The organism is Pseudomonas sp. PAMC 29040 (genome assembly GCF_003994535.1).
Lineage (GTDB): Bacteria > Pseudomonadota > Gammaproteobacteria > Pseudomonadales > Pseudomonadaceae > Aquipseudomonas > Aquipseudomonas paraversuta.
In genome coordinates this window covers 286515-513829 of record NZ_RZAA01000003.1, presented here as the reverse complement: position 1 = coordinate 513829, position 227315 = coordinate 286515, and the positions used below count along the sequence as shown (strand labels likewise).

Here is a 227315-nt window from a genome sequence, read left to right as displayed (position 1 = left end):
TCGACTTGGTCGACGACCGACAATTTAAAGGTCAGCGTGTAGTCTCGCTGACTACGCCTTTTACTTGTCTCCATTACGCCCTCCTGAAAATAGATCAGAAGGTGTAAACCTTATTCAGGACGGGACACCTGCCACAAAAAAGGCCGTCCCCCTGCACAGGGTGGACGGCCTTTGAGTTACAGCTGCAGATTACTTCAGCAGAGCAGCCTGGCGTTTTTCCCGAACCCGCCGCGCCACAATGTTGAGGGTTTCCACCGTGGCGGAGAATGCCATCGCGGCATATACATAGCCCTTGGGTACATGAGCACCAAAGCCTTCAGCGATCAGGGTCATGCCGATCATGATCAGGAAGGCCAGCGCCAGCATCACCACGGTCGGGTTCTCATTGATGAACTTGGCCAGAGGCTCCGAAGCCAGCAACATCACCAGCACCGCCACCACTACGGCAATCACCATGATCGGCAAGTGCTCGGTCATGCCCACCGCAGTAATAATGCTGTCGATGGAGAACACCAGGTCCAGCATCAAGATTTGCCCGATAGCAGCCGCAAAGCCCAGCGCCACCTTGGACGAGACGCCGGTGGTTTTATCCTCGACCTCAGGGCTCATGCTGTGGTGGATTTCACTGGTCGCCTTCCACACCAGGAACAGACCACCGGCAATCAGGATCATGTCTTTCCATGAGAAAGCCTGGCCCAGCACTTCAAACACGGGCGTCGTCAGCTGCACGATGTAAGCGATAGTGCCCAGCAGGCCCAGACGCAGGATCAACGCCATGCCAATCCCGATACGGCGCGCCTTGGTGCGATACGCCTCAGGCAGCTTGTTGGTCAAAATCGAGATAAAGATCAGGTTATCGATGCCCAGCACGATTTCCATCACGATCAACGTGGCCAGCGCGACCCAGGCTGCGGGGCTGGCAGCCAGTTGTAAAAGATATTCCATAGGTGTGTTCTGACTCTGGTTTAAGACAAGTTAAATCGCTTGGGACGACTCTTTGCGTTCTTGCTCAGGCTGTTCTTTTTCCACCTGAGAGCCGGTGGCTTCGCTGAGTGCCTGTTCTGCCGCCTTGTGGGTGTCATCAATCGCCTGCTTGGCCGTTTCAGCGGTTTTGCTCAACATTTGTTGCGCCGCTTTTTCCGCCTGATCACAACCGCCCAGCAGTAGCAGGCCTGCTGCTACCAATGCCAATGCACCTGCTTTCTTCATGTTCATCTCGCTTTCCTCTCTAAAACGGCGGCCCACTGCATGGCTCGCGAATAACGCGGGATTCTAGAGAGATAAATACTTCAGGAAAATTCGTATTTTTAAGGGCTATACTTCGATTTTTACGAAGTATTCAGCATGCTTAACTATCGCCAGCTCCATTACTTCTGGGTGGTCGCCAAAACCGGCAGCATTGTTCGAGCCTGCGAGCAATTGAACCTCACCCCGCAAACCATCAGCGGGCAAATAAGCCTGTTGGAAGACACCTACGGCTTGCCGTTATTTCGCCGGGTCGGCCGCCAGCTGGAACTGACAGAGACCGGGCGTCAGGTCCTGCCTTATGCCGAGCAGATTTTTCAGCTCGGCAACGACCTGCAAAGCATGCTGCGCATGGCCCCCAAGGAGCAGCAGATTCTGTTCCGGGTGGGTGTGGCCGATGTGGTGCCCAAGTCGATTGTTTATCGCCTGATCGCTCCCACCATGGAGCTGGACAAGCCGATCCGCATTACCTGCCGCGAAGACAAGCTCGACCGGCTACTGGCAGATCTGGCCATTCAACGTCTGGACCTGGTGATTTCCGACAGCCCGATGCCCTCCCACCTCGATATCAAAGGCTTGAGCCAAAAGCTGGGTGAATGCGGCATCAGTTTTTTTGCCACTGCCACCCTGGCCCGCAACTATGGGGAAAACTTCCCCCATTGCCTGAACGGCGCCCCACTGCTGATCCCCGGCCCTGAAACCGTGATCCGCAGCCGCTTGCTGCGCTGGCTGGCAGAACAGAAAATCCAGCCGCGAATCGTCGGTGAGTTCGATGACAGTGCCTTGATGCAGGCGTTTGGCCAGTCCGGCATCGGGGTATTTATCGCCCCCAGCGTGATCGCCCAGGAAGTGATGCGCCAATTCGATGTGGAGCTGATCGGCCAGACCGAGGCGGTCACCGAATCGTTTTACGCCATCACTGTCGAGCGCAAGAGCCGGCACCCTGGCATCGTTGCAATTACCGAGGGCGCTCGACGCGAGTTGTTCACCCCGGCCAGCGATTAAGCGCAGGCCGCGGCACGTGGTTTTGCAGACATCAGCACCAGCGCGAGCACGATCGACAGCAGGATAAAACCGGCGGCAGCCAGGCCCAGGCTGCCCAGGCCGTAGCTGTCAATCACCCGGCCGCCGACCATCGCCCCCAAACCTATACCCAGGTTGCCCCCGGCAATATTCAACGACGCGGCAAACGCAGGGGCCTGGGGCGCAATCTTCATCAGCCGGACATGGCTGACCAAAAACAGCGCCGACTGGGTAATCCCCCAAATCGCCAGCGCCGCTGCCAGAGCCAGCGAAGAGTGAATACTCGGCACCAACGCCAGCAGCGCGCCGATCATAAAGGCGCTAAACACCATCGATGCGATGAGCGGATGGCGATCCACCATGCGCCCGCCCAACGAGTTGCCGATCAAGCCCACCGCGCCAAAGCCCATCAGGCACCAGCCAACCAGGGTGCCATCAAAGCCCGCCAGACGCTCCAGGATGTCGGCCAGATAGGTGTAGGCCGTAAACATGCCACTGAACACCAGCACCGACAGCACGATATGGCCAATCACCAGCGGGCTGCGCAACATGCCCAGCTGCGAGCGCAGGCTGGCGTTGGCCCTCACCACGTGGGTCGCCGGCAGGTACAGCCACAGCAGCAAGGCCTTGGCCAGTGCAACCACCGCGAGGATGGAGAACGCACTGCGCCAGCCCCAGGCATCGGAGATCAGGGTGCCGACCGGGATCCCGAATACGGTTGCGCAGACAATCCCGAAACCGATTTTGGCAATCGCCCGCCCGGCGTACTCCGGCCCTACTATGTCTACCGCAGTTTCGCTGGCCAGGGCCCAAAACACCGGCAAGCCCAAAGCCGGCAATAACCGTGCAAAGCCCATCACCCAAATATTGGGGGCCAGCGCCGCGAGGGTATTGGCGAAGGCGAACATCAACAGGATCGTAATAAACAGCGGCTTGCGCTTGAAACGCGCAAAGTAAGCGGTCAAAAACGGCCCCAGGGCCGCGACCGTAAAGGCGAACAGGGTCACCAGCAAACCGGCCTGGGGCACGCTGACCTCAAGATCGCGGGCAATTGCGGGCAGCAGGCCGACAATGATGAACTCGGTGGTGAGCACGGTAAAACCGGCCGCAGACAGCAGCAGGATGGGCAACAGCATGAAGGGCTCCAGAAACAGCAACGCCAGCGAAAGCCGATACAGGCCCGCCGGTTTAAAGAAAAGTGAGGATGGGCAATAGTAACAGAATGAGTAAACCCAAGAACACGCCGCTCCCCTGCAGAGAAGAGCAGGCGCGGGTGTGGCAGATTGCCTCTGAAGCGCGAAGCGCCTCCGGCACTATGCTAAAGTCCGCCCCCGCCAGGATTCTGCCGGACAGACCACTCGGCACGGGTGATTAACCTCAGCTGCCGACCCTGCTTTACTCAACAGGTTTTAACCCGCCGACCGACATCGATCTGCCTGCCCGTTTGTTGCAGATCGCTCCAACGTTGTTCAGTGCACGGCCCAAAACAACTAGAGATACCCTTATGACTGACGCTCCACCTACCCTGCTGCAAAAGCTCACACGCACCAGCCTGGTCACCCAGATCATGATTGGCCTGATTGCCGGTATTTTGCTGGCCTGGCTTGCGCCTGCTGCTGCACTTTCGGTGGCCTTTATCGGCAAGGTGTTCGTCAGCGCCTTGAAAGCCGTGGCGCCGATCCTGGTGTTTGTGCTGGTCATGGCATCCATTGCCAACCACAAGCACGGGCAAGAAACCCATATTCGCCCGATCCTGGTGCTTTACCTGTTCGGTACCTTTGCCGCCGCCGTCGTGGCCGTCATCGCCAGCATGCTGTTCCCCTCGAACCTGGTACTGGCGACGGAAAATGTCACCATTGCCGCCCCGGGCGGGATCAGCGAAGTCATGCAAAGCCTGTTGCTGAGCGTGGTCGACAACCCGGTCAGCGCGCTGATGAACGCCAATTTCATCGGCATTCTGGCCTGGGCCATCGGCATGGGCATTGCCATTCGTCATGCCGGTGATACCACCCGCACCGTACTCAGCGACCTGTCCAATGGCGTCACCCTGATCGTGCGCGTGGTCATCCGCTTTGCACCACTGGGGATTTTCGGCCTGGTGGCCTCGACGCTCGCCAGTTCAGGTTTCGGCGCCCTGCTGGGTTACCTGCACCTGCTGGCCGTGCTGATTGGCTGCATGCTGTTTGTGGCTCTGGTGATGAACCCGTTGATCGTGTTCTGGAAACTGCGCCGCAACCCGTACCCGCTGGTGTTCCTGTGCTTGCGCGAAAGCGGGATTACCGCGTTCTTCACCCGCAGTTCGGCGGCCAACATTCCCGTGAACATGGCACTGAGCGAGCGTCTGGGTCTGCATGAAGACACCTACTCGGTATCGATCCCGCTGGGCGCGACCATCAACATGGCAGGTGCCGCGATCACCATCACGGTCTTGAGCCTGGCCGCAGTTCACACCCTGGGCATTGCAGTCGACATTCCGACCGCGATTTTGCTGAGCGTGGTGGCAGCCATTTGTGCCTGTGGCGCATCGGGTGTGGCGGGAGGTTCGCTGTTGCTGATCCCTCTGGCATGCAGCCTGTTCGGCATCCCGAGCGAGATTGCCATGCAAGTGGTGGCCGTGGGCTTCATTATCGGCATCCTGCAGGACTCCGCCGAAACCGCTCTGAACTCGTCCACCGACGTACTCTTTACTGCGGCGGCCTGCATGGCCGAGGAAAAACCGGCGTCCTGATGACGCCGGCGATGTAAGCGCTGACGAGGTATCGCGGTTCGGGGGTTGCCCGATCGCAGCCTCGCTCCTCGTCAGCGATTACTGTATTGCGATCAGAACGCGCCCATGTAGTCGCGCTTGCCGACTTCAACGCCATTGTGGCGCAGGATCGCGTAAGCAGTGGTCACGTGGAAGAAAAACTGCGGCAGGCCGTAGGTCAGCAGGTAAGCCTGGCCGGTGAAGCGTTTTTCTTTCGGCGTGCCCTGACGGGTGATGATTTCGATGCCTTCCTTGCCGTCGATCTGCTCAGGCTTGATCCCGTCGACAAACGCCAAAACCTTGCTGATCAGCGCTTGCAGGTCAGCAAAGGTCACTTCGCTGTCGTCGTACTTCGGCAGTTCGATTTCAGCCAGACGGGCCGAAACACCCTTGGCGAAATCAACCGCGATTTGCACCTGACGCACCAGCGGGAACATGTCCGGCGCCAGACGCGCTTGCAGGAAAACACTTGGATCGATGTTCTTGGCCGTGGCGTGCGCCTCAGCCTTGGTCAGCACACCGCTGAGGGCGTTGAGCATTTGTTTGAACACGGGAATGGAAGCAGCGTACAGAGAGATAGTCATGAAAGTCTCGACAGTCTGTGGGCGGGAACGGGATGTGGGGCGATTATAGACACGCCTGTAGTCTTCGGGTGTATCAAGATCAACCATCACCCATTCACTGCACGTCTCTAGCGCAATGACTTGCTCGCGATACTGGCGTAAAAGCGGGCGGGCACCTTCATCACCGCCACAGTCTCTTAGCTGCGGCAGACACTCGCTGGCCCACAGGACCGGGTTGCCGCGCTTGCCCTGGTAACTGGCCTGACACCCCATGACCCCGGGATTCCCGTGCAGGGCATCGACCAGTTGATCAATGACCCCGGCCGTGACGCCGGGCATGTCTGCCAGGCAAAAAATCACCGCCTGCCGGTCACTGACCGCACTGGCACCGGCGCGCACCGAAGAGCCGATGCCTTCCCGGTAATCCTGATTAAGCACAAATTCCACCGGCAGACCGGACAAGGCCTGGCGAACATTCCCGGCTTCATGCCCGATGACCACCAGCACTTTCCCACAGCGCGATGCCAGCGCGGCCTGCACCACATGCCTGACCATCGCCTGGCCGGCAACCGGCAGCAGTAACTTGTTGCTGGCCCCCATGCGTCGACTCAGCCCCGCTGCCAGTACCACCGCCACGACCCCGGCCGGCTCACTGGCGACGGGCATCTCTCGCCTCCGGTGAGCGCGCTGACAGCGCTGCGTGTTGTGCATCTGCCGGGTCATGGATCCTGGCCTTGCGCAGCCTCAACATCCCGCCTTCGCGCTGATTAAGGCAGGCCGTGATTTCACTGACGATGGCCAGGGCGACGCTTTGCGGGGTATCGCCGCCCAGATCCAGCCCCATGGGATAGTGCAGCTCAGCACGGGCTGCAGCTGCACCGCCGCCCATTTCGTCAAGCAGGCGCTCGGTGCGCTCTTTGGGCCCCAGTTGCCCGATATAGGCCGGGGCGCAGGCCAGAACACTCTGGAGCCAAAAACGGTCCTGACGGTAACTGTGGGTCATGATCACCACCGCCGCCCCATCAACCAGGGTGCGCAACGCGAACGGCTGGTCAATCGACGCCACCAGCACCTCCCTGGCCCCCGCAAAGCGTTCGGCCCGGGCAAAATTCGCCCGCCCGTCCACCACATGCACCTGCCAGTTCAGTTGCACGGCAAACCGCACCAGAGGCTGGGCGTCGTTACCTGCACCGAACACCACCAGCCGCCGCTGCGCAGGGATGTATTCCAGCAGCACTTCAACGGCCTGCGCCCCGCTTGCATAAATCATCCGCGACGATTTCTTGCGCTCGAGGGTGGCGAGTAAATCGGCCTGGACCCGGCTTTCAAGCACGTCACAGCAAAACCCCTGGCTGCTTCGCGACAACGCCGTCAGCCCCAGCCGCGCCCCCATTCTCGCCCCGCTGCCGGCCCCTGCCGCCAGTACGGTTGCCAGCGCGGCCGGCTCACCGGTGGCTCGCACGCCTTGCAGGACATCGGTCAGCAGCGACGGGGCGCCTGCTTCAAGCCGCTCCAGCAGCACATGCACCGTGCCGTTGCAGCCAAGACCAAAGGTCAGCGCGGCCCCCTCTTCATCGCTGTCATCCTCGTCGTGGGCCGCGGTGCTGTAGCGACGAATCACCGGCAGCCCGGACTCGGTCAGCCACCAGGCCTTGCGCACCAGCTCCTGCTCCAGGCAGCCGCCACTGACCGTACCCACCGCCTGCCCGTCCCGCGGTATCAGCATCCTGGCGCCCGGGCGCCGATAAGCCGAGCCTTCAACCTTGACCACGGTGGCCAGTACCACGGCGACATTGTTACTGTCGGCCTGGTCCAGAGCATCGAGCAAACCATACAAGTCAGACATGAGCGCCGCTCCCAACCTTATCCAGTTAATTGCCGTACCATCGACTGCAGTTTTTCGTCAGTTTTTTCTTCAGCCGCCGCGCAACACGTCATCGTGGAGGACAACAGCGTGAACAAAAAAACCGGTGTCCGGGCTCATCAGGCCGACCAGACAAAGGCGCGCATTCTCAAGGCCGCCGTGACCGTATTCGCCCGCGACGGCTATGCCGGCGGGCGCATCGAACAGATATCCAAAGAAGCCGAGTCCAACGACCGGATGATTTATTACTACTTTTCCAGCAAGGAAAATCTGTTCGTCCAGGTTCTGGAACACACCTACGAAGCCTTCAACCTGGCCGAAAGTACCTGCCGCCCGGACCTGTCCAGCCCCGTGGCAGCATTGCGCGAACAAGTGGCGTTTTTCTGGAACTACTACGTGAAACACCCGGAATTCGTCGCCATCCTCACCATTGAAAACCTGCATAAAGGCAAGCACGCCCGCCAGTCGCGCGAGCTCGGGCGCCTGTCGGCCACCACCGTGGGCGTGATCAGACCAATCATCGAAGCCGGTCAGCGCATGGGCATTTTTCGCCTCGATGTGGAGATCAACCATGTCTATTTGATGATCGCTTCGCTGTGCTACTTCTATAACTCCAACCAACACACCCTCACCTCGTTCCTGGGTCAGGACCTCGCCGATAAAGGCCAGCAACAGGACTGGCTGGCCTTTATCAGCGATCTGGTCATACGCGGGGTCATGACCCTGCCCGGCGCCGCGAACGGTCAATGAGACCCGGGATTGGCCCGTATCTGCGCCACCTTCTGTTCCAGTGACTGCCATGCAGGCTCGGACGGGGCGAAACGCTGGCGCAGATAGGCCGTCAACTCGCTGATCTGGCGATTCGACAGACTGTCCTTGAAGCCGGGCATATAGCCGAGGTCCGCCGTCGCCGGGACGGGAATGCCTTGCAGGATCACTTTCAACAGGTTGTCGGGCAAAGCGCTGTGCAGGTTGCTGTTGCTCGCCAATGACGGGCTGACGCCAAACAGTTTCGGGCCCAGGCCATCGGCGTGGCAGCCTTGGCACGCACCCTCGAACACCCGCTGACCGTTACTCAATGCCAGCGTACTGACCTGGGGGGCCGCCGGGCCGGGTTCGGGTTGCGCCAGGGCATCGCCACTGAGTGAGGCCAGGTACACCGCCATGGCGCGCCGGTCGCTGTCGGGCAGCTTCGCCAGCTCGGTGACCACTGGCCCCATGGGCCCGGCCGCCACGCCATGGGCGTCGGTGTAGCCGGTGCTCAGGTAGCTGAACAGCTGATCTTCGGTCCAGGGGGTTGGAGCTTTGGACAGGCCATTGAGCGCCGGGGCTTCCCAGCCATCGACCATGCCGCCCGCCAGAAAGGCGCTGCCGCCCTTCTGCGCGCCCATCAGGTTGCGCGGCGAGTGACAGGCCGCGCAGTGGCCCAACCCATTGACCAGATAAGAACCGCGGTTCCATTGTGCACTGCGTTGCGGCTGCGCCTTGACCTCCCCTGAACGCAGAAAGATCGCGTTCCAGCCCGCCATCAGCGGGCGCAGGTTGAAAGGGAACTGCATGGCATTGCTTGTGGCCGGCTGGCTGACCGGCGCCTGCGACATCAGATAGGCATACAGAGCCTGCATGTCGGCATCATCGATATTGCGAAAAGAGGTATAGGGAAAGGCCGGATACAGATGCTTGCCGTCCCGGCTGATGCCTTCGCGCATGGCCCGCTCGAACGCTGTGTAAGACCACTTGCCGATGCCCGTCTCGGGGTCGGGGGTGATATTGGTGCTGTGCAGGGTGCCGAACGGCGTTTGCATCGCCAGCCCCCCGGCGTTGGTCACGCCACCCGGTGCGGTATGGCACACCGCACAATCCCCCACCGCCGCCAGCAGGCGTCCCCGCTCCAGCGTGGCCGCCGACCAGGTGCCCGCCACGGGCGGTGTAATGGGGGCGATTTCTGCACGCCAGGGCAATGCAGTGGCGGCCATGCCGGCCAGGGCGCCGATACCGGCAATCAGGGGGGCAAACCACCACTTGGAGCGCTTGCCTTTGACTGGCTGCGGATCGACGGCGGCAGCGGCTTCGTCCTGGGAAAGCTTGAGTGCAGCCAATACCCGTTCGGGGGTAATCGGCAGCTCGCGAAAGCGGATCCCGGTGGCGTCATAAATGGCATTGGCGATCGCCGCCGCACTCGGCACCCCCGCTGATTCCCCGGCGCCCATGGGTGGTTCGTGCTGACGGGGCATCATCAGCACGTCGATTTTCGGCACCTGCTTGAACGTCAAAATCGGATAGGCGCCCCACTCCTTGCTGCTGACGGTCGACTCTTCGAACGTGACCCGCTCTTTGAGCACACGGCTGGTGGCCTGGATCACATTGCCGTGGATCTGATGCCGGACACCCGCCGGGTTGACCATCATCCCGGCGTCATGCCCGATGACCACCCGCGTCACCGAAACTTCACCGCTGAGCCTGTCGACCGCCACATCGGCGACCCATGCCGCCCACGCCGCTCCGAACCCGGGGAACTTGCTGTGGATATACCGCGCATAGGCGAAACCGCGGCCACGCAAAATATTGTCCTGTTCAGGGGTTTGCATGGGCTCGGTGCGGGCCACCCACCCGGCTCGCGCGGCCGTGGCCCTGACCAGTTCGGCAGCGCGCTCATCGTGCAGATAGCGCAGGCGGTATTCGACCGGATCGACCTTGGCGGCAAACGCCAGTTCATCGATATAGGACTCGTGGGCAAACGTGTTGGGCAGTGCGGAAACCCCGCGCATCCACGACGCCCGCACGATGGGCGCCATGTCGTTGATGGTCACCCGCAGGTGCTCGAAATCGTACGGCGGGATGGAGGTGCGGTCGCCCATCTCGAACATTGCCGCCACCGGCTCGACGCGGCCCGTCAGCAGCAAGGCCAGGGTCGGCGCACCATTGGAGGGGTAGCTGGTCTGAAAGTCATAACCGGCGACCCCGCCATCGGCATTGATGCCGCCATCCACTTCCATCAATTGCGCCGAGCCCTTGGGCTCCCACACATGCTCCTGCTCCCGGGTCAGCTGCACCCGCACCGGCAAGCCCACCGCCCGGGACAACAACAGGGCATCGGCACACACGTCATCGGCGCAGTTACGCCCGTAACAACCCGCTGCCTCCATGCGAATGATCTCAATCCGCTCTTCCGGGTACTCCAGCAGCCATGCCAGATCCGCCCGCAACAGGTGCGGGTTTTGCGTGCCCGACCACACCCGTATCTGGTGTTCCTGATAATCCGCCAGGCCACAGGACGGGCCGATGGAGCCGTGGATCTGGTAAGGCCACAAATAGGTGCGGGGCATGCGTTCGCTGGCCTGGTCCAACGCCTGCTGAACGTTGCCCTTGTCCAGCACCACACGCCGGACCCGGGGGTTGTCACGGATGGCCTGCGCCACATCATCCATGTCCGGCAGTTTTTGCGTCCAGGCTTTCCAGCTGACTTTCAGCGCTTGCGCCGCCTTCACGGCCTGCTCTTCACGCTTGGCAACCACGCCGATAAAATCACCGATCACCACCACTTTGACGATGCCCGGAATGTGCGCAATGGACGACTCGTCCACGTGCAGCAGGCTTGTGCCGACAAACTCGCCACTGTCGAGCCCGGCATAGGGCGGGCGAATCACGCGGCCATGCAGCATGTCGGGCAGGCGCATATCATGCACATAGGTCAGCTCGCCGCTGGCCTTGGCCGGGATGTCCACCCGCGCCGAGGCCTTGCCTACCAGCCGGTAGTCTTCCACGGGTTTGAGCGGCGCATCGCCGGAAATGCCAAGCACATGGCGCTCCCCGGCCACCAGTTCGGCAAATGTCAGCTGGCGAGCGTCCGCACTGGTTATCACCCCCCTGTCCATCACTAATGACTGCGGCTCGACACCCAGACGCCGGGCTGCAAGATCGAGCAAAAAACGTCGCGCTTCGGCTGCCGCATTGCGCAAAGGGATGGCAGTGATCTGGATCGTGGCGCTGGCAATGGTCGCCCCCTGATTTGGCGCGCTGTCGGTATCGCCCAGCACCATGCATACCTGCTCCAGGGCCAGGTCCAGCTCTTCGGCCACGATCTGCGCCAGCGACGTGCGGATGCCGGTACCCAGGTCCACATGGCCGTTGAAGCCATAGACCTGCCCGTCATCGTTTACCGCAATGAACAGCCCCAGCTCCCTGGGCTTGAGTACAGGAACACCGCCTTTGGCCACGGGACCTGAAGGCGGCTGAATCTGATCAACCACCAGCAAGACGCCAGACTTGGCCAACAACTGATCACGGGTGAGCGTGGTAAGGGTCATAGTCATCAATCCGTTCAGGGCATTTGACGGGCGGCAAGCATGACCGCGCGAATGATTTCGAGATGGGTGCCGCAGCGACAGAGGTTGGCTGACAGTTCGTTTCGAACTTGCGCTTCGCTGGGGTGGGGAATGCGATCGAGCAGCGCCTTGGCGGTCATGATCATGCCGTTCATGCAGTAGCCGCATTGCGCAGCCTGCTCATCGATAAAGGCCTGCTGCACCAGGTGCGGCTGCGCCCGGCTGCCGAGGCCTTCAAGGGTGGTAATGGTGCGCCCCTCGGCACCGGACAACGGGAAGACACAGGAGCGGGCAGCCACCCCGTCAATGATCACCGTGCAGGCACCGCACTCCCCCAGACCACAGCCATATTTAGGGCCGTTGAGCTGCAAGTCATTGCGCAGGATCAGCAACAGCGGGGTATCGGCCATGGCACTGACCACGACAGGCTGGCCGTTGACGTGCAGTGTTACCGTTCTGACAGGCGCGAGGGTGTGATCGCTCATTCAAGGCTTCCCCAAGTAACATCGTCCGCACTGTTGGAGGCGGATCTTATTAAGTGTTTACTTCATGAAACAGGCGTAACAAAGGCCTGCACAGGCAGACCCTGATTCACTCCGGTTTTGATGAAGTAAACACTTCATACAAGCCAGAGCAAGAACGATGCCACAAGGTTGGGGAAAGCTTATTCGCTGCCTTCATCCACCATTTTGCGCAGTAAATACAGGAGTGCGACCCGCTCTGCCGGGTTGAGTTTGCTCATGGTCAGCTCGCTCACTTGCAGTGCATGGGGCTCGGTCTCGCGCACTAATTGCTCACCCGCCGGGGTGAGACTGACGATGACTTTGCGCTTGTCCTGCACGGCGGGCTTGAGGGTGATCAGGTCCCGGGCCTGAAGACGCTCGACTATGCCGCGAATGGTTGCCTGATCGACTGCAGTGGCCTTGATCAGCTCACTCAAGGAACTGGGCCCGTGATCCCGAACGGCACACAGGGTGATGAACTGCACCGCAGTCAACTGCGAGTTGCCGACATTTTGCTGAAAAATCGCCATGTTGCGCTGATAGGCCTTGCGCAACAAATGGCCTGGCTGTTCGCAGAAATCATAAGCGGCCTGACGGCCTGGTTTTTTGTCTTTCGTATCCGGCACAACGGCCTCTTTCAATTCAAGGGTGAGAGGTCATGACCTTAACCTGCGGGGCCATGATCGGGGTAATGCTCAATCTGTGTCGCAACGCCCATGCAGGAGCCGGCTCCCACAACACCGGCCCCTGACCCGGGCGGGCCTGGTTTAGCGGGCCAGTACCACACCGCCGGCAACCACCGCCTGATCATCAAGATAGATATCGCAATGACGCAACGGGATATCCAGATGGCACGGGGTCTTGCGCGTGCCACCGACTTCGGTATTGGGCCCGGTGGAAAACAGGAAGTTACCCTCGAATGCCCGCGCATCCATGCACATTCCGTCGTTCTTGTCGTGCAGGCCCATCGCCGTCCATTGGGCGCGCGGCTGCAAACCCCAACCGATATGGGAAATGCCGTACACCTCCGGGTCGTTGAAATACTTCAGGTAGTCGCGCAAATACTCGGCTTCGAACCCGCCATGAATCGAGGTAATGAAACCCTTGTCGATTTCCAGGGTGATGCGCTCTCGCGAATAGTTCTTGAACGGCAAGATGATATCGCCGACATCGATTACCAGCACGCCTTCGGCGGTTTCTTCATTCGGCCAGGAGAACAGGAAGCCGCTGGGCCAATGGTCCCAACGCCCCGGCTCATCGGCAAAACCATACTCGGTCACGGCCGGGTACTGCCCCAGCAACGCCTTGAAATCACTCCCTGCCCTGGATCTGACATGCATGGAGCGCGCTTGCTCCAGCAGTTTTCCGGCCGCCATCACCCGCTCCTTGTCGGCCAGGGTCGGCAGCATCCGCGCCAGCACTTCCGGGGGTTCAACCGCCAACAGAATCCGGGTTCCGGTCTTGAGGATCTGCTCCTGCTCCGGCGAATGCAGCAGCATCATGGTATCGACCACCAGATCCGCCGCCTCCAGCGCCCGTTGCGCCGCAATGTTGCCCGTGAGCGCGGTGTCCCCGCAGTAAGCCGTCATGTCATTACCCATGGCCGTCGGGTGATTGAACGAGGGCAATTCCACGGCGTAGACCTTGGCCCCAAGACGCTGGGCGGCGTCCATGGCGGCCCGCACCGTACGCGGATCGGAATAGTGGCTTTTGAGCACTGCGACACTCTGGGTCGCGTCCACTCGGGACAGTTGCAACACGTGCTCAAACATTTGCGTCAACTCGCAGTCGCTCACCGGCATTTACTCATCCTCTCTATCGAATCGCTGCAGGGGGGGCAAACGCCGAACTGCCCGTCGTACCAAATCAGGCAGAGCGTTTCAGCCGCTCAACTAAAGCGTACACACTATTTAATAACTGATGAACATTATTTTCCGAAAAGTCAAAAAAACCACACAACAGTTAGAACCCAACAATTAGTGGCTTTCAAGGCTGAAAACAGCCCTCAGGAAAATTATTTATTTTTCTGAGGGGCTATACAGCTTGAAAATTAATAGCGTATACACTGTAAATGTCTGGCCGAGGCCCATGGTCCCGGCAACCGCTCCCGCTCTAGAAAAAGGAAGCCTTGCATGCCCGTAAAACAAAAAATCGCCATCGTCGGCGCAGGTCTTGGAGGCGCCGCAGCGGCCACGCTGCTGCAAAAAGCCGGGTTCCAGGTCGATATTTATGAGCAGGCCCCCGCGTTTTCCCGCATTGGCGCGGGTATTCACATGGGGCCGAATATCATGAAAATTTTCCGCCGCATGGGCATCGAACAGAAGTTGAGCGACATGGGCTCGCACCCCGATTTCTGGTTCAGCCGGGACGGTGCCAGCGGCGACTACCTGTCGCGCATCCCGCTGGGCGAGTTTGCCCGCAAAGAATACGGCGCCGCCTATATCACGGTGCATCGCGGCGATTTGCATGCGCTGCAAATGTCGACCATCGCGCCGGGCACCACCCACTTCAATAAATGCCTGACCCGCCTTGAAGAAACCGATTCGCTGGTACGCCTGCACTTCAGCGACGGCACCAGCACCGAAGCCGACATCGTGATTGGTGCCGATGGCATCAATTCTAAAATCCGCGAAGAATTGCTCGGCGCCGAAAAACCGCTCTACAGCGGCTGGGTTGCCCATCGCGCGCTGATCCGCAGCGAAACCCTGGGCAAATACAACCTCGACTTCGAGAACTGTGTGAAGTGGTGGAGCCACGACCGCCACATGATGGTCTATCACACCACCGCCAAGCGCGACGAGTACTACTACGTCACCGGGGTTCCCCATGAGGCGTGGGACTTCCAGGGCAATTTCGTCGACAGCAGCCGCGAAGAGATGTACCAGGCTTTCGAGGGTTACAACCCCACCGTTCAGGCGCTGATTGAGTCCAGTGAAAGCGTGACCAAGTGGCCGCTGCTCAATCGCAATCCACTGCCGTTGTGGAGCCGCGGACGCCTGGTGTTGCTGGGCGATGCCTGCCATCCCATGAAGCCGCACATGGCCCAGGGTGCCGGCATGGCCATCGAAGATGCCGCCATGTTGACCCGTTGCCTGCAGGAAACCGGCCTGGGCGACTACCGCACCGCGTTCAAACTGTACGAAGCCAACCGCAAGGATCGCGCCTCGCGGGTCCAGGCCGTGTCCAACGCCAACACCTGGCTGCGCACCCAGGAAGATCCGGCCTGGGTCTACGGCTACGACCTGTACAGCCACTCCCTTGAGTCGGAAGTACCGGCATGAGCACATTCATAGAGGGCGGCAATGTCCAGGCCAATGGCATTCGCCAGCATTACCTGCGCTACGGCGGCCAGCACGACTCGGTAAAACCGGTGTTGCTGCTGATCCCGGGCATCACCAGCCCGGCCATTACCTGGGGCTTTGTCGCCGAACGCCTTGGCGCCGATTACGACACCTATGTACTTGATGTACGGGGGCGCGGCCTGTCTTCCACCGGCCCCGAACTGGATTACAGCGCCGATACCTGCGCGGACGACATCAGCGCTTTCGCCCGGGCCATGGGCTTTGATGGCTATCACCTGGCCGGCCACTCCATGGGCGCACGCTTTGCCGTACGCAGTGCCGCACGCAATCCGGGCGCAGTGAAAAGCCTGGTGCTGATCGATCCTCCGGTATCCGGCCCGGGTCGACGCGAGTACCCCAGCAAACTGGCGTGGTACGTGGACTCGATCCGCCAGGCCGAACAAGGCATGGACGCCGAGGCCATGCGCGCCTTCTGCCCCACCTGGAGCCTGGAGCAACTGCAATTGCGCGCCGAATGGCTGCACACCTGTTATGAGCCCGCCATCGTTCGCGCCTTCAACGATTTCCATGACGTGGACTTCCATCAAGACCTGCCAAAACTCACCGTGCCCGCGCTGCTGATGGTCGCCGGGCGTGGCGCAGTGATACAGGCCGCCGACGAAGCGCAAATCCTCGAGCTGCAGCCACGGATCCAGATAGCCCGGGTGCCGAACGCCGGGCACATGATCCCCTGGGATGACCTTGAAGGTTTTCTCGGCGCATGCCGCGACTTCCTCGCCCGCCACTGATCCGCATTCTGCGCAACGCTTTTAAGGAGACACTCTGTGATCAAGCCTTACCGCATCGGCCAGATTGTGCCGAGCTCCAACACCACCATGGAAACCGAGATTCCGGCGATGCTCACCGCACGCCAATTGATCCGCCCCGAACGCTTCACCTTCCACTCCAGCCGCATGCGCATGAAACAGGTGCGCAAGGAAGAACTGGCAGCAATGGACGGCGAATCCGACCGCTGCGCCATCGAACTGTCCGACGCCAAAGTCGACGTACTGGGCTACGCCTGCCTGGTGGCGATCATGGCCATGGGCCTGGGCTACCATCGCAAATCCGAGGCGCGCCTGACCCGGGCCACGGCCGATAACGACGCCACTGCACCGGTCATTACCAGCGCCGGCGCACTGATCGACGGCCTCAAGGTGATGGGCGCCAAAAAAATCGCCATCGTGGCGCCGTACATGAAGCCGCTGACACAGCTGGTGGTGGATTACATTCGCGAGGAAGGGTTTGAAGTGGTGGACTGGCGCGCCCTGGAAATCCCCGACAATCTGCAAGTAGCCCTGCATGATCCAGCCAGGTTACCGGCCATTGTCAGCAGCATGAACCTTGAAGGCGTGGACGTGATCGTGCTATCTGCCTGCGTGCAAATGCAATCCTTGCCCGTGGTGCCCCAGGTTGAAGCGCAAACCGGAATCCCGGTACTGACTGCCGCCATTGCCACCACTTACGCCATGCTCAAGGCCCTCGATCTGGAACCCATAGTGCCGGGCGCCGGCGCGCTGCTTTCGGGCGCTTATAAATAGGAGCAAAGTCATGAGCCAGGAACAAAGTGCCGACGCCAACTATCAGGGCGTATGGGGCCAGCGCATCGGTTTTGGCAACAAGCCGGCCTTGCTGATGGTGGATTTCATGCAGGGTTATACCCGCGAGGGCGCCCCCCTGTTCGCCCCGGGCGTGGTCAGCGCTGTCGCCGAGAGTGCCGGGCTGCTGGCCTGCGCCCGTGACCACGGAGTTTTGGTGGTGCATACCAATATCCGCTACCACCCGGGGCATTTTGCCGACGGCGGGATCTGGCTTAAAAAAGCCCCGGTGATGAAAGACATGGTCGAGGGCAACCCGCTGGCCGCCTTCTGCGAAGCGGTCACACCGAATGCGGATGAAGTGGTGATCAGCAAGCAATACGCCAGTTCGTTTTTCGGCACCAGCCTGGCATCGCTGTTGCACGCCCAGGGTATCGACACCCTGGTCCTCGCAGGCTGCTCCACCAGTGGCTGCATCCGCGCAACAGCAGTGGATGCCGTGCAACACGGCTTTCGCACCATCGTTGTGCGCGAGTGTGTCGGTGACCGGCACAGCGCGCCGCATGAAGCCAACCTGTTCGATATCGACAGTAAATATGGCGATGTGGTGAGCAAACGGGAGGCCATGGAGCAATTCGCCAAAAGCGTTTGAGTAACATCCGGCAGACAGGGAAATCCGCCATAGAACCGGGCCGCAGAGCACCGGTCGCCACAACTGGGCAAGGCCTCACTCCGAGCATCGAGGAGGGCCGGCCCAGTCTTCTGACACTGCCTTTGGAAGCCGCTTTACGAGCCTGCCAAAGCACTGATCGCGGCTACACAAAAACAAACATAAGTCACCGCCAGGAGACACACATGCCCTCTGCAAATGCTGGAACAACCCTTGCGACCCCCGTGGCAGATCCCGTCAAGGCGCTCTATCACAAGATCACCTGGAAACTGATCCCCTTTCTTTGCTTCTGTTATCTGGCGTCCTATCTGGACCGGATCAACATCGGCTTCGCCAAGCTGCAAATGCTGCAAGACCTGCATTTCAGCGAGACCGCATTCGGCCTTGGCGCGGGCCTGTTTTTCGTCGGTTATATCCTGTTCGAGGTGCCGAGCAACCTGGCGCTGGAGAAGGTCGGGGCCAAGGTCTGGATTGCCCGGATCATGATTACCTGGGGCCTGCTGTCGGCCTGCACCATGCTGGTCACCACCCCGACCCAGTTCTACTTTGTACGCTTTCTGCTGGGTGCGGCCGAAGCCGGGTTTCTGCCGGGCGTGCTGTACTACCTGACCACCTGGTTTCCGACCTATCGGCGCGGGCGCATCATTGCCCTGTTCATGATCGGCATGCCGCTTTCCAGCGTGATCGGCGGGCCGCTGTCCGGCTGGATCATGGGCGCCTTCGACAACACCGCCGGCCTGCGCGGCTGGCAATGGCTGTTTATCGTCGAAGCCGTACCCAGCGTGCTGCTCGGCATCCTGACGTTCTGGGTACTGCCGGATAACCATCACAAAGCCAAATGGTTGAACGACGAAGAAAAAGCCTTGCTCGAAGGCGAACTGCGCCTGGATGACGTCGAGGGCAAAAACAGCAAGCACAGCTTCCGTGACGGCTTTTTCAACCTCAAAGTCTGGATGCTCGGCGGCATCGACTTTTCCATCCTGCTCAGCGCCTACGCCATGGCGTTCTGGATGCCGACCTTCATTCGCAACGCCGGGGTGGCCGACAACTTTCATATCGGTGTACTGACCGCACTGCCCAGTGCCGCCGCCCTGGTTGGCATGCTGATGATCGGTGCCAGTTCGGACCGTCGTCGCGAGCGGCGCTGGCATATCATCGTGCCCTTTTTGATTGGTGCGGCAGCCATGGCCGCCACCACCTTCTTTAACCACAACGTGTTTGCCACGGTTTTGCTGTTCGCCATTGCTTCGGCCGCCATCATCGGGGCCGTACCGGTGTTCTTCAGTTTGCCGGCGACCTTTCTCAAGGGCCGGGCCGCCGCTACCGGGTTCGCCCTGGCCTGCTCGCTGGCCAATATTGCCGGGCTGGTGAGTAATTCGCTGATGGGCATTGCCATCGACGTCACCGGCAGCGGTGCCGGCGCACTGTGGTTCTTTGCCGGCTGTCTGCTACTGAGCAGCCTGCTGGTGATTGCGCTGCCGGCCAAACTGGTCAACCGCTAACCGCCCTCCCCGCAGGTACTGCCCGGGCCAGCCCCCTGCGGGGCCAATCAAGACAGTCGCTCTAACGGGCAAAAGACTCCACAATGGCCGCTGGCTAAAAATGGAGAAGAGAAATGGAATCCCCAGCGAGTCAGTCCACAGAAAACCCGCAGATCGAATCTGACACCGGACCTCGTCTCAACAGCATCGAGATACGCATTCTCGGCTCCCTGATCGAGAAACAGGCCACCCACCCTGAAACTTATCCACTGACCCTCAACGCCCTGCTGCTGGCCTGCAATCAGAAAACCAGCCGCGAGCCGGTGATGAGCCTGACCCAGGGCCAGGTCGGACAAAGCCTGCGCGCACTGGAAGGTCGCGGCTTTACCCGGCTGGTGATGGGCAGCCGTGCCGACCGCTGGGAACACAAGGTCGACAAGGCGCTGGAGCTGGTTCCGGCCCAGGTGATCCTGCTGGGGCTGCTGTTTTTGCGGGGCCCGCAAACCCTCAATGAGCTGCTGACCCGCAGCTCACGCATGCACGACTTCGAAGACACCGAACAAGTGCAACACCAGCTGGAGCGCCTGATCGCCCGTGATCTGGCGCTGCTGGTGCCGCGCCAGTCCGGCCAGCGCGAAGACCGCTACATGCACGCTGTGGGCGACCCGGCCGATATCGAAACAATCATCTCGGCCCGCCAGCAACCTGCCGAGCGCAGCAGCGCCAGTGCCGGCGTATCACTGGAACGCTTTGAAGCCCTTGAGGCGCGAATCGCCGCGCTCGAAGCACGTCTGGCGGAACTCGAGTAAATCCGTAGAGCGGGCGAAATAACGCGCCCGCTCCTTCACTCAGCTACGGGCAAAAGCCACCGCGGCCTTGAACTGCTCGGCTGTGGGCCGCACGCCGGTGTACAGCACAAACTGCTCCAGGGCCTGGATCGCAATGACCTCAAGGCCGGTAATCACCCGCTTGCCCTGAGCCCGAGCGCAAAGGATCAATGGCGTTTCAGCCGGAATGGCCACCACATCGAAGATGATTTCTGCCTGCGCAATTGCATCTTCTGCAAACGCCAGATCATTCGCCTCGGCGCCCCCCGTCATGCCCACGGGCGTGGTATTGATCAGCATCTGCGGCCTGCTCTCCCCCAGCTCCGGCTGCCAGGCATAACCCAGGGTTTTGGCCAGCCCCGCCCCCGTCGCCTCATTGCGGGCCACGATCAGACCATTGCGATAACCACCATCACGCAAGGCCGATGCCACTGCCTTGGCCATGCCACCGCTGCCGCGCAGGGCGAATGTGGTTTGCTGCGGGACTTTATGATCGCGCAGCAATTGGGCTATGGCGATGTAGTCGGTGTTGTAGGCCTTCAAGTGGCCATCGGTATTGACGATGGTGTTGATCGACGCAATGGCCCGGGCCGAGGTATCCAGCTCATCGACCAGCGCAATGCAGGCCTCCTTGAAGGGCATGGACACGCCGCAGCCGCGAATGCCCAGGGCCCGGATACCGGTCACCGCCCCTGCCAGATCCTTGCTGCTGAACGCCTTGTAGTAAAAGTTCAGGCCCAGCTGCTCGTATAGATGATTATGAAAACGCAGTCCGAAATTCCCCGGCCGGCCCGACAGCGATATGCACAGTCGGGTGTCTTTATCCGGATTCATTTGCATGCTCATCTCCTTGCAGATTGCTTTCAGATCGACGGCACAAGCCGCGTGGGTAGTTTTGTTGGATCATATTGCTGCTGCCCGGGCTGAAACGTCTCAGCGCCGGGCAAACCTTACACAATATTTACCGAAGCGCTCCGCAGTTTTTTCAAAAAAGGCGGTCATAGAGTTATCCCCGCAATGTTTACGTGGCCCAGTGGCCAAAGTCGGGACTGAAACCAGAGGAATCGTCATGATGCGTACCATCCCCAAAGTAGCTTTGCTTATCGGCGCTTTGGCTGTCGCAGGCCAAGCCAGCGCCCATGGCGGTTGGGATGCCGGATCAGCCGTTGTCGGTGCAGTGGTCGGCGCTACCGTTGCAGGCTCGGTCATGGCTGCACAACAACCACGTCCGGTGTATATCCAGCAACCGGTCTATGCGCAGCCGCAGCCGGTGTATGTCCAGCCGCAACCGATCTATTACCAGCCACGGCCGGTCTATGTCCCGGCGCCACAACCGGTCTATTACCAGGGCTACTATGGTCGCCCGCACCCGGTGTATTACGGCCCGCCCCGCGGCTACTACGGTCCGCCGCGCTGGTAAGCAGCGGGTTCACCGGCAGGCTTGTGAAGCTGGCGCCAGGTCTGATTAGATGTCATGGGTGTCGCGGCTGAGACAGCCTCATGCTGCGGGTTGCGGCATGATGGTCAACAGTCCGCTGCACCCGGACAGCCAACAAGAGCACTTTATAAAAACAAGGACGACCTGTATGCCTACACAAAACCCGCACCGCACCGCAGGCCTGTGCACTTCAAGCAAGGTCTATAACACCCTCACCGAGCTCAAGCAGCTCGAAGGCCACCGCACTGCGAAACTCATGTCGCTGCTGGCCCAGCACCTTGTAAGCGAAGGGCTCATCAGCGATCAGCAAGTGATGCAGATGCTCGACCAGGTGGTTGATTAGCCCCTGACCTCACTGGCATCAATGGCCACTATCACGCGCAATGATTATTTGCGCACCGGCACAGACCTTAAGCTAGCAACATTGTTTGCAGAGAGGTTTGTATGTCAAAAGTTCATGTCATGTCTGTCATCGGTAGCGCAGTACCGGCCCGGCTTCGAGCCGACGGCCTTCTGGCCTGCTGGTACCTGGTCAGTGACGGCGTTGCCGTCAGCGGTCCCTTCACTACGCGAGCTGCGGCCCAGATCAAAGCCACCAGCGAAACAGATAAAACAGCCCCATGCTTAACGCAACACTGAGCAGAACGTTGCGGCTCCAGAGCATCAGCCCTATCGCACACAGGCCGGCCAGCAGGTACGGATTGCCCGGCTCCAGGTCGAGGCCGTGATCTTTGACAAAAATGATCGGCCCGCAAATGGCTGTGAGCATCCCGGGCACCGCAAACCCGAGAAACTCCTTTACCCGCCGGTTCAGGCGAATCGGCAACCGCGGCTCCAGAAACAGGTAGCGGTTGAAAAACAGAATCAGGGTCATCCCCGCGATAATCATCCAGATCATGCGAAGTACTCCCCCAGCCGCTTGCACAGATAGCCTGCAGCCATGCCCGCCAGCCCCGCCAATACAATCGCCGACTCCCACTGCCAGTGACTGAACAGCACCACGCTCAGCAGTGAGACCGCGACACAGATCACCGTCGGCACATTGCGCACCACGGGTGTAATCAGGGCGATAAAAGTCGCGGCAATCGAGAACTCCAGCCCCAGTTGATCCAGCCCCGGAATGCTCTTGCCCAGTATTACCCCAAGCAGGGTAAAGAGGTTCCAGCCCAGGTACATGCACAGCCCGACACCCAATGCGTACCAGCGACTGAAGGTCTTCTGGTCATAGGGGCTGACCAGGGCGAAAAATTCGTCGGTCAGCAGGAACCCGAGCCCGAACCGCCACCTGACCGGCAGTGGCGACACCAGCGGGCGCAGATGCATCGCGTACAGCAAATGCTGCGAGGTCAGGAGCAAGGTGGTCAGCAGGATTGAAATCACACTGGCGCCACCCTTGATCATGCCAATGGCCACCAACTGGGCCGCCCCGGCAAAAACAAACACCGACAGACCCTGACTCTGCAGCGGGGTCAATTGCGCATCAATTGCCGTCGAACCCGCCAGCAACCCCCAGGGCGCACACGCCAGGGTCAATGGAAGACAAGCAATCGCACCGCGGGTAAACGCGACGCGTGGAAGGGTCGTAGGCATCAAAAAACATCCCGGCAATAAGCAGTGGCAAAGGGTCGCAGCAGGGTGTTCCAAAGTATTGAACAATCTTGCTCTTTCGCCGGTCGCAACCTGTAGACGGCTCCAGGGTGCGTTTGACGAAAGGCAGTTCCTGGTCTTTAGTCAGCCGGCACAGACACGCCCGACACCCTGCGTCATCCCCATTTCCAGCCACCACGAGGAACCATCATGAAAGACCTGAAATCCGCCAAGGAAAGCAGAAAGGCCGATCTGCGGACACCTTCGGCGCTGAGCGATGAAGCCTGCATCAACATTGCGGCAGAAGTGAATGCCCTGCTGGCCGATACCTTTGCCATTTACATGAAAACCAAGAACTTCCACTGGCATATGTCAGGCCCGCACTTCCGTGACTTCCATCTGCTGCTGGACGAGCAGTCCGATCAGATTTTTGCCACCACCGACGCCATTGCCGAGCGCGTGCGCAAGCTGGGGCGCACCACTATCCGCTCGGTGGGTCACATCAAAAAACTCCAGCGCCTGCAGGACAACGACGCCGACTTCGTGACCCCGAGCGACATGCTGGCCGAGTTGCGCGAAGACAACATCCAGCTCGCCGCCTACATGCGCGAGACCCACGAAATGTGTTCTGAACTGGGCGACGTGGCGACCACCAGCCTGCTGGAAAACTGGATCGACGAGGCCGAACGCCGCGTCTGGTTCCTGTTTGAATCGTCGCGCACCAAGTAAGCCCGCGCCGGCTAACAAAGCATGAAATATGTTTCACATTTCTGACTGGCAGCGAGCTGTATATTCGCCCTGCTCATTCAATGAACCCTTCGCCCGCACCCTCCCCCGCGGGCTTTTTTTTGCCGGTCAAACCCCTTGCTTGAACACCAGCGCTTTCAAACCGCACTCTGCATCGGCGTCCGGAAACTCAGGCGGGTTCTCCAGTCGCTGCACGAAACGCAAACTCGGCGCATCAAGGGTCACGCCGTCGATCAGGAAGTCAGAGCCGAAAGCCGGATCGTTCATGCACGCCAGCACCGTGCCGTTCTCAGTGAGCAACTCCGGCAGGCGCCGAACCACCCGCTGGTAATCCTTGGTCAGCAAAAAACTGCCCTTCTGGAAGGAAGGCGGATCAATGATCACCAAATCATAAGGGCCCATGCTTTTCACCTTGCCCCAGGACTTGAACAGCTCATGGCCAAGGAAGCTCACCTTGCTCATGTCATGGGCATTGAGACGGTGATTGTCGCGACCACGGCTCAATGCCGCACGGGACATATCGAGGTTGACCACATGCTGGGCGCCGCCTTCGATGGCGGCGACCGAGAAGCCGCAGGTGTAGGCAAACAGATTCAGGACCCGCTTGCCCTCGGCATTGGCCCGTACCCAGTCACGGCCGTAGCGCATATCAAGGAACAGGCCGTTGTTCTGCTTGCGGCCCAGGTCGACGCGGTAGCGCAAGCCACCTTCGGTCAGCGTCCACTCATCAATCGCTTCGCCGACCAGCCATTCGCTGTCACTGTTGAGTGTGTAGCGGTGCTGCATCACCAGCGTGTGCGCCCCGCTGGCTTGCCATACCGCCGATTGCGAGAGGTTCAGCAGCAGGTGCTTCAATGCCTCTAGCTGCGCCGGCTCAGGCTCTTTGAACAGCGAAACCAGGAGCACGCCCTGCAGCCAGTCCACCGTCAATTGCTCAAGTCCCGGCCAGCACCGTCCGCGCCCATGGAACAAACGCCGGGTTTCGTCGGGCGCAGTCTCCAGGGCAGTCAATAGGTGCAGGTGCAAGGTGCTTAACGCTTCAGGAGTCATCGGGCCGGCCGGTCAATTTCAAGGGCCGGCATTTTACACAATTGCCGGTCTCTTAAGTGTCCCGGGCCAAAGCAAACGCCGGCCGGCCCCACTCGCGTTCAGCCAGCGCACAGCTTTGAGCTGCTACCCTCGCCCGCGGCAGCCGACCGGATCGACAAGTTGCCCGGGCAGAGAAAGTCTACAAATAACGATTTACCTGAAATACATGCTCCAAGTCCCTGCGAAATCAGGCATTTCAACGATTATTGATCCATACTCACGAAATGTAACGATACGTTTCAAATAACCGTTACAGATCGGCACTTCCCAACCATCCTTGAGTCATTCTGCGTGAAAATTCATCTTTCGATTCTGAGCCTATTTTTAGTTCTTACAGGCACCGCCGCCCCTTCGATCGCCGCAGCGAACGAAGCCACTTCGGCTCCAAGGGATACGTCACAACTGCACATCGCTTCAGGCAGCGCGATGCTGGTCGACCTGCAGACCAACAAAATCATTTACTCCAGCAACCCTGATGTCATTGTCCCCATTGCGTCGGTCAGCAAGCTGATGACCGCCATGGTGGTACTCGACGCCAAGCAGTCGATGGATGAATACATCTCGGTCAACATCAGCGACACCCCGGAAATGAAAGGCGTGTTCTCCCGGGTCAAGCTGGGCAGCGAACTGTCGCGCCATGAAATGATGCTGATCACCCTGATGTCTTCGGAAAACCGTGCCGCCGCCAGCCTGGCGCATCATTATCCGGGCGGTTATGTGGCGTTTATCGCGGCGATGAATGCCAAGGCCAAAAGCCTGGGCATGATGAGCACCCATTACGTCGAGCCCACCGGCCTCTCGGTGCGCAACGTGTCCACTGCCCGGGACCTGAGCAAGTTGCTGGCCGCAGCGCGGCATTACCCGATGCTGACCCAGTTGAGCACCACCAAAGAAAAGACCGTGGCGTTCCGCAAACCCAACTACACCCTGGGTTTTCACAACACCGACCATCTGGTCAATAAAGACAAATGGAACATCAAGCTGACCAAAACCGGTTTCACCAATCAGGCCGGACACTGCCTGGTACTGGTCACGGAAATGGGTAATCGCCCGGTTTCGCTGGTGATTCTCGATGCCTTCGGCAAATACACCCACTTTGCCGATGCCGGCCGTATTCGCAACTGGGTAGAAACCGGCAAGAGCGGCAGCGTGCCTGATATAGCCCTGCGCTACAAAGCCGAGAAAAATCTCAAGCACTACCAGGGCACAGCGAATCAGGCCGCAAAGTAATGCGTGACAACCAGGCCCGTCTCCCCGGGCCCGGTTCAGGATTTATTCAATGTTTGTTGACCCAGGTACAGGGTCCGATGGGCATCGAGCCGCAAACTTGCGACAGAGCCGTGATATTCAGGACTGTATACCCGGCCCCGACTGGAGCCGAGTGACAACTAAAGCAGGCACCTGCCCCGGGGAGAGGGTCGGAACAAATGCCTGCGTACCACTCTTCAAGGGCGCCCAAAGCAAGAGACCCCGCCTTAAAGACGGGGTCCCGGGCTGGCGCTTGCTCAAATCAGTTGTTCAGAGCAGCCTGCCGATCCCCGTTGATAGGGATGCGTTTGGCTTTCGCCTCTTCGGGCACGACCCGCTGCAGGTCGATGCTGAGCAAACCATTGTTCAGGTTTGCGCCCTTGATCTCGATATGGTCATCGAGACGGAAGGACAGCTTGAAAGCCCTTTGGGCGATGCCCTGATGCAAGAAGGTAACGCCTTCTTCGCTGGTGCTTTCACGTTTGCTGCCGCTCACGGTCAGCACACCTTTCTCTACTTGCAGGTCCAGATCATCTTGCTGGAACCCCGCCGTTGCCACCACGATGCGATAGCTGTCTTCACCACGTTTTTCAACGTTGTAAGGTGGGTACCCGCCACTGGAATCATTGCGTAATGCGGTTTCAAACAAATCACTAAAACGGTCAAAGCCGACAGAATTACGGAACAGAGGCGCCATGGAAAGTGCAGTGCTCATAATTTCATCCTCCTGATTTCAGCGAGATTGGTTTACGCGACCCGCTTTCGGCATCGCGTACCCCATAGATAGGGACCGCCAAACGCATTTCAAGGGTTTTTTTTGAATTTTTTTTGCCGTGTCAGGCAGCGTCCGAAGGCGGGTTATTGACCAGATGCCTGACCTTTTCACAATCGGTTTCGCGGCGCATGGCATTGAACAGCACCATGGCTTCGGGGTAATTGCGGGTTAGCATGGCCAGCCATTGCTTGAGCCGCCCAGGGGCGGAACGCGGGGTCAACTGAGCCTCGGCCTGGGCCCAAAAGTCGCGAATCATGGGCTGCAGGTCGGCCCAGGTCATTTCGACCACCTCTTCACCGGCTTTTGCAGCAGCAATTTGCCGGGCCAGGTCGGGACGCGATACCAGTCCGCGACCGAGCATGATGTCCTCGGCCCCGCTGATTTCGCGGCAGCGGCGCCAGTCTTCAACCGACCAGATATCGCCATTGGCAAACACCGGCACCTTGACCGCGTCTTGCACCTGGGCAATGTATTCCCAGTGCGCTGGCGGCTTGTAGCCATCCATCTTGGTCCGGGCATGCACCACGATCTGGCTGGCGCCCCCTTCGGCGAGGGCAATCGCGCACTCATTGGCACTGTCAGGCGTATCGAAGCCCAGCCGCATCTTGGCCGTGACCGGGATATGCGCTGGCACCGTGCGCCGCACCTGCAACAAAATCGCATGCAGCAATTCGGGCTCTTTGAGCAACACTGCCCCGCCCCGGGACTTGTTCACGGTTTTGGCCGGGCAGCCGAAATTGAGGTCAATCACCCCTGACCCCAACTCACAGGCCAATGCCGCGTTATCCGCCAGACAGGCCGGATCAGAGCCCAGCAACTGCACACGCAGCGGCACGCCGGCGCGGGTTTTGGCGCCGTGCTGGAGTTCGGGGGCGAACTTGTGAAAGTACGCCTCTGGCAATACACGTTCGGTGACCCGGATAAATTCGGTGACGCACCAATCAATACCGCCGGTGCGGGTCAGGACATCACGCAGGATGTTGTCGACCAACCCCTCCATCGGCGCCAAAGCAATTTGCATGGGTGACTCTCATAAAAAACGTGCGGCAGTTTACGGGGTTCCGGGGCCAACGGGTATCAGGCTGTCGCCCTTGTCAGGCCGTTACGACCGCCGGGCCATAACCTTCCAGAAACTCGGGCGGCAGGCGCTTGGCCTTGCCGGTAGACAGTTCGATGCAGACAAAGGTGGTTTGTGCGCGCAGCAGGGTTACGCCATCGCAAGGGCGCACCAGCTGAAAGTGCCGGGTCATGCGCAGGCGCTTGTCACAATCGACAATCCAGGTTGCCAGTTGCAACTCGTCACCTTCATAGGCGCTGGCCAGATAATCGATCTCATGGCGGGCCACGGCCATTGCCCGGTCGAGACGACGATAGGCACTCAGGTCCAGCCCCAGACGCTGCGAATGCCGCCAGGCACAACGTTCCAGCCACACCACATAGGCAGCGTTATTGGCATGGCCAAACCCGTCAATATCGTCGGCCTGCACTTGCAGATCAATGATGAATGGCGTTGCCAGATCCCAACTCATGCCGTCTCTCCATACGCGAATGAAGGCCGCAGTGTAACGCACCCGGTCAGCACGAAGGCGCGGGCGGATACAGACGAAGGGAAAAGGTCGGAGTTTTGCCAAATCGCAGACAAACAAAAGGGCCATTCAATAACCGAATGACCCTTATAAATCCCGCAGAGCGGGTAATCGTGGCGTCCCCTAGGGGACTCGAACCCCTGTTACCGCCGTGAAAGGGCGGTGTCCTAGGCCACTAGACGAAGGGGACACAAACCCTTCTAACAGTGATCACTGCTAAGCAGTGATCGATTCAAGGCCGGTGTGGCCAGACCTTGAACTGTAAATTGGTGGAGCTAAACGGGATCGAACCGTTGACCTCCTGCATGCCATGCAGGCGCTCTCCCAGCTGAGCTATAGCCCCGATTTATCGCCTGGCGGCGGAGCAACACTTGCGTGATGCTTCTGTAAAACTGGCGTCCCCTAGGGGACTCGAACCCCTGTTACCGCCGTGAAAGGGCGGTGTCCTAGGCCACTAGACGAAGGGGACACAAACCTTCTAACACTGATCAGCGCTGAGTGCTGATCGATTCAATGCCGGTGTGGCCAGGCATTGAACTGTAAATTTGGTGGAGCTAAACGGGATCGAACCGTTGACCTCCTGCATGCCATGCAGGCGCTCTCCCAGCTGAGCTATAGCCCCAGACAGTCACTGTTACGTGTTGCTGTGTGGACGGGGCGCATATTAAGACTGGAAGGGTAGGCTGTCAAACTTATTTTCAAACTTTTTTAAAAAAATTTGCCGTGAGAACAACCACTTACCCTTCTACCCCCGAAAACACGGCTCCTGAGAGTAAAACTTGTAGTCGCTGCCCCAGGCTGCGGTGGGTCAGCAGGACCACCACAGCACCGGAGGCTGCTGCGCAACCCGTCGCAGCCTGCGGCAGCCACCACAGATAACCCAGGATCAGCCAATCGCGTTAAACAGCTTTTCCCACTCTTTGTTTTCTTTCTTCGACACGCCGCCCAGCAGATCCAGCGCCTGGCGCAGACGGAAACGGGTCAGGTCCGGTCCCAGGATCTCCATGGCATCCAGTACCGACACCGAGCTGGCCTGGCCAGTGATCGAAGCGAACATTAGCGGCATCGCATCGCGCAGCTTCAGCCCCAGAGACTCGACCACCGCTTGAATACAGCCGGTAATCGGGTCTTTTTCCCACTGACGCAGGCTTTCGAGCTTCCACAGAATCAATTGCATCAACTGGCGCACTTGTTCGTTGGACAGCTTCTTGTGCTCAAACAGCTTGGCATCCAGCTGCAGGCCACCGGCGAAGAAGAACCCGGCCAATGGTGCGATCTGGCTGAAGGTTTCAACACGACCCTGCACCAGCGGCGCGATCTTCATCATGTACTCAGGATTCAACGCCCATTGCTGAACGCGGCTGGCAAACTCTTCCAGCGGCAGATCGCGCAACCACTGACCGTTGAGCCAGGACAGCTTCTCGACATCGAAGATCGGCCCGCCCAGCGAGACCCGGGACAGATCGAAGTTATCGACCATTTCCTGCAGCGAAAACTTCTCGCGCTCGTCCGGCATCGACCAGCCCATACGGCCCAGATAGTTGAGCATGGCTTCAGGCATGAAACCCATGCGCTCGTAGAACGTCACCGAAGTCGGGTTCTTGCGCTTGGACAGCTTGCTCTTGTCCGGGTTACGCAGCAGCGGCATGTAGCACAACTGCGGTTGCTCCCAGCCAAAGTACTCGTACAGCAGGATCAGCTTGGGAGCCGACGGCAGCCATTCTTCACCACGCAGCACGTGGGTGATGCCCATCAGGTGGTCATCCACCACGTTGGCCAGGAAGTACGTCGGCAGACCGTCGGTCTTCATCAGTACTTGCATGTCCATGCGATCCCACGGGATCTCGACGTCACCGCGCAGCAGGTCCGGAACCACGCATACACCTTCAGTCGGCACCTTCATGCGGATTACATGGGGTTCGCCGGCAGCCAGGCGGCTGGCCACTTCTTCTTTGGACAACAGCAACGCACGACCGTCGTAGCGCGGGGTTTCACCCTTGGCCATTTGCTCGGCGCGCATCTGGTCCAGTTCTTCGCTGGTGCAGAAGCACGGAAACGCGTGCCCCATGTCCACCAGCTGCTGGGTGTACTTCTGGTAGATCTCGCTGCGCTCGCTCTGCCGGTAAGGACCGTGGGGGCCGCCAACATCCGGGCCTTCGCTCCAGGTGATACCCAGCCAGCGCAAGGCGTCGTAGATCTGCTGCTCGGACTCGCGGGTCGAACGCAACTGGTCGGTATCTTCGATCCGCAGGATGAACTCGCCGCCATGCTGCTTGGCAAAGCAGTAGTTGAACAAAGCGATGTAAGCGGTGCCGACGTGGGGGTCGCCGGTAGGCGATGGCGCAATGCGCGTGCGAACGGTGGTCATGGGCGGTCTCGAAGTAGAGATAAAACAAAGGGCGAATGGTAACAGGCCGACCCTGCCCGGCTCCAGCGCGGGACTGACCGGTGACGCCACAGGGCGGAAAAAAGCGCGAATAGAGCCTTTGTATCGAATTGATACGGGGAAACCCCACCGGCAGGGGTGCTAATCTCGGCCCATCCTCGATCCCCCTGACTGGAGACGCCCAATGTCCCGAGTAGTACTGGTGCTGGTTGAAACGGTTAACGATTACCTGCCATTGCTCGAAAGCGAAGGTTTTGAGCTGATCCTTGCCCCCACTCCCCTCAGCCGCGCCGAAGCCATTGCCAGCCATGGGGCACGCATCGACGCAGTGCTGACCCGCGGCCCCCTGGGTTTGTCTGGCGAAGAGATGGCCGCCCTGCCCTTGCTCAAGATCATCTGCGTGATCGGCGCCGGCTATGAGCAAGTGGACTTGCAGGCTGCCAGTAACCGGGGAATCACCGTGACCAACGGCGCCGGGGCCAACGCCTCGTCGGTGGCCGACCATGCCATGGCGCTCCTGCTGTCACTGGTACGCGGCATCCCCCAGGCCGATGCCGGCATCCGTCGTGGCGAATGGAACAAACTGCGCTTGCCGTCCCTCGCCGGCAAGCGCATGGGCATCCTGGGGCTGGGCGCCGTAGGGCAAGCCATCGCCAAACGCGCCGCCAACGGTTTTGACATGAGTGTCAGCTACCACAACCGCCAGCCCCGCCCCGACACACCCTACACCTGGTGCGCCAGCCTGACCGAACTGGCCGGCGCCGTGGACTTCCTGATAGTGGCCACTCCGGGCGGCAGCGACACCCGGCATCTGGTCAACGGCCCGGTGCTCGATGCCCTGGGACCCGACGGCTACCTGATCAATATTTCCCGCGCCAGTGTCGTAGACACCGATGCCCTGATCGCTGCGCTGAGCAGCGGCCAAATTGCCGGGGCCGGGCTCGATGTATTCGATCACGAACCCCAGGTCCCGGATGCGTTCAAGACCTTGGGCAATGTGGTGATGACCCCGCACATGGGCGGTCAATCGCCAGAAGCGGCTAAAGGCACGGTGCAGATGGTCGTTAACAACCTGGTGGCATTTTTTTCCGGGCAACCGGTACTGACGCCCGTGGGCTTGCCTGCGCCTCTTTGACCATGACAGCGGAGCCCGCGCTTGAAATTCAGCCTGCCGAAAATCGCCACTGCGCCCTTCTGCCCTCCCGAGGTCAGCGGCAGCGTTCCCGTGGATGCCAGGGCGCCATTCTGGAAACGCGCATTGCGCTTTGCCGGTCCCGGGCTGCTGATCAGCATTGGCTACATGGACCCGGGCAACTGGGCCACCGCCATCGAGGCGGGCTCGCGTTACGGCTACAACTTGCTGTTCGTGGTCCTGCTGGCCAGCCTTGCAGGCATGGCGGTGCAGTGCCTGTGTTCACGGCTGGGCATCGCCACCGGCCGCGACCTGGCGCAACTGTGCCGCGAACGCTATAGCAAGCGCTCGGCACGGGCCCAGTGGGTACTGGCAGAAATTTCAATCATCGCCACCGATCTGGCCGAAGTGCTCGGCTGTGCACTGGCCTTCCATTTACTGCTGGGCTGTTCGATGACCTTCGGCATCGCCCTCACCGCCTTCGACACCCTGTTGATCCTGGCCCTGCAAGGCAAAGGCTTCCGCCGCCTGGAAGCGATCATGCTGGCATTGGTGCTGACCATAGGCATGTGCTTTTTTGTCGAACTGCTGCTGATCAAACCTTACTGGCCGGACGTTTTCGAAGGTTTCAAACCGTCCCTGTCAGCGATCAGCGAGGCGGCACCGCTGTACATTGCGATCGGCATCATTGGCGCCACCGTCATGCCGCACAACCTGTACCTGCACAGTTCCATCGTGCAGACCCGCCTGACGGGCACCGATTACGCCAGCAAACTGGACGCCGTGCGCCTGTCGCGCATCGACACCATCGGTTCACTGGCCCTGGCGCTGCTGGTCAACGCCGCGATTCTGATCCTGGCCGCAGCGGCCTTTCACCAAACCGGCCACAGCGACGTGGTCGAGATCCAGGACGCCTACCGCATGCTCGACCCGCTGGTGGGCGGCGCCATGGCCAGTGTCCTGTTCGGCGTGGCACTGCTGGCCTCCGGGCAAAGCTCGACCTTCACCGGCACCATCGCCGGCCAGGTCATCATGGAAGGGTATCTGGACTTGCGGATTCCCTGCTGGCAGCGCCGTTTGATCACCCGTGGCCTGGCACTGATCCCGGCATTTCTCGGGGTCTGGCTGATGGGGGACGACGCCGTTGGCAAACTGCTGATCCTCAGCCAGGTGGTACTCAGCCTGCAATTGCCGTTTGCCCTGTACCCGCTGATCCGCATGACCGGCGACGAGAAACTCATGGGGCCGTTCACCAACCGCCTGCCGACCCGGCTGCTGGCCTGGTTCCTGTTTGCCGTGATCAGTTGCGCCAATATCTGGCTGATCGCGCAGCTCAGCTTCGGGGCTTGAACAGCCCTCCTGCATCGCTGGCCAGTCTGCGATGCAGGCCACTCGATATCAGCCTTTAAATTGAGCGCAGCACGGGTCGTTCTATCTAATGACTCCTGTTTATTTAGGCGCTGCCATGTCCGTTGCCACCACGCTGGTGCAATCCCTGCGTAAACGACTCAGTAAACCCGCCGGTTACCAGCTGTTCGATATCCGGCTCAAGTACAGCATTGCCTTGAGCCCTTCGCTCAAGCGCTTTGTGTTCAGCGGCAGCGATGTGGGGTTGATGCGCACGCTGGGGCCGGATCAACGGGTCAAGCTGTTTTTCCCGAGCGCCAATGGCACGCCCCCCAACCTGCCCAGACATGGCGACTGGCAAGCCGCACGGCGCCAAGCGAGTGCGCAGTGCGCTGCGCCAATGCGCACCTACACCATTCGCAATCTGCGCCCGGAAACCTGCGAGCTGGACATCGACTTCGTCCTGCACGGCGAAACCGGTCCCGCCTCGCGCTGGGCCACCCATGCAACACCCGGCGACCGCCTGCAAATCGTTGCTCCCAATGGAGCCTATGCCGCCGACCCCGGCGGTTATGAATGGCAGCCCCCAGAAGGCGTGCGCCAAGTGCTGTTGATCGGCGACGAAACCGCCCTGCCGGCGATTGCCGGAATTCTCGAACAGCTCGCCCTGAACCCGGACCCGCCCAAGGTGCAAGCCTTTATCGAGGTTCCCCAGGAGTCGGACTGCCAGCCCCTGTTGTGCGGCCCAAAGGCCAAAATCCACTGGCTGCCCCGCGCCAGCCTCGGCAAGCAGCACGGCGACGGCATGACCCTGGCTGCCCGCGAACTGGCCAGTTTGCCGCTGATCAGAACAAAACCCGGGGGCGAACTCGAAGAGCCCGACCTGACCACCCAGCTCCTGTGGGAACGGGCCAGCGCCAAACAGAGCGAGTTTTATGCCTGGGTCGCCGGTGAATCGGCAGCAGTGATGACGATCCGGCGGTTTTTCATTAATGAATGCGGGCTGGATCGCAAAAGCCTGACCTTGATGGGGTACTGGAAACTCGGACGCTCCCTGGAGTAACCCCCAAACACCTGTAGGAGCGAGCTTGCTCACGAGCTCTTCAGTGGCATTTACACGGCTCGCGAGCAAGCTCGCTGCTACAGGAAGAGGCCGGAGAAATAATTTATTACAACTCGGGGTTCGGGTTTTCCGCGGCTCATCCGTCCTACATGGATAAGCAATCGCTTCTCAATAGCGATCAAGTACCCGCCCAGCTGCGAGTTAGTCGTTTCCCATGTCCAAAAAATCCCGTTCAAAGCTCTGGTTCCTGGTCCACAGTTGGCTAACCCTGCCCATCTGGTTTTTTGTCCTGATTGTCTGTGTCACCGGCACCCTGGCCGTAGTCAGCCAGGAGATAGTGTGGCTGGCCACCCCTGAAGCCCGCGCCAGCCAACCGTCAGATGATGCGCCACTGCTCACTTACGAGCAGGTACTGAGCGCGATTCACCAGGCCGAACCGAAACTGGCAGTGCAGTCCATCAGCCGTCCCGATGAATCGCATTTCGCACTGGTGGCCGACGTGGTCTACCCGGACGGGCGCTCGCCTTCGCTATACATCAACCCGTACACCGGCGCCATCCAGGGCGAAAGCCCGAGTTTCAACTTCAAACAATTCACCCGGGCCCTGCACGGCTGGTGGCTGGTGCCCTTTACCAATGGCTACAGCTGGGGCTGGTACCTGGTGTCGTTTCTCGGCCTGCCATTGCTGGCATCGCTGGTGACCGGGCTGGTGGTCTACAAGAAGTTCTGGAAAGGTTTTTTCAAACCCAATCTGCGCTTCAAACATGGGGCACGGATTTTCTGGGGCGACTTCCATCGCCTGTGCGGCGTCTGGTCGATCTGGTTTATTGCAGTGATTTCCATCACCGGCCTGTGGTTTCTGATTCAGGCCTTTCTGTTTGATAACCAGATCTCCATCTCCACGGAAGGCATCCCCCCCGTGGTGGCGCGCCAGGATGTGCCGATCATGGCCAACGGTCAGCCCGCACCGCAGATCAGCCTCGACCAGGCAGTGAAGATTGCCGCGGAAAAAATTCCCGGCTTCGAAGCCAGCTTTGTCAGCTTGCCGGGCAATGCCTACGGCCATATTGAAGTGGGCGGCCCGGGCTGGTATCCGCTGCTGTTCCAGACCGCCGAAATCAACCCGTACAACGGCGCGATTGAAGGCTCGCGGATGATCGCCGACCGCTCCGGCCTGGAACTGGTAACCGAGTCGATGCGGCCGCTGCACACCGGCGACTTCGGCGGCCTGTGGGTCAAGCTGATCTGGTTCTTCTTCGGCCTGGTGCTGAGCATGATGGTGTTGAGCGGCCTGCTGATCTGGACCAAACGGACCGCACTGGCCACCGCCAACGCCCTTAAACGCAGCCATAAATCCCCGCGCCCGGCAGCAAGCCTGGCCGCCAGCTCCCATAAAAAACAACCCGCAGAGGCCAATGCATGAGCAAGACAGTGACTGCACAGCCCCCTTCCACCCTGAGCCGGCTGTGGCACAAATGGCGCTTTCACATAAACATCCTGCTGCTGTTGGTGCCGCTGGGGTTTATGCCCAAATACTTTGCCGATGCTTCGCTGTTCCGGGGTGACAGCGGCCTGGGCGAGCGTGACGTGGGCACGGTGCAGGTAGGGCCGTGGAGCCTGCAACTGGCTGAACTGCGCAATGAAGGCCCGCGCCCCGATGGCCCGGCAGGCTACATGAAGAGCTTTAACGCGGCGCTGAGCGACAGCTCCATCGATCAGGTCAAGGCTGCTTACCTGCGCATTGGCAAGCCGCGCAGCCTGCGGGCCGCCGGGGTGATTTTCTTCGGTACGCCGTATCGCATGGGCGCCACGCTGCCGATCCCCGAGCGGACCAGGGCCGACGCCGAGCTGTGGATCACCCTTGAAGGGTGGGACGGCTCGATGCATCAGGCATCCATTCCCCTGAGTCAGGCTTCCCCGGCAACCATGGCCTGGCTGGCCCAACGAGGTGCTAAACAATGAATTCGCGACTGTTCATACGCCCGGCCATGACAGCCGGGCTCCTGGCTTTGCTGGGCCTCAGCGGCCAGGCCCTGGCCCACAACCCGATGTGCGAGTGCAAAAGCGTCGAAGACGGGCAAATCCGCTGTACCGGCGGGTTTTCCGATGGCAGCGGCGCGCCGGGAGTGACCCTGGATGTGATCGGCTACGACGAGACCATCCTGGTACCGGGCAAGCTGGGGCCGGACTCGAGCATGACCTTCAAGCGCCCGGATGCCGAGTTTTACGTGCTGTTCGACGCGGGACCCGGGCACATCGTTGAAATCGATCAAGCCGATATCGAGACCCCATGACTACTCAAGTCGTACGCCCCGAAGGGGCCGGGCATGAAACCCTGTATGTGTTGCTCTTGTGCCTGCTGATTCTGGTCGTGGCCGGCTCAGTGGTGGCCTGGCGTCATGAATCCCTGGAAGTGACTGCAGTGGCCGCCCACCAGCTGGATGCACGGCGGGATCTGAACGCCGCCGAACAGGGCATCTACGCCGACCTGCGAGTGACCCTGGACGAGATTCTGCTGCTCAGTGAAGAGTCCGGCGCCCTGGCACACCCCGAGCAACTGGGCGCAGAAGGCTTTGCGCCCTTTGCCATCGATGCCAGCTCCGTCAGCCGGGGCAGCCACGCCTGGCAATTGCTGGGGGATAAAGCCTATCTGGGCATCAGTCCCGACCCTGGGGTGGCGGGCTCGTTTTTGCTGCGCATAGGCACCGACCCGGATGTGTGGCTAAACCGCAATCCCGGCGCCAGCGCCCCGACCGACTTCAGCGATGCCGCCCTGAACCGCAGCGGCTGGCAGCAAGTGATCGCGCAGTTCGATGCCGGGGTTACTCGCCAGCATCGGCACTGAACCCACCGTTTTACCTGAGGCTTGTCATGTCCATTGCATCTGTTTTGCGCCGCCGCAGCCTGCTGCTGGCCGGCCTGTTGGCCTTTTGCATTACCCCCCTGGCAGCTGCCGACGCCCCGCTGGCCAAACCGCTGCGCATCGGCATCACCCTGCATCCCTATTACAGCTACGTGGCCAATATCGTCGGCGACAAGGCCGAAGTGGTGCCGCTGATTCCCGCCGGTTTCAACCCCCATGCCTACGAGCCCCGAGCCGAAGACATCAAACGCATCGGCACACTGGATGTGATTGTGCTCAATGGCGTGGGGCATGACGACTTCGCCGACCGCATGATTGCAGCCAGCGAAAAACCCCAGATCGCGGTCATCGAAGCCAACCAGAATGTGCCGCTGCTGGCCGCCACCGGCAACGCTGCGCGAGGCGCAGGCAAGGTGGTCAACCCCCACACCTTCCTCTCGATCAGCGCCTCGATTGCCCAGGTCAATAACATCGCCCGCGAACTGGGCAAGCTCGACCCGGCCAACGCCAAAACCTACACCGCCAATGCCCGCGCCTACGGCAAACGCCTGCGCCAGATGCGCGCTGACGCACTGGCCAAGCTGACCGAGGCACCCAACGCTGACTTGCGGGTGGCCACGGTGCACGCCGCCTATGACTACCTGCTGCGCGAATTCGGCCTTGAAGTCACCGCCGTGGTCGAACCGGCGCACGGCATCGAGCCAAGCCCCAGCCAGCTGAAGAAAACCATCGATCAACTGCGGGATCTGGATGTGAAAGTGATCTTCTCCGAGATGGATTTCCCGTCCAGCTATGTCGACACCATTCAACGCGAGTCCGGGGTCAGGCTGTACCCGCTGTCGCATATTTCCTATGGCGACTACAGCGCCGACAAGTACGAAAAAGAAATGACCGGCAACCTCGACACCGTGGTCAGGGCCATCCAGGAGGCCGGAGCATGAGTGCCGCCGAACACCTGAGTGTTACCGCCAGCGGGCCCGGAATCGAGTTTGATCAAGTGTCCCTGACCCTGGGGCGCACCCTGATCCTCGACCAGGTCAGCTTCAGCATTCGCCCCGCCAGCGTGCATGCACTGGTCGGCCCCAACGGCGGCGGCAAAAGCTCGCTGATCAAAACCCTGCTCGGGCAAATGCCGCACCAGGGCCGCCTGGGCCTGAACTGGCCCGGTGAGCCGGGGCTGATCGGCTACGTGCCCCAGGCACTGGAGTTTGATCGCGGCTTGCCGATGACCGTCGACGACTTTATGGCTGCCATGTGCCAGCGGCGCCCGGCCTTTATGGGACTGTCGCCCAAGGTCGCTCCGGCCATTGGCGAGGCACTGGAGCGAGTGGGCATGCAGGACAAGCGCAAGCGGCGCATGGGCGCGTTGTCCGGTGGTGAGCGCCAGCGCGTGTTGTTGGCCCAGGGGCTGATTCCGGCCCCGCAACTGCTGGTTCTGGATGAACCGATGTCGGCCCTGGATGAAGCCGGGGCCCGGGTCTTTGAACGCTTGCTGGCGCACTGGCGCGCCAGCGGGGTGACGGTACTGTGGATCGAGCACGACCTGGCGGCCGTCAAGCGTCTGGCCGATCGCGTCACCGGGCTTAATCGCCAGGTGCTGTTCGATGGCCCACCGGAACAAACCCTCAGCCCGGAGCGCTTGCTGAGCCTGTTTTCGACCCATCCAGCAACCCGCGGGAGCACCCTTTGATGAGCTACGAAGCATTCCGTCTGATGGTTCAGGGCTGGGCTTCGGCCGGGTATCTGCCAGAGGTTCTGGCCTACGGTTTTGTGGTCAACGCCGTGCTTGCCGGGTTGCTGATCGGCCCGGTGCTGGGCGGCCTCGGTACGCTGGTGGTGGTCAAGCGTTTCGCCTTTTTCTCCGAAGCCGTAGGCCATGCTGCGCTGACGGGGGTGGCCATCGGCATATTGCTCGGCGAACCCTATACCGGCCCTTATGGCAGCCTGTTCGGCTATTGCCTGCTGTTCGGCATTTCACTCAATTACCTGCGCAACCGCACCGGCCTGGCCCCCGACACGCTGATCGGGGTGTTCCTCTCGGTGTCCCTGGCACTGGGTGCCAGCCTGCTGCTGATTCTGGCGGGCAAGATCAACGTGCACATCCTCGAAAACGTGTTGTTTGGCTCGGTATTGACGGTCAACGGCAACGACCTGCTGGTGCTGGCCATAGTCGGCGCGCTGGTTCTTGGCCTGAGTCTGACGCTGTACAACCGCATCATGCTCGCCAGTTTCAACCCGCAACTGGCTGCCGTACGCGGGGTGGCGGTCAAGACCCTGGACTATCTGTTCGTGATTCTGGTGACCCTGATTACCGTCGCGGCGGTCAAGGTGATCGGGGCCATTCTGGTGGGCGCCCTGCTGGTGATTCCGGCGGCGGCGGCACGCTTGCTCAGCCAGTCACTGAAAGGTTTTTTCTGGATTTCGGTGTTGATCGCAACCCTCAGTACCTTGTGCGGCATCTTGCTGCCCATCGTGTTCGACCTGCCCATTCCGTCCGGCGCCGCGATCATTCTGGTGGCCGGTATTGCTTTCGCCCTGGCAGCCATCGCCCGTGGCGTGGTACCCAGCCTGAAAGGGAATATTGGATAAATGTCTAGCCTACGCAAACTGACTCTGGCACTGGCCATCACCGGCCTGCTCAGCACCCCGCTGCAGGCGGCCGACACGAGCGGCGCGCCGCTGCGAATCCTCGCCAGCCTGCCGATTACCTACGGGCTGGGCCAACTGCTGGTCAAGGACAGCAACATCGCCCTGGAACGGGCGGCGGCGGCCAACTTGCCCGGCAGTCGCCAAAGCGCTTACTTCAGCGGTCGCGGCGCATCGGCCCTGCACCAGCTGGCGCTCAATGCCGATGCGGTGATCGGTCTGCGCTCGGTGTGGAGCGACGACCCGCTCTACCCCATGGCGCGGCGCAGCAATATCCGCATCGTTGAGGTCGACGCCGCCCGCCCGGTGGACGGCAGCCTGCCAGGCATCGCCCTGCAGCCGGGCAATCACCCCGACGGGCTGAACAGTCAGCCCTGGCTGGCCAGTAACAATATGGGACGAATGGCTGACGTGATCGCGGCAGACCTGGTGCGCCTGGCGCCGTCCGCCAAAGGGCAAATTGAAGCCAATCTGGCGAGCCTCAAACAGCGTCTGCTCAAACTCAGCGCCGATAGCGAAGCCAGACTGGCCGGGGCCGACAACTTGAGCGTGGTGAGCTTGTCGGACCGCCTGGAGTACTTGATTGGCGGGCTCAACCTGGAGCGTGTCGAGGTACACCACAAAGGCGATGAGCCATGGACGCCCGAGGCACTCAAGGCCTTGAGCCAGACCCTTGAGGACAATGACGTAGCCCTGGTACTGGATCACCGCCCGGCGTCCGCAGCGTTGCAGGCTGCGGTGACCGAAGGCGGCAGTGAACTGGTGGTGGTCAGCGCCGATGGCGCCGATCCGGTGGCGGAACTGCAAGGCAACATCGACGCAATTGTGAAAGTACTGACAACGACTGCAGACTAGCGGTCCTGGGTCAGCATCTTGTTGCGCCGTACAGAGCGGTAGGCCAGGCCCAGTACCACAAACCATACCGGCACCATATACAGCGCCTGCCGGGTGTCGTCCTCAAGGGCCAGCAGTACCAGGATGAAGACAAAGAAGGTCAGGCAAACCCAGACCATCAACTTGCCGCCCGGCATTTTGTAGCGCGATGCCTGGTGCAGGTGATCGCTTTTTTTGCGATATGCCAGGTAGGACAGCAGGATCATGGTCCAGACAAACATGAACAGGGTCGCCGAGACGGTGGTGATCAAGGTGAACGCGTCCATCAGGTTCGGCACCAGATAGATCACCAGCGCACCCGCCAGCAAACAGATGCAGGAAAAGATCAGACCGTTGGAGGGCACTGCCCGTCGGGAAAGATTTTTAAACTTGCTCGGCGCTTCGCCCTCCAGCGCCAGGCCGAACAGCATGCGACTGGTGGAGAACACCCCGCTGTTGGCCGATGAAGCCGCAGAGGTCAGTACCACAAAGTTGATGATGCCCGCGGCTGCAGGCAGGCCGGCGAGCATGAAGAGTTCGACGAAGGGGCTTTTGTTGGCGACCACATCGCGCCAGGGGGTAACGGCCAGGATCGCAATCAGCGCGAACACATAAAACATGATGATGCGCAGCGGAATTGAGTTGATCGCCCGTGGCAGGTTGCGTTCAGGGTTCTTGGTTTCCGCGGCAGTTGTACCCACCAGCTCGATACCGACAAAAGCAAAGACTGCAATCTGAAACCCGGCGAAAAAGCCCATCAGGCCATGGGGGAACATGCCGCCGTCATTCCACAGGTTGGCCACCGAGGCGGTGTTGCCGGTCGGCGACTGGAAAGCGGTAACCACCATGTACAGGCCGGTGCAGACCAGCGCGCAAATGGCCACGATCTTGATCATGGCAAACCAGAACTCCAGTTCACCGAACATTTTCACCGTGATCAAATTCAACGACAGCAGCAGCGCCACGCAAGCGATGGCCGGCAACCACAGCGGGATGTCCGGGAACCAGAACTGGGTATAGCCGGAAATCGCAATCACATCGGCAATGCCTGTCACGATCCAGCAAAACCAGTAAGTCCAGCCGGTGAAATAGCCGGCCCTGGGGCCCAGCAGGTCGGCCGAAAAATCAATGAAGGACTTGTAATTGAGGTTGGATAGCAACAGTTCGCCCATGGCGCGCATGACGAAAAACAGCATGAAGCCGATGATCATATAAACAAAAATGATCGAGGGGCCGGCCAGGCTGATGGTTTTACCCGAGCCCATGAACAGGCCGGTGCCGATGGCACCGCCAATGGCGATCAGTTGGATATGACGATTGGACAGACTGCGTTTGAGTTCAGGCTCCTCCCCGTCCGGTCGGTGATTCAGCGTTGAATCCTTCATTGTTTTTCTACCTTGAGTTCTTGGTCTTTTACGGGGTCCGCAAACCGGATAAACACGGTGTTTATCGGCCTGAAAGAAGGGCTGAGAGCATGCTTTGGCAGCGTCTGAAACACTGCACAAGCGCCTGTTAAAGCGCTGTCCCGGGCGTTTATTGGAGGGAGGGATCGTTCCAGAAAAATCGCTGAGCGACAAGATTCAGATCAATAAAACCCTTGAAAAAAAGCCAGCCCCTTACCCTGTGGGAGCTGGCTTGCCAGCGATGGGTCACCGGCACGTTCAGATAGTCCGAGGTGCCCATATCGCTGGCAAGCCGGCTCACATAGTCAGCTCAAGGGGTTTTCAACGGCATCCGCAGGTCAACCCGCAACCCGTCCGGTCGACTGTCGAAGTTCAGGTCGCCGCCACACCGCTCGACTATCGCCTGCACAATGGCCAGCCCCAGGCCACAGCCGTTGCTGTTGCCATTGCGCCAGAAGCGCTGGGTCATGTGTTGCAGGGTTTGCGGGGGGATGCCCGGCCCGTGGTCGCGCACCACAAAATGCACCGAGCGGCCCTCAACCCGCAGTTGCAGTTCGACCTGGGTATCTGCCGGGGTGTGACGCAGGGCGTTGTCCAACAGGTTGCGCAATGCGGCAATGGCCAGTACCGAAGGCACCTCCAGTGCCGTGCCCGGCAACCCTTCTGGCAGTTGCAGGTCAATGCGCTCGGCCGCCCCGCTCGCGGCATCGTGGATGGCCAGGCGTGCCACCTGCTCGGCCGAACACAGCACACCGTCATCGAACGACAAACTGCCCTCCACCCGCGCCAGCAGCAGCAATTGTTCAAGGGTTCGATGCAAGCGGTCAGTGGCGGCTTCAGCGTGGGCCAGGGACTTGTCACGCGCGGCGCCTTCGGTCATGCGTGCCACTTGCAGATGGGTCTTGATCGCCGTCAGCGGGCTGCGCAGTTCATGGGCAGCATCCCCCGTGAGGCGACGCTCGCGCTCGATGGCTTTGGCGATGCGCGACAACAGCTGGTTCTGGGAGTCGAGCAGCGGTTTCAGTTCACTGGGCAGCGGTTCGATCTGCAAGGGCTGCAACGAATCGGCATCGCGGCGCATCAAGGCTTCACGCATGCGCTTGAGAGGCGCCAGTCCCTGACCGATACCCAGCCACAACAACAGCAGGCAAACCATCAACGCCATGCCCACCGGCACCGAGGCCGCAAGCAATACCGAGAGGTTCAGCGCTTCGCGTTCGACCTGACGGTCAGCGGTGGTGATGCGTACATCGCCGCGGTCCAGGGTGAAAGTACGCCACACGGCACCATCGATTACCTGATCATGGAAACCGGCCGCCTCGGACTGCATCGGCTGGTCCGGATTGTTGTGGCTGCGGGCCAGAATCTCGCCGCGCAGGGAGCTGACCTGACAGGCCATGCCACCCGGAATGGTCAGTTGTTCAGCGCTGAAATGGGTGCCCTCGCCTTTGACCGGTAATTGCGGCAGCTGCTCCAGCAACCCCGCCACCATCCGCGCCGATGCCACCAGCCGCTGATCAAGGGAGAACATCATTTGTTGACGCAGGTCGCTGAGCATCCAGGCGGCGGCCAGGGCCCAGACCAGCACGAACGCCGAGCCGATGGTCAGGCTCAAACGCAGTCGCATACTCATCATGGCTGCCCGACACCATCGGCCGGGCCCAGGCGATAGCCCAGACCACGGACGGTTTCGACAATGCCATTGCCCAGCTTTCGGCGCAGGTGATGGATATGTACGTTCAGGGCATTGCTCTCCAGTTCGTCGCCAAAGCCATAGATGCTGTCCTTGAGCTGCTCGCTGGACAGCACCCGACCACGGTTGTGCAGCAAGGCTTGCAACAGCGCCTGCTCCCGGCGTGACAAGTCCACCGGCTGACCAGCAAGCAGGGTCACGCGGCTGCTGGGGTCATAGCTCAGCTGACCATGCTCGATCAGATTGACGCTGCGCCCGGCCACCCGGCGCAACAGGGTGTGCAAACGGGCCGCGAGCTCGCGCAGATCAAAGGGCTTGAGCAGGTAATCATCGGCTCCGGCCTGCAGGCCATCGACCCGGTCAGTCACCGAGTCCCGTGCGGTGAGCACCAGTACCGGCAGCTCGAAGCCTTGCTGACGCAGCTGTTGCAACAGCTTGAGGCCGTCTTCATCCGGCAGGCCGAGGTCGAGCACCATCACATCGAACTCCGCCACTTTGAGCATGGCCCTGGCCGCTGCTGCGGTGCCTACGTGCTCCACCGTCAGGCCCTGAGCCGTGAGCCCGGCCACAATGCCGCTGGCGATCAGTTCGTCATCTTCGCAAACCAGTACATGCATGCTGATACCCGCGTAAATGTGGCCGATTAAAAGGCGACAGGATTAAGGCCCGATTATGCCGTTAAAGGGCCGATGGCGGGCCAACTGACTGTACAACGTTTAATAATCAGTTAATGGGTTGCCAGCACTGTAGCGCCACTTGTGATTGCTTAAGGTTTTAAAGATGCGTTTGTTGATGACTTTGTTGCTGGTGTGTTTCGCCGGTCTGGCTCAAGCCAAGGGCACGGACGATCCTTTCGCACAGCCCGACTTCCTGCCTGCCAATAAAGCCTTCGAGTTCAGCTCTGAAGCCATGCCGTCCGGCGAAACCCGCCTGCACTGGAAGGTCGCCGACACCTATTACCTGTATCAAAAGCGCTTGAAGTTTGACGGCCTGGACGAAGCGCACAAGCCTGCGCTGCCACAAGGGCAGGAACACAGCGACGAGTTTTTTGGCGAGACCCAGGTCTATCGCGACAGCCTTGAATTGCTGATTCCGGCAGGTGCCAGCGGCCAGGTCAAAGTCAGCTGGCAAGGCTGTGCCGATGCCGGCCTGTGCTACCCGCCGCAGAGCCAGACAGTGGACCTGGGCGGCACTGCACCGGTTGCAGCGCAAGGCCAGGCTCAGGACCAGTCCCTGGCCGCCAGCTTGCAACAGAGCTCGCTGGGCTGGAGCTTGCTGCTGTTCTTCGGTTTGGGCCTGTTGCTGGCCTTTACTCCGTGCTCGCTGCCGATGCTGCCGATTCTGGCCGGACTGGTGGTGGGCAGCGGCGCCAGCGCCGGACGCGGCTTTGCAGTGGCAGGCAGTTACGTCATCAGCATGGCGCTGGTATATGCCGGGCTGGGCGTGCTGGCCGCACTGCTGGGCGCCAACTTGCAATCACTGCTGCAACAACCCTGGTTACTGGGCAGCTTTGCCGCCCTGTTCGTGGTGCTGTCGCTGCCAATGTTTGGCTTCTTCGAACTGCAATTGCCCGCAGCGCTGCGTGACCGGCTGGAAACCGCCGGCCGCGGGCGTAAAGGCGGGAGCCTGCTGGGTGCGGGCATTCTTGGCGCGCTGTCCGGCTTGCTGGTCGGCCCGTGCATGACCGCCCCGCTGGCCGGCGCCCTGCTGTATATCGCGCAAAGCGGCAATGCCGTGCAAGGTGGCCTGGTGCTGTTTGTGATGGGGCTCGGCATCGGCGTTCCACTGTTGCTGCTGGTCACCGTCGGCAGCCGCTTCCTGCCCAAGCCTGGGGCCTGGATGAACATGATGAAAGGCCTGTTCGGCTTCCTGTTCCTGGGCACGGCCCTGCTGCTGGTCCGCCCGGTGCTCGACGAATCCCTGTGGGTCGGCTTGTGGGGCGTGTTGCTGGTTCTGGTGGCGTGCAGCCTGTGGCAACAGGCGCAGACCTTCCTGCGCGCCAGAATGCTGTTCAGCCCGCTCAGTCTGCTGGCCGGTCTGTGGGGCAGCCTGCTACTGGTGGGAGCAGCCGGTGGCGGTTCCGATCTGTGGCAACCGTTGCAGGTGTATACCGCCAAAACAGTCGCCGGCAGCAGCGCCACGACTGCCCATGATGCCTTCATCACCATCAAGGACCCCGCCAGCCTCGAGCGCGAACTGGCCAGTGCCAAGGAACAAGGGCAATGGGTGTTGTTCGATTACTACGCCGACTGGTGTGTGTCCTGCAAAGTCATGGAAAAACAGGTCTTTGCCAAGCCTCAGGTGATGCAGGCGCTAGAGGGCGTGCGCCTGTTGCGTCTTGATGTGACCGCCGATAATGTCGCCAGCCGCGAATTGCTCAGCCGCTATCAAGTCCCCGGGCCTCCCAGCTTCATCTGGATCGGCCCCGACGGTGCAGAGCGACGTGGGCAACGCATCACCGGCGAAGTCAACGCCGAGACCTTTTTGAATAACTGGAATGCCACTCGGGAACTCCTCTAAATGCTCACTCTGACCATTGGTTCATTTGCCCTGGCCATCAACCACTTACTGCTGATACTGGCCCTCGCCCTGGCGACGCTGGTGGGTTGGCGGGTGGCCAAACGCGGTGGCGAAAACCCTGAGTCAGTGTTGTTCAGCCTGTTCTTGCTGGGTTTGCTGGTGGCCCGCATCGGCTTTGTGATCAGCTACTGGCGCTACTTCCAGAAGGACCTGCTGCAGATTCTCGACCTGCGCGACGGTGGTTTTGTGTTGTGGCCGGGGTTATTGGCGGTGGTGATCGGCGCAGTGATCTGGGGCTGGCGCCGCCAGGGGCTGCGGCGCCCTCTGGGCTGGGGGCTGGGTACTGGCCTGGCGTTCTGGCTGCTGGCCACGTTCTCGTCCAGCCTCTACGAACAAGGCACACGCATGCCCGAACTGGTGTTGCGCAATGCCAGTGGCGAATCGGTGCAACTGAGCAGTTATCAGGGCGGCCCGCTGGTCATCAACCTGTGGGCCACCTGGTGTCCGCCTTGCCGCCGGGAAATGCCGGTGCTGCAAAACGCTCAGCATCAACACCAGGACGTGACCTTCCTGTTCGTCAATCAGGGCGAGAGCATGCAGAGCGTCAGCACCTTCCTTGAAACCCAAGGTCTGAACCTCAGCAACGTGCTGTTCGACAGCGGCGGCCAACTGGCACAAAAAGTGGGTTCGATGGCCCTGCCCACTACCCTGTTCTACAGTCCTGAAGGCCGCCTGCTGGGCAGTCATCTGGGCGAGCTGTCCGAAGCCAGCCTGGCCCGTGCGCTGGAAAGCTTCGACCAGAACAATTCAATGTCGGCCCACCAGGCCGACCCTGCTAGGAATCTGCAAAAATGTTTAACCGCAAACTGCTAAACCTGAGCATAACCACCCTGCTGGGCGCCGCCCTGCTGCAATCGTCGCTGGTGCACGCTGAAGAGTGGCCGGCGCCGATCAAGAAGATTGAAGCCAAAGGTGCAAAAATCATTGGCAGTTTCGATGCGCCCAGCGGCATGCGTGGCTATGCCGCCCAGTACCAGAACCGTGGCATGGCCCTGTATCTGACCCCGGATGGCAAAAACGTGCTGGTGGGCAATCTGTATGACGCTGATGGCAAGGACCTGAGCCTGGCACCGCTGCAAAAGCTGGTGTACGAGCCGATGGCCAAGCAGGTCTGGGCCAATATGGAAAAGAGCAACTGGATTGCCGACGGCAAGAAAGATGCACCGCGCATCGTTTACCTGTTCAGCGACCCGAACTGCCCGTACTGCAACATGTTCTGGGAACAGGCCCGTCCATGGGTAGAGTCGGGCAAGGTACAGCTGCGCCATATCATGGTCGGCATCATCCGCGAAGACAGCCCGGCAAAATCTGCTGCGTTGCTGGCCGCCAAAGACCCGCAGCAGGCCCTGCACGAACATGAGCAAGCCGGCAAGGCCAGCAAGCTCAAGCCCCTGACCAAGATCCCGGCTGACGTTCAAGCCAAGCTGGATGCCAATGCACAGTTGATGACTGACCTCGATGTGTCGGCCACCCCGGCGATTTTCTACCTCGACGAACAAGGCAACCTGCAACAACAGCAAGGCGCACCGTCACCGGACAAACTGGTGAAAATCCTCGGTCCCAAATAACCCCGCAATGCCTGCAGGAGCAAGCTCGCTCCTGCAGATTTGCCTTGAGAACGGTTGTGCCGGACAGATCATGGGACCGGCCAATAGTGGCGTTTTAGAGGCACTGCCGGGCGATGTGAACAACCTCTCAATCCTCCATTTCAAGCGCCATTAATTCTCTTTCTCAATTGACAATAATTATCATTCAGCCTAATTTGTTGCGAGCTGTGTAGGACGCTTACCGAGCCCTGCACTCATTCACTCGCAACAGGTGATCTCCATGACGGAACAAGTGTCCACAAGCAGGTGCGACTCACCCCTACTCCAAGCCTTCGTTGATAACCGGCTGATCCTGGTCAAAATCGCAGCTCGTATCACCGGCTGCCGATCCAGGGCTGAAGATGTGGTGCAGGACGCTTTCTTCCGCTTGCAGTCTGCGCCGCAGATCACTTCATCATTCAAGGCGCAACTGAGTTACTTGTTCCAGATCGTGCGCAACCTGGCGATTGACCACTACCGCAAGCAGGCGCTCGAACAGAAGTATTCGGGAACTGAAGAGGAAGGTTTGAATGTGGTCATTCACGGCGCGTCTCCAGAAACCTCGCACATCAATTTTTCGACGCTGGAGCACATCGCGGTCGCCCTGACCGAACTGCCGAGCCGAACCCGTTATGCCTTCGAGATGTATCGCCTGCACGGCGTGCAGCAAAAAGATATCGCCAAGGAATTGGGAGTATCACCGACCCTGGTGAACTTCATGATTCGGGATGCGCTGGTGCATTGCCGAAAAGTGTCGGGAACCCAGCCGGATATCTTTGCCAGACACTGAGCCCCCCCACCTGCAGCAACTCGCTCCGGCAAATACCCGGCGCCCCTAGGGTACGGCCTGGGCCCCGGGTATTTGCGCGGGTACTTGGGCAATTTTATAAGGCGCGAAGATCGAGGCAAACTGGCCGTTGTCACGCAGCGCCTGCAGCATCTTCGCCAACTGCGCACCCTGGATCGGCGCCCGGGGACTCAATAATGCGTAGTGATGGTAGATATAGTCGACCCGGTCGGACACCAGCACCGTTGGTTCAATCTGCGGATTCTTGTTCAGCAGGTCGATGAGATGGGAACGGGTAATCAGCGCGATATCTGCCCGCCCGCGCAGGACCATCTGTAAATTGCTGGCGTGGGAGTAAGTCAGGCTGGCGTGGAATTTTTCAGTCAGGGCCTTGGGCGAAGTATTGAATCCGGCAAAGGCATAGTGATAGCCGTTAAAGAGCGCGAGCCGCTTGTTGGCCAGGTCGCCAAAATAGGTTTGCCCACGGCCTGGCTGGCGCTTGGCGACAAACACTTCGACATCTTCCAGCCCCATGTCTACCGGATTATGCGCAATGGTATTCCAGCCCCAGGTCGGGTTTTCGAATAGCACCATGTCCATGCGCCCCTGCTCGAACTCACGGTAGCGCCGAGCATTGGAGGTAGGGACGATGACGAAGTGGTAGTCCCCCTGCAATTGATTCAGGGCGTCGAGCAGTTGCGGCAACAGGCCGGTATCGACGCCGATTTCCGGGCGCACGGTATAGGGCGGAAAATGGGCCGCCCCCACTCTGACTTCCTGGACAGCCCAGGCGGGTGTCAGAAAAAATGTGCCCAAGGACAGCACTGCACAATGGACCATCCACACTGGCAAACACTTCAAAGCCATGCACCCCTGGTCGAGCCCATCACTGGAACTTATTGATCTGCGCACAACCTGACATCATGCGTGCGCGTAATTTAAGGGTGCACAGGTTATCAAGCAAGAGCCGGACCGGCCCACTACAAATTTGCGCTGCTTTAGCTACGCTCCCCTTCTCAACGCCGATGCTGTTTAAGGAAGCTGCACATGCCTCACTGGCTGGTTATTGACCTGGAAGCGACTACCGATGATGGCGGCTGGCCGATAGAAGAAATGGAAGTCATTGAAATCGGCGCCAGTGTAGTCACTCGAGCCGGGCGGGAGGTGGACCACTTCCAGCGCTTTATCCGCCCGCAACGGCGTCCGCTGCTGACCCCTTTTTGCCGTCATCTGACCCGTATCACCCAGGCCAATATTGATGCCGGGGCTCCGCTGCCGCAGGTCTGGGAGCAGTTCGAGCGCTGGCTCGGCCAGCACCTGCCCAAACTTGAAGGCTGGGCCAGCTGGGGTGACTACGACCGCAAGCAGCTGGAGCAGGAATGGCAGCAGAAAAAACTCGACAGTGCGCTGGCTCGTTTGCCACACATGAACCTCAAGCAGCAATTTGCCCAGGCCCGCCAGCTAAAGAGTGCGCCGGGGCTTAACAGTGCCCTGCAACTGGCAGGCATGCAGTTCAACGGGCAGCAGCATCGGGCACTGGAAGATGCCCGTAACACTGCCCGCCTGTTGCCGCTGATCCTCAAGGTTTAGCGGCCATAAAATGGCGTGACGGGATAAAACGGCTTCTGCATACTGGCCAGCCCTTTTTAGCCCATTCCGAGGAATCGCCATGTTTAAAGTCAACGAATACTTCGACGGTACCGTCAAGTCGATTGCCTTCGCACAAGCCGAAGGCAAAGCCACCATTGGCGTCATGGCCCCGGGTGAATACGAGTTCGGCACCGCCGAGCGCGAAATCATGCACGTGGTATCGGGCGAGTTGAGCGTCAAACTGCCAGGCAGCGAGCAGTGGCAGACTTTCGCCACCGGCAGCCAGTTCAACGTACCGGCCAACAGCAAGTTCCAGCTCAAGGTCGTGGTTGAGACTGCTTACCTGTGTGAATACCGCTAAAAATCTGTAGGAGCGAGCTTGCTCGCGAGCTGTTTAAAGAGCTCGCGAGCAAGCTCGCTCCTACACGTCATTGCGTGCCCATATCCACATTGAACTGCAACGCCGCCAGCCGCGCATACAGCGGGTTGCTGGCGATCAATTGCGCGTGGGTACCTATCGCCACCAGCTTGCCCTGATCCATCACCGCAATCCGGTCGGCATTTTGTACGGTGGCCAGGCGGTGGGCGATGACCAGCGTGGTGCGGCCTTGCATCAGGCTCGGCAGGGCTTGCTGGATCAAGTGCTCACTTTGCGCATCGAGGGCACTGGTGGCCTCATCCAGTAGCAGAATCGGCGCATCCACCAGCAGCGCCCGGGCAATGGCCAACCGTTGACGCTGCCCGCCAGACAAGCCCAGACCGCCATCTCCCAGATGGGTTTTATAACCCTCGGGCATTTGCTGTATGAAATCGTGGGCATGGGCAATCCGTGCCGCGGCTTCGACCTGGGCGTCGGTAGCCAGGGCATTGCCATAGCGGATGTTGTCTTCAATGGTGCCGAAAAACAGGGCCGGGGTTTGCGCCACCAGTGCAAAGCAACGGCGCAGGTCGTGGGGGTCCAGCCGGGTAATGGGCAGACCTTCGAGCAGGACCTGGCCCGCCTGGGGATCGTAAAAACGCAGCAGCAAATCGAACAACGTCGACTTGCCTGCCCCCGATGGCCCCACCAGAGCCAGGGTTTCGCCCGCATTGATCGTTAGGCTCAGCCCTTCAATGGCATAGCTTTCAGGCCGTGACGGATAAGAAAAGTACAGGTTCTCAAGCTGCAAGTTACCGGCCACCCGCCGGGGCAATACCAGCAAATCGCTGCTCGGCGCCATGATCAGGCTTTTCGATTGCAGCAGCTCGGCAATTCGCTCAGCTGCTCCCGCAGCCTGTTGCAGCTCGCCGATCACCTCGCTCAGGGTGCCAAAGGCACTGCCGACGATCAGGCTGTAAAACACGAATGCCGCCAGCTCGCCGCCGGTAATGCGCCCCGCGATCACGTCCATGCCGCCGACCCACAGCATCACGCCGACCGCCCCCAGCACCAGCAGGATCACCAGGGTAATCAGCCATGAGCGCTGCAGGATGCGTTTGCGGGCGGTGGCAAATGCATTTTCGACGGTGCTGGCAAAGCGCTGTTGATCCTGCTGTTGGTGGTTGTAAGCCTGGACCGTTTTGATCTGGCCCAGGGCTTCGGCCACGTAGCTGCCGACATCGGCGATACGATCCTGGCTCTGGCGCGACAAGGTACGCACGCGGCGGCCAAAGAACAGGATCGGCACCAGTACCAGTGGCAGCGCGACCACCACGATGCTGGTGAGTTTGGGATTGGTGATAAACAGCAGGATCACACCACCTATCACCATCAGGCTGTTGCGCAGGAACAGGGACAAGGACGACCCGATCACCGATTGCAACAGCGTGGTGTCAGTGGTCAGCCGCGACTGGATTTCCGAACTGCGATTGTTCTCATAAAAGCCCGGATGCAGGCCGATCAGGTGGTTGAACACCTGTCGCCGGATATCAGCCACCACCCGTTCACCAATCCAGGACACCAGATAGAAGCGCACAAATGTACCCACCGACAAAGCCAGCACCAGCAGCAGAAAATAACCGATGGACTGGTTGAGCAAGTGTGGCGACTGGGTCATGAAGCCTTTGTCGACCAGCAGACGAATGCCCTGCCCCATCGAAAGGGTGACACCCGCAGTGACGATCAGGGCCAGCAAGGCACCCACCGCCTGCCAACGATAAGGCGCTACAAAATGGGCGGCCAAGCGAATGGCCCGGCGTTGACGCGAAGAAAGCATGGAAGGCATCCAGAAGAAAGCGTGAAACAGCCTACAACGAAGTCAGCTGCGCAGAGCTAAACCTTTCTCAATCGTTTTGAATATGACCTGAGACAACAAGCCATAGGCATTATCGTTCTAAAGTGAGGGTGGAAGTTTCAGGATATTTCTGTTGGACTGGGTCCGTCGCCAAGCCATGTCACAGCTTGGTCACTAAACGGACCTAAAGTAGCGAGACACCCTGATGAGGAGACAGGCCATGGATTTGCAACACAATGCTCAAGCGGTTCCAGTGATTCGTACGCAAGCCAAGCAATCACTGGGGTGCGCCATTATCGATGAAAATGGCCAGGAAATTTCGATCACTGAAGAGATGATTCAGGACGCCTGCCACGAACTGGAGCTGCGTCTGGTCAAACCTGTGCACAAAGACTGATCCTCGGCGGGAGCGCGGCTTGCCCGCGATGCAGGCGACGGGGTTTAACCGGGTTCCATGCGTCGCGCGGCCCACTCCTGCAACAGCGCTCAGAACATACAACGGCCCCGCTGAAAGGGCCGTTTTTTTGTGCCCGGTGCTTAAACCAACACCCCGCCCAGCGCCTTGACCAATTGCTTCAAGGCCACCGACTCGCCCTCGACATGCACCTCCAGGCCTTCTATCTCACGACGTACCGGATAGTTTTTGCGTAATCCGTCAAACGCCAGCTTCTGCTCTTCGACGCTGCCGATCAGGCTGCGGCGAAAGTCCGCATCATCGCGACGCGGGTCATAGACACCCCGACACAGCATGGCCAGGGCCCAGCCCGGATCAGTATTGGCACTCAGTGCGACCCTCGCCAGCCAGGGTGCCGGCAACAAGTCTGACAGGCTGACCACAGCCGGCTGCCCGAGGAAGTCGCACAGTGCCTGATAGATCTGCGCCGTGCCCCGCTGCTTGCCATCCAGGCTGTAGCCGGCGATATGAGGCGTCGCCAGCACACACATGTCCGCCAGTTGCAGATCCACCTCAGGCTCGTGCTCCCACACATCGAGCACTGCCTGCAGGTCATCGCGCCGGGTCAGGACTTCGCGCAGCGCCTTATTGTCGAGCACCGGACCGCGACTGGCGTTGATCAGCCAGGTCCCCGGCTTGAGCCGGTCCAGGCGCTGGCGGTCAAGCAAATGCCGGGTCGGGAAGCTGCCGCTGGTGCTTAACGGAGTATGCAAACTGAGCACATCGCAGTGCTCGATGATGTGTTCAAGGCTGACGTAGTCGCCACCTTCAGCCGCCTGGCGCGGTGGATCGCAGACCAGTACCTTGAGGCCCAGTGCCCGCAACACATCGACCAGACGCCCGCCCACCTGCCCGGCGCCAATAACCCCGTAGGTGCGCTGAATAAGATCGACACCTTCGATTTCGGCCAGGGTCAGCAGGCTGCCGAGCACGTAGTCCACCACGCCGCGGGCATTGCAGCCCGGGGCACTGGACCACGCAATACCTGCCTGTTCAAAGTAATCGAGATCAAAATGGTCGGTGCCAATGGTGCAGGTACCGACAAAACGTACCGCACTGCCTTCCAGCAAGTCGCGATCGACCCTGGTCACCGAGCGCACCAGCAACACATCCGCAGCATGCACGTCTGCACGCGTGATCTGGCGTCCCGGCAGACGGCGTATTTCACCGAAGCCGGCAAAGAACTCTTCGATCAGCGGAATATTTTCGTCAGCAACAATCAACATGGCAGGCTCCTTTGGCGGAGTGGCAGTGTAGGCGTTGTAGTCATCAATGGGCCAGCAAGCTGTGCCAAGCACTTTCAATCGCGCTTACAAAGCCCCTACAACTCAAGGTTTGCCGAGCTCCGGGGCAGGCGTACAATCGCCGGCTTTGCGCGTTAAACACTGTGGATGCACGCTTGTGAACTCTGTCACTGATAACACCCCTGCCGCCCCTGTCAGCCGCCCGGCCCGGGTTCGCACGGAAGTGCGGGCGCTATTGGCGCTGGCGTTTCCGATCATCATTTCCCAAGTGGCCACCACGGCCATGGGTTTTGTCGATGCCGTCATGGCCGGACGCGTCGGGCCTCGGGACCTGGCGGCCGTGGCCCTGGGCAATTCGATCTGGATACCGGTGTTTCTGTTGATGTCTGGCATCCTGCTGGCCACCACGCCCAAGGTTGCCCAGCGCTTTGGCGCCAACAATCACCGGGAGATCGGCCCGATCGTGCGCCAGGCCCTGTGGCTGGCGCTGATTACCGGGCTGTGCGCGACATTTATCCTGCTGGGTGCAGAGCCGCTGTTACATCTGATGAAAGTCGCCCCGGACCTGATTGAACCCTGCATGGGCTATTTGCACGGGATCGCCAGCGGCATGCCGGCGGTGGGGCTGTATTGCGTGCTGCGTAACTTCAGTGATGGCCTGGGCCGTACGCGGCCAAGCATGGTGCTGGGGTTGTGTGCCCTGGCGCTGAACATCCCCATCAACTACGTGTTCATTTATGGGCACTTTGGGGTCCCGGCCATGGGTGGCGTGGGCTGTGGCTGGGCGACGGCCATTGTAATGTGGTTTATGGCCCTGGGCATGGTGGCCTGGACCTGGCGTGGTGCGATCTACCAGTCGAGCCGGGTATACAGCCGTTTTGAATGGCCGCAATGGGCAGTCATCAAGCGTTTGCTGAGTGTGGGGCTACCGATCGGCATTGCAGTATTTGCCGAGTCGAGCATTTTTGCGGTGATTGCCCTGTTGATCGGCAGCTTGGGGGCAACGGTGGTGGCAGGCCATCAAATCGCTCTGAACTTCAGCTCGCTGGTGTTTATGATCCCCTACTCCCTGGGCATGGCAATCACCGTCCGCGTGGGCCAGGCACTGGGGCGCCAGCAACCGCGCGAAGCACGTTTCGTCGCCGGGGTCGGCATGGGCACTGCGCTGGTATGGGCGGGCATCTCTGCCAGTCTGATCCTGTTGTTGCGCGAGCAGATTGCCACCGTCTACACGGCCGATCCGCTGGTGATCGAGGTGGCGACCATGCTGTTGATGTTTGCCGCCCTGTATCAGTTTTCGGATGTGATTCAGGTGACTGCGGCGGGCGCATTGCGCGGCTATCAGGACACGCGGGTGACGATGATCCTGACCCTGTTCGCGTATTGGGGGATTGGTTTGCCGGTGGGCTATGCGCTGGGCCTGACCGACTGGTTCGGCCCGGCCAATGGCCCCAGCGGGCTGTGGCAGGGCCTGATTGTGGGCCTGACCTGCGCGGCGCTGATGCTCAGCGTACGCCTGACCCGCAGCGCCAAAGAGCGGATTCGCATGGCATAGACCCACACTGCAGGAGCGAGCAAGCTCGCTCCTGCAGGATCTTGCTCAGTCCTGCTTCTTGCGAATCCAGTACAGGTACTTGCCCGCCTCTTCCTGCTGCCCTACCAGTTCGTGGTCGAGAAACACGCAGAACTTGGGGATGTCACGCCGGGTCGAGGGATCGGTGGCGATGACTTTCAGCAAACCGCCCGGTACCAGGTCACGAATGTGCTGGTGCAGCATCATCACCGGTTCTGGACAGTTAAGGCCGGTAGCGTCCAGAGTGCCGTCAACCGGCAAATCAGCAAAACTCATCAGTTACTCCTGAATCAACGGGATTTGGTTTTTTTCACGTCCAGTCGACGCAAATGGCAGGTCACTTCTTCGCGGTCGTGGTACAGCTGCTTGCAGCCGATTTCGACCTGGATACCGCGCTCCTTGAAACCGTCAGCAATGCGATCAAGCAAACGCCGCACTTCGGCATAACGCTGTTTCATCGGCAATTTCAAGTTGACCACCGCTTCGCGGCAATGACCTTCTCCGATCCACTCTTCGAGCATCGCCGCATTACGCGCAGGCTTTTCCACGATATCGCAGACCATCCAGTCCACCGGCTGCCTGGGCTTGAAGGTGAACCCATCCGCCATCAAGTGCTGCACCAGTCCGGTGTCCATCAGGCTTTCTGCCATCGGGCCGTTGTCGATGGCGGTGACGATCATGCCGCGATTGACCAACTGCCAGGTCCAGCCGCCGGGTGCTGCGCCAAGGTCAACCCCGGTCATGTCACTGTGCAGGCGCTCATCCCACTGGTCGCGGGGGATGAAGTGGTGCCAGGCTTCTTCCAGCTTGAGGGTCGAACGACTAGGCGCTTCACGGGGAAATTTCAACCGCGGGATGCCCATGGGCCACATGGCACAGTTGTTCGACTCGGCCAGACCAAGGAACAGTTCGCGTCCACTTTTAACGGTCAACAGCAGCCGCGGCTTCTGCTCATCGTCCTCCACCAGCTTGCCGGCCTTGATCAGGGCTTTGCGCAGGTGAGCATCGAACTTCTTGCAGAAGTTGGACAGCTCCTTGCCGTCATTGGTATCGACCATTTCCAGCCACAGGCTGCCACAGACCGGAAAGTCGGCCATGTGCCCGAGAATCACGCTGATGCGGTCGGTTTCCGGCAGTTCGATAAAACCGCCCCGGGCCCATTGACGCGGGAAAATCAGTTCGGCAAAACGCAAACCGCGCATCAGGCGTTCGGCGCCGCCTTCTTCGGTACAGACAAATTCGGCACAGGCACTGCTCGGCTTGGCCTTGGCATAACCAGAGACATTGAGGCGGGCAGCATGCTCGGCGATTTCGGAGCAGACTTCTCCCTCAAAACCGGGCCGGCAGTGCATAAAAACGGTGTTCATTGAATTACTCCTGGGCAGCAGGCGGGAATTGGCCGGCTGCGCATCCTTGATTTGGAGCAAGGACTGTCACGAAAAGGCCAGCATGATAACTGAGTTCGGAACCTTGAACCCTTATAGACAGTCCAGTTATTAGCCAGATCAATGATTCAGGGCTACGTTAGAAGCTCTGTTCGTTCCACACGATCCGTACCGTGCGGATCAAAAGGAGTCATTTCATGTCCTCCCTTGATAGCCTGAACACCCTCGCCACACTAAAAGTCGACGATAAGACTTATCACTATTTCAGCCTGCCGCTTGCCGCCAAGTCACTGGGGGATTTAAGCCAGCTGCCCATGTCGCTCAAAGTGCTGCTGGAGAACCTGCTGCGCTGGGAAGACGGCAAGACCGTCACCGAACCGGATCTCAAGGCACTGGCCGCCTGGCTCAAGGCGCGGCGCAGCGACCGGGAAATCCAGTACCGCCCGGCCCGGGTGTTGATGCAGGACTTTACCGGCGTGCCGGCGGTGGTCGACCTGGCCGCCATGCGTGCGGCGATGGCCAGGGCCGGAGGCGATCCACAGCGAATCAATCCGCTGTCCCCGGTAGACCTGGTGATTGACCACTCGGTAATGGTCGACAAATTTGCCAGCCCCAGTGCCTTTGAACAAAACGTTGATATTGAGATGGAGCGCAACGGCGAACGTTATGCGTTCCTGCGCTGGGGCCAGGATGCCTTCGACAATTTCAGCGTGGTACCGCCCGGCACCGGGATTTGCCATCAGGTGAACCTGGAGTACCTGGGACGGACAGTCTGGACCAAGGACGAAGACGGCCGCACTTATGCGTTCCCGGACACCCTGGTCGGTACCGACTCCCACACCACCATGATCAATGGCCTGGGTGTACTGGGCTGGGGCGTGGGCGGGATTGAAGCCGAAGCCGCGATGCTCGGCCAGCCGGTTTCGATGCTGATCCCGGAAGTGGTGGGTTTCAAACTCAGCGGCAAACTCAAAGAAGGCATCACCGCCACCGACCTGGTGCTGACGGTGACGCAAATGCTGCGCAGCAAGGGGGTTGTCGGCAAGTTCGTCGAGTTTTTCGGCGATGGACTGGCGGATCTGCCCCTGGCTGACCGCGCCACCATTGCCAACATGGCACCGGAATATGGCGCCACCTGCGGGTTTTTCCCGGTCGATCAAATCACCCTGGACTATCTACGCCTGTCCGGGCGCCCCGAGGCCGCCGTGAAACTGGTCGAGGCCTACTGCAAAGCCCAGGGACTGTGGCGCTTGCCGGGCCAAGAGCCGGTCTTCAGCGAAACCCTGGCACTGGACATGGGCAGCGTCGAAGCCAGCCTGGCCGGGCCAAAGCGCCCCCAAGACCGGGTTTCGCTGCCCAATGTCAGCCAAGCTTTTGACGAGTTTATGAGCCTACAATTCAAACCGGCCAATAAAGAAGAAGGCCGCCTTGAAAGTGAAGGCGGTGGTGGCGTGGCCGTGGGCAATGCCGACTTGATCGGTGAAGTGGACTACAGCGTTGAAGGTCAGACCTATCGCCTGAAAAACGGCGCGGTGGTGATCGCGGCCATTACCTCCTGCACCAACACCTCCAACCCGAGTGTGATGATGGCTGCCGGGCTGGTGGCCAAAAAAGCCGTTGAAAAAGGCCTGAAAAGCCAGCCGTGGGTGAAAACTTCCCTGGCGCCCGGCTCCAAGGTGGTGACTGACTACTACAAGGCCGCAGGCCTGACCCAGTACCTCGACCAGTTGGGCTTCGCCCTGGTGGGCTACGGCTGCACTACCTGCATCGGCAACTCCGGGCCGTTGCCCGAGCCGATCGAAAAAGCCATCACCCAGTCTGACCTGACCGTGGCTTCGGTGTTGTCGGGCAACCGCAACTTTGAAGGACGCGTGCACCCTCTGGTGAAAACCAACTGGCTGGCCTCGCCACCGCTGGTGGTCGCCTACGCCCTGGCCGGCAGCGTGCGTATTGATATCAGCACTCAACCGCTGGGCACCGGTAAAGACGGCAAACCGGTATACCTGCGCGATATCTGGCCGAGCCAGAAAGAAATCGCCGATGCCGTGGCACAGGTGACTACCGCCATGTTCCACAAGGAATACGCCGAGGTGTTTGCCGGTGACGAACAATGGCAGGCCATTGAGGTGCCACAGGCCGCAACCTATGTCTGGCAGAAAGATTCGACTTACATCCAGCATCCCCCTTTCTTCGATGACATCGACGGCCCGCTACCGGTGATCAAGGACGTCAAGGGTGCCCGGGTGCTGGCGTTGCTTGGCGACTCGGTCACCACCGACCACATCTCCCCTGCCGGCAATATCAAGGCGGACAGCCCGGCCGGACGCTATCTGCGCGAGAAAGGCGTCGAACCGCGGGACTTCAACTCCTATGGTTCGCGGCGCGGTAACCATGAAGTGATGATGCGCGGCACCTTTGCCAACATCCGCATTCGCAACGAAATGCTCGGCGGCGAAGAAGGTGGCAATACGATCTTCATCCCGAGCGGCGAAAAGCTACCAATCTATGATGCGGCGATGCGTTATCAGGCAGCAGGGACACCACTGGTGGTGATTGCCGGCCAGGAATACGGCACCGGTTCCAGTCGCGACTGGGCGGCCAAAGGCACCAACCTGCTGGGGGTCAAAGCGGTGATTGCCGAGAGTTTTGAACGCATCCACCGCTCGAACCTGGTGGGCATGGGCGTGCTGCCGCTGCAATTCAAACTGGACCAGAATCGCAAGAACCTGAAACTCACCGGCAAGGAAACCCTGGATATCCTGGGGCTGACGGATGCCGAACTGCAGCCAAGGATGAACCTGACGCTGGTCATCACCCGCGAGGATGGTCAACAGGAAAAAATCGAAGTGCTGTGCCGCATCGACACCCTGAATGAGGTGGAATACTTCAAGGCAGGCGGGATCCTGCACTATGTATTGCGCCAGTTGATTGCCTCCTGAAACGCTCTGGCTACCTCTGGCCGGTCCCGTAGAAAAGCTCGCTCCTGCAGGTGGGGTTGTGTCAGTGAGATCGTATACCGCGACATAGGTTAACCTTGTGCAGGAGCGAGCTTGTCTCGCGATGTATCCTCAGCGCCCCGATCTGCATTCGGGGCGTTTTTTTAACAATTACAAGGATTTTCATGATTGCTCTGCCATGGCCTTATCTGGCATTTCTGAGCCTGGGCTACTGCCTGGCCCTGAGTTACGGCCAATTGACCGCCCAGGCCCTTATCCCGTTGTTTGCCTTGATCCTGGCCGGGCTCGCAGCCCGTCAGCAGCGCCAGCAGTGGCTGCGTTATGCCGGTCACGGGCTGTTTGTATTGCTCGCCCTGGCGCTGGCCCTGCACTGGTTACCCGGTTTCCATAATGGCCGTGCCATCAACCCTGAGCGGCTGACACCGGACGCCGTGCCCTTCTCGCTGTACCTCAATCTGGACAAGCCGCTGATCGGTTTCTGGCTGTTGCTGGTGTGCCCCTGGATTGCGCCACGCTTCGGCTGGCGGGTTTCGTTTGCCGCCACGTTGATGGCCCTGACTCTGGTGGCGATTGCGGCTCTGGGCGGCGCCATGCTGCTGGGCATGATTACCTGGGCCCCCAAATGGCCAACCTCTGGCTGGATATGGGTGCTGAACAATTTACTGCTGGTGACCCTGGTGGAAGAAGCCCTGTTTCGCGGCTACATCCAGGGCGGCTTGAGTCGCTGGTTCAAACAACTGCCCCATGGCCAGACTCTGGCCCTGGTCATGGCTGCGCTGCTGTTCGGTCTGGCGCACATGGCCGCTGGCTGGCATTGGGTGCTGCTGTCGGGGATTGCCGGCCTTGGTTATGGCCTGGCCTGGCGCTTCGGCGGGCTGGGTGCGGCAATCGCTACTCACTTCGGGCTGAACCTGCTGCACTTCGTGTTTTTTACCTACCCGATGCGGGCTATCTAGCACACAACGGCTACCGGGGCGTTTCGCCGCACCCGGCAGCCGAAATATAAATTAAACAAATCCCTGGCCATGCCGACAGCCTGTCAAAGTCTTGCGGATAGATATGACATGCGGAATAACCAGCCCATCACCCAACGCGAACGTACGTTCCCCGCTCAGCAACGGTTGATTTCCACCACCGATGCCAAAGGTGTAATCACCTATTGCAACGACGACTTTGTCGAGATCAGCGGGTTTTTGCGTGAAGATCTGATCCGCGCACCACACAACCTCGTGCGCCATCCGGATGTTCCCTCTGCCGTCTTTGAACACATGTGGAGCACCTTGAAAAAAGGCGCGCCGTGGATGGGCATCGTGAAAAACCGTTGCCGCAACGGCGACCATTACTGGGTCAACGCCTACGTGACCCCGGTATTCGAGAATGAGCGCGTGGTGGGCTATGAGTCGGTTCGGGTCAAGCCGAGCGCCGAACAGATCCGCCGTGCCGAAGCCCTGTATTCGCGCCTTAATCGCGGCAAGTCGGCGGTGCCACAGCGCGATAAATGGATCCCCGTGCTGCAGGACTGGCTGCCGTTCATTCTGGTCAGCCAACTGAGTTTCATGATTGGTGCCCTGCTCAATTCCAGTTGGGGCTTTGCCCTGGCGGCCCTGTTGTCGATTCCGCTGGGGTTGCTGGGGCTGAGCTGGCAACAGCGCGGGATCAAGCGCTTGCTGCGCCTGGCCGAACAAACCACGTCGGACCCGCTGATTGCGCAGATGTACACCGACAGCCGCGGCCCGCAAGCGCGCCTGGAAATGTCGATTCTGAGTCAGGAAGCACGACTGAAGACCTGCCTGACCCGCCTGCAGGACACCGCCGAGCATTTGAGCGGGCAAGCCAGTCAATCCGATGAGCTGGCACACAAAAGCTCCAAGGGGCTGGAGCGCCAGCGGGTGGAGACCGAACAAGTGGCTACCGCGGTCAATCAGATGGCCGCCACCACCCAGGAAGTTGCCAGCCACGTACAGCGCACGGCTGACGCCACTCAAGAAGCCAATCGCCTGACCAGCCGCGGTCGCGATATTGCCGGTGAAACCCGCGAAGCCATTGAACGCCTGTCCATCGTGGTCGGCGAAACCGGCGCGACAGTCACTCAGCTGGCCAAGGACAGCGATGAAATCGGCGGCGTGGTTGACGTGATCAAAGGCATTGCCGACCAGACCAACCTGCTGGCCTTGAACGCGGCCATCGAAGCCGCACGTGCCGGTGAAATGGGCCGCGGCTTTGCCGTAGTGGCTGACGAAGTGCGCCAACTGGCACAACGCACCAGCCTGTCGACCGGACAGATTCATGGCCTGATCGCCAAGTTGCAGCAGACTGCGGCCACTGCCGTACAGACCATGAATGCCGGGCATCGTCAGGCTGAAGAAGGCGTGGCCCGGGTACTGGAAGCCGACAAGGCCCTGGTGGGCATCAGTGAAGCGGTGGCCAATATCACCGACATGACCACCCAGATCGCGGCAGCCACCGAGGAACAAAGTGCAGTGGCGGAAGAAATCAGCCGCAACATCAGCACCATTGCCGACCTCGCTGACCAGACCTCAGAGCAGGCCCAGCATTCGGCGCGCTTGAGCGAAGAGCTGACCCAGACGGTAAACACCCAGTATTCGCTGGTGGAGCGGTTTAACCGTTAAGCACTGCCCCCCCTTTAACCTGTAGGAGCGAGCTTGCTCGCGAGCTCTTCGCTGGCATATTGAACAGCTCGCTCCTACAGGGCATCACCGGCCTGGAGCCATTGGGCGATTTTGTCGGCAGCAGCGTCCAGATGCTGTTCATGGCTAAACCCCGATGCCTTGAGCGGCTTCAAGTCGTGATCCCCCGCCACTAACCAGTGCAGTTCAATGCCCGGCGCCAGGGTGTAAGCCTCGACGGCTTGCCGGTTGCCCAGGGCATCACGTTCGCCCTGCACGATCAGGGTGGCTGTCTGCAGCCCGGCCAAGTGCGCCACCCGGGGTTTTTCCGGTTTGCCGGAGGCGTAAAACGGGTAACCCAGACAGACCAGAGCAGCAACCCCCAGCTCATCAGCCACCAGACTGGCCATGCGCCCGCCCATGGACTTGCCGCCAATCGCAATTTGCCCGGCGACATGCTGTCGCACCCCGGCATACACCTCGCGCCAGCATTCGAGCAATTTGACCTGTTGGTTTGGCGGCCTTTTGCCACCATCGAGCCGGCGTTGCGCCATGTACGGGAACTCGAAGCGCAATACGTTCACCCCTCGTGCCGCAAGGCGTTCAGACATACCGGTCATCCAGGCACTGTCCATCGGAGCACCGGCACCATGGGCCAGGATCAGGGTCTGCGGTTGCGGGTTTTTCACCTCGCCGGTGGCCGGACTCCATAACCAGCCCTGCTCCTGCACGCATTGCGCCCATTGATCCCTGTCAATACCGGCCTTGCCTGCTACGCCCATGCTTGCCTCGCTTTTAGTCTGCCTATAACTCCAGGCGTACCTTTGTATGCGCCTGAACCGTGGATGGGGAACCATGAACACTTCTACAAGTACTGCCTACAACTACAAGGTGGTCCGCCAATTTGCCATTATGACGGTGGTTTGGGGCATCGTCGGTATGGGGCTCGGCGTTTTTCTCGCCGCGCAGCTGGTCTGGCCGGAACTCAACTTCAATTTGCCCTGGACCAGTTTCGGGCGCTTGCGCCCATTGCACACCAACGCGGTGATCTTCGCCTTCGGCGGTTGTGCACTGTTTGCCTCGTCCTTTTACGCAGTGCAACGTACCTGCCAGGCAACACTGTTCGCGCCGAAGATCGCCATGTTTACCTTTTGGGGTTGGCAACTGGTGATTTTGCTGGCTGCCATCAGCTTGCCGCTGGGCTACACCAGCTCCAAGGAATACGCCGAGCTTGAGTGGCCGATCGATATCCTGATCACCATCGTCTGGGTCGCTTATGCCATCGTGTTCTTCGGCACGATCATGAAGCGCAAGACCAAACACATTTACGTGGGCAACTGGTTCTTCGGCGCATTTATCGTGACCGTGGCCATCTTGCACATCGTCAACAACCTGGAAATCCCGGTCAGCTTCACCAAGTCCTACTCGCTGTACGGTGGTGCGACTGACGCCATGGTGCAGTGGTGGTACGGCCATAACGCTGTGGGCTTTTTCCTGACGGCCGGCTTTTTGGGGATGATGTACTACTTCGTGCCGAAACAGGCCGAACGTCCCATCTATTCCTATCGCCTGTCGATCGTGCACTTCTGGGCCCTGATCACCCTTTACATCTGGGCCGGCCCGCACCACTTGCACTACACCGCACTGCCGGACTGGGCCCAGTCACTGGGCATGGTGATGTCCCTGATTCTGCTGGCGCCAAGCTGGGGCGGCATGATCAACGGCATGATGACCCTGTCGGGCGCCTGGCATAAATTGCGCAGCGACCCGATCCTGCGTTTCCTCGTGGTGTCCCTGGCGTTCTACGGCATGTCGACCTTCGAAGGACCGATGATGGCGATCAAGACCGTCAACGCCCTCTCCCACTACACCGACTGGACCATCGGCCACGTACACGCCGGGGCATTGGGCTGGGTGGCGATGATTTCCATCGGCGCGCTGTATCACATGATCCCGAAAATTTTCGGTCGCCCGCAGATGTACAGCATGGGCCTGATTAACGCGCACTTCTGGCTAGCCACTATCGGCACAGTGCTTTACATCGCCTCGATGTGGGTCAACGGCATCGCCCAGGGCCTGATGTGGCGCGCAGTCAACGAAGACGGCACGCTGACCTACTCCTTCGTCGAAACCCTGGTGGCCAGCCATCCGGGCTATGTCGTGCGCCTGATCGGTGGCGCGATTTTCTTCAGCGGCATGTTGCTGATGGCATACAACACTTGGCGCACCGTGCGTAACGCCGAGCCCGCTGAAGTCGTAGCCGCCGCGCAGATGGCCTGAGGAGTTCGCCATGAAACACGAAATCGTTGAAAAAAATATCGGCCTGATGCTGTTGCTGATGATTCTCTGTGTGAGTGTCGGCGGCCTGACGCAAATCGTCCCGCTGTTCTTTGAAGATGTCACCAATACCCCGGTCGAAGGCATGAAGCCTTATACCGCGCTGCAACTGGAAGGTCGTGACATCTACATTCGCGAAGGCTGCGTGCAATGTCACTCGCAGATGATTCGTCCGTTCCGGGCCGAGACCGAGCGCTATGGCCATTACTCGGTCGCCGGTGAAAGTGTCTGGGATCACCCGTTCCTGTGGGGTTCCAAGCGTACCGGGCCGGATCTGGCGCGGGTCGGCGCCCGCTACTCGGATGACTGGCACCGCGCGCATCTGTACAACCCGCGCAACGTCGTACCCGAGTCGAAAATGCCCGCCTACCCGTGGCTGGTCTCCGAACCGGTGGATGACAGCCATACCCAGAAGAAACTCGAAGTGATGCGCACCCTGGGCGTGCCTTACACCGACGAAGACATCGCCAATGCCAGACAGTCGGTACAGGGCAAGACCGAAATGGACGCGCTGGTGGCCTACCTGCAAGTGCTCGGCACTGCCATCAAGAGCAAGAGGTGAGCCATGTTTGACATGAGTAGTGGAATGATCCGCGGCCTGGGCACTGTGGTGGTGGCGGTGGCGTTTATCGGCCTGGCGCTGTGGGTATTCAGCCCGCGGCGCAAGTCGGAGTTCGAAGACGCGACCCTGCTGCCATTCAAAGACGATCCAGAGGCGATCAAACACGTCGAGCAAGAACAAGCGTCTAGGAGTAATAAGCAATGACCACCTTCTGGAGTGTTTATATCTGCGTGCTGACCATTGGCACGCTGATCGGCCTGACCTGGCTGTTGATCAGTACCCGCAAGGGGGAAAGAAAAAGCGAAACCGTCGAGACCATGGGCCACAGTTTTGACGGCATCGAGGAGTACGACAACCCGCTGCCACAATGGTGGTTCATGTTGTTCGTCGGCACGCTGGTGTTTGGTGTGGGCTATTTGATCCTTTACCCGGGCCTTGGCAACTGGAAAGGCCTGCTGCCGGGTTACGAGGATGGCTGGACCGGGGTGAACGAGTGGCAAAAGGAGATGGACAAGGCAGACGCCAGGTTTGGCCCCATTTTCGCCAAATACGCCGCCATGCCGGTTGAGCAAGTGGCCCAGGATCCCCAGGCACTGAAAATGGGCGGTCGTCTGTTTGCCTCCAATTGCTCGGTGTGCCACGGCTCTGATGCCAAGGGCGCCTTCGGCTTCCCCAACCTGGCCGACAACACCTGGCGCTGGGGCGGCGATGCCGACACCATTAAAACCACGATCATGGGCGGACGCATCGCTGCAATGCCGGCCTGGGGCCCGGTACTGGGTGACGAGGGTGTGAAGAACGTTGCCGCCTATGTGCGCCACGATCTGGCCGGCCTGCCTTTGCCCCAGGGCACGACCGTGGATCTGGTGGCTGGCAAGCAAGCCTTCGAAACCACCTGCGTGGCGTGCCACGGTGCCAACGGCAAAGGCATGCCACTGATGGGCGCGCCGGATCTGACGGTGCCAGCGGGCTTTATTTACGGCACCAGCCTGGCGCAATTGCAGCAAACCATTCGCCATGGCCGCCAGGGCCACATGCCGGCGCAGAACGAGTTGCTGGGTAACGACAAGGTGCAATTGCTGGCTGCGTATGTGTTCAGCTTGTCCCATGGTAATCAAGAGGAAAAAACAGCCGAATAATTACCAGACATTTCCTGCCGCATCATTTTGGTGCGGCAGTTCCCGCCTAAAAGCGCGACCAAGTGTCGCACCTCTTTTTAGTCCGCCGTTGCTCTCCCGCCATTCAGGACTAAGCTCAAATTCTCATTGATCCCGGGGTCACCGGTTTCACGTCAAGTGAATTTAATCGGTAAGTTGAAGGGTGCAGTTACAGGCCACACTGGTGGGTTTACAACGGCTATCGTTGATTGCGATCTTCGCCATCAAGTTGCCATGACTGCCCCCCTCCCGGTTTTGCCCTGCCCGGCCCTTTCATTTTTGCCTTCCACGGGGTGTTTTGTTGGCGGTCGACTTGACCCTACTGCACGCATGGAAAGGCCGCAGAATAAGCGTTGGAACGCATTGACCGAGGTCAAGCCGCGTTGCAATACCCCTACGTTTTATACATACTTGCGACCGATTTTTACTCCTAATAAAACACCAAAACCGTGGAACCTTAGAATGAGCACAGCAATCAGTCCGACTGCTTATAACTATAAGGTAGTCCGCCAGTTCGCCATCATGACGGTGGTCTGGGGGATCCTTGGCATGGGGCTCGGGGTTTTTATCGCGTCACAGCTTGTGTGGCCTGAATTAAACCTTGGTCTTGAGTGGACAACCTTTGGCCGTCTGCGTCCCCTGCATACCAATCTTGTGATTTTTGCCTTCGGTGGCTGTGCATTGTTTGGTACCTCGTACTACGTCGTGCAGCGCACCTGCCAGACACGCCTGATCTCCGACGCCCTGGCTGCCTTCACCTTCTGGGGCTGGCAGGCGGTCATTATCGGCGCGATCATCACGTTGCCGCTGGGCTACACCACAACCAAGGAATACGCAGAGCTGGAATGGCCCCTGGCTATCCTGCTGGCCATCGTCTGGGTGGTCTACGGTATTGTGTTCTTCGGCACCATTACCAAACGCAAAACCAAGCACATCTATGTAGGTAACTGGTTCTACGGTGCATTCATTGTCGTCACGGCAATGCTGCACATCGTCAACCACGCGTCCCTGCCGGTGAGCTTCTTCAAGTCCTACTCGGCTTACGCCGGTGCGACTGACGCCATGATCCAGTGGTGGTACGGCCACAACGCTGTAGGTTTCTTCCTGACTACCGGCTTCCTGGGCATGATGTACTACTTCGTGCCGAAGCAGGCCGAGCGTCCGATCTACTCGTATCGTCTGTCGATCGTGCATTTCTGGGCCCTGATCACCCTCTACATCTGGGCCGGCCCGCACCACTTGCACTACACCGCTCTGCCGGACTGGGCCCAGTCGCTGGGCATGGCAATGTCGATCATCCTGCTGGCTCCAAGCTGGGGCGGCATGATCAACGGCATGATGACCCTGTCGGGCGCCTGGCATAAATTGCGCACCGACCCGATCCTGCGCTTCCTCGTGGTGTCCCTGGCCTTCTACGGCATGTCGACCTTCGAGGGCCCGATGATGGCAATCAAGACCGTCAACTCGCTGTCGCACTACACCGACTGGACCATCGGCCACGTACACGCCGGGGCACTGGGCTGGGTAGCTATGATTTCGATCGGTGCCATGTACCACATGATCCCGCGCATCTATGGCCAGAAGCAGATGTACAGCACCAGCCTGATCAACACGCACTTCTGGCTGGCGACTATCGGTACCGTGCTTTACATCGCTTCGATGTGGGTCAACGGCATCACCCAGGGCCTGATGTGGCGCGCAATCAACGACGATGGCACCCTGACCTACTCGTTCGTGGAAGCACTGCAAGCCAGCCATCCTGGCTTTATCGTTCGCGCCATCGGCGGGGCTATCTTCGCCAGCGGCATGCTGTTCATGGCCTACAACGTGTTCCGTACCGTACGCGCCTCGAACCCGGTAGAAGCTGAAGCAGCGAGCAAAATCGCTGTAGTTGGAGCCCACTGATGAAGCACGAAACAATCGAGAAGAATATTGGCCTGATGGCCTTCTTCATGGTCATCGCCGTGAGCATCGGTGGTCTGACCCAAATCGTTCCGCTGTTCTTCCAGGACGTGACCAATACCCCGGTTGAAGGCATGAAGCCGCGTACCGCTCTGGAGCTGGAAGGTCGCGACATCTACATCGCCAACGGCTGTGTGCAATGTCACTCGCAGATGATCCGCCCGTTCCGCGCAGAAACAGAGCGTTATGGCCACTACTCGGTAGCCGGCGAAAGCGTCTGGGATCACCCGTTCCTGTGGGGCTCCAAGCGTACCGGGCCGGACCTGGCCCGGGTTGGCGGTCGTTACTCCGATGACTGGCAGCGTGCGCACCTGTACAACCCGCGCAACGTGGTCCCCGAGTCGATCATGCCTGCCTATCCGTTCCTCGTAGAACGCAAGCTGGACGGCAAGGACACGGCGAAAAAAATGGAAGTCTTGCGCGTGCTCGGCGTTCCTTACACCGACGAAGATATCGCCGGGGCCAAGGATGCAGTGAAAGGCAAAACCGAAATGGACGCGCTGGTGGCCTATCTCCAGGGCCTGGGCACCATCATCAAAAGCAAACGGTGATCTAGATGGATATCGGGATGATTCGTGGCCTGGGCACTGTCGTCGTGATGGTGGCTTTTATCGGTTTGGCATTGTGGGTTTTCAGTCCGCGACGCAAGTCGGAGTTTGATGACGCAACCTTATTGCCGTTCAAGGATGATCCCGAAGCCATCAAGCACGTAGAGCAAGAGCAAGCTTCTAGGAGTAACAAAGAATGACTACGTTCTGGAGTCTGTACGTCACAGTCCTCAGTCTGGGTACCATCTTCGCCTTGACCTGGTTGTTGCTGGCCACCCGCAAGGGCCAACGCAGCGAGCAGACTGACGAGACAGTTGGGCACTCTTACGACGGGATTGAAGAGTACGACAACCCGATGCCGAAATGGTGGTTCATGCTGTTCATCGGCACCATCATCTTCGCCCTCGGCTACCTGGTGCTGTACCCGGGCCTGGGTAACTGGAAAGGCCTGCTGCCGGGCTACGAGTACCTGGACACCAAAGAGAAGACCGCGTTTGCCAATGGCCAGACAGGCTGGACCGGTGTTCACGAGTGGGAAAAGGAAATGGCTAAATCGGACGCCAAGTTTGGTCCGATCTTCGCCAAATTCGCCGCCATGCCCATTGAGGAAGTGGCCAAAGACCCGCAAGCACTGAAGATGGGTGGCCGCCTGTTTGCCTCCAACTGCTCGGTGTGCCACGGTTCCGACGCCAAAGGCGCCTATGGCTTCCCTAACCTGACCGACGCCGACTGGCGCTGGGGCGGTACACCGGCAGACATCAAGGCCACCATCATGGGCGGTCGCCACGCCATCATGCCGGGCTGGTCCGAAGTGATCGGCGAGCAAGGCGTCAGCGACGTGGCCGCCTATGTCCTGACCGGCCTGGACGGCCGCAAGCTGCCGGAAGGCGCGAAAGCCGACCCTGCCAAGGGCAAGGAACTGTTCGCGACCAACTGTGCGGTTTGCCACGGTCCGGAAGGCAAGGGCAACCCGTTGATGGGCGCACCGAACCTGACCCACCCGGGTGCATTCATCTACGGTTCGAGCTTCGCTCAATTGCAACAGACCATCCGTTACGGCCGTCAGGGCCAGATGCCTGCACAGGCTGACCTGCAAGGGAACGACAAGGTTCACCTGCTGGCGGCCTACGTTTACAGTCTGTCCCATGGCGATGACGCCAAGGCAGCCGAGTAAACCAGGGTTGTAACTGCTGCAGAAAACGGCCCCGCCAACCCACGTTGGCGGGGCCGTTTTATTACCGCCGTGCTTTCGCTGGACGCCACCATTGCCCGGTGCGCAATTGCCCTGCACTTGAACCGCGACCCCAAGTCAATTGATCCATGTCACGACTTGTTACATCTCCTATACCAAGTTGGTGCTTTCCGGAACGCGACCAAAGGTCGCACCCTTGAGCTAGAGTCACAGGCGTATCATTACGCCACTGCAACACCTTCTGACCGCGGTCGGCATGTACTGACCGAGGCATTTTCCACTGCCGTGGGACGCACTAATGAGCAATCAGATTCCTGTACACAACGTCACGCCGCCTGCCAAAAAACCTGGCGACAGCGTCGATTTGTATGCCTCCCGGGAAAAGATCTACACCCGGGCCTTTACCGGTATTTTCCGCAACCTGCGCATCGCCGGTGGCGCCGTGCTGTTCCTGCTGTATTTCGGTACGGTATGGCTCAACTGGGGTGGGCACCAGGCCGTCTGGTGGAACCTTCCCGAGCGTAAATTCTTTATTTTTGGCGCCACCTTCTGGCCACAGGATTTCATCCTGCTCTCCGGGCTGCTGATCGTCGCGGCCTTTGGCCTGTTCTTTATTACCGTGTATGCAGGTCGCGTGTGGTGTGGTTACACCTGCCCGCAAAGCGTCTGGACCTGGGTTTTCATGTGGTGCGAGAAGGTCACTGAAGGTGACCGCAACCAGCGCATCAAGCTCGACAAGGCGCCAATGAGCGCCAACAAGTTCCTGCGCAAATTCAGCAAGCACAACCTGTGGCTGCTGATCGGTTTTGTCACCGGCATGACCTTTGTCGGTTACTTCTCGCCGATACGCGAACTGGTATTCGATTTCTTTACCGGCCAGGCTGATGGCTGGGCGTACTTCTGGGTCGGCTTTTTCACCCTCGCCACCTACGGCAACGCCGGCTGGCTGCGCGAGCAGGTGTGCATTTACATGTGCCCGTATGCCCGCTTCCAGAGCGTGATGTTCGACAAGGACACGCTGATCGTTTCGTACGACCCGCGGCGCGGCGAAGTCCGCGGCCCGCGCAAAAAAGACACTGATTACAAGGCCCAAGGCCTGGGTGACTGCATCGATTGCACCATGTGCGTGCAGGTGTGCCCGACCGGGATCGACATTCGTGACGGCCTGCAGATTGAATGCATCGGCTGCGCCGCCTGTATCGATGCCTGCGACAGCATCATGGACAAAATGAACTATCCTCGCGGCCTGATCAGCTACACCACCGAGCACAACCTGTCGGGCCAGAAAACCCACAAGTTGCGTCCGCGCCTGCTTGGCTATGCACTGGTGTTGCTGACCATGATGGGTCTGCTGGCAGCTGCGTTCTATACCCGTACCCTGGTGGGGTTCGACGTCAGCAAAGACCGCGTGCTCTACCGCGAAAACGCTGAAGGACGGATCGAAAACGTCTACAGCCTGAAGATCATGAACAAGGATCAGCAAGACCACACCTATGTGCTGGAGGCCACAGGCCTGCCGGACCTGAAGCTGCAAGGCAAACGCGAAATCAGGGTCGCCGCGGGCGATATCGTCAGCCTGCCGGTCGAGCTCTCGATTGCCCCGGAGCAGCTGCCGTCCAGCACCAACGAAGTGTTCTTCATCCTCAAGGATGCCGATCACAACGACATCAGCGTCAAAGCCAAGAGCCGCTTCATCGGCCCACAAATCAGATAAGAGAAGAGAACCTGCCATGCCCGCAGCAAACGCCTCCAGCCCTTGGTACAAGCATCTTTGGCCGTGGATCATCATTGCCATTCTCGCCTGCTCGGTGACGTTGACCCTGTCCATGGTGACCATTGCCGTGAACAACCCGGACAACCTGGTCAACGACAACTACTACGAGGCCGGCAAAGGCATTAACCGCGCACTTGACCGCGAACTGCTGGGCCAGACCCTGCAGCTCAAGGCCAAGCTGCGGCTGGACGAAATGACCGGCGAAGTGGTGCTGCTGCTTGATGGCAACAGCAAGCCGAAGGTACTGGAACTGAATCTGATCTCGCCGACCCAACCCGAGAAAGATCGCAAGATCAGCCTCAGCCAGAGCGAATCAGAGCCGGGCCGTTACATCGGCCAGCTGGATGACAAAATCGAAGGCCGGCGCTTTGTTGAGCTGCTGGGCGTTGAAGACGGCAAAACCTGGCGCCTGTTTGAAGAAGAGCTGGTGGGCCATGACAAAGACCTGCTGCTGGGCGACGAGCCGCTTCAGGGCGCTGAAGTGCACAAGACCAATTAACCCCATTGCGCGCCAGCCCGTTCCCGCACCTGCAGGAGCGGGCCGGAGCGCAATGTCGCAGTTCCGGCGACACCCTCTCGCGAAAGACCGCCATGACCTCTCCCGTTCCCTGCTATCACTGTGCCCTGCCCGTCCCGCCCGGCAGCCGCTTTACTGCCGTTGTTCTGGGCCAGACCCGCGAGTTCTGCTGCCCTGGTTGCCAGGCGGTGGCCGAGGCGATCGTGGCCGGCGGCCTGGAAAGCTATTACCAGCATCGCAGCGAAGCCTCTGCCAACCCCCAGGCATTACCCGTGCAACTGGTGGAAGAGCTGGCTCTGTATGACCGCGCCGATGTGCAAAAACCCTTTGTCCGGCATGAAGGCGAACAGGCCGAAACCACCCTGCTGATCGAAGGCATCAGTTGCGCCGCCTGTGGCTGGCTGATTGAAAAACATCTGCGGCGCCTGCCTGCCGTGAGCGAAGCCCGCCTCAATCTGTCCAACCACCGTTTGCATGTGCGCTGGGCTGACAGCCAGTTGCCGCTGAGTGAAATCCTCAGCGAACTGCGGCACATCGGTTATGCCGCGCACCCGTATCAGGCAGACAGGGCAACGGAACAACTGGCCAGTGAAAATCGCCTGGCTTTGCGCCAGCTGGGTGTCGCCGGACTGCTGTGGTTCCAGGCGATGATGGCGACCATGGCCACCTGGCCGGAATTCAACATTGATCTCAGCCCCGAGATGCACACCATCCTGCGCTGGGTTGCACTGTTTCTGACAACACCCATCGTGTTTTACAGCTGCACGCCTTTTTTCAAAGGCGCCATGCGTGATCTGCGCACCCGCCATCTGACCATGGATGTGTCGGTTTCGCTGGCCATCGGCGGCGCCTATATCGCCGGCATCTGGACTGCCATTACCGGAGTCGGCGAGCTGTATTTCGATGCGGTCGGCATGTTCGCCCTGTTTTTGCTGGCCGGGCGCTACCTGGAACGCCGCGCCCGGGAACGCACTGCCGCCGCCACCGCACAACTGGTCAACCTGCTGCCGGCGTCCTGCTTGCGATTGAGTGATGACGGCCAGAGCGAGCGCATTCTGCTGAGCGAACTCAAAGTCGGTGACAAGGTGCTGGTACACCCCGGCGCGATTCTTCCGGCCGACGGCAAGATCCTGCAAGGCCAGTCCAGCATCGACGAGTCTCTGCTGACCGGCGAATACCTGCCACAGGCACGCCGGGCTGGTGATGCGGTCACCGCCGGCACCCTGAATGTCGAAGGCGCGCTGACCGTCGAGGTTCTGGCCCTGGGCCAGGACACGCGCCTGTCCGCCATCGTGCGTCTACTGGACCGGGCCCAGAGCGAAAAACCGCGCCTGGCCGAGATCGCTGACAAAGCGGCGCAGTGGTTCCTGCTGTTTTCGTTGCTCGCTGCCGTGGCAATTGGTCTGCTGTGGTGGCAACTCGATCCGTCACGGGCGTTCTGGATCGTCCTGGCGATGCTGGTAGCCACCTGCCCTTGCGCCCTGTCACTGGCGACCCCCACCGCGCTCACCGCGGCCACCGGCACTCTGCACAAGCTGGGCCTATTACTGACCCGCGGCCATGTGCTCGAAGGGCTGAACCAGATCGACACGGTGATCTTCGACAAGACCGGGACCCTGACCGAAGGCCGGCTGACCTTGCGCGCGATTCGCCCCCTGGGCGAACTGGACAGCGATCAGTGTCTGGCCCTGGCGGCGGCCCTCGAGAACCGCTCGGAACACCCGATCGCCCGCGCGTTCGGCCGCGCGGCACAAGCCGCCGAACAGGTACACAGCACACCAGGCCGGGGCCTTGAAGGCCTGGTGGGTGACCGCCAGTTACGCATCGGCCAGCCGGACTTTGTCTGTGAACTGAGCCTCTGCCCGGTGCCGCCGATGCCGGATGAGCCCGGGCAATGGCTGTTGCTGGGTGATACCGCCGGCGCGCTGGCCTGGCTGGTGCTCGACGACCATCTGCGCGACGACGCTCCCGCGCTACTGGCGGCCTGCAAGGCGCGGGGCTGGCGCACGCTGCTGCTCTCGGGGGACAGCTCGCCGATGGTGGCCAGTGTGGCCGCCGAGCTGGGTATCGATGAGGCCCGGGGCGGCTTGCGCCCGGATGACAAACTGCAGGTCTTGCAGCAACTGCACGCCCAGGGCCGCAAGGTGTTGATGCTCGGTGACGGGGTCAACGATGTGCCGGTGCTGGCCGCTGCCGATATCAGCGTGGCCATGGGCTCGGCCACTGACCTGGCCAAAACCAGTGCCGATGCGGTATTGCTCTCCAATCGCCTGGATGCCCTGGTGCAAGCCTTCAGCCTGGCCCGCCGCACACGGCGGGTAATCATCGAAAACCTGCTCTGGGCCGGCCTGTACAATGGCCTTATGCTGCCTTTTGCGGCACTGGGCTGGATCACGCCGATCTGGGCTGCCATCGGCATGTCGATCAGCTCGTTGACCGTGGTACTGAATGCCTTGCGCCTGACCCGCATGCCCCGACAGGCCCATGCCCGGCCTGCGTCACAACCCCGTCCGCTGCCGATCTGAACCGGTCGCCTGGAGTATTTATGCCAGCGCTTTACATCATGATTCCCGCAGCCTTGCTGATTGTCGCAATCGCCATCTACATCTTCTTCTGGGCAGTGGACAGCGGCCAGTACGATGACCTCGACAGCCCGGCCCACAGCATCCTGTTTGACGACCAGGACCCGAAACATACAGCGGCCGTCGAAGAAGCCAGGCTGCATCACCCGGAGTCGGAGCAGGACACCGACAGCAAGGCCCCACCCCATGTTTGAGCTGGCGCCACTACTGGTTTCGGCCGTGATTCTGGGCCTGCTCGGGGGCGGCCATTGCCTGGGCATGTGCGGCGGTCTGATGGGGGCATTGACCCTGGCCATCCCCAAAGAGCAACGCAGCCGCCGCTTCAGGCTGCTACTGGCCTATAACCTGGGGCGGATCCTCAGTTACGCCGCCGCAGGTTTGCTGCTGGGGCTCGCCGGATGGGCGGTGGCCAACAGTCCGGCGGCGATGTACATGCGCATCCTCGCCGGGTTGCTGCTGATCTGCATGGGCTTGTACCTGGCCGGCTGGTGGAGCGGCCTGACCCGCATCGAAAGCCTGGGACGCGGCCTGTGGCGGCATATCCAGCCCGTTGCCAACCGCTTGCTGCCCGTATCGAGCCTGCCCCGGGCATTGCTGCTGGGCGCGCTGTGGGGCTGGCTGCCATGTGGCCTGGTCTACAGCACGCTGATCTGGTCGGCCAGCCAGGGCAGCGCGATCGACAGTGCACTGCTGATGCTGGCATTCGGGCTTGGTACCTGGCCCGTGCTGCTGGCGACCGGCCTGGCTGCCGAGCGTGTCACGGCACTGCTGCGCAAGCGCAGCGTACGCATGGCCGGGGGCTTGCTGGTGATCCTGTTCGGCATCTGGACCCTGCCCGGCCCCCATCAGCACTGGTTGATGGGGCACTAGCCCAGTCACTTGTGCGGGCGCTTGCCGGCGATACAGGCAACGCAGCCCAACTGCATTACCTCACCGATACCATCGCCAGCAAGCTGGCTCCCACAATAGCTGTGCAACCCCCCAGGACACTCTGTGGGTGCTGGATGACCTGATTGTGCAACCCCAAGGAACACACTGTGGGAGCTGGCTTGCCAGCGATGCAGGCAACGCAGCCCAACTGCATGACCTCACCGATACCATCGCCAGCAAGCTGGCTCCCACAATAGCTGTGCAACCCCTAAGGACACTCTGTGGGTGCTGGATGACCTGACCTCCCACAGCAGCTGTGCAACCCCAAGGAACGCACTGTGGGAGCTGGCTTGCCAGCGATACAGGCAACCCAGTTCAACTGGATGACCTCACCGATACCATCGCCAGCAAGCTGGCTCCCACAATAGCTGTGCAACCCCCAAGGACACTCTGTGGGAGCTGGATGACCTGATCTCCCACAGCAACTGCGCAACCCCAAGAGACACTCTGTGGGAGCTGGCTTGCCAGCGATACAGGCAACCCAGTTCAACTGGATGACCTCACCGATACCATCGCCAGCAAGCTGGCTCCCACAATAGCTGTGCAACCCCCAAGGACACTCTGTGGGTGCTGGATGACCTGACCTCCCACAGCAGCTGTGCAACCCCAAGGAACACACTGTGGGAGCTGGCTTGCCAGCGATGCAGGCAACGCAGCCCAACTGCATGACCTCACCGATACCATCGCCAGCAAGCTGGCTCCCACAATAGCTGTGCAACCCCCAAGGATACTCTGTGGGTGCTGGATGACCTGACCTCCCACAGCAGCTGTGCAACCCCAAGGAACACACTGTGGGAGCTGGCTTGCCAGCGATACAGGCAACGCAGCCCAACTGCTTGACCTCACCGATACCATCGCCAGCAAGCTGGCTCCCACAATAGCTGTGCAACCCCTAAAGACACTCTGTGGGAGCTGGATGACCTCACCTCCCCCAGCAGCTGTGCAACCTCAAGGAACACACTGTGGGAGCTGGCTTGCCAGCGATGCAGGCAACGCAGCCCAACTGCATGACCTCACCGACACCATCGCCAGCAAGCTGGCTCCCACAATAGCTGTGCAACCCCCAAGGACACTCTGTGGGAGCTGGATGACCTGACCTCCCACAGCAGCTTTGCAACCCCAAGGAACGCACTGTGGGAGCTGGCTTGCCGGCGATGCAGTACACGCCGCCATTGATACAAATCAAGGCCATCCAAATCCCGAGCCCCTAGACTCCAGCGCATTGCCAACCATCCCAGGGGAATGCCCGCATGCTCGACGCCATTCGTTGGGACTCAGATTTGATTCGCCGCTATGACCTGGCCGGCCCGCGCTATACCTCATATCCGACAGCCATGCAGTTCACTGATCAGGTCAGTACTTTCGATCTGCTGCACGCCCTGCGCGAAAGCCGCAAGGCGTCGCGGCCGTTGTCGCTGTATGTACACGTGCCGTTCTGCGCCAATATTTGCTACTACTGCGCCTGCAATAAAGTGATCACTAAAGACCGTGGCCGGGCGCAGCCTTATTTGCAGCGACTGGAGCAGGAAATCCGCCAGGTCGCCTGCCACCTCGACCCCAGACAAACCGTCGAGCAACTGCACTTTGGCGGAGGAACGCCGACCTTTCTCAGCCACGCCGAATTGCGCCAATTGATGGCCAGCCTGCGCGAAAACTTCACCTTGCTGGACGACGACTCCGGCGATTACGGCATCGAAATCGACCCCCGGGAAGCCGACTGGTCGACCATGGGCCTGCTGCGTGAGCTGGGGTTCAATCGCGTCAGCATTGGCCTGCAAGATCTCGACCCCCAGGTACAGCGAGCGGTCAATCGCCTGCAAAGCCTGGAAGAAACCCGTGCCGTGATCGATGCTGCGCGCACCCTGCAGTTTCGCTCGATCAATATCGACCTGATCTACGGCCTGCCCAAGCAAACCCCCGAAGCCTTCGCACAAACCATCAACGAAGTGATCAGCCTGCAGCCGGATCGTTTGTCGGTGTTCAATTACGCGCACTTGCCAGAGCGCTTCATGCCGCAACGGCGGATCAATACCAGCGAGCTGCCCTCGCCTGCCGCCAAACTGGAAATGCTTGAGCGCACCATCGCCCAGCTGACAGCTGCCGGGTATCGCTATATCGGCATGGATCACTTCGCCCTGCCGGACGACGAACTGGCCATCGCCCAGGAAGAAGCCACCCTGCAACGCAACTTCCAGGGTTACACCACCCACGGTCATTGCGACCTGATCGGCCTCGGCGTATCAGCCATCAGTCAGATCGGCGAGCTGTACTGCCAGAATGACAGCGACATCACCCAGTATCAGCGCACCCTGGCCAGCGGCCAGCTCGCCACTGCCCGTGGCCTGCTGTGCAATCAGGATGACCGGATCCGGCGCGAGGTGATTCAACAAATCATCTGCAATTTGAACTTGCCGTTCGCCCACATAGAGCAAGTATTCAATATTGATTTTCGAGGCTACTTTGCCCAGCAGTGGCCTGCCCTGCAGAGAATGGCCGCCGATGGCCTGATCACCCTGGACCATGAGCAATTGACCGTACTGCCCGCCGGGCGGCTGTTGGTGCGCTCGGTGTGCATGGTGTTTGATGGCTACCTGGAACAGGCCAGTCGGCAGCGATTTTCCCGGGTGATATAGGGAGCGCTCGTAACCGGTGATAACGCCCGCTAGCTGGCCATCAGTGAAGAAGCCTTGAGCGCGTCCTCACCGCTCAAGTCTTTCATGGCTTTGACCAGGCTGGCATTGGCATTGAGCAACGCAGCACTCAAACCGGCAATTGCCGCCTGCAAGCCGGCGGCCTGAGCCCTGGCCTGCTCAGGATTCAAATTGCTGTTGGCCATGACTTGCTGCAGTTGAGCCTGCTTTTCAGCTATCTGCTTCTTGATCTCGCGAATCATCTTCAGAATTTTCTGAACCTGATCCGGCAAGCCGCTGCCTTCAATGTCGTCGTTCTGATCTTTCTGCGCTTTTGCCAACTTCATGGCCGCACCTGAAATCACCACTTTGACGCCCTCAGCGGGAGCTGCCGCCTGGCCAAGGCCCGTGTCCTCGTCGGCCACTGCGACATTCTGTCTGTTTATCGCAGGCGTGTTTATGGTCAACATGCCACTCTGACTAAGGCCAACTCCACCCATCGATGACATCTGACCTGCTCCCTGTGCTTAAGCCGTTACCGGGCTATCGGCACGGCGGCAGGTTACTTGAGTGAAGTGCACTGAATTGGCGCACTGGCCTCAGCCCCCTCCCTGGGGTAACCTTGCATCTTATGTGTGTTTTCCTATAAGGATTTAAGAAATGTCCGAGCCAGTAAAAGTGCGCGCTCATAGCCAGGCTCACTGCAAGGATTGCAGTCTCGCGCCTTTATGTTTACCACTTTCGTTAAACCTGGAAGACATGGATGCGTTAGAGGAAATCGTCAAACGCGGCCGCCCATTGAAAAAAGGCGAATTTCTGTTTCGTCAGGGCGACCCGTTCGTCTCGGTCTACGCAGTACGCTCCGGCGCCCTCAAGACATTCAGCTTGAGTGACAGCGGCGAAGAGCAACTCACCGGTTTCCATTTGCCCAGCGAGCTGGTCGGTTTGTCAGGCATGGACACCGAATCCTATCCGGTATCTGCCCAGGCACTGGAAACCACGCCGGTTTGCGAAATTCCCTTCGAGCGTCTGGACGAGCTTTCGGTACAGCTGCCGCAACTGCGTCGCCAGCTGATGCGCATCATGAGCCGGGAAATTCGTGACGATCAGCAGATGATGTTGCTGCTGTCGAAAAAGACCGCTGACGAACGTATCGCGACCTTTCTGGTCAACCTGTCTGCCCGTTTCCGCGCCCGTGGCTTTTCGGCCAACCAGTTCCGTCTGAGCATGTCGCGCAATGAAATCGGCAATTACCTGGGCCTGGCAGTTGAAACGGTTTCCCGGGTATTTACCCGCCTGCAAGAAAACCAGCTGATCACCGCTGATGGCAAGGAAGTTCACATTCTTGACCCCATCAAGCTGTGCGCCCTGGCCGGTGGCTCGCTGGAAGTCTGAATCCGTCATTCATCGGGCTATACTGGCGAGCTAACGCACGCCAGGACAGCCCGATATGATCCGCGACGACTTTTGCCTAAAATCCTTGATTCGCCCAGTAATTGACTTCCCCAAAGCAGGGGTGATTTTTCGCGATATCACGCCGCTGTATCAATCCCCCCGCGCCATGCGCGTGATTGCCGATACCTTTATCGAACGCTACGTCGAGGCTGATTTCAGCCACATCGGCGCCATGGATGCCCGCGGCTTTTTGATTGGCTCGGTACTGGCGCATCAACTCAACAAGCCGCTGATCCTGTTTCGCAAGCAGGGCAAATTGCCCGCTGACGTTTTAGCCGAAGGCTATCAGACCGAATATGGCGAAGCGTTTCTCGAGGTTCACGCCGACAGCCTGTGCGAAGGCGACTCGCTGTTGATCGTCGATGACCTGATCGCTACGGGCGGGACCCTGATTGCCGCTGCCAATCTGGTGCGGCGCATGGGGGCACAGGTGTTTGAAGCCGCTGCGATTATTGATCTGCCGCAACTGGGCGGGTCGAAACGCCTGCAGGAAATGGGCGTCCCGACCTTTTGCCTGACTGAATTTTCCCTGACAGAGTAAGGCCGTGTCGCCTGCTCGCCGGCAAGCTGATGCTTACAGAACGATCGGTCTGCGCCCGGAGAACGAGTGGGCCAGGGTTCCGCCGTCAACCAGTTCCAGCTCCCCACCCAGCGGTACACCGTGGGCGATGCGCGAAGCAATAAGGCCTTTGTTGCCGAGCAATTGCGCTATGTAATGTGCAGTAGCCTCGCCTTCGACCGTCGGGTTGGTGGCGAGGATCACCTCGGTGAAGGTGCCCTGTTCCGCGATGCGCGTCATCAGTTGCGGGATACCTATCGCCTCCGGCCCCAGGCCGTCCAGCGGCGACAAATGCCCTTTGAGCACAAAGTAACGACCGCGATAGCCGGTCTGTTCGACGGCATAGACATCCATCGGCCCCTCAACCACACACAGCAGGGTGTCGTCTCGGCGCACATCGGCGCACTGCGGACACAAGTCATCCTCGGTCAGGGTCCGGCACAGACGGCAATGACCCACGCCCTCCATAGCCTGACTCAAGGCCAGCGCCAGACGCGAACCACCGCTGCGATCACGCTCAAGCAATTGCAGAGCCATGCGCTGTGCAGTCTTTTGACCTACGCCCGGCAAGGTGCGCAAGGCATCGATCAGTTGGCGAATCAGGGGACTAAAGCTCATAGGGAAAGGTCCGACAAAACAACGAGAGGCGGTTTATACCCGCGGTCCGGGCCAGCGTCAAATGCCAGCAATCCCGTGCACCCGGGCAGCCTGCACCATTAATCAAAAACAGCCAGGCAAAAAAATGCCAGGCCCGGGGCCTGGCATTTTGTGCAGCGCCTTAGAACGGCAGCTTCATGCCTGGCGGCAGTTGCATGCCGGAGGTCACGCCGGACATTTTGTCCTGGCTATTGGCTTCGACCTTGCGCACGGCATCGTTGACTGCAGCCGCGAACAGGTCTTCCAGCACTTCACGGTCATCATCGCTGACGCCTTCAAGCAGAGCCGGATCAATGCTCACACGCTTGATGTCATGACGACCGGTCATGACCACAGTCACCATGTCGCCACCGGCTTTACCAGTGACTTCAGCATTGGCCAGTTCTTCCTGCATTTTGGCCATTTTTTCCTGCATCTGCTGCGCCTGCTTCATCAGGCCGGCCATGCCACCTTTCATCATGGGAATCACCTCAAACGTTATTTGGACAATGCACCCGCGGCCAAGAAACCTCGGGCTGTAAGTTTTTCCTGGCGTTATGAAGCCTGAGCCTCAACAACGTCCACAGGTTGAATCGTATCGTCACGGACTGCCGCACCGAATTGTTCAATCATTTGCTGCACCAGCGGATCGGCATAGATGGATTCTTCTGCCAGGCGCTGGCGCTCTGCACGAAAGCGCGCGGCGGCCTGGGCCGGGGTTTCCTGCTCCGGTTTGATCAGCTCGATAGTCACTTTGAGTGTGCGCTGATGATACTGGTTCAACGCATCATTGAGCCGGCGCTGCTGAGTCGCGTTAAACAACGCGCTGTGGGCCGGGTCCAGATGCAGCAACCAGTCATCACCATCAACCGAGATCAATGTGCAGTTAGCGCCAATGCTCGCCGTCATGCCCGATACCGGTAATTTGGGGAACATATTCAGCCATTCAAGGGCCAGCCCGGTCGCAGGCTCGGCAGCAGGCAATGGCTCGGGCTCAGGTGCAGGCTCGCCCCCATGCTCGCTGGCCAGTTCGTCAAGGTAGCTATAGGCCGCCGAGTCCATATCCGGCTCAATGTAATCTTCGTCCAGCGGCGGCTCGTCATCGCGATCCAGGCCCGACAGCGCCGAGTCCACTTGCTCCGGCGTTGGCTCAGGTACAGGCGCGTCTTCCCACTGCGGCGCGTCCGGCACCACGCTGTCAGGCGTAGGCAACGGCATCGGTGGCAACTCGGGTTGTTCGCCCAGCGTATCGAGCATCGCTTGGGGCGCCAGCGGCTCTTCGATCACGGCAACAGCAGGCTCGTTCCACGGCAAGTCCACTACCGGCACTGCTGGCGCCCTGGGGGCCGCCACAGGTGCAGGTGCCGGCTCAGGCTCAGGCTCAGGCCTGGGCACTTCAACCACCGCCACAGCGGCAGGTGCAGGTGCAGGTGCAGCAACTACTGGCGCAACAGCGGTCGGGCCAGCCACGGTTTGGGCGGAATCAACTGTGGCCTGGCTGATCCCCACTGGCTTTAGCGGCTGACTCGGCGAGTCTGTCGCGTCTGCCGGACGGAAGGCCAGCATCCGTAGCAGGACCATTTCAAAACCGCCACGGGGGTCTGGTGCCAGCGGCAAATCACGCCGGCCGATCAGGCCCATCTGGTAATAAAACTGTACGTCTTCGGCAGGCAATACCTTGGCCAGGGCCAGTACGCGATCACGGTCGCCGTGGCCGTTGTCGACCCCTTCGGGCAACGCCTGGGCAATGGCAACGCGATGGAAGACGTTGAGGATTTCGGACAGCACGCCGTTCCAGTCCGGGCCCTGCTCGGCCAGATGGCGCACAGCCTCCAGCAGTCCCCGGGCATCGCCTTCGATCAAGGCGTGCAGCAGGTCAAACACCTGGCCGTGGTCGAGAGTACCCAGCATGGTGCGCACATCAGCCGCCAGCACCTTGCCTTCACCGAAGGCAATGGCCTGGTCGGTCAGGCTCATCGCGTCACGCATCGAGCCGTCCGCAGCCCGGCCCAGCAACCACAGCGCGTCATCTTCAAAGGGTACGTTTTCGACACTCAGCACATGGCTCAAGTGCTCGACTACCCGCTCGGGGGTCATGTTTTTCAGGGAGAACTGCAGGCAACGGGAAAGGATTGTCGCCGGCAGCTTCTGCGGATCGGTGGTTGCCAGGATGAATTTGACGTAGGGCGGCGGCTCTTCAAGGGTTTTGAGCAACGCATTGAAAGAGTGGCTGGAGAGCATGTGCACTTCGTCGATCAGGTAGACCTTGAAGCGCCCGCGGCTTGGCGCGTACTGCACGTTATCGAGCAGCTCGCGGGTGTCCTCGACCTTGGTCCGGCTCGCGGCATCGATTTCGATCAGATCGACAAAGCGCCCTTCGTCGATTTCGCGGCACACCGAACACGTTCCGCACGGGGTCGAGGTGATACCTGTCTCACAGTTCAGGCATTTGGCGATGATCCGCGCAATGGTGGTCTTGCCGACACCACGGGTACCGGTAAACAGGTAGGCGTGATGCAGGCGCTGACTGTCCAGGGCATTGATCAGAGCCTTGAGCACATGGGTCTGGCCGACCATTTCGCGGAACGAGCGCGGACGCCATTTACGTGCAAGAACCTGATAACTCATTGATAACCGTCGCGTCAGAAAAGCGGAAGGGGCTAATGCTAGCGGAGCAGGGGCAAAATTGCATCCGATGCGCACTTTAAACTGCTCATGCCGTACAGCCGCATATTTTATGCCGCGCACAAAAAGACATCGACCGCGGAATAAACGCCGGGACGGGCTTGAACAAAAGAGAATGGAGAGATGCTGTGTATCGACTAAAAACCCTGCAAAACTGAGGATTTTTAAAATGGAGGCAACCCCACCAGCCACACCCCGGCACACAATGTTCCCGCTGTGGCTGCTTCCTTCCGGATCTGACCAGGTTAACGGGTAATCGTTGCGGAGGGACCGATAGGGTCACCATAACAACATCCGCTTAGCAGCGAACGGCGCCATTGTACCTATCTGAGGAAAACTTACAACCGCTGCGGCAAGAATAAAAAAATGAGCGGGCTCAAGCACTTGGATTGGGCCATACAGGGCGGGGACCGGGCAGCAGACTCTGCAGGAGCGAGCTTTTCAACAAAGCCGCGAAGAGCTCGCGAGCAAGCTCGCTCCTGCAGGGGGCTACCGCTCTAGATCTGGATGCCCTGCTCACCCAGGAACGCCACAAAGGCTTCCTCATCCAGCACCTTGAGCCCCAGCTCATTGGCCTTGACCAGTTTCGAGCCCGCGCCGGGGCCCGCCACCACGCAGTGGGTCTTGCCGGAGACCGAACCCGAAACCTTGGCGCCCAGGCTTTCGAGTTTGTCTTTGGCGACGTCGCGACTCATCAACTCCAGCGAGCCGGTCAGCACCCAGGTCTGCCCGGCCAGCGGCAAACCTTCCACGGTCTTTTTCTCGCTCTGCCAGTGCATGCCGAAGTCGCGCAACTGCGCCTCGACAGCCAGAGCCGCCCGGGCATTTTCTGGGTTGTCGAAAAATTCGCGCACCGCTTTGGCCTGTTTCTCAGGCAGCGCCTGACGCATATCGAGCCAGTCAGCGTGGATTACCCCCTCAAGGGTTACAAACTTTTCGGCCAGCTTTTGCGCACCACCCGGCCCAACCGAGGGGATATGCAGCTTGTCGATCAGCCCGCCCAAGGTGGCACTGGCCGCGAACTCGGCCCCCAGATCCCCCTGGTCCTGCAATTCCAGGCCACGCTCAAGCAATTGCGCTATCACCTGCTGGTTATGGGCATCACCGAAGAAGCTGTGAATCTCGTGGGCCACTTCCAGCCCGACATCCGGCAAGTAGGTGAGTACTTGCGGCAAAGCACGCTGTACACGCTCCAGAGAGGCCAATGAGCGCGCCAGTACTTTGGCCGTCTCCTCTCCTACATCGGGAATTCCCAGAGCGTATATAAAACGCGCCAATGCCGGACGCTTGCTGTCCGCTATTGCCTGCAGCAAATTCTTGCTCGACAGCTCGGCAAACCCTTCAAGATCGACAATTTTTTCGAAGGTCAGGGTGTACAGATCGGCCGGCGAACTCACCAACCCCTCATCCACCAACTGCTCGACGCTTTTTTCGCCCAGGCCTTCAATATCCATGGCCCGACGCGAAACAAAGTGAATGATCGCCTGTTTGAGCTGGGCCCCGCAGGCCAGTCGCCCGACACAGCGGTACACCGCCCCTTCACTGATGGTTTCGCGACCCTTGCTGCGCTTGATCAGTTGCGTGCGCTCTACGTGGGAACCGCACACTGGACAGCTCTCCGGGATCTGCACCGGGCGAGCGTTTTCAGGACGCCGCTCCAGCACCACTTGCACCACCTGCGGAATCACATCACCGGCACGGCGAATAATCACCGTGTCACCAATCATCAGCCCCAGACGCGCCACTTCATCCATGTTGTGCAGCGTGGCATTGGAGACCGTGACCCCCGCCACCTTGACCGGCTTTAAACGCGCCACCGGCGTGACCGCACCGGTACGACCGACCTGAAACTCCACATCCAGCAGCTCGGTCAGCTCTTCCATCGCCGGGAACTTGTGAGCAATAGCCCAGCGCGGCTCGCGGGCACGAAAGCCCAGCTCACGCTGCGATGCCAGGCTATTGACCTTGAACACCACACCATCGATTTCATAAGGCAGGGACGCGCGGCGCTCGCCAATATCACGGTAGTAGTCCAGGCATTCGCCAATGCCCCGGGCCAGTTTCAATTCATGACTGATCGGCATGCCCCATTGCTGCAACTGCTTGAGATTGCCGATATGGGTGTCTGAAAACTCCTCAGACACCTGGCCAAGGCCGTAGCAGCAAAACTCCAAAGGACGACTGGCGGTAATTTTCGAGTCCAGCTGCCGCAAACTGCCTGCTGCGGCGTTACGCGGGTTGGCAAAGGTTTTGCCGCCTGCGGCGAGCTGGGTCTCGTTAAGACGGTCAAAGCCGGCCTTGGACATAAAGACCTCGCCCCGCACCTCCAGGACTGCGGGCCAACCGCTGCCATGCAGCTTGAGCGGGATATTGCGTACCGTGCGCACGTTGACACTGATGTCTTCGCCCGTGGTGCCGTCTCCGCGAGTAGCTCCGCGCACCAGATTGCCGTCCCGATACAGCAAGCTGACCGCCAGACCATCGAGCTTGGGCTCACAGCTGTATTCAACTTCGGCGCCGCCGCCAAACAGATCGCCCGCCGGCAAATCCAGACCTTCGCTGACGCGCCGGTCGAATTCACGCATGTCTGTTTCATCAAAGGCGTTGCCAAGACTCAGCATCGGCACTTCGTGGCGCACTTGAGTAAAAGCCGACAACGCCGCGCTGCCGACTCGCTGGGTCGGCGAGTCCGGAGTGATCAGCTCCGGATGCTCGGTCTCCAGCGCTTTGAGCTCGCGAAACAGACGATCGTACTCGGCGTCCGGAATGCTGGGCTCGTCGAGTACGTGATAGCGATAGTTGTGCTGATCCAGTTCAGCGCGCAGCTCTAGAATTCGGGTATTGGCGGCGGTCATGGGGTGTTCTCTCACAAAGCAAAAGAGCAGCCGAGGCTGCTCTTGCGTTAATCATTTTGCGTTTCTGCGGGAGCAAGCATGCCTGCCCCCACCTGTTTAGCGTTTCTGGGTCAGGGCGCGACGCTCGAACTCGACGATGCGCTGACGGTAATGCTCGATGGTCTGAGCCGTCAAAACACTGCGCTGGTCATCCTTAAGCTCACCGTTGAGCTCCTGGGACAACTTGCGTGCAGCGGCAACCATCACATCGAATGCCTGCTTGGGATGACGCGGGCCCGGCAAGCCGAGAAAGAAGCTCACGGCAGGGGTGCTGAACAGGTCAATATCATCCAGATCAAACACGCCCGGTTTCACGGCGTTGGCCATGGAGAACAACACTTCGCCATTACCGGCCATGCTTTCGTGGCGGTGGAAAATATCCATCTCACCAAAGCGCAAACCGCTTTCAAGGATGTTCTGCAGCAATGCAGGCCCTTTGAAGCCGGCAGGATCGCGACTGATCACACTGATGACCAGCACTTCTTCAGCGGCCTGTTGTGCTGCTGGCTCCTTCGCCTCAACCGCCGCCACACTTGGCGCTGAACGCCCACGTGGTTTGGCTTCCTGGGCGAAGTCATCATCGCGGGCGCTGATGCTCGGACCGTCTTCCAGATCCAGATTGAGATTCAGGTCACCCTGGCTCGGCTCCCCGCCACGCTTGCTGCGCTTGGAACCCTTGTCCCGTGGCGACATGCTGACCGATGGCAGGTCGTGCTCGTCAAGCTGGGGCTCTTTATGGGCCGGCGTGTCCAGGACTCGCGAAGGACCCAGCAGCTCGGCGCTGGTCTCCTCGTCAGGGACGTTGGAAAAGCTGCGGTCAAGGCGAAACTTGAGTTTGCCCTTGCCGCCGCGCATACGGCGCCAGCCATCAAAAAGAATACCGGCGATGACCACTATGCCGATGACTATCAGCCACTCGCGCAGACCGATTTCCATGTAATCCCGTGCCCCTAAAAAATGATTCTATGAAGAAGAGCCTAAAGCCCTTTAAAACGTGGCGCCAACTCTATGTTCTGAATGGCGTTTTACCCACGTACAAAAAATTAGACGCTAAATTAACACGACCAAAGATAACTTTACACCGTCTGTCGCATTGGGCTAATGCCCATATAGCCCACGACCCATCAGTCATGCCAGACAAATATTCAGGAATTCTCTTTCGAGAAGAAAAATCCCCCTACATGCTTATAGCTCAAGCATCGACCATTGCCATTGCCTCCTCGACATCAACCGCCACCAGACGAGAGCAGCCGGGCTCATGCATTGTCACCCCCATCAACTGATCGGCCATTTCCATGGCGATTTTGTTGTGGGTGATGTAAATGAATTGCACGGTCTGCGACATCTCTTTTACCAGGCGGGCATAGCGGCCCACGTTAGCGTCATCAAGCGGTGCGTCAACTTCATCAAGCATGCAAAACGGCGCAGGATTGAGTTTGAAAATGGCAAAAACCAGTGCCAGGGCAGTCAATGCTTTCTCGCCACCGGACAGCAAATGAATGGTGCTGTTCTTCTTGCCCGGTGGACGCGCCATGATAGTTACCCCTGTATCGAGTAAATCTTCGCCCGTCAGTTCCAAATAAGCGCTGCCACCACCGAAAACTTTTGGGAAAAGTGCCTGTAATCCACCATTTATCTGATCAAAGGTGTCTTTGAAGCGACTGCGCGTTTCTTTGTCGATCTTGCGAATAACGTTTTCCAGGGTATCCAGCGCCTCGACCAGGTCGGCATCCTGGGCATCCAGATAACGTTTGCGCTCGGACTGCTGCTGGTACTCATCGATGGCCGCGAGGTTGATGGCCCCCAGACGTTGAATCCGCGCTGCAATACGTTCCAGCTCTTCTTCAGCCTGCTGCTCATTGACCTCGGCATTCAGGGTTGCAAGCACCCCGTGCAGGTCATAGCCATCGGCCAGCAACTGATCCTGCAACGTGGTTCGACGCACTGTCAGCGCCTGCCACTCCATGCGCTGCTGCTCAAGCTGCCCGCGAATCAGCTGCGATTGCTGCTCGGCCTGATTGCGGCGCTTTTCAGCGTCGCGCAATTCACGGTCAGCATCCTCAAGGGCGGTCTGGGCGATCTTGAGCTCCTGATCCACGGTCAGGCGCTTGTCGAGCAACTCTTCAAGCTTGAGGCGCAATTCTTCGAGGGGAGCCTCGCCCTCCTCCAGATTAAGACTGAGCTGCTCACGCTTTTCCGCCAGACGCTCGGACTGCAGCTCCAGCCGCTCAAGGGCCTGACGCGTTGAGTCGTGCTGCGCCTTGAGCGAGCCCAGACGCACCGCCAGCTGGTGAGCGTGATCCTTGTGCTGACGCGCTTCCTGGCGCACCCGGTCCAGGCGCTCGCGCAGACTGTCGCGCTGGGCCAACAGCAGCTCACGCCGCTCAGTGTCGGTGGCCATGGCATCCAGCGCATCCTGGAGCTGCAGGCGGGACTCGCCAACCTGCTCATGCTCCAGGGCTCGCTGCTCTCCCAGCTCGACCAGCTCTTCATCCAGGCGACGCCGGCGCAAGGTCAATTGCTCGACCTTGGCTTTGCTGGCAGATAGCAGGGCCTTGATCTCACCTTGCTGACGGGCTTCGTCCTGCAGACGACGACGCACCTGCTCGCGGGAGTCTTCCTGGGTCAACTGTTGCTCGCGCAAACGCTGTAGCTGTTCTTCAAGGCTGGCCAGTGCGGCTTCACGCTCTTCGCGCTCAGCACCCAAATGCTGAATTTCCTGCCCCCGGGCCAACACACCGCTTTGCGCTTCGCTGGCACGCCGAACCCGCAAAAAGTTGCGCCCTACCCAATACCCGTCCCGGCTGATCAGGCTCTGGCCATCGGCCAATTGCACGCGCATGGCCAGCGCCTGCTCCAGGGTTTCCACCGCCCTGACCTGACCCAGCCATGGCGAGAGATCGAAGTCGGCCTCGACCTTGTCCAGCAAACTGCCGGCCAAACGACCGCCCTGGGTACCGGCACTGAACAGGCGCAGGTCGCCCTGGGCAAAACCGGCCAGGTCCAGTTGCGCAAAGTCATCCACCAGCACGGCCTGCAAGTCGGCGCCAAGAACCGTCTCGACCGCCAGCTCCCAGCCGGCTTCAACGCGCAGGCCTTCGGCCAGACGTGGGCGATCGGCGAGCTGCTGGTCTTGCAACCACTGCGCTGCACCGGTGCCCGGGTCCAGAGCTGCCTGCTGCAAGGCCTCAAGGGAGGCCAGGCGACCGTTGAGCCGCTGCAGCTCACCCTGTGCCTGCTGCTGATTGTGTGTCGCCTGCTGCAAATCGTGCCGCACCTGCTCCAGCCGCTCGACCAGCAGCTCTTCACTGGCTTGCAGTTCTTCCTGGGTCAGCTCGCTGGTAGCCAGCTGCTCACTCAGCTCGAGAATCGCCGCATCTTCAGGATCGGCCGCCAGCAAGGCGCGCTCTTCTGCCAACCGGCGCTGACGCTCGGCCACGCGCTCCATGCTGGTTTCCAGCTGCTGGATACGCGCCTGCAAGACTTCGGACTGACGCTGGGGCTCTGCCGAGCGCTGGTTGAAATCATCCCACTGCTCTTGCCAGCCATGCATGGTGTGTTCGGATTCTTCCAGCGCGGCTGCCGCTTCTTCGGCCGCAGCGCTGGTCAGTTCCTGCTCTGGTGCGAGCATTTCAAGCTCTTCACCCAGCGTCGCCAACATCGTCCGGTCATGCCCCAGATGGGCCTCGGTTTCGAGACGGGAACGCTCGGCTTCGCGCAGGTCATCCTGCAACTGACGCAAACGCTGCTGACCGTGCTGAATGCTTTGCTCGACCCGGGCAATATCACCGCCGACCGAATAGAAGCGCCCTTGCACCAAATTAAAGCGTTCTGACAGATCATGGTGCCCGTCACGCAAGCGTTCGATGCTGGCATCGGCATTGCGCTGCTCGGCCACCAGGGCTTCGAAACTGACTTCCTGGTTGCCAATAACCGCTTCGCGCTGGCCCACTTGCTCGTTCAGTGCCTGCCAGCGCAAAGCTGACAGCTGAGCCTTGAGCTGACGCTCTTGGGCCTTGTATTCCTGATATTTCTCGGCTGCCTGGGCCTGGCGATGCAAGCGTTCAAGCTGACGCCCCAACTCTTCACGCAGGTCGGTCAGGCGGGCGAGGTTTTCGTGGGTACGGCGAATACGGTTTTCAGTCTCGCGGCGACGCTCCTTGTATTTGGAGATGCCTGCCGCCTCTTCGATAAAGTTACGCAGATCCTCAGGCTTGGACTCGATCAGTTTCGAGATCATGCCCTGCTCGATAATCGAATAACTGCGCGGCCCGAGACCGGTTCCCAGGAAAATATCGGTGATATCACGCCGACGGCACTTGGTACCGTTGAGGTAATAGGTGGTCTGACTGTCGCGGGTCACTTTACGACGGATGGAAATCTCGGCGTAGGCCGCGTATTCGCCCAGCAGCGTGCCGTCGGAGTTATCGAACACCAGTTCGATGCTGGCCTGACTCACCGGCTTGCGTGTGGTGGAACCGTTGAAGATGACATCCGTCATCGACTCGCCGCGCAGGTTTTTAGCCGAGCTTTCACCCATCACCCAGCGCACGGCGTCGATGATGTTCGACTTGCCGCAGCCGTTAGGGCCTACAACGGCCGCCATATTGCTCGGGAAGTTAACGGTTGTCGGATCGACGAAGGACTTGAAGCCCGCGAGTTTGATGCAAGTGAGGCGCACGCTCAGGCAACCGTCAAGGCAGACAGCACCAGGTCACAACTGCGCTGGGCATAGCGGCTCAGAACCTCGCGAATCTGCGGCAAATCACGCGCCACTACGGCTTCGAGCAACTGCGCGAAGAGTTCCAGGTATTCGCTCATTTCAGCCTTGCGCTGATCCAGCGCCAGGTAATAGGCACGGCTCATGGCCGGATGCAGGTTTTCAACGGTTTCCTGCAAATACGGGTTGTCGGCAAACGGAAACGCCGCACGCATCACATTGAAACTGTCTTCGACAAATGCACTGATGTCCTGACGCTCGTAGCTGGCGACCAGACGCTGCTGAATCTGCAGGAAAGGCCCCAGATCAGCCTGTACCGCCCAGCGGCGGGCCACGGCGTTGCCCAGCAGAATGTACATCTCGCTCATCAGCGTGCACAGGCTCTGCACCTTGTGCGCAGTGAGCTCGGTGACATGGGCGCCGCGCCGCGGGAGGATGGCGATCAGGTGCCGGCGCTCGAGAATCAGCAACGCTTCGCGCACAGAACCGCGACTGACGTTAAGTGCCAGAGTCACTTTCTGCTCTTGAATGCGCTCCCCAGGCTTGAGCTCGCCCCGAATGATGCGTTCGGCGAGGTGGTGAGCGATTTGCTCGGCGAGGCTATCCGGCGCCTTGAACGTCATGTTTTACCTTCAAAATCTTCGATCAGTACAAGCGGCGCAGTGTAACTCACTTGCCCGGTGCTAGCGGAGTGCCGCAAACCCTGAATTTGGCACGAAATAAGCAAATAAATTCCCGTTATTTAAATCACCGGGACAGTCGAGCCTAATTTCTTGACCTGAGAGTCAGCTTTAGCTAGATTCAGTCCATCCCGCTCTATAACAATAATGATTTTGCGAGGCCTTCCGTGATCCAGTTCCTACTCAACCAGACGCTGCGCTGCGAGCATGCGCTGGACCCGAACATGACCGTGCTTGAATACTTGCGCGAGCACCTGCACAAACCCGGCACCAAGGAAGGGTGCGCCAGCGGCGACTGCGGTGCCTGCACTGTGGTGGTGGGTGAGTTGCATAGCGACGATACAGGCACCCGGAGCCTGCGCTATCGCAGTATCAATTCGTGCCTGACCTTTGTTTCGACCTTGCACGGTAAGCAACTGATCAGCGTTGAAGACCTCAAACACCAGGGCCAGCTGCACAGCGTGCAACGGGCAATGGTCGACTGCCATGGTTCACAGTGCGGTTTCTGCACCCCGGGCTTCGTGATGTCGCTGTTCGCCCTGCAAAAGAACAGCACCGGCCTCCATGATGGTCATCAGGCGCACGAAGCGCTGGCCGGCAACCTGTGTCGCTGTACCGGTTACCGCCCCATCCTGGCCGCCGCCGAGCAGGCCTGCAACGCAGAGCGGGGCGATCAGTTCGATGCGCAACAGAGCCAGACCATCGCTCAACTCGAAGCCATTGCCCCGACCCAGACCGCAGAACTGAACAGCGGCGACAAACGCTGCCTGCTGCCCTTGACCATCAGCGATCTGGCTCAGCTATATGAGTCGCACCCCCAGGCCCGCCTGCTGGCCGGAGGGACCGATCTGGCCCTGGAAGTCACCCAGTTTCATCGCCCGTTACCGGTCATGATCTATGTCGGCAACGTGGCCGAAATGAAACTGATCGAACGCTTTGAGGACCGCCTTGAAATCGGGGCTGCCGTTTCACTGACTGACGCCTACAGCACGCTCAAGGCTGAATACCCGGACTTCGGCGAACTGCTGCAACGCTTCGCGTCCTTGCAAATCCGCAATCAGGGCACCCTTGGCGGCAATATTGGCAACGCCTCGCCCATTGGTGACACGCCTCCACTACTGATCGCTCTCGGTGCACAGTTGGTGCTGTGCAAAGGGGAAGCCCGGCGCACCCTGGCGATTGAGGATTACTTCATCGACTACCGGGTGACGGCTCGTCAGGAAGGCGAGTTTATCGAGAAAATTGTCATCCCTCGCGCCAGCCAGAGTCATACCTTTCGCGCCTATAAAGTATCCAAGCGCCTGGATGACGACATCAGTGCCGTGTGCGCGGCCTTCAACCTGCATATCGACAACGGCCTGGTGGTTGAGGCACGGGTCGCCTATGGCGGGATGGCTGCCATCTCCAAACGGGCCAAAGCCTGTGAAGATGCCCTGCTCGGCGCCCCCTGGAACCCGTCGACCCTTGAGCGGGCCTGTGCGGCACTGGCTGAAGACTTCACCCCGCTGTCCGACTTTCGCGCCAGCAAGGAATACCGCCTGCTGAGCGCGCAAAACCTGCTGCGCAAATTTTTCATCGAGCAGCAAACGCCACACCTTGAGACGCGGGTAACAGCATATGTCTAATCATCACAAGATTGAGCCAACCCAGGCCGAGTTGACCGCCCTCTTCCGGCAAGACCTGAAGACCGGCGTTGGCCGCAGTGTCAAACATGACAGTGCCGAGAAGCACGTTTCGGGTGAAGCACAGTACATCGATGACCGACTTGAGTTTCCCAATCAGCTACATCTTTACGCGCGCTTGTCCGACCGGGCTCACGCCAGAATCATTCGCGTCGATACAGCGCCCTGCTATGGCTTTGACGGAGTGCGCCTGGCAATCACCCATGAGGATATTCCCGGCCTCAAGGACATTGGTCCGCTGCTGCCCGGCGACCCGTTGCTGGCCATCGACAAGGTGGAATTTGTTGGCCAGCCGGTACTGGTAGTGGCCGCAAAGGACCTGGATACCGCCCGCAAGGCCGCAATGGCGGCGATTATCGAGTATGAGGACCTGGAGCCGGTGCTCGATGTGGTGCAGGCCCTGCGCAACAAGCACTTCGTGCTCGAAAGCCACACCCATCAACGCGGCGACTCGAGCGGTGCACTGGCCCGGGCCACTCACCGCTTGCAGGGCAGCCTGCATATCGGCGGGCAAGAACACTTTTATCTCGAAACCCAGATCTCCTCGGTAATGCCTACCGAAGATGGCGGCATGATTGTTTACTGCTCGACGCAAAATCCGACCGAAGTGCAGAAACTGGTCGCCGAAGTCCTTGATGTATCAATGAACAAAATCGTCGTCGACATGCGGCGCATGGGCGGAGGCTTTGGCGGCAAGGAGACCCAGGCGGCCAGCCCCGCCTGCCTGTGCGCGGTAGTCGCGCGCCTGACCGGCCAGCCGAGCAAAATGCGTTTGCCACGGGTCGAAGACATGCTGATGACCGGCAAGCGCCATCCGTTCTATATCGAATACGACGTCGGCTTCGATGCCAGGGGCCAATTGCAAGGCATTCAGCTGGACCTGGCCGGTAACTGCGGGTGCTCGCCGGACCTGTCCAATTCCATCGTCGACCGCGCCATGTTCCATGCCGACAACGCCTATTACCTGGGCGACGCAACGATCAATGGCCATCGCTGCAAAACCAACACCGCTTCAAACACCGCCTATCGCGGTTTTGGCGGGCCCCAAGGGATGGTTGCCATCGAAGAGGTCATGGACCGTATCGCCCGCCACCTGGCCCTCGATCCGCTGGCCGTGCGCAAGGCCAACTACTACGGCAAGACTGAACGCAACGTGACCCACTATTACCAGACCGTGGAGCACAACCTGCTGGAGGAAATGACCGCAGATCTCGAGGCAAGCAGCCAGTATTACGAGCGACGCGAAGCGATCAAGGCGTTTAACGCCAGCAGTCCGGTGCTGAAAAAAGGCCTGGCACTGACCCCGGTTAAATTCGGTATTTCCTTTACCGCCAGTTTTCTCAACCAGGCCGGGGCACTGATCCATATCTACACTGACGGCAGCATCCACCTCAACCACGGTGGTACCGAGATGGGTCAGGGCTTGAACATCAAGGTGGCCCAGGTGGTGGCCGAGGTGTTTCAAGTGGAGATCAGTCGCGTGCAAATCACCGCGACCAACACTGACAAGGTGCCAAACACCTCGCCGACTGCCGCCTCCAGCGGTGCCGACCTGAATGGCAAGGCCGCGCAAAACGCTGCTGAAATCATCAAGCAACGGCTGATCGAGTTTGCAGCCGGCAAGTATCAGGTCGAGCCGCAGGATGTGATGTTTCACAATGGCCAGGTCCGCGTTGGCGAGCAGATCATCAGCTTTGAAACCCTGATCCAGCAGGCGTATTTCGGCCAGGTCTCACTGTCGAGCACCGGCTACTACAAAACACCAAAGATCTTTTATGACCGCACCCAGGCACGCGGAAGGCCGTTTTACTACTTTGCCTTTGGCGCCGCCTGCGCCGAAGTCATAGTCGACACCCTGACCGGCGAATACAAGATGTTGCGCACAGACATCCTCCACGACGTGGGCGCCTCCCTGAACCCGGCCATTGATATTGGCCAGGTCGAAGGCGGCTACATCCAGGGCGCCGGCTGGCTGACCATGGAAGAACTGGTGTGGAATGCCAAAGGCAAACTCATGACCAGCGGCCCGGCCAGCTACAAGATTCCGGCCGTGGCGGACATGCCCCTGGACCTGCGGGTAACCCTGGTGGAGAACCGCAAGAACCCGGAAGACACGGTGTTCCACTCCAAGGCCGTAGGCGAGCCACCGTTCATGCTCGGCATCGCCGCCTGGTGTGCGATCAAGGATGCAGTCGCCAGCCTCGCCGATTATCGCCTGCAACCCGAGATCGACGCGCCGGCAACACCGGAGCGGGTGTTGTGGGGGTGTGAGCAAATGCGTAAAGCAGCCCGGGAGAAACCGTATGAATAACTGGATCAGCGCCCTGGCCGACCTGCAGCTACAAGGCGAACCTTGCGTCCTGGTGACCATTATCGAGGAGCAAGGCTCGACCCCGCGCAATGCCGGCTCGAAGATGGTAATCAGTGCCGCGCAGACCTTCGACACCATCGGCGGCGGTCATCTGGAATACAAGGCGATGGAGATTGCCCGCCAGATGCTCGACAGCGGCAAGCACGACACCCATCTGCAGCGGTTCAGCCTGGGCGCCAGCCTGGGCCAATGTTGTGGCGGCGTAACCCTGTTGCTGTTCGAGCCCATGGGCCAGGTGCAGGCCCAGATCGCCGTCTTTGGCGCCGGCCATGTGGCGCGTGCACTGGTGCCGCTGCTTGCCGGCCTGCCGTGCCGGGTGCGCTGGATCGACTCGCGGGAACAGGAATTCCCGACGCAAATACCTGCAGGCGTGCGAAAAATCGTCACCGATGAACCCGTCGACGAGGTGGATGCGCTGCCAACAGGTTGCTACTGCATCGTCATGACGCATAATCACGCCCTGGACCTGGAACTCAGCGCCGCCTTGCTCAAACGTAACGACTTTACCTACTTCGGTTTGATTGGTTCCCAAACCAAGCGCGTGAAGTTCGAGCATCGCCTGCGCGACCGCGGTTTCAGCCCGCAACATTTGCAGCGCTTGCGCTGCCCGATGGGCTTGAGCGAAGTCAAAGGCAAACTGCCTGTGGAAATCGCCATATCCATCGCCGGCGAAATCATCGCCACCTATAACGCCCACTTTGGCCAGCACACGGCCAGTGGCAACACCGCGTCATCTGAACCCATTAAACAATTGCTGCCGTCTTCACGACGCAGCCATGCCACGCACCGAGAATTGTCATGACCTGTAAAGCCTATCGCGCCGCCATCCTGCACAGCATTGCCGACCCCGCCGAAGTCGGCATCGAAGCCTCCTATGAGTATTTCGAAGATGGCCTGCTGGTGGTCGACAACGGCCTGATCAAAGCCGTCGGAGCAGCCAGCGAGCTGCTTGCGACACTGACCGCCGATACCGAGATCACGGAATACACCGATGCGCTGATCACGCCCGGTTTTATCGACACCCATATCCACTTCCCGCAAACCGGGATGATCGGTGCCTACGGCGAGCAGTTGCTCGACTGGCTCAACACCTACACTTTCCCGTGCGAAAACCAGTTTGCCGATAAAGCCCATGCCGACGAAGTGGCAGGCATTTTCCTCAAGGAACTGCTGCGCAACGGCACCACCACGGCCCTGGTATTTGGCAGCGTGCATCCGCAATCAGTGGATGCCCTGTTCGAAGCCGCCCAGGGTCTGGACCTGCGTTTGATTGCCGGCAAAGTGATGATGGACCGTAACGCGCCGGAGTATCTGACCGACACCGCCGAAACCGGCTACAGCGAAAGCAAGGCACTGATCGAGCGCTGGCACGGCAAGGGCCGCCTGCATTACGCGGTGACCCCACGCTTCGCGCCGACCAGTACGCCAGAGCAATTAACCCTGGCGGGCAAGTTGTTGGGTGAATACCCGGATCTGTATCTGCACACCCATATCAGCGAGAACCTTCAAGAAATTGAGTGGGTAAAGTCGCTGTTCCCGGAGCGTAAAGGCTATCTGGACGTGTACGACCACTACCAACTGCTGGGAGAGCGCTCGGTATTTGCCCATGGCGTGCATTTGTGTGACGAGGAATGCGCCCGACTGGCTGAAACCGGCTCGGCAGTGGCTTTCTGCCCGACGTCCAACCTGTTCCTTGGCAGCGGCCTGTTCAACTTGCCGATGGCAGAGAAGCATAAGCTCAATGTCGGGCTGGGCACGGATGTGGGTGCAGGCACTAGTTTCTCGCTGCTCAACACCCTGAACGAAGCCTACAAGGTCATGCAACTGCAGGGTGCACGCCTCGATCCGTTCAAGTCGTTGTATCTGGCCACCCTGGGCGGCGCGCGGGCCCTGCGTCTGGAAGACCGTATCGGCAACCTGCAAGCGGGCAGCGATGCGGACTTTGTGGTCCTGGACTACAACGCCACACCGTTGATGAGCTATCGCCTCAAGCAGTCGAAAAACATTGCCGAAACATTGTTTGTATTGATGACCCTGGGCGATGACCGCACCGTGCAACAGACCTATGCAGCGGGCAATCTGGTGCATCAGCGCTAAACCTGAATACACCGCTACCTTGTGGGAGCCGGCTTGCCGGCGATGACATCGCGAGCAGGCTCGCTCCTTCAGGAATCGATGGCGGGTTTACAGCTTGGCTGCAGGCCGGGGGCTTTTGCCCTTGGTTTGCAGCAAGTGCGAGAACACCGCATGCAAATCGTCCGAGGCGCTCTCTTCGTCAAGGTTGAGTTTGCTGTCGATGTGATCCATGTGGTGCATCATCAGGTCTACAGCCAGCGCGGCATCACGCGCTTCAATCGCATCGATCAATTGCATGTGCTCGTCGTAGGAGCAGTGCGAGCGGTTGCCGCTCTCGTATTGGGCAATAATCAGTGACGTTTGCGACACCAGGCTGCGCTGGAAGCTGATCAGGGGCGCATTTTTGGCAGCCTCTGCCAGTTTCAGGTGAAACTCGCCTGACAAGCGGATCCCGGCCCCGCGATCGCCCCGCGAAAAGCTGTCACGCTCGTCTTCCACCATTTTGCGCAACTGCGCCAGATCCTCAGCACAGGCATGCACCACAGCCAGTTCGGTGATGGCCTTTTCTACCAGCCGCCGGGCAAAAAACACCTGACGCGCTTCCTCAATACTGGGGCTGGCCACCACCGCACCACGGTTTGGCCGCAGCAATACGACCCCTTCGTGGGCCAGACGCGACAAGGCACGACGAATGATGGTACGGCTCACCCCAAAGATTTCACCCAGCGCTTCTTCACTCAGCTTGGTTCCAGGCGCCAGACGCTGTTCGAGAATCGCCTCGAAAATATGCGCGTAGACGATATCGTCCTGGGTTCCACTGCGGCCGGCCTTGCCTGCGCGGGATTGTTTCTTGAGAGGCTGCAACTGTTCGTTCATGGGCACTCGTGTGGGAAAGCGGCGGCGAATTAGACGTTACCTCAGTACGGTAACGGGCGTCGCTGGCAAAGAATTAATGCATAAAATCAGGGCGCATTGTACACAAGCCAGAGTGCCAGTACGACTGTACGGTCATTTGCGATCCCGGCTGTATCGCAATGACAGGTTAGCTTTGCGTTTAGGCTTGCGTGCTGTCAGAACTCTCTTCAAGAACAAGGAATTGCGCACCATGTCCGACGCCCCTCTGCCGCGGTTACATCCGCTGTCCGACACCTCGCCTTCAGCCGTGGTCGCAGGCTTTATCGCAATGATGACCGGCTACACCAGTTCCCTGGTGCTGATGTTTCAGGCCGGCCAGGCAGCAGGCCTGAGCAGCGGACAGATTTCCTCGTGGATATGGGCCTTGTCAATTGGCATGGCTGTTTGCAGCATAGGATTGTCATTGCGTTACCGCACCCCCATCACCATCGCCTGGTCTACGCCCGGGGCCGCGCTGCTGATCACCAGCCTCGGTGGCGTCAGCTATGGCGAGGCTATCGGCGCCTACATCACCTGTGCACTGCTGGTCATTATCTGCGGCATGACCGGCAGCTTCGAGCGCCTGGTCAAACGTATCCCCGGGTCACTGGCAGCGGCTTTACTGGCGGGCATCCTGTTCAAGATCGGTAGCGAGATCTTCGTCGCGGCACAACATCGCACCGGGCTGGTGGTCGGGATGCTGGTCACTTACCTGATCGTCAAGCGCCTGTTGCCGCGCTATGCCGTGCTCGCGGCCCTGATGATCGGCACCTTGATCTCGGGCTTGCTTGGACTCCTGGATTTCAGCGGTTTCGCCCTGGAAGTCGCGGTCCCGGTATGGACTACACCCTCGTTCTCGATAGCCGCGACCATCAGTATCGGTATCCCGCTGTTTGTGGTGGCCATGACCTCCCAGAACATGCCGGGCATCGCCGTGCTGCGGGCCGATGGTTACAACGTCCCCGCTTCGCCGCTGATCACCACCACCGGTGTCGCCTCGCTGCTGCTCGCACCCTTCGGTTCCCACGGGATTAACCTGGCCGCGATCAGTGCCGCCATATGCACAGGCCCCCATGCCCACGAAGACCCTGAAAAACGCTATACGGCCGCAATGTGGTGCGGCATTTTCTACGGTATTGCCGGGACCTTTGGTGCAACGCTGGCGGCGCTGTTCGCAGCCTTCCCCAAAGAATTGGTACTGTCGATTGCAGCACTGGCCCTGTTCGGCTCCATCAGCAATGGCCTGACCATCGCCATGGCTGAATCGAAAGAACGCGAAGCCGCACTCATCACCTTTATGGTCACAGCGTCCGGAATGACCCTGTTCTCGATTGGCTCGGCCTTCTGGGGAATTGTCGCGGGCGTGTTGACCTTGATCATCCTGAACTGGAAAGCGCGCTGACCGGCAATGCAACTCTATAGGAGCCGGGCTCGCTGGCGATGCTGAGGTAAGGAGCTCGCAAGCAAGCCCGACTCCTGCACAATTGGTTGGCGCTCGCTCAAATCGCCAACGCTCCGCCGTCCACGGCCAGGGCGTGGCCCGTGGTAAAGGCTGCACCGTCAGAGCATAAATACAGCACCGCACTGGCCACCTCTTGCACTGTGCCTATACGCCCCACGGGATGAATTGCCGCTGCATACTCAGCCTTTTTCGGATCTGCCTCATAGGCACGGCGAAACATGTCGGTATCAATAACCGCCGGGCATACCGCGTTCACCCGAACCCCCTTCTTTGCATATTCAATGGCCGCTGACTTGGTCAAACCAATCACTGCATGCTTGGATGCCGAATAAATACTCATCTTCGGAGCCGCCCCCAGCCCCGCCACCGACGCGGTATTGACGATTGCACCGCCGCCCTGGGCCAGCAGCAGCGGCAACTGATACTTCATGCACAACCAGACACCTTTGACGTTAACCCCCATGATCGCGTCAAACTCATCCTGTGTACCCTCTGCCAGACGCCCCTGTTCAATCTCGATCCCGGCATTATTGAAGGCATAGTCCAGGCGGCCGTAAGTGCTGATGGTCTGCGCCATCAAGTGTTTTACCTCGGCTTCGAGGGTCACATTGCAGGGTACGAACACGGATGTGCCGCCCGCAGCCCTGATGAGCTCAACCGTGCCTTCACCGCTGGCAACATTCAGATCGGCCACTACGACTTTCAAACCCTCTGCGGCAAAGGCCAGCGCGGTTGCCCGGCCAATACCGGCCCCTGCCCCCGTGACAACCACCACCTGCCCGGAAAAGCTCATGCTCATTATTTTTGTCCTCGAAGGGGAAAAGCTGTGCAGAGTGTAGGCACGCACACAGATCAGCCCCTTATTTATCGAAATGATAAATCCCTGCCCACCACAATCACTCAAGGTGATGAAAAAGCATTCGTGAGCCGAGATTCACTTGCTGGGCCAGGCAAGAAGGGCTATCAACAGTCTTTGTCTTTTAGCTGAGTGCAGACCATGACCGCCGAGACCAACCGCCAGTTTCTTCTTGCCAAACGCCCCGTCGGCGCCGCAACACGGGACACCTTCAGCTTTCAGCAAGTGCCTGTGGCCAAGCCGGGCGCAGGCCAGATAGTGGTCAGGAATCAATACCTGTCGCTCGATCCGGCCATGCGCGGCTGGATGAACGAAGGCAAATCCTATATTCCGCCGGTCGGTTTGGGCGAAGTGATGCGCGCCCTGGGTGTCGGTCAGGTGATTGCCTCCGAACATCCCGGTTTTGCAGTCGGTGACTATGTGAACGGTGCGCTGGGGGTGCAGGACTACTTCGTGGGCGAACCCCGGGGCTTCTACAAAGTCGATCCGAAACTCGCACCTTTGCCAGTGTATTTATCAGCACTGGGGATGACCGGGATGACCGCCTATTTCGCCTTGCTCGAAGTCGGCGCACCTAAAGCGGGTGACACCGTCGTGATTTCCGGCGCCGCCGGTGCGGTCGGCAGCATTGCCGGGCAAATCGCCAAACTCAAAGGCTGCCGCGTGGTGGGTATTGCCGGGGGCAAACAGAAATGCGAGTTACTGATTGAAGAGCTGGGCTTTGACGGGGCTATCGACTACAAGAGCGAAGACGTCATCGCAGGTCTTAAGCGCGAATGTCCTAAAGGGGTCGATGTGTTTTTCGACAACGTCGGCGGCGATATTCTCGATGCAGTACTTAGCCGCCTGAACTTTAAAGCCCGCGTAGTGATTTGTGGCGCCATCAGCCAGTACAACAACAAGGAAGCCGTAAAAGGGCCGGCCAATTATCTGTCGCTACTGGTGAATCGCGCACGCATGGAAGGGTTTGTGGTGATGGACTATGCCGACCGCTATGCAGCAGCAGGGCAAGAAATGGCCGGATGGCTGGCCAAAGGTCAACTCAAAAGCAAGGAGCATATTGTTGAAGGGCTGGAAACATTTCCCGAAACCCTGATGAAACTGTTCAGCGGGGAAAACTTCGGCAAGTTGATCTTGAAGGTCTGACCCGGCACTTGATCATTGTGCCCCCCCCCTGAAGTGGCAACGGCCTGACCGCGAGAGCATCGCAGGCAAGCCGTTGTTACAGAATCAGTATTAATTAGCGCGCAGTCAGGCCAGCTCGGCGACCACCGCAGCCAGAGCTTTGGCCGGGTCCGCAGCCTGGCTGATCGGGCGGCCGATTACCAGATAGTCAGAGCCTGCATCCAGCGCCTGGCGCGGGGTCAGAATACGGCGCTGATCATCCTGGGCGCTGCCTGCAGGACGAATCCCCGGGGTCACCAGTTTTAGCGCTGGATGCGCAGCCTTGAGCGCTTGCGCTTCCAGTGCCGAGCAGACCAGACCATCCATACCGGCCTTCTGGGCCAAGGCAGCCAGCCGCAGTACCTGCTCTTGAGGCTCGATGTCCAGGCCAATCCCGGCCAGGTCTTCGCGCTCCATGCTGGTCAGCACTGTCACACCAATCAGCAGCGGTTGCGGGCCGGTACGCTTGTCGAGCACTTCACGGCACGCGGCCATCATCCGCATCCCGCCCGAGCAGTGAACGTTCACCATCCACACGCCCATTTCGGCGGCAGCTTTAACCGCCATTGCTGTGGTATTGGGAATATCGTGGAATTTGAGATCCAGAAACACCTCAAAACCCTTGTCACGCAAAGTGCCGACAATTTCCGCAGCACAGCTGGTAAACAGCTCTTTGCCCACTTTCACCCGGCACAGCTTCGGGTCCAACTGATCAGCCAGTTTCAGTGCGGCGTCACGCGTTGGGAAATCCAGGGCGACGATAATAGGAGTCTGGCAGTCGGACATTAGCGGGTTCTCAGGCTGGTCGAAATCGGCGCGCATTGTAGCGGAACCAGCCGCTTACCGGCACCCGATGATCGCAATTTCACAATTTTAGTCATCTAAAGAGTTATAAGACCCGCAGCGGATTAACCGGCCTACAATGAAACCACTGCGTAGTCACAGACTCAAAAGGACAGACTGCAACCCGCTTTGCGAACGCCTTGCACAGCGGTTCACTCAACAAGGAGAACACTATGCCCTGGTATGCCTGGTTAATTCTGATCGTAGCTATCGGCGCCATCGTTGGCGCGCTGATGACTTTACGTGAAACCGCCAACAAAGTTGAACTGACCGATGAACAGCGTAAACGTGTAGCCGAACGTAACGCCGAGATGGATGAGAAAGAGTCGAAGGACCGCTGAGACAGTCTGACTATGTTTACCCAGCCCATGGGCTGGGTTGTCGACTACAAATATCTACCTGCCTTGGAATGAAACACCTGTACATCTCCCTGGAGCCCAAGGCTATGATGCTTGATTGCATAAGAGACAGCAGCCATGCGGTACTCCCCAGGTCATAAAGCCCAAACCCACAAACGCATCATCAAAGAAGCATCCGGGCTCTTCCGGCGAGACGGGATTGGCGCCACGGGGCTACAACCCCTCATGAAATCCCTGGGCCTCACCCACGGTGGCTTTTATGCCCACTTTTCGTCGAAAAACGAACTGGTAGAAAAAGCCCTGCAGCATGCGGCTGATGAAGTGGACACCATCTGCGAACAACTATTCAGCCAGCCGCAGCCACTCAATGCATTCATCGACACTTACTTGTCCCAATGGCACGTCACTTCTCCCCATGAAGGCTGCCCGCTACCAACCATGTCCGCTGAAATGGCCCAACAAGGGCTTCCCAGCACCACCACGGACTACGTAATCAACGCCCGACTTGAACAGATTGAGGGCGCCCTTGAGGAGCCGGATGCTCAAGACCGGAGCATTGTGATACTTGCAACACTGGTTGGGGCTCTGGTCCTGTCTCGCGGAGCCCAAAGCGATGCACTCAGAGAGAAGATTCTTGCAGTAACGCGTAATGCATTGAAGCAATCAGATCAGCAGGCTTGAACACCAGACGTAAAAAGGCCAGTCAATGACTGGCCTTTTTACTTTCCACCGGCTGGCTTAGTTCACCGCGACCTTATCGCGATTTCTGTCATAAATGGCCTTGCCTATCCCGGTCACTTCCAGCAGTTCATCTGCCGAGGCGAAGTTCCCGTTGGCCTCACGGTAAGCCACTATGGCCCTGGCTTTGGCGGCCCCGACACCAGAGAGTTCACGCTGGAGTGTCGCCTCATCTGCAGTGTTGAGGTTGACCGTTACCAGCTGTGCTTCTGGCTCAGCATGGGCACTTACAGTCGGCTTGGGTACCTCCGCCTGGGGCGCAGCATGAGCTACGCCGGAAATACCCACCATCAGGGCCAAAAACATCGAAGACAGAAAGCTAATACGCATAAGTGACACTCCTTTACATCGTTAAGTAGAAACAGCTTTCCTGAGCTGTACTCCAAACGTAGGTGATGGAAGCAGAGTGTCAAAAATCACTGCGTTGCAGAGTATGTAGTCATAACAACTCTGAGCGACGTTGTTGATGGATCCAGTCGACAATTTCGCCCTCGGGGGCATAACCACTGACCGTATCGCGCAATAGCTGCCGTACCAGCGGATAGTCGTCCTGATCCACCGCTTCAAGCAATTGTCTCAGCCGCTGCTTGAGTTCATCCCAGGGCAACATGTCTTCATTGGCACTCATGATCATCGGGTGCCGGGTCGCTACTACGTTGTCACCAATCAGCAACTCTTCGTAAAGCTTTTCGCCCGGGCGCAGGCCCGTGAATTCGATTTCGATGTCGCCATGCAGATTCTTCTCTGAGCGAACACTGAGGCCGGAAAGGTGAATCATTTTTTCGGCCAGCTCGACAATGCGCACAGGCTCGCCCATATCGAGCACAAACACATCACCGCCCTGCCCCATGGAACCAGCTTGAATCACCAGCTGTGCGGCCTCCGGGATAGTCATGAAGTAGCGGGTAATCTTGGGATGAGTCACAGTCAGTGGCCCGCCGGCTTTGATCTGTTTGTGAAACAGCGGAATGACCGATCCCGAAGAGCCCAGTACATTGCCAAAGCGAACCATGGTGAAGCGGGTTTTATTAACCCGCGAAACATTAGCTGCATCGCCAAACAGTACAGGCGCCACTTCTCGACTGAGCGCCTGAAGCGTCATCTCGGCCAGGCGCTTGGTGCTGCCCATCACATTGGTCGGACGTACAGCCTTGTCAGTAGAAATCAGCACAAAGTTCGCAACCCCGGACTGTAAAGCAGCCTGGGCCGTATTGAGCGTGCCAATAACGTTATTCAGTACGCCTTCAGCAATGTTGTGCTCAACCATTGGGACATGCTTGTACGCGGCAGCGTGATACACAGTATCGACACCCCAAGTCTTCATGACCTCCAGCAGTTTGTGCGCATTACGCACCGAGCCCAGAATCGGTAATACCCTCACCGACAGTGACTCACGAGTAACCCGTTGCTCAAGTTCGGAACAAATGCTGTAAAGATTGAATTCGCTGTGTTCAAACAGCAGCAACGTCGTAGGCCGAAGTGCCAGGATCTGCCGACACAGCTCTGAACCAATAGAGCCGCCCGCCCCGGTCACCAGTACGCACTGACCTTTAATGCAGTGCTCCAGCAACTCCCCTTGGGCAGGTACCGCATCACGCCCCAGCAAATCGGCAATATCCACTTCCTGGATATCGTCGACCTTGACCCGGCCGCTGGCCAGATCCATGAAACCTGGAACGCTGCGCACATGAAGCGGGAAGCCTTCAAGCAGACCCAGAATTTCCCGACGGCGACCGCGGGACGAAGAAGGGATTGCCAACAAGAGTTCTTGTGCACCTGTCCGATCAATCATCTGCTGCATGTTTTCAGGCTTGAACACCTGCAAACCGGAGATAACACGATCAGAGATGCTTTCGTCATCATCGATGAAAGCTACAGGCCGCATGATTCTGCCCATGCGCAGGGCCGCGACCAGCTGATTACCCGCAGCGCCGGCACCGTATATGGCAACACGGGGCAAGCCGTCGTCCCGGCTGGTAAAGGGAACGTGCTGAGCAGCAGAGAACCAGTCACCCAGGAAGTATTGCCGCATGACCAGACGCAAACCGCCAAGCATGATAAGGCTCAGCCACCAGTAGTTGAAAATGATTGAGCGTGGCACAACATTTTCGTGATTGCTGTACCAGTACACCACTACCGCCAGAATCAATGAAGAAAGGCTGACGGCCTTGATGATCGCGATAAGCGCATCGTTACCGAAATAACGCATTACAGCGCGGTACATTCCGAAACGAAGAAATAGGGGGATGGCTATCAAAGGAGCACAGATAAATAACCACAGGTGTAACTTAACTGGGTTAACCATATCGTCCATGCCCAGACGCACGACAAAAGCGAGCCATAGTGCTATCCAAACGAGAAATACGTCTGTGGCTACTTGAAGAATCCGCTTTTGTCGACGTGAAAGGTTGAGTAAGTACGCTCGAATTTTATCCATAACCCTTTAAGCACCTATGCCGCTTTGAAAAACCATCAACACCCTATTGCTCATAAGGTCATACATTTATTGCAAGGTCAGACCTCACGCAAATGATGCTTCCTGAACAACCTCACTCAACACTTTGCAGGTCAAGTTAATTTCCGCCTCGGTCAGTGTTGGATGGACCAAGAACATCATGCTCGTTTCGCCCAGTTCTTTCGCATGCTCTAGCCGTTGCTCAGGTCGCCATCCAGTGTTGTCAAACGCCTTTTCAAGATAAACCTCAGAGCATGAACCAGAAAAGGCCGGCACGCCTCGAGAAATAATTTCATTCAGGATGCGATCTCGCGACCAGTCAGCCTTCAGCTGTTCGGGACGTACAAATACGTAACACTTATAGGCTGCATGAACATCATCGGCAGGCACCACTGGAACCCGAAGTGACGGTAACTGTCGAGCCGTTTCCCAAATACACATAGCATTTTTCAGGCGATCAGCTTGCCAGTCCTGCATGCGGCGCAATTGGATACGACCTATAACAGCCTGCACTTCAAGCATGCGCCAGTTAGTACCAAAGCTTTCATGCAGCCAACGGAAACCAGGGGCATGTTCACGCTCATAAACAGCCTCCCAACTCTTGCCGTGGTCTTTGTAAGCCCACATATCAGCCCAGAGTTGTCGATCATTAGTGGTGACCATTCCACCTTCGCCGCCGGTGGTCATGATTTTATCCTGACAGAATGACCAGGCACCTACATGGCCGATAGAACCGACCGGCCTGCCTTTGTAATGAGCACCGTGGGCCTGGGCACAATCTTCAATCACCTTTAGCCCATGCTCATTGGCCAACGTCATGATCGGATCCATATCACATGGCCAGCCGGCCAGATGAACGCAGATCAGCGCTTTGGTACGCGGAGTCAAAACTGCACGGATGGTTTCAGCCGTAAAGTTTTGCGAATCCAGGTCGACATCTGCGAAAACGGGTACCGCACCTGCATTGACGATGCTTGAAACCGAAGCAAGGAACGTACGAGAGGTAACTATCACCTCATCACCCGCTCCGATCCCGAGCGCTTTTAATGCCAGGTCAAGGGCTACAGTGCCATTGGCCAAAGCAATGGCGTACTCAGTACCTGACCAGGCAGCGAATTCTTTTTCGAAGGTGCGTGTTTCCTGACCGGTCCAGTAGTTGACCTTGTTGGATAATATAACATCGCGGACTGCGTCAGCCTCTTCTACTGTGAAGGAAGGCCAAGGAGAAAAAGATGTATTAAGCATAAAGGTGCTAGCCCCCAATTCAGTAGGTAAAGAATCCGCAACCCGTTTTACGACCCAATCGATTACCACGCACCATTTTCCGCATCAGCGGGTGAGCACGGTATTTCGGATCGCCCGTTTCATTGTGGAGTGTTTCCATGATTGAAAGGCACACATCCAGTCCGATCAAATCGGCTAATGCCAAAGGACCGATCGGGTGATTTGCCCCCAGACGCATTGCCTTATCGATTTCTTCAGCACTGGCAACGTCTTCGGCAAGAATACCAATCGCTTCGTTAACCATTGGAATCAACATGCGGTTGACAATAAAGCCAGGGGCTTCATTGACCAGCACTGGATCTTTACCCAACAGTGCAGCGAACGACAATGCCCAATCGAGCGAGGCTTGCGCGGTTGTCAAACCGGCAATCACTTCAGCCAACTTCATAACAGGAGCTGGGTTGAAGAAATGCAATCCAACTACGTTCTCTGGATACGGCGTTAACGCTGCCAGTGCGGTGATAGATAAGCTGGAGGTATTGGAGGCTAAGATAGTGTCAGCCTTACATACCATGGCAAGTTCCAGGAAAACAGTGCGCTTGGCATCAAACTCTTCTGATACTGCCTCGATAATGCAATGACAGTTTCGAAGATCATCAATACTCGAAACCACCTTTATTTTTTCAAGAAACCGCTGGTGCTCCTCTGGAGAGAGACGATTTTTTTTGACTAAGCTTAAAAATCTTGCCCCTACTTCATCTCTCGAAGCGTTTGTTGACTGTGGTGTACGGCCATACCACAAAACAGTTTCAATGCAGGCTGATCGTGCCAGCACTTGCACAATACCGCTACCCATCGTACCGGTACCCACGATTCCGATACATAAATTATCAGTTGGCATGACCATTATTGAACCTCATCTGCGGGTATGACTTTAAAGGCTTTGGCCGGATTACCAAAAAAAACAGTGTTTTGCTTTACGTTTTTGGTCAAAACACTGCCCATACCCAACATCGAACCGGTTTCCAAAACGAGTCCTTGACGGATACATGCTCCCGTTCCCACCTCAACAAGCGACTGAATATGAACATTTCCGGAAATGGCAACCATGGGAGCAATCGTCACAAAATCATCGAGAACTACATCATGACCGATAGTACCATTCAAATTAACAATAACATGGGCGCCAATTTTAATATCGACGGTACACACGGTACCGGCACAAATAATGCTGCCTGGGCCGACACTAACATCACCAGCAGAAGCAATCGCGGCCGGGTCAATGAGCGTGGCAAATTCTGGACAACCCATGCCTGTCATTTTTTTGAAAATTTTCTGCCTGACTCGTGGATTGCCAATTGCAATAATAAATTGGCAGTCACCATAACGTTCCCAGCCCTCGATTTTCCCGAGAACCTTGGCCGTCCCAAACGATGCGCCGAGAACGCTGTCATTATCGTCTAAAAAACCGGCAACCGTTACGCCCAGGCGGGAAGCAAGCCAATACACTTCTTTGGCAAAACCGCTAAAACCAATAATTATTAACTTTTTGGACGAATTCACAAAATCAAACCTCAGCAGTAATTAATGAATTGAATACGGAAACTTTCATCACACTCAAGATTTCCCACCTGTAAACCTGCTCATGGTCGCCTCTCCATCTGCACTTATACCATCCCTTACAATGACTTTTTTAACCGTAAGAAATAATATCTTAATATCTAAAAGCATGGTTCTATTATCAACGTACCACGTATCCAGCTTAAATTTATCTTCCCAACTCAACGAGTTTCGACCATTCACCTGCGCCCAGCCCGTTATTCCAGGGCGTACATCATGACGCCTGTACTGCTCGGGCGTATATAAAGGCAGGTACTCCATCAGCAACGGTCTAGGCCCTACCAGACTCATATCACCTTTAAGCACATTCCAAAGGCCTGGTAGTTCATCGAGACTGCTGGAGCGGAGAAAACTGCCAAATTTAGTCATGCGCAAATTGTCAGGCAGAGGTTTTCCAGAACTATCCACTGCATCTAGCATGGTTCTAAATTTAATCATTTCGAATGGTTTACCCTGTAAGCCCGGACGCAGTTGTTTAAAAAACACTGGCGAACCTAGTCTTTTTTTAACTAAAAAATAGACGACCAACATCACAGGTGATAAAACTACCAACCCTAGAAATGAAAGAACAATATCAAACAAACGTTTCATAAAAAGCCTCTACAAAGCGATGTAAATCCAGACATTCCCAGACCCTGGCATCCGATAAAAAAATTCAATTATATCAACGCCTACAAAATCCGACTTTTATTTAGACCCCTGAACATTAAGATTATTTAAATAAAAACAAAATAATAAATTTTAGAAAGTAACTTTCTTTTTTCCCTCGACGAAAAAGACGAGTCATATTTAATAACTTCAGCTTATCTAATAAGCCATTGCGCTCAATCAGCCCAACAATTTCAGCAGCGCTTTCTTTCGAACCGGACTTATCTGCAACCCACAAAACATTGTTACGGTACCATCCGCTTCGCAGCAGCTTTATTCTATTAACAAGTCCTTGAAAAGCGCTCATCGAACCATATACATTCGTTGCATGCTGCCGATAAAAAATATGGGCTTCACGGTCCAGGGCCCACTTGACTTCATTTACCCTGCAGATCGCATAAATAAGCCAATCATGCGATCTACCTTTAAAGGAATCAATAGTCAGTGTTCTGGATTTTATGAGAGCACAAACCTCTTGAGTAATGACGTAAGTACATCCCGCAGAAGCACCTTGAAAAAGGTAGTCAAAGTCCTTCTGAGCTTGACTTTTATCAATGTAACCAGCGCGCCTCATGACGTTATCATAGGAGACCAAATTTGAAGAATAGCCCCCGGCCCCCTCCAATGCCATACAATCCAATGCAGCACGTAGCTTGCCAGGAGACCAAATATCGTCTTGATCAGCAAAGCTGATATGAGTGAAATCCAAATAGTCTGAGAAGTGTATTAGCTTAAAAAAATTCCCAGCAGCAGAACCTGTGAACTCACCAAAATTATCGACTATTGTGATATTTTCATGCTTATCGGCATAAAGCCTTAACAGGCTGACTGTATTATCTGTGGAACCATCATCACGAACAAATAAGTGCCACTCTATATTTGCCTGGGCAATGATAGATATCAACTGTTCTTCCAAATACTTGCTACCATTATAGGTAGCCAGCAAAATAGCTATCTTCTCTTTCATAAATTACGCACCAAAATCAGGACTGGAACTACCACTCAATGTGGAATCACCCACAACCAAAATGCACTACAAACAACATAAGCTAATAGATGAGCGCCGCATATAGTTCAGGACGCTTTTACATTCCTGAAAATATCATAGAACATTATAACGAAATACATAAAACCAAAAACGAAATCCACCTGTTTGAATTCACTATCTTTATTGCCACTAAATACAAATGCGCCCTTCGCTACAACAGCAGCACCTAAAACATATACAGAAAATCTAATGCCCGCAACTTCACTGAGCGAGAATGAAAGCGCCATTACCAATGTGCTCGCACATAAGAAAACCTTCGACCTTATACTGACCGCCTCTCCAGACAACGCCGTGTAGGCTACAACCCATATAAACAGCAGGAAGATTTTCTTAACTATTGAAGCGCTTTCCCCTCCTTGAAAATAAACTGCCCTTATTCCAAAATCAAAATGACTTACTAAACTAACAAACAAAAATGAAACTTGTTGCGACAATACTATTAGAGCAAATGCCCCCCACATGATCCAACGGAGAAAACCTTCCCTAACATTACAGAACACATTGCAAAACACACACGACATCACATATATAGCAATCATTACAATTGCCGAATCGTGAAAAGAAATAGCAACCATAGCCAAAATTAGAAACCGGAAAGTAGAGATCTTTCCATACGAACATAGATATGCAATTATCAGATAAGCAGGTGTCGCCCTCAGTGCCGTCGTCAATAACAAAGGAGATAGAGCTAGCGTAAAATACAACCAACCACGCTGCTGCTGTAAATCATCACCTCTCATCAACATCAAAATAAATACTACATAAAAAAACTGTACGAACGCAGCAAAGAAATCAACTGTCCCCGCAGCGGTATCAGCAACCCCAAAGCCATTACGTAAAAAAAATCGTGCAACCCACTCTGCCGCATACTCATTGGCCGATACAATATAACCATTATTTTCAGCCAGAGCGATGTAATTGCGATAATCAGGAAAGCCGTAGCCACCCACTGAGTAATAAACCAGAAGCACTGTAGAGACGACCAACAAAAACAGCAGCCTGTTGGTATTTACAAAATATGTCCACTTCCCATTGTGTTGCCCGAGTGATTCAGACATAGAATACAGACCTCATACTTTCAACACATAGAAAGTAACCACTACGCCTGCAACCAAAACCATCTGACCAATTAATTTCCCTGTTATAATACGCGCAGCACAATTTATTTCATTACCCACATCCAAAGCCTTGAAGAAAACTCTATCGATATAAGTAAACATAATTATTGATGCACAAAAATTCAGTAACTGCCCTGTATAAGCCAGGGTCATTCTTATTTCCGGATATTTAATACTCAACACGAAAGGCATAATTATTGCTAAATTTATTAGCAAGCTGACAAATACTGAATACATTGTAACTTTAGAGAATACATCCCATTCTACCCGCCACCAGTATTGTTTCTTCCCCAACGCTCCAAAAATTCCTGTAAAGCCAAGAATCTGAAGATACTTAAGCGGCTGAGATGCATACTTCGAGCGGCACACAAAAATTATAAACAACAACCCGGCACACATTGAATATCCAAACATGGCCGGAACGCCTATGGTGGTTATTTTCTTCTCGAGTAACAATGAGATACTGAAAACAGACACCATATTCATGATTCGCGCCAGGTATTGAACCCAGTTTGCCACGGCTAAAACTTGCGTAGTACCGTCCACATTAACCCTGGCCCTAACCATCACGGCATAGACATCGAAAACCTGGGCACCAATCAAAGTTAAAATAACTAATATTTCAAACAGAGATACTAAATTATTATCCATTAGCCACTCTTAACCCAAGACTATTTTTAAAAAATCATTCACCTATCCGCCCCCCCGCCAACCACATCTAAAAAGAAGAGTCGACCACCGAAATAGCAACTTGATCTTTCTCACTTATGATAACTTCATCCATCGTGGGCCAGGCGATATTTATATCACTGTCACTCCACAACAAAGAGCCTTCTGATGGCTTGTCGTAATAATCAGTTGTCTTGTACAAAAATTGCGTATTATCTTCTAGCGCGAGAAAACCATGAGCAAAACCTTCTGGTATCCATAGCATTTTCTTGTTACTGCTATTTAGCTCTACACCTACCCACTTCAAAAAAGTGGGTGAGTCTTTCCGGATATCCACGGCCACATCGAAGGCAGCCCCCTCCACGACCCTCACCAGCTTCCCTTGAGCATGTGGTGCAGCCTGATAATGCAATCCGCGAAGGACGCCACGTCTCGAGCAGGAGTGATTATCCTGTACAAAAGGTCGCGGCTTAGGAAAACCTAACTTTTGTACTTCATTGCTGAAGCGCTCTTCATTAAAACTTTCCATAAACCAGCCACGATCATCACTGAACACTGAGGGTTCAATGATGAGTACGTCAGGTATTTCAGTTCGTGTAATTTTCATTACCTTCCGGCCTCCATCAAAAGCCGTAGAAGGTATTGCCCATACCCTGTCTTCTTAAACCGTTCAGCTTGAACGGCCAGCATCTCAGGGGTAATCCAGCCGCTGTTAAAGGCAATTTCTTCCAGACAGGCTACTTTTAACCCTTGGCGCTGCTCTATGGTATGCACAAAATGACTGGCTTCCAGTAAAGAGTCATGGGTACCGGTATCCAGCCAGGCAAAGCCACGTCCCAGCATTTCAACCGTCAAACTGTTCTGTTCAAGATAAGCACGGTTAACGTCGGTGATTTCAAGTTCGCCCCGTGGCGACGGCTTCATTTTTTTTGCGATGTCTACAACCTGATTGTCATAGAAATACAAGCCCGTTACTGCGTAGTTAGATTTTGGTTTTAACGGCTTTTCTTCAATGCTCAACGCACGCCCTGTACTGTCAAACTCAACAACACCAAAGCGCTCTGGATCTGAAACGTGGTAGCCAAAGACAGTAGCACCTGTCTCTTGGGACATAGCAGATCGCAAGTTATCCGAAAAGTGCTGACCGTAGAAAATGTTATCACCCAAGATCAAACAAACCGGATCTTGGCCAATAAACTCTTCTCCAATTATAAATGCTTGTGCCAGCCCATCAGGGCTAGGCTGTTCGGCATAGCTCAGTTCAATACCGTATCGGCTGCCGTCACCCAGCAATTTTTTGAAACATGGTAAATCTTCGGGGGTTGAAATGATCAGGATTTCCCGCATGCCCGCCAGCATCAAGACCGACAGAGGATAAAAAATCATCGGTTTATCGTAGATAGGCAACATCTGCTTGGAGACGCCCAAGGTCAACGGGTGCAGGCGGGTGCCCGAACCGCCAGCGAGGATGATGCCTTTGCGCTTAATGGTGGTCATGTTCCTAGAACTTCCTTAGTTTTTCGTGAGCTTCACCTATGACGCCGACAGGTGATGTCTTTTATTAATTCAGAAAAACACGCTACCGCCCCAGGATTCATGGTCGATTTCCTGAGAACGCGTATGGTCTACTTTGTCCAGACCGAAGCCTGAATATCACTTAACGATTGGCAAGACTCGTCAAAGGCACACTGATCTGTTGCAGTCGATTCATTAAATTGATAAGCAGAATGACTCTTTCTTCGCCGTCCATGGTCATGAAAATGGACTCAATACCCGCGAAGCCTTGATCAACAAGGGTGACCTTATCGCCCGGGTTGTACGTAACGATGGCGTGACTGTTCGCTCGTTCTTGCAGCTGAACAATAAGGTTGTGATTGACGGCCAGAGGCCTGCCACCAAAAGCCACAATGCGGGCTACCCCACGAGTTGAACGCAAGGGTGCCCAATTTGAGCCCTGGGGCATGTGTATAAACAGATAGCCCGGAAACAAAGACTCTTGAATGCATTGCAGTTGCCCACGCACGAGTTTTTCACGTCGACAGAACGGACGTGAACACTCATAACCTTGGCGCTGGAGGTTTTCCTCTGCCCGCTCGTCTTGTCTGGGCTTGCATTGCACCAAGAACCAGTCGGCAGGCTTTGATGTAATGGGCTCGCAGAATGCTGCAGGGCATGTTGTAGACATAGGCATTTATTAATGGGTCTTCCGTTTACCATCGTATTGTGCAATCGCCAGTGCCTCGCATCTGGCTTGTTTCCTTTCCATAGCAGCTCAATTGAACCGCAGCCGTGAGCTCATCCCGTCGGAATCAGAGCGCCGGCGAATCTGCCAGGAGTTCCCTACAGGCCAGCAGGTCCTTTGCCAATGCCTTTTTCGCCACTATATCGCCATGTACTATACGTATTAGCCCAGCCCTCTGAACCATACCTGAAATAAACTCAAACAAATCCTGTTGATCAGCATGGGCTGAGTAACTGCTTAAATTTTCAACACATGGGCGAATGATACAGCTCTCACCCTCCAATTCAACATAACTGCCTAATCGGTAACACATTTGCATCCCGGCGCCCCGGGTACGCGCAGCCTGATAGCCAGTAAAAACACATTATGCCTTCGGTCTGCCTGCATAGCGTTCAAGTAATAGACAATACGACCACTGGAGCACATTTCAAAGCCAAAAACAACAATCGCACACCGATCGATATTGGCCGGAGCGCTCTCAGGCTGTGCGCACTTGCCTTGGCTATCGTTTGTTAGACCGCATACTCAACTGCCTGCCCCTGGAAGAGTCCTGAACTCTCGGCAACCAAATCATTATCCGTGTGAACTGGGCCAGTTCCGCTGAAGGATATTTTCAGTTTTGTAGAACATCCTTCGTACGCGCCCATTATTGAACACGGGAATCAGCAGCGGTTCTGCCCCAAGCCAGATGTATAGCCCTTTGCAGCAGGTTCTGATACTAAAAATGTCAGGAAATCGCTACGGCCGCATTCCAAACGGGCAACACCCAGTATGTCGCCCGCCTTTGCCGATCAGGATGTGCACACAGGGTATCCGCCCCTGTGTTTTGAGTCAGGACTCATCCGGGCTCGCTTTACCGAATTGGAATTTGAAAGCTGGTTGCAGTACATAAAATTCGACATGTACTGCGTCCTATAACCAACTCTCTTAAAATCGATAATTATCCGCGCCGAAAACAGATCAGATTTTTTCGTGCTGCAGGTCTTTCCCGCTGCTTGCCGTGCTAGTCAAAGAAGCCGGAGCCCTTAGTGCAGTCGGATTTTTGAGCTGCCCCTCTCTGACCGCTAAAAAGTTTCGGACCAGTACAATTAACACACCCAGAATGCCTCCCAACAATAACCCCAACAATACAATCAGGGCCTTCTTGGGTTTGACTGGCTCCATTGGCTCCAGGGCTTTGCGATCGATTGAGACCAACTTCATGTTGCTGCTATCGAGGTTACTCAAATCCCCCAAACGCACAATCTCGGAGCGCAACGGCTCTACACCACTTAAGAACAGATCTTCATTTTGACGCTGCTTAAGTGCTTCAACTTCACGGTTGCTTTGCAGTAGTTGCAGCTCACGAGCAATCTGAGCTACGCGCCCTTCGGTGAAATCGTCAGTTTTTCGCTGCTGCAGGGCTGCGCGCTCTGCTTCAAGCGCTTCTGTACCCATAAAATACAAGGGAATTTGCTGATTGTTGATTTCGGTCCGCATACCACTGGATCCACGAATGTTAGCCGAATCACCCAACGCCGAGGGCGTGGTAGGCTTTTGAATATTCAAGGCCCTCGCGATGCCAATAGCCTCACTCAGTTGCGCCATACGATCAGTGCGCACAATCTTGAGTTGCTGACGCAACGCCTTGAGCTCATCCTGCAATTGCGCACGCTTTATGCTGTCGGCTTCGTTCAAGGCGGCGATGCGCGCCTCCTTGTCTATCTCATAGCTGGAGCGGGCTGCGTCCAGCTTGCCTTTTAGCTCGGTCAAACGGTTATTGACGATAACCTTGAGGTCAGCGGCAATTTGCTTACGCTCTGCATCAATGGCGTAATCGACAAAGCCATTGAGGATCTTTACCCCGTCCACTCCCCCGGGATATGTCAACTCCATGCTAATCGCAGCGTTCTGGGAATCCGCTTTTTTAGAATCAGGAAAAATCAGCTTTAGCGAGTTGCGATTGAAATCTTCGAAGCTTTGCTCAAGGGTGCGCCCCGGACGCTTGAATTGAGTGAATAGCTCTTGATTACTCCGGAAAAAACCCAGTCGATTATCGTATGACTCCAGCGACGACCCTACTTTCAACAGAGCCTCATTGGGAGGCAGGGTGTATACACCCGATCGATTGAGTGCATCCAGCTCGTTGATGGCTGCCGGGCGCAGAACGCTACTCACCTGATATTCAGGCGTACTTAAATAGGCATAGCCCAAAGCAACCAGACCAAAGAGAGCAGCCGTAGCAAGAATGATTTTTTTCTGCTGCCAGACCATCAAAAACAAAGGGAGTAAATCCACTTCATTGGACGAAGGAGCATTCGGGATACGGGAGAGACTACTCACAACCAAGACCTGCCTTCTAAAAGAAACTGCGGGCTCGTTATGCAGCGATTTTCATACGCGCTTATATAACTTTCTAACATCAGGCCTTAGCTTCATGCACACCTGAAGAAGCATAAAAATAACTGTACATCGAGAATCTGAAGCATTTTGCCAGTATCTCGAAACTATACAAGCCTGACAAAGTGTAATAAATCTATGGGGCGCGACATGAATTTTGTAGTGTGCCATTTACATTTGAGCTCTCAACCTGCGCTGCAGCCCTCTCCCGGCCGCATTGTCTGCGCTAAGACACACTCAATATGTAAAAAGGCCTACGAATGGGCCAGCAGGCTGCGTTTTAGTTTCGCAGATTTTCGCTTATAGACCACAAACCCCAATACCGGGCCGAAGAGCATGCCAAGCAGTAAGGCGCCGATAAAAAATAGCGATGCTGGCAACTCAGGCGAACGCCACCCCAAAAACATCAATGAGGTAGGCTGCTGGTTTTCGAGGATAAATATTACAGTCCCGAAAATAACAGCCAGGGCGAACCCCCCCAACACTGCACGTTTAAAGTCACGCATCAGTAACTCCTAGGTCCTTAAGGATTAAATATCGTCTTCCTCATCCTCATTAACTCGATCCCGGAGCTCTTTGCCCGGCTTGAAATGAGGAACAAACTTGCCATCGAGGCTGACAGACTGGCCGGTCTTTGGGTTACGGCCTACACGCGGCGCGCGATAGTGCAGCGAGAAGCTGCCAAAGCCACGGATCTCAATTCGATCCCCGGTCGCCAGACACTGTGACATTTGTTCAAGCATAGTCTTGATAGCCAACTCTACATCCTTGGATGAAAGCAGCCCTTGATGGGTGACAATTCGTTCGATCAACTCCGACTTCGTCATATTTTTCCCTTCTTTTTCAAGCAGCTAGATCAGCGCTTCAAAGGTTTTAGCATGATCGAAAGGGTTTGAACAGCCCAGGGATTGACTTATCTTTAAAGGCATCAGATAGATGCCAAACAGCCAGCAGAGCAGAAAAACAGGCATGCGACCGCCACCTTGAACCCATAACCACTGCCGCAGGCTCTTTAGCCTCGCCCTGGCGATCGCTGACAGCTGCAGACGACGCTGCAAGCCTGCCGCTCAGGAATTCCACCAATCATATACGTCTCGTTAGCGCTGCCCCATAAGGCCTGTATCAGGCCACCCCCCGGGGCCGGGGTTGAGCTGGCGAGCCAAGCCTGGCCAGCTCAAATTTCAGGCACAAAAAAGGGCGACCTAAGTCGCCCTTTTTCTATGGTAAATCAGAACTTAGTTCTGTTTTTCCATTTGTGCACGCAGCAGGTCGCCAAGAGTGGTCGGACCAGCAGCAGGCTCAGAGGTAGCTGGCTTGTCGCGCAGGCTCTGAATTGCTTCCTTCTCGTCTTCAACGTCTTTCGACTTGATGGACAATTGGATTACGCGGCTTTTGCGATCAACGCTGATGATCTTGGCTTCTACTTCTTCGCCTTCTTTCAGAACGTTACGTGCATCTTCGATGCGGTCACGGCTGATTTCGGAGGCTTTCAGAGTTGCTTCGATATCCGGAGCCAAAGTGATGATGGCGCCTTTAGCGTCAACTTCTTTCACGATGCCCTTAACGATTGCGCCTTTGTCGTTCTCTTGTACGTACTCGGAGAACGGATCGCTTTCCAGCTGCTTGATACCCAGGGAGATGCGCTCACGCTCTGGATCAACAGACAGGATAACGGTGTCAAGCTCGTCGCCCTTCTTGAAACGACGTACGGCTTCTTCGCCAACTTCGTTCCAGGAGATGTCGGACAGGTGAACCAGGCCGTCGATGCCGCCGTCCAGACCAATGAAGATACCGAAATCGGTGATCGACTTGATGGTGCCGGAGATTTTATCGCCCTTGTTGAACTGGCCAGAGAAATCTTCCCATGGGTTAGATTTGCACTGCTTGATGCCCAGGGAGATACGACGACGCTCTTCGTCGATGTCCAGAACCATAACTTCCACTTCGTCGCCGACTTGTACGACTTTCGAAGGGTGGATGTTTTTGTTGGTCCAGTCCATTTCGGAAACGTGTACCAGACCTTCAACGCCTTCTTCCAGCTCAGCGAAGCAGCCGTAGTCGGTCAGGTTGGTAACACGAGCGGTAACGCGAGTGCCTTCTGGGTAACGGGCTTTGATAGCAACCCATGGATCTTCGCCCAGCTGCTTCAGGCCCAGGGAAACACGATTGCGTTCGCGATCGTACTTCAGAACCTTGACATCGATCTCGTCGCCAACGTTGACGATTTCGGAAGGATGCTTGATGCGCTTCCAGGCCATGTCAGTGATGTGCAACAGGCCGTCAACACCGCCCAGATCGACGAATGCGCCGTAATCCGTGAGGTTTTTAACGATACCTTTAACTTGCTGACCTTCCTGCAAGGATTCCAGCAGAGCTTCACGCTCGGCCGAGTTCTCTGCTTCAAGCACGCTACGACGCGAAACAACAACGTTGTTGCGCTTCTGGTCCAGCTTGATGACCTTGAATTCCAGCTCTTTGCCTTCCAGGTGCGTAGTATCGCGCACTGGACGAACGTCAACCAGAGAACCTGGCAGGAACGCACGGATGCCGTTAACGTCGACAGTGAAGCCGCCTTTAACCTTACCGTTGATAACGCCCTTGACAACTTCTTCTGCTGCGAAGGCTGCTTCCAGAACGATCCAGCATTCAGCGCGCTTGGCTTTTTCACGGGACAGCTTGGTTTCGCCAAAGCCGTCTTCGACCGCGTCCAGCGCAACGTGAACTTCATCACCGATGTTGATGTTCAGTTCGCCAGCGTCGTTGTGGAACTGTTCCAGCGGGATGAGGCCTTCAGACTTCAAACCAGCGTGAACGGTTACCCAACCAGCTTGGTAATCGATATCAACGATGATAGCGGTGATGATAGAGCCAGCCTGAAGATTCAGGGTTTTTAGGCTTTCTTCAAAGAGTTCTGCAAAGCTTTCGCTCATTTTAATTCCTGTTGATCAAGGGCGAAGGATACGCCCATCTGCCACATTCCAGACAATGTGGGTTACGTTCATATAAAAGAAGGCATGCAGGACTATTTCTGGTCTCCTGCACGCTTTCTTGGTCATCCAGTGATATCGCGCAGGGCGATTTCACTCATGATTCTTTCAAGCACCTGCTCGATCGACAACTCCGTGGAGTCCAGCTGTATTGCATCAGCCGCCGGTTTAAGCGGGGCTATTGCACGCTGCGTATCACGCTCATCGCGGGCACGAATCTCATCTAGCAGACCCGAGAGACTAACATCATCGCCCTTGGCCTTCAACTGCAAGTAACGGCGACGGGCACGTTCCTCCGCGCTAGCCGTCAGAAATATCTTCAACGGCGCGTCCGGAAACACCACAGTTCCCATGTCGCGACCATCGGCAACCAGACCGGGAAGTTCCTGAAATGCCCGCTGACGCTGCAGCAAAGCCTCACGCACAGCCGGCAAGGCGGCAATTCTGGAAGCCCCGGCAGCAACGGTCTCACTGCGAATCGCGTGAGTAACGTCCTCACCTTCCAGAATAATGCGCGCATGCTTGCCGTCCGTCGCTCCGACGAACTGCACATCAAGATGCGCAGCAAGTTTCTCAAGCAAGGCTTCGTTATCCAGAGCAACGCCATGATTGCTCGCGGCGAATGCCAGCAAACGATACAGGGCACCGGAATCCAGCAGATTCCAGCCCAGGCTCTTGGCCAGCTTGCCAGCCACGGTGCCTTTGCCGGAACCGCTTGGGCCGTCGATAGTGATAACCGGCGGGACCATCACGACTGCACCTCTTGCGCTACGCGAATGCCTACCTGTTTGCACAGGGCAAGGAAGTTAGGGAACGAAGTCGCGACATTGGCACAGTCGTGAATACGGATGGGAGCCGTTGCCCGCAGAGAAGCGATGCTGAATGCCATCGCAATGCGGTGGTCACCGTGACCATGAACTTCCCCGCCACCAATGGAGCCACCATCGATAATGATGCCATCCGCAGTTGGCTCACACTTCACGCCCAGCGCCAGCAAGCCGTCAGCCATGACTTGAATCCGGTCAGACTCCTTGACCCGCAGTTCTTCAGCGCCGCGCAGGATCGTGCGACCTTCGGCCACTGCCGCCGCCACGAACAGTACCGGGAATTCATCAATCGCCAGCGGTACCAGCTCTTCAGGAATCTCGATACCTTTAAGCTTGGCTGCGCGCACACGCAAATCAGCTACAGGTTCGCCACCCACTTCGCGCTGGTTCTCGAGGGTGATATCCGCCCCCATCAAACGCAAGATGTCGATAACGCCGGTGCGGGTCGGGTTGATGCCGACATGCTCGAGCACCAGATCGGAATCTTCGGCAATCGAGGCGGCCACCAGGAAGAACGCCGAGGATGAAATATCGCCAGGTACTTCAATGTGGGTAGCCGTGAGCTTGTGGCCTGATTCAACAGAAGCCGTGGCACCCTCGACACTGACCGGGTAGCCGAAGCCACGCAGCATGCGCTCGGTATGATCACGGGTTGGCGCCGGCTCAGTGACCGAGGTCTTGCCTTCAGCATACAAACCCGCCAGCAGCAGGCAGGATTTGACCTGGGCACTGGCCATCGGCAGGGTGTAATCCATCCCTTTAAGCGCGTGACCGCCGCGAATAGTCATCGGCGGACGACCTTCTGCAGCAGTCTCAATCACCGCCCCCATTTCGCGCAGCGGATTAGCCACACGATTCATCGGGCGCTTGGTCAGCGAAGCATCGCCGGTCAAGGTCGTATCAAAGCTCTGCGCAGCCAGCAAACCCGACAACAGACGCATCGAGGTTCCGGAGTTACCCAGGTAAATCGGGCCTGGCGGAGCTTTCAAGCCATGCAGCCCCACACCATGGATAGTCACGCGCCCATGATGAGGGCCTTCAATCACCACACCCATGTCACGGAATGCCTGCAAGGTTGCCAGAGCGTCTTCACCCTCAAGGAAACCTTCGACTTCGGTTGTACCTTCAGCCAAAGAACCAAGCATGATTGAACGGTGAGAAATGGACTTGTCACCAGGTACGCGAATCTTGCCAGTTACCTTGCCACCTGGCTCAGCCAGGAAAATCAGATCATTTGAATTCATAGGGTCCACATATGCCCGGCGGGCCAGGATTTTACTGAAATGCTCGCGAGCAACCCGGGCGCGGGTAAAGACGCCCAGCAATTGATGCCCATCTCCCGCATCGACCGCATCGCGCAAGGCGTCGAGATCACTGCGAAATGTATCCAATGTACGTAACACCGCCTCGCGGTTCGCGAGAAAAATGTCATGCCACATTACCGGGTCGCTTCCTGCGATTCTTGTGAAATCGCGAAAACCTCCCGCTGCGTAACGAAAGATATCCAGATTCTCATTGCGCTTGGCAAGAGAGTCCACCAGCCCGAATGCCAACAGATGCGGTAAATGACTGGTTGCAGCCAGCACCTCGTCATGGCGTTCGACCTGCATATGCTCGACGTCCGCCCCCAGAGCGCGCCACATTGTGTCCACCAGGGCCAGCGCCCCGGAGTCGGTTTCGGCCACGGGGGTCAAAATAACCTTGTGCCGCTCAAACAGAACCGCATTGGAGGCTTCGACACCACTTTGCTCGGATCCGGCAATCGGGTGCCCGGGAACAAAGCGTGGCGGCATGCCACCAAAGGCCTGAGTCGCAGCACGCACGACATTACCCTTGGCACTCCCCACATCAGTCAGAACGGCCGACCCCAGATCCATGCCCGCCAGCAACCCGAGCACTTTCTCCATGGCCAGAATCGGCACTGCCAGCTGGATGACATCAGCACCACAGCAGGCGACTGCCAGATCAGCTTCGCAGCGATCAACCACACCCAGCTCTACAGCCAGGGCGCGCGACGCAGGGTCCAGATCGACTCCGACCACCTCAGCGCACAACCCGCTCTCGCGCATGCCTTTAGCAAAGGAGCCACCAATCAGGCCGAGCCCGACAACCACCAGCCGACCCACAACAGGCTTTACAGATTTCAAGGACATTACATCAACCACAAGCAAGAACCTTGGCCAGCGCCTCAAGCAGACGGGTATTTTCCGCCGGCAGACCAATAGTGATGCGCAGGTGGTTCGGCATACCGTAATTGGCCACCGGACGCACGATCACACCTTCGCGCAACAGCCCCTGATAAACCGGGGCAGCCACTTGACCGAGATCCACCGCAATGAAATTACCGCGGGATGGAATCCAGCCCAGACCCAGCTCACGAAAACCGTCCAGCAACTGCTGCATGCCCGCCTCGTTAAGACGGCGGCTTTCAGCCAGATAGTCAGCATCCTGCAGTGCAGCACAGGCCGCAGCCAGCGCCAGACTGTTGACATTGAAGGGCTGACGAACCCGATTCAGCACATCCGCCACAACCGTTGTCGACAGGCCATAACCAACCCGCAAGGCAGCCAGGCCATAAGCCTTGGAAAACGTACGAGAGACCAGCAGATTAGGATAGGCCGAGAGAAACTCCAGACCGTCCGGCAGCTCGCCGCCTTCCGCATATTCGATATAGGCCTCGTCCAGCACCACCAGAACCCGCTCGGGGACGTCCTGCAAAAACTCGTTCAGTGCATCGACACCAAACCAGGTCCCGGTAGGGTTATTCGGATTGGCGATGAAAACCACCCGGGTATCACTGTCAATCGCCTCAAGCATGGCAGGCAGGTCATGCCCCCAGTCCTTGGCCGGCACCACTCGCGCCTGCGCACCCACCGCCTGGGTCACAATCGGATACACCGCGAAGGCATGCTCGCTGAACACGGCATTCAGGCCCGGCGCCAGATAGGCCCGGGCCACCAGTTCCAGAATATCGTTAGAGCCGTTGCCCAGGGTCACCTGATCGAGTTGCACACCGCAACGCTCAGCCAGCAAGCTCTTGAGGGCAAAACCGTTACCATCCGGATAGCGGGTCAGCTCCGCCAGTTCATTGCGAATGGCTTCCAGCGCCTTCGGACTTGCCCCCATAGGATTTTCATTGCTCGCCAGCTTGACGATGGTGGCCGGATCAATCTCCAGCTCACGCGCCAGCTCATCCACAGGCTTGCCCGGGACGTAAGGCGAAAGTTGTTGTACGCCCGGCTGCGCCAGGGCGAGAAAATCACCGCTCATGTATGACCGCCTCAGAGAACCGCTTTCGGGTAGGAACCCAGCACTTTAAGCGCCACTGCTTCTTGACTGATTTGCTCCAGAACACTTTTGACCAAAGGGTCACGGTGATGGCCAGCAAAATCGATGAAGAATACATAGGTCCATTTACCGCTACGCGAAGGACGCGTCTCGATACGTGTCAGATCGATCCCGTTCTCATGGAACGGCACCAGCAATTCATGCAGGGCGCCCGGACGGTTGCTCATTGATACGATAATCGATGTTTTATCATCGCCGGTCGGCGGCACTTCCTGACTGCCGATCATCAAGAATCGCGTCGAGTTGTCAGGGCGATCCTCAATTTTTTCCGCCAGTCGGGTCAAACCATAGAGGCCTGCAGCCATATCGCCGGCTATCGCTGCCGAATTCCACTCACCCTTGACCCGCTTGGCCGCCTCGGCATTGCTCGACACAGCAACCCGCTCGACGTTCGGATAATGCGCATCCAGCCACTTACGGCACTGGGCCAGCGACTGGGCATGGGAGTAAATACGGCTGATGCTGTCGGTCTTGGTGTTTTCACCGACCAGCAGGTGATGGTGGATCCGCAGCTCAACTTCGCCACAGATAACCATGTCGTGCTCGAGAAAACTGTCCAGCGTGTGGTTCACAGCACCTTCAGTGGAGTTCTCCACCGGCACCACGCCAAAGTTGACGGCGCCTGCCGCCACTTCACGAAACACCTCGTCGATCGCCGCCATCGGCTTGCTGATGACCGCGTGCCCGAAGTGCTTCATTGCTGCAGCCTGGGTGAAGGTACCTTCCGGCCCGAGGTAAGCCACTTTCAGTGGCTGCTCCAGCGCCAGGCACGAAGACATGATTTCGCGAAACAGACGCGCCATCTCTTCGTTACCCAACGGACCTTTGTTGCGCTCCATTACCCGCTTGAGCACCTGAGCCTCACGCTCGGGCCGATAAAATACCGGCACTTCGCCTTCAGCCAGGCTTGCCATTTTTACCCGCGCCACTTCCTGGGCGCAGCGGGCACGCTCGCTGATCAGCTCCAGAACCTTTTCGTCCAGGCTGTCGATGCGCACGCGCAGCGCCTTAAGCTCTTGCTCGGACATTAGCCGTGTTCCTTCTCAAACTCTGCCATGTAAGCCACCAGCGCGTTAACCGCAGTAATGTCCACAGCGTTATAAATCGAAGCCCGCATGCCACCCACCGAGCGATGCCCTTTGAGGTTCAACAACCCGCGCGCTTCAGCACCCACCAGGAACGGCTTGTCGAGACGATCGTCAGCCAGACGGAACGGCACGTTCATCCACGAGCGGTCGGTCTTGTTGATCGGGTTGCTGTACAGGCCGCTGGCGTCAATGAAGTCATACAGAGTGCGTTTTTTGACTTCGTTAAGCTTGCCGATGGCCTCTACACCACCCTGCTCTTTGAGCCACTCGAACACCAGGCCGGACAGATACCAGGCCAGCGTCGGAGGCGTGTTGTACATCGAGCCGTTGTCTGCCGCGACCTTGTAGTCGAGCATCGTCGGGCAGATCGAGCGCGCCCGGCCCAGCAGGTCTTCACGAATGATGTTGACCACAATACCGCTCGGACCGATGTTTTTCTGGGCGCCGGCGTAGATCATGCCGAAGCGGGAAATATCGACCGGACGCGACAAAATGTCAGAAGACATGTCGGCAACCAACGGCACATCGCCCGTTTGCGGAATCCAGTCGAATTCCAGGCCGCCAATGGTTTCATTGGGCGCGTAATGAACGTAGGCCGCGTCTTTCGACAGGTTCCATTCATTCTGACCGGGAATCGCGAAGTAATCGTAAGGCTTGGCGCTGGCAGCCACATTGATGTGGCCAAAGCGCGAACCTTCCTCAATGGCTTTTTGCGACCAGATACCGGTATCGATGTAATCCGCCTTGCCATTTTCCGGCAGCAGATTCAGCGGGATCTGGGCAAATTGCTGGCTTGCGCCACCCTGCAGAAACAGGACTTTGTAGTTCGAGGGAATAGACAGCAGGTCACGCAGATCCTGCTCAGCCTTGGTCGCAATGGACACGAACTCATCGCTGCGATGGCTCATTTCCATGACCGAGAGGCCCTTGCCATGCCAGTCGAGCAACTCGGACTGGGCACGCAACAGGACAGCTTCAGGCAGCGCAGCAGGACCTGCGCAGAAGTTATAGGCTCGTTTGCTCACATCCACTCTCACTCTGATTTGGTGGGTCACGCAATAAATCAATTATCGACACATTGTTCAATGTGAGGGCTTGCAGGCGACTGCGGTGCAACAGTCACTCATCGCGAGCAATATCGCCTCCACACATACAACAAGGGGGCGAATCTTCATCCGCCCCCTGTGTACCCGCTTATTCCTGCGGCTCTTCTTCGTCAGCGCCAGCCTCTAGCGGCTGCTCGTCGTCGACGCCATCGTGGATGACCTCGTCATCGAGCTCAACACCACCATCGACCTCACCTTCAAGCTCTTCACCTTCGACTTCCGACGGCTCCTGAACCCGCTCCAGCCCGACCAGCGTTTCATCGCTGGCCAGCTTGATCAAGGTGACGCCCTGGGTATTGCGACCCAGGCTCGACACTTCATCGACACGGGTACGCACCAGGGTGCCCTGATCGGAGATCAGCATGATCTCTTCGCCATCAAGCACCTGAACGGCACCGACCAGACGGCCGTTACGGTCGTTGCTGACCATGGCGATAACGCCCTGACCGCCACGCTTGTACTCAGGGAACTCGCTGATCGCAGTCCGCTTGCCATAACCACGCGCCGAAGCGGTGAGGATCTGGCTGCCTTCTTCAGGAATCAGCATCGAAATCAGCTTCTGACCTTCTGGCAGACGCATGCCGCGAACACCGCGGGCCGTACGACCCATGGCACGCACGTCGGACTCTTTAAAGCGAGTCACCTTGCCGCCATCGGAGAACAGCATGACTTCGCGCTCACCATCGGTAATCGCGGCACTGATCAGTACGTCACCTTCGTCCAGCTCCAGCGCAATCAAGCCCACGCTGCGTTGACGGCTGAAGGATTCGAGCGGGGTCTTCTTCACGGTACCGTTAGCGGTTGCCATAAAGATGAAGTGCCCCTCGGTGTAATCCTCCACCGGCAGCATGGTGGTGATGTATTCACCCTCACCCAACGGCAGCAGGTTAACCAGCGGACGACCACGCGCAGCACGGGATGCTTCAGGGATTTCGTAGGTTTTGAGCCAGTACACCTTGCCTTTGCTGGAGAACAGCAAGAGCGTGGTGTGACTGTTGGCAACCAGCAGGTGAGCGATGTAGTCCTCATCCTTGACGCCAGTAGCCGATTTACCTTTACCGCCGCGACGCTGAGCCTGGTACGCAGCCAATGGCTGGGTCTTGGCGTAGCCACCGTGGGAAATGGTCACCACACGCTCTTCTTCCGGGATCATGTCACCGAGGGTCAGGTCGAGACGGTGATCCAGAATTTCGGTACGACGAACGTCGCCGTATTCCGCACGAATGACTTCCAGCTCCTCGCGGATCACTTCCATCAAGCGCACGGCGCTATTGAGGATACGGATCAGCTCACCGATCTGGTTGAGGATTTCCTGGTACTCGGCCAGCAGCTTCTCGTGCTCAAGACCGGTCAGACGGTGCAAGCGCAGCTCAAGAATGGCTTGCGCCTGTTCTGGCGACAGGAAGTACTTGCCTTCACGCAGGCCGTATTGCGGATCCAGGTTGTCAGGGCGGCACGAATCCGCACCGGCACGCTCGACCATCGCCACTACCGCACTGGACTCCCAAGGCGTGCTGATCAGCGCTTCCTTGGCTTCAGACGGAGTTGGCGAAGCCTTGATCAATGCAATGACCGGGTCGATGTTGGACAGGGCAACCGCCTGACCTTCAAGGATGTGGCCACGCTCACGGGCTTTGCGCAGTTCGAAAACAGTACGACGGGTAACCACTTCACGACGGTGACGAACGAAGGCTTCCAGCAGATCCTTGAGGTTGAGGATCCGCGGGCGACCGTCGATCAGCGCAACGATGTTGATACCGAACACCGCTTGCAACTGGGTCTGGGCATACAGGTTATTGAGAATAACCTCCGGCACTTCACCACGACGCAGTTCGATTACAACACGCATACCGTCTTTGTCGGACTCGTCACGCAGTTCGGTGATGCCTTCGAGCTTCTTCTCTTTAACCAACTCGGCGATCTTCTCGATCAAGCGCGCCTTGTTCAACTGGTACGGGAGCTCGGTGATCACGATCTGCTGACGGCCACCGACCTTGTCGATGTCTTCAATCATCGAGCGGGCACGCATGTAAATGCGGCCACGACCGGTGCGATAGGCTTCGATGATGCCGGCGCGACCGTTGATGATTGCTGCGGTCGGGAAGTCCGGGCCCGGAATGAACTGCATCAGTTCATCGATGCTCAGTTCCGGGTTGTCGATCAGCGCCAGGCAACCGTCGATCACTTCACCGAGGTTGTGCGGCGGGATATTGGTGGCCATGCCCACAGCGATACCGCTGGAGCCGTTGACCAACAAGTTGGGAATACGGGTCGGCATGACGGCCGGGATCATTTCCGTGCCGTCGTAGTTCGGCACCCAGTCCACGGTCTCTTTGTGCAAGTCAGCCAGCAGTTCGTGGGCCAACTTGGTCATGCGCACTTCGGTGTATCGCATGGCCGCAGCGTTGTCGCCGTCGACCGAACCGAAGTTGCCCTGACCGTCTACCAGCAGGTAGCGCAGAGAGAATGGCTGAGCCATTCGAACGATGGTGTCGTAAACCGCGGTATCACCATGCGGGTGATACTTACCGATTACGTCACCGACCACACGGGCAGATTTCTTGTACGGTTTGTTCCAGTCGTTGTTCAGTTCGCTCATCGCAAACAACACACGCCGGTGCACGGGCTTCAAGCCATCGCGTGCATCAGGCAGTGCCCGCCCGACAATTACGCTCATCGCGTAGTCGAGATAGGACTGTTTCAGCTCGTCTTCGATATTGACCGGGAGGATTTCTTTGGCCAGTTCGCCCATGAGAAGCCTGATTCCTTTTTCGGGTGAAACTTCGCCACATCCATTCGGGACGAACGAAGCTCGCCGCTGCTGACCAAGTGCCATGCAGCGACTTACGACAAATCAACGAGTTATGCCACGGATTTGCGCAGTAAGGGCAACCCTTGCGGACTACCCTGGAAACCGCCGAATGTTATCACAAACGCCGCTACGCACCTATCCCCCAGATGCGCATGGAGCGTAGTAATTGGACAGGTTGTGGGCCTGAGCGTGCCCAGAGAGGCTCTGGAAGCGATTCAAGGGGTAAGCGGAGCAGATTCTGCAGCTGCAAACGCAGGCTGCAATCAGGTACGCAGGACCTTCAACAACAGCACGGCCTTGCAACCCGGCGTAACCTTCGCCAACCCCTGCAGGTGCAATTTATCAATGCAATCGCTTGCGACACATCAGTTGCGCCATTTTTGCCGTATCCGGACGCTCGACGATGCCCTTCTCGGTAACAATCACATCAATCAGATCGGCCGGTGTCACATCAAATACCGGATTGAATGTCTGCACAGGCGCACCGACACAGTGGCCGCCCACCTCCAGCAACTCACTGGCGTCACGCTCCTCGATAGGGATGTCGTCACCACTGGCCAGCTCCATATCGATGGTTGAACTTGGCGCCACCACCATAAAGCGCACACCGTGATGCATGGCATTTACCGCCAGCTGGTAAGTGCCAATCTTGTTTGCCACATCGCCATTGGCCGTGATCCGGTCAGCGCCGACTATCACCCAGGTCACGCCCTTGGTTTTCATGATGTGTGCCGCAGCCGAGTCAGCATTGAGCACCACCGGGATGCCCTCATTCGCCAACTCCCAGGCAGTCAGTCGCGAGCCCTGCAACCAGGGCCGGGTTTCGTCGGCGTAGACCTGCTCGATCATGCCTTCCAGCCAGGCAGCCCGAATCACGCCCAGCGCGGTACCGAAACCGCCCGTGGCCAGGGCACCGGTGTTGCAATGGGTCAGTACGGTCTGAGCGTTGCCCTGGTGACGGCGAATCACATCGACGCCCAACTGCGCCATGGTCAGATTGGCCTCGCGATCACTTTCATGAATCGCCACAGCCTCGGCCTCAAGTATGTTCAGAACATCGGCCCTGGCTTTGGCACGATTCAAACGATCACGCATGCGATTGAGTGCCCAGGACAAATTCACTGCGGTGGGCCGGGCGTCCGCCAGCAGCGCGAAGTCCTCTTCCAGCGCCCCGACCCAATCGCCACCCGCAGCCTTGCGTACACGCGCCGCAAGCACTACGCCATACGCAGCTGCGATGCCGATCGCCGGTGCACCACGCACCACCATGGCGCGAATAGCCTGGGCCACTGCTTCGGCACTGGTATGGGCCAGCCAGCTCTCATCAAAAGGCAAACTGCGCTGATCCAGCAGGTACAGGGCCTCACCCCGCCAATCGATGGCCTTTACCTTTTCTGCCGCCAACAGTCGATCGCGCATGCCTACCCCTATCACACAGATACAAAGCCGCCGATTATAGCGAGCCCACCTTTAAGACGCTCGGGTATACTTCGCCTCCTTTTAATATCGCACTGGAAGCCGTTTTCGATGCCCACCCTGCCCCTGTCCCTCGACCTGTTGCTGCTGCCCACCTGGCTGGTGCCCGTAGAGCCTGCCGGGGTGGTACTCAAGGACCACGGAGTGGGCATCGCGGACGGGCGCATCGTGTTCATCGGCCCGCGCCTCGAAGCCTTGAAACATACCGCCCGCGAAACCCGTGAGCTGCCTGACATGTTGCTCACCCCCGGCCTGGTCAATGCCCACGGCCACGCGGCCATGACCCTGTTCCGCGGCATGGCCGATGACCTGCCATTGATGACGTGGCTGGAACAGCATATCTGGCCCGCCGAGGCCAAATGGGTGGATGAAGACTTCGTGCGCGACGGCACCGATCTGGCCATTGCCGAGCAACTCAAGGGCGGCATCAGCTGTTTCAGCGATATGTACTTTTATCCCCGGACCGCCTGCGAGCGCGTGCATAAGAGTGGCATTCGTGCCCAAATCGCCATTCCGGTTCTCGACTTTCCGATTCCCGGCGCAAGCTCGGCCGATGAAGCATTGCGCCAGGCCGTCGAGCTGTTTGGCGACCTGAAGCACCATCCGCGGATCAAAATCGCCTTCGGACCGCACGCCCCCTATACCGTGGGCGACGAGAACCTGGAAAAAGTCCGGGTAATGGCCGATGAACTGGACGCTGCAATCCAGATGCACGTCCACGAAACCGCTTTCGAAGTACAACAGGCCGTCGAGCAACATGCCGAACGCCCGATAGCCCGCCTGGCCCGACTGGGCTTGCTGGGGCCACGCTTTCAAGCCGTGCACATGACCCAGATCAGCGATGCCGACCTGGCAATGCTGGTAGAAAGCAACGCCAGCGTGATTCATTGCCCCGAATCCAACCTAAAACTGGCCAGCGGCTTCTGCCCGGTCGAGCGTTTGTGGCTGGCAGGGGTCAATGTCGCGGTTGGCACCGACGGTGCTGCCAGCAATAATGATCTAGACCTGCTGGGCGAAACCCGCACCGCCGCACTGCTGGCCAAAGCCGTGGCAGGCTCGGCCACCGCACTGGACGCCCATCGCGCCTTGCGCATGGCAACGCTCAACGGAGCCCGGGCACTGGGCCTGGATAATGACATCGGTTCGATCGAGCCCGGCAAAGCTGCCGACCTGGTAGCTTTCGATCTGAGCGGGCTGGCCCAGCAACCGGTTTACGACCCTGTCTCGCAACTGATCTACGCCACTGGCCGCGACTGTGCAAAACACCTGTGGGTCGGGGGCAAACACTTGCTCGATGATGGCAAACTGACCCGAATGGACGAGCAACAGCTCTGCGCAACTGCCAAGGCCTGGGGCCAGCGCATCAGCAGCCAACCCCATTGATTCAAGACCTTCAGGCCTGTGCCTGAAGTAATACCAGGATTTTTCAGCTTTAGAGGATTTACCCATGAGCAACGTCGACCACGCCGAGATCGCTAAATTCGAAGCGCTTGCCCATCGCTGGTGGGATCGTGAAAGCGAGTTCAAACCCCTGCACGACATCAACCCGCTGCGCCTGAACTGGATTGACGAACGCGTGCAGCTGGCCGGGAAAAAAGTGCTCGACGTCGGCTGCGGCGGCGGCATTCTCAGTGAGTCCATGGCCCAGCGCGGCGCAACCGTAACCGGCATAGACATGGGCGAAGCCCCGCTGGCAGTGGCACAACTGCATCAGCTTGAATCGGGCGTGAATGTTGAATACCGCCAGATCACGGCTGAAGAGCTGGCCAACGAAATGCCCGGGCAGTTCGACGTCGTTACCTGCCTTGAAATGCTCGAGCACGTGCCGGACCCGGCATCCGTAATCCGCGCCTGCTACCGCATGGTCAAGCCGGGTGGCCAAGTGTTCTTCTCCACCATCAACCGCAACCCGAAAGCCTATCTGTTCGCAATTATCGGCGCTGAATACATCATGAAGCTGATCCCGCGCGGGACCCACGACTTCAAGAAATTCATCCGCCCTTCCGAACTGGGTGCCTGGAGCCGCCAGGCCGGCCTGAGCGTCAAGGACATCACCGGCCTGACCTACAACCCGCTGACCAAGCACTACAAGCTGGGCGCCGATGTCGACGTCAACTACATGATCCAGACCCTTCGCGAGGAGTGACCCATGCGTTTAAGAGCAGTTCTTTTTGACATGGACGGCACCCTGCTCGATACCGCGCCGGACTTTATCGCCATCTGCCAGGCCATGCGCGCCGATCGCGGGCTAGCGCCCATTGACGACAAGCTGATTCGCGACGAGATCTCCGGCGGGGCTCGGGCCATGGTCGCAGTGACCTTCAGCATGGACCCTGAAGCACCGGGGTTCGAGGAACTGCGCCTTGAATTCCTCGAGCGCTATCAACAGGACTGTGCGGTACACACCAAGCTGTTCGATGGCATGGAACAACTGCTGGCCGACATTGAGCAGGCCCACCTGGTCTGGGGCGTCGTGACCAACAAGCCCGTGCGCTTTGCCCAACCAATCATGGAGCGGCTGGGCCTGGCGGAACGCTCTGCGGTACTGATCTGCCCGGACCACGTGAGCCGCAGCAAACCCGACCCCGAGCCAATGATTCTCGCCTGCAAGATGCTCAACCTTGACCCGGCCAGCATTTTGTTTGTCGGCGATGACCTTCGCGACATCGAATCCGGCCGCGATGCCGGTACCAAGACCGCCGCCGTACGCTTTGGCTACATTCACCCCGACGACAACCCCGACCACTGGGGCGCCGACGTGGTGGTCGACCACCCGAGCGAATTGCGCAAAGTACTGGATAACGCGATGTGCAGTTGCTGACAGCGGGCGCAGAACGATCTTTGATTTCTGTTGAGGTTTTTTATGTTTGATTATTCCGCTCGCCCCGACCTGCTTCAGGGCCGGGTGATTCTGGTTACCGGTGCCGGCCGCGGCATCGGCGCTGCAGCAGCCAAAACCTATGCCGCGCACGGGGCTACCGTGCTGCTGCTGGGTAAAACCGAGTCCAATCTGAGCCAGGTGTACGACGAAATAGAAGCTGCTGGCCACCCGCAACCCGCAGTCATTCCTTTCAATCTCGAAACCGCCCAGCCCCATCAATACGATGAGCTGGCCGCCATGATCGAAAACGAGTTCGGCCACCTTGACGGCTTGCTGCACAACGCCTCGATCATTGGACCGCGCACGCCCCTGGAACAACTCTCGGGCGAAAACTTCATGCGGGTTATGCAGGTAAACGTAAACGCCATGTTTATGCTCACCAGCACCCTGCTGCCACTGCTCAAATTGTCCCAGGACGCATCGGTTATTTTCACCTCCAGCAGCGTAGGCCGCAAAGGCCGCGCCTATTGGGGGGCTTATGGGGTTTCGAAATTTGCCACCGAAGGCTTGATGCAAACCCTGGCCGACGAAGTCGATGGCGTGGCAGCCGTACGCTCCAACAGCATCAACCCGGGCGCGACCCGCACCAGCATGCGGGCCCTGGCATACCCGGGTGAGAACCCGCTGAACAACCCGGAACCACAAGCCATCATGCCGGTTTACCTGTACCTGATGGGGCCGGACAGCACCGGCGTAAACGGCCAGGCATTCGACGCGCAATAACGAATCGGCCAACAAAAAAACCGCAGCTGGCGAATGAATGCCAGCTGCGGTTTTTTTATAGACCCGGGCAAGTCAATCCCCCGGGATCAGCCCTCAACCAATTCCGGACGCTTGCGCACCACCGGCTTTTTTTCATACTGCAGACAGCTTTGCAAAAACAGATACTTGTAGTCATAGCTCTTGCAAACGGCTTTACGCAGCTCGGCTTGCAACGCTTCACTGGGATTCATCCCCGCCAGGGTACAAATAATCTCCAGCGCTTCCCAAGGGTGCTCATCATCGTACTGAGCGTGCATCTTCAGCCATTTCATGGCGCGCTTGCGCCCTTCTGCCGGCAGCGACTCCTCATAAACGTTTTGTGAACACACCACGGCAGCCCACTCGCCCACGGCGCCTTCAATGGCATAGTTGGTCGCGGCCATGGATACCGCCAGCGAATCCGCAGTGCAGGTATGCCAGCACCAGTCGTTCAGCGCCTGAAACTCGAACGGTATGTCCTGGGCATTCATGTCAGCAAGGCTGACGCCATGGGCATTGGCCCAGTTGACCCAGTAATCGGCGTGGTTCAGTTCGACCCGAATGTTGCGAATCAGCCAACGGCGGGCCATGTCTTCCCCGGGATGACGCCCATAACGGGTTTTCCCCAGGTTATGCCCCATGTACAACGAAAACTGTTCTACCACCGGCCATCCGCCAATGAGGTACAACCGCATGATTGTCGGGCTCAGCGTGTTATCACGCATGCGTGCATAAACCTCATGCTCGACGACACGGCGCTTGCTCTCGCTACAGTCGCGGATCAGCTTTTGAGCCCACTTGGGATAGCTGGTCGCTTCCATAAGAGGCCCGGTACGTACAAATGCATCCATCACAATCAAGTTCCTTCTCAGAGGTGATTTACAAAATCGGACACCTCATCAACGCAAAGTGCCCGGCAACTTCAAAGCCAGGGCTTTGGGGCGTACAGGTCGAGTCCACAAGCTGTCACAGGTAAACAATTGTGGGCGCTCAACTATATATCCCTGAGCATAGTCGACCCCGATCTCAATCAATGCCTGTTCAATCTGAGGACTTTCAACAAACTCGGCAATTGTCCGCTTACCCATAACGTGCCCTATATGATTGATCACCTCAACCATTGCCCGATTAATGGGGTCATCCAGCATATCCCTGACGAAACTGCCGTCTATTTTCAAATAGTCCACAGGCAAATGTTTCAAGTAGGCGAACGAAGACATCCCGGCGCAAAAGTCATCCAGGGAAAAGTGACAGCCCAGCCCTTTAAGTTCATTTATGAAGCGGATGGCACTGCCCAAGTTGGCAATTGCACTGGTTTCGGTAATTTCAAAACAGATCAGCTCGGGTGCCACGCCATAACATTCAAATTGCTCGAGCAAAAAAGCCAGGAACTCATCATCGCCTATGGTCGACCCCGAGAGGTTAATGGCACACATCGCCATTGAATGTTCTGCCCGCGGCGCCGAGCACCGAGAAATAATCTTGAATACGTTTTCCACAACCCAACGGTCAATCGAAGCCATCAGACCATAACGCTCGGCAGCCGGAATAAAACTGTCAGGCAAGATCAGGCCGCCACTGCCATCGCTCAGGCGCAACAGGATTTCAATGTGCCCGCCGCCTTCCGGGGCCCGCCCCAATGGAGCGATCTCTTGCGCATAAAGGCAAAACAGGTTTTCTTCCAGCGCCACGTGCAAGCGCTGTACCCATGCCATTTCACCAAAGCGCAGTGACAACTCTGAATCATCCGCATGGTAGACCTGAACCCGGTTACGCCCCTTTTCCTTGGCCATGTAGCAAGCCATGTCCGCCGCACGCATTGAGGCTTCCAGGGTCACCGGGGCTTGCTGGATATGCACCAGACCGATACTGATGGTGTTCAGGAACGGGCGTCCCTTCCACGCGAAGTGCAGCCTTTGTACGGTCTGGCGCAAACCCTCGGCAATTTTTTCAGCGGCATCGGCCGGGCAATTTTCCAGCAGGATACCGAACTCATCTCCCCCAAGACGCGCCAGCGTATCGCCCTCACGCAAACCCGAATGCAGCAATGCACAAATATGCCGCAACAACTCGTCACCCGCAGCGTGGCCACAGGTGTCGTTGACCAGCTTGAACTGGTCCAGATCAAGAAACATCAATGCGTGCCGGCCTTGCTGTCGCGCCAGATTCTGCAACACCAGCTCCAGCCGATATTCAAACTCGCGACGATTGGCCAGGCCGGTGAGTGCATCGTGGGTCGCCTGCCAGGACAAGTTGGCAATGTATTGGCGCTCACGGGTCATGTCATGCAGCACCAGCACCGCACCGCTCACCTTGCCGGCATGCAGGATTGGCGCCCCCACCAGTGCCACGGAAACCGTACTGCCGTCCGTGCGCTGAATCAGTTTTGAATGTTCACTGGTATTACCCAACTGGCCGCCGAGAATGCGGTCTATCAGTTTGAAACCATCATCAAGGACATTTTCGTCGAGCAACTTGAACAATGCGGCCAAGGGTACGCCTTGCGCCTGCCCGGACTTCCAGAGCGTCAACTGTTCCGCGGCCGGATTCATATAAGTGATGGAACCGCTTACATCCGTACTTATTACCCCGTCACCAATAGATTCAAGGGTGATTTGCGCCCGCTCTTTTTCAACCTGCAGGGCTTCGGCAAACTCCCGGCTCTGGCTCAACACTTTGTGGGTGCGCAGTAAAGCCAAAAGAATCAGCCCCAGCGCCGTCGCGAAATTGATGATGACCAACAATTTCAGAATAAATCGCGAGCCCTCACCCAGTGCATCACTAAAGGCTTTGGCCGGCGGGGCGACACTTTCATTGATCCGCGAGATAGCGGACTGCCAGCCTGCTAGGTCAGCGGCGCTGGCTTGATTGGCATTGAGACTGCGGTGAATTTCCTGCGCCAGATCATCCAGTTTTATCAGGTATTGATCACCCACACTCCACTTCTCAATGGCTGTGCGCATATAGCTGAAATCATGGAAATAACGATAAAACCAGATAATGCTCGAGACATCCTCAGGGCTATTACCCCCTTGCAGAATGCCCTCGCGCGCCTCGGCAAGGTCTGGAGGTGACTGATCCAGTGCCATGCGCAGCCGGTGTCCGCCCTGGGGCACCTTGATCGCTTGCAGGTACTTCTCGAAAACCGCCGGATCGCGGTTGTCGGCATACAGATGGAGGTAGTAAATGGCGTCTTTCTGTCCTTTGGACCACAGACTTTCGCCTGCGACATAGCCTCGCACCGCTGAGAGCATATAAAGACTGAGACAACCCAATAGCGCCTGAAACAGCACGACCGCAATAAAGGGCCAGACGATTCCCAAAAGGCGTGGGGTACCGAGGGGACGCTTGTGCTTCATGAGTTCCCTTTATCACAGGCTGGCAGAAGAAAACCGGAGAAAATCCCTCAAGCAAGTTGAGCCTAGGCTAGTTTATGACCCGTATGAGGATCACTGGCGCCAGCCACACTTGAAAAGTCCGGAGCCCTCGCCGTCAGCTCTGCTGCAATTGCCCGTACAGCCTGGCGTAGAGCCCTCCCTCTGCAAGTAGCTGCTGGTGATCGCCATCTTGCGCAATACGTCCGCCATCAAACACAAGCACGCGGTCTGCCTGTTTTACCGCAGATAAACGGTGGGCAATGATTAAAGTCGTGCGCCCACTCAAAAATTTTTCCAAAGCGTGATGCAGGTTGTATTCGGTGGCGGCATCCAGTGCGCTGGTAGCCTCATCGAGGATCACTACCCTGGGTTCGGCCAGCACCATTCGCGCAATCGCCAGACGTTGACGCTGACCTCCGGACAACCGCACCCCGGAGCGCCCGACTATGCTGTCCAGCCCCTGGGGCAGCTGGCGTACGATGCCGTCCATCTGGGCGATTTCCAGAGCACGCCAGCACGCCTCATCCGTACGCTCGCGGCCCATGGTCAGGTTGGCCCGCACGCTGTCGTTGAACAGCGCCGGGTGCTGCAGCACCACGGCCACATGTTCACGGATGGTTTCCAGGCCGATCTCGGCCTGACTCGCACCGGCGAAATGGATACTGCCCGACTGCGGCGTGTAGAGCCCCAGCAGCAATTGCACCAAAGTGCTTTTACCGCCGCCGCTGGTGCCCACAATGGCCACCTTCTCACCCGCGGCGATGGTCAGGTTCAATCGGGCGAGAATCTTCTCGTCGCCGTAGCTGAAACTCAGGTCGCGCACTTCAATATCAACGGTCTGACGCCCTGAAAACGGATCAACGCCACCGCGGTACTGCGGCTCGTCGCGCCGCGCAAGCAACTGGTTGATCCGGGTCATGGCACCGCTTGCGGCGTAGAAAGCGTACTGCAAGTTGAGCAGCTGCTCGACAGGCCCGATCATGAACCACAGGTAGCTGAACACCGCGAGCATCTGGCCGATGGACAGATCCGAAAACAGCACCGTCAGCATTGCCGCGGCACGGAAAATATCGATGCCGAACTGGAACAACAGGCCACTGGCCCGGTTCGAGGCATCACTTTTCCATTGGGATGACGTGGCAAAATCGCGCACTTCCCGGGCCCGATTCCCCAAGCGACCGAGGAAATAGCCCTGACGATTGCCGGCACGGACTTCCTGAATGGCATCCAGGGTTTCAGTGAGCGCCTGGGTAAAACGCGCAGTGCTGTCGTTCTCCAGCTTTTTGAGGTGTTTGACGCGTTTGCCCAACTGCACGGTGGCGTAAATCACCAACGGGTTGAACAGCAAAATCAAGAGGGCCAGCTGCCAGTGCATCCACAACAAAATCGCTGACGTGCCGACCAGGGTCAGCATCGCAATCAGAAACCGGCTCAAGGTTTCGCCGACGAACTTGTCGAGGGTGTCCAGGTCGGTGACCAGATGCGTGGTCACCGTACCGCTGCCCAGACTTTCATACTCGGCCAGCGAGATGCGCTTCAGACGCTCGATCAGGCGCAACCGGATGCGAAACACTATGTCTTTGGACAGACGGGAAAACAGCCGGGCCTGCAACACGTTAAACAGCAAGGCACCGCAGCGCAGCAGCAGCGTCACGAAAAGCATCAGGCCTATGTAACCCGGCGCACTTTGCCAGGCGGCTGGCAGCCAGTGGTTCATGACTTTGAGCGCTGCATCACCGTTGCCCAGCAGCACTTCATCAACCAGCAACGGCAACAACAATGGAATCGGCACGCTGCACAGCGTGGTCAGGACCGCCACGCCATTGGCGAGCCACAGGGCTTTTTTATGGCGCAGGGCCAGACCACGGATTTCCTTCCAGCTCAGGCGATCTGTGGTCTCGGGCGCCGGCGTTGCCGGGCCGGAATCAAGCACGCTTGGCGCGTTCAAGCCAACGGCCCAGCAGGTCGGAGACAGGCTCCAGAGCCTGATAACCATTGGTCAGCAATGCCAGCTGACCGTCACGTTCAGCAAGCAGGGTGGGGAATCCGGCGATCCCCAGATCCTGGACCCAGGTAAAGTCGGCAGCGGTCGCTGTGTGCTGCTCGGCGCTGTCGAACGCGGCAGCGAACTCGATACGCGGCAACCCCGCCGTCTGCGCCAGTTCAGCCAGCACACTGGCCTGGGTCACATCACGACCTTGCACATAAAAAGCCTGCTGAATGAGTTTCAGCAACCGCCACGCGCAATCGGGCGCCAGACTGCGCGCCGCCACAATGGCCCGGCATGCAGGCTCACAGTCGTAGACAAAACCATCGGGCAAGGCACCTTCGATCGTGAACGGCTGCCCGGTGGCATCGGTCACCGCCTGCCAGTGCTCAAGGATATAGCGTCGAGTTGCAGGCTCCAGGGCCGCGCCGCTGCCGGTGCGTAAGCCTCCGACCACCAGGTGCAAATCCACCCCCGCAGCCTGCGCCTGCTCAACCAGAGCCTCAACGATGGGGGCAAAACCCCAGCACCACGAACACATCGGGTCCATCACATAGAGCAGGCGCGCGGACATATCAGGCCTCGGCCGGTTTACGGTAGTTGTGGCCAATCGGATGCGGCTGATTGCGGGCCTTGGCCAGGTCAATCTGTTTTTGCCGGTCGATGGCGCTGCGGCGGGTTTTTTCGCTCAGTTTGTCCCAGCAATGCGGGCAGCTGATACCCGGCTGATAATGCTCGGATTCACGGTCAGCGATGCTGATCGGCGTGCGGCAGGCATGACACTGATCGTATTCACCTTCACTCAGGTCGTGACGCACGGTGACCCGGTTATCAAACACGAAGCAGTCGCCCTGCCACTTGGTTTCTTCCAGCGGCACCTCTTCGAGGTACTTCAAAATCCCGCCCTTGAGGTGATAAACCTCGTCGAAGCCCTGGCTGAGCATGTAGCTCGAAGCCTTTTCACAACGAATGCCGCCGGTGCAGAACATCGCGACTTTCTTGTGTTTGGCCGGGTCGAAATTGGCTTTGATGTAGTCAGGAAATTCGCGAAAACTGGTGGTTTTCGGGTCGATCGCGCCTTCAAATGTACCAATCGATACTTCGTAATCATTCCGGGTGTCGATCAGCAACACCTCCGGATCGCTGATCAGCGCGTTCCAGTTCTCGGGGTCGACATAGGTTCCGACTTTTTTGTTCGGGTCTACGCCTTCAACACCGAGGGTGACGATTTCTTTCTTGAGCTTGACCTTGGTCCGGTAGAACGGCTGGTCATCGCAGTAGGATTCTTTGTGGTCAATATCCACCATGCGCGGATCGGACCTGAGCCAGGCCATCAGCCCGTCAATGCCTTCACGACTACCGGAAACAGTACCGTTGATACCTTCTTCGGCAATCAGCAAAGTGCCCTTGACCCCGTTGTCGACCATGGCCTTGAGCAAAGGCTCACGCAGCTCGACGTAATCTTCCAGGGTGACGAATTTGTACAGTGCAGCTACCACAATCGGCGCAGTCATCGCATATATCTCCAGGTGGCTACCCTCGCAAAGGGTGAACCGGATGCAAAAAAAACGCGCCGACTGAGCGGCGCGTTGCGGATTCTAGCAAAAAGCAGGCTTAACAAGCCACTTAGTGCCCACCGCCGGCACAGGTCGGCGAGGCCGGGGCTGTACCGATTTTCGCCCATTCATCAGGCGTATAGGTATGCAAAGCCAGCGCATGGAACTCGCCCATCAGGTCACCCAGGGTGGCGTAGACCTTTTGGTGACGCTTGACACTGTTGAGCCCGGAAAACTGCTCGCTGACCACCACCGCCTTGAAGTGGGTCTGCAACCCACGACTGTGCATATGGCTTTCATCCAGCACGTTCAGGTGCTCGGGCTGCAAGGCGCCCAGCGCCGCTTCGATACGATGTTGCATGCTCATTCAGGCTCCGCTTACTTCTTCTTGGCCGGGGCCGCTTTTGGCTCCAGCTGGACAGTCATGTCTTCCAGCAGTTTGTTGACCACAGGCACCGCGCTTTCCAGCTTGGCCTGAGTCATTTGTGCCGATTGCTGAGTCAGCTGCGGCATTTTTTCCAGTACTTTCTTGCCCAGGGGCGATTGATAGAAAGCAACCAGATCCTTGAGTTCGGATTCGCTGAAGTTGGTGGTGTAAAGCTTGACCATGTCAGGCTTCAGTTTGTCCCAGCCAATAGCCTGGTCCAGAGCGGTGTTGGCTTTGGCCTGGTAGGTTTCCAGCAGGGCTTTCTTGGAAGCCGGTGCCTTGGTCTGCTCAAAACGTTGAGCGAACATTTGCTGCACTTGCATGTACACCGGGGTACCCAGCTTGTCGGCATGTGCCAGCTTGAGGAATGTTTCAGCAGTGGCAGCGTGACTGGCGGTATCGGCGAAAACCTGGCCACTGGCGCAAACCAGAGCTACCGCAGTACAGATGGCGCGAAGACGGGTCATCGAGTTTCCTTTTCTAGCAAGCGAGGACGAACCCCAAGGGCGCCCATTCTGCGCCTAAAAAACTCCGGCACTCAACCCCGGGCCTGATCAGAGGTATTCAACAATCAGATCAAAGCCTCTAAAACCAAAGTTTGAACCTATGGGGCAATTCACCGCCTAAGCTCACTGATCAACCCCTATGGAGAGAGAACCCGATGAGCCGTATCGAAACCGACAGCCTGGGTGAAGTGAACGTTCCGGATGAGGCCTACTGGGGTGCTCAGACCCAGCGCTCGCTGATCAACTTTGCCATCGGCAACGAGAGAATGCCGCTGGCCGTGCTGCATGCATTGGTGTTGATCAAAAAGGCAGCGGCGCGGGTAAATGATCGCAATGGCGACTTGCCTGCCGACATCGCCCGCCTGATCGAGCAGGCCGCCGACGAAGTGCTGGACGGCGAATACGACGATCAATTCCCTCTGGTGGTGTGGCAAACCGGCAGCGGCACGCAAAGCAACATGAACGCCAACGAAGTGATTGCCGGCCGGGCCAACGAACTGGCGGGCACAGGCCGGGGCGGCAAGTCTCCGGTTCACCCGAACGACCATGTCAATCGCTCACAAAGTTCGAACGACTGCTTCCCGACCGCGATGCATATTGCCGTAGCCAAAGCAGTCCACGAGCATCTGTTACCGGCCATCAATGAGTTGTCCGGCGGCCTGGCCGAATTGTCGGCACGGCATATGAAACTGGTGAAAACCGGCCGCACCCACATGATGGATGCCACCCCGATCACGTTCGGCCAGGAAGTATCGGCCTACATCGCGCAACTCGATTACGCCCAGGGCGCCATTCTCGCTGCATTGCCAGCCGTGTACGAACTGGCCCAGGGCGGTACGGCTGTGGGCACCGGGCTCAACGCGCCCCACGGCTTTGGTGAAGCCATTGCCGCAGAACTGGCCGCCTTGTCCGGCTTGCCGTTTGTAACTGCGCCCAATAAATTTGCCGCGCTGGCCGGGCATGAGCCTCTGACCAACCTGTCCGGCGCACTTAAAACCCTGGCCGTGACCTTGATGAAACTGGCCAACGACTTCCGCTTGCTGGGCTCGGGGCCGCGGGCAGGCATAGCCGAAATCAAACTGCCGGCCAATGAACCTGGCAGCTCGATCATGCCGGGCAAGGTCAATCCGACCCAGTGCGAGGCACTGTCGATGCTGGCATGCCAAGTCATGGGCAATGATGTAACCATCGGCTTTGCCGCCAGCCAGGGCCACCTGCAATTGAACGTGTACAAGCCGGTGATCATTCACAACCTGCTGCAATCCATCCAGTTACTGGCGGACGGCTGCAGCAACTTCCAGAAACATTGCGTCACCGGCCTTGAAGCCGATGCCGGCAAAATGGCTGAACACCTGGAGCGCGGCCTGATGCTGGTGACAGCCCTGAACCCGCATATCGGTTATGACAAGTCTGCCGAAATTGCGAAAAAGGCCTACGCAGAAAACCTGACCCTGCGCGAAGCCGCCCTGGATCTGGGCTACCTTACCGATGCCGAGTTCGATCAATGGGTACGGCCGGAAAACATGCTGGGTTCCGGCAAGCACTGAGCCGGCGGGGCTCGCCCTGCCCTGTAGTTGATTGACGAGGGTGCATTGCTTGCTCAATGCACCCGGCGCCGAAAACCATCACGGGCAAGCCCGCGCCTATTTTTTATGCTTCTTGTTGCGCTTGTCCTGCTTGTCAAAAGCGGCTTCAAGCGCATCATTGATGGTGCGCAGCACCTTGACCCGCGCCCAGCGCTTGTCGTTGGCCTCCACCAGGGTCCAGGGCGCAATCTCGGTGCTGGTACGATCGACCATGTCACACACGGCATTGCGATACAGGTCCCATTTTTCGCGGTTGCGCCAATCCTCTTCGGTAATTTTGAAGCGCTTGAACGGGATCTCTTCGCGGGCCTCAAAACGTTCCAGCTGGGTTTGCTTATCGATGGCCAGCCAGAACTTGACCACGATCACCCCGGCAGCGTGCAGTTGCTCTTCAAAATCGTTGATTTCGCCGTACGCACGCATCCAGTCCGCCTGGGTACAAAAGCCTTCAACCCGCTCCACCAGTACCCGCCCATACCATGAACGGTCAAAAACCGTGAACTTGCTGCGCGCCGGAATCTGGCGCCAGAACCGCCAGAGGTAAGGTTGCGCCCGCTCGTCCTCGGAGGGGGCTGCAATCGGCACGATATTGTACTGGCGCGGGTCCAGTGCCGCCGCCACCCGCCGGATCGAGCCGCCCTTGCCCGCCGCATCATTGCCCTCAAACACCGTAATCAATGCATGGCGGCGCATGCGCTTGTCGCGCATCAACCCCGACAGACGTGCCTGCTCGGTAATCAGCTGCTCCTGGTAATCATCTTTATCAAGCCGGCGGGTCAGGTCCAGGCAGTCCAGCAGGCTCAGCCCGTCAATGAGCTCGGGCAGCGGGGGAATATTGCTGGTCCGCACTCTGGACTTGGGCGCATTGAGTACCGCTTGCATGCCCTCCAGCAGGATTTTGCCGACGGTCAGACTGCGGTAATTGGGATCGACGCCCTCTACGATGTTCCACGGTGCATAGTCACGGCTGGTACGGCGAATGACCCGCTCGCCATAGCGCACGAACTTGTCATAGGTTTGCGACTGCTGCCAGTCTAGCGGACTGATGCGCCAGCTGTGCAGCGGGTCGTCCTTGAGGGCACTCAAGCGGGCTTTCATCTGCTTCTTGGACAGGTGAAACCAGAACTTGAAGATCAATGCGCCTTCATCGGCGAGCATTTTCTCCAGGCGCTCGGCGCCATTGATTGCCTGGTCGAGGACTGCATTCTTGAACACGCCATGGACCCTGCCCTGGAGCATCTGGCTGTACCAGTTGCCAAAGAACACCCCCATGCGCCCCTTGGCCGGCAATTGTCGCCAGTAACGCCATGCCGGCGGGTGTGCCAGCTCTTCGTCGCTCTGACGGTCAAAGGTCCGCACCTCGATCAGTCGCGGGTCCATCCACTCGTTCAGCAGTTTGACCGTCTCGCCCTTGCCTGCACCTTCAATGCCATTGATCAATACGATGACTGCGCAGTTTTTCAGCTGCTGCAATTCGTACTGGGCCTCCAGCAAGGCCTCACGCAAGGCGGGAACTTCCTGATCGTAGGTTTCTTTATCGATAAAGTGACCGATTTCAGCGGATTCGAACATGGAAAGCTCCCTGGACAAGTGTCACAAGACTAGCGGATTGCTCATGCCTGCGCCGGAACAAACCGCATAACCTTGTCATGGGTCAGTGCCGCTGTTGCTGATCAGCTAGAATGGCCGCCTTGCCGTTGCCGAGCCGCACATGACTACTGAAATGCCCAATGCCCAGATTGACTGGGATGACCAAGGCCGCCCCCATTCACGGGTGTTTGATGACGTGTATTTTTCGGACAAGTCCGGTCTCGAAGAAACCCGTTATGTCTTTATTGAACAGAACGCCTTGCAGCAGCGTTTCTCTGCCCTGCCCGCCAATGAGCAACTGGTTATCGGCGAAACCGGCTTCGGCACGGGCCTGAATTTTCTGTGTGCCTGGCAGTTGTTTGATCAGGTCGCACACGCTGATGCACGCCTGCACTTTATTAGCGTCGAAAAATACCCCCTGACCCGTGAGGATTTGCAGCGAGCCCTCGCCCTGTGGCCAGAGCTCGCCACCTACAGCGAACAATTGCTGGCCGCCTATTATGCGATTCACCCCGGGTTCCAGACCCTGACCCTGGCCAATGGCCGGGTCACCCTCACGCTGCTGATTGGCGATGTGCTGGAACAACTGCCGCAACTGGATGCGCGCATTGATGCATGGTTTCTCGACGGCTTTGCGCCGGCAAAAAATCCGCAGATGTGGACCCCGGAGCTGTTCGCGCAACTGGCTCGCCTGGCAGCACCAGACTCGACCATCAGTACCTTCACCAGCACCGGCTGGGTCCGCCGGGCGTTGAACGAAGCTGGATTCAAGATGCGTCGAACACCCGGCATCGGCCATAAATGGGAGATCCTGCGGGGAACCTTCGCCGGTTTGCCTGAGCATCCGTTGCCGAGCAGCGGCATCAAACCCTGGTACGCCCGCCCGCCCCGGGTCGGCGGTGAACGTAAAGCGCTGGTGATTGGCGGTGGTCTGTCGGGGTGCGCCACTGCCAACAGCCTGGCCCGCCGTGGATGGCAGGTGTGTTTGCTGGAGCGCCACGAGCGACTGGCCAAAGAGGCATCTGGCAATCCGCAGGGGGTGCTCTATCTCAAGCTTTCAGCCCACGGAACGACCCTGTCACAAATGATTGTCAGTGGTTTCGGTTACACCCGTCGCTTGCTGGAAAACCTGCAGCGCGGACGCGACTGGGATGACTGTGGCGTGCTGCAACTGGGCTTCAGTGCCAAGGAAGCCGAGCGTCAGGCGCAACTGGCTGCAGCCTTCCCCCCGGCACTGGTGCATTTGCTCGGCCAGCCCCAGGCACAGGCACTGGCCGGGATTGAACTGGCCCACGGCGGTCTGTTCTACCCCGAAGGTGGCTGGGTCCACCCTCCCGCGCTGTGCCGGTTCCAGGCCCTGCACCCCAATGTCCAGGTGCTGACCCACCATGACGTATTGCAACTGCACAGAGTCGAGGGCCAGTGGCAGGCCTGCCAGGATGACAAGGTGCTGGCCTGCGCACCGGTGGTGGTGCTGGCCGGTGCAGCAGAGGTCAAGCGTTTCCCCGCCAGCAGCGCACTGCCGCTCAAACGGATACGCGGGCAAATCACCCAACTCGCCCAAACCCCTGCCAGCAGCGTGCTCAAGACCGTGGTCTGCGCCGAGGGTTATGTGGCCCCTGGCCGGCTCGGCGAACATACCCTGGGGGCCAGTTTCGATTTCCATAACGAAGATTTGACCACTACCCCCGAGGGCCATCAGGGCAATCTGGATCTGCTGGAAGAAATTTCACCCGATCTGGCAACGCGGCTGGGCGAGCAACTGGACCCCCAATCGCTGCAAGGCTGGGCCGCCTTTCGCTGCACCAGCCCGGACTACTTGCCGATCGTGGGCCCACTGGTTGAACCACAGGCATTTGCCCTGGCATATGGCGCATTAAGCAAAGACGCCCGTCAGGTTCCGGATACCCCCTGCCCCTGGCTGGAGGGCCTGTATGTGAATAGCGGCCACGGTTCCCGGGGCCTGATCACAGCACCCTTGTCCGGGGAAATGCTTGCCGCCTGGATCAACCACGAACCCATGCCCGTGCCCCGCAGTATCGCCGAGGCCTGCCACCCGGCCCGCTTCGCGGTGCGGGCATTGGTCAAAAGGCTGTAGCCGGCGGCAATCCGGCAGCGACCTGAATGCTGCTGCCAGGTTTTTTCTTGCGCCGCATACCTAGCTGATCAGCCCGGCCTGAACGTCTGCCAGCCCTGACAAGGCTGGCGCGACGATTTGCCTGCCCAGTGCACAAAAATCGGGTCTGAAATTTTCATTGTTGAGAACTGGCCTGCAACTTCTGGAACATCTGGGCTCTGATCAGCCAGATTCCGTCTGACCAACTGCTCTACAATCCATGTCCGGCAAAACTTTAACTCGCCAAACATGGAGTAGCGTGTGTCTTATTTTTCGCCTCAAAAAAAAATACTTGTAGTCGACGACGACCTCTTCATTGTTGATGAGCTCTGCGAGTTTCTGGAAGGCAGTGGCTACACCTGTGTGCCCTGTCATTCCAGTCGCCAGGCCATTCAACTGTTCCACGACGACCCCTCGATCAGCCTGGTGCTGTGCGATTTACTGATGCCCGAATACGATGGTGTCGAGCTGGTCCAGGCCTTGAGGCTGGTGGCAGGCAAGACCCGCGCCTTTGAGGCAATCATGCTGACCGGCCATGGCGACAAACAAGACGTAATCCGGGCCTTGCGTGAAGGCTTCTCTGATTACTACCAGAAGCCGGTGGATCTTCACGAGCTGCTGGCAGGCCTCAAGCGTCGGGAGAAAGCCCTTGACGATCGGCAAGCAGGTAACCAGGACCTTGGGCACCTGAGTCAGAAGCTGTATAACCTGATCGATTCGATCAACGACCTGTCCAAGGATATCGGCAAGGCGCAGCAGGCCAGTGCCGCTACAAACCTGATTGCAGACAGGGCTAACTTCTGCGCCGAGGTAGCACCGAACGTCTTCGATCAACTGTCACCGCGCCAGCTGGAAGTTGCAAAACTGGTCAGTACGGGCCAGACAAACTTTCAGATTGCCTGTGAAATGGGTATTACAGAAAACACTGTAAAACTCTATGTATCACAAGTGTTGCGCCTGACTGATATGAGTAACCGGACACAATTGGCGCTGGCCCTTACCCCGGGCAACTCCAGATCCAACCCGCGAGCGCCAGCCTACTGAGCCATGCCAGAGCGAGACAGCGCCCCCTCTAAAAGATAAATCCGGCATTTTTTTGCCCGAACCCCTGTGTTGCCATCAGCATTTCATAGTCGCCCCCTGCCGCTTGAAATGTCCGGTTCGCGCAATGCCTGCCCGGGGTTTTTACTCCAGTGACACTTCATTTGCCTGTGAACAGCCCCGGCTTCAGTGCCCGGCGATCCACGATCAGGCTTCAGTAAAGCCGCCCGGTCTGTCTGTCAGCGCCCATCATCAAACCCTTGATACGGCTTGCCGCCGAACCAATGCAACAGGCGCACCCATGCCTGCTTTTGGTGTTTTCTTGCTGCGCCGCAGCGAAACATATCCATGCATTTCGGCCTTCAGCCCAAGCCCGGCAAAGGACAAAACCAGCACCGCCGGTAAAGTTTTATTGAACGATCACGGCATGCAGGCACTCGAAAAACCCAGACTACTTACGGCGGCGCGCTCTGACTGCGCTTTTGCGCCGGAAGGATCGGGAGACAGGTCAGAGCGCTATGTCCGATCCGAAACAGGGCCTGAACGCTACTGGTTACCAGTATTTTGCAATGCCAGGGCATAGCGTTCCGATACTGCTTGCAACCGATGCCAGGTGGATCACCTCTCCCGATCAACGGAGAGGAGTTGAGACGCCTGACATGCTGCGAAAGCGTAGAAAAATCCTGCTTGAACAGCAGCAGTAGCGCGACAGGCCCGGCTTTGAAAGGGTTAAAGCTACATGTGCGGATTAGCTGGAGAGTTACGTTTTGATCATCAACCTGCCGACCTGGCAGCCATCGAACGCATCACCCATCACCTGGCACCCCGTGGGCCCGACGCCTGGGGTTTTCACAGTCAGGGACCGATAGCCCTCGGCCACCGCAGGCTGAAAATCATGGACCTGTCAGACGGCTCGGCGCAGCCGATGGTCGACAGCCAACTGGGTTTGTCCCTGGCGTTCAACGGCGCCATTTATAACTTCCCCGAACTGCGGGCCGAGCTCGAAAGCCTCGGCTACGGGTTTTACTCCGACGGTGACACCGAAGTGCTGCTCAAGGGCTATCACGCCTGGGGCGAAGCCTTACTGCCCAAGCTCAATGGCATGTTTGCCTTTGCCATCTGGGAGCGTGACAGCCAGTCGCTGTTCATAGCCCGCGACCGCCTGGGCGTAAAGCCGCTGTACTTGTCGCGGACCGGCGAACGCCTGCGCTTTGCCTCGACTCTGCCGGCACTGCTCAAGGGTGGTGATATCAGCCCGATGCTCGACCCGGTCGCACTCAATCACTACCTGAATTTCCATGCCGTGGTGCCTGCACCGCGTACCCTGATTGCCGGTATCGAAAAACTGCCGCCGGCCACTTGGATGCGGATCAAGGCCAATGGACAGACCGAGCAAAAAACCTGGTGGACCCTGCCCTACGGGCCCCACGCCGATGAGCAAAATCTGACCCTGGAAGACTGGCGCGACCGCGTTCTGGACAGCACCCGCGAGGCCGTAGCCATTCGCCAGCGCGCTGCCGTGGATGTTGGCGTGCTGCTCTCGGGCGGCGTCGACTCCAGCTTGCTGGTGGGCTTACTGCGGGATGTTGGGGTACAGGACCTGTCGACTTTTTCCATCGGCTTTGAGGACGCAGGCGGCGAACGCGGGGACGAATTCCAGTATTCGGACTTGATCGCCAGGCATTACGGCACTCGCCATCACCAACTGCGTATTGGCGAACATGAAATCATCGAGCAACTGCCGGCGGCCTTCCGCGCCATGAGCGAGCCGATGGTCAGCCACGACTGCATCGCCTTTTATTTGCTGTCTCGCGAAGTGGCCAAACATTGCAAGGTGGTGCAGAGCGGTCAGGGTGCTGACGAGCTGTTCGCCGGTTATCACTGGTACCCGCAAGTCGACGGCGCCAGCGATCCATACGCCGCTTACCGTGAAGCCTTCTTCGACCGCAGTTATGACGAATACAAAGCCACAGTGCAGCCCCGCTGGCTGACGGCCAATGACGCGGCCGGCGACTATGTACGCGAGCATTTCGCCCAGCCGGGGGCGAATGCCGGAGTGGACAAGGCCTTGCGCCTGGACAGCACGGTGATGCTGGTGGATGACCCGGTCAAACGGGTCGACAACATGACCATGGCCTGGGGCCTTGAAGCCCGCACGCCATTTCTCGACTACCGGCTGGCCGAACTTTCGGCGCGAATTCCCGCACGCTTCAAGCTGCCCGACGGCGGCAAGCAGGTGCTCAAGGAAGCCGCACGACTGGTTATCCCCAGTGAAGTGATCGACCGCAAAAAAGGTTACTTTCCGGTGCCCGGCCTCAAGCATCTGCAAGGCAATACCCTTGATTGGGTGCGCGACCTGCTGCTGGACCCGAGCCAGGATCGAGGGCTGTTTCAACCCGCCATGCTCGATCAGCTACTGACCAACCCGCAAGGTCAACTGACACCCCTCAATGGTTCCAAGCTGTGGCAACTGGCTGCTTTGAACCTGTGGTTGAGCGAACAAGGAATCTAATCAATGAAACCCCTCGCTACGGCCTACAGCCAGCGTTTGTTACGCGGCCAGGCGCCGTCTTATGAACGCCTGCAGGCCCGTTTTGCCGAAGATGGCAGTGAACCGGGCGCAGAGCCCATGGCCATCCATTGCGGCTGGGGGCGACTGTTGATCGGGCATACCTTCCCTGATCCTGCCAGCCTGGCCAACGAGTTGCTGAACGAACAAACCGGCGAGCGAGATATCGCGCTCTACGTTGCAGCGCCCCAGCAAGTGTTGGCGCAATCACCGCAGCAGCTGTTTCTCGACCCCTCAGACACCTTGCGCCTGTGGTTTACCGACTACCGCCCGGCCACAAGGGTGTTCCGCGGGTTCCGCATCCGCCGGGTGCAAAGTGAGGCTGACTGGAATGCGGTCAACACGCTGTATCAGGCGCGCAATATGCTGCCCATCGACCCGCAGCTGCTGACTGCACGTCACCAGGGCGGGCCGGTGTACTGGATCGCCGAAGATGAAGCCACGGGCACGGTGATTGGCAGTGTGATGGGCTTGAACCACCACACGGCGTTTCATGACCCTGAAAACGGCAGCAGCCTGTGGTGCCTGGCAGTCGATCCACAGTGCTCACGTCCCGGGGTGGGTGAAGTGCTGGTGCGCCATTTGATCGAGCACTTCATGAGCCGGGGCCTGAGCTATCTCGACTTGTCCGTGCTGCACGACAACGCCCAGGCCAAGAGCCTCTACAGCAAGCTGGGCTTTCGCAACCTGTCGACCTTCACCATCAAACGCAAAAACGGCATCAACCAACCGCTGTTTCTGGGGCCGGGGCCCGAAGCCGGCCTCAACCCTTACGCGCGGATCCTGGTTGAAGAGGCCTACAAACGCGGGATCGATGTCCAGATCGATGACGCTGGCGCCGGGCTTTTCACCCTCAGCCACGGCGGCCGGCGGATTCGTTGCCGCGAATCACTCAGTGATTTGACCAGCGCTATCAGCATGAGCCTGTGTCAGGACAAATGCCTGACCCACAAGGTATTGAGCCAAACGGGACTGAACGTGCCGAGCCAGCAACTGGCGAGCGATGCCGATGACAATCTGGCGTTTCTCGAGCAGCACTCGCGGGTGGTGGTCAAACCTGTGGATGGCGAACAGGGCAATGGGGTGGCGGTGGATCTGGAAACCATCGAACAGGTGCAGCAGGCCATTGAAACGGCCCGCGGGTTTGATAGCCGGGTCTTGCTCGAAAGCTTCCACGAAGGCCTCGATCTGCGCATTGTGGTGATCGGCTTTGAAGTGGTCGCCGCCGCCATCCGCCGACCTGCTCAGGTTATTGGTGACGGCCTGCACCGCGTTGACCAGTTGATCGAAGCGCAAAGCCGACGGCGCCAGGCCGCAACCCAGGGTGAAAGCCGTATCCCGCTGGATGGCGAAACCCTGCGCGCAGTACAGGCGGCGGGCTTCGAGTACGACAGTATTGTGCCAACTGGCCAGATAGTGAACGTGCGCCGAACGGCCAACCTGCACACCGGTGGCTGCCTTGAAGACGTGACCGACATTCTGCACCCGGTGCTGGCCGACGCTGCAGTCCGTGCAGCACGGGCGCTGGATATTCCGGTGGTCGGGCTGGACTTGATGGTGGTGGCTGCCGATCAGCCCGAGTACGTGTTTATCGAAGCCAACGAACGGGCCGGTCTTGCCAATCACGAGCCACAACCCACCGCCGAACGCTTCATCGATTTGTTGTTCCCGCACAGTCAGCCGGCACCCTGAAGTACCGTCGCTGAACGTCACCCGGAACCCGCCGCATCGCAGCGATGCGGCGGGCCTCACCTCAGGAGTCATTATGAATCGCACCATCCCTGAACCCGATCTCGACTACCTGCAACGGGTACTCCTGGAAATGCTCGCCATTCCCAGCCCCACCGGTTTTACCGACACCATCGTGCGCTATGTGGCCGAACGCCTGGATGAGCTGGGCATTCCTTTTGAACTGACCCGTCGCGGCACGTTGCGCGCGACCCTCAAAGGTCAGAAAAACAGCCCGGATCGCGCCGTTTCGGCGCATCTGGACACCATCGGCGCCAGCGTACGGGCGATCAAGGACAACGGACGGTTGATCCTGGCGCCTGTGGGTTGCTGGTCCAGCCGCTTTGCCGAGGGCAGCCGTGTCAGTCTGTTTACCGACAACGGAGTCATTCGCGGCAGTGTCCTGCCTCTGATGGCTTCAGGGCATGCATTCAACACCGGGGTGGATGAACTGCCGATCAGTTGGGACCACATTGAGTTACGCCTGGATGCCTACTGCGCGACTCGCGCAGATTGCGACTCACTGGGGGTGAATATTGGCGACTATGTCGCGTTTGACCCGCTGCCGGAATTCACCGAAAGCGGCCATATCAGTGCCCGGCATCTGGACGACAAGGCGGGTGTAGCGGCATTGCTCGCGGCCTTGAAGGCCATTGTCGACAGCGGTGTACAACCGTTGATTGACTGCCATCCACTGTTCACCATCACCGAAGAAACCGGTAGCGGTGCGGCTGCGGCTTTGCCATGGGATGTTAGCGAATTCGTCGGGATTGATATTGCCCCGGTGGCACCGGGTCAGCATTCCAGCGAACACGCCGTGAGTGTGGCGATGCAGGATTCGGGGGGGCCGTACGACTATCACTTGTCGCGGCACTTGCTGGGCCTGGCCGCCGAAAACGAGCTGCCGGTACGCCGCGATATGTTCCGTTACTACTTCAGCGATGCGCATTCGGCGGTGACCGCCGGGCATGACATCCGTTGCGCCTTGCTGGCATTCGGTTGTGACGCGACCCACGGTTATGAGCGAACCCATATCGACAGCCTGGCGGCGTTGAGCCGATTGCTCGGTGCTTACATCCTGAGCCCGCCGGTATTTGCCAGTGACGCGCAGCCTGCCCAGGGTTCACTGGATCGCTTCAGCCACCAGATCGAGCATGACGCGCAAATGGAAAGCGATACCCGGGTGCCGTCGGTAGAGAGTCTGGTGGGAGATAACCGCAGCTGAATAAACGCAGATCCCCTGCAGGAGCGAGCTGTATGTGACAGCGCTGGACAGCTCGCTCCTACAGTTTTCAAGCCATGCCAGCTTCTGATGCACATACACAAAGCGGTGGAGATAATCGGCGCCAAACGCAAGTCACCGTAGGAGCGAGCTTGCTCGCGAGCTGTTCGTTAACACGCGCAAAAGCTCGCTCCTACAGGAAATTGGCGTTTATACCTGAGACTGTGCGCCTTCGAACCATGCAAGCTTCTTACGCAGCAACACCACTTCGCCCACAATCACCAGGGTAGGTGCATGGACTTCGTGATCGGCCACCAGCTTGGGCAAGTCACTGAGCGTGCCGGTAAACACCCGCTGATTGGCCGTGGTGCCTTGCTGGATCAGCGCAGCCGGAGTGTCTGGGGAACGGCCATGGGCGATCAGCTGTTCGCAGATGATCGGCAAACCGACCAGCCCCATGTAGAACACCAGTGTTTGCGCCGGAGCGACCAGGTCACTCCAGGGCAAATTGCTGGTGCCGTCCTTCAGGTGCCCCGTCACAAAACGCACGGACTGCGCGTAGTCGCGATGGGTCAGGGGGATGCCGGCATAGGCTGAACAACCGCTGGCTGCCGTGATACCCGGTACCACCTGGAACGCAATGCCATGGGCCGCCAGCTCTTCGATCTCTTCACCACCACGACCAAAGATGAACGGATCGCCACCCTTGAGCCGGACCACACGCTTGCCCTGTCTGGCCAGATCCACCAATTGGCGGTTGATCTGGTCTTGCGGCACCGCGTGATCGGCGCGGCGCTTGCCGACATAAATACGCTCGGCATCGCGACGGCACAGTTCAAGAATCGCAGGAGCTACCAATCGGTCGTAGAGCACCACATCTGCTTGCTGCATCAGACGCAACGCGCGAAAGGTCAGCAGGTCCGGATCGCCTGGGCCGGCACCCACCAGGTAAACCTCACCGGTAGTGATGGCCGCTTCGCCATTGATCTTGGCCAGCAGCAAACGCTCTGCTTCAGCGCCCTGCCCGGCCAGTTGCCGGTCAGCAATCGGGCCCTGGAAAACATCTTCCCAGAACCCGCGACGCTGCTGCACATCAGGAAACAAGCCTTTGACCTGGGTGCGAAAACGCGCTGCAAGGCCGGCCAGTTGACCGTAGGTCGAGGGAATCCAGGTTTCAATCTTGGCGCGAATCAAGCGCGCCAGCACCGGCGCGTCGCCACCACTGGAAACGGCAATCACCAGCGGGGAGCGGTCGACAATGGCGGGGAAGATCACGCTGCACAAGGCAGGTGCATCCACCACATTGACCGGCACACAGCGGCGGTGGGCATCAGCGGAAACTTGCGCATTGAGCGGCTCATCGTCGGTTGCGGCAATGATCAGGACACACCCTTCAAGGTCCGCCTCAACATAGCCACGCAACACCTGTTCGCCGCCGCTGCTGTTAATCAATTCGCACAACTGGGGCTCGATGGCGGGTGCGACAACCCGCAGTAGCGCACCGGCATCGGCCAGCAGCCGGGATTTGCGCAGGGCAATCTCCCCGCCGCCGACCACCAGTACACGGCTGCCACGCAGGTTATGAAACAGCGGCAGAAACTCCATTTAGCCGATGACCTCGATGCCGCCCATGTAGGGCTTGAGCACTTCTGGCACACGGATCGAGCCGTCTGCCTGCTGGTAGTTTTCCAGCACCGCTACCAGGGTGCGGCCTACAGCCAGACCCGAACCGTTGAGGGTGTGGACCAGTTCCGGCTTGCCGGTTTCCGGATTACGGAAACGCGCTTGCATACGGCGGGCCTGGAAATCGCCACAGTTGGAGCACGACGAAATTTCGCGGTACTTGTCCTGGCTCGGGATCCACACTTCCAGATCGTAGGTTTTAATTGCGCTGAAGCCCATGTCGCCGGTGCACAGCGCCAGCGTGCGGTATGGCAGTTCCAGCAGTTGCAGCACTTTTTCAGCGTTGCCAACCAGACCTTCCAGCGCGTCCATCGAGGTCGAAGGCTCAACGATCTGGACCATTTCAACCTTGTCGAACTGGTGCTGACGGATCATGCCGCGGGTATCACGACCCGAAGCCCCGGCCTCGCTGCGGAAGCACGGGGTGTGCGCCACAAACTTGATCGGCAGGGATTTGTGCTCGACGATTTCGCCGGCAACGATGTTGGTCAAGGTCACTTCAGCGGTCGGGATCAGATAAAAATCGGCTTCGCCTTCGCGGCTGATCTTGAACAGCTCTTCTTCGAACTTGGGCAGCTGGCCAGTGCCTTGCAGCGCCGGGGCCTGGACCAGATAAGGCGTGTAAGCCTCTTCATAGCCGTGCTCGCCGGTATGCAGGTTGATCATGAACTGCGCCAGTGCGCGGTGCAGGCGAGCGATAGGCCCGCGCAGCAAGGCAAAGCGGGCACCGGACAATTTGGCGGCGGTTTCGAAGTCCAGCCAGCCGTACTGCTCGCCAAGGGCGACGTGGTCCTTGATTTCAAAATCGAAGGCAGTCGGCGTTCCCCAGCGGCGGATTTCGACATTGTCGTCTTCATCGGCACCGACCGGCACGGAGGCGTCCGGCAGGTTCGGCAGGCTCAGCAGGATCGAGTCCAGCTCGGTCTGGATGGCGTCCAGCTCGACCTTGCCACTGGCCAGATCGCTGCCCATGGTTTCAACACTGGCCATCAGTGGCGCGATATCTTCACCGCGAGCCTTGGCCTGGCCAATGCTTTTGGAAATGGCATTGCGCTCGGCCTGAAGCTTCTCGGTCAGGGTCTGGACTTCTTTACGCTTGGCTTCCAGCGCGTCGATGCGCGCCACGTCCAGCTTGTAGCCACGGGATGCCAGGCGATCCGCTACGTCCTGCAGGTTGGTACGTAACAGTTTGGAATCGAGCATGTCGGTTTCTCGTTTATCAAAGTTTGGTCAAGGACAGGCCAGCCCAGGTGGCGAGCAGCCCGCCGAACACGCTGAGGGCCGCATAGCCCAGCGCCAGTGGCACTTGCCCGCTTTCAAGCAGGCGCACCGTGTCCAGTGAAAAGGATGAAAATGTGGTCAAACCGCCCAGAAAACCCACCATCAGTCCGGCTCGGACTTCAATCGGCACTTCAGGGCGTATCAAAAAAAGTCCGTACAGGACGCCAATCAGCAGGCAGCCCACGATATTAACGGCCAATGTCGCGGTATAGAAGTGCCTGGGCCAATTGGCATTAATCCAGTTACCCGTGGCGAAACGCAACAAGGTTCCCGCAATACCGCCCACAGAGACGGCAACAATCAGTGGAATCAAGGTTTTCTCCGCCGTATCGGGCTCGCCTGATCAAGCGCTGCCAGGTGCCTGAGCTTTTCGCCGATTTTAAGCTCCAGCCCGCGGGGTACCGGCTGATAAAGCTGCAATGGCTCCAGCTCGTCCGGAAAGTAATCTTCGCCGGCGGCATAGGCGTCCGGCTCGTCATGGGCATAACGGTACTCGTCGCCATAACCCAGTTGTTTCATCAACTTGGTCGGCGCGTTGCGCAAATGCAGCGGCACTTCACGGGAACCGTCTTCGGCAACGGCACGCCGTGCGGCCTTGAAGGCCATGTACACCGCGTTGCTCTTGGGCGCACAGGCCAGATAAGTGATGGCCTGGGCCACTGCCAGTTCGCCTTCCGGACTCCCCAGACGTTCTTGCACGTCCCAGGCCGCCAGACACAGGCTCAAGGCCCGCGGGTCGGCATTACCGATATCTTCACTGGCCATGCGCACCACGCGTCGGGCGATGTACAGCGGATCGCAGCCGCCATCGATCATTCGCGCAAACCAGTACAGCGAGGCATCCGGATTGGAGCCGCGTACCGATTTATGCAATGCCGAGATCTGGTCGTAAAACGCCTCGCCGCCCTTGTCGAAACGGCGCTGAGTGTCGCCCAGCAGGCTGTGCAGCAAATCGATGCCGATTTCGCTGTTGTCTTCAGCCAGGTCCGAAGCGTTTTCAAGCAGGTTGAGCAAGCGTCGGCCATCGCCATCGGCGGCCCGCAGCAATGTCTGGAAGCCCTCATCACTGAGGGTCAGACCACGCTTGCCCAGACCCTTGTCTTCAGTCAATGCGCGCTGCACCAGCTTGAGCATGGCCGCTTCATCGAGACTTTTGAGTACGTATACACGCGCCCGCGACAGCAGTGCGTTGTTCAATTCAAAGGAGGGGTTTTCTGTGGTGGCGCCAATGAAGATCAAGGTGCCATCTTCGACATAAGGTAAAAACGCATCCTGCTGCGACTTGTTGAAGCGATGTACTTCGTCGACAAACAGGATGGTCCGCCGCCCGTACTGGCCGGCTTGCTGCCTGGCGATCTCAACCGCCTGGCGAATTTCCTTTACCCCCGCCAGTACTGCCGAAACCGTTTCAAAATGCGCATCGGACACTTCCGCCAGCAAGCGCGCCAGGGTGGTTTTACCCACCCCCGGCGGCCCCCAGAAAATCATCGAATGCAGTGCCCCCTGCTCCAGCGCTTCGCGCAGGGGCTTGCCGCGCGCCAGCAGGTGTTCCTGACCGACGTACTCATCCAGATTGGCTGCACGCAGGCGGGCAGCCAGGGGTTGAGCGATGGGAGCACTACGAAACAAATCCATGGGCAGCGTTTGAAACCTCTTGGTCCGGGATTACTCCTGGATGACATCAGCCCCTTTCGGGATATCGAACTTGAATTTGGAGGCCGGGATCGGTTCGTTGGCCTTGACCCCGTTGAACAGGATGTCGGTACGCTGACCCACGCTGTCGACCAGGCGCATGTTGTTGATCACGCCCTTGCGGAAGGACAGGCTCAGCGAGTCGAACAACGTGTCTTTGGTCTTCGGTTTGAGCACGAAGTCGATGACTTCTCCGGCTTGCCTGGAGGAAATATCAAAGCTTTCGCTGATTTTCGACACATCGCCCGAGAGCAGCAAGGCCGGGGTCTGGGTCAGACGCTGATCAAGCTTCTTGATCGTCACCTGCTCCAGGTCCGGGTCCCACAGGGTTACTTTCTGACCATCGGAAATCATGGTCTGTTCTTGAGGCGCATCGGTATGCCAGTAGAACAAGCCCGGGCGTTGCAGCGCCATTTCACCTGCGGTCTCCTGCAACTGCGTGCCGCTGCCATCGAGGGTCATCTGCGAAAAACGGGCGGTCAGGGTTTTCGACTTTTCCAGAAGGTTGGTCAAACTCTGAACATCAGGCTGGGCAGCACTGGCCGAAAATGCAGTAAAGGCCAATACCGGCAGCAAAAGCATGCTGACAAAACGCATGGAAATCCTCATTGATTAGTTGAACGCTGCTCGCGAATGCCCGCAGGCAAATCAGTCGCGCATTGGGGCCGGCGCCAGCACTTCACGCGAGCCATTGGTATTCATTGACGTGACAACCCCGGCCATTTCCATGGACTCGATCATGCGAGCGGCCCGGTTATATCCAATTTTCAGCTTGCGCTGCACTGCAGAGATCGAGGCACGACGGCTTTCGAGTACAAACTGAACCGCCTCGTCATACAAGGCATCGGTTTCAGCGTCGTCACTGCCCTCACTGCTGCCGCCATCAAAGCCGCTACCCGGCTCTTCAACGCCGGCCAGGATGTCATCGTTGTAATCAGGGCTGCCACGCAGCTTCCAGGCTTCAACCACACGGTGCACTTCTTCGTCCGAAACGAAAGCGCCGTGCACACGAATCGGCAGGCTGGTGCCGGGCGGCATGTAGAGCATGTCGCCATGGCCCAGCAGTTGTTCGGCACCACCCTGGTCGATAATGGTGCGCGAGTCGATCTTGCTCGACACCTGGAACGCCATACGGGTCGGAATGTTGGCCTTGATCAGACCGGTGATCACATCCACCGACGGACGCTGGGTGGCGAGGATCAGGTGAATACCCGCAGCCCGCGCTTTCTGGGCGATACGGGCAATCAGTTCTTCGACCTTCTTACCGACGATCATCATCATGTCGGCAAATTCGTCGACCACCACCACGATGGTGGGCAACTTGACCAGCAGCGGCGCTTCGTCATGGATGCTTTCGCGCTTGTACAGCGGATCGGTCAGCGGCTCGCCGGCAGCCTCGGCATCCTTGATCTTCTGGTTGAAGCCCGCGAGGTTTCGTACCCCCATCTTGGCCATCAACTTGTAGCGCCGCTCCATCTCGGCAACGCTCCAGCGCAGGGCGTTAGCCGCATCTTTCATGTCCGTGACCACAGGGCACAGCAAATGCGGAATGCCTTCATAGATCGACAGTTCAAGCATTTTCGGGTCGATCATGATCAGCTTGGCGTCTTCCGGGCCCGACTTGAACAAAATCGACAAAATCATGGCGTTCACGCCTACGGACTTACCGGAACCGGTGGTACCGGCCACCAGCAAGTGCGGCATCTTGGCCAGGTCGGTAATCACCGGTTTGCCACCAATATCGTGGCCCAACGCCAGGGTGACTGGAGACTTGGCGTCATCAAACTCGGGGGTCGACAGCACTTCAGAGAACCGCACGATCTGGCGGTCTTCGTTGGGGATTTCGATACCCACGGTGGTTTTGCCCGGAATGACTTCAACCACCCGTACGCTGGTCACCGCCAGCGAGCGCGCCAGGTCCTTGGCCAGGTTGGCAATGCGGCTGACCTTGACCCCGGCCGCCGGTTGAATTTCGTAACGGGTGATCACCGGGCCCGGGTGGATCGAATCCACCGACACTTCGACCCCGAATTCCTTGAGTTTGATTTCAAGCAGATGACCTACAGCCGCCAAGGACTCAGGGGAGTAATTGAGTTGTTTCTTCTCGGCCGGGTCAAGAATAGAGATCGGCGGCAAGGTGCCTTCAACCGCGCTGTCTACAAACAACGGTGCCTGCTTCTCTTTTTGGACCCGCTTGCTCGGCTCGGGCACTTTGGCCGGCGCCGGAGCGATGACCGCCGGCACGTGTTTTTCACGCTCGGACATGTGCTTGGTCAATGCCTGTTCGCGCTCGATCAGGCGCTCCTTGGCCTTGGCCTGTTCACGCTTGTCAGACACGCTTGGGGCGACCACTTCACTGACCCGGGTGTCGACTTCACGCAACTGGGCAACAAGCTGTTTGCGCTCGTTGCGGTCCGACCACCAGCGATTGGCTGCGCCCTGGATCAGCTCGAACAGATCGAGGGTGATTTTACCGGTGACGTCCATGACCTTGAACCATGACAGGTCGGTGAACACCGTCAGCCCGAACAGGAACAACGCAATCAGCAGCAAGGTACTGCCCTGGATGTTCAGTGCGTTCTTGGCCAGATCACCCAGGCTTTCGCCCAGTGCACCGCCCGCGCCAGCCGGCAAACCTGCGGCCGAATGGAAGTGGATATGGGCCAGGGCTGCGCCCGATAGCACCAGAAATATCAGACCTACCAGGCGCCACGAGAACAACAGGCCGCTCCACTGCCAGGGCTGATGCCGCTCACGGAAGATCTGCCAGGCCTTGATCGCCAGCAGCAACGGAAAGATGTAGGCAAAGTAACCGAGCACCATAAACAGGATGTCAGCGCTGTAGGAGCCAGCAGGTCCGCCGAAGTTCTGCACATCGACTACGCGGCTGTTATGGCTCCAGCCGGGATCGTCCTTGCCGTAGGTCAGCAAGGCCATGATCATGAACAGGCATAGGGCGCCAATAGCGATCAATGCACCTTCCTTGAGCCGGTAGTGCAATTGCTGACGCCAGAGAGGAACGGCTTTGGGTGCTGCTGCTGTGGATTTCTTCAAAACGGGTCTTTTCCTGCGCCTTTGGCGCGCCCAACTATTAATTGACTAAATTGACTGCAAAGTACTGCCCATATTGAGCAGGTGACAAGTTCCGACATGAAACTGACCAGCGCTGTACACAGCCTTGTACTATTACCCGCAGTAGTCTGCAGTGACTTCCGTGCAGTCTAGATCAGCTCAAACAGGCGGGCCATTGTACGGGTTTAAGCCGCTGATGCCACGTGGCCTCAAGGCGCGGGCAAAATCGGCGCGCGACTGGCTGAGAAGCGCCAATTTGAGCATGTATTACCTTTTGTGACAAAGACTTATACCACCGTCAAAACAGAGCTTACATTTAACTGGCAGATCGACTGAGACCGCATTTGCGCGACAGAGTTGCAACCGCCCTCCCCTTCTCCCGCAAGACGGATTGCCATGCTGACCTGGTTAAAACGCGACACCCTGACATTCCCGCCGCTTACCAAAGCCATGCGCGAGCCCAACGGACTTTTGGCCGCGGGCGGCGATCTATCAGCCGACCGCCTGATCCAGGCCTACCGCCATGGCTGCTTTCCGTGGTTTTCCGAAGGCCAGCCCATTCTCTGGTGGTCGCCCGATCCGCGCACAGTGCTGTTCCCCGAGGAACTACATGTATCCCGCAGCCTGGGGAAACTCTTGCGCCAGCAACGCTACCAGGTGAGCTTTGATCGTGACTTCGCAAGTGTCATCCAGGCCTGCGCCGCACCCCGCAGTTACGCGGATGGCACCTGGATCACCGACGACATGCAAAACGCCTACACCGAACTTCACGCCCGCGGGCACGCCCATTCGGTGGAGGTCTGGGATAACGGCACACTGGTCGGCGGCCTGTACGGCCTGGCAATGGGCCAGCTATTTTTTGGCGAGTCCATGTTCAGCCGGGCCGATAACGCTTCAAAATTCGGCTTTGCCACACTGGTCAGGCAACTCCAGGCCTGGGGTTTCGTGCTGATTGATTGCCAAATGCCGACCAATCATCTGGAAAGCCTGGGTGCACGCTCAATCCCGCGCCAACAGTTTGCCGACTACCTGCGCCAGCATCTGGACCAACCCTCAACCGCGGCGTGGGCCACACCTCTGTAGCCTCGTCGCTGGCTGCAGTTATTGCAGGCAGGGTTTTATAGGCGAGTTTTGCGCACTGGCTTACACTTAATTCAAAAGATTTCCCGAGGGCCCATCATGACCGAGCTGGCGCGTTTGAAGTTTTATGCCACTCAACCTCACGTTTGCAGCTACCTGCCCGATGAACAAGCCACCACGCTGTTCCTCGACCCCAGCCAGCCGATGGATGTGCAGGTCTATGCCGACTTGTCCGAAATGGGTTTCCGGCGCAGTGGTGATCACCTCTATCGTCCCCATTGCCTGAAGTGCGATGCGTGCACCCCGGCGCGGATTCCTGTCGCGCGCTTTATGCCCAACCGCCAGCAAAAACGTATTTTCAAGCGTAATGCCGACCTGCAGGTGCAAGCGGTAAAACCCGGCTTCAGCGAAGAGAACTTTGGTCTGTATCAGCGCTATATCGAGCAGCGGCATGCCGATGGCGACATGTATCCACCGAGCCGCGACCAGTTTTCGACTTTTTTGGTACGCGACCTGCCGTTCTCTACATTCTACGAATTTCGCCTTGATGGACGCCTGTTGGCGGTCGCCGTGACCGACGTACTGCCCAACGGTTTATCGGCGGTCTATACCTTCTACGAACCTGCCGAAGAGCGCCGCAGTCTGGGGCGATACGGGATTCTCTGGCAGATCGCCGAAGCCAGGCGCCTGGGGCTGGATGCACTGTATTTGGGGTACTGGATCAAGAACTGCAAAAAGATGAATTACAAGACTGAATATCGGCCGATAGAGCTGCTGATAAATCAGCGATGGAGCACTGTTAACTGAACCCTTGGCTTAAACCCCATTTTTCGGGCACAATGCACGCCGCTTTTGCCTGGCGCAGTTGCACCGGGCCATTCATTGGACACCGAGGGCTTTACTGCATGTCGAAAGAAGACAGCTTCGAAATGGAAGGCACTGTCGTCGACACCCTGCCCAACACCATGTTTCGTGTGGAGTTGGAAAATGGGCACGTCGTAACCGCGCATATTTCCGGCAAGATGCGCAAGAACTACATTCGTATTCTTACCGGCGACAAAGTGCGCGTCGAGCTGACGCCCTATGACTTGAGCAAAGGGCGCATCACTTACCGCGCTCGTTAATCAAGTCAATACAAAACGCCCGGTTCTGCCGGGCGTTTTTGTGTGTCCGCGATTTGACCACCCCCTGCCGGAGCGAGCTGGCCTAGCGCCGCAGCCTCCATAAACAGTCCACCCATAAAAAAAGCGCCTTTCGGCGCTTTTTTTTGCAGCAATGTCACATCAAGCCATTTCTACCGCAGTTTCAAACTCAAAGGTCAGCTCGCCGTCTTTCAGGTCGATATGTACCACACCGCCATGATCGGCCAGTTCACCAAAGAGAATCTCTTCAGCCAGCGGACGCTTGATCTTGTCCTGGATCAGACGCGCCATAGGGCGTGCACCCATCAACGCATCGTAGCCCCCCGCAGCCAACCAGCCACGAGCCTCGTCCGACACCACCAGTTGCACGTGCTTGTCATCCAGCTGCGCCTGCAACTCGGTGAGGAACTTGTCCACCACATGCTTGATAACCTCATGACTGAGGCGACCAAATTGAATAATGGTGTCCAGACGGTTACGGAACTCCGGAGTAAAGCTCTTCTTGATCGCTTCCATTGCATCGGAAGCATGATCCTGAATCGTGAACCCGATGGAAGCCCGCGAAGCCGTCTCGGCGCCCGCATTGGTGGTCATGATCACGATCACGTTGCGGAAGTCGGCCTTGCGCCCGTTGTTATCGGTCAGCGTACCGTGGTCCATGACCTGCAGCAGCAGGTTAAAGACCTCAGGATGAGCCTTCTCGATCTCATCGAGCAGCAGCACGCAATGCGGCTGCTTGGTGATGGCTTCCGTCAGCAAGCCGCCCTGATCGAAACCGACATACCCTGGAGGCGCACCGATCAGGCGCGACACGGTGTGACGCTCCATATACTCGGACATGTCGAAACGTACCAGTTCGATCCCCAAAGCCTTGGCCAGCTGGCGGGCAGCTTCGGTTTTACCAACCCCGGTCGGACCTGCGAACAGGAACGAGCCGACAGGCTTGTCAGGGGACTTGAGGCCGGCACGGGACAGCTTGATCGCCGTTGACAACGAATCAATAGCGGCTTCCTGACCGAATACGGTCATTCTCAGATCCCGCTCCAGGTTACGCAGCAGTTCCTTGTCTGAACTGGATACGTGCTTAGGAGGAATACGGGCGATTTTCGCAACGATATCTTCGACCTGCTCCACTTCGATGCGCTTTACACGCTTCTCCACCGGCTGCAGGCGCTGATATGCCCCTGCCTCGTCGATCACATCAATCGCCTTGTCCGGCATGTGCCGATCGTTGATGTAGCGCGAAGCCAGTTCAGCCGCCGCGCGCAAGGCCTCATCACTGTATTCGATACCGTGATGCTGCTCGAAACGGCCCTTGAGGCCACGCAGGATACCGATGGTGTCTTCAACCGAAGGCTCGGACACATCGACTTTCTGGAAGCGCCGCGCCAGTGCCCGGTCTTTTTCGAAGATCCCGCGAAACTCCTGGAACGTCGTCGAACCGATACAGCGGATATCACCCGAGGACAATAGCGGCTTAAGCAGGTTGGAGGCGTCCATAACGCCACCAGAGGCCGCGCCCGCACCAATGATGGTGTGGATTTCGTCGATAAACAAAATCGCATGCGGACGCTTTTTCAGTTCGCCGAGCAACGCCTTGAAACGCTTCTCGAAATCACCACGGTACTTGGTACCAGCCAGCAAGGCGCCGAGATCAAGGGAATAGACGATGCTGTTAGCCAGCAAGTCCGGCACTTGATTGTCGACGATACGCTTGGCCAGACCTTCGGCAATTGCGGTTTTACCCACGCCGGCCTCACCGACCAGCAATGGGTTGTTTTTGCGACGACGCGCCAGGATCTGGGCGACACGCTCAACTTCCATTTCGCGCCCCACCAGAGGATCGATGCGACCCTGGCGAGCCAGTTCATTCAAATTACTGGCATAGGCGTCCAGCGGATTGCTTGAGGACGACGATTCGCCACCCTCTTCATCCTGCATGTCATTTTCGCCGTCGGAGTGATCGCCCTGCCCCGGGACCTTGGAAATGCCATGGGCAATGAAGTTGACCACATCAATACGCGCAACGCTCTGCTGCTTGAGCAGAAACACTGCCTGGCTTTCTTGTTCGCTAAAAATCGCAACCAGTACATTGGCACCCGTGACCTCACGTTTGCCAGAGCTTTGTACATGGAATACGGCACGCTGCAAGACGCGCTGGAAGCCCAGGGTTGGCTGGGTTTCGCGATCTTCATCGTGGGCAGGGATAAGGGGAGTCGTGGAATCAATAAACTCTTGCAGGTCATGCTTGAGTTTGTCGAGGTTTGCGCCACAGGCGCGTAGAACGGTTGCGGCCGCCTCATTATCCAAAAGCGCAAGAAGGAGGTGCTCAACCGTCATGAATTCATGACGTTTGGAGCGGGCTTCCTTGAAGGCCAGATTGAGGGTGACTTCGAGCTCGCGATTTAACATGGCTTCACCTCATACCCAAGTGGTCGGCGTTAACCGTCCTTCTCGATTTCACAGAGTAGCGGATGCTGACTTTCGCGTGCGTACTGGTTTACCTGCGCCGCCTTGGTCTCGGCAATGTCGCGGGTATAGATGCCGCACACAGCCCGTCCTTCTGTATGGACGGCCAGCATGACCTTGGTCGCCAATTCGCGATTCAAGTTAAAGAACACCTCAAGTATTTCTACAACGAAATCCATGGGTGTGTAGTCATCGTTAAACAAAACCACCTTGTACATCGGCGGCGCCTGGAGCGCAGGCTTAGCCTCTTGCACAGCCAAGCCAGCGGAGTCTTCGCCATCAAAATCGGGCTGATCCTGATTGAATGTTAGTCGAGTCTGGCTGATTGCATGCATGGAAAGAAAGGTTCGTCGTTGATCGATTACAGTGATGGAGGCAAACGTGTCAAATTTCAACAGCGCCGCCGCGTGACCTTGACTATCGGTAAAACGGTGTTACAACCAATGCAACCCACAGTGGGGAATAAAGGTCCGCGCAGTCAACCATATTTAGTGGTTCATGTGCGAGAGAACTGGATGATACTCCAGTGATGGAGTCGTTTGCAGCAGAGGGATATGAGTATGCAAGGCAAGGTCAAGTGGTTCAACAATGCCAAAGGCTTCGGCTTTATCAACACAGAGGCCAAGGAAGGCAAAGATGACGACGGTAACGAAATCGACTTTTTTGCCCACTTTTCCGCCATTCAGATGGACGGCTACAAGACACTCAAGGCCGGCCAACCCGTAAGCTTCGAAATTACCCAAGGCCCTAAAGGCCTGCATGCCGTGGCGATTACCGACGCCAAAGCCATTGCGCTTTCGCCAGTGACCGAACCAGAGGCCAGCAGCCTTCCGGCCTGACCCGCCAGCACACAACCTGCCACATAAAAAACCGGCCTGTTCGCCTACCCGAACCGGCCGGTTTTTTTATGGCCGGGCACAATCAGGTTAAATCAGCGCGCAAAACCGATGTTCCACATTAATACCCTCGGTGTGACATTGTCCGGACAAGCCCGGAAACAAAGGACCAGGCACCAGCTACCGGCACATCGTACAATCCATTCTTAGACCAATGGATGATCTCCGATATTGCGCAGCCCTCGCAGGAACATTAGTGACCTATGTATACTGCGCCGGTGACCACGGAGTCACTCAGATACACCTACTGGAATGAGTCTTTCAGGCCTAGAAAGGCTGAGTCGTTACCCCGGCTCGACCGCTTGACGCTCTACTGATGCATTCACATCACCGCGAAGAACCTCGACTTTCGGCTCATTGTTCACTGTGAACGAAAGCGCCTACCCTGCGCATCTCGAGTATCTGAGCACGCTCAGCAAAGAAGAGAGTTAATCCGAAATGCCCAACCGTTCGAAGATCATCTATACCTTCACCGACGAAGCTCCGGCGCTCGCCACCTATTCACTGCTGCCTATCATCGAAGCCTTTACCGCTAGCGCTGATATCGCCGTTGAGACGCGCGACATCTCTCTGGCAGGCCGTATCCTTGCCAGCTTCCCCGAGCAATTGGGTGCCAAGGCTGTAGCAGACCACCTCGCCGAACTGGGCGCCCTGGCCGTTACACCTGAAGCCAACATCATCAAGCTGCCTAACATCAGCGCCTCGGTCCCGCAATTGCAGGCCGCGATCAAAGAACTGCAAGCGCAGGGCTTTGACATTCCGGATTACCCGGAGACCGTGACTACTGACGCTGAAAAAGAAATCAAAGCGCGTTACAGCAAAGTCATGGGCAGCGCCGTAAACCCGGTACTGCGCGAAGGCAACTCCGACCGCCGCGCACCGCTGTCGGTCAAGAACTATGCCCGCAAGCACCCGCATAAAATGGGCGCATGGAGTACCGACTCCAAATCCCACGTCGCTCACATGAGCGAAGGCGACTTCTATGGCAGCGAAAAGTCTGCCCTGATCGAAGCCCCGGGCAGCGTTAAAATCGAATTGATCGCTCAAGACGGCACCACCACCGTCCTGAAAGAGAAAACCGCGGTTCAGGCCGGCGAGATCATCGATTGCTCCGTAATGAGCAAAAAGGCATTGCGCGAGTTCATCGCGGCCGAAATCGAAGACGCCAAGAAAAAGGGCGTACTGTTCTCGGTTCACTTGAAAGCCACCATGATGAAGGTCTCCGACCCGATCATGTTTGGTCAGATCGTGGCTGAGTTCTACAAAGATGCGCTGGATAAACACGCTGACACCCTGAAAGAAATCGGCTTCAACCTGAACAACGGCATCGGCGACCTGTACGCTCGCATCAAGGCCCTGCCGGCCGAGAAGCAAGCTGAAATCGAAGCTGATATCCAGGCGGTGTACGCTGATCGCCCTGCGCTGGCGATGGTGAACTCCGACAAAGGCATCACCAACCTGCACGTACCGAGCGACGTCATCGTTGACGCCTCGATGCCGGCCATGATTCGTGATTCCGGCAAAATGTGGAACACCGAAGGCCAGTTGCAAGACACCAAAGCCGTGATCCCGGATCGCTGCTACGCCACCATCTACCAGGCGACCATCGAAGACTGCCAGAAGCACGGCGCCTTCGATCCAACCACCATGGGCAGCGTGCCAAACGTTGGCCTGATGGCGCAAAAAGCCGAAGAGTACGGCTCCCACGACAAAACCTTCCAGATCAAGACCCCTGGTGTAGTTCGGGTAACCGACAGCAACGGCAACGTGCTGATGGAACAAAAGGTTGAAGAAGGCGATATCTGGCGCATGTGCCAGGCCAAAGACGCGCCGATCCGTGACTGGGTGAAACTGGCCGTGAACCGTGCTCGTGCCAGCAACACTCCGGCCGTGTTCTGGCTCGATCCAAAGCGTAGCCACGACGCCGAAATGATCAAAAAGGTTGAAACCTACCTGAAGGATCACGACACCAGCGGCCTGGACATTCGCATCATGGCGCCGGTAGATGCCATGAAGTTCACCCTGGAACGCACCCGTGCGGGTCTGGACACCATTTCGGTGACCGGCAACGTACTGCGCGACTACCTGACCGACCTGTTCCCGATCATGGAACTGGGCACCAGCGCCAAAATGCTCTCGATCGTACCCCTGATGAATGGCGGCGGTCTGTTTGAAACCGGCGCAGGCGGTTCGGCTCCCAAGCACGTACAACAATTGCTGGAAGAAAACTTCCTGCGTTGGGACTCGCTGGGTGAGTTCCTGGCACTGGCTGCCTCCCTGGAGCACCTGGGCACAACCTACAACAACCCGAAAGCGTTGGTGTTGGCCAAGACCCTGGATCAGGCCACCGGCCAGTTCCTCGACAACAACAAGTCGCCATCGCGCAAAGTCGGCAATATCGACAACCGCGGTAGCCACTTCTACCTGGCGTTGTACTGGGCTCAAGCCCTGGCCGCCCAGACTGAAGACAAAGAACTGCAAGCGCAGTTCGCCCCTGTGGCAAAAGCCCTGGCCGAGAACGAGGCAAAAATTGTTGCCGAACTCAACGCCGTACAGGGCAAGCCGGTCGACATCGGTGGCTACTACCACGCCGACGCCGACAAGGTGAGCAAAGTAATGCGCCCTAGCGCCACGCTGAACGCGATCATCGCTTCCGCGTAAGGGCAACAGGCAACAACACAAACCCCGGCCCACGACGCCGGGGTTTGTGTTTTTGGGCCAATACAAACCCCATGGCAGCTGGCTTGGCGGGGACGCTCACCACACAGCATCTGACCTGCCGCACCAGCTGATCGCTGGCTTGCAAGCTCCCACAGGATATATCCTGCCCCTCCCCGCACCCCATAGGGCCTACACATGGAATGGAAACCCCACATCACCGTCGCCACTGTCGTTGAAGACAATGGCCGTTTTCTGATGGTCGAAGAGCTCAAAGGCGAACGCGCCGTGCTCAACCAACCCGCAGGCCATCTTGATCCGAACGAAAGCCTGATCGACGCTGCAATCCGCGAAACCCTCGAAGAAACCGGCTACGACGTCGAACTTACCGGCGTGATCGGCATTTATTTGTACACCGCCCCCAGCAATGGCGTGACCTACCAGCGCGTGTGCTTTGCCGGCAAAGCGGTTAAACACCACCCCGACTACCAGCTGGATACCGGCATCATCGGCCCGCTATGGATGACCCGCGACGAGCTGATAGAGCAACGCCATCGCTGGCGCAGCGAGCTGAGTCTGCAGTGCATCGACGATTATCTGGACGGTAAACTGTTCGACCTGACGTTAATCCGCCCTTCGGTTTAGCCTTGAGCGCTCGGGCCTGCTAGAATCGCGTCCTTTTTCAAGACACTCATTGAAACCTTATGCGTGATCCAGCCTTAGTCGCCCCCGAAAAACAGCGCGTCATCGTCGGCATGTCCGGCGGTGTCGATTCTTCCGTTTCCGCCGTTCTGCTCATGGAGCAGGGCTACCAGGTGGAAGGCCTGTTCATGAAGAACTGGGAGGAAGACGACGGAACGGATTACTGCACCGCCATGGATGACCTAGCAGACGCCCAGGCCGTGTGCGATAAAATCGGCATCAAGCTGCACACCGCCAACTTTGCCGCCGAGTACTGGGACAACGTGTTCGAGCACTTCCTGGCCGAATACAAGGCCGGACGCACGCCGAACCCGGACATCCTGTGCAACCGTGAAATCAAGTTCAAGGCGTTCCTCGACTACGCCGTGATGCTGGGTGCCGATCTGATCGCTACCGGCCACTATGTGCGCCGTCGCGATATTGACGGCCGCACCGAGCTGCTCAAGGGCCTGGACCCGAACAAGGACCAGAGCTATTTCCTGCATGCCGTCGGCGGCGAACAAATCGCCAAGACCCTGTTCCCGGTCGGCGAACTGGAAAAGCCCGAAGTGCGCAAGATTGCTGAAAAGCACGATCTGGCCACCGCGAAGAAAAAGGACTCCACCGGGATCTGCTTTATCGGCGAGCGCCGCTTCAGCGACTTCCTCAAGCAATACCTGCCGGCACAACCGGGCGAGATCAAAAATACCGAAGGTGAAGTCATAGGCCGCCACCACGGCCTGATGTACCACACCATCGGCCAGCGCCAGGGCCTGGGCATCGGCGGCCTCAAAGACGCCAGTGACGAGCCGTGGTACGTGCTGATCAAAGACCTTGAGCATAACGAGCTGATCGTCGGCCAGGGCAACGATCACCCGTGGCTGTTTTCCCGCGCCCTGCTCGCCTCCGAAATTTACTGGGTCAACCCGATCGACCTGAGCAGCCCGTTGCGCCTGACCGCCAAGGTCCGCTATCGCCAGAGCGACCAGCCTTGCACGCTGGAAAAGACCGCTACCGGCTATCGCGCCACCTTCGATGATCCGCAACGCGCCGTCACCCCCGGCCAGTCCGTGGTGTTTTACGACGGCGAAGTGTGCCTGGGCGGTGGCGTAATTGAAGTTGCCGAACCCTGGACCAGCAAGGACAGCCGCGCATGAACCCCACTCAGGAGCAACTGATAGCCTTGGGCGGTGTGTTCCTCGCTGCAGTACTGGTGGACAAAATCGCCAAAACCGGCCAGATCAGCGAAGCTGACTTGAGCTGCATGCTTGGCAGCCTGTTGATTCGCGACCCCAAGGACACGCTCGAAGTCTACGGTGGTGACGACATCAATCTGCGTGAAGGCTACCGGGCCCTGATCGGCGCCCTTGAGCGCGACCCCAATACACTGCAGCGCGAGCCCTTGCGCTATGCCCTGTCGATGCTCGGCCTGGAGCGACAACTGGCCAAGCGTGAAGACATGCTGGAACTGATCGGCAAACGTCTGCCGCAGATCCAGTCACAGGTCGAACACTTCGGCCCGGCCCACGAAAACGTGGTGGCCGCCTGTGGCGCGCTGTACCAGGACACCCTGAGCACGCTGCGCCAGCGCATTCAGGTGCACGGTGACATGCGCAATCTGCAACAACCGAACAACGCCGCAAAAATTCGCGCCCTGCTGCTGGCCGGTATCCGTTCAGCGCGGCTTTGGCGTCAATTGGGTGGCCATCGCTGGCAGCTGGTAATCAGCCGTCGCAAGCTGCTCAAAGAGCTTTACCCGATGCTGCGCGGAAACTGAAACACGCCAGCAGGCACACTTTGTAACGTCGATATGCGTATGACGCCGGTCAGTTGGCAACGGACCGGCCGTTTTTTTCATGTATGATACGCGCCCCATTTCGTTGCCCGACTGTCCGAGAACACCCCATGCAGCTTTCTTCGCTCACTGCGGTTTCCCCTGTTGACGGCCGCTACGCCGGCAAAACCCAGGCCCTGCGCCCAATTTTCAGCGAATACGGCTTGATCCGTGCTCGCGTTCTGGTTGAAGTCCGCTGGCTCCAGCGCCTGGCTGCTCACGCCGCCATCCCTGAAGTCCCGGCGTTCTCCGCCGAAGCCAACGCCGTTCTGAATGAACTGGCCGAAAACTTCTCTCTGGAACACGCCGAGCGCGTCAAAGAGATCGAGCGCACCACCAACCACGACGTCAAAGCCATTGAGTACCTGCTCAAGGAACAGGCTGCCAAGCTGCCAGAGCTGGCCAACGTCAGTGAATTCATCCACTTTGCCTGCACCAGCGAGGACATCAACAACCTGTCCCACGCACTGATGCTGCGCGAAGGTCGTGATGACGTGATGCTGCCGCTGATGCGCCAGACCGCAGAAGCCATCCGCGAACTGGCAATCAAGTTCGCCGACGTGCCGATGCTGTCGCGCACCCACGGCCAACCGGCTTCGCCGACCACTCTGGGCAAAGAGCTGGCCAACGTGGTTTACCGTCTGGAGCGTCAAATCGCCCAGGTGGCCGCAGTCCCGCTGCTGGGCAAAATCAACGGCGCCGTGGGCAACTACAACGCCCACCTGTCGGCCTACCCGCAGATCGACTGGGAAGCCAATGCCCGCGCCTTCATCGAAGACGAACTGGGCCTGGGCTTCAACCCGTACACCACGCAGATCGAGCCGCACGACTACATCGCCGAGCTGTTCGACGCCATCGCTCGCTTCAACACCATCCTGATCGACTTCGATCGCGATATCTGGGGCTACATCTCCCTAGGCTACTTCAAGCAGCGCACCATCGCCGGCGAAATCGGTTCCTCGACCATGCCGCACAAGGTCAACCCGATCGACTTCGAAAACTCCGAAGGCAACCTGGGTATCGCCAACGCGCTGTTCCAGCACCTGGCCAGCAAATTGCCAATTTCCCGCTGGCAGCGCGACCTGACCGACTCCACCGTACTGCGCAACCTCGGCGTGGGCTTTGCTCACAGCGTGATCGCGTACGAAGCCAGCCTCAAAGGCATCAGCAAGCTTGAGCTTAACGCTCAGAAAATCGCTGCCGACCTGGACGCCTGCTGGGAAGTCCTGGCCGAGCCGATCCAGACCGTAATGCGCCGCTACAACATTGAAAACCCGTACGAGAAGCTCAAAGAGCTGACCCGCGGCAAGGGCATCAGCCCAGAAGCACTGCAAACCTTCATCGACGGCCTTGAAATGCCGCAAGCAGCCAAAGCCGAGCTGAAACTGCTGACGCCAGCCAACTACATTGGCAACGCGATCGAACAGGCCAAGCGCATCTGACCGCTGCAACGACCTACTAACGCCCGGCCGTGCCGGGCGTTTTTATTCCCGATTACAAAGCGCAATTTTTCAATAGGTTACACATGAATCCTGATATTCCTCTTCAACTTCTGGGCGGCATCACTGCGCGGGAATTCCTGCGCGACTACTGGCAGAAGAAACCCTTGCTGATCCGTCAGGCCATACCTGACTTCGAAAGCCCGATCGACGCCGACGAACTGGCCGGCCTGGCACTTGAAGAAGAAGTCGAATCACGCCTGGTCATCGAACACGGCGAGCGCCCATGGGAATTGCGCCGCGGCCCGTTCGCCGAGGACGAGTTCGGCAAACTGCCAGAACGTGAGTGGACCTTGCTGGTGCAGGCGGTCGATCAGTTCGTGCCTGAAGTCGGCGAACTGCTGGAAAACTTCCGCTTCCTGCCAAGCTGGCGTATCGACGACGTGATGATCAGCTATGCCGCCCCGGGTGGCAGCGTTGGTCCGCATTTCGACAACTACGACGTGTTCTTGCTGCAAGGCCACGGCAAGCGCCACTGGCAGATCGGCCAGATGTGTGATTCCGAAAGCAAACTGCTGGAACACGCCGACCTGCGCATCCTGGCCGATTTCCAGGCCACCGACGAGTGGACCCTGGAGCCGGGCGACATGCTGTACCTGCCTCCGCGCCTGGCCCATTGCGGCGTGGCCGTGGATGACTGCCTGACCTATTCGGTAGGTTTCCGCGCCCCAAGCGCAGCTGAAGTGCTGACCCACTTCACCGACTTCCTCAGCCAGTACCTGCCGGACGAAGAACGCTATACCGATGCCGACGCGCAGCCGGTCAGCGATCCGCACCAGATCCAGCACGACGCACTGGATCGCCTGAAGGGCTTGCTGGCCGAGCACATGAGCGATGAGCGCATGCTGTTGACCTGGTTCGGCCAGTTCATGACCGAACCGCGCTATCCGGAACTCGTTACCGGGCCGGAGCTCGAAGAAGAAGACCTGCTGGGCAGCCTGGAACAGGGCGCGGTCCTGATCCGCAACCCGAGCGCCCGCCTGGCCTGGTCCGAAGTCGATGAAGACCTGCTGCTGTTTGCCAGCGGTCAAAGCCGCCTGCTGCCGGGCAAGCTGCGCGAACTGCTGAAAATGATCTGTGCCGCCGATGCACTGCACAGTGACAACCTCGGCCCATGGCTGGCCGATGAAGACGGACGCAACCTGCTCTGCGAGCTGGTTAAACAAGGAAGCCTGGGGTTCGCCGATGAATAAGATTCACGTACGTGTCGCCAACTGGCAAAAGGACAACGCCGAACTTCGACGCATTCGTGAAGCGGTGTTTATTGCCGAACAACATGTACCGCCCGAGCTGGAGTGGGACGCAGACGATGCCGACGCAGTGCATTTTCTGGCCTATGAAGGCGACTTTCCGATTGGTACCGCCAGACTCTTGCCTGACGGCCATATCGGCCGGGTTTCAGTGCTCAAGGACTGGCGCGGTCTGAAAGTCGGTGATGCGCTGATGCAGGCAACCATCAACGAAGCTGAAAAGCGCGGCCTGAAGCAACAAATGCTCAGTGCCCAGGTGCACGCCACGCCGTTCTACGAGCGACTGGGCTTCAAGATCGTCAGCGAGGAGTTCCTGGAAGCAGGTATTCCCCACGTTGATATGGTGCGCGCGGGCTGATGCCCACCCTGTGGGAGCGGGCTTGCCCGCGATAGCAGCGCCTCGTTCCGAGCCATGGAACGGGCCACCCCAATCGCCGGCAAGCCGGCTCCCGCAAAAGATCCAGCCAAACGCCCTGCCATCTTCGGATCGCAGGGCGTTTTGCTATCTGGCACACTCGCTCCATGCCTTTTCAGCATTGCGGAGATAACGGACATGTCCCTACGCGCCATCATCGCCAGCCTGGCACTGTTGTGCAGCATCAGCGCCCTGGCCGATACCCAGGTCATCACCCTGCAGAACCGCACCAGCACCGACCTGCTGCCCATCGCACAGAACTTTATCGGTAAAAACGGCAAAGTCAGCGCCTACGGCAATCAATTGATCGTCGAGGCCTCTGCCTCAAAAATCAAAAACCTCGAAGACCTGCTTGCGCAACTCGACAAGCCAGCCAGGCGCCTGCTGATCACCGTGGATACCAGCGACAACAACCTGCCTGACGCCAGCAGCTCAACACGGGTAATCAGCACGGCCAGTCGCAATGGCGGCACCCAGCAGATCCAGGCCACCGAAGGGGTGCCTGCGTTTATCCAGAGCGGCCAGAGCGTGCCACTCACCAGCACGCAGACAGACGCGTATGGACGACTGCTGACGCAAACCGAATACCGGGATGTCACCCGGGGTTTCTACGTGACCGCCACTGTCACAGGTGAAACGGTACACCTGGCGATCAACGCCAACCGCGACCGCATGAGCCAGGAACAGCCGGATGTAGTGAACATTCAAAATACCGACACACAAGTCAGCGGCCCGCTGGGTCAGTGGATCACCCTCGCCGGCAGCAATAGCCGGAATATGGCCGGCCAGCAGGCTGGAACCCGCACCTACTCTACCCAGGGAACGGATGACATGACCTTGCGGGTCAAAGTAGACGCTCTCGACTAAAAGGCCCGAAACTGACCGGCAAGTCGTTTTTTCGGCAATTATGTAGTGCCTTGAAAAAAGCACTACAAAACATTTGACGACGTAAAAATGCAGAGGCATGATGGCCCCGCTCCCGCTAATCAGAGGCCCCCAAATGGCTCTGAGTCTGTAGCGAGTAGCCATTCACGCTTAACAACATTGTTGTGTGCCTGGTGGAGCAACTACTTTTCAACCCAGACCTATGCGACGAGGTTTATCTCCATGGCACTGACACGCGAACAGCAAATTGCAGCCCTTGAAAAAGACTGGGCCGAAAATCCACGCTGGAAAGGCGTGACTCGCGATTACTCCGCTGCTGACGTGGTCCGCCTGCGCGGCTCGGTTCAACCCGAGCACACCTTCGCAAAAATGGGCGCTGACAAGCTGTGGAAACTGGTGACACAGGGCGCACACCCGTCCTTCCGTCCCGAGAAAGATTTCGTCAACTGCATGGGCGCCCTGACCGGGGGCCAGGCAGTACAACAGGTCAAGGCCGGCATCCAGGCTATCTACCTGTCGGGCTGGCAAGTGGCAGCAGACAACAACTCTGCTGAATCCATGTACCCCGATCAGTCGCTGTACCCGGTGGACTCGGTCCCAACCGTGGTCAAGCGCATCAACAACTCATTCCGTCGCGCCGACCAGATCCAGTGGAAAGCCGGCAAAAACCCGGGCGACCAGGGTTACATCGACTACTTCGCACCGATCGTGGCTGACGCCGAAGCCGGTTTCGGCGGCGTGCTGAACGCTTACGAACTGATGAAGAGCATGATCGAAGCAGGCGCCGCCGGCGTTCACTTCGAAGACCAGCTGGCTTCGGTTAAAAAATGCGGACACATGGGCGGCAAGGTTCTGGTGCCTACCCAGGAAGCCGTGCAAAAACTGACCGCAGCCCGTCTGGCTGCAGACGTTGCCGGCACACCGACCATCATCCTGGCCCGCACCGACGCCAACGCAGCAGATCTGCTGACCTCTGACTGCGACCCGTACGACCAGCCATTCGTCACTGGCGAGCGGACCAAGGAAGGCTTCTACAAAGTACGTGCCGGCCTGGACCAGGCTATCGCCCGCGGTCTGGCCTACGCACCGTATGCCGACCTGATCTGGTGCGAGACTGCCAAACCGGATCTGGACGAAGCCCGTCGCTTTGCCGAAGCGATCAAAAAGGAATACCCGGACCAGCTGCTGTCGTACAACTGCTCGCCGTCCTTCAACTGGAAGAAGAACCTGGACGACGCGACCATCGCCAAGTTCCAGCGCGAACTGTCAGCCATGGGCTACAAGCACCAGTTCATCACCCTGGCCGGCATCCACAACATGTGGCACAGCATGTTCAACCTGGCACACGACTATGCCCGCAACGACATGACCGCCTACGTGAAGCTGCAGGAGCAGGAGTTCGCTGACGCCGCCAAAGGCTACACCTTTGTGGCGCACCAGCAGGAAGTGGGCACTGGCTACTTCGACGACATGACCACCGTGATTCAAGGCGGCTCGTCCTCAGTAACCGCCCTCACCGGGTCTACTGAAGAAGAACAGTTCCACTGATTGCCAGCCGAAAAACGAAACAGGGACATTGCCTGACCTGCCGAGAAAAACACGCAATGCCTTGAACATGACGCCCCGACTGGTTCGGGGCTTTTTTTTGCTGACCATTAATCCGCAGAAGCTGGCTGGCCGGCCACAGCCTCAATGCCTCCTTGCGGCACGACAGCGTCACTGGCAAGCCAGCACCTGCACCGAGCCCATGCAGCGACACCTTTTGAATCGACGAAAAACTGATCCAGGTCCATACCCGGAAACAAGAATCGGGTAAAAAGCCAAGTCCGGAACTTGCATCCGGTACATATATAAGCCAACTTCCACACACCCCCGCAGCGGAGTCCTGACAGACAAGCGCTTAAACGATATTAATTATCATTTAGAGTTGCTTTTGTTGATTGGTTGCCCCACCAAACATAATCACCAAAACACGCTGCAATGCCCGTACAACGTGGCCTGGACAGTCTTTATGGATGTCTCTACCACTAAAGGATTGAATTAATTCATCTTAGAAAATTTACTTGCCGGGTGTTTAGCCATAAAATCCCGGCCATCAATAGCGCTGCGACATATCGTCACTGCTTTATTTCTTTTTTAAGCTCAGAGACCTTTGCTCTCTGTTAAGGATTACCAGCATGCCCGAAGCGACAGGACTCATAGCCCACAACTGGGGCTTTGCCATTTTCCTTCTCGGTGTTGTCGGCCTTTGTGCCTTCATGCTCGGCGTCTCCAGCCTCCTCGGGTCAAAAGCCTGGGGGCGCAGCAAAAACGAACCGTTCGAGTCGGGCATGCTACCTACCGGTGGCGCCCGCTTGCGGCTCTCAGCCAAATTCTATCTGGTCGCGATGCTGTTCGTGATCTTCGATATCGAAGCCCTTTTTCTCTTTGCCTGGTCTGTGTCTGTTCGCGAAAGCGGCTGGACCGGATTCGTCGAAGCTCTCGTTTTCATAGCAATTCTGTTGGCAGGCCTTGTCTACCTATTTCGGGTGGGTGCTCTTGATTGGGCACCGGAAGCTCGTCGTAAGCGGCAGGCCAAGCTGAAACAATGAGGCTTTGGCGATGCAATACGAACTCACCAGGATCGACCCGGATGCTCCTAACGAGCAGTACCCGATCGGCAAACGGGAAACCGTTTCCGATCCGTTAGAAGATCAAGTCCACAAAAACATCTTCATGGGCAAGCTTGAGGACGTACTGAACAATACGGTCAATTGGGGACGTAAGAACTCCCTGTGGCCGTACAACTTCGGTCTGTCCTGCTGCTACGTGGAGATGACCACCGCCTTCACGGCGCCCCACGACATCGCGCGCTTTGGCGCCGAAGTTATCCGGGCATCGCCGCGTCAGGCGGATTTCATGGTTATTGCCGGTACCTGCTTCATCAAGATGGCGCCGATCATTCAGCGTCTCTATGAGCAAATGCTTGAGCCTAAATGGGTTATTTCCATGGGTTCTTGCGCCAACTCCGGTGGCATGTACGACATTTACTCCGTGGTTCAAGGGGTCGACAAGTTCCTGCCCGTGGACGTTTACGTGCCTGGCTGCCCACCCCGCCCAGAGGCTTTTCTGCAGGGCTTGATGCTCTTGCAAGAGTCGATTGGCCAGGAGCGTCGCCCACTTTCCTGGGTTGTCGGCGAACAAGGCGTTTATCGCGCCGAGATGCCGTCACAAAAGGAACAGCGCCGTGAACAGCGTATTCAGGTGACCAACCTGCGCAGCCCCGACGAAGTCTGATCCAGCTCTGCTTCTTTAATAGAACGAGACACTGGCTTCATTCTTTACGTTGACCGAAAGCGATAAAAAAACCATGACTACAGGCTCCGCTCTGTACATCCCGCCTTATAAGGCTGACGACCAAGATGTGGTTGTCGAACTGAACACCCGTTTTGGCCCTGAGGCATTCACTGCCCAGGCCACGCGCACCGGCATGCCGGTGCTTTGGGTTACCCGCGCAAAACTGGTTGAAGTACTGACCTTCCTGCGCAACCTGCCAAAACCTTACGTCATGCTCTACGACTTGCACGGTGTGGACGAACGTCTGCGCACCAAGCGTCAGGGCCTGCCATCGGGTGCCGACTTCACCGTCTTCTATCACCTGATGTCGCTTGAACGTAACAGCGACGTCATGATCAAGGTGGCGCTGTCCGAAAGTGACCTGAGCGTGCCGACCATCACCGGTATCTGGCCGAACGCCAACTGGTACGAGCGTGAAGTCTGGGACATGTTCGGTATCGACTTCAAAGGCCACCCGCACCTGTCGCGCATCATGATGCCGCCGACCTGGGAAGGTCACCCGCTGCGCAAGGACTTCCCGGCCCGGGCCACTGAGTTCGATCCGTACAGCCTGACCCTGGCCAAGGTTCAGCTGGAAGAAGAAGCCGCCCGTTTCAAACCCGAAGACTGGGGCATGAAGCGTTCCGGGGAAAACGAGGACTACATGTTCCTCAACCTCGGCCCCAACCACCCTTCTGCTCACGGTGCCTTCCGCATCATTCTGCAGCTGGACGGTGAAGAGATCGTCGACTGCGTGCCAGACGTCGGCTACCACCACCGTGGTGCCGAAAAAATGGCCGAGCGCCAGTCCTGGCACAGCTTCATCCCGTACACCGACCGTATCGACTACCTCGGCGGCGTGATGAACAACCTGCCGTACGTGCTGTCGGTCGAGAAGCTGGCGGGCATCAAGGTACCGGATCGGGTAGACACCATCCGCATCATGATGGCCGAGTTCTTCCGTATCACCAGCCACCTGCTGTTCCTGGGGACATACATCCAGGACGTGGGCGCAATGACCCCGGTGTTCTTCACGTTTACCGACCGTCAGCGCGCATACAAGGTGATCGAAGCCATCACCGGCTTCCGTCTGCACCCGGCCTGGTACCGCATCGGCGGTGTTGCCCACGACCTGCCGAACGGCTGGGAACGCCTGGTCAAGGAATTCATCGACTGGATGCCCAAGCGTCTGGACGAGTACCAGAAAGCCGCTCTGGACAACAGCATCCTGCGTGGCCGTACGATCGGCGTCGCCGCCTACAACACCAAAGAGGCCCTGGAATGGGGCGTCACGGGTGCCGGCCTGCGTTCGACCGGTTGCGATTTCGACCTGCGCAAGGCGCGTCCGTATTCCGGCTACGAGAACTTCGAGTTTGAAGTCCCGCTGGCGGCCAACGGCGATGCCTACGACCGCTGCATCGTGCGCGTCGAAGAAATGCGCCAGAGCCTGAAAATCATCGAGCAGTGCATGCGCAACATGCCGGCCGGGCCGTACAAGGCGGATCACCCGCTGACCACGCCGCCGCCTAAAGAGCGCACGCTGCAGCACATCGAGACCTTGATCACGCACTTCCTGCAAGTTTCGTGGGGCCCGGTAATGCCGGCCAACGAATCCTTCCAGATGATCGAAGCGACCAAGGGCATCAACAGTTATTACCTGACGAGCGATGGCGGCACCATGAGCTACCGCACCCGGATTCGCACCCCAAGCTTCCCGCACCTGCAGCAGATCCCTTCGGTGATCAAAGGCGAAATGGTCGCGGACTTGATTGCGTACCTGGGTAGTATCGATTTCGTTATGGCCGACGTGGACCGCTAAGCATGAACAGCACGCTTATCCAGACAGACCGTTTCGCCCTGAGCGAAACCGAGCGCTCGGCCATCGAGCACGAGCTGCATCACTACGAAGATCCGCGCGCTGCGTCGATCGAAGCCCTGAAGATCGTTCAGAAGGAACGCGGCTGGGTGCCCGATGGCGCGCTTTACGCCATCGGTGAAATGCTCGGCATCCCCGCCAGCGACGTTGAAGGCGTGGCCACGTTCTACAGCCAGATCTTCCGTCAGCCAGTGGGCCGTCACATCATTCGCGTATGCGACAGCATGGTCTGCTACATCGGTGGCCACGAATCCGTGGTCAGCGAAATCCAGAGCAAGCTGGGCATCGGCCTGGGCCAGACCACTGCAGACGGCCGCTTCACGCTGCTGCCAGTGTGCTGCCTGGGCAACTGCGACAAGGCGCCGGCGTTGATGATCGACGACGACACATTCGGTGACGTACAGCCTGCTGGCGTCGCCACGTTGTTGGAGGGCTACCCATGACCCTGACTTCTTTCGGCCCTGCCAACCGTATCGCGCGGTCGCCGGAAACCCATCCTCTGACCTGGCGTCTGCGTGACGACGGCGAGCCGGTATGGCTTGACGAGTACCAGGCCAAGGACGGTTACGCTGCAGCCCGCAAGGCATTCGCCGACATGGCCACGGACGACATCGTCCAGACCGTGAAAGACGCCGGCCTCAAGGGTCGAGGCGGCGCCGGCTTCCCTACCGGGGTGAAGTGGGGGCTGATGCCCAAAGACGAATCCATGAACATCCGTTACCTGCTGTGTAACGCCGATGAGATGGAACCCAACACCTGGAAAGACCGCATGCTGATGGAGCAACTGCCCCATCTGCTGATCGAAGGCATGCTGATCAGTGCCCGCGCACTGAAAACCTACCGTGGCTATATCTTCCTGCGTGGCGAATACACCACCGCCGCCAAGCACCTCAACCGTGCGGTCGAAGAAGCCAAGGCTGCGGGCCTGCTGGGCAAGAACATCCTGGGCTCGGGGTTTGACTTCGAACTGTTCGTTCACACCGGCGCCGGGCGTTACATCTGCGGTGAAGAAACCGCACTGATCAACTCCCTCGAAGGCCGTCGCGCCAACCCGCGCTCCAAGCCGCCGTTCCCGGCAGCCGTGGGCGTATGGGGCAAGCCGACTTGCGTGAACAACGTTGAAACCCTGTGCAACGTGCCAGCCATCATCGGCAACGGCGTTGACTGGTACAAATCCATTGCCCGCGAAGGCAGCGAAGACATGGGCACCAAGCTCATGGGCTTCTCCGGCAAGGTCAAGAACCCCGGCCTGTGGGAACTGCCGTTTGGCGTGACCGCCCGCGAGCTGTTCGAAGACTATGCCGGCGGCATGCGCGACGGCTTCAAGCTCAAGTGCTGGCAGCCGGGCGGTGCCGGTACCGGCTTCCTGCTGCCGGAGCACCTGGACGCACAAATGTACGCCGGTGGCATCGCCAAGGTTGGCACCCGTATGGGTACCGGTCTGGCCATGGCCGTCGACGACAGCGTCAACATGGTGTCCCTGCTGCGCAACATGGAACAGTTCTTCTCTCGCGAATCCTGCGGTTTCTGCACCCCGTGCCGTGATGGCCTGCCATGGAGCGTCAAGCTGCTGATGGCCATCGAGAACGGTGAAGGTCAGCCCGGCGATATCGAGACCCTGCTGGGTCTGGTCGGCTTCCTCGGCCCTGGCAAGACGTTCTGTGCTCACGCACCGGGTGCCGTGGAGCCATTGGGCAGCGCGATCAAGTACTTCCGTCCAGAGTTCGAAGCCGGTATTGCGCAAGCAAAACCCGGAGTTCCGCCTCTGGCACGCCCGATTGTTATCGGCGCGTAACGCTCTGAAGGAGAGCGGTCCGTGCCGCTCTCTGATCGTTCGATAACGCCGTAAGGCTGAGTTGCTTCGAACGCATAACAAGATTCCATTAGCCACGCCCGCTGACACCGGGCCAACGAAGACCTTTGAACCATGGCCACTATCCACGTAGACGGCAAAGATCTCGAAGTCGATGGGGCAGACAACCTGTTACAGGCGTGTCTGTCGCTAGGCCTCGATATCCCGTATTTCTGCTGGCACCCTGCCCTGGGCAGTGTTGGCGCTTGCCGCCAATGCGCCGTCAAGCAGTACACCGACGAGAACGACAAGCGTGGTCGTATCGTCATGTCATGCATGACCCCGGCCACCGACGGTAGCTGGATCTCCATCGACGACGAAGAGGCGAAAGTGTTTCGCGCCAGCGTTGTTGAATGGCTGATGACCAACCACCCGCACGACTGCCCTGTGTGCGAAGAAGGCGGTCACTGTCATCTGCAAGACATGACCGTGATGACCGGCCACAACGAGCGCCGTTATCGCTTCACCAAGCGTACTCACCAGAACCAGCAACTGGGCCCGTTCATTTCCCACGAAATGAACCGCTGCATCGCCTGCTATCGCTGCGTGCGCTTCTATAAAGACTACGCCGGCGGCACCGACCTCGGCGTATTCGGCGCCCACGACAACGTGTACTTCGGTCGCGTTGAAGACGGCGTGCTCGAAAGCGAATTCTCGGGCAACCTCACCGAAGTCTGCCCGACCGGCGTGTTCACTGACAAAACCCACTCCGAGCGCTACAACCGCAAGTGGGACATGCAGTTTTCACCCAGCATCTGCCACGGTTGCTCCAGCGGCTGCAACATCAGCCCGGGTGAGCGTTATGGCGAATTGCGCCGCATCGAAAACCGCTTCAACGGTTCGGTCAACCAGTACTTCCTGTGTGACCGTGGCCGTTTCGGCTATGGCTACGTCAACCGCACAGACCGCCCGCGCCAGCCATTGCTGGCCGATGGCAGCAAACTGAGCCTCGACGCGGCACTGGACAAGGCTGCCGACCTGCTGCGCGGTCGCAACATCGTCGGTATCGGCTCGCCACGTGCCAGCCTCGAAAGCAACTACGCGTTGCGCGAACTGGTCGGCGCCGAGCACTTCTACTCGGGCATCGAAGCCGGTGAGCTGGAGCGCATCCGTCTGGTGCTGCAAGTTCTGAAAGACAGCCCGTTGCCAGTGCCGAACATGCGCGAGATCGAAGATCACGACGCCATTTTCGTCCTTGGCGAAGACCTGACCCAGACCGCCGCCCGTATGGCGCTGTCGCTGCGTCAATCGGTCAAGGGCAAGGCCGAAGAAATGGCCGACGGCATGCGCGTACAGCCATGGCTCGATGCTGCAGTCAAAAACATCGGCCAACACGCCCTGTACCCGTTGTTCATCGCCAGCCTGGCTGAAACCAAGCTCGACGACGTTGCCGAAGAATGCGTACACGCAGCACCGGATGACCTGGCCCGTATCGGTTTCGCCGTGGCCCATGCCATCGACGCCAGCGCGCCTGCCGTCGCCGGTCTGGATGCAGAAGCCCTGGAGCTGGCACAACGCATCGCCAACGCCCTGCTGGCAGCCAAACGCCCACTGATCATTGCCGGTACTTCCCTGGGCTGCAAAGCCCTGATCGAAGCCGCAGGCAACATCGCCAAAGCCTTGCACCTGCGGGAAAAGGCCGGTTCCATCAGCCTGATCGTTCCGGAAGCCAACAGCCTTGGCCTGGCCATGCTCGGTGGCGAATCGCTGGACGCGGCCCTGCAAGCAGTGACTGACGGTAAAGCCGACGCCATCGTAGTGCTGGAAAACGACCTGTTCACCCGGGTTGATGCAGTCAAGGTCAATGCTGCGCTGGATGCGGCCAAAGTGCTGATCGTTGCCGATCATCAAAAGACCGCGACCACCGACCGTGCCGACCTGGTTCTGCCAGCCGCCAGCTTCGCTGAAGGCGACGGTACGCTGGTCAGCCAGGAAGGCCGTGCCCAGCGCTTCTTCCAGGTGTTCGACCCGACTTACCTGGACGCCAGCATTCTGGTTCACGAAGGCTGGCGCTGGTTGCACGCCCTGCGCAGCACCCTGCTGAACAAGCCGGTTGACTGGACCCTGCTGGACCACGTGACTCAGGCCACTGCTGCGAGCACTCCAGAGTTGGCGCGCATCGTTGATGCCGCACCTTCTGCTGCGTTCCGTATCAAAGGTATGAAACTGGCCCGCGAACCGCTGCGTTACAGCGGCCGTACCGCCATGCGCGCCAATATCAGCGTGCATGAGCCTCGCACCCCACAAGACCCGGACACCGCGTTCGCCTTCTCGATGGAAGGTTACTCGGGCTCCGTCGAACCGCGCCAACAGGTTCCGTTTGCATGGTCGCCGGGCTGGAACTCGCCACAAGCGTGGAACAAGTTCCAGGACGAAGTCGGTGGTCATATCCGTGCTGGCGACCCGGGCACCCGCCTGATCGAAAGCAAGGGTGATTCGCTGAACTGGTTCGCCGGCATTCCGGGCGCATTCAACCCGGCACGCGGCACCTGGCAAGTAGTGCCGTTCTTCCACCTGCTGGGCAGCGAAGAGAACTCTTCCAAAGCCGCGCCGGTTCAAGAACGCATTCCGGCGGCTTACATCGCGCTGGCCAAGGCCGAAGCCGATCGTCTGGGTGTCAATGACGGCGCTCTGCTCAGCCTGAACGTTGCCGGTGTGACCCTGCGTCTGCCGCTGCGGATCAATGAAGAGCTGGGTTCAGGTCTGGTGGCATTGCCTGCAGGTCTTGCCGGCATCCCGCCTGCGATCTTTGGTCTTACCGTTGACGGTTTGCAGGAGGCAGCCCAATGACCTGGTTTACGCCTGAAGTGATCGACGTAATTATCTCGGTACTCAAAGCAGTGGTCATCCTGCTTGCCGTGGTGGTCTGCGGCGCGCTGTTGAGCTGGGTCGAGCGTCGTTTGCTCGCCCTCTGGCAGGACCGTTACGGTCCGAACCGGGTTGGCCCGTTCGGCGCGTTTCAGATTGCCGCCGACATGATCAAGATGTTCTTCAAGGAAGACTGGACCCCGCCGTTTGCCGACAAGGTGATTTTCACCCTGGCACCGGTGGTAGCCATGAGCGCCTTGCTGGTCGCCTTTGCGATCATCCCGATCACCCCGACCTGGGGCGTGGCGGACCTGAACATCGGCATCCTGTTCTTCTTCGCCATGGCCGGTCTGTCGGTGTACGCGGTGTTGTTCGCCGGCTGGTCCAGCAACAACAAGTTCGCCTTGCTGGGCGCCTTGCGCGCCTCGGCCCAGACCGTGTCCTACGAAGTGTTCATGGGCCTGGCGCTGATGGGCATCGTGGTCCAGGTTGGCTCGTTCAACATGCGCGACATCGTTGAATATCAAGCGCAGAACATGTGGTTCATCATTCCGCAGATCTTCGGCTTCCTGACCTTCTTCATCGCTGGCGTCGCCGTGACTCACCGTCACCCCTTCGACCAGCCCGAAGCCGAGCAGGAACTGGCCGATGGTTACCACATTGAATATGCCGGCATGAAATGGGGCATGTTCTTCGTTGGTGAGTACATCGGGATCGTGTTGATCTCGGCGTTGCTGGTGACTTTGTTCTTCGGTGGCTGGCATGGGCCTTTCGGCATCCTGCCGCAGATTCCGTTTATCTGGTTCGCCCTGAAGACCGCGTTTTTCATCATGATCTTCATCCTGCTGCGCGCTTCCATTCCGCGCCCACGGTATGACCAGGTGATGGATTTCAGCTGGAAGTTCTGCCTGCCGCTGACCCTGATCAATTTGCTGGTAACCGCCGCAGTCGTGTTGTTGAACACGCCCGCCGGCGCGGTTCAGTGAGGATAGAGACCCATGTTCAAGTATCTGTTTGACATCGTGCATGGCACCTACACCCAGCTTCGCAGCCTGGTGATGGTGTTTGGCCATGCCTTCCGCAAGCGTGACACGCTGCAATACCCGGAAGAAGCGGTCTATCTGCCACCGCGTTATCGCGGGCGGATCGTCCTGACCCGCGACCCGGACGGCGAAGAGCGCTGTGTAGCCTGCAACCTGTGCGCCGTAGCGTGCCCGGTGGGCTGCATTTCGCTGCAAAAAGCCGAAACCGAAGATGGCCGTTGGTACCCGGAGTTTTTCCGCATCAACTTCTCACGCTGCATTTTTTGCGGCCTGTGTGAGGAAGCCTGCCCGACCACCGCAATCCAGCTGACTCCGGATTTCGAGATGGCCGAGTTCAAACGTCAGGACCTGGTGTACGAGAAAGAAGATCTGCTGATCTCCGGCCCCGGCAAGAACCCTGATTACAACTTCTATCGTGTTGCGGGTATGGCCGTTGAGGGCAAGCCGAAAGGCGCTGCCCAGAACGAAGCCGAGCCGATCAACGTGAAGAGCTTGCTGCCTTAAGGAAGAACGATGGAATTCGCTTTCTATTTCGCATCGGGTATCGCTGTAGTGTCCACGTTACGTGTGATCACCAACACCAACCCCGTGCATGCCCTGCTCTACCTGATTATTTCGCTGATTGCCGTGGCGATGACGTTCTTCAGCCTTGGCGCACCGTTTGCCGGTGTGCTGGAAGTGATCGCCTACGCCGGCGCCATCATGGTGCTGTTCGTGTTTGTGGTGATGATGCTCAACCAGGGCCCGGCCTCGGTTCAGCAGGAACGCATCTGGCTCAAGCCCAATATCTGGATCGGACCGACCATTTTGTCCGCCCTGCTGCTGGCCGAACTGCTGTACGTGCTGTTCGCCCATCAGAGCGGTGCTGCAATCGGTCAAACCACCATCGATGCAAAAGCCGTGGGCATCAGCCTGTTCGGCCCGTATCTGCTGGTAGTCGAACTCGCCTCGTTTCTGTTGCTTGCAGCAGCAGTGACGGCGTTCCACTTGGGCCGTAACGAGGCGAAGGAGCAATAACATGCCAGGAATACCTCTCGAACATGGTCTGGCCGTTGCCGGTGTCCTGTTCTGCCTCGGTCTGGTCGGCCTGATGGTACGTCGCAACATTCTCTTCGTATTGATGAGTCTGGAAATCATGATGAACGCCGCTGCATTGGCGTTCATCGTTGCCGGTGCACGCTGGGCGCAGCCGGATGGACAAGTGATGTTCATCCTGGTGATCACCCTTGCAGCAGCCGAGGCCAGCATTGGCCTGGCGATCCTGCTGCAGCTGTATCGCCGTTTCCATACGCTTGATATCGATGCTGCCAGTGAGATGCGCGGATGAACCTTCTCTTTCTGACTTTCGTATTCCCCCTGATCGGCTTTTTGCTGCTGTCGTTCTCCCGTGGACGCTTCAGCGAAAACCTCTCGGCCCTGATCGGCGTCGGCTCCATTGGCCTCTCGGCCATCGTGGCTGCCTATGTGATCTGGCAATTCAACGTTGCACCGCCTGAAGGCGGTCACTACACACAAGTGCTGTGGCAGTGGATGTCGGTGGAAGGCTTCAAGCCCAACTTCGCCCTCTACCTGGACGGCCTGTCGGTGACCATGCTCGGCGTGGTTGTCGGCGTCGGCTTCCTGATCCACCTGTTCGCCTCCTGGTACATGCGCGGTGAAGAGGGCTACTCGCGCTTCTTCGCGTACACCAACCTGTTTATCGCCAGCATGCTGTTCCTGATCCTGGGCGATAACCTGTTGTTCCTGTACTTCGGCTGGGAAGGTGTGGGCCTGTGCTCGTACCTGTTGATCGGTTTCTACTACAGCAACCGCAACAACGGTAATGCCGCACTCAAAGCCTTTATCGTGACCCGTATCGGCGACGTGTTCATGGCCATCGGCCTGTTCATCCTGTTTCAGCAACTGGGCACGCTGAACATTCAGGAGCTGCTGGTTCAAGCGCCGCTGAAGTTCCAGGCCGGTGACTTCTGGATCGTATTGGCGACCCTGATGCTGCTGGGCGGCGCGGTCGGCAAATCGGCACAACTGCCACTGCAAACCTGGCTGGCAGATGCGATGGCCGGTCCTACCCCGGTTTCGGCACTGATCCACGCCGCAACCATGGTAACCGCGGGCGTTTACCTGATTGCCCGTACCCACGGTCTGTTCACCCTCGCTCCGGACATCCTGCACCTGGTGGGTATCGTCGGCGGCGTGACCCTGGTACTGGCCGGTTTCGCCGCACTGGTACAAACCGACATCAAACGTATCCTCGCCTACTCGACCATGAGCCAGATCGGCTACATGTTCCTGGCGCTGGGCGTTGGTGCATGGGACGGTGCGATCTTCCACCTGATGACCCACGCCTTCTTCAAGGCCCTGCTGTTCCTTGCTTCCGGTGCGGTGATCGTTGCCTGCCACCACGAGCAGAACATCTTCAAGATGGGCGGCCTGTGGAAAAAACTGCCACTGGCCTACGCCAGCTTCATCGTCGGCGGCGCGGCACTCTCTGCCTTGCCACTGCTGACGGCCGGCTTCTACTCCAAGGACGAAATTCTTTGGGAGGCCTTCGCCAGCGGCAACAACGAACTGCTGTATGCCGGCCTGGTCGGCGCGTTCATGACCTCGCTGTACACCTTCCGCCTGATCTTCATCACGTTCCACGGTGAAGCCAAGACTGAAGCCCACCCGGGGCATGGCGTTTCCTACTGGCTGCCGCTGGGGGTACTGATCGTACTGTCGACCTTCATCGGCGCCATGATCACTCCGCCACTGGCCGGTGTTCTGCCACAAAGCGTCGGCCATGCCGGCGGCGAAGCCAAGCACAGCCTGGAAATCGCTTCGGGCGCCATCGCCCTGGCCGGTATCCTGCTGGCCGGCTTGCTGTACCTGGGCAAGCGCCGCTTCGTCACCTACGTTGCCAACAGCGCCATTGGCCGCTTCCTCACGGCCTGGTGGTTCGCCGCGTGGGGCTTCGACTGGCTGTACGACAAACTGTTCGTCAAACCTTACCTGTTGATCTGCCGCTTGCTGCGCAAAGATCCTCTGGACCAGACCATTGGTTTGATCCCGAAGATGGCCAAGGCCGGGCATAACGCCCTGAGCCGTAGCGAAACCGGACAACTGCGTTGGTACGCTGCTTCTATGGCCGCCGGTGCTGTACTGGTCATGGGCGCCATCGTTTTGGTAGCGGTCTGATATGAACCTTCGACATTGCGAAAGGAATTGAGCCCGTCATGATTCTGCCTTGGCTAATCCTGATCCCCTTTATCGGCGGCCTGCTGTGCTGGCTGGGTGAGCGCTTCGGCCCTACCCTGCCACGCTGGATTGCGTTGCTGACCATGTCCCTTGAGCTTGCACTCGGCCTTTGGCTGTGGTCCCAGGGTAACTATTCATTTGCACCGGCGCCCGGCGCCGATCCGACCTGGGCCCTGGAGTTCCAGCACATCTGGATCGCACGCTTCGGTATCAGCGTGCACCTGGCGCTGGACGGCCTGTCGCTGCTGATGATCCTGCTCACCGGCTTGCTCGGCGTGCTGTCCGTTCTGTGCTCCTGGAAAGAGATTCAGCGTCATGTGGGCTTCTTCCACCTGAACCTGATGTGGATCCTGGGCGGTGTGGTTGGCGTGTTCCTCGCCATCGACCTGTTCATGTTCTTCTTCTTCTGGGAAATGATGCTGGTGCCGATGTACTTCCTCATCGCGCTCTGGGGTCACAGTTCTTCGGACGGCAAGAAAACCCGTATCTACGCCGCCACCAAGTTCTTCATCTTCACTCAGGCTTCCGGCCTGATCATGCTGGTGGCGATCCTGGGTCTGGTGCTGGTCAACTTCAACAACACCGGCGTGATTACCTTCAGCTACGCCGAGTTGCTGAAAACCAAGATGTCACTCACTACCGAGTACATCCTGATGCTTGGCTTCTTCATTGCGTTTGCCGTGAAACTGCCAGTCGTACCGTTCCACTCCTGGTTGCCTGACGCTCACGCCCAGGCACCGACTGCCGGTTCTGTGGACCTGGCCGGTATCCTGCTGAAGACCGCTGCCTATGGTCTGCTGCGATTCGCCCTGCCGCTGTTCCCGAATGCTTCGGCCGAGTTTGCGCCGATTGCCATGGCCCTGGGTCTGATCGGGATTTTCTACGGCGCGTTCCTGGCCTTCGCACAAACCGACATCAAGCGTCTGATCGCGTTCTCCAGTGTTTCGCACATGGGCTTCGTACTGATCGGGATCTACTCCGGCAGCCAGCTGGCACTGCAAGGTGCCGTCATCCAGATGCTGGCCCACGGTGTTTCGGCAGCCGCGCTGTTTATCCTCAGCGGTCAACTGTACGAGCGTCTGCACACTCGCGACATGCGGGAAATGGGCGGCTTGTGGTCCAAGATCGCCTACCTGCCGGCCATCAGCCTGTTCTTCGCTGCGGCGTCGCTGGGCCTGCCGGGTACCGGTAACTTCGTCGGCGAATTCCTGATCCTGATTGGCTCGTTCGCCAGCTTCCCATGGATCACGGCCATTGCCACAACCGGTCTGGTGTTTGGTTCGGTCTACTCGCTGATCATGATTCACCGCGCCTATTTCGGCTCTTCCAAGTCGGATGCAGTACTGGCCGGCATGGATGCACGTGAACTGATCATGGTGCTCGGTCTGGCGGTATTGCTGGTGTTCATCGGCGTATACCCACAACCGTTCCTCGATACCTCGGCTGCGACCATGCATGGCGTGCAGCAGTGGATCGGCACCGCCTTCACTCAACTCGCTTCGGCCCGGTAAGAGCGCTATGGAATTCACGATCCAACACTTTATCGCGCTTGCGCCGCTGCTGATTACCAGTCTCACCGTTGTAGTGGTGATGCTGGCAATCGCATGGCGGCGCAACCATTCACAGACCTTCCTGCTTTCGGTGGCCGGTCTTAACCTGGCCTTGCTGTCGATCTTCCCTGCGTTGAAAGTGGCTCCGCTGGCTGTCACCCCGCTGTTGATGATGGACAACTTTGCCTATCTCTACATCGGGCTGATTCTGGTCGCCACCCTGGCCTGCGTCACCCTCGCCCATGCTTATCTGGGCGAAGGCGGCACCGGCTATCCGGGCAACCGCGAAGAGCTGTACCTGCTGATGCTGCTGGCCGCTACCGGCGGCATTGTTCTGGTCAGCGCGCAACACCTGGCCGGCTTGTTTATCGGTCTGGAGCTGCTATCGGTACCGGTGTACGGCCTGGTGGCGTATGCCTTCTTCAACAAGCGTTCACTGGAAGCCGGCATCAAATACATGGTGCTGTCGGCGGCCGGTTCTGCGTTCCTGTTGTTCGGTATGGCCTTGCTCTACGCCGAAGCCGGCAGCCTGAGCTTCAGCGGTATCGGTCACGCCCTGGCAGCCTCCGGCGTACCTGCACCGCTGGCCCAGCTGGGTCTGGGCATGATGCTGGTCGGCCTGGCATTCAAACTGTCGCTGGTGCCTTTCCATCTCTGGACTCCGGACGTCTACGAAGGTGCTCCGGCTCCGGTCGCCGCTTTCCTGGCTACCGCTTCCAAAGTGGCCGTGTTTGCAGTGATGGTGCGTTTGTTCCAGATCACCCCGTCGGCAACTACCGGAGTGATGAGCGATGTACTGACCGTGATCGCGATTGCTTCGATCCTGTTCGGTAACCTGCTGGCCCTGACCCAGAACAACCTCAAGCGTCTGCTGGGTTACTCGTCCATCGCCCACTTCGGCTATCTGCTGATCGCCCTGGTGGCGAGCAAAGGCATGGCGATGGAAGCCATCGGCGTGTACCTGATCACCTACGTGCTGACCAGCCTGGGTGCATTCGGTGTGATTACCCTGATGTCCTCGCCGTACAAGGGTCGTGATGCTGACGCGCTGTACGAGTACCGCGGCCTGTTCTGGCGTCGTCCGTACCTGACTGCGGTCATGACCGTAATGATGCTGTCGCTGGCGGGTATCCCGCTGACTGCCGGCTTTATCGGCAAGTTCTACATCGTTGCTACCGGCGTTGAAGCCCACCAATGGTGGCTGGTCGGGTCTCTGGTGCTGGGCAGTGCCATCGGCGTGTTCTACTACCTGCGCGTGATGGTGACCCTGTACCTGGTCGAGCCAAAACTGCATCGTCACGATGCTCCGCTGAACTGGGAGCAAAAGGCGGGTGGCGTCATGCTGCTGGCTATTTCGGCACTGGTATTCATCCTGGGTGTATACCCGCAGCCAATGCTTGAACTGGTGCAACACGCAACGCTGAGCCTTGTTGGCTAAGCCTTGAAACGTTGCACCCCATGCCCCGTAGAAGCCCGGCTTTTACGGGGCATTTTTTTGCCCGCTCAAATACCCTCCCTTGTAGGAGCGAGCTTGCTCGCGAGCTTTTCAAACCACCACCAACAGTTCCTGTTCCCGATACCCGCAATCACCCGCCCTCCGTAGGAGCGAGCTTGCTCGCGAGCTTTTCAAACCGCCACCAACAGCTCCTGTTCCCGATACCCGCAATCACCCGCCCTCCGTAGGAGCGAGCTTGCTCGCGAGCTTTTCAACCCGCCACCAACAGTTCCTGTTCCCGATACCCGCAATCACCTGCCCTCCGTAGGAGCGAGCTTGCTCGCGAGCTTTTCAACCCGCACGCCATTGATGCCCCATGAAAGTTGCGAGTCATTCTCGGCTTGTATAGGCTGGCGCGCCGCCCGCCCATCGACCGAGATTCCTGTTCATGCGATCCGCCCTTTACTCATTGCTGCCCCTGGCGCTCGTCTGCGCTACACCCGTCTGCGCCGAGTCACTGGAGTTGGGCGAGGTTCAGGTCCGCGGCGATGAAAGCAGTGAACTGGAACTGGCCCAGGCCCGACTGCATGACGTACCCGGGGCCAGCAACCTGATCGACCTGAACCGCGTCGAAAATGGCCGCACCGCCAGCAACACCGATGTGCTGGCCTATCAACCCGGTATCTACGCGCAATCTTCCGGTAATGACGGGGCCAAGGTCTCCGTTCGCGGCTCCGGCATCAATCGCGCCCCTGGGGCCCATGGTTCGGGTCTGTACGTGATGTTCGACGGCCTGCCATTGACCGGTCCCGGCGGCACCCCATACGAGCTGTTCGAGCCCTTGTGGCTGAGCCGGGCTGAAGTGCTGCGTGGCGCCAACGGCTTTGAGAACGGCGCACTGGCCCTCGGCGGCTCGATCAATTACGTGACCCGCACCGGCCATGACGCCGCCCCCCTGCAAGTCCGCTATGAAACCGGCAGTTATGGTTATCAGAAACGCCAGATCAGTTCCGGACAAGTACTGGGGGATCTCGATTACTACGTGGCACTGACCGACTCCGACACCGATGGTTATCAGGATCACACCCGCGGCAGCAGTAAAGGCATAGCGGCCAACATCGGTTATCGCTTCAGCCCGCAGCTCGAAACCCGCTTTTACCTGCGCTATCGCGAGACCGACAACCAACTGGCCGGCCGCGTTACCAAGGACCAGATCAAGCATCATCCACGCTCGGCCAACCCGGTTTATGTGAACGGTGATTACACCCGCCCACAGCCCGGCAGCACCTGGCTGGGCAATAAAACCACGATGTACCTGGATGACGACTCGCAGCTGGAGGTGGGACTGGTCTATCACGACTACCCGATGGATCTGCACGAAGGTCCGAACCGGCTGAAAGTCGCCTACAGCGATATCAGCGGCACCCTCAACTACAAGCGCCGCGACACCTTGTTCGGACTCGAAAGCAACACCACCCTGGGCTTGCGCAACACCAAACACCTGCCCAACAGCGGCGCCTCGGAATACGTGCGCCTGCCGATTGGCAATACCGCCGGTTACGCGCCCGGAACAAAAATTCGCGATTTCAGTTACCAGGGCTCAGACACGGTGCTGCACGCCAGCAATGATCTGGAACTGGTCCCTGACCTGTGGCTGACCACCGGCATGGCACTGATCTATACCCGCCGCGAAAGTGACGTCAGCTACCCCGACAGCGGCGGCAAGGTCAGCCAGCACGATTGGGATTACGCGCCCCGGGTCGGCCTGCGCTACGAATTCAACCCCGATCTGCAGGTGTATGCCAACCTCAGCCGCTCAGTAGAACCACCTCACCCCTGGTCGATGATCTGGGGCTCGCCCTACCGATTCCCGGTTGGCAGCGGCCCGGCTACCGGTCAACAAAGTACGCCGGTAGCGCTGGACAACCAGACAGCCACCACCCTTGAGCTGGGTACCCGGGGCGATTCCTTGATCGGACAATGGGATCTGGCCTGGTACTACTCGGCAATCCGCCATGAATTGCTGAGTGTCGAAACCCGGGCCGCGACCGCAGGACAGGTGGCCATTGTCGGCGAAGCCAACGCCAGCCCCACGGTGCACCAGGGCTTCGAAGCCGGACTCCACAGCCTGCTGTGGGAGCGCCAGGCGGTGGGTAAAGTCTCGCTGCGTCAGGCTTACACCTTCAGCGACTTCCATTTTCGCGATGACCCGCGGTTTGGCGCCAACCGGCTACCGGGCATCCCGCAACATTACTATCAGGCTGAAATACGCTACGACCACCCGCAGGGGTTCTATACAGGGCTGAACACCCAGGTTGCCTCACGCATGGCGGTGGATTACGCCAACTCATATTACGCATCGTCCTACATGCTCTGGGGAGCGACCCTGGGCTATGCCTCACCCAAACAGGACTGGCAAACCTGGCTCGACCTGCGCAACCTGACCGGCGAACGCTATGCCGCCACTGTGACTCCGGGGTATGACGACAAAGGGCTGGATGCCGCGCGCTCCACTCCCGGCGAAGGCAGGGGCGCCTACGTCGGGGTTTCCTGGAGTTTTCGCTAATCGTTGCGAGGGATATCGGCAGGCAGTCGCACTTTGCGCCGGGTACCACTGAACAGGCCCCAGCTGGACAAGAACAGGGCGGCAATCAATGGCCCGATCACAAAGCCATTGAGGCCGAAGATCGCCATGCCGCCCAGGGTCGAAATCAGAATCAGGAAGTCCGGCATTTTGGTGTCTTTACCCACCATGATCGGACGCAGCACGTTATCCACCATCCCGATCACAAACACCCCGTACAACGCCAGCACCACCCCTTCCCAAATCATCCCCGAAGCCAGGAAGTACACCGCCACCGGTGCCCAGACAATGCCTGCGCCCACCGCTGGCAGCAGCGACAGGAACATCATCAGCACGGCCCAGAACAGCGAGCTATGGATCCCCAGCAGCCAGAAAATCAACCCGCCCAGGGCCCCCTGGGTCACGGCCACTGCCAGGTTGCCCTTGACCGAGGCCCTGACCACACGGCGCAACTTGAGCTGCAACAAACGCTTGTGCTGCTCGGCCATCGGCACCGTATTACGGATCAAGCGCACCATTTGCTGCCCGTCACGGATAAAGAAATACAGCAGGTAGAGCATGATGAAAAAACTCACCACCAGCTCGAAGGTGCTCTGCCCGAAACTGAACACCTGGGTCGCAAAGAACTGACTGCCCTCCAGAGCGCCTTTGGCAATTTTCTCACTCAGGCCGTCAATGTTGCCGACCCCGAACCGGTCCAGCCAGTCCTGTACCGTCGGCGGCAGGACGTCCTTGATCTGCATGACATAGCTGGCGACATTGATCTTTCCGCTCTCGACATCCTTGTAAAGCATCGCTACTTCTTGCACGAGCAGCACGGTGGTAACGATCACCGGCAAAATCGCGATCAGCGTGCACACCCCCAGGGTGGAGAAGGTCGCGAGGTTTCGGCGCCCTTTCAACTTGAGCACCATCTTGCGCTGCAATGGAGCGAACAGAATGCCCAGGGCAACGGCCCAGAAAATCGCGCCATAGAACGGCAGCAGAATCCAGATGAACGCGATGGTGACCAAAGCCAGCAGCAAGAGCAGGGTTTTACGTTGAAGACTGGTTTCGTTCATGTGCCATCCGTGTCAGTGGGCCGCAAGCGCATTGGGTAGGCGCAGTTTAGACGGCAAATATACAGGCGCGCAGGCACATTACGGGATAAAGACGGCATGTCCCATGTCTGCAGGAGTGAGCTTGCTCGCAATTTTTTGCAACGCGGCAAGCAAAATCTCGCGAGCAAGCTCGCTCCTGCAAAGTTTCAAGCACCATATCCAGCAAGGCGGCACCCAGGGCTTTGCCATGGGCGTCGGGGCCAGCGAGCGGGTGGTAGGCCAGGGGCCGGGAATAAGACTGATGAAAAAAAGCCTGCAGGGCTAGCCGTTCACAGTGGTTGGCCAGCATGGGCGCATATTTCTCGGCTGCATTGGAATCAGGTCTGTATCATGCCCGGTCGGGTTTCAGGCTCACCTGCCGAGCCGAGGGTCCCGGGCTGCTGCACCGATCACATTTTTACTTTAATTGTTTGGCTGAACCTGCATTGACAAATCTGACCCAAGCTGTAAATAATCCGATGGATGTTGTACGACAACAGATAACAAAAATAAAAATAATCAAGGAATCTTTCGTATGAGCCCCTTCGTGTCCGCTCCCCGCCATGGCGCGCCGCTAATCCGCGCTGGCCGCATGCCGGTCGTGTTTCCAGCACGATCCTCCACGCAACGATCACCTGCAGAATTTGCTGACGCCTAGTGCGCAAGCAAAAGACTCTCTCGCTTCAGCGACTTGAGTCGCCGCCCTGACTTCAGGGCACCACGCACGTCCTTTGAATCGCTGACCGCTCTTCTGACGGTCACGGGAAGTGCTATGCCAAAAAATGGGAGCGTAACAATAATGAAACATCAAAACACTCGGTCACTGGTCTTGTTCGGTCTTGGCAGCATGAGCCTGGCTTTACCCCTGACCGGCCTGGCTGAAGGCTTTGTGGAAGACACCAAGGCCACCCTTACCTTGCGTAATGCCTACATCAACCGCAACTTCACCAACCCGGACTATCCGCAGAGCAAGGCTGAAGAGTGGACGCAAAACTTCATTCTCGACGTCAAGTCCGGGTTTACCCAGGGTACCGTCGGTTTCGGGATTGATGTCCTGGGTCTGTACTCGCAGAAGCTCGATGGCGGTAAAGGCACGGTCGGCACACAGTTGCTGCCGACCCATGGCGATGGCGAACCGGCCGACAACTTCGGCCGTCTGGGTGTTGCAGCCAAGGCCAGGATCTCCAACACCGAACTGAAAATCGGTGAGTGGATGCCGGTACTGCCGATCTTGCGCTCGGACGACGGACGCTCACTGCCACAAACCTTCCGTGGCGGCCAGATCACCTCTAAAGAGATCGCCGGTCTCAACCTCTATGGCGGCCAGTTCCGGGGCAACAGCCCGCGTAACGATGCGAGCATGGAAGAGATGTCGCTTAACGGAAAAGGCGCGTTCACGTCCGACCGTTTCAACTTTGCCGGTGGCGATTACAGCTTCAACGACAAGCACACCCAGGTCGGCCTGTGGTACGCGCAGCTGGAAGATATTTACCAGCAGCAATTCCTTAACGTCCTGCACACCCAGCCTGTTGGTGATGTGACCCTGGGCGCCAACCTCGGCTATTTCTGGGGCAAGGACGACGGCAGCAAACTGGCCGGCGACCTGAACAACAGAACCGCATACGCCCTGCTTTCGGCCAAATACAAAGGCAACACCTTGTATGTCGGCCTGCAGAAAGTCAGCGGCGATGATGGCTGGATGCGCGTCAACGGCACCAGCGGCGGCACCCTGGCCAACGACAGCTACAACTCCAGCTACGACCTTGCCAAGGAGCGTTCCTGGCAGCTGCGTCACGACCTTGACTTCGCAGTGTTCGGCGTACCCGGCCTGACGATGATGAACCGCTACCTGAGCGGCGATAACATCCACACCGGCGCCATCACTGACGGCAAGGAATGGGGTCGCGAATCGGAACTGGCCTACACCATCCAGACCGGTACCTTCAAAGACCTGAACATGCGCTGGCGCAACTCGACCATGCGTCGTGACTACAGCACTAACGAATATGATGAAAACCGCATCTTCATCAGCTATCCGTTGTCGCTGCTGTAACCCCCTGTGGGAGCGGGTTTGTCCGCGATCGGATCAACGGGCTGTCACTGACAAACCGCAGCGTCTGAATCGCTGGCAAGCCAGCTCCCACACCTAGCGCATCCTTGCTGCCCGCTCCCCCTCTGGGAGCGGGCTCGTCTGCGGGGGGCGCACCGGGCTGTCGCTGACAAACCGCAGCGTCTAATCGCTGGCAAGCCAGCTCCCACGCCCATCGTTGCTGCCCGCCCCCCTCTGGGAGCGGGCTCGTCTGCGGGGGCGCACCGGGCTGTCGCTGACAAACCGCAGCGTCTTAATCGCTGGCAAGCCAGCTCCCACCCCCATCGCATCGTTGCTGCCCGCTTCCCCTATGGGAGTGGGTTTGTCTGCGGGGGGCGCACCGGGCTGTCGCTGACAAACCGCAGCGTCTGAATCGCTGGCAAGCCAGCTCCCACGCCCATCGTTGCTGCCCCCCCCTCTGGGAGCCGGCTCGTCTGCGGTGGGGCGCACCGGGCTGTCGCTGACAAACCGCAGTGCCTGAATCGCTGGCAAGCCAGCACACACGCCCATCGTTGCTGCCCGCTCCCACGCCCATACGCTCGCCATCATGATGACAAAATGATAGCGCCACACTATGTTTTGACCCTCGGTGCATTGACAACACCCTAAAGGACTGCGAATAATCCCGACCATGTCATACGACAACAGATGACATCAATAATAAAAAAGGGTCTCTTGATGGCAACCTCGCACACTGTCCAAAATCCCTTCAATCGCCTTCTTCTCACCGGCGCGGCCGGCGGCCTGGGGAAGGTACTGCGTGAAAGCATAAAGCCCTACGCCAGGGTTTTACGACTCTCTGATATTGCGCCTATGGCTCCCGCTGTCGACAGCAGCGAGGAAATACACCCCTGCGACCTCACCGACAAAAACGCCGTTCAGCAACTGGTTGAAGGCGTAGATGCCATCCTGCATTTCGGTGGAGTCTCGGTTGAGCGTCCATTCGAAGAAATCCTCGGGCCGAACATCTCCGGGGTTTTCCATATCTATGAAGCAGCCCGACGCCATGGCGTCAAACGGGTGATTTTCGCCAGCTCCAACCATGTGATAGGTTTTTACAAACAGGACCAGACCCTCGATGCCCGCTCCCCGCGCCGCCCCGATGGTTATTACGGTCTGTCCAAGTCCTATGGCGAAGACATGGCCACCTTCTACTTCGATCGCTATGGCATCGAAACCGTCAGCATCCGCATCGGCTCATCCTTCCCCGAACCGCAGAACCGCCGGATGCTCAGCACCTGGCTGAGTTTTGCCGATCTGACCCAATTGCTCGAACGCGCACTGTACACACCGGACGTCGGGCACACGGTGGTCTACGGCGCGTCAAACAATCCGAACCTGTGGTGGGACAACCGCTACGCGGCCCATCTGGGCTTTGCCCCCAAGGACAGCTCAGAGGTGTTTCGCGCCAAGGTTGAAGCCCAGCCAATGCCGGCGGCCAATGACCCGAGCATGATTTACCAGGGCGGAGCCTTCGTCGCAGCCGGCCCCTTCGGCGACGACTGAACACAGCCGCTGACAAGAACACGACCGACAGGGGTAGCCCCATGACCGCCGAACTCATTCTCGATGCACGCAATGCCACGGGCGAAAGCCCGGTCTGGAGCGCAGCAGAACAGGCGCTGTATTGGGTGGATATTCCCGCCGCACGCTTGCACCGCTGGAGCCTGATCGACGGTCGCAGCCAGAGCTGGGATGCCCCGCAAATGCTTGCCTGCATCGCCCGCAGCAGCGACGGCAGCTGGATCGCCGGCATGCAAAGCGGGCTGTTCAGCCTCAAGCCCCGGGCCGACGGCGGTCTCGACACCCGCCTGCTGGCAGGCGTTGACCATGCTCAACCCGGCATGCGCTTTAACGATGGCCGCTGTGACCGCCAGGGCCGCTTCTGGGCCGGGACCATGCTGCTGGACATGGCCGCAGGCGCGCAGTGCGGGGCGATGTATCGCTACAGCGCAGGTCAGACAGAACCGCTAACGGCTCAGCTGGACGGTTTTATCGTCCCCAATGGCCTGGCTTTCAGCCCCGACGGCAAAACCATGTACCTCTCGGACTCACACCCCCAGGTGCAAAAAATCTGGGCCTTCGATTACGCCATCGACAGCGCAACGCCGTACAACCGTCGCCTGTTCGTAGACATGCTGGAGCATCCGGGACGCCCTGATGGCGCTGCCGTCGATGCCGATGGCTGCTACTGGATCTGCGGCAATGATGCCGGCCTGATCCACCGTTTTACCCCCGCAGGCAAACTCGACCGCTCCCTTTCCGTACCGGTGAAGAAGCCTGCGATGTGCGCCTTCGGAGGTGCAGACATGGACACCCTGTTCGTCACCTCGATTCGTCCGGCAGGCGATATCAGCGATCAACCCCTGGCGGGCGGCGTGTTCGCCCTCAGGCCGGGGATCAAGGGGCTGGTGGAACCCGCCTTCAACAACTGACTGTTTACCGACATTGCTGATCCGACACCTTGATATAAAAAAAACAATATTTGGAGTGACCCATGGATTTCAAACGCACCTTGCTTATTGCTGCTCTACCGCTGGCTTTCTGCCTTTCGGGCGCTGCCCAGGCCGAAATCAAAATCAAATTCGCCGAAGTTCACCCGGCTGGCTATCCACCGGTAGTGGCCGAACAGGACATGGGCAAGAAGCTGCAGGATCAAAGTAACGGCGATATCAGCTTCAAGATGTTTGCCGGCGGCGTGCTGGGCTCCGAGAAAGAAGTGGTCGAGCAGTTGCAGTCCGGCGCGGTGCAAATGACCCGGGTCAGCCTCGGCATCCTCGGGCCGGTGGTCCCCGAGACCAATGCGTTCAACCTGCCCTTTGTGTTCCGCGACCAGGCACACATGCGCAAAATCATCGACGGTGAAATCGGCCAGGAGATGCTCGACAAGATCACCAACTCCGACTTCAACATGGTCGCCCTGGCGTGGATGGATGGCGGCACCCGCAACCTCTACACCAAGAAGCCTGTACGCCAGATCGCAGACCTCAAGGGCATGAAAATCCGGGTCCAGGGCAACCCGGTATTTATCGACACCATCAACGACATGGGTGGCAACGGCATCGCCATGGCCACGGGCGAGATCTTCAGCGCCCTGCAGACCGGGGTGATCGACGGTGCAGAAAACAATACGCCGACCTTCCTCGAGCACAACCACTACCAGAACGCCAAGTACTTCACCTGGACTGATCACCTGATCCTGCCCGAGCCGATCGTGATTGCCAAAACCACCTGGCTCAAGCTCAGCCCGGAGCAACAGGCACTGGTGCAGAAGGTAGCCCGTGAAGCACAGATGGAAGAGCGCGTTCTGTGGGACAAAAAGTCTTCTGACGCTGAAGCAAAACTCAAGGCTTCCGGGGTGGAGTTCATCACCCTGACCCCGGAACAGAAAAAAGCCTTTTACGACGCCACTCAGCCTGTTCGTGACAAATACGGGGCGGACTACAAAGACCTGATCTCGCGTATTGAAGCGGTCCAATAAGCCTGTCCGATTATGCCGCAGTGACGGGCCCCGCCCCGTCACCGCCGCAGTGGTGAGCCCCATGAAAAATACCGTACTGCGCTTGAACGACATGCTGTATCGGGTCTGTATCGGGATCGCCGGTTTATCGGTGCTGACCATGACCCTGATCATTCCCTGGGGCATTTTTGCCCGCTATGTACTGGGCTCGGGCTCCAGCTGGCCAGAGCCCGTCGCCATCTTGTTGATGGTGGTTTTTACCTTCTTTGGCGCGGCCGCCAGTTACCGTGCCGGCGCGCACATGGCGGTGTCGATGGCGGTCGAACGGATGCCGCCAATGGTGCGCAAACAGGCCGCCTTGCTGGTGCAACTGCTGATGGTGGTGGTCTGCCTGTTCATGGCCGTCAAGGGCTTCAAGCTGTGCGCCACCACCTGGAATCAATTCCTCGGCGAGATGCCGTCCTTGCGGGTCGGGATTTCCTATTTGCCGATTCCCATTGGCGGGCTGGTGACCCTGGTTTTTGTCCTGGAAAAACTCTTTCTGGGTGACCAGAGCCATCGCCGCGCGGTGCGGTTCGACATCGTAGAAGCCAGCGAAGAGGCCGTCTAAATGGATGCTTTGGTATTGTTGGGCAGTTTTATTGCGCTGATCCTTCTCGGTATGCCGGTGGCGTACGCCCTGGGCCTTTCGGCGCTGATTGGCGCATGGTGGATCGATATTCCGTTCGACGCGCTGATGATTCAGGTTGCCGGCGGCGTGAACAAATTCTCCCTGCTGGCGATTCCGTTCTTCGTTCTGGCGGGTGCGATCATGGCCGAGGGCGGCATGTCCCGCAGGCTGGTGGCGTTTGCCGGGGTGCTGGTAGGTTTCGTACGCGGTGGCCTGTCACTGGTCAATATCGTGGCCTCGACCTTCTTCGGGGCGATTTCCGGCTCTTCGGTGGCCGACACCGCCTCGGTGGGCTCAGTGCTGATTCCGGAAATGGAACGTGCCGGTTATCCCCGGGAGTTCTCCACGGCGGTCACCGTCAGCGGTTCGGTCCAGGCTTTGCTTACACCGCCGAGCCACAACTCGGTGCTGTACTCGCTGGCTGCGGGTGGCACGGTGTCGATCGCCTCGCTGTTCATGGCCGGGATCTTTCCGGGGCTGCTGCTTAGCGCCGTGATGATGGGGCTGTGCATGATCTTTGCGCGCAAGCGCAACTACCCCAAGGGTGAAGTGATTCCGCTGCGCCAGGCGCTGAAAATCGCCGGCGATGCGCTCTGGGGCCTGATGGCCATGGTCATCATCCTCGGCGGCATTCTGTCGGGTATTTTCACCGCCACCGAGTCCGCGGCCATCGCCGTGCTCTGGTCGTTCTTCGTCACCATGTTCATTTATCGCGACTACAAATGGCGCGACCTGCCCAAGCTGATGCACCGGGCGGTGCGCACTATTTCCATCGTGATGATCCTGATCGGTTTTGCTGCCAGCTTCGGCTACATCCTGACGCTGATGGAGATCCCGATGAAGATCACCACAGCGTTCCTGACGCTGTCGGATAACCGCTACGTGATCCTGATGTGCATCAACGTCATGTTGCTGCTGTTGGGCACGGTGATGGACATGGCGCCGCTGATTCTGATCCTGACCCCGATCCTGCTGCCGGTGATTATCGGGATCGGTGTCGACCCGGTGCACTTCGGCATGATCATGCTGGTCAATCTGGGGATCGGGCTGATTACCCCCCCGGTGGGTGCGGTCCTGTTCGTCGGTGCCGCCGTGGGCAAGGTCACGATCGAAAACACCGTCAAAGCCCTGCTGCCGTTCTATGCAGCCCTGCTGCTGGTGCTGATGCTGGTGACCTACGTTCCGGCCATCTCGCTGTGGCTGCCAAGCGTGGTGCTGTAACCCCCCCTCTGTAGGAGCGAGCTTGCTCGCGAGCGGTTTAAAAGCTCGCTCCTACGGGTTTTCAGCTTTATTTCCAGCCAAGGAGGCTGGTTACTCATGTCTGCTCCTGCTTTGTTTCCCCGTCATGTCGCGGTATTGCTGCTGGTGTTGCTGGCCTGTGCATTTGCCGGTAATCACATCGCCGCGCGGATCGCCTTTGACCATGACACCGGCCTGCTGCTGGCGATTCTGTGCCGCGCCGGCGTGACCCTGCTGGTACTGACCGGCCTGGTGCTGTGGCAACGTGAACGCCCCCGGTTAACCCCCGCCCACTGGCGCTGGCAAGTGCTGCTGGGGGTGCTGATCGCGGCGCAAAGCTTCTTTATCTATTCCGCCGTGGCCCGCATCCCCGTGGCCCTGGCATTGCTGATCGCCAACGTGGCGCCGATCCTGCTGGTGCTGCTGACCTGGGCCCTGGGCGGCTCGGCCCCGACCCGGCGGGCAGCGGTATTGATGGGCGTGATCATGTTCGGGCTGGCGTTTGCCCTGGACGTCCCCGAGCGCCTGTCGAATCAAGGCACAACCGAAGCACAATGGCTGGAAGGCATTGCCTTCGGGTTCGCCGCAGCTTCTGTCTTTGCCTGCGCGCTGTGGATCACTGACCACAAGCTGTCGAGCGTGCGCGGCACGGTGCGCAGCATGCTGACGATGCTGATTGTATTCAGCGTCGCGGCAGTCGCCGGGGTCAGCGGTGTATTGCCGGGAGGCGTTTCACTGCCCGGCTCGTCAACCGGCTGGACCGCCCTTGCCTGCCTGGTGGCTCTTTATGGGCTAGGGTTCTGCCTGCTGTTTATTTGCCTGACCCGCCTGGACATGGCGCGTAATGCCCCGGTCATGAACGTTGAACCGGTGGCCAGCCTGCTGTTTGGCTGGCTGATTCTGGACCAGTTGCTCAGCAGCAGTCAGGTGATCGGTGGCCTGATCGTGGTCGCCGGTATTGTAATGCTGACGTGGCGGCGTGCCGCGTGATTGCTCAGTGGAGGTAGCGGCCATGCGGCCCGAGACGTTGATCCTGGAAGACGGCCTGACCCGGCTGACACTGGCGCCGATGATCGGTGCCAGCATTGTCAACTGGAGTGTCATCGCCAGCGGCCAGCCGCTGTTGCGCCCCAGTGCCGACACGGCATTGAACAGCGGTTTGCCGGGACGCCTGGCGTGCTATCCACTGGTGCCCTGGTCGAACCGCATCGGCGGTGGCGGTTTTGACGGCCCGCAGCACTGGTTTGTGCTGCAGCCCAACAGCCCCACCTCAGCCCTGCCCATCCATGGCAGTGGCTGGCAACAACCCTGGAGTGTGATTGAGCACACCGCGCAGCATGCCTGCCTGCAACTCGATAGCACTGTGCCCTTCGCCTACCACGCGCAGCTGCGTTACCGCCTGAGTGAAGGTCAATTGCGCATCGAACTGAGCGTTACCCATCAGGACGAACGTGCTGCCTGGCATGGCCTGGGGCTGCATCCCTATTTCCCCCGCACTCCCCGCACCCGCTTACAGGCCCGCACTGCACAGATCTGGCTGTGCGATACCGACGGGCTGCCCACACACCTTGCGCCATTGACGGCCGAACGGAGTTTCAACCAGCTCGCCAGCCTGCCCGAGACAAGACTCGACAACTGTTTTACCGGCTGGGATGGCCATGGGCTGATCAGCCAGCCGGATTTGGGCTACGAGCTGGAGTGCCGGGCCACGGGTGCCCCGTACTGCCTGGTGTACTGCCCTGCCGGAGAGGATTTTTTCTGCTTCGAGCCGGTCAGCCACCCGGTCAATGCCCATCACCTGCCAGGTCGCCCGGGCTTGCATTTATTGCACAAGGGGCAATCGGCGGGGCTGGCTTTGAGCCTGGGTTACCGGCCGCTCCGAGGCGTTTTGTAGACCCAGATCAATAGTGCGGCATTCGGCCTGGTCTACCATCGCGCCCTTTTGCGAATGACCTGACCATGCCACTTGCACCGCCCGAACTCCTTGCCCCTGCCGGCACCCTGAAAAACATGCGCTACGCCTTCGCCTATGGCGCCGACGCGGTGTATGCCGGTCAGCCTCGTTATAGCCTGCGGGTGCGCAACAACGAATTCGACCACGACAATCTGGCCATCGGTATCGCCGAAGCCCAGGCTCAGGGCAAGCGCTTTTACGTGGTGGTCAACATCGCCCCGCACAATGCCAAGCTGCGCACCTTCCTCAAAGACCTGGAGCCGGTGATTGCCATGGGCCCGGATGCGCTGATCATGTCCGATCCGGGCTTGATCATGCTGGTGCGCAAACACTTCCCGCACATGCCGATTCATTTGTCGGTACAAGCCAATACCGTGAACTGGGCCAGTGTCGAATTCTGGCACCAGCAGGGTTTGAGCCGGATCATTCTGTCGCGGGAACTGTCGCTGGAAGAAATCGAGGAAATCCGCCAGAAAGTACCCGCCATGGAACTGGAAATTTTCGTGCATGGCGCGCTGTGCATGGCCTACTCCGGCCGTTGCCTGCTGTCGGGCTACATGAACAAGCGTGATGCCAACCAGGGCAGTTGCACCAATGCCTGTCGCTGGAAGTACGAGGCAAAGCCGGCAACGGAAAACGAGCTGGGCAATGTGGTCAACATCGTTGAGCCAACCCTGGGCGTGGGAGCCCCCAGCGATGAAGTGTTCGTCCTGCACGAAGCCAGTCGCCCGGACGAACCGATGTCGGCGTTCGAGGATGAACACGGCACCTACATCATGAACTCCAAGGACTTGCGTGCGGTGCAACACGTTGCGCGCCTGACCGCGATGGGGGTGCACTCGCTGAAGATCGAAGGCCGTACCAAATCGCATTTCTACTGCGCGCGGGCGACCCAGGTGTATCGCAAGGCCATTGATGATGCGGTGGCCGGTCGTGAATTTGACCACAGCCTGATGACCGATCTGGAGTCACTGGCGCAACGCGGTTACACCGAGGGCTTTTTGCGCCGCCATGTGCACGACGAGTATCAGAACTACCTGCATGGCAGCTCGCTGTCCCATCGCCAACAGTTTGTGGGCGAGCTCACGGGCGAGCGGCGCAACGGGCTGGCAGAAGTAAAAGTCAAAAACCGCTTCGCTTTGGGTGATCATCTGGAGTTGATGACGCCCCGGGGCAACTATCACTTCGATCTTGACCATCTACACAACAGCGCCGGGTTGCCGATTCAGGTGGCACCGGGTGACGGCCACACCGTATACCTGCCGATTCCGGAGCAGGTGGACTTGAACTACGGGTTGTTGATGCGGGATTTGACCGTAAGCGAAACCATAGAGCGCACGGCATAGCCCCACCTGACTTACAAACTTGAGGGGGCTGGCTTGCCAGCGATGCAGGCAACCGGCTGTATCTGCAGGATTGAGCCGAAACCATCGCCAGCAAGCTGGCTCCCACAGGGCCCGGACCTGACACTTACACCATTGTGGGAGCTGGCTTGCCAGCGATGCAGGCAACTGGCTGTATCTGCAGGATTGAGCCGAAGCCATCGCCAGCAAGCTGGCTCCCACAGAGCCCATACACCATTGTGGGACCTGGCTTGCCAGCGATGCAGGCAACCGGCTGTATCTGCAGGATTGGGCCGAAACCATCGCCAGCAAGCTGGCTCCCACAGGGCCCATACACCCTTGTGGGAGCTGGCTTGCCAGCGATGCAGGCAACAGGCTGTGTCTGCAGGATTGAGCCGAAGCCATCGCCAGCAAGCTGGCTCCCACAGGGCCCATACTCCATTGTGGGGGCTGGATTGCCAGCGATGCGGCAACCGGCTGTATCTGCAGGATTAAGCCAAAACCATCGCCAGCAAGCTGGCTCCCACAGGGCCCATACACCCTTGTGGGAGCTGGCTTGCCAGCGATGCAGGCAACCAGCTGTATCTGCAGGATTGAGCCGAAACCATCGCCAGCAAGCTGGCTCCCACAGGGCCCGGACCTGACACTTAAACCATTGTGGGAGCTGGCTTGCCAGCGATGCAGGCACCGGCTGTATCTGCAGGATTGAGCCGAAACCATCGCCAGAAAGCTGGCTCCCACAGGCCCATACACCCTTGTGGGAGCTGGCTTGCCAGCGATACAGGCAACCGGCTGTATCTGCAGGATTGGGCCGAAACCATCGCCAGCAAGCTGGCTCCCACAGGGCCCATACACCCTTGTGGGAGCTGGCTTGCCAGCGATGCAGGCAACCGGCTGTATCTGCAGGATTGAGCCGAAGCCATCGCCAGCAAGCTGGCTCCCACAGGGCCCATACACCCTTGTGGGAGCTGGCTTGCCAGCGATGCAAGCAACCGGCTGTATCTGCAGGATTGAGCCGAAGCCATCGCCAGCAAGCTGGCTCCCACAGAGCCCATACACCCTTGTGGGAGCTGGCTTGCCAGCGATGCAGGCAACCGACTGTATCTGCAGGATTGGGCCGAAACCATCGCCAGCAAGCTGGCTCCCACAGAGCCCATACACCCTTGTGAGAGCTGGCTTGCCAGCGATGCAGGCAACAGGCTGTGTCTGCAGGATTGAGCCGAAGCCATCGCCAGCAAGCTGGCTCCCACAGGGCCCGGACCTGACACTTACACCATTGTGGGAGCTGGCTTGCCAGCGATGCAGGCAACCGGCTGTATCTGCAGGATTGAGCCGAAGCCATCGCCAGCAAGCTGGCTCCCACAGGGCCCGGACCTGACACTTAAACCATTGTGGGAGCTGGCTTGCCAGCGATGCAGGCATCGACTGTATCTGCAGGATTGAGCCGAAATCATCGCCAGCAAGCTGGCTCCCACAGTGTGGTGTCAGTCCCTGAACACATCATCCAGCAGGTTGTGCATGGCGGTGAACGCCCGGTGCGCGGTTTTGGCGTCGTACATCATTTTGCCCGGCACGTTGGCATGGGGATCAGTAAAGGAGTGCACGGCGCCGCCATAGCTGGTCAATTGCCAGTCGATGCCGGCAGCGTTCATCTCGGCTTCGAAAGCCGGCAGTTGCTCGCGGGGTACCAGCGGGTCGGAAGCGCCATGCAGGACCAGCACTGATCCGGTAATGCTTCTGGCATCGATCGGGTTGGGCGTATCCAGGGTCCCGTGAAAAGATACGGCCGCTTTCAACGGGGCACCACTACGCGCCAGTTCCAGCGAGCAGCAACCACCGAAACAGAAGCCAAAGGTCGCCAGCTTGCTGCTGTCGACCACTGCCAGGCCCTGGTTTTTCAGCACGTCATAGGCTGCCCACATGCGCTTGCGCAACAAGGCGCGGTCGTTCTTGAGCGGCATCATCGCCGCGCCCGCCTCATCGCCATTGGCGGGGCGTGTAGCCTGGCCGTAGAGGTCGGCGATCAACACCACATAGCCCTGCTCTGCCACCGACTTGGCGATCTCTTCGGCGCCCTCGCTGATGCCCATCCAGTTCGGTGCCATCAACAACCCCGGCAGCGGGTCTTCTCGACTCGGGTCAAAGGCCAGGCGGCCTTCGTATGGCAGGCCGTCGATTTGATAGGCAACGGAACTGACCGAAATAGATTTCATTAAAAACTCCTGAATTCGAAACAAAAAAAACCCGCCGAAGCGGGTTTTTTATAGCTCAGTTACACCGACAACTCTACTAACAGTTTATTTAGACGACGGACATAAGCTGCCGGGTCTTTCAAACTGTCACCGGCCGCCAGGGCTGCCTGATCGAAGAGGATGTGCGACAGGTCGCCAAAACGCTCTTCGCTCGGCTCCGCATCGAGTTTCTCGATCAGCGGGTGAGCCGGGTTGAACTCGAAGATCGGCTTCGATTCCGGCACTTTCTGCCCGCTGGCTTCCAGAATCTGGCGCATTTGCATGCCCAGGTCCTGCTCACCGATGGCCAGAATGGCAGGTGAATCGGTCAGACGGTGCGATACCCGCACTTCGCTGACGCTTTCGCCCAGCGCTGCCTTGATGCGCTCAACCAGGCCTTCTTTGGACTTGGCGACTTCTTCTGCGGCTTTCTTGTCCTCTTCCGAGTCCAGGTTGCCCAGATCGAGATCACCGCGTGCCACGTCGACAAAGCTCTTGCCGTCGAAATCGCTGAGGTAGCTCATCAGCCACTCGTCGATACGATCGGTCAACAGCAGCACTTCGATGCCTTTCTTGCGGAAGACTTCAAGGTGCGGGCTGTTTTTGACCTGGGCGTAAGTGTCGCCGGTCAGGTAGTAAATCTTGTCCTGACCTTCTTTGGCACGGGCCAGGTAGTCGGCCAGAGCAACATTCTGTTCACCGTCGTCACCGTGGGTCGAAGCAAAGCGCAACAGACCGGCGATTTTTTCCTTGTTGGCGGAATCTTCAGCCGGGCCTTCTTTCATCACCTGGCCAAAGTTTTTCCAGAAGCCCTGATATTTCTCAGGCTCGTTCTTCGCCAGTTTTTCCAGCATGTCGAGCACACGCTTGGTAAGCGCCGATTTCATGGAGTCGATGATCGGGTCTTTCTGCAGGATTTCCCGCGACACGTTCAGCGACAGGTCATTGGAATCGATCACACCTTTGATGAAGCGCAGGTACAACGGCAGGAACGACTCTGCCTGATCCATCACGAACACACGCTGTACGTACAGCTTCAGGCCTTTCGGGGCTTCACGCTGATACAGGTCGAACGGAGCACGGGCCGGCACGTAGAGCAGCGAGCTGTATTCCAGCTTGCCTTCAACCTTGTTGTGGCTCCAGGCCAGCGGGTTCTCGTAGTCGTGGGCAATGTGCTTGTAGAACTCCTGGTATTCCTCGTCCTTGACTTCAGTACGAGGACGGGTCCACAGGGCGCTGGCGCGGTTGACGGTTTCCCATTCCAGTGCCGGTGCTTCTTCGCCTTCTGCGACGGTCTGCTCTTTAGGCAGCTCGATTGGCAGGGCGATATGGTCGGAATACTTTTTGATGATGTTGCGCAGGCGCCAGCCGTCAGCGAACTCTTCTTCGCCTTTCTTCAAGTGCAGCACGATTTTGGTACCGCGATCGGCTTTCTCGACGGTTGCTACTTCAAACTCGCCCTCGCCTTTGGAGGACCAGTGCACGCCTTCGCTTGCAGGAGTGCCGGCACGGCGGCTGAAGACATCGACCTTGTCAGCCACGATAAAGGCCGAATAGAAGCCCACACCGAATTGACCGATCAGATGCGAATCTTTTTTCTGGTCGCCCGACAGGTTTTTCATGAAATCGGCGGTGCCGGACTTGGCGATCGTACCCAGATGGGTGATCACGTCATCGCGGTTCATGCCAATACCGTTGTCTTCGAGAGTGACGGTATTAGCGTCCTTGTCGAAGCTGACACGGATTTTCAGATCAGTACCGCCTTCCAGCAGTTCAGGCTTGGAAAGCGCTTCAAAACGTAATTTGTCGACAGCATCAGAGGCGTTCGAGATCAATTCGCGAAGGAAAATTTCCTTGTTGGAGTACAGCGAATGGATCATGAGGTGTAGCAGTTGCTTGACCTCGGTCTGGAAGCCCAGGGTTTCTTTTTGAGTTTCCACGCTCATTGTTATCAAACTCCGATTAGATGGCATGAGCCACGCCCGAGAGGGTTGGCGGCGGGATGTCATGAAAGTTGGGGGCTAAGGTTTAAATTTCAAGGCCTGTACTCTCAATGCCTCGCTTTTACCGCGCGCAGGCTGCGTATAAGCCCTCGTTTATATATATGAACCGCCATGGAACTTAAGCGCACAGCACGTGCTCAAACGCCCAGTAGATCTACTCATAAGGAGAAACACCCCATGCGTAATACTTTCGCTGTTGCTTTGATGCTGGCTGCCACCCTCGGTCTCGCGGCCTGCGACAAGAAATCCGAAGATAAAGCCCAAGAGGCGGCTCAGCACACCGAGCAATCCCAGGAAAAAATGAACGAAGCCCAAGACAAAGTGAACGATGCAGCCAAAGAGAACGCTGAAGCGGCTAAAGCTCAGGCCGAGTCCAATGAAGCGGCTGCCAAAGAAGCTGCTCCGGCTGCACCTGTAGCAACTCCAGAAAGCAAGTAATCTGCTTTTGTGAGCGGCACCACAAAGCCTGCCTAGTGCAGGCTTTGTTGCATCTGGAGATCAACAAATCAAACCGGGAATGTTCAACTCAGGGTTTAAAAGTTCGACCATAAAAAAAGCCCTGCATCCATTGGATGCAGGGCTTTTTGATTGACTCAAAGCGCGCTTTTGGCGTGCCCGGTCATTACGCGATAGCTTCTTGACGCTTACCCAGCATACGGTCGCAAATCACTGCAGCCAGCAAGATCACCAGGCTCGGCACCAACCACGCCAGCCCCTGATTGCTGAATGGCATGTTGGCCAGTTGGGCAGGAATCCACTCACCCAGACCTGCGCCTTTCAGCGCATCGATAGTGCCGAAGATAAACGACACCAGCATCACCGGGCCAACAATCCTTGCCTGCGCATGCCACAAGCCTTTGCAGAAGCTCAAGGCCACAAGGACGATGCATGGCGGGTAGATTGCCGTCAGCAGCGGGATCGAGAAGGCGATCAACTTGGTCAGACCAAGGTTGGAGACGAACAGCGAGAATACGGCGAGGATAACCACCAGTGTCTTGTAGGACAGCGGCAGTATCTTGCTGAAGTATTCCGCGCAGGCACAGGTCAGGCCAACGGCAGTAACCAGGCACGCCAGGGCAATCAATACGGCCAGGAAACCGCTGCCCAGCGAACCGAAGGTGTGCTGAACATAGGCGTGCAGTACGGCTGCGCCGTTGGTTGCACCGGCGGCCACTTCATGGCTGCCCGCACCCAGACGGAACAGGCTGACGTATACCAGCGCCAGACCGACACCGGCGATCAGGCCGGCAATGATTGCGTACCGGGTAATCAGTTTTGGCGATTCGACACCGCGGGAACGGATTGCGTTGACGATCACGATGCCGAACACCAGTGCGCCGAGGGTATCCATGGTCAGGTAGCCATTGATAAAGCCCTGGGAGAACGGTGCTGCCACGTATTCCGGGGTCGCAACGCCAATATCACCGGCAGGCAAGGCAAAGGCTGCAATGCCGAGGATCGCCAGGGCAATGATTTTCAGCGGCGCCAGGAAGCGGCCAACGGTATCCAGCAAGCGGCCCGGATACAACGACACGAAGAACACGATCAGGAAGTACACCGAGCTGTACAAAAACAGCGCCAGCGGGCTTTCACCGGTCAAAGGAGCCAGGCCGACCTCAAAGGATACGGTGGCTGTACGCGGGGTGGCGAACAGCGGACCGACAGCCAGGTAGCAAACAGCTGCAAGTATGCCGCCAGCCAGTTTGCCGATCGGGCTGCTCAGTGCATCCATGCCGCCGCCGACTTTAGCCAGCGCAATGACGGTAACCACCGGCAGGCCGACAGCAGTAATCAGGAAACCCAGTGCAGCCATCCAGACGTGAGGTCCGGACTGCAGGCCAACGATAGGTGGAAAAATGATATTGCCAGCCCCGACAAACAGGGCAAATGTCATAAACCCAAGTGCCAGAATGTCCTGGCCTTTCAAAACTTTCATTACGGAAATACCACACTACTGAATCGGAATTTAGAGGGGAATTTCCCGTGCGGATGTGGGAAATGCTGTCAGCCTGAATAAGGCCGACCCGTCTAGCGCGCGGCTTCCTTTTGGGATGCATACGCAGAAATGCAGAGTTGGCGGCAAGGTTACCGATTTTTTCCATGGCGCGCACTGTTACAGGGCGCACTGTCCGATGAACGAACGCAGTTGTCGCTTAAATGACATCGAAAATCGTTTTGATGTGATTTTCTTATTCGTAAATAGGATTTCTCCTAAAGTTATTATAACTATTGGAGCAAGTTTGCTCGCGCGCACCCGGCATCAAGCCAGCTTGCAGCACCACTCGCTGTTTAATTCCCCAAACGCACAAAGGCCACCCGAAGGTGGCCTTTGTCTGGTGTAACTATCAGTTAAGCGCGAGGCTTACTTGATTGCCCAGCCAGTCAGCTCGGACAGAGCCTTGCCGATGTCTGCCAGCGAACGCACGGTTTTAACGCCTGCGTCTTCCAGAGCAGCAAACTTCTCGTCTGCAGTACCCTTGCCGCCAGAGATGATTGCGCCAGCATGGCCCATGCGCTTGCCAGCAGGGGCAGTCACACCAGCGATGTAGGAAACAACCGGCTTGGTCACGTGTGCCTTGATGTAGGCAGCCGCTTCTTCTTCAGCCGAACCGCCGATCTCACCGATCATTACGATCGCTTCGGTCTTCGGGTCTTCCTGGAACAACTTCAGGATGTCGATGAAGTTGGAGCCCGGGATCGGGTCACCACCGATACCAACGCAAGTCGACTGACCGAAACCGGCGTCAGTAGTTTGCTTGACAGCTTCGTAAGTCAGGGTGCCGGAACGCGACACGATGCCTACTTTGCCTGGCAAGTGAATGTGACCTGGCATGATGCCGATCTTGCATTCGCCTGGAGTGATAACGCCAGGGCAGTTAGGGCCGATCAGGACTACGCCCAGTTCGTCGCACTTAACTTTAGCGTCAAGCATGTCCAGGGTAGGAATGCCTTCAGTGATGCAAACGATCAGCTTGATGCCGCCGAACGCTGCTTCAAGGATGGAATCCTTGCAGAAAGGAGCCGGAACGTAGATCACGCTGGCGGTTGCGCCAGTGGCTGCTACAGCTTCTTTCACGGTGTTGAACACTGGCAGACCCAGGTGCTCGGTGCCGCCTTTACCAGGAGTTACGCCACCAACCATCTTGGTGCCGTATTCGATGGCTTGCTGGGTGTGGAAGCTACCTTGCGAACCGGTAATACCCTGGCAGATAACTTTGGTGTCTTTATTGATCAGGACGCTCATTACTTGCCCTCCGCAGCTTTAACAACTTGTTGAGCAGCGTCGGTCAAGCTGGTAGCAGCGATGATGTTCAAGCCGCTTTCTGCCAGTACTTTAGCGCCCAGTTCAGCGTTGTTGCCTTCAAGGCGAACAACCACCGGGATTTTCACGCCGACTTCTTTCACTGCACCGATGATGCCTTCGGCAATCATGTCGCAACGAACGATGCCGCCGAAGATGTTGACCAGTACTGCAGCGACATTGCTGTCGGACAGGATGATCTTGAACGCTTCAGTTACGCGTTCTTTGGTTGCGCCGCCACCAACGTCAAGGAAGTTGGCTGGCTTGCCGCCATGCAGGTTGACGATGTCCATGGTACCCATGGCCAGGCCAGCACCGTTGACCATGCAACCGATGTTGCCTTCCAGTGCCACGTAGTTCAGTTCGAACTTGGCAGCGTGCGCTTCGCGCGGATCGTCTTGCGACGGATCGTGGAAAGTTTTCAGCTTAGGCTGACGATACATGGCGTTGGCGTCGATGTTGATTTTCGCATCGAGGCAGTGCAGATCGCCGTCAGTCTTGATTACCAGCGGGTTCACTTCCAGCAGGGCCAGATCGTGATCCTTGAACAGCTTGGCCAGACCTACGAAGATCTTGGCGAACTGAGCAACTTGCTTGCCTTCCAGACCCAGCTGGAATGCCAACTCGCGACCCTGGAATGGCTGTGCGCCAACCAGTGGATCGATAGTAGCTTTCAGAATTTTTTCTGGAGTGTCGTGAGCGATTTTCTCGATGTCCACGCCACCTTCGGTGGAAGCCATGAACACGATGCGGCGGCTCGAACGGTCAACGACAGCGCCCAGGTACAGCTCTTTAGCGATATCAGTGCACGATTCAACCAGGATCTTGGTGACCGGCTGACCATTGGCATCAGTCTGGTAAGTCACCAGACGCTTGCCCAACCACTGTTGTGCGAATGCTTTAGCGTCTTCTTTGCTGCGAACCAGCTTAACGCCGCCCGCTTTACCGCGACCACCTGCGTGAACCTGGGCTTTGACAACCCATTCAGTCCCGCCGATTTTATCGCAAGCTTCTGCGGCTGCTTCCGGGGTATCTACTGCATAACCCTTGGATACTGGCAGGCCGTATTCAGCGAACAGCTGCTTACCCTGATACTCGTGAAGATTCATGCTTTTTACCGTCTTCGTTAGGTACTGCGCATTCGGCGCTGCACTTGGATTAGTGCCGCACCACCTGTGACTGCTGCTTGTGCTGCCCGGACCAGCCCGACTCCCGCGTGGGCGAGGTCGGATCTGGCTCAAGCGACATAAGACTGCGTCCGGCGGAAGTTCCGCGGTGAGGCTTGCGTGCAAGGCTCACGACGGGCAAACCGCCGTGGTTTCTTATTGTCTGGTATTAACGTTTTTTGCGGTTGGCAATGTGGATGGCGCCGCCATTCACTGCCAGTGCTGCTTCGTGCAACGCTTCGGACAGGGTCGGATGGGAGAAAACCATCATGCCCAGGTCCTCGGCGCTGGTGCCGAATTCCATACCGATCGCGCCCTGCTGAACCAGTTCTGCAGCGCTCGGGCCAATCACGTGGACGCCCAGTACGCGGTCAGTTTTGGCATCAGCAATGACTTTGACAAAGCCACCGGTGTCGTTTGCTGCCATGGCACGGCCACTGGCTGCGAACGGGAAGGTGCCGACGTTAACTTCAACGCCTTCAGCTTTCAAGGCCTGTTCGGTTTTACCGACCCACGCGATCTCCGGGTGAGTGTAAATAACCGATGGAATCAGGTCGTAGTTCATCTCGGTCTTGTGACCCTTGATGCGCTCGACAACCATGATGCCTTCTTCAGAAGCCTTGTGTGCCAGCATCATGCCGCGAACCACGTCACCGATGGCGAATACGCCCGGAACGCTGGTGGCGCAATGATCGTCAACAAACACGAAACCGCGCTCGTCAATGGTCACACCGCTGTCAGCTGCCAGCAACTCGGTGGTCACCGGACGGCGACCAACGGCTACGATCAGCTTGTCGAAGGTGATGGTCTGTTCGCCGTTGGCGTCGGTGTAGGTCACAACGACTTCTTCGCCGTTAACCTTGGAACCGGTAACGCGAGCGCCCAGCTTGATGTCCAGACCTTGTTTGGTCAGGGTTTTGTAGGCTTCTTTGGACACGGCAGCGTCGGCAGCCATCAGGAACGTGTCCAGGGCTTCCAGAACAGTTACCTGAGCGCCCAGACGGGACCATACCGAACCCAGCTCCAGACCGATTACGCCAGCGCCGATAACGCCAAGACGCTTGGGTACGGACTGGAATTCCAGTGCGCCGGTGGAATCAACGATGATGTTGTTGTCTACCGGTGCTGGCGGAATGTCGATCGGACGCGAACCCGAAGCCAGAATCACGTTCTCGGCTTCGATGATTTCAACGCTGCCGTCCGGCTTGGTCAGTTCAACTTTCTTGCCGGCCAGCAGTTTGCCGTGGCCTTGCAGGGAAGTCACACCGTTGGCCTTGAACAAGGTAGCAACGCCGGAAGTCAGACCTTTAACGATGTTGGCCTTGCGGCCGATCATCGCTGCAACGTCCATCTTCACTTCACCGGTGGTGATGCCGTGGATGGCAAAAGCATCCTTGGCTTCGTGATACTTCCAGGTGCTGTCCAGCAGCGCCTTGGATGGAATGCAACCGACGTTCAGGCAAGTACCGCCCAGTGCCAGTTTGCCTTCCTTGTCGGTGTACTTTTCGATGCAAGCAGTCGAAAGACCCAGTTGCGCGGCCTTGATGGCGGCAACGTAGCCGCCGGGGCCCGCACCAATCACTACAACGTCAAATTTCTGTGTCATAAAAGGTTCCCTTTTAGCAACAAGCTACAAGCCGCAAGCTGCAAGTTTGAAGCCCGTCAGCTATTAAGCTTGAGGCTTGGCGCTTGCAGCTTGCCGCTGCTATTTAGATATCCAGCAGCAGACGCGCTGGATCTTCCAGCAGGTTTTTGATTGCTACCAGGAAACTTACAGCTTCTTTGCCATCGATCAAGCGGTGATCGTAGGACAGAGCCAAATACATCATCGGGCGGATTACAACCTGACCGTTGATTGCCATTGGACGCTGAAGGATGTTGTGCATGCCCAGGATTGCGGCTTGCGGCGGGTTAACGATCGGGGTCGACATCATCGAACCGAAAGTACCACCGTTGGTGATGGTGAAAGTACCACCGGTCATTTCGTCCATCGACAGCTTGCCGTCACGGGCTTTTTTACCGTAAGCGGCGATGCCGCCTTCGATTTCGGCCAGGCTCATCAGTTCGGCGTTACGCAGAACCGGTACCACCAGACCACGGTCGCTGGAAACAGCAACACCGATGTCGGCGTAGCCGTGGTAAACGATGTCGGAGCCGTCGATCGAAGCGTTAACAGCCGGGAAGCGTTTCAGCGCTTCGGTGGTTGCTTTCACGAAGAACGACATGAAGCCCAGGCGTACGCCGTTGTGGGACTTCTCGAACAGGTCCTTGTACTTCGAACGCAGTGCCATGACTTCGGTCATGTCCACTTCGTTGAAAGTAGTCAGCATCGCCATGTTCGATTGCGCTTCTACCAGGCGCTTGGCCACGGTAGCGCGAACGCGGGTCATCGGAACACGCTTCTCGACACGGTCGCCCGCAGCCAGAACAGGAGCAGCCGGTGCAGCAGCGGCTTTGGCCGGAGCAGCAGCCGGAGCGGCCTTCTTGGCAGCAACAGCAGCTACCACGTCTTCCTTGGTCACACGACCGCCTTTGCCAGTACCGGCAACGGAAGCGATGTTGATGCCGTTTTCTTCAGCGATCTTGCGAGCAGCCGGAGCTGCAACAGGATCGTCTTCGCCTTCGCCGGCAGGAGCAGCAGCCTGAGCGGCAGGTGCAGCAGCAGCGGCTGGCGCGGCAGCAGCAGCGCCGCCTTCAACGATGGAGCCCAGGACTTCGTCGGACAGAACGGTGTCGCCTTCGTTCTTGACGATGGCGCCCAGAACGCCGTCAGCTGTAGCCAGTACTTCCAGCACAACCTTGTCAGTTTCGATGTCAACAATCAGGTCGTCGCGCTTTACAGCGTCGCCTGGTTGTTTGTGCCAGGTGGCAACGGTGCCATCGGCAACCGATTCCGGAAAAGTAGGGGCTTTAATCTCGATAGCCATGTTCGTGGTTCCTTAAATTCGGTTTCAGTGCGCGAAGGCGTTAAACAGTAAACGCGTCTTGCAACAGTTTTGCCTGTTGCTCGGCGTGCATCGATGCATAACCACAAGCAGGTGCAGCAGAAGCGTCACGGCCCGCGTACTCAAGTACGAGAGATTTATCGTGACCGCCAATGATGCGGCGCATGTGATGCTGGCTGCAGTACCAGGCACCCTGGTTCATCGGCTCTTCCTGACACCAGACAATGTGTTTGGCGTTTTTGTACGGAGCCAGGACTTCAATCAAGTCGTCCTCAGGGAACGGGTACAGCTGCTCAAGACGCACGATGGCGATGTCATCACGACCTTCGGCACGGCGTTTTTCCAACAGGTCGTAGTAGACCTTGCCGCTACACAGCACGATGCGACCGACTTTCGCCGGATCCTGTGCATCGATCTCCGGAATAACGGTCTGGAACGAACCTTCGGCCAGATCTTCCAGGGTCGAGACTGCCAATTTGTGACGCAGCAGCGACTTGGGTGTCAGGACGATCAGCGGCTTGCGCAGCGGACGGATAACCTGACGGCGCAGCAGGTGGTAAATCTGCGCTGGAGTCGTTGGTACGCACACCTGAATGTTGTGCTCGGCACACAATTGCAGGTAACGCTCAAGACGTGCGGAGGAGTGCTCCGGGCCCTGACCTTCGTAACCGTGTGGCAGCAACATGGTCAGACCGCACAGACGGCCCCACTTGTGCTCACCGCTGGTGATGAACTGGTCAATTACAACCTGGGCGCCGTTGGCGAAATCGCCGAACTGGGCTTCCCAGATAACCAGAGCATCCGGCGTGGTGGTCGAATAACCGTATTCGAACGCCAGTACAGCCTCTTCAGACAGCAGCGAGTCGTACAGGTCAAAACGTGGCTGACCCTGGTACAGGTGCTGCAGCGGGATGTAGGTGCCAGCATCTTTCTGGTTGTGCAACACGGCGTGACGGTGCGAGAACGTACCGCGGCCGATGTCCTGACCGGTCATGCGAATCGGGTGACCTTCGAACGCCAGGGTCGCGTATGCCATGGTTTCAGCATAACCCCAGTTGATCGGCAGGCCGCCGGCTTGCATTTTTTGACGATCTTCGTAGATCTTCGACACCTGACGCTGAACCACGAAGCCTTCTGGAATTTCCAGCAGCTTGGCCGACAGTTCTTGCAGGGTTTTCAGATCAAAACGCGTGTCGTGACGCGCAGTCCAGGCGTGGCCCAGGTACGGACGCCAGTCAACGAACAGCTCTTTGTTCGGCTCTTTGACCAGACTTTTCACAACATGCAGACCGTTGTCCAGCGCGTTGCGATATTCGTCGATCTTGGACTGAACGCGCTCTGCGTCAACCACGTTTTCCTGAGTCAGACGCTCGGCATACAGTTCACGGGTAGTGCGCTGCTTGGCGATCTGCTGATACATCAACGGCTGAGTGCCGTTTGGCTCGTCGGCCTCGTTGTGACCGCGACGGCGGTAGCAGAACAGGTCGATCACGACGTCACGCTTGAACTGCATGCGGTAGTCGATTGCCAGCTGGGTCACGAACAATACGGCTTCCGGATCATCACCATTTACATGGAGGATCGGCGCCTGGATCATTTTCGCGACGTCAGTGCAGTACTCGGTAGAGCGCGAGTCTTCAGGGTTGCTGATGGTGAAGCCAACCTGGTTGTTGATCACCAGGTGAACCGTACCGCCAGTCTTGAAGCCGCGGGTCTGCGACATCTGGAAGGTTTCCATGACCACGCCCTGACCTGCGAATGCAGCATCACCGTGGATGGAAATCGGCAGCACTTTTTCGCCGGTCTTGTCGTTACGACGATCCTGGCGTGCACGTACCGAACCTTCAACCACTGGAGAAACGATTTCCAGGTGGGAAGGGTTGAACGCCATCGCCAGGTGGACTTCGCCACCGGAGGTCATGACGTTGGAGGAGAAGCCCTGGTGGTATTTAACGTCACCGGAACCCAGCTCGATTTTCTTCTTGCCTTCAAACTCGTCGAACAGGTCGCGCGGGTTTTTACCGAAGGTGTTGACCAGAACGTTCAGACGGCCACGGTGGGCCATGCCGATAACGATTTCTTTGGTGCCGTAGTTGCCCGAACGCTGGATCAGCTCGTCCAGCAAAGGAATCAGGCTCTCGCCGCCTTCCAGGCCAAAACGCTTGGTGCCCGGGTACTTGGTGCCCAGGTACTTTTCCAGGCCTTCAGCAGCAGTCACGCGCTCAAGCAAATGGCCCTTGATCTCTGCCGAGTAGGTTGGACGGCCACGTACGCTTTCGAGGCGCTGTTCAAACCAGTGGCGCTGCTCGGAATCGACGATGTGCGTGAACTCGGCGCCAATGGTGCGGCAATATGTCTGCTGCAAAGCTTCGAGAATTTCGCGTAGGCTCGCTTCCTCTTTGCCGATATACAGGTCGCCGGCACGGAAGGTCGTATCAAGATCGGCATTGGTCAAGCCGTAATGATTGATCGACAGGTCTGCAGGTGCAGGACGCTGCCACAGCCCCAGCGGATCAAGCTGGGCTGCCTGGTGGCCGCGCATCCGATAGGCCTGGATCAATCGCAGCACTTCAACTTGCTTCTTCTCATGCTCACTGCTCACGCTCCCGGCAGAAACCGGTTGGGCGCGGCGCTGGTTCTTTGCCAGCAGCACGAAATGGTCGCGGATTGTAGAGTGCGAAACATCGTTGGCAGAGTTGCCGTCATTGGGCAACGTCTGAAAGTAGGTGCGCCATTCTTCTGGCACAGCGTTAGGGTCGTGCAGGTAGAGCTCATAGAGCTCTTCCACATAGGCAGCGTTACCACCTGAAAGATAGCCGCTGTTCCACATGCGCTGCATCACGCTTTCTTGCATGCTTGGTCACCCTCGGTTAGGGGACACCATCGACGAGAACACCAGAGCACGCTTGAGAAAGTCCGAATACAGCGACTAAAACAAGCCACTTAGGATCACGCTGATAGTCCGGGTACCAGCCCGGATGCCCCTGCTGGTCTCATTTCTTCAAAATAAGAGCCGCAGCTTTTTGAGCTGTTGCTCAGGTTAAAACTACGGCGCCGGTTGAAGCCTGCGCCGTAGCATCTACGGTTACAGCGATCCTGCAGTACAGCTTTGAATCACACGCCGCTCTGCAGCAGCATGCTACGCACGTGACCAATGGCCTTAGTCGGGTTCAGGCCCTTCGGACACACGTTTACGCAGTTCATGATCCCGCGGCAGCGGAATACGCTGAACGGGTCATCCAGTGAAGCCAGACGCTCGCTGGTCTTGGTGTCACGGCTGTCAGCCAGGAAACGGTAGGCTTGCAGCAGTGCAGCAGGGCCCAGGAACTTGTCCGGGTTCCACCAGAAGGACGGGCACGAAGTCGAGCAGCAAGCGCACAGGATGCACTCGTACAGACCGTCGAGCTTCTCGCGCTCTTCCGGAGACTGCAGACGCTCAATGGCCGGGGCCGGAGTATCGTTCTGCAGGAACGGCTTCACCTTCTCGTATTGCTTGTAGAAGATGCTCATATCGACGACCAGGTCACGGATAACCGGCAAACCTGGCAGAGGACGAACGATCAACTTGTTACCTTTTACGACAGCAGACAGCGGCGTAACGCAAGCCAGTGCGTTTTTGCCGTTGATGTTCATGCCGTCGGAGCCGCAAACGCCCTCACGGCACGAGCGACGATAGGAAAAACCTTCGTCCTGCTCTTTGATCAAGGCCAGCACGTCCAGCACCATCAGGTCTTTACCGTTGGTATTGACCTGGAATTCCTGCATGAACGGCGCGGCGTCTTGATCCGGGTTGTAGCGATAAACACTGACTTTCAACATATCGGCCACCCTTAGTAAGTCCGAATCATAGGTTCAAAGGTCGGAACGGTTTTCGGCGAGAAGTTCACCGCACGTTTGGCTACGCGCTTTTCACCCGGGAAGTACAGGGTGTGGCACAGCCAGTTAACGTCGTCACGATCTTCGAAATCTTCACGGGCGTGAGCACCGCGCGACTCTTTACGAACTTCAGCAGCGATTGCAGTCGCTTCAGCCACTTCGAGCAGGTTTTGCAGCTCAAGGGCTTCGATACGAGCAGTGTTGAACGCCTGGCTCTTATCGTTGATTTTCACGTTGGCAATACGCGCGCGCAGATCAGCCAGCTGGGCAATACCCTTCTGCATGTATTCGCCAGTACGGAATACACCGAAGTAGTTCTGCATGCAGCTTTGCAGTTCTTTACGCAGGGTAGCGACGTCTTCGCCGTCGGTACGCGAGTTCAGGCCATCCAGACGTGCCAGGGCAGCATCGATGTCGGACTGACGCGGACGGGCGTAATCAACGCCTTCTTTCAGGGTCTGCTCCAGGAACAGGCCGGCAGCACGACCGAATACCACCAGGTCGAGCAACGAGTTGCCGCCCAGACGGTTGGCACCGTGAACCGATACGCAAGCCACTTCACCCACTGCAAACAGGCCAGGGATGATCTGGTCGACGCCTTCAGCGTCCTGGGTAATAGCCTGACCATGAATGTTGGTGGCAACGCCGCCCATCATATAGTGGCAGGTAGGAACTACCGGGATCGGCGCTACGGCAGGATCGACGTGAGCGAAGGTCTTGGACAGCTCCATGATGCCTGGCAGACGGCTGTGCAGAACTTCCTCACCCAGGTGATCGAGTTTCAGCATTACGTGGTCGCCATCCGGACCGCAACCGTTGCCCGCGATGATTTCCTTAACCATCGAGCGTGCTACAACGTCACGACCTGCAAGGTCTTTGGCGTTCGGAGCATAACGCTCCATGAAACGCTCACCGTGCTTGTTGATCAGGTATCCACCTTCACCACGGCAACCTTCTGTAACCAGTACACCGGCGCCGGCAATGCCGGTCGGGTGGAACTGCCACATTTCGATGTCCTGTACCGGTACGCCTGCACGCAGCGCCATGCCGATACCGTCACCGGTGTTGATCAGGGCGTTGGTAGTAGAGGAGTAGATACGGCCTGCACCACCAGTGGCCAATACGGTCGCGTTAGCGCGGACGTAAGAGGTTTCACCAGTTTCGATGCAGATCACGATCATGCCTACAAAGGCACCATCTTCGTTCTTGACCAGATCGACACCGTAGTATTCGTTAAGGAATACAGTGCCGGCCTTCAGGTTGGCCTGGTACAGGGTGTGCAACAGCGCATGACCGGTACGGTCGGCTGCAGCGCAGGTACGGGCAGCCTGGCCGCCTTTACCGAAGTCCTTGGACTGACCGCCGAAAGGACGCTGATAGATACGGCCCTGTTCGGTACGGGAGAACGGCAGACCCATGTGTTCCAGCTCGAAAACGGCTTCCGGGCCTACGGAACACATGTACTCGATAGCGTCCTGGTCACCGATATAGTCGGAGCCCTTGACGGTATCGTACATGTGCCAGCGCCAGTCATCGTTTGGATCCGCAGACGCGATCGCGCAGGTAATGCCACCCTGTGCCGATACGGTGTGGGAACGAGTCGGGAAAACCTTGGTGATTACGGCAGTCTTGTGACCGCCTTGCGCCAGCTGCAGAGCAGCGCGCATGCCTGCACCGCCGCCGCCAATGATAATGGCGTCGAACGAGAGTGTATTAACTGTGTTAGCCATGAATCAGATACCCCAAAGAATCTGCACACCCCAGACGAAGTAAGCGAACATTGCAACGCCGCAGACTGCCTGGAAGAGGAAACGTACTGCTGTCGCGGACTTGCCCAGTGCCATTGGCGTCAGGTAGTCGGTCGCGATGGTCCACATGCCTACCCAGGCGTGTGCGCCCAGTGCAACAAGGGCCAGCAGGCTGAAGATACGCATCCAGTTGCTTGCGAACAGCTCATGCCATTGGGCGTAGCCAATGCCAGGGTTCGCAACGAGGTATCCGATCAGGAAGATGAAATAAGCCGCTAGAACAACCGCAGACACACGCTGTGCCATCCAGTCATAGAGGCCCGAACGCGACAGGTTC

At 58.2% G+C, this 227315-nt stretch carries 197 protein-coding genes, 4 tRNA genes, 1 other RNA gene and 1 pseudogene (1 of these 203 only partly in view); 107 read left to right on the top strand and 96 right to left on the bottom strand.

All coding sequences use genetic code 11. From position 1 onward, the window contains the following. Positions 1 to 189: 189 nt before the first annotated feature. Together WG29040_RS07720 and WG29040_RS07715 are read right to left on the bottom strand one after the other, a co-directional pair. Positions 190 to 945 (bottom strand): TerC family protein, encoded by a 756-nt coding sequence (locus WG29040_RS07720; RefSeq protein WP_003447353.1) that lies wholly within the window; start codon positions 943 to 945, stop codon positions 190 to 192. Positions 946 to 975: 30 nt separating this feature from the next. After that, a complete protein-coding gene (locus WG29040_RS07715) occupies positions 976 to 1215 on the bottom strand; it encodes a hypothetical protein (RefSeq protein ID WP_010656136.1) in 240 nt (79 codons plus the stop codon). A gap of 129 nt (positions 1216 to 1344) precedes the next feature. Here WG29040_RS07715 and nhaR point away from each other — a divergent pair, with 129 nt between their 5' ends. After that, positions 1345 to 2250 (top strand): transcriptional activator NhaR, encoded by a 906-nt coding sequence (gene nhaR, locus WG29040_RS07710; RefSeq protein WP_003447340.1) that lies wholly within the window; start codon positions 1345 to 1347, stop codon positions 2248 to 2250. On the opposite strand, the gene WG29040_RS07705 is transcribed toward nhaR, so the two are convergent. After that, the gene (locus tag WG29040_RS07705) at positions 2247 to 3404 is read right to left on the bottom strand and encodes an MFS transporter (RefSeq protein ID WP_003447339.1); all 1158 of its coding nucleotides are present in this window, start codon (positions 3402 to 3404) and stop codon (positions 2247 to 2249) included. The genes nhaR and WG29040_RS07705 overlap by 4 nt on opposite strands. Positions 3405 to 3772: 368 nt before the next feature. Between WG29040_RS07705 and sstT the strand changes: the two genes are divergently transcribed. Beyond that, complete coding sequence (gene sstT, locus WG29040_RS07700; RefSeq protein WP_127195947.1) at positions 3773 to 4996, top strand: serine/threonine transporter SstT; 1224 nt, start codon at positions 3773 to 3775, stop codon at positions 4994 to 4996. 92 nt (positions 4997 to 5088) lie between these two features. Here the strand turns inward: sstT and WG29040_RS24505 are convergent, their stop codons facing one another. The 3 genes and pseudogenes from WG29040_RS24505 to WG29040_RS07690 form a co-directional block, all read right to left on the bottom strand. After that, on the bottom strand, positions 5089 to 5598 hold the full coding sequence (locus WG29040_RS24505) for a DUF1993 family protein (protein ID WP_235972512.1): 510 nt from the start codon (positions 5596 to 5598) through the stop codon (positions 5089 to 5091). 135 nt (positions 5599 to 5733) lie between these two features. Then, a pseudogene (locus WG29040_RS24500) lies at positions 5734 to 6243 on the bottom strand (NTP transferase domain-containing protein); the annotation flags it as partial. Then, positions 6227 to 7423 carry an XdhC family protein gene (locus WG29040_RS07690; protein ID WP_127195945.1) on the bottom strand — a complete coding sequence of 399 codons (1197 nt, stop codon included), beginning with the start codon at positions 7421 to 7423 and terminating at the stop codon, positions 6227 to 6229. The pseudogene WG29040_RS24500 and the gene WG29040_RS07690, both read right to left, overlap by 17 nt. Positions 7424 to 7531: 108 nt before the next feature. On the opposite strand from WG29040_RS07690, the gene WG29040_RS07685 reads away from it, so the two are divergent. After that, positions 7532 to 8191, top strand: coding sequence for a TetR/AcrR family transcriptional regulator (locus tag WG29040_RS07685; RefSeq protein ID WP_003447335.1), 660 nt, complete (start codon positions 7532 to 7534; stop codon positions 8189 to 8191). Here WG29040_RS07685 and WG29040_RS07680 read toward each other — a convergent pair. The 4 genes from WG29040_RS07680 to WG29040_RS07665 form a co-directional block, all read right to left on the bottom strand. Beyond that, positions 8185 to 11748: a molybdopterin cofactor-binding domain-containing protein gene (locus WG29040_RS07680; RefSeq protein WP_127195960.1), complete on the bottom strand. Its 3564-nt coding sequence runs from the start codon at positions 11746 to 11748 to the stop codon at positions 8185 to 8187. The two genes, WG29040_RS07685 and WG29040_RS07680, sit on opposite strands and share 7 nt — an antisense overlap. A 14-nt stretch (positions 11749 to 11762) precedes the next feature. Beyond that, positions 11763 to 12251, bottom strand: coding sequence for a (2Fe-2S)-binding protein (locus tag WG29040_RS07675; protein WP_003447333.1), 489 nt, complete (start codon positions 12249 to 12251; stop codon positions 11763 to 11765). A gap of 179 nt (positions 12252 to 12430) precedes the next feature. Beyond that, positions 12431 to 12895, bottom strand: a complete 465-nt coding sequence (locus WG29040_RS07670; RefSeq protein ID WP_127195944.1) for a MarR family winged helix-turn-helix transcriptional regulator — start codon at positions 12893 to 12895, stop codon at positions 12431 to 12433. 141 nt (positions 12896 to 13036) lie between these two features. After that, the gene (locus WG29040_RS07665; protein ID WP_003447329.1) at positions 13037 to 14071 is read right to left on the bottom strand and encodes a 2,5-dihydroxypyridine 5,6-dioxygenase; all 1035 of its coding nucleotides are present in this window, start codon (positions 14069 to 14071) and stop codon (positions 13037 to 13039) included. A 330-nt stretch (positions 14072 to 14401) separates the two neighbouring features. Here WG29040_RS07665 and WG29040_RS07660 point away from each other — a divergent pair, with 330 nt between their 5' ends. From WG29040_RS07660 to WG29040_RS07635, 6 genes are all read left to right on the top strand, one after another. Beyond that, complete coding sequence (locus tag WG29040_RS07660) at positions 14402 to 15550, top strand: FAD-dependent monooxygenase (protein ID WP_010656143.1); 1149 nt, start codon at positions 14402 to 14404, stop codon at positions 15548 to 15550. Beyond that, the gene (locus tag WG29040_RS07655) at positions 15547 to 16359 is read left to right on the top strand and encodes an alpha/beta fold hydrolase (RefSeq protein WP_003447327.1); all 813 of its coding nucleotides are present in this window, start codon (positions 15547 to 15549) and stop codon (positions 16357 to 16359) included. The genes WG29040_RS07660 and WG29040_RS07655 overlap by 4 nt, the downstream gene beginning before the upstream one ends. Positions 16360 to 16395: 36 nt before the next feature. Next, positions 16396 to 17151: an Asp/Glu racemase gene (locus WG29040_RS07650; protein ID WP_127195943.1), complete on the top strand. Its 756-nt coding sequence runs from the start codon at positions 16396 to 16398 to the stop codon at positions 17149 to 17151. Positions 17152 to 17161: 10 nt separating this feature from the next. Further along, a complete protein-coding gene (locus tag WG29040_RS07645; RefSeq protein ID WP_003447325.1) occupies positions 17162 to 17800 on the top strand; it encodes an N-carbamoylsarcosine amidohydrolase in 639 nt (212 codons plus the stop codon). A 203-nt stretch (positions 17801 to 18003) separates the two neighbouring features. Further along, positions 18004 to 19320, top strand: a complete 1317-nt coding sequence (locus WG29040_RS07640; protein WP_010656144.1) for an MFS transporter — start codon at positions 18004 to 18006, stop codon at positions 19318 to 19320. Between the two features lie 113 nt (positions 19321 to 19433). Next, on the top strand, positions 19434 to 20108 hold the full coding sequence (locus WG29040_RS07635; protein ID WP_127195942.1) for a YceH family protein: 675 nt from the start codon (positions 19434 to 19436) through the stop codon (positions 20106 to 20108). Positions 20109 to 20147: 39 nt separating this feature from the next. Here the strand turns inward: WG29040_RS07635 and WG29040_RS07630 are convergent, their stop codons facing one another. After that, positions 20148 to 20966, bottom strand: coding sequence for a shikimate 5-dehydrogenase (locus WG29040_RS07630; protein WP_003447322.1), 819 nt, complete (start codon positions 20964 to 20966; stop codon positions 20148 to 20150). A 229-nt stretch (positions 20967 to 21195) separates the two neighbouring features. On the opposite strand from WG29040_RS07630, the gene WG29040_RS07625 reads away from it, so the two are divergent. The 3 genes from WG29040_RS07625 (at position 21196) to WG29040_RS24495 (ending at position 22203) form a co-directional block, all read left to right on the top strand. Then, complete coding sequence (locus WG29040_RS07625) at positions 21196 to 21546, top strand: hypothetical protein (RefSeq protein WP_010656145.1); 351 nt, start codon at positions 21196 to 21198, stop codon at positions 21544 to 21546. 166 nt (positions 21547 to 21712) lie between these two features. After that, on the top strand, positions 21713 to 21907 hold the full coding sequence (locus WG29040_RS07620) for a hypothetical protein (RefSeq protein WP_003447320.1): 195 nt from the start codon (positions 21713 to 21715) through the stop codon (positions 21905 to 21907). 101 nt (positions 21908 to 22008) lie between these two features. Beyond that, complete coding sequence (locus WG29040_RS24495; RefSeq protein WP_081481304.1) at positions 22009 to 22203, top strand: hypothetical protein; 195 nt, start codon at positions 22009 to 22011, stop codon at positions 22201 to 22203. On the opposite strand, the gene WG29040_RS07610 is transcribed toward WG29040_RS24495, so the two are convergent. Together WG29040_RS07610 and WG29040_RS07605 are read right to left on the bottom strand one after the other, a co-directional pair. Then, entirely contained in the window at positions 22151 to 22462 is a 312-nt protein-coding gene (locus tag WG29040_RS07610; RefSeq protein WP_127195941.1) for an AzlD domain-containing protein, read from the bottom strand. The two genes, WG29040_RS24495 and WG29040_RS07610, sit on opposite strands and share 53 nt — an antisense overlap. Continuing rightward, a complete protein-coding gene (locus tag WG29040_RS07605) occupies positions 22459 to 23154 on the bottom strand; it encodes an AzlC family ABC transporter permease (RefSeq protein ID WP_127195940.1) in 696 nt (231 codons plus the stop codon). Before WG29040_RS07605 ends, WG29040_RS07610 begins: the two co-directional genes overlap by 4 nt. 207 nt (positions 23155 to 23361) lie before the next feature. Here WG29040_RS07605 and WG29040_RS07600 point away from each other — a divergent pair, with 207 nt between their 5' ends. Beyond that, the gene (locus WG29040_RS07600) at positions 23362 to 23880 is read left to right on the top strand and encodes a Dps family protein (RefSeq protein ID WP_127195939.1); all 519 of its coding nucleotides are present in this window, start codon (positions 23362 to 23364) and stop codon (positions 23878 to 23880) included. A gap of 126 nt (positions 23881 to 24006) precedes the next feature. On the opposite strand, the gene WG29040_RS07595 is transcribed toward WG29040_RS07600, so the two are convergent. Beyond that, positions 24007 to 24948 (bottom strand): class I SAM-dependent methyltransferase, encoded by a 942-nt coding sequence (locus WG29040_RS07595; RefSeq protein WP_003447314.1) that lies wholly within the window; start codon positions 24946 to 24948, stop codon positions 24007 to 24009. 330 nt (positions 24949 to 25278) lie between these two features. Here WG29040_RS07595 and pbpG point away from each other — a divergent pair, with 330 nt between their 5' ends. Beyond that, a complete protein-coding gene (gene pbpG, locus WG29040_RS07590; RefSeq protein WP_029612469.1) occupies positions 25279 to 26217 on the top strand; it encodes a D-alanyl-D-alanine endopeptidase in 939 nt (312 codons plus the stop codon). Positions 26218 to 26497: 280 nt separating this feature from the next. Here the strand turns inward: pbpG and WG29040_RS07585 are convergent, their stop codons facing one another. The 8 genes from WG29040_RS07585 to gltX all read right to left on the bottom strand — a co-directional run bounded on the left by WG29040_RS07585 (position 26498) and on the right by gltX (position 30964). Beyond that, positions 26498 to 26950, bottom strand: coding sequence for an Hsp20 family protein (locus WG29040_RS07585; RefSeq protein ID WP_003447312.1), 453 nt, complete (start codon positions 26948 to 26950; stop codon positions 26498 to 26500). A 121-nt stretch (positions 26951 to 27071) separates the two neighbouring features. Then, the gene (locus WG29040_RS07580; RefSeq protein ID WP_060691479.1) at positions 27072 to 28031 is read right to left on the bottom strand and encodes a tRNA-dihydrouridine synthase; all 960 of its coding nucleotides are present in this window, start codon (positions 28029 to 28031) and stop codon (positions 27072 to 27074) included. A gap of 73 nt (positions 28032 to 28104) precedes the next feature. Continuing rightward, a complete protein-coding gene (locus tag WG29040_RS07575) occupies positions 28105 to 28539 on the bottom strand; it encodes a thioesterase family protein (protein ID WP_003447310.1) in 435 nt (144 codons plus the stop codon). A gap of 171 nt (positions 28540 to 28710) precedes the next feature. Beyond that, positions 28711 to 28786: transfer RNA gene (locus WG29040_RS07570), tRNA-Glu, on the bottom strand. A gap of 77 nt (positions 28787 to 28863) precedes the next feature. Continuing rightward, a tRNA-Ala gene (locus WG29040_RS07565) sits at positions 28864 to 28939 on the bottom strand. Positions 28940 to 28989: 50 nt separating this feature from the next. Then, positions 28990 to 29065: transfer RNA gene (locus tag WG29040_RS07560), tRNA-Glu, on the bottom strand. A 77-nt stretch (positions 29066 to 29142) separates the two neighbouring features. Further along, a tRNA-Ala gene (locus WG29040_RS07555) sits at positions 29143 to 29218 on the bottom strand. 264 nt (positions 29219 to 29482) lie between these two features. After that, positions 29483 to 30964 (bottom strand): glutamate--tRNA ligase, encoded by a 1482-nt coding sequence (gene gltX, locus WG29040_RS07550; protein WP_003447309.1) that lies wholly within the window; start codon positions 30962 to 30964, stop codon positions 29483 to 29485. A 202-nt stretch (positions 30965 to 31166) separates the two neighbouring features. Between gltX and WG29040_RS07545 the strand changes: the two genes are divergently transcribed. The 11 genes from WG29040_RS07545 (at position 31167) to WG29040_RS07495 (ending at position 40888) form a co-directional block, all read left to right on the top strand. Next, the gene (locus WG29040_RS07545) at positions 31167 to 32117 is read left to right on the top strand and encodes a 2-hydroxyacid dehydrogenase (RefSeq protein ID WP_003447308.1); all 951 of its coding nucleotides are present in this window, start codon (positions 31167 to 31169) and stop codon (positions 32115 to 32117) included. Positions 32118 to 32138: 21 nt separating this feature from the next. Then, positions 32139 to 33464: an Nramp family divalent metal transporter gene (locus WG29040_RS07540; RefSeq protein ID WP_003447307.1), complete on the top strand. Its 1326-nt coding sequence runs from the start codon at positions 32139 to 32141 to the stop codon at positions 33462 to 33464. Positions 33465 to 33579: 115 nt separating this feature from the next. Next, positions 33580 to 34524, top strand: a complete 945-nt coding sequence (locus WG29040_RS07535) for a siderophore-interacting protein (protein ID WP_127195938.1) — start codon at positions 33580 to 33582, stop codon at positions 34522 to 34524. Positions 34525 to 34738: 214 nt separating this feature from the next. Next, on the top strand, positions 34739 to 35947 hold the full coding sequence (locus tag WG29040_RS07530) for a PepSY domain-containing protein (protein WP_127195937.1): 1209 nt from the start codon (positions 34739 to 34741) through the stop codon (positions 35945 to 35947). Further along, positions 35944 to 36486 (top strand): hypothetical protein, encoded by a 543-nt coding sequence (locus tag WG29040_RS07525; protein WP_003447302.1) that lies wholly within the window; start codon positions 35944 to 35946, stop codon positions 36484 to 36486. Before WG29040_RS07530 ends, WG29040_RS07525 begins: the two co-directional genes overlap by 4 nt. Positions 36487 to 36512: 26 nt before the next feature. Next, positions 36513 to 36818, top strand: coding sequence for a hypothetical protein (locus tag WG29040_RS07520; protein ID WP_369826388.1), 306 nt, complete (start codon positions 36513 to 36515; stop codon positions 36816 to 36818). Next, on the top strand, positions 36815 to 37369 hold the full coding sequence (locus WG29040_RS07515; protein WP_127195936.1) for a DUF6162 family protein: 555 nt from the start codon (positions 36815 to 36817) through the stop codon (positions 37367 to 37369). Before WG29040_RS07520 ends, WG29040_RS07515 begins: the two co-directional genes overlap by 4 nt. 26 nt (positions 37370 to 37395) lie before the next feature. Further along, positions 37396 to 38328 (top strand): metal ABC transporter substrate-binding protein, encoded by a 933-nt coding sequence (locus WG29040_RS07510; RefSeq protein ID WP_010656151.1) that lies wholly within the window; start codon positions 37396 to 37398, stop codon positions 38326 to 38328. Continuing rightward, on the top strand, positions 38325 to 39077 hold the full coding sequence (locus WG29040_RS07505) for a metal ABC transporter ATP-binding protein (protein ID WP_010656152.1): 753 nt from the start codon (positions 38325 to 38327) through the stop codon (positions 39075 to 39077). Before WG29040_RS07510 ends, WG29040_RS07505 begins: the two co-directional genes overlap by 4 nt. Next, entirely contained in the window at positions 39077 to 39976 is a 900-nt protein-coding gene (locus WG29040_RS07500) for a metal ABC transporter permease (RefSeq protein ID WP_127195935.1), read from the top strand. The genes WG29040_RS07505 and WG29040_RS07500 overlap by 1 nt, the downstream gene beginning before the upstream one ends. Further along, the gene (locus WG29040_RS07495; protein WP_127195934.1) at positions 39977 to 40888 is read left to right on the top strand and encodes a metal ABC transporter solute-binding protein, Zn/Mn family; all 912 of its coding nucleotides are present in this window, start codon (positions 39977 to 39979) and stop codon (positions 40886 to 40888) included. On the opposite strand, the gene cycA is transcribed toward WG29040_RS07495, so the two are convergent. From cycA to WG29040_RS07480, 3 genes are all read right to left on the bottom strand, one after another. Then, positions 40885 to 42291, bottom strand: a complete 1407-nt coding sequence (cycA, locus tag WG29040_RS07490) for a D-serine/D-alanine/glycine transporter (protein WP_003447275.1) — start codon at positions 42289 to 42291, stop codon at positions 40885 to 40887. The two genes, WG29040_RS07495 and cycA, sit on opposite strands and share 4 nt — an antisense overlap. A 328-nt stretch (positions 42292 to 42619) precedes the next feature. After that, the gene (locus WG29040_RS07485) at positions 42620 to 43945 is read right to left on the bottom strand and encodes an ATP-binding protein (RefSeq protein WP_029612472.1); all 1326 of its coding nucleotides are present in this window, start codon (positions 43943 to 43945) and stop codon (positions 42620 to 42622) included. Continuing rightward, on the bottom strand, positions 43942 to 44619 hold the full coding sequence (locus tag WG29040_RS07480) for a response regulator (RefSeq protein ID WP_003447260.1): 678 nt from the start codon (positions 44617 to 44619) through the stop codon (positions 43942 to 43944). Before WG29040_RS07480 ends, WG29040_RS07485 begins: the two co-directional genes overlap by 4 nt. 163 nt (positions 44620 to 44782) lie before the next feature. Between WG29040_RS07480 and dsbD the strand changes: the two genes are divergently transcribed. From dsbD to WG29040_RS07460, 4 genes are all read left to right on the top strand, one after another. Beyond that, positions 44783 to 46522 carry a protein-disulfide reductase DsbD gene (gene dsbD, locus WG29040_RS07475; protein WP_127195933.1) on the top strand — a complete coding sequence of 580 codons (1740 nt, stop codon included), beginning with the start codon at positions 44783 to 44785 and terminating at the stop codon, positions 46520 to 46522. Then, positions 46523 to 47395: a TlpA disulfide reductase family protein gene (locus tag WG29040_RS07470; RefSeq protein WP_003447255.1), complete on the top strand. Its 873-nt coding sequence runs from the start codon at positions 46523 to 46525 to the stop codon at positions 47393 to 47395. It begins immediately after the preceding gene. Then, positions 47374 to 48150, top strand: coding sequence for a thiol:disulfide interchange protein DsbG (gene dsbG, locus WG29040_RS07465; protein ID WP_003447252.1), 777 nt, complete (start codon positions 47374 to 47376; stop codon positions 48148 to 48150). The genes WG29040_RS07470 and dsbG overlap by 22 nt, the downstream gene beginning before the upstream one ends. A gap of 259 nt (positions 48151 to 48409) precedes the next feature. Next, positions 48410 to 48958, top strand: coding sequence for an RNA polymerase factor sigma-70 (locus tag WG29040_RS07460; RefSeq protein ID WP_003447249.1), 549 nt, complete (start codon positions 48410 to 48412; stop codon positions 48956 to 48958). A 45-nt stretch (positions 48959 to 49003) separates the two neighbouring features. Here WG29040_RS07460 and WG29040_RS07455 read toward each other — a convergent pair whose 3' ends face one another. Next, positions 49004 to 49822 carry a substrate-binding periplasmic protein gene (locus WG29040_RS07455; protein WP_369826376.1) on the bottom strand — a complete coding sequence of 273 codons (819 nt, stop codon included), beginning with the start codon at positions 49820 to 49822 and terminating at the stop codon, positions 49004 to 49006. Positions 49823 to 50002: 180 nt separating this feature from the next. On the opposite strand from WG29040_RS07455, the gene WG29040_RS07450 reads away from it, so the two are divergent. Further along, entirely contained in the window at positions 50003 to 50545 is a 543-nt protein-coding gene (locus WG29040_RS07450; protein ID WP_003447245.1) for an exonuclease domain-containing protein, read from the top strand. A gap of 79 nt (positions 50546 to 50624) precedes the next feature. Further along, entirely contained in the window at positions 50625 to 50906 is a 282-nt protein-coding gene (locus WG29040_RS07445; RefSeq protein WP_010656155.1) for a pyrimidine/purine nucleoside phosphorylase, read from the top strand. A 67-nt stretch (positions 50907 to 50973) separates the two neighbouring features. On the opposite strand, the gene WG29040_RS07440 is transcribed toward WG29040_RS07445, so the two are convergent. Beyond that, on the bottom strand, positions 50974 to 52749 hold the full coding sequence (locus WG29040_RS07440; RefSeq protein WP_165439657.1) for an ABC transporter transmembrane domain-containing protein: 1776 nt from the start codon (positions 52747 to 52749) through the stop codon (positions 50974 to 50976). 229 nt (positions 52750 to 52978) lie between these two features. On the opposite strand from WG29040_RS07440, the gene WG29040_RS24315 reads away from it, so the two are divergent. Beyond that, the gene (locus WG29040_RS24315) at positions 52979 to 53155 is read left to right on the top strand and encodes a PA1571 family protein (protein WP_003447239.1); all 177 of its coding nucleotides are present in this window, start codon (positions 52979 to 52981) and stop codon (positions 53153 to 53155) included. Positions 53156 to 53295: 140 nt separating this feature from the next. Here the strand turns inward: WG29040_RS24315 and pdxB are convergent, their stop codons facing one another. Then, the gene (gene pdxB / locus WG29040_RS07435) at positions 53296 to 54438 is read right to left on the bottom strand and encodes a 4-phosphoerythronate dehydrogenase PdxB (protein ID WP_003447236.1); all 1143 of its coding nucleotides are present in this window, start codon (positions 54436 to 54438) and stop codon (positions 53296 to 53298) included. 175 nt (positions 54439 to 54613) lie between these two features. Between pdxB and WG29040_RS07430 the strand changes: the two genes are divergently transcribed. Continuing rightward, positions 54614 to 56011: an MATE family efflux transporter gene (locus WG29040_RS07430; RefSeq protein WP_127195932.1), complete on the top strand. Its 1398-nt coding sequence runs from the start codon at positions 54614 to 54616 to the stop codon at positions 56009 to 56011. Positions 56012 to 56056: 45 nt separating this feature from the next. On the opposite strand, the gene tusA is transcribed toward WG29040_RS07430, so the two are convergent. Continuing rightward, the gene (gene tusA / locus WG29040_RS07425; protein ID WP_003447233.1) at positions 56057 to 56305 is read right to left on the bottom strand and encodes a sulfurtransferase TusA; all 249 of its coding nucleotides are present in this window, start codon (positions 56303 to 56305) and stop codon (positions 56057 to 56059) included. A gap of 14 nt (positions 56306 to 56319) precedes the next feature. Then, positions 56320 to 57396, bottom strand: coding sequence for a 23S rRNA (cytidine(2498)-2'-O)-methyltransferase RlmM (gene rlmM, locus WG29040_RS07420; protein WP_003447232.1), 1077 nt, complete (start codon positions 57394 to 57396; stop codon positions 56320 to 56322). Between the two features lie 215 nt (positions 57397 to 57611). On the opposite strand from rlmM, the gene acnA reads away from it, so the two are divergent. From acnA to WG29040_RS07405, 3 genes are all read left to right on the top strand, one after another. Next, entirely contained in the window at positions 57612 to 60353 is a 2742-nt protein-coding gene (gene acnA, locus WG29040_RS07415) for an aconitate hydratase AcnA (protein ID WP_003447230.1), read from the top strand. A 182-nt stretch (positions 60354 to 60535) separates the two neighbouring features. Further along, positions 60536 to 61327 carry a CPBP family intramembrane glutamic endopeptidase gene (locus WG29040_RS07410; protein ID WP_127195931.1) on the top strand — a complete coding sequence of 264 codons (792 nt, stop codon included), beginning with the start codon at positions 60536 to 60538 and terminating at the stop codon, positions 61325 to 61327. Between the two features lie 108 nt (positions 61328 to 61435). Beyond that, positions 61436 to 63001, top strand: coding sequence for a PAS domain-containing methyl-accepting chemotaxis protein (locus tag WG29040_RS07405; RefSeq protein ID WP_127195930.1), 1566 nt, complete (start codon positions 61436 to 61438; stop codon positions 62999 to 63001). A 74-nt stretch (positions 63002 to 63075) separates the two neighbouring features. On the opposite strand, the gene WG29040_RS07400 is transcribed toward WG29040_RS07405, so the two are convergent. Then, a complete protein-coding gene (locus WG29040_RS07400) occupies positions 63076 to 63780 on the bottom strand; it encodes an alpha/beta family hydrolase (protein ID WP_127195929.1) in 705 nt (234 codons plus the stop codon). Positions 63781 to 63853: 73 nt separating this feature from the next. Between WG29040_RS07400 and ccoN (WG29040_RS07395) the strand changes: the two genes are divergently transcribed. From ccoN (WG29040_RS07395) to hemN, 14 genes are all read left to right on the top strand, one after another. After that, positions 63854 to 65278 (top strand): cytochrome-c oxidase, cbb3-type subunit I, encoded by a 1425-nt coding sequence (gene ccoN, locus WG29040_RS07395; RefSeq protein ID WP_003447222.1) that lies wholly within the window; start codon positions 63854 to 63856, stop codon positions 65276 to 65278. A 10-nt stretch (positions 65279 to 65288) separates the two neighbouring features. Next, positions 65289 to 65897: a cytochrome-c oxidase, cbb3-type subunit II gene (ccoO, locus tag WG29040_RS07390; RefSeq protein ID WP_003447220.1), complete on the top strand. Its 609-nt coding sequence runs from the start codon at positions 65289 to 65291 to the stop codon at positions 65895 to 65897. A 12-nt stretch (positions 65898 to 65909) separates the two neighbouring features. Further along, positions 65910 to 66101: a cbb3-type cytochrome c oxidase subunit 3 gene (locus WG29040_RS07385; protein WP_003447218.1), complete on the top strand. Its 192-nt coding sequence runs from the start codon at positions 65910 to 65912 to the stop codon at positions 66099 to 66101. Further along, positions 66098 to 67036, top strand: coding sequence for a cytochrome-c oxidase, cbb3-type subunit III (gene ccoP, locus WG29040_RS07380; protein WP_003447216.1), 939 nt, complete (start codon positions 66098 to 66100; stop codon positions 67034 to 67036). Before WG29040_RS07385 ends, ccoP (WG29040_RS07380) begins: the two co-directional genes overlap by 4 nt. 480 nt (positions 67037 to 67516) lie before the next feature. After that, positions 67517 to 68959 (top strand): cytochrome-c oxidase, cbb3-type subunit I, encoded by a 1443-nt coding sequence (gene ccoN / locus WG29040_RS07375; RefSeq protein WP_003447214.1) that lies wholly within the window; start codon positions 67517 to 67519, stop codon positions 68957 to 68959. Beyond that, a complete protein-coding gene (gene ccoO / locus WG29040_RS07370; RefSeq protein ID WP_003447211.1) occupies positions 68959 to 69567 on the top strand; it encodes a cytochrome-c oxidase, cbb3-type subunit II in 609 nt (202 codons plus the stop codon). The genes ccoN (WG29040_RS07375) and ccoO (WG29040_RS07370) overlap by 1 nt, the downstream gene beginning before the upstream one ends. Positions 69568 to 69572: 5 nt before the next feature. Next, positions 69573 to 69764: a CcoQ/FixQ family Cbb3-type cytochrome c oxidase assembly chaperone gene (locus WG29040_RS07365; RefSeq protein WP_003447209.1), complete on the top strand. Its 192-nt coding sequence runs from the start codon at positions 69573 to 69575 to the stop codon at positions 69762 to 69764. Then, positions 69761 to 70738 carry a cytochrome-c oxidase, cbb3-type subunit III gene (gene ccoP / locus WG29040_RS07360; protein ID WP_003447207.1) on the top strand — a complete coding sequence of 326 codons (978 nt, stop codon included), beginning with the start codon at positions 69761 to 69763 and terminating at the stop codon, positions 70736 to 70738. The genes WG29040_RS07365 and ccoP (WG29040_RS07360) overlap by 4 nt, the downstream gene beginning before the upstream one ends. A gap of 316 nt (positions 70739 to 71054) precedes the next feature. Continuing rightward, entirely contained in the window at positions 71055 to 72470 is a 1416-nt protein-coding gene (gene ccoG / locus WG29040_RS07355; protein WP_127195928.1) for a cytochrome c oxidase accessory protein CcoG, read from the top strand. A gap of 16 nt (positions 72471 to 72486) precedes the next feature. Beyond that, positions 72487 to 73029, top strand: a complete 543-nt coding sequence (locus WG29040_RS07350) for a FixH family protein (RefSeq protein ID WP_003447203.1) — start codon at positions 72487 to 72489, stop codon at positions 73027 to 73029. Positions 73030 to 73121: 92 nt separating this feature from the next. Then, positions 73122 to 75572, top strand: a complete 2451-nt coding sequence (locus WG29040_RS07345; protein ID WP_127195927.1) for a heavy metal translocating P-type ATPase — start codon at positions 73122 to 73124, stop codon at positions 75570 to 75572. Positions 75573 to 75592: 20 nt separating this feature from the next. Continuing rightward, the gene (ccoS, locus tag WG29040_RS07340) at positions 75593 to 75823 is read left to right on the top strand and encodes a cbb3-type cytochrome oxidase assembly protein CcoS (RefSeq protein ID WP_003447199.1); all 231 of its coding nucleotides are present in this window, start codon (positions 75593 to 75595) and stop codon (positions 75821 to 75823) included. Next, a complete protein-coding gene (locus tag WG29040_RS07335; RefSeq protein ID WP_003447197.1) occupies positions 75816 to 76499 on the top strand; it encodes a sulfite exporter TauE/SafE family protein in 684 nt (227 codons plus the stop codon). The genes ccoS and WG29040_RS07335 overlap by 8 nt, the downstream gene beginning before the upstream one ends. A gap of 1310 nt (positions 76500 to 77809) precedes the next feature. Then, the gene (gene hemN / locus WG29040_RS07330; RefSeq protein WP_127195926.1) at positions 77810 to 79192 is read left to right on the top strand and encodes an oxygen-independent coproporphyrinogen III oxidase; all 1383 of its coding nucleotides are present in this window, start codon (positions 77810 to 77812) and stop codon (positions 79190 to 79192) included. A gap of 29 nt (positions 79193 to 79221) precedes the next feature. On the opposite strand, the gene WG29040_RS07325 is transcribed toward hemN, so the two are convergent. Next, positions 79222 to 79536 carry a hypothetical protein gene (locus WG29040_RS07325; RefSeq protein WP_372238781.1) on the bottom strand — a complete coding sequence of 105 codons (315 nt, stop codon included), beginning with the start codon at positions 79534 to 79536 and terminating at the stop codon, positions 79222 to 79224. 313 nt (positions 79537 to 79849) lie between these two features. On the opposite strand from WG29040_RS07325, the gene fnr reads away from it, so the two are divergent. Together fnr and WG29040_RS07315 are read left to right on the top strand one after the other, a co-directional pair. Next, positions 79850 to 80584 (top strand): fumarate/nitrate reduction transcriptional regulator Fnr, encoded by a 735-nt coding sequence (fnr, locus tag WG29040_RS07320; protein ID WP_003447190.1) that lies wholly within the window; start codon positions 79850 to 79852, stop codon positions 80582 to 80584. A gap of 55 nt (positions 80585 to 80639) precedes the next feature. Then, positions 80640 to 81185, top strand: coding sequence for an adenine phosphoribosyltransferase (locus tag WG29040_RS07315; protein ID WP_010656163.1), 546 nt, complete (start codon positions 80640 to 80642; stop codon positions 81183 to 81185). 33 nt (positions 81186 to 81218) lie between these two features. Here the strand turns inward: WG29040_RS07315 and recR are convergent, their stop codons facing one another. The 8 genes from recR to WG29040_RS07275 form a co-directional block, all read right to left on the bottom strand. Next, entirely contained in the window at positions 81219 to 81821 is a 603-nt protein-coding gene (gene recR, locus WG29040_RS07310) for a recombination mediator RecR (RefSeq protein ID WP_003447185.1), read from the bottom strand. A 160-nt stretch (positions 81822 to 81981) separates the two neighbouring features. Then, positions 81982 to 82320 carry a YbaB/EbfC family nucleoid-associated protein gene (locus WG29040_RS07305; protein WP_003447184.1) on the bottom strand — a complete coding sequence of 113 codons (339 nt, stop codon included), beginning with the start codon at positions 82318 to 82320 and terminating at the stop codon, positions 81982 to 81984. A 74-nt stretch (positions 82321 to 82394) separates the two neighbouring features. Then, positions 82395 to 84467, bottom strand: a complete 2073-nt coding sequence (gene dnaX, locus WG29040_RS07300) for a DNA polymerase III subunit gamma/tau (RefSeq protein ID WP_127195924.1) — start codon at positions 84465 to 84467, stop codon at positions 82395 to 82397. Between the two features lie 236 nt (positions 84468 to 84703). Beyond that, an RNA gene (gene ffs / locus WG29040_RS07295) (signal recognition particle sRNA small type) lies at positions 84704 to 84800 on the bottom strand. 221 nt (positions 84801 to 85021) lie between these two features. Continuing rightward, positions 85022 to 87379, bottom strand: coding sequence for an NAD-dependent DNA ligase LigA (gene ligA / locus WG29040_RS07290; RefSeq protein ID WP_127195923.1), 2358 nt, complete (start codon positions 87377 to 87379; stop codon positions 85022 to 85024). A gap of 96 nt (positions 87380 to 87475) precedes the next feature. After that, entirely contained in the window at positions 87476 to 88354 is an 879-nt protein-coding gene (gene zipA / locus WG29040_RS07285; protein WP_003447169.1) for a cell division protein ZipA, read from the bottom strand. Between the two features lie 256 nt (positions 88355 to 88610). Further along, positions 88611 to 92099: a chromosome segregation protein SMC gene (gene smc, locus WG29040_RS07280; RefSeq protein WP_010656166.1), complete on the bottom strand. Its 3489-nt coding sequence runs from the start codon at positions 92097 to 92099 to the stop codon at positions 88611 to 88613. Positions 92100 to 92101: 2 nt separating this feature from the next. Beyond that, a complete protein-coding gene (locus WG29040_RS07275; RefSeq protein WP_003447165.1) occupies positions 92102 to 92761 on the bottom strand; it encodes a GntR family transcriptional regulator in 660 nt (219 codons plus the stop codon). A gap of 224 nt (positions 92762 to 92985) precedes the next feature. Between WG29040_RS07275 and xdhA the strand changes: the two genes are divergently transcribed. Genes xdhA through guaD form a run of 4 tightly spaced genes read left to right on the top strand, consistent with a single transcriptional unit; the run spans position 92986 to position 98968 of the window. Beyond that, entirely contained in the window at positions 92986 to 94443 is a 1458-nt protein-coding gene (gene xdhA, locus WG29040_RS07270; RefSeq protein WP_127195922.1) for a xanthine dehydrogenase small subunit, read from the top strand. Further along, positions 94436 to 96811 carry a xanthine dehydrogenase molybdopterin binding subunit gene (xdhB, locus tag WG29040_RS07265; RefSeq protein ID WP_127195921.1) on the top strand — a complete coding sequence of 792 codons (2376 nt, stop codon included), beginning with the start codon at positions 94436 to 94438 and terminating at the stop codon, positions 96809 to 96811. Before xdhA ends, xdhB begins: the two co-directional genes overlap by 8 nt. After that, positions 96804 to 97673 carry a xanthine dehydrogenase accessory protein XdhC gene (gene xdhC / locus WG29040_RS07260; RefSeq protein WP_127195920.1) on the top strand — a complete coding sequence of 290 codons (870 nt, stop codon included), beginning with the start codon at positions 96804 to 96806 and terminating at the stop codon, positions 97671 to 97673. The genes xdhB and xdhC overlap by 8 nt, the downstream gene beginning before the upstream one ends. Beyond that, a complete protein-coding gene (gene guaD / locus WG29040_RS07255; protein ID WP_010656169.1) occupies positions 97670 to 98968 on the top strand; it encodes a guanine deaminase in 1299 nt (432 codons plus the stop codon). The genes xdhC and guaD overlap by 4 nt, the downstream gene beginning before the upstream one ends. Positions 98969 to 99055: 87 nt before the next feature. Here the strand turns inward: guaD and WG29040_RS07250 are convergent, their stop codons facing one another. Then, on the bottom strand, positions 99056 to 99823 hold the full coding sequence (locus tag WG29040_RS07250; RefSeq protein WP_003447157.1) for a GntR family transcriptional regulator: 768 nt from the start codon (positions 99821 to 99823) through the stop codon (positions 99056 to 99058). A gap of 229 nt (positions 99824 to 100052) precedes the next feature. On the opposite strand from WG29040_RS07250, the gene WG29040_RS07245 reads away from it, so the two are divergent. Continuing rightward, a complete protein-coding gene (locus WG29040_RS07245; RefSeq protein WP_127195919.1) occupies positions 100053 to 101243 on the top strand; it encodes a benzoate/H(+) symporter BenE family transporter in 1191 nt (396 codons plus the stop codon). 97 nt (positions 101244 to 101340) lie between these two features. Here WG29040_RS07245 and WG29040_RS07240 read toward each other — a convergent pair whose 3' ends face one another. Continuing rightward, entirely contained in the window at positions 101341 to 102102 is a 762-nt protein-coding gene (locus tag WG29040_RS07240; protein ID WP_003447153.1) for an SDR family oxidoreductase, read from the bottom strand. Positions 102103 to 102300: 198 nt separating this feature from the next. Here WG29040_RS07240 and WG29040_RS07235 point away from each other — a divergent pair, with 198 nt between their 5' ends. Next, complete coding sequence (locus WG29040_RS07235) at positions 102301 to 103305, top strand: NADP-dependent oxidoreductase (protein WP_003447151.1); 1005 nt, start codon at positions 102301 to 102303, stop codon at positions 103303 to 103305. A gap of 105 nt (positions 103306 to 103410) precedes the next feature. On the opposite strand, the gene pyrF is transcribed toward WG29040_RS07235, so the two are convergent. Beyond that, positions 103411 to 104109: an orotidine-5'-phosphate decarboxylase gene (gene pyrF, locus WG29040_RS07230; RefSeq protein ID WP_003447150.1), complete on the bottom strand. Its 699-nt coding sequence runs from the start codon at positions 104107 to 104109 to the stop codon at positions 103411 to 103413. A gap of 230 nt (positions 104110 to 104339) precedes the next feature. On the opposite strand from pyrF, the gene WG29040_RS07225 reads away from it, so the two are divergent. Beyond that, positions 104340 to 104507, top strand: a complete 168-nt coding sequence (locus tag WG29040_RS07225; RefSeq protein ID WP_003447148.1) for a DUF2897 family protein — start codon at positions 104340 to 104342, stop codon at positions 104505 to 104507. 135 nt (positions 104508 to 104642) lie between these two features. Further along, positions 104643 to 105206: a TetR/AcrR family transcriptional regulator gene (locus WG29040_RS07220; protein WP_010656170.1), complete on the top strand. Its 564-nt coding sequence runs from the start codon at positions 104643 to 104645 to the stop codon at positions 105204 to 105206. A 57-nt stretch (positions 105207 to 105263) separates the two neighbouring features. Here WG29040_RS07220 and WG29040_RS07215 read toward each other — a convergent pair whose 3' ends face one another. The 25 genes from WG29040_RS07215 to mtnA form a co-directional block, all read right to left on the bottom strand. After that, positions 105264 to 105593 carry a helix-hairpin-helix domain-containing protein gene (locus WG29040_RS07215; protein WP_003447144.1) on the bottom strand — a complete coding sequence of 110 codons (330 nt, stop codon included), beginning with the start codon at positions 105591 to 105593 and terminating at the stop codon, positions 105264 to 105266. A 109-nt stretch (positions 105594 to 105702) separates the two neighbouring features. Continuing rightward, positions 105703 to 107700, bottom strand: coding sequence for a nucleoside-diphosphate sugar epimerase/dehydratase (locus tag WG29040_RS07210; protein ID WP_127195918.1), 1998 nt, complete (start codon positions 107698 to 107700; stop codon positions 105703 to 105705). Positions 107701 to 107784: 84 nt separating this feature from the next. Next, positions 107785 to 108963 (bottom strand): DegT/DnrJ/EryC1/StrS aminotransferase family protein, encoded by a 1179-nt coding sequence (locus tag WG29040_RS07205; RefSeq protein ID WP_127195959.1) that lies wholly within the window; start codon positions 108961 to 108963, stop codon positions 107785 to 107787. A gap of 19 nt (positions 108964 to 108982) precedes the next feature. Beyond that, positions 108983 to 109849, bottom strand: coding sequence for a 3-hydroxyacyl-CoA dehydrogenase family protein (locus tag WG29040_RS07200; RefSeq protein WP_256681533.1), 867 nt, complete (start codon positions 109847 to 109849; stop codon positions 108983 to 108985). Beyond that, positions 109849 to 110505, bottom strand: a complete 657-nt coding sequence (locus WG29040_RS07195) for an acetyltransferase (protein ID WP_127195917.1) — start codon at positions 110503 to 110505, stop codon at positions 109849 to 109851. The genes WG29040_RS07200 and WG29040_RS07195 overlap by 1 nt, the downstream gene beginning before the upstream one ends. A gap of 54 nt (positions 110506 to 110559) precedes the next feature. Further along, positions 110560 to 111153, bottom strand: coding sequence for a sugar transferase (locus WG29040_RS07190; protein ID WP_127195916.1), 594 nt, complete (start codon positions 111151 to 111153; stop codon positions 110560 to 110562). Positions 111154 to 111274: 121 nt separating this feature from the next. Further along, a complete protein-coding gene (locus WG29040_RS07185) occupies positions 111275 to 112177 on the bottom strand; it encodes a glycosyltransferase (RefSeq protein WP_127195915.1) in 903 nt (300 codons plus the stop codon). Positions 112178 to 112284: 107 nt separating this feature from the next. Beyond that, the gene (locus tag WG29040_RS07180) at positions 112285 to 113316 is read right to left on the bottom strand and encodes a hypothetical protein (protein ID WP_127195914.1); all 1032 of its coding nucleotides are present in this window, start codon (positions 113314 to 113316) and stop codon (positions 112285 to 112287) included. Between the two features lie 12 nt (positions 113317 to 113328). Next, positions 113329 to 114027, bottom strand: coding sequence for a hypothetical protein (locus tag WG29040_RS07175; RefSeq protein ID WP_127195913.1), 699 nt, complete (start codon positions 114025 to 114027; stop codon positions 113329 to 113331). A 67-nt stretch (positions 114028 to 114094) separates the two neighbouring features. Further along, a complete protein-coding gene (rfbC, locus tag WG29040_RS07170; RefSeq protein ID WP_127195912.1) occupies positions 114095 to 114652 on the bottom strand; it encodes a dTDP-4-dehydrorhamnose 3,5-epimerase in 558 nt (185 codons plus the stop codon). Next, positions 114652 to 115542, bottom strand: a complete 891-nt coding sequence (rfbA, locus tag WG29040_RS07165; protein ID WP_127195911.1) for a glucose-1-phosphate thymidylyltransferase RfbA — start codon at positions 115540 to 115542, stop codon at positions 114652 to 114654. Before rfbA ends, rfbC begins: the two co-directional genes overlap by 1 nt. A 160-nt stretch (positions 115543 to 115702) precedes the next feature. Continuing rightward, positions 115703 to 116230 (bottom strand): transcription/translation regulatory transformer protein RfaH, encoded by a 528-nt coding sequence (gene rfaH, locus WG29040_RS07160; RefSeq protein ID WP_177412947.1) that lies wholly within the window; start codon positions 116228 to 116230, stop codon positions 115703 to 115705. Between the two features lie 124 nt (positions 116231 to 116354). Next, positions 116355 to 116600, bottom strand: a complete 246-nt coding sequence (locus WG29040_RS24695; protein ID WP_165878348.1) for an MBL fold metallo-hydrolase RNA specificity domain-containing protein — start codon at positions 116598 to 116600, stop codon at positions 116355 to 116357. A gap of 647 nt (positions 116601 to 117247) precedes the next feature. Continuing rightward, positions 117248 to 118609 (bottom strand): Wzz/FepE/Etk N-terminal domain-containing protein, encoded by a 1362-nt coding sequence (locus WG29040_RS07145; RefSeq protein WP_177412935.1) that lies wholly within the window; start codon positions 118607 to 118609, stop codon positions 117248 to 117250. A gap of 311 nt (positions 118610 to 118920) precedes the next feature. Further along, positions 118921 to 119172: a lipopolysaccharide assembly protein LapA domain-containing protein gene (locus WG29040_RS07140; RefSeq protein ID WP_127195909.1), complete on the bottom strand. Its 252-nt coding sequence runs from the start codon at positions 119170 to 119172 to the stop codon at positions 118921 to 118923. 24 nt (positions 119173 to 119196) lie between these two features. After that, positions 119197 to 119493, bottom strand: coding sequence for an integration host factor subunit beta (gene ihfB / locus WG29040_RS07135; protein ID WP_003447108.1), 297 nt, complete (start codon positions 119491 to 119493; stop codon positions 119197 to 119199). A gap of 24 nt (positions 119494 to 119517) precedes the next feature. After that, positions 119518 to 119724 carry a hypothetical protein gene (locus tag WG29040_RS07130; protein WP_127195908.1) on the bottom strand — a complete coding sequence of 69 codons (207 nt, stop codon included), beginning with the start codon at positions 119722 to 119724 and terminating at the stop codon, positions 119518 to 119520. Positions 119725 to 119901: 177 nt separating this feature from the next. Then, positions 119902 to 121596, bottom strand: coding sequence for a 30S ribosomal protein S1 (gene rpsA, locus WG29040_RS07125; RefSeq protein WP_003447106.1), 1695 nt, complete (start codon positions 121594 to 121596; stop codon positions 119902 to 119904). Between the two features lie 122 nt (positions 121597 to 121718). After that, on the bottom strand, positions 121719 to 122402 hold the full coding sequence (gene cmk / locus WG29040_RS07120) for a (d)CMP kinase (RefSeq protein ID WP_127195907.1): 684 nt from the start codon (positions 122400 to 122402) through the stop codon (positions 121719 to 121721). Next, positions 122402 to 124633: a bifunctional prephenate dehydrogenase/3-phosphoshikimate 1-carboxyvinyltransferase gene (locus tag WG29040_RS07115; protein WP_127195906.1), complete on the bottom strand. Its 2232-nt coding sequence runs from the start codon at positions 124631 to 124633 to the stop codon at positions 122402 to 122404. Before WG29040_RS07115 ends, cmk begins: the two co-directional genes overlap by 1 nt. A 4-nt stretch (positions 124634 to 124637) precedes the next feature. Next, a complete protein-coding gene (gene hisC / locus WG29040_RS07110; protein ID WP_003447100.1) occupies positions 124638 to 125750 on the bottom strand; it encodes a histidinol-phosphate transaminase in 1113 nt (370 codons plus the stop codon). A gap of 11 nt (positions 125751 to 125761) precedes the next feature. Beyond that, a complete protein-coding gene (gene pheA, locus WG29040_RS07105; protein WP_003447098.1) occupies positions 125762 to 126856 on the bottom strand; it encodes a prephenate dehydratase in 1095 nt (364 codons plus the stop codon). Beyond that, positions 126856 to 127941 carry a 3-phosphoserine/phosphohydroxythreonine transaminase gene (gene serC / locus WG29040_RS07100; RefSeq protein ID WP_003447088.1) on the bottom strand — a complete coding sequence of 362 codons (1086 nt, stop codon included), beginning with the start codon at positions 127939 to 127941 and terminating at the stop codon, positions 126856 to 126858. The genes pheA and serC overlap by 1 nt, the downstream gene beginning before the upstream one ends. A gap of 169 nt (positions 127942 to 128110) precedes the next feature. Continuing rightward, on the bottom strand, positions 128111 to 130774 hold the full coding sequence (gyrA, locus tag WG29040_RS07095; protein WP_003447086.1) for a DNA gyrase subunit A: 2664 nt from the start codon (positions 130772 to 130774) through the stop codon (positions 128111 to 128113). A 402-nt stretch (positions 130775 to 131176) separates the two neighbouring features. Continuing rightward, positions 131177 to 132253: an S-methyl-5-thioribose-1-phosphate isomerase gene (mtnA, locus tag WG29040_RS07090; protein ID WP_127195905.1), complete on the bottom strand. Its 1077-nt coding sequence runs from the start codon at positions 132251 to 132253 to the stop codon at positions 131177 to 131179. 108 nt (positions 132254 to 132361) lie between these two features. On the opposite strand from mtnA, the gene WG29040_RS07085 reads away from it, so the two are divergent. The 4 genes from WG29040_RS07085 (at position 132362) to WG29040_RS07070 (ending at position 135914) form a co-directional block, all read left to right on the top strand. After that, a complete protein-coding gene (locus WG29040_RS07085) occupies positions 132362 to 133693 on the top strand; it encodes a TRZ/ATZ family hydrolase (protein ID WP_127195904.1) in 1332 nt (443 codons plus the stop codon). Positions 133694 to 133757: 64 nt separating this feature from the next. After that, positions 133758 to 134456 carry a bifunctional 2-polyprenyl-6-hydroxyphenol methylase/3-demethylubiquinol 3-O-methyltransferase UbiG gene (ubiG, locus tag WG29040_RS07080; protein WP_003447081.1) on the top strand — a complete coding sequence of 233 codons (699 nt, stop codon included), beginning with the start codon at positions 133758 to 133760 and terminating at the stop codon, positions 134454 to 134456. Between the two features lie 3 nt (positions 134457 to 134459). Continuing rightward, complete coding sequence (gene mupP, locus WG29040_RS07075) at positions 134460 to 135131, top strand: N-acetylmuramic acid 6-phosphate phosphatase MupP (protein WP_127195903.1); 672 nt, start codon at positions 134460 to 134462, stop codon at positions 135129 to 135131. 42 nt (positions 135132 to 135173) lie between these two features. Continuing rightward, on the top strand, positions 135174 to 135914 hold the full coding sequence (locus WG29040_RS07070; protein WP_003447076.1) for a YciK family oxidoreductase: 741 nt from the start codon (positions 135174 to 135176) through the stop codon (positions 135912 to 135914). Between the two features lie 86 nt (positions 135915 to 136000). On the opposite strand, the gene WG29040_RS07065 is transcribed toward WG29040_RS07070, so the two are convergent. The 7 genes from WG29040_RS07065 to WG29040_RS07035 all read right to left on the bottom strand — a co-directional run bounded on the left by WG29040_RS07065 (position 136001) and on the right by WG29040_RS07035 (position 143746). Next, positions 136001 to 136786, bottom strand: coding sequence for a TenA family transcriptional regulator (locus WG29040_RS07065; RefSeq protein ID WP_010656186.1), 786 nt, complete (start codon positions 136784 to 136786; stop codon positions 136001 to 136003). 45 nt (positions 136787 to 136831) lie between these two features. Further along, entirely contained in the window at positions 136832 to 139291 is a 2460-nt protein-coding gene (locus WG29040_RS07060; protein ID WP_127195902.1) for an EAL domain-containing protein, read from the bottom strand. A 133-nt stretch (positions 139292 to 139424) separates the two neighbouring features. After that, positions 139425 to 141242 carry an ABC transporter ATP-binding protein gene (locus WG29040_RS07055; protein ID WP_127195901.1) on the bottom strand — a complete coding sequence of 606 codons (1818 nt, stop codon included), beginning with the start codon at positions 141240 to 141242 and terminating at the stop codon, positions 139425 to 139427. Continuing rightward, a complete protein-coding gene (locus WG29040_RS07050) occupies positions 141235 to 141870 on the bottom strand; it encodes a DsbA family protein (RefSeq protein WP_003447069.1) in 636 nt (211 codons plus the stop codon). Before WG29040_RS07050 ends, WG29040_RS07055 begins: the two co-directional genes overlap by 8 nt. Position 141871: 1 nt before the next feature. Then, positions 141872 to 142810 carry a rhodanese-related sulfurtransferase gene (locus WG29040_RS07045; protein WP_003447067.1) on the bottom strand — a complete coding sequence of 313 codons (939 nt, stop codon included), beginning with the start codon at positions 142808 to 142810 and terminating at the stop codon, positions 141872 to 141874. A gap of 112 nt (positions 142811 to 142922) precedes the next feature. Beyond that, a complete protein-coding gene (locus WG29040_RS07040; RefSeq protein ID WP_003447065.1) occupies positions 142923 to 143219 on the bottom strand; it encodes a BolA family transcriptional regulator in 297 nt (98 codons plus the stop codon). An 11-nt stretch (positions 143220 to 143230) separates the two neighbouring features. Beyond that, positions 143231 to 143746, bottom strand: coding sequence for a DUF2059 domain-containing protein (locus WG29040_RS07035; protein WP_003447063.1), 516 nt, complete (start codon positions 143744 to 143746; stop codon positions 143231 to 143233). 194 nt (positions 143747 to 143940) lie between these two features. Here WG29040_RS07035 and WG29040_RS07030 point away from each other — a divergent pair, with 194 nt between their 5' ends. Beyond that, the gene (locus WG29040_RS07030) at positions 143941 to 145332 is read left to right on the top strand and encodes a class II fumarate hydratase (protein ID WP_003447061.1); all 1392 of its coding nucleotides are present in this window, start codon (positions 143941 to 143943) and stop codon (positions 145330 to 145332) included. Positions 145333 to 145428: 96 nt separating this feature from the next. On the opposite strand, the gene pap is transcribed toward WG29040_RS07030, so the two are convergent. Continuing rightward, on the bottom strand, positions 145429 to 146943 hold the full coding sequence (gene pap, locus WG29040_RS07025) for a polyphosphate:AMP phosphotransferase (RefSeq protein ID WP_003447059.1): 1515 nt from the start codon (positions 146941 to 146943) through the stop codon (positions 145429 to 145431). Between the two features lie 139 nt (positions 146944 to 147082). Between pap and mnmC the strand changes: the two genes are divergently transcribed. The 5 genes from mnmC (at position 147083) to WG29040_RS06995 (ending at position 155640) form a co-directional block, all read left to right on the top strand. Continuing rightward, complete coding sequence (gene mnmC / locus WG29040_RS07020; protein ID WP_127195900.1) at positions 147083 to 149059, top strand: bifunctional tRNA (5-methylaminomethyl-2-thiouridine)(34)-methyltransferase MnmD/FAD-dependent 5-carboxymethylaminomethyl-2-thiouridine(34) oxidoreductase MnmC; 1977 nt, start codon at positions 147083 to 147085, stop codon at positions 149057 to 149059. Between the two features lie 279 nt (positions 149060 to 149338). Then, on the top strand, positions 149339 to 150121 hold the full coding sequence (locus WG29040_RS07015) for a response regulator transcription factor (protein WP_127195899.1): 783 nt from the start codon (positions 149339 to 149341) through the stop codon (positions 150119 to 150121). A 736-nt stretch (positions 150122 to 150857) separates the two neighbouring features. Further along, positions 150858 to 152630 (top strand): N-acetylglutaminylglutamine amidotransferase, encoded by a 1773-nt coding sequence (locus tag WG29040_RS07005; RefSeq protein WP_003447052.1) that lies wholly within the window; start codon positions 150858 to 150860, stop codon positions 152628 to 152630. Between the two features lie 3 nt (positions 152631 to 152633). Continuing rightward, positions 152634 to 154379: an N-acetylglutaminylglutamine synthetase gene (gene ngg / locus WG29040_RS07000; protein ID WP_003447050.1), complete on the top strand. Its 1746-nt coding sequence runs from the start codon at positions 152634 to 152636 to the stop codon at positions 154377 to 154379. A 73-nt stretch (positions 154380 to 154452) separates the two neighbouring features. Then, positions 154453 to 155640 (top strand): osmoprotectant NAGGN system M42 family peptidase, encoded by a 1188-nt coding sequence (locus tag WG29040_RS06995; protein ID WP_003447048.1) that lies wholly within the window; start codon positions 154453 to 154455, stop codon positions 155638 to 155640. Positions 155641 to 155847: 207 nt separating this feature from the next. Here WG29040_RS06995 and cysG read toward each other — a convergent pair whose 3' ends face one another. The 6 genes from cysG to WG29040_RS06965 are packed head-to-tail and all read right to left on the bottom strand — an operon-like array spanning position 155848 to position 163389. Continuing rightward, entirely contained in the window at positions 155848 to 157242 is a 1395-nt protein-coding gene (gene cysG / locus WG29040_RS06990; protein ID WP_003447046.1) for a siroheme synthase CysG, read from the bottom strand. Beyond that, the gene (gene serS / locus WG29040_RS06985; protein WP_003447044.1) at positions 157243 to 158523 is read right to left on the bottom strand and encodes a serine--tRNA ligase; all 1281 of its coding nucleotides are present in this window, start codon (positions 158521 to 158523) and stop codon (positions 157243 to 157245) included. It abuts the gene before it with no gap. A gap of 16 nt (positions 158524 to 158539) precedes the next feature. Continuing rightward, positions 158540 to 158914, bottom strand: coding sequence for a fluoride efflux transporter CrcB (crcB, locus tag WG29040_RS06980; RefSeq protein WP_003447042.1), 375 nt, complete (start codon positions 158912 to 158914; stop codon positions 158540 to 158542). Further along, complete coding sequence (locus tag WG29040_RS06975; RefSeq protein WP_010656192.1) at positions 158911 to 160236, bottom strand: replication-associated recombination protein A; 1326 nt, start codon at positions 160234 to 160236, stop codon at positions 158911 to 158913. Before WG29040_RS06975 ends, crcB begins: the two co-directional genes overlap by 4 nt. Positions 160237 to 160266: 30 nt before the next feature. Then, positions 160267 to 160890 carry an outer membrane lipoprotein chaperone LolA gene (gene lolA / locus WG29040_RS06970; RefSeq protein ID WP_003447038.1) on the bottom strand — a complete coding sequence of 208 codons (624 nt, stop codon included), beginning with the start codon at positions 160888 to 160890 and terminating at the stop codon, positions 160267 to 160269. A 51-nt stretch (positions 160891 to 160941) separates the two neighbouring features. Further along, positions 160942 to 163389 carry a DNA translocase FtsK gene (locus WG29040_RS06965; protein WP_177412945.1) on the bottom strand — a complete coding sequence of 816 codons (2448 nt, stop codon included), beginning with the start codon at positions 163387 to 163389 and terminating at the stop codon, positions 160942 to 160944. Between the two features lie 372 nt (positions 163390 to 163761). Between WG29040_RS06965 and aat the strand changes: the two genes are divergently transcribed. The 3 genes from aat to infA all read left to right on the top strand — a co-directional run bounded on the left by aat (position 163762) and on the right by infA (position 165569). Beyond that, complete coding sequence (gene aat / locus WG29040_RS06960; protein ID WP_003447034.1) at positions 163762 to 164448, top strand: leucyl/phenylalanyl-tRNA--protein transferase; 687 nt, start codon at positions 163762 to 163764, stop codon at positions 164446 to 164448. Positions 164449 to 164544: 96 nt separating this feature from the next. Beyond that, positions 164545 to 165252: an arginyltransferase gene (locus WG29040_RS06955; RefSeq protein ID WP_003447032.1), complete on the top strand. Its 708-nt coding sequence runs from the start codon at positions 164545 to 164547 to the stop codon at positions 165250 to 165252. Between the two features lie 98 nt (positions 165253 to 165350). Further along, positions 165351 to 165569, top strand: coding sequence for a translation initiation factor IF-1 (infA, locus tag WG29040_RS06950; protein WP_002553999.1), 219 nt, complete (start codon positions 165351 to 165353; stop codon positions 165567 to 165569). 159 nt (positions 165570 to 165728) lie between these two features. Here the strand turns inward: infA and clpA are convergent, their stop codons facing one another. Both clpA and clpS read right to left on the bottom strand, forming a co-directional pair. Then, positions 165729 to 167999 carry an ATP-dependent Clp protease ATP-binding subunit ClpA gene (gene clpA / locus WG29040_RS06945; protein ID WP_003447030.1) on the bottom strand — a complete coding sequence of 757 codons (2271 nt, stop codon included), beginning with the start codon at positions 167997 to 167999 and terminating at the stop codon, positions 165729 to 165731. A gap of 29 nt (positions 168000 to 168028) precedes the next feature. After that, a complete protein-coding gene (gene clpS, locus WG29040_RS06940) occupies positions 168029 to 168391 on the bottom strand; it encodes an ATP-dependent Clp protease adapter ClpS (protein WP_003447027.1) in 363 nt (120 codons plus the stop codon). A 225-nt stretch (positions 168392 to 168616) separates the two neighbouring features. Between clpS and WG29040_RS06935 the strand changes: the two genes are divergently transcribed. The 24 genes from WG29040_RS06935 to WG29040_RS06820 all read left to right on the top strand — a co-directional run bounded on the left by WG29040_RS06935 (position 168617) and on the right by WG29040_RS06820 (position 197856). After that, entirely contained in the window at positions 168617 to 168895 is a 279-nt protein-coding gene (locus WG29040_RS06935; RefSeq protein WP_003447025.1) for a cold shock domain-containing protein, read from the top strand. A gap of 495 nt (positions 168896 to 169390) precedes the next feature. Further along, a complete protein-coding gene (locus tag WG29040_RS06930; RefSeq protein WP_003447023.1) occupies positions 169391 to 171613 on the top strand; it encodes an NADP-dependent isocitrate dehydrogenase in 2223 nt (740 codons plus the stop codon). 195 nt (positions 171614 to 171808) lie between these two features. After that, positions 171809 to 172255, top strand: a complete 447-nt coding sequence (locus tag WG29040_RS06925) for an NUDIX hydrolase (RefSeq protein WP_003447021.1) — start codon at positions 171809 to 171811, stop codon at positions 172253 to 172255. A 59-nt stretch (positions 172256 to 172314) separates the two neighbouring features. Further along, positions 172315 to 173448, top strand: coding sequence for a tRNA 2-thiouridine(34) synthase MnmA (gene mnmA, locus WG29040_RS06920; protein WP_003447019.1), 1134 nt, complete (start codon positions 172315 to 172317; stop codon positions 173446 to 173448). Next, positions 173445 to 174068: a high frequency lysogenization protein HflD gene (gene hflD / locus WG29040_RS06915; RefSeq protein WP_127195897.1), complete on the top strand. Its 624-nt coding sequence runs from the start codon at positions 173445 to 173447 to the stop codon at positions 174066 to 174068. The genes mnmA and hflD overlap by 4 nt, the downstream gene beginning before the upstream one ends. Before the next feature lie 128 nt (positions 174069 to 174196). Beyond that, on the top strand, positions 174197 to 175567 hold the full coding sequence (gene purB, locus WG29040_RS06910; RefSeq protein ID WP_003447016.1) for an adenylosuccinate lyase: 1371 nt from the start codon (positions 174197 to 174199) through the stop codon (positions 175565 to 175567). A gap of 83 nt (positions 175568 to 175650) precedes the next feature. After that, the gene (locus WG29040_RS06905; RefSeq protein WP_003447014.1) at positions 175651 to 176817 is read left to right on the top strand and encodes a cupin domain-containing protein; all 1167 of its coding nucleotides are present in this window, start codon (positions 175651 to 175653) and stop codon (positions 176815 to 176817) included. Continuing rightward, on the top strand, positions 176810 to 177232 hold the full coding sequence (locus tag WG29040_RS06900; protein WP_003447004.1) for a GNAT family N-acetyltransferase: 423 nt from the start codon (positions 176810 to 176812) through the stop codon (positions 177230 to 177232). Before WG29040_RS06905 ends, WG29040_RS06900 begins: the two co-directional genes overlap by 8 nt. A 195-nt stretch (positions 177233 to 177427) precedes the next feature. Then, positions 177428 to 178156, top strand: a complete 729-nt coding sequence (locus WG29040_RS06895) for a secretin N-terminal domain-containing protein (protein ID WP_003446993.1) — start codon at positions 177428 to 177430, stop codon at positions 178154 to 178156. Between the two features lie 240 nt (positions 178157 to 178396). Beyond that, on the top strand, positions 178397 to 179722 hold the full coding sequence (gene aceA, locus WG29040_RS06890) for an isocitrate lyase (RefSeq protein WP_003446991.1): 1326 nt from the start codon (positions 178397 to 178399) through the stop codon (positions 179720 to 179722). Between the two features lie 629 nt (positions 179723 to 180351). Beyond that, a complete protein-coding gene (locus WG29040_RS06885; RefSeq protein WP_003446990.1) occupies positions 180352 to 180765 on the top strand; it encodes an NADH-quinone oxidoreductase subunit A in 414 nt (137 codons plus the stop codon). 10 nt (positions 180766 to 180775) lie between these two features. Continuing rightward, positions 180776 to 181450, top strand: a complete 675-nt coding sequence (locus WG29040_RS06880; protein WP_003446989.1) for an NADH-quinone oxidoreductase subunit B family protein — start codon at positions 180776 to 180778, stop codon at positions 181448 to 181450. Between the two features lie 73 nt (positions 181451 to 181523). After that, positions 181524 to 183308 (top strand): NADH-quinone oxidoreductase subunit C/D, encoded by a 1785-nt coding sequence (gene nuoC, locus WG29040_RS06875; RefSeq protein WP_003446985.1) that lies wholly within the window; start codon positions 181524 to 181526, stop codon positions 183306 to 183308. Between the two features lie 2 nt (positions 183309 to 183310). Next, a complete protein-coding gene (nuoE, locus tag WG29040_RS06870) occupies positions 183311 to 183808 on the top strand; it encodes an NADH-quinone oxidoreductase subunit NuoE (RefSeq protein ID WP_010656198.1) in 498 nt (165 codons plus the stop codon). Next, a complete protein-coding gene (gene nuoF, locus WG29040_RS06865) occupies positions 183805 to 185160 on the top strand; it encodes an NADH-quinone oxidoreductase subunit NuoF (protein ID WP_003446981.1) in 1356 nt (451 codons plus the stop codon). The genes nuoE and nuoF overlap by 4 nt, the downstream gene beginning before the upstream one ends. Before the next feature lie 132 nt (positions 185161 to 185292). Then, entirely contained in the window at positions 185293 to 188007 is a 2715-nt protein-coding gene (gene nuoG / locus WG29040_RS06860; protein ID WP_003446979.1) for an NADH-quinone oxidoreductase subunit NuoG, read from the top strand. Then, a complete protein-coding gene (nuoH, locus tag WG29040_RS06855) occupies positions 188004 to 189011 on the top strand; it encodes an NADH-quinone oxidoreductase subunit NuoH (RefSeq protein ID WP_003446978.1) in 1008 nt (335 codons plus the stop codon). Before nuoG ends, nuoH begins: the two co-directional genes overlap by 4 nt. Positions 189012 to 189023: 12 nt before the next feature. Next, positions 189024 to 189572 (top strand): NADH-quinone oxidoreductase subunit NuoI, encoded by a 549-nt coding sequence (nuoI, locus tag WG29040_RS06850; protein ID WP_003446975.1) that lies wholly within the window; start codon positions 189024 to 189026, stop codon positions 189570 to 189572. A 9-nt stretch (positions 189573 to 189581) separates the two neighbouring features. Continuing rightward, positions 189582 to 190085 (top strand): NADH-quinone oxidoreductase subunit J, encoded by a 504-nt coding sequence (gene nuoJ / locus WG29040_RS06845; protein ID WP_003446971.1) that lies wholly within the window; start codon positions 189582 to 189584, stop codon positions 190083 to 190085. Between the two features lies 1 nt (position 190086). Continuing rightward, entirely contained in the window at positions 190087 to 190395 is a 309-nt protein-coding gene (gene nuoK, locus WG29040_RS06840) for an NADH-quinone oxidoreductase subunit NuoK (protein ID WP_003446970.1), read from the top strand. Next, positions 190392 to 192245 (top strand): NADH-quinone oxidoreductase subunit L, encoded by a 1854-nt coding sequence (gene nuoL / locus WG29040_RS06835; RefSeq protein ID WP_003446968.1) that lies wholly within the window; start codon positions 190392 to 190394, stop codon positions 192243 to 192245. The genes nuoK and nuoL overlap by 4 nt, the downstream gene beginning before the upstream one ends. Positions 192246 to 192283: 38 nt before the next feature. Continuing rightward, complete coding sequence (gene nuoM, locus WG29040_RS06830; RefSeq protein WP_127195896.1) at positions 192284 to 193816, top strand: NADH-quinone oxidoreductase subunit M; 1533 nt, start codon at positions 192284 to 192286, stop codon at positions 193814 to 193816. Positions 193817 to 193823: 7 nt separating this feature from the next. Beyond that, entirely contained in the window at positions 193824 to 195293 is a 1470-nt protein-coding gene (gene nuoN / locus WG29040_RS06825) for an NADH-quinone oxidoreductase subunit NuoN (RefSeq protein ID WP_003446964.1), read from the top strand. Between the two features lie 445 nt (positions 195294 to 195738). Next, positions 195739 to 197856: a TonB-dependent receptor domain-containing protein gene (locus WG29040_RS06820; RefSeq protein ID WP_127195895.1), complete on the top strand. Its 2118-nt coding sequence runs from the start codon at positions 195739 to 195741 to the stop codon at positions 197854 to 197856. On the opposite strand, the gene WG29040_RS06815 is transcribed toward WG29040_RS06820, so the two are convergent. Then, positions 197853 to 198935 (bottom strand): AI-2E family transporter, encoded by a 1083-nt coding sequence (locus tag WG29040_RS06815; RefSeq protein ID WP_003446960.1) that lies wholly within the window; start codon positions 198933 to 198935, stop codon positions 197853 to 197855. The two genes, WG29040_RS06820 and WG29040_RS06815, sit on opposite strands and share 4 nt — an antisense overlap. An 817-nt stretch (positions 198936 to 199752) precedes the next feature. On the opposite strand from WG29040_RS06815, the gene WG29040_RS06810 reads away from it, so the two are divergent. The 9 genes from WG29040_RS06810 (at position 199753) to yegQ (ending at position 209711) form a co-directional block, all read left to right on the top strand. Further along, a complete protein-coding gene (locus WG29040_RS06810; RefSeq protein ID WP_010656203.1) occupies positions 199753 to 201006 on the top strand; it encodes an OprD family porin in 1254 nt (417 codons plus the stop codon). Positions 201007 to 201720: 714 nt separating this feature from the next. Further along, complete coding sequence (locus tag WG29040_RS06805) at positions 201721 to 202548, top strand: NAD(P)-dependent oxidoreductase (RefSeq protein WP_003446957.1); 828 nt, start codon at positions 201721 to 201723, stop codon at positions 202546 to 202548. Between the two features lie 41 nt (positions 202549 to 202589). Continuing rightward, on the top strand, positions 202590 to 203477 hold the full coding sequence (locus WG29040_RS06800; protein WP_127195894.1) for an SMP-30/gluconolactonase/LRE family protein: 888 nt from the start codon (positions 202590 to 202592) through the stop codon (positions 203475 to 203477). Between the two features lie 62 nt (positions 203478 to 203539). Continuing rightward, entirely contained in the window at positions 203540 to 204523 is a 984-nt protein-coding gene (locus WG29040_RS06795) for a TRAP transporter substrate-binding protein (RefSeq protein WP_003446953.1), read from the top strand. A 61-nt stretch (positions 204524 to 204584) separates the two neighbouring features. Next, positions 204585 to 205112: a TRAP transporter small permease gene (locus tag WG29040_RS06790; RefSeq protein WP_003446944.1), complete on the top strand. Its 528-nt coding sequence runs from the start codon at positions 204585 to 204587 to the stop codon at positions 205110 to 205112. Further along, positions 205113 to 206393 (top strand): TRAP transporter large permease, encoded by a 1281-nt coding sequence (locus WG29040_RS06785; RefSeq protein ID WP_003446942.1) that lies wholly within the window; start codon positions 205113 to 205115, stop codon positions 206391 to 206393. Positions 206394 to 206489: 96 nt separating this feature from the next. After that, complete coding sequence (locus WG29040_RS06780; protein WP_003446941.1) at positions 206490 to 207401, top strand: DMT family transporter; 912 nt, start codon at positions 206490 to 206492, stop codon at positions 207399 to 207401. A 22-nt stretch (positions 207402 to 207423) separates the two neighbouring features. Continuing rightward, positions 207424 to 208305 carry an aldose 1-epimerase gene (locus WG29040_RS06775; RefSeq protein ID WP_127195893.1) on the top strand — a complete coding sequence of 294 codons (882 nt, stop codon included), beginning with the start codon at positions 207424 to 207426 and terminating at the stop codon, positions 208303 to 208305. A gap of 65 nt (positions 208306 to 208370) precedes the next feature. Then, positions 208371 to 209711 (top strand): tRNA 5-hydroxyuridine modification protein YegQ, encoded by a 1341-nt coding sequence (yegQ, locus tag WG29040_RS06770; RefSeq protein ID WP_003446937.1) that lies wholly within the window; start codon positions 208371 to 208373, stop codon positions 209709 to 209711. A gap of 1481 nt (positions 209712 to 211192) precedes the next feature. Here the strand turns inward: yegQ and WG29040_RS06765 are convergent. Both WG29040_RS06765 and htpG read right to left on the bottom strand, forming a co-directional pair. After that, a complete protein-coding gene (locus WG29040_RS06765) occupies positions 211193 to 211921 on the bottom strand; it encodes a dienelactone hydrolase family protein (protein ID WP_003446930.1) in 729 nt (242 codons plus the stop codon). 59 nt (positions 211922 to 211980) lie between these two features. Continuing rightward, positions 211981 to 213885: a molecular chaperone HtpG gene (gene htpG / locus WG29040_RS06760; RefSeq protein ID WP_003446928.1), complete on the bottom strand. Its 1905-nt coding sequence runs from the start codon at positions 213883 to 213885 to the stop codon at positions 211981 to 211983. 234 nt (positions 213886 to 214119) lie between these two features. Between htpG and WG29040_RS06755 the strand changes: the two genes are divergently transcribed. Further along, a complete protein-coding gene (locus WG29040_RS06755) occupies positions 214120 to 214380 on the top strand; it encodes a hypothetical protein (RefSeq protein ID WP_003446926.1) in 261 nt (86 codons plus the stop codon). Positions 214381 to 214564: 184 nt separating this feature from the next. Here WG29040_RS06755 and brnQ read toward each other — a convergent pair whose 3' ends face one another. The 9 genes from brnQ to sdhD form a co-directional block, all read right to left on the bottom strand. Beyond that, positions 214565 to 215878 carry a branched-chain amino acid transport system II carrier protein gene (gene brnQ, locus WG29040_RS06750; protein WP_003446924.1) on the bottom strand — a complete coding sequence of 438 codons (1314 nt, stop codon included), beginning with the start codon at positions 215876 to 215878 and terminating at the stop codon, positions 214565 to 214567. A gap of 426 nt (positions 215879 to 216304) precedes the next feature. Next, on the bottom strand, positions 216305 to 217186 hold the full coding sequence (gene sucD, locus WG29040_RS06745; RefSeq protein ID WP_003446921.1) for a succinate--CoA ligase subunit alpha: 882 nt from the start codon (positions 217184 to 217186) through the stop codon (positions 216305 to 216307). After that, the gene (gene sucC, locus WG29040_RS06740) at positions 217186 to 218352 is read right to left on the bottom strand and encodes an ADP-forming succinate--CoA ligase subunit beta (protein ID WP_003446919.1); all 1167 of its coding nucleotides are present in this window, start codon (positions 218350 to 218352) and stop codon (positions 217186 to 217188) included. The genes sucD and sucC overlap by 1 nt, the downstream gene beginning before the upstream one ends. Before the next feature lie 226 nt (positions 218353 to 218578). Then, on the bottom strand, positions 218579 to 220015 hold the full coding sequence (gene lpdA, locus WG29040_RS06735; protein ID WP_003446917.1) for a dihydrolipoyl dehydrogenase: 1437 nt from the start codon (positions 220013 to 220015) through the stop codon (positions 218579 to 218581). A 103-nt stretch (positions 220016 to 220118) separates the two neighbouring features. After that, a complete protein-coding gene (odhB, locus tag WG29040_RS06730; RefSeq protein ID WP_003446915.1) occupies positions 220119 to 221336 on the bottom strand; it encodes a 2-oxoglutarate dehydrogenase complex dihydrolipoyllysine-residue succinyltransferase in 1218 nt (405 codons plus the stop codon). Between the two features lie 40 nt (positions 221337 to 221376). Then, on the bottom strand, positions 221377 to 224208 hold the full coding sequence (locus WG29040_RS06725; protein ID WP_003446913.1) for a 2-oxoglutarate dehydrogenase E1 component: 2832 nt from the start codon (positions 224206 to 224208) through the stop codon (positions 221377 to 221379). 260 nt (positions 224209 to 224468) lie between these two features. Beyond that, on the bottom strand, positions 224469 to 225173 hold the full coding sequence (locus WG29040_RS06720; protein ID WP_003446911.1) for a succinate dehydrogenase iron-sulfur subunit: 705 nt from the start codon (positions 225171 to 225173) through the stop codon (positions 224469 to 224471). 11 nt (positions 225174 to 225184) lie between these two features. Further along, positions 225185 to 226960, bottom strand: a complete 1776-nt coding sequence (gene sdhA, locus WG29040_RS06715) for a succinate dehydrogenase flavoprotein subunit (protein ID WP_003446909.1) — start codon at positions 226958 to 226960, stop codon at positions 225185 to 225187. A 3-nt stretch (positions 226961 to 226963) separates the two neighbouring features. Continuing rightward, positions 226964 to 227315 carry the 3' portion of a succinate dehydrogenase, hydrophobic membrane anchor protein gene (gene sdhD, locus WG29040_RS06710; RefSeq protein ID WP_003446906.1) on the bottom strand. It continues 17 nt past the right edge of the window, so only the last 352 of its 369 coding nucleotides appear in the window; its start codon lies off the right edge, out of view — the gene reads right to left on this strand; it ends in the stop codon at positions 226964 to 226966.

What these genes read in the sequence shown, in the direction of transcription:
- WG29040_RS07530 (WP_127195937.1), top strand. Translation starts at nt 34,739, where the DNA reads ATGTCCAAAAAATCCCGTTCAAAGCTCTGGTTCCTGGTCCACAGTTGG.
- ubiG (WP_003447081.1), top strand. Translation starts at nt 133,758, where the DNA reads ATGAGCAACGTCGACCACGCCGAGATCGCTAAATTCGAAGCGCTTGCC.
- WG29040_RS07500 (WP_127195935.1), top strand. Translation starts at nt 39,077, where the DNA reads ATGAGCTACGAAGCATTCCGTCTGATGGTTCAGGGCTGGGCTTCGGCC.
- WG29040_RS07485 (WP_029612472.1), bottom strand. Translation starts at nt 43,945, where the DNA reads ATGATGAGTATGCGACTGCGTTTGAGCCTGACCATCGGCTCGGCGTTC.
- cmk (WP_127195907.1), bottom strand. Translation starts at nt 122,402, where the DNA reads ATGGTCCCGCCGGTTATCACTATCGACGGCCCAAGCGGTTCCGGCAAA.
- ccoG (WP_127195928.1), top strand. Translation starts at nt 71,055, where the DNA reads ATGAGCAATCAGATTCCTGTACACAACGTCACGCCGCCTGCCAAAAAA.
- dsbD (WP_127195933.1), top strand. Translation starts at nt 44,783, where the DNA reads ATGCGTTTGTTGATGACTTTGTTGCTGGTGTGTTTCGCCGGTCTGGCT.
- WG29040_RS06775 (WP_127195893.1), top strand. Translation starts at nt 207,424, where the DNA reads ATGCGGCCCGAGACGTTGATCCTGGAAGACGGCCTGACCCGGCTGACA.
- recR (WP_003447185.1), bottom strand. Translation starts at nt 81,821, where the DNA reads ATGAGCTTTAGTCCCCTGATTCGCCAACTGATCGATGCCTTGCGCACC.
- WG29040_RS06810 (WP_010656203.1), top strand. Translation starts at nt 199,753, where the DNA reads ATGAAACATCAAAACACTCGGTCACTGGTCTTGTTCGGTCTTGGCAGC.
- WG29040_RS07030 (WP_003447061.1), top strand. Translation starts at nt 143,941, where the DNA reads ATGAGCCGTATCGAAACCGACAGCCTGGGTGAAGTGAACGTTCCGGAT.
- WG29040_RS07575 (WP_003447310.1), bottom strand. Translation starts at nt 28,539, where the DNA reads ATGAGTTGGGATCTGGCAACGCCATTCATCATTGATCTGCAAGTGCAG.
- WG29040_RS06725 (WP_003446913.1), bottom strand. Translation starts at nt 224,208, where the DNA reads ATGCAAGAAAGCGTGATGCAGCGCATGTGGAACAGCGGCTATCTTTCA.
- sdhA (WP_003446909.1), bottom strand. Translation starts at nt 226,960, where the DNA reads ATGGCTAACACAGTTAATACACTCTCGTTCGACGCCATTATCATTGGC.
- WG29040_RS24505 (WP_235972512.1), bottom strand. Translation starts at nt 5,598, where the DNA reads ATGACTATCTCTCTGTACGCTGCTTCCATTCCCGTGTTCAAACAAATG.
- WG29040_RS07655 (WP_003447327.1), top strand. Translation starts at nt 15,547, where the DNA reads ATGAGCACATTCATAGAGGGCGGCAATGTCCAGGCCAATGGCATTCGC.
- cysG (WP_003447046.1), bottom strand. Translation starts at nt 157,242, where the DNA reads ATGGAGTTTCTGCCGCTGTTTCATAACCTGCGTGGCAGCCGTGTACTG.
- WG29040_RS07715 (WP_010656136.1), bottom strand. Translation starts at nt 1,215, where the DNA reads ATGAACATGAAGAAAGCAGGTGCATTGGCATTGGTAGCAGCAGGCCTG.
- WG29040_RS06790 (WP_003446944.1), top strand. Translation starts at nt 204,585, where the DNA reads ATGAAAAATACCGTACTGCGCTTGAACGACATGCTGTATCGGGTCTGT.
- rlmM (WP_003447232.1), bottom strand. Translation starts at nt 57,396, where the DNA reads ATGAACACCGTTTTTATGCACTGCCGGCCCGGTTTTGAGGGAGAAGTC.
- ihfB (WP_003447108.1), bottom strand. Translation starts at nt 119,493, where the DNA reads ATGACGAAGTCGGAGTTGATCGAACGAATTGTCACCCATCAAGGGCTG.
- ngg (WP_003447050.1), top strand. Translation starts at nt 152,634, where the DNA reads ATGAAACCCCTCGCTACGGCCTACAGCCAGCGTTTGTTACGCGGCCAG.
- mnmA (WP_003447019.1), top strand. Translation starts at nt 172,315, where the DNA reads ATGCGTGATCCAGCCTTAGTCGCCCCCGAAAAACAGCGCGTCATCGTC.
- sucC (WP_003446919.1), bottom strand. Translation starts at nt 218,352, where the DNA reads ATGAATCTTCACGAGTATCAGGGTAAGCAGCTGTTCGCTGAATACGGC.
- WG29040_RS07625 (WP_010656145.1), top strand. Translation starts at nt 21,196, where the DNA reads ATGATGCGTACCATCCCCAAAGTAGCTTTGCTTATCGGCGCTTTGGCT.
- odhB (WP_003446915.1), bottom strand. Translation starts at nt 221,336, where the DNA reads ATGGCTATCGAGATTAAAGCCCCTACTTTTCCGGAATCGGTTGCCGAT.
- WG29040_RS24495 (WP_081481304.1), top strand. Translation starts at nt 22,009, where the DNA reads ATGTCAAAAGTTCATGTCATGTCTGTCATCGGTAGCGCAGTACCGGCC.
- WG29040_RS07455 (WP_369826376.1), bottom strand. Translation starts at nt 49,822, where the DNA reads ATGGCTTTGAAGTGTTTGCCAGTGTGGATGGTCCATTGTGCAGTGCTG.
- WG29040_RS07600 (WP_127195939.1), top strand. Translation starts at nt 23,362, where the DNA reads ATGAAAGACCTGAAATCCGCCAAGGAAAGCAGAAAGGCCGATCTGCGG.
- WG29040_RS24695 (WP_165878348.1), bottom strand. Translation starts at nt 116,600, where the DNA reads ATGTGTTACCGATTAGGCAGTTATGTTGAATTGGAGGGTGAGAGCTGT.
- nuoH (WP_003446978.1), top strand. Translation starts at nt 188,004, where the DNA reads ATGACCTGGTTTACGCCTGAAGTGATCGACGTAATTATCTCGGTACTC.
- WG29040_RS07505 (WP_010656152.1), top strand. Translation starts at nt 38,325, where the DNA reads ATGAGTGCCGCCGAACACCTGAGTGTTACCGCCAGCGGGCCCGGAATC.
- WG29040_RS07630 (WP_003447322.1), bottom strand. Translation starts at nt 20,966, where the DNA reads ATGCAAATGAATCCGGATAAAGACACCCGACTGTGCATATCGCTGTCG.
- WG29040_RS06755 (WP_003446926.1), top strand. Translation starts at nt 214,120, where the DNA reads ATGCGTAATACTTTCGCTGTTGCTTTGATGCTGGCTGCCACCCTCGGT.
- nuoL (WP_003446968.1), top strand. Translation starts at nt 190,392, where the DNA reads ATGAACCTTCTCTTTCTGACTTTCGTATTCCCCCTGATCGGCTTTTTG.
- mtnA (WP_127195905.1), bottom strand. Translation starts at nt 132,253, where the DNA reads ATGCGCGATCGACTGTTGGCGGCAGAAAAGGTAAAGGCCATCGATTGG.
- WG29040_RS07520 (WP_369826388.1), top strand. Translation starts at nt 36,513, where the DNA reads ATGACAGCCGGGCTCCTGGCTTTGCTGGGCCTCAGCGGCCAGGCCCTG.
- gyrA (WP_003447086.1), bottom strand. Translation starts at nt 130,774, where the DNA reads ATGGGCGAACTGGCCAAAGAAATCCTCCCGGTCAATATCGAAGACGAG.
- ccoP (WP_003447216.1), top strand. Translation starts at nt 66,098, where the DNA reads ATGACCACCTTCTGGAGTGTTTATATCTGCGTGCTGACCATTGGCACG.
- WG29040_RS07210 (WP_127195918.1), bottom strand. Translation starts at nt 107,700, where the DNA reads ATGGATAAAATTCGAGCGTACTTACTCAACCTTTCACGTCGACAAAAG.
- WG29040_RS07205 (WP_127195959.1), bottom strand. Translation starts at nt 108,963, where the DNA reads ATGCTTAATACATCTTTTTCTCCTTGGCCTTCCTTCACAGTAGAAGAG.
- WG29040_RS07240 (WP_003447153.1), bottom strand. Translation starts at nt 102,102, where the DNA reads ATGAGCATGAGCTTTTCCGGGCAGGTGGTGGTTGTCACGGGGGCAGGG.
- WG29040_RS07315 (WP_010656163.1), top strand. Translation starts at nt 80,640, where the DNA reads ATGATCCGCGACGACTTTTGCCTAAAATCCTTGATTCGCCCAGTAATT.
- WG29040_RS07705 (WP_003447339.1), bottom strand. Translation starts at nt 3,404, where the DNA reads ATGCTGTTGCCCATCCTGCTGCTGTCTGCGGCCGGTTTTACCGTGCTC.
- WG29040_RS07275 (WP_003447165.1), bottom strand. Translation starts at nt 92,761, where the DNA reads ATGACGTTCAAGGCGCCGGATAGCCTCGCCGAGCAAATCGCTCACCAC.
- WG29040_RS07400 (WP_127195929.1), bottom strand. Translation starts at nt 63,780, where the DNA reads ATGGGCGTAGCAGGCAAGGCCGGTATTGACAGGGATCAATGGGCGCAA.
- WG29040_RS06780 (WP_003446941.1), top strand. Translation starts at nt 206,490, where the DNA reads ATGTCTGCTCCTGCTTTGTTTCCCCGTCATGTCGCGGTATTGCTGCTG.
- WG29040_RS06880 (WP_003446989.1), top strand. Translation starts at nt 180,776, where the DNA reads ATGCAATACGAACTCACCAGGATCGACCCGGATGCTCCTAACGAGCAG.
- WG29040_RS07035 (WP_003447063.1), bottom strand. Translation starts at nt 143,746, where the DNA reads ATGACCCGTCTTCGCGCCATCTGTACTGCGGTAGCTCTGGTTTGCGCC.
- lolA (WP_003447038.1), bottom strand. Translation starts at nt 160,890, where the DNA reads ATGCGTTTTGTCAGCATGCTTTTGCTGCCGGTATTGGCCTTTACTGCA.
- ccoP (WP_003447207.1), top strand. Translation starts at nt 69,761, where the DNA reads ATGACTACGTTCTGGAGTCTGTACGTCACAGTCCTCAGTCTGGGTACC.
- WG29040_RS07235 (WP_003447151.1), top strand. Translation starts at nt 102,301, where the DNA reads ATGACCGCCGAGACCAACCGCCAGTTTCTTCTTGCCAAACGCCCCGTC.
- WG29040_RS07070 (WP_003447076.1), top strand. Translation starts at nt 135,174, where the DNA reads ATGTTTGATTATTCCGCTCGCCCCGACCTGCTTCAGGGCCGGGTGATT.
- WG29040_RS06995 (WP_003447048.1), top strand. Translation starts at nt 154,453, where the DNA reads ATGAATCGCACCATCCCTGAACCCGATCTCGACTACCTGCAACGGGTA.
- pap (WP_003447059.1), bottom strand. Translation starts at nt 146,943, where the DNA reads ATGTTCGAATCCGCTGAAATCGGTCACTTTATCGATAAAGAAACCTAC.
- WG29040_RS07680 (WP_127195960.1), bottom strand. Translation starts at nt 11,748, where the DNA reads ATGACCCTTACCACGCTCACCCGTGATCAGTTGTTGGCCAAGTCTGGC.
- WG29040_RS07385 (WP_003447218.1), top strand. Translation starts at nt 65,910, where the DNA reads ATGAGTAGTGGAATGATCCGCGGCCTGGGCACTGTGGTGGTGGCGGTG.
- pdxB (WP_003447236.1), bottom strand. Translation starts at nt 54,438, where the DNA reads ATGTTGATTGTTGCTGACGAAAATATTCCGCTGATCGAAGAGTTCTTT.
- ligA (WP_127195923.1), bottom strand. Translation starts at nt 87,379, where the DNA reads ATGACCGCCGCCAATACCCGAATTCTAGAGCTGCGCGCTGAACTGGAT.
- infA (WP_002553999.1), top strand. Translation starts at nt 165,351, where the DNA reads ATGTCGAAAGAAGACAGCTTCGAAATGGAAGGCACTGTCGTCGACACC.
- WG29040_RS07040 (WP_003447065.1), bottom strand. Translation starts at nt 143,219, where the DNA reads ATGAGCATGCAACATCGTATCGAAGCGGCGCTGGGCGCCTTGCAGCCC.
- yegQ (WP_003446937.1), top strand. Translation starts at nt 208,371, where the DNA reads ATGCCACTTGCACCGCCCGAACTCCTTGCCCCTGCCGGCACCCTGAAA.
- aat (WP_003447034.1), top strand. Translation starts at nt 163,762, where the DNA reads ATGCTGACCTGGTTAAAACGCGACACCCTGACATTCCCGCCGCTTACC.
- nuoE (WP_010656198.1), top strand. Translation starts at nt 183,311, where the DNA reads ATGAACAGCACGCTTATCCAGACAGACCGTTTCGCCCTGAGCGAAACC.
- WG29040_RS07060 (WP_127195902.1), bottom strand. Translation starts at nt 139,291, where the DNA reads ATGAAGCACAAGCGTCCCCTCGGTACCCCACGCCTTTTGGGAATCGTC.
- WG29040_RS07350 (WP_003447203.1), top strand. Translation starts at nt 72,487, where the DNA reads ATGCCCGCAGCAAACGCCTCCAGCCCTTGGTACAAGCATCTTTGGCCG.
- nuoN (WP_003446964.1), top strand. Translation starts at nt 193,824, where the DNA reads ATGGAATTCACGATCCAACACTTTATCGCGCTTGCGCCGCTGCTGATT.
- brnQ (WP_003446924.1), bottom strand. Translation starts at nt 215,878, where the DNA reads ATGAAAGTTTTGAAAGGCCAGGACATTCTGGCACTTGGGTTTATGACA.
- aceA (WP_003446991.1), top strand. Translation starts at nt 178,397, where the DNA reads ATGGCACTGACACGCGAACAGCAAATTGCAGCCCTTGAAAAAGACTGG.
- WG29040_RS07665 (WP_003447329.1), bottom strand. Translation starts at nt 14,071, where the DNA reads ATGCCGGTGAGCGACTGCGAGTTGACGCAAATGTTTGAGCACGTGTTG.
- WG29040_RS07345 (WP_127195927.1), top strand. Translation starts at nt 73,122, where the DNA reads ATGACCTCTCCCGTTCCCTGCTATCACTGTGCCCTGCCCGTCCCGCCC.
- WG29040_RS06815 (WP_003446960.1), bottom strand. Translation starts at nt 198,935, where the DNA reads ATGAACGAAACCAGTCTTCAACGTAAAACCCTGCTCTTGCTGCTGGCT.
- sstT (WP_127195947.1), top strand. Translation starts at nt 3,773, where the DNA reads ATGACTGACGCTCCACCTACCCTGCTGCAAAAGCTCACACGCACCAGC.
- hisC (WP_003447100.1), bottom strand. Translation starts at nt 125,750, where the DNA reads ATGAGCGGTGATTTTCTCGCCCTGGCGCAGCCGGGCGTACAACAACTT.
- rpsA (WP_003447106.1), bottom strand. Translation starts at nt 121,596, where the DNA reads ATGAGCGAAAGCTTTGCAGAACTCTTTGAAGAAAGCCTAAAAACCCTG.
- WG29040_RS07595 (WP_003447314.1), bottom strand. Translation starts at nt 24,948, where the DNA reads ATGACTCCTGAAGCGTTAAGCACCTTGCACCTGCACCTATTGACTGCC.
- dsbG (WP_003447252.1), top strand. Translation starts at nt 47,374, where the DNA reads ATGTTTAACCGCAAACTGCTAAACCTGAGCATAACCACCCTGCTGGGC.
- mupP (WP_127195903.1), top strand. Translation starts at nt 134,460, where the DNA reads ATGCGTTTAAGAGCAGTTCTTTTTGACATGGACGGCACCCTGCTCGAT.
- WG29040_RS07515 (WP_127195936.1), top strand. Translation starts at nt 36,815, where the DNA reads ATGACTACTCAAGTCGTACGCCCCGAAGGGGCCGGGCATGAAACCCTG.
- pyrF (WP_003447150.1), bottom strand. Translation starts at nt 104,109, where the DNA reads ATGTCCGACTGCCAGACTCCTATTATCGTCGCCCTGGATTTCCCAACG.
- WG29040_RS07175 (WP_127195913.1), bottom strand. Translation starts at nt 114,027, where the DNA reads ATGGATAATAATTTAGTATCTCTGTTTGAAATATTAGTTATTTTAACT.
- nuoJ (WP_003446971.1), top strand. Translation starts at nt 189,582, where the DNA reads ATGGAATTCGCTTTCTATTTCGCATCGGGTATCGCTGTAGTGTCCACG.
- rfaH (WP_177412947.1), bottom strand. Translation starts at nt 116,230, where the DNA reads ATGTCTACAACATGCCCTGCAGCATTCTGCGAGCCCATTACATCAAAG.
- WG29040_RS06720 (WP_003446911.1), bottom strand. Translation starts at nt 225,173, where the DNA reads ATGTTGAAAGTCAGTGTTTATCGCTACAACCCGGATCAAGACGCCGCG.
- WG29040_RS07470 (WP_003447255.1), top strand. Translation starts at nt 46,523, where the DNA reads ATGCTCACTCTGACCATTGGTTCATTTGCCCTGGCCATCAACCACTTA.
- ccoO (WP_003447220.1), top strand. Translation starts at nt 65,289, where the DNA reads ATGAAACACGAAATCGTTGAAAAAAATATCGGCCTGATGCTGTTGCTG.
- clpA (WP_003447030.1), bottom strand. Translation starts at nt 167,999, where the DNA reads ATGTTAAATCGCGAGCTCGAAGTCACCCTCAATCTGGCCTTCAAGGAA.
- fnr (WP_003447190.1), top strand. Translation starts at nt 79,850, where the DNA reads ATGTCCGAGCCAGTAAAAGTGCGCGCTCATAGCCAGGCTCACTGCAAG.
- WG29040_RS07585 (WP_003447312.1), bottom strand. Translation starts at nt 26,950, where the DNA reads ATGAGCACTGCACTTTCCATGGCGCCTCTGTTCCGTAATTCTGTCGGC.
- mnmC (WP_127195900.1), top strand. Translation starts at nt 147,083, where the DNA reads ATGACTACTGAAATGCCCAATGCCCAGATTGACTGGGATGACCAAGGC.
- nuoG (WP_003446979.1), top strand. Translation starts at nt 185,293, where the DNA reads ATGGCCACTATCCACGTAGACGGCAAAGATCTCGAAGTCGATGGGGCA.
- WG29040_RS06885 (WP_003446990.1), top strand. Translation starts at nt 180,352, where the DNA reads ATGCCCGAAGCGACAGGACTCATAGCCCACAACTGGGGCTTTGCCATT.
- guaD (WP_010656169.1), top strand. Translation starts at nt 97,670, where the DNA reads ATGACCTGTAAAGCCTATCGCGCCGCCATCCTGCACAGCATTGCCGAC.
- WG29040_RS07045 (WP_003447067.1), bottom strand. Translation starts at nt 142,810, where the DNA reads ATGACTGCGCCGATTGTGGTAGCTGCACTGTACAAATTCGTCACCCTG.
- WG29040_RS07525 (WP_003447302.1), top strand. Translation starts at nt 35,944, where the DNA reads ATGAGCAAGACAGTGACTGCACAGCCCCCTTCCACCCTGAGCCGGCTG.
- ccoN (WP_003447222.1), top strand. Translation starts at nt 63,854, where the DNA reads ATGAACACTTCTACAAGTACTGCCTACAACTACAAGGTGGTCCGCCAA.
- WG29040_RS07690 (WP_127195945.1), bottom strand. Translation starts at nt 7,423, where the DNA reads ATGTCTGACTTGTATGGTTTGCTCGATGCTCTGGACCAGGCCGACAGT.
- WG29040_RS07245 (WP_127195919.1), top strand. Translation starts at nt 100,053, where the DNA reads ATGTCCGACGCCCCTCTGCCGCGGTTACATCCGCTGTCCGACACCTCG.
- nuoM (WP_127195896.1), top strand. Translation starts at nt 192,284, where the DNA reads ATGATTCTGCCTTGGCTAATCCTGATCCCCTTTATCGGCGGCCTGCTG.
- WG29040_RS06925 (WP_003447021.1), top strand. Translation starts at nt 171,809, where the DNA reads ATGGAATGGAAACCCCACATCACCGTCGCCACTGTCGTTGAAGACAAT.
- WG29040_RS07545 (WP_003447308.1), top strand. Translation starts at nt 31,167, where the DNA reads ATGTCCCGAGTAGTACTGGTGCTGGTTGAAACGGTTAACGATTACCTG.
- WG29040_RS06895 (WP_003446993.1), top strand. Translation starts at nt 177,428, where the DNA reads ATGTCCCTACGCGCCATCATCGCCAGCCTGGCACTGTTGTGCAGCATC.
- nuoC (WP_003446985.1), top strand. Translation starts at nt 181,524, where the DNA reads ATGACTACAGGCTCCGCTCTGTACATCCCGCCTTATAAGGCTGACGAC.
- WG29040_RS07620 (WP_003447320.1), top strand. Translation starts at nt 21,713, where the DNA reads ATGCCTACACAAAACCCGCACCGCACCGCAGGCCTGTGCACTTCAAGC.
- rfbA (WP_127195911.1), bottom strand. Translation starts at nt 115,542, where the DNA reads ATGACCACCATTAAGCGCAAAGGCATCATCCTCGCTGGCGGTTCGGGC.
- WG29040_RS06785 (WP_003446942.1), top strand. Translation starts at nt 205,113, where the DNA reads ATGGATGCTTTGGTATTGTTGGGCAGTTTTATTGCGCTGATCCTTCTC.
- WG29040_RS07610 (WP_127195941.1), bottom strand. Translation starts at nt 22,462, where the DNA reads ATGATCTGGATGATTATCGCGGGGATGACCCTGATTCTGTTTTTCAAC.
- gltX (WP_003447309.1), bottom strand. Translation starts at nt 30,964, where the DNA reads ATGACCACCGTTCGCACGCGCATTGCGCCATCGCCTACCGGCGACCCC.
- xdhB (WP_127195921.1), top strand. Translation starts at nt 94,436, where the DNA reads ATGTCTAATCATCACAAGATTGAGCCAACCCAGGCCGAGTTGACCGCC.
- WG29040_RS07140 (WP_127195909.1), bottom strand. Translation starts at nt 119,172, where the DNA reads ATGCGTGACTTTAAACGTGCAGTGTTGGGGGGGTTCGCCCTGGCTGTT.
- WG29040_RS07460 (WP_003447249.1), top strand. Translation starts at nt 48,410, where the DNA reads ATGACGGAACAAGTGTCCACAAGCAGGTGCGACTCACCCCTACTCCAA.
- WG29040_RS06765 (WP_003446930.1), bottom strand. Translation starts at nt 211,921, where the DNA reads ATGAAATCTATTTCGGTCAGTTCCGTTGCCTATCAAATCGACGGCCTG.
- lpdA (WP_003446917.1), bottom strand. Translation starts at nt 220,015, where the DNA reads ATGACACAGAAATTTGACGTTGTAGTGATTGGTGCGGGCCCCGGCGGC.
- serS (WP_003447044.1), bottom strand. Translation starts at nt 158,523, where the DNA reads ATGCTCGATTCCAAACTGTTACGTACCAACCTGCAGGACGTAGCGGAT.
- WG29040_RS06900 (WP_003447004.1), top strand. Translation starts at nt 176,810, where the DNA reads ATGAATAAGATTCACGTACGTGTCGCCAACTGGCAAAAGGACAACGCC.
- WG29040_RS07445 (WP_010656155.1), top strand. Translation starts at nt 50,625, where the DNA reads ATGTTTAAAGTCAACGAATACTTCGACGGTACCGTCAAGTCGATTGCC.
- WG29040_RS07185 (WP_127195915.1), bottom strand. Translation starts at nt 112,177, where the DNA reads ATGAAAGAGAAGATAGCTATTTTGCTGGCTACCTATAATGGTAGCAAG.
- tusA (WP_003447233.1), bottom strand. Translation starts at nt 56,305, where the DNA reads ATGAGTTTTGCTGATTTGCCGGTTGACGGCACTCTGGACGCTACCGGC.
- WG29040_RS07220 (WP_010656170.1), top strand. Translation starts at nt 104,643, where the DNA reads ATGCGGTACTCCCCAGGTCATAAAGCCCAAACCCACAAACGCATCATC.
- WG29040_RS06905 (WP_003447014.1), top strand. Translation starts at nt 175,651, where the DNA reads ATGAATCCTGATATTCCTCTTCAACTTCTGGGCGGCATCACTGCGCGG.
- ccoN (WP_003447214.1), top strand. Translation starts at nt 67,517, where the DNA reads ATGAGCACAGCAATCAGTCCGACTGCTTATAACTATAAGGTAGTCCGC.
- WG29040_RS07605 (WP_127195940.1), bottom strand. Translation starts at nt 23,154, where the DNA reads ATGCCTACGACCCTTCCACGCGTCGCGTTTACCCGCGGTGCGATTGCT.
- WG29040_RS07675 (WP_003447333.1), bottom strand. Translation starts at nt 12,251, where the DNA reads ATGAGCGATCACACCCTCGCGCCTGTCAGAACGGTAACACTGCACGTC.
- WG29040_RS07305 (WP_003447184.1), bottom strand. Translation starts at nt 82,320, where the DNA reads ATGATGAAAGGTGGCATGGCCGGCCTGATGAAGCAGGCGCAGCAGATG.
- WG29040_RS06930 (WP_003447023.1), top strand. Translation starts at nt 169,391, where the DNA reads ATGCCCAACCGTTCGAAGATCATCTATACCTTCACCGACGAAGCTCCG.
- WG29040_RS24315 (WP_003447239.1), top strand. Translation starts at nt 52,979, where the DNA reads ATGGATTTGCAACACAATGCTCAAGCGGTTCCAGTGATTCGTACGCAA.
- WG29040_RS07495 (WP_127195934.1), top strand. Translation starts at nt 39,977, where the DNA reads ATGTCTAGCCTACGCAAACTGACTCTGGCACTGGCCATCACCGGCCTG.
- WG29040_RS07410 (WP_127195931.1), top strand. Translation starts at nt 60,536, where the DNA reads ATGATTGCTCTGCCATGGCCTTATCTGGCATTTCTGAGCCTGGGCTAC.
- WG29040_RS07215 (WP_003447144.1), bottom strand. Translation starts at nt 105,593, where the DNA reads ATGCGTATTAGCTTTCTGTCTTCGATGTTTTTGGCCCTGATGGTGGGT.
- WG29040_RS06935 (WP_003447025.1), top strand. Translation starts at nt 168,617, where the DNA reads ATGCAAGGCAAGGTCAAGTGGTTCAACAATGCCAAAGGCTTCGGCTTT.
- WG29040_RS07720 (WP_003447353.1), bottom strand. Translation starts at nt 945, where the DNA reads ATGGAATATCTTTTACAACTGGCTGCCAGCCCCGCAGCCTGGGTCGCG.
- WG29040_RS07640 (WP_010656144.1), top strand. Translation starts at nt 18,004, where the DNA reads ATGCCCTCTGCAAATGCTGGAACAACCCTTGCGACCCCCGTGGCAGAT.
- sucD (WP_003446921.1), bottom strand. Translation starts at nt 217,186, where the DNA reads ATGAGCGTCCTGATCAATAAAGACACCAAAGTTATCTGCCAGGGTATT.
- WG29040_RS07645 (WP_003447325.1), top strand. Translation starts at nt 17,162, where the DNA reads ATGAGCCAGGAACAAAGTGCCGACGCCAACTATCAGGGCGTATGGGGC.
- WG29040_RS07115 (WP_127195906.1), bottom strand. Translation starts at nt 124,633, where the DNA reads ATGTCCTTGAAATCTGTAAAGCCTGTTGTGGGTCGGCTGGTGGTTGTC.
- WG29040_RS07180 (WP_127195914.1), bottom strand. Translation starts at nt 113,316, where the DNA reads ATGTCTGAATCACTCGGGCAACACAATGGGAAGTGGACATATTTTGTA.
- WG29040_RS07005 (WP_003447052.1), top strand. Translation starts at nt 150,858, where the DNA reads ATGTGCGGATTAGCTGGAGAGTTACGTTTTGATCATCAACCTGCCGAC.
- WG29040_RS07510 (WP_010656151.1), top strand. Translation starts at nt 37,396, where the DNA reads ATGTCCATTGCATCTGTTTTGCGCCGCCGCAGCCTGCTGCTGGCCGGC.
- WG29040_RS06975 (WP_010656192.1), bottom strand. Translation starts at nt 160,236, where the DNA reads ATGGATTTGTTTCGTAGTGCTCCCATCGCTCAACCCCTGGCTGCCCGC.
- nuoK (WP_003446970.1), top strand. Translation starts at nt 190,087, where the DNA reads ATGCCAGGAATACCTCTCGAACATGGTCTGGCCGTTGCCGGTGTCCTG.
- WG29040_RS06955 (WP_003447032.1), top strand. Translation starts at nt 164,545, where the DNA reads ATGACCGAGCTGGCGCGTTTGAAGTTTTATGCCACTCAACCTCACGTT.
- zipA (WP_003447169.1), bottom strand. Translation starts at nt 88,354, where the DNA reads ATGGAAATCGGTCTGCGCGAGTGGCTGATAGTCATCGGCATAGTGGTC.
- WG29040_RS07480 (WP_003447260.1), bottom strand. Translation starts at nt 44,619, where the DNA reads ATGCATGTACTGGTTTGCGAAGATGACGAACTGATCGCCAGCGGCATT.
- WG29040_RS07325 (WP_372238781.1), bottom strand. Translation starts at nt 79,536, where the DNA reads ATGAAGTTGGCAAAAGCGCAGAAAGATCAGAACGACGACATTGAAGGC.
- rfbC (WP_127195912.1), bottom strand. Translation starts at nt 114,652, where the DNA reads ATGAAAATTACACGAACTGAAATACCTGACGTACTCATCATTGAACCC.
- htpG (WP_003446928.1), bottom strand. Translation starts at nt 213,885, where the DNA reads ATGAGCGTGGAAACTCAAAAAGAAACCCTGGGCTTCCAGACCGAGGTC.
- WG29040_RS06795 (WP_003446953.1), top strand. Translation starts at nt 203,540, where the DNA reads ATGGATTTCAAACGCACCTTGCTTATTGCTGCTCTACCGCTGGCTTTC.
- purB (WP_003447016.1), top strand. Translation starts at nt 174,197, where the DNA reads ATGCAGCTTTCTTCGCTCACTGCGGTTTCCCCTGTTGACGGCCGCTAC.
- xdhC (WP_127195920.1), top strand. Translation starts at nt 96,804, where the DNA reads ATGAATAACTGGATCAGCGCCCTGGCCGACCTGCAGCTACAAGGCGAA.
- WG29040_RS07535 (WP_127195938.1), top strand. Translation starts at nt 33,580, where the DNA reads ATGTCCGTTGCCACCACGCTGGTGCAATCCCTGCGTAAACGACTCAGT.
- pheA (WP_003447098.1), bottom strand. Translation starts at nt 126,856, where the DNA reads ATGTCCGAGCAAGAGCTTAAGGCGCTGCGCGTGCGCATCGACAGCCTG.
- dnaX (WP_127195924.1), bottom strand. Translation starts at nt 84,467, where the DNA reads ATGAGTTATCAGGTTCTTGCACGTAAATGGCGTCCGCGCTCGTTCCGC.
- cycA (WP_003447275.1), bottom strand. Translation starts at nt 42,291, where the DNA reads ATGAAGGATTCAACGCTGAATCACCGACCGGACGGGGAGGAGCCTGAA.
- hemN (WP_127195926.1), top strand. Translation starts at nt 77,810, where the DNA reads ATGCTCGACGCCATTCGTTGGGACTCAGATTTGATTCGCCGCTATGAC.
- WG29040_RS06820 (WP_127195895.1), top strand. Translation starts at nt 195,739, where the DNA reads ATGCGATCCGCCCTTTACTCATTGCTGCCCCTGGCGCTCGTCTGCGCT.
- clpS (WP_003447027.1), bottom strand. Translation starts at nt 168,391, where the DNA reads ATGCATGCAATCAGCCAGACTCGACTAACATTCAATCAGGATCAGCCC.
- WG29040_RS07365 (WP_003447209.1), top strand. Translation starts at nt 69,573, where the DNA reads ATGGATATCGGGATGATTCGTGGCCTGGGCACTGTCGTCGTGATGGTG.
- ccoS (WP_003447199.1), top strand. Translation starts at nt 75,593, where the DNA reads ATGCCAGCGCTTTACATCATGATTCCCGCAGCCTTGCTGATTGTCGCA.
- WG29040_RS07225 (WP_003447148.1), top strand. Translation starts at nt 104,340, where the DNA reads ATGCCCTGGTATGCCTGGTTAATTCTGATCGTAGCTATCGGCGCCATC.
- WG29040_RS07660 (WP_010656143.1), top strand. Translation starts at nt 14,402, where the DNA reads ATGCCCGTAAAACAAAAAATCGCCATCGTCGGCGCAGGTCTTGGAGGC.
- WG29040_RS06805 (WP_003446957.1), top strand. Translation starts at nt 201,721, where the DNA reads ATGGCAACCTCGCACACTGTCCAAAATCCCTTCAATCGCCTTCTTCTC.
- WG29040_RS07335 (WP_003447197.1), top strand. Translation starts at nt 75,816, where the DNA reads ATGTTTGAGCTGGCGCCACTACTGGTTTCGGCCGTGATTCTGGGCCTG.
- WG29040_RS07635 (WP_127195942.1), top strand. Translation starts at nt 19,434, where the DNA reads ATGGAATCCCCAGCGAGTCAGTCCACAGAAAACCCGCAGATCGAATCT.
- acnA (WP_003447230.1), top strand. Translation starts at nt 57,612, where the DNA reads ATGTCCTCCCTTGATAGCCTGAACACCCTCGCCACACTAAAAGTCGAC.
- hflD (WP_127195897.1), top strand. Translation starts at nt 173,445, where the DNA reads ATGAACCCCACTCAGGAGCAACTGATAGCCTTGGGCGGTGTGTTCCTC.
- ccoO (WP_003447211.1), top strand. Translation starts at nt 68,959, where the DNA reads ATGAAGCACGAAACAATCGAGAAGAATATTGGCCTGATGGCCTTCTTC.
- WG29040_RS07580 (WP_060691479.1), bottom strand. Translation starts at nt 28,031, where the DNA reads ATGCAAATTGCTTTGGCGCCGATGGAGGGGTTGGTCGACAACATCCTG.
- nhaR (WP_003447340.1), top strand. Translation starts at nt 1,345, where the DNA reads ATGCTTAACTATCGCCAGCTCCATTACTTCTGGGTGGTCGCCAAAACC.
- WG29040_RS07200 (WP_256681533.1), bottom strand. Translation starts at nt 109,849, where the DNA reads ATGGTCATGCCAACTGATAATTTATGTATCGGAATCGTGGGTACCGGT.
- nuoF (WP_003446981.1), top strand. Translation starts at nt 183,805, where the DNA reads ATGACCCTGACTTCTTTCGGCCCTGCCAACCGTATCGCGCGGTCGCCG.
- nuoI (WP_003446975.1), top strand. Translation starts at nt 189,024, where the DNA reads ATGTTCAAGTATCTGTTTGACATCGTGCATGGCACCTACACCCAGCTT.
- WG29040_RS07405 (WP_127195930.1), top strand. Translation starts at nt 61,436, where the DNA reads ATGCGGAATAACCAGCCCATCACCCAACGCGAACGTACGTTCCCCGCT.
- WG29040_RS07250 (WP_003447157.1), bottom strand. Translation starts at nt 99,823, where the DNA reads ATGAACGAACAGTTGCAGCCTCTCAAGAAACAATCCCGCGCAGGCAAG.
- WG29040_RS07050 (WP_003447069.1), bottom strand. Translation starts at nt 141,870, where the DNA reads ATGTCCGCGCGCCTGCTCTATGTGATGGACCCGATGTGTTCGTGGTGC.
- WG29040_RS06800 (WP_127195894.1), top strand. Translation starts at nt 202,590, where the DNA reads ATGACCGCCGAACTCATTCTCGATGCACGCAATGCCACGGGCGAAAGC.
- WG29040_RS07190 (WP_127195916.1), bottom strand. Translation starts at nt 111,153, where the DNA reads ATGAAACGTTTGTTTGATATTGTTCTTTCATTTCTAGGGTTGGTAGTT.
- WG29040_RS07085 (WP_127195904.1), top strand. Translation starts at nt 132,362, where the DNA reads ATGCCCACCCTGCCCCTGTCCCTCGACCTGTTGCTGCTGCCCACCTGG.
- WG29040_RS07440 (WP_165439657.1), bottom strand. Translation starts at nt 52,749, where the DNA reads ATGCCTTCCATGCTTTCTTCGCGTCAACGCCGGGCCATTCGCTTGGCC.
- WG29040_RS07450 (WP_003447245.1), top strand. Translation starts at nt 50,003, where the DNA reads ATGCCTCACTGGCTGGTTATTGACCTGGAAGCGACTACCGATGATGGC.